At 36.2% G+C, this 230,686-nt stretch carries 187 protein-coding genes, 3 tRNA genes, 3 rRNA genes and 1 pseudogene (2 of these 194 only partly in view); 106 read left to right on the plus strand and 88 right to left on the minus strand.

Going from position 1 to position 230,686, the window contains the following annotated elements:
• Window positions 1–3,049: the 3' portion of a glutamate synthase large subunit gene (gltB, locus tag ACM9HF_RS11960; protein WP_473608464.1), read on the plus strand. Its footprint begins 1,418 nt before the window's first position; 3,049 of the gene's 4,467 nt are visible here — the last part of the coding sequence; its start codon lies off the left edge, out of view; its stop codon occupies window positions 3,047–3,049.
• Between the two features lie 28 nt (window positions 3,050–3,077).
• On the plus strand, window positions 3,078–4,493 hold the full coding sequence (locus ACM9HF_RS11965) for an FAD-dependent oxidoreductase (protein ID WP_473608468.1): 1,416 nt from the start codon (window positions 3,078–3,080) through the stop codon (window positions 4,491–4,493).
• A gap of 196 nt (window positions 4,494–4,689) precedes the next feature.
• On the opposite strand, the gene ACM9HF_RS11970 is transcribed toward ACM9HF_RS11965, so the two are convergent.
• Window positions 4,690–5,121, minus strand: a complete 432-nt coding sequence (locus ACM9HF_RS11970; RefSeq protein ID WP_473608472.1) for a hypothetical protein — start codon at window positions 5,119–5,121, stop codon at window positions 4,690–4,692.
• A gap of 192 nt (window positions 5,122–5,313) precedes the next feature.
• On the minus strand, window positions 5,314–7,215 hold the full coding sequence (locus ACM9HF_RS11975) for a beta-ketoacyl synthase (RefSeq protein WP_473608476.1): 1,902 nt from the start codon (window positions 7,213–7,215) through the stop codon (window positions 5,314–5,316).
• A gap of 132 nt (window positions 7,216–7,347) precedes the next feature.
• Between ACM9HF_RS11975 and ACM9HF_RS11980 the strand changes: the two genes are divergently transcribed.
• Entirely contained in the window at window positions 7,348–8,355 is a 1,008-nt protein-coding gene (locus ACM9HF_RS11980; RefSeq protein ID WP_473608479.1) for a GlxA family transcriptional regulator, read from the plus strand.
• A 6-nt stretch (window positions 8,356–8,361) separates the two neighbouring features.
• Here the strand turns inward: ACM9HF_RS11980 and ACM9HF_RS11985 are convergent, their stop codons facing one another.
• Window positions 8,362–8,667, minus strand: coding sequence for an ArsR/SmtB family transcription factor (locus ACM9HF_RS11985; RefSeq protein ID WP_473608483.1), 306 nt, complete (start codon window positions 8,665–8,667; stop codon window positions 8,362–8,364).
• Window positions 8,668–8,841: 174 nt separating this feature from the next.
• Here ACM9HF_RS11985 and ACM9HF_RS11990 point away from each other — a divergent pair, with 174 nt between their 5' ends.
• The 3 genes from ACM9HF_RS11990 to ACM9HF_RS12000 are packed head-to-tail and all read left to right on the plus strand — an operon-like array spanning window position 8,842 to window position 13,536.
• On the plus strand, window positions 8,842–11,355 hold the full coding sequence (locus ACM9HF_RS11990; RefSeq protein ID WP_473608486.1) for an efflux RND transporter permease subunit: 2,514 nt from the start codon (window positions 8,842–8,844) through the stop codon (window positions 11,353–11,355).
• 1 nt (window position 11,356) lies between these two features.
• On the plus strand, window positions 11,357–12,184 hold the full coding sequence (locus tag ACM9HF_RS11995) for an outer membrane lipoprotein-sorting protein (protein ID WP_473608489.1): 828 nt from the start codon (window positions 11,357–11,359) through the stop codon (window positions 12,182–12,184).
• 2 nt (window positions 12,185–12,186) lie between these two features.
• A complete protein-coding gene (locus ACM9HF_RS12000; protein ID WP_473608493.1) occupies window positions 12,187–13,536 on the plus strand; it encodes a hypothetical protein in 1,350 nt (449 codons plus the stop codon).
• A 105-nt stretch (window positions 13,537–13,641) separates the two neighbouring features.
• Here ACM9HF_RS12000 and efp read toward each other — a convergent pair whose 3' ends face one another.
• Window positions 13,642–14,211 (minus strand): elongation factor P, encoded by a 570-nt coding sequence (gene efp / locus ACM9HF_RS12005; protein ID WP_076420143.1) that lies wholly within the window; start codon window positions 14,209–14,211, stop codon window positions 13,642–13,644.
• Between the two features lie 327 nt (window positions 14,212–14,538).
• On the opposite strand from efp, the gene epmB reads away from it, so the two are divergent.
• Window positions 14,539–15,534, plus strand: a complete 996-nt coding sequence (gene epmB, locus ACM9HF_RS12010; protein WP_473618295.1) for an EF-P beta-lysylation protein EpmB — start codon at window positions 14,539–14,541, stop codon at window positions 15,532–15,534.
• 85 nt (window positions 15,535–15,619) lie between these two features.
• Window positions 15,620–15,931: a hypothetical protein gene (locus ACM9HF_RS12015; RefSeq protein WP_473608497.1), complete on the plus strand. Its 312-nt coding sequence runs from the start codon at window positions 15,620–15,622 to the stop codon at window positions 15,929–15,931.
• Between the two features lie 181 nt (window positions 15,932–16,112).
• Here ACM9HF_RS12015 and ACM9HF_RS12020 read toward each other — a convergent pair whose 3' ends face one another.
• From ACM9HF_RS12020 to ACM9HF_RS12030, 3 genes are all read right to left on the minus strand, one after another.
• Window positions 16,113–19,664: an EAL domain-containing protein gene (locus ACM9HF_RS12020; RefSeq protein ID WP_473608499.1), complete on the minus strand. Its 3,552-nt coding sequence runs from the start codon at window positions 19,662–19,664 to the stop codon at window positions 16,113–16,115.
• Window positions 19,665–19,829: 165 nt separating this feature from the next.
• Window positions 19,830–20,327, minus strand: a complete 498-nt coding sequence (locus ACM9HF_RS12025; RefSeq protein ID WP_473608503.1) for a DUF3016 domain-containing protein — start codon at window positions 20,325–20,327, stop codon at window positions 19,830–19,832.
• A gap of 115 nt (window positions 20,328–20,442) precedes the next feature.
• Window positions 20,443–20,907: a hypothetical protein gene (locus ACM9HF_RS12030; protein ID WP_473608507.1), complete on the minus strand. Its 465-nt coding sequence runs from the start codon at window positions 20,905–20,907 to the stop codon at window positions 20,443–20,445.
• A gap of 96 nt (window positions 20,908–21,003) precedes the next feature.
• Here ACM9HF_RS12030 and ACM9HF_RS12035 point away from each other — a divergent pair, with 96 nt between their 5' ends.
• From ACM9HF_RS12035 to ACM9HF_RS12045, 3 genes are all read left to right on the plus strand, one after another.
• Window positions 21,004–21,609: a Crp/Fnr family transcriptional regulator gene (locus ACM9HF_RS12035; protein WP_473608510.1), complete on the plus strand. Its 606-nt coding sequence runs from the start codon at window positions 21,004–21,006 to the stop codon at window positions 21,607–21,609.
• A 77-nt stretch (window positions 21,610–21,686) separates the two neighbouring features.
• Window positions 21,687–22,142 carry a DMT family transporter gene (locus ACM9HF_RS12040; protein WP_473608514.1) on the plus strand — a complete coding sequence of 152 codons (456 nt, stop codon included), beginning with the start codon at window positions 21,687–21,689 and terminating at the stop codon, window positions 22,140–22,142.
• A 27-nt stretch (window positions 22,143–22,169) separates the two neighbouring features.
• Window positions 22,170–22,991, plus strand: a complete 822-nt coding sequence (locus ACM9HF_RS12045) for an arylamine N-acetyltransferase family protein (protein WP_473608517.1) — start codon at window positions 22,170–22,172, stop codon at window positions 22,989–22,991.
• A 105-nt stretch (window positions 22,992–23,096) separates the two neighbouring features.
• Here the strand turns inward: ACM9HF_RS12045 and ACM9HF_RS12050 are convergent, their stop codons facing one another.
• Window positions 23,097–24,254, minus strand: a complete 1,158-nt coding sequence (locus tag ACM9HF_RS12050; protein ID WP_473608522.1) for a benzoate/H(+) symporter BenE family transporter — start codon at window positions 24,252–24,254, stop codon at window positions 23,097–23,099.
• Between the two features lie 96 nt (window positions 24,255–24,350).
• Here ACM9HF_RS12050 and ACM9HF_RS12055 point away from each other — a divergent pair, with 96 nt between their 5' ends.
• A complete protein-coding gene (locus ACM9HF_RS12055) occupies window positions 24,351–24,878 on the plus strand; it encodes a helix-turn-helix domain-containing protein (protein ID WP_473618296.1) in 528 nt (175 codons plus the stop codon).
• Between the two features lie 89 nt (window positions 24,879–24,967).
• Here ACM9HF_RS12055 and tyrS read toward each other — a convergent pair whose 3' ends face one another.
• Window positions 24,968–26,167: a tyrosine--tRNA ligase gene (gene tyrS, locus ACM9HF_RS12060; protein WP_473608524.1), complete on the minus strand. Its 1,200-nt coding sequence runs from the start codon at window positions 26,165–26,167 to the stop codon at window positions 24,968–24,970.
• Between the two features lie 185 nt (window positions 26,168–26,352).
• Between tyrS and ACM9HF_RS12065 the strand changes: the two genes are divergently transcribed.
• The 4 genes from ACM9HF_RS12065 to nhaD all read left to right on the plus strand — a co-directional run bounded on the left by ACM9HF_RS12065 (window position 26,353) and on the right by nhaD (window position 30,735).
• A complete protein-coding gene (locus ACM9HF_RS12065) occupies window positions 26,353–27,729 on the plus strand; it encodes a peptidoglycan DD-metalloendopeptidase family protein (RefSeq protein WP_473618297.1) in 1,377 nt (458 codons plus the stop codon).
• The gene (locus ACM9HF_RS12070; protein ID WP_473608527.1) at window positions 27,729–28,892 is read left to right on the plus strand and encodes an anhydro-N-acetylmuramic acid kinase; all 1,164 of its coding nucleotides are present in this window, start codon (window positions 27,729–27,731) and stop codon (window positions 28,890–28,892) included. Before ACM9HF_RS12065 ends, ACM9HF_RS12070 begins: the two co-directional genes overlap by 1 nt.
• 151 nt (window positions 28,893–29,043) lie before the next feature.
• Window positions 29,044–29,235 (plus strand): hypothetical protein, encoded by a 192-nt coding sequence (locus tag ACM9HF_RS12075; RefSeq protein ID WP_473608531.1) that lies wholly within the window; start codon window positions 29,044–29,046, stop codon window positions 29,233–29,235.
• A gap of 258 nt (window positions 29,236–29,493) precedes the next feature.
• The gene (gene nhaD, locus ACM9HF_RS12080) at window positions 29,494–30,735 is read left to right on the plus strand and encodes a sodium:proton antiporter NhaD (protein WP_473608534.1); all 1,242 of its coding nucleotides are present in this window, start codon (window positions 29,494–29,496) and stop codon (window positions 30,733–30,735) included.
• 76 nt (window positions 30,736–30,811) lie between these two features.
• On the opposite strand, the gene ACM9HF_RS12085 is transcribed toward nhaD, so the two are convergent.
• The gene (locus ACM9HF_RS12085; protein WP_473608538.1) at window positions 30,812–31,597 is read right to left on the minus strand and encodes a PhzF family phenazine biosynthesis protein; all 786 of its coding nucleotides are present in this window, start codon (window positions 31,595–31,597) and stop codon (window positions 30,812–30,814) included.
• Between the two features lie 193 nt (window positions 31,598–31,790).
• Between ACM9HF_RS12085 and ACM9HF_RS12090 the strand changes: the two genes are divergently transcribed.
• Both ACM9HF_RS12090 and ACM9HF_RS12095 read left to right on the plus strand, forming a co-directional pair.
• Window positions 31,791–32,210, plus strand: coding sequence for a tetratricopeptide repeat protein (locus ACM9HF_RS12090; RefSeq protein ID WP_473608542.1), 420 nt, complete (start codon window positions 31,791–31,793; stop codon window positions 32,208–32,210).
• Window positions 32,211–32,236: 26 nt separating this feature from the next.
• Entirely contained in the window at window positions 32,237–32,635 is a 399-nt protein-coding gene (locus ACM9HF_RS12095) for a DAK2 domain-containing protein (protein WP_473618298.1), read from the plus strand.
• 74 nt (window positions 32,636–32,709) lie between these two features.
• Here ACM9HF_RS12095 and ssb read toward each other — a convergent pair whose 3' ends face one another.
• From ssb to ACM9HF_RS12115, 4 genes are all read right to left on the minus strand, one after another.
• Window positions 32,710–33,399, minus strand: coding sequence for a single-stranded DNA-binding protein (gene ssb / locus ACM9HF_RS12100; RefSeq protein ID WP_473608545.1), 690 nt, complete (start codon window positions 33,397–33,399; stop codon window positions 32,710–32,712).
• 316 nt (window positions 33,400–33,715) lie between these two features.
• Complete coding sequence (locus tag ACM9HF_RS12105; protein WP_473608549.1) at window positions 33,716–34,120, minus strand: acyl-CoA thioesterase; 405 nt, start codon at window positions 34,118–34,120, stop codon at window positions 33,716–33,718.
• Between the two features lie 70 nt (window positions 34,121–34,190).
• Window positions 34,191–35,501, minus strand: a complete 1,311-nt coding sequence (pssA, locus tag ACM9HF_RS12110; RefSeq protein ID WP_473608553.1) for a CDP-diacylglycerol--serine O-phosphatidyltransferase — start codon at window positions 35,499–35,501, stop codon at window positions 34,191–34,193.
• 105 nt (window positions 35,502–35,606) lie between these two features.
• Complete coding sequence (locus tag ACM9HF_RS12115) at window positions 35,607–37,637, minus strand: oxidoreductase (protein WP_473608557.1); 2,031 nt, start codon at window positions 37,635–37,637, stop codon at window positions 35,607–35,609.
• A 269-nt stretch (window positions 37,638–37,906) separates the two neighbouring features.
• On the opposite strand from ACM9HF_RS12115, the gene ACM9HF_RS12120 reads away from it, so the two are divergent.
• On the plus strand, window positions 37,907–38,398 hold the full coding sequence (locus ACM9HF_RS12120) for a hypothetical protein (protein ID WP_473608561.1): 492 nt from the start codon (window positions 37,907–37,909) through the stop codon (window positions 38,396–38,398).
• 2 nt (window positions 38,399–38,400) lie between these two features.
• Here ACM9HF_RS12120 and ACM9HF_RS12125 read toward each other — a convergent pair whose 3' ends face one another.
• Window positions 38,401–39,774, minus strand: a complete 1,374-nt coding sequence (locus ACM9HF_RS12125; RefSeq protein WP_473608565.1) for an MFS transporter — start codon at window positions 39,772–39,774, stop codon at window positions 38,401–38,403.
• Between the two features lie 143 nt (window positions 39,775–39,917).
• On the opposite strand from ACM9HF_RS12125, the gene uvrA reads away from it, so the two are divergent.
• From uvrA to ACM9HF_RS12145, 4 genes are all read left to right on the plus strand, one after another.
• Window positions 39,918–42,746, plus strand: a complete 2,829-nt coding sequence (gene uvrA / locus ACM9HF_RS12130; protein WP_473608568.1) for an excinuclease ABC subunit UvrA — start codon at window positions 39,918–39,920, stop codon at window positions 42,744–42,746.
• Window positions 42,747–42,976: 230 nt separating this feature from the next.
• On the plus strand, window positions 42,977–43,612 hold the full coding sequence (locus tag ACM9HF_RS12135) for a fused MFS/spermidine synthase (RefSeq protein ID WP_473608571.1): 636 nt from the start codon (window positions 42,977–42,979) through the stop codon (window positions 43,610–43,612).
• Between the two features lie 23 nt (window positions 43,613–43,635).
• Complete coding sequence (locus ACM9HF_RS12140) at window positions 43,636–44,523, plus strand: spermidine synthase (protein WP_473608575.1); 888 nt, start codon at window positions 43,636–43,638, stop codon at window positions 44,521–44,523.
• Window positions 44,524–44,652: 129 nt separating this feature from the next.
• Window positions 44,653–46,530, plus strand: a complete 1,878-nt coding sequence (locus tag ACM9HF_RS12145; protein ID WP_473608578.1) for a propionyl-CoA synthetase — start codon at window positions 44,653–44,655, stop codon at window positions 46,528–46,530.
• Window positions 46,531–46,575: 45 nt separating this feature from the next.
• Here the strand turns inward: ACM9HF_RS12145 and rluF are convergent, their stop codons facing one another.
• The 5 genes from rluF to ACM9HF_RS12170 form a co-directional block, all read right to left on the minus strand.
• Window positions 46,576–47,427, minus strand: a complete 852-nt coding sequence (gene rluF, locus ACM9HF_RS12150; RefSeq protein WP_473618299.1) for a 23S rRNA pseudouridine(2604) synthase RluF — start codon at window positions 47,425–47,427, stop codon at window positions 46,576–46,578.
• A gap of 238 nt (window positions 47,428–47,665) precedes the next feature.
• Window positions 47,666–47,780 (minus strand): 5S ribosomal RNA (gene rrf / locus ACM9HF_RS12155).
• Window positions 47,781–47,920: 140 nt separating this feature from the next.
• Window positions 47,921–50,811, minus strand: a 23S ribosomal RNA gene (locus ACM9HF_RS12160).
• A 552-nt stretch (window positions 50,812–51,363) separates the two neighbouring features.
• A tRNA-Ile gene (locus ACM9HF_RS12165) sits at window positions 51,364–51,440 on the minus strand.
• Between the two features lie 162 nt (window positions 51,441–51,602).
• Window positions 51,603–53,145, minus strand: a 16S ribosomal RNA gene (locus ACM9HF_RS12170).
• The 16S, 23S and 5S rRNA genes sit together here with 1 tRNA gene alongside, the layout of an rRNA operon.
• 750 nt (window positions 53,146–53,895) lie before the next feature.
• On the opposite strand from ACM9HF_RS12170, the gene ACM9HF_RS12175 reads away from it, so the two are divergent.
• Together ACM9HF_RS12175 and ACM9HF_RS12180 are read left to right on the plus strand one after the other, a co-directional pair.
• On the plus strand, window positions 53,896–54,636 hold the full coding sequence (locus ACM9HF_RS12175; protein ID WP_473608581.1) for a hypothetical protein: 741 nt from the start codon (window positions 53,896–53,898) through the stop codon (window positions 54,634–54,636).
• Window positions 54,637–54,784: 148 nt separating this feature from the next.
• Window positions 54,785–56,107 (plus strand): IS4 family transposase, encoded by a 1,323-nt coding sequence (locus ACM9HF_RS12180; protein ID WP_473608584.1) that lies wholly within the window; start codon window positions 54,785–54,787, stop codon window positions 56,105–56,107.
• Between the two features lie 74 nt (window positions 56,108–56,181).
• On the opposite strand, the gene purD is transcribed toward ACM9HF_RS12180, so the two are convergent.
• The 6 genes from purD to prmA form a co-directional block, all read right to left on the minus strand.
• On the minus strand, window positions 56,182–57,471 hold the full coding sequence (purD, locus tag ACM9HF_RS12185; protein WP_473608588.1) for a phosphoribosylamine--glycine ligase: 1,290 nt from the start codon (window positions 57,469–57,471) through the stop codon (window positions 56,182–56,184).
• A 75-nt stretch (window positions 57,472–57,546) separates the two neighbouring features.
• A complete protein-coding gene (locus tag ACM9HF_RS12190) occupies window positions 57,547–58,359 on the minus strand; it encodes a class I SAM-dependent methyltransferase (RefSeq protein WP_473618300.1) in 813 nt (270 codons plus the stop codon).
• A 216-nt stretch (window positions 58,360–58,575) separates the two neighbouring features.
• Window positions 58,576–60,177 carry a bifunctional phosphoribosylaminoimidazolecarboxamide formyltransferase/IMP cyclohydrolase gene (gene purH, locus ACM9HF_RS12195; RefSeq protein WP_473608592.1) on the minus strand — a complete coding sequence of 534 codons (1,602 nt, stop codon included), beginning with the start codon at window positions 60,175–60,177 and terminating at the stop codon, window positions 58,576–58,578.
• 159 nt (window positions 60,178–60,336) lie between these two features.
• The gene (fis, locus tag ACM9HF_RS12200) at window positions 60,337–60,624 is read right to left on the minus strand and encodes a DNA-binding transcriptional regulator Fis (RefSeq protein ID WP_076419387.1); all 288 of its coding nucleotides are present in this window, start codon (window positions 60,622–60,624) and stop codon (window positions 60,337–60,339) included.
• A 16-nt stretch (window positions 60,625–60,640) separates the two neighbouring features.
• A complete protein-coding gene (gene dusB / locus ACM9HF_RS12205; protein WP_473608598.1) occupies window positions 60,641–61,606 on the minus strand; it encodes a tRNA dihydrouridine synthase DusB in 966 nt (321 codons plus the stop codon).
• A gap of 194 nt (window positions 61,607–61,800) precedes the next feature.
• The gene (gene prmA / locus ACM9HF_RS12210; RefSeq protein WP_473608602.1) at window positions 61,801–62,682 is read right to left on the minus strand and encodes a 50S ribosomal protein L11 methyltransferase; all 882 of its coding nucleotides are present in this window, start codon (window positions 62,680–62,682) and stop codon (window positions 61,801–61,803) included.
• Window positions 62,683–62,792: 110 nt separating this feature from the next.
• Between prmA and ACM9HF_RS12215 the strand changes: the two genes are divergently transcribed.
• The 5 genes and pseudogenes from ACM9HF_RS12215 to ACM9HF_RS12235 all read left to right on the plus strand — a co-directional run bounded on the left by ACM9HF_RS12215 (window position 62,793) and on the right by ACM9HF_RS12235 (window position 68,288).
• The gene (locus ACM9HF_RS12215; protein ID WP_473608606.1) at window positions 62,793–63,275 is read left to right on the plus strand and encodes a putative 4-hydroxy-4-methyl-2-oxoglutarate aldolase; all 483 of its coding nucleotides are present in this window, start codon (window positions 62,793–62,795) and stop codon (window positions 63,273–63,275) included.
• A gap of 30 nt (window positions 63,276–63,305) precedes the next feature.
• Window positions 63,306–64,271: a siroheme synthase gene (locus ACM9HF_RS12220; protein ID WP_473608611.1), complete on the plus strand. Its 966-nt coding sequence runs from the start codon at window positions 63,306–63,308 to the stop codon at window positions 64,269–64,271.
• Between the two features lie 104 nt (window positions 64,272–64,375).
• On the plus strand, window positions 64,376–64,783 hold the full coding sequence (locus tag ACM9HF_RS12225) for a hypothetical protein (RefSeq protein WP_473608615.1): 408 nt from the start codon (window positions 64,376–64,378) through the stop codon (window positions 64,781–64,783).
• 373 nt (window positions 64,784–65,156) lie between these two features.
• A pseudogene (locus ACM9HF_RS12230) lies at window positions 65,157–66,210 on the plus strand (IS110 family RNA-guided transposase).
• 356 nt (window positions 66,211–66,566) lie between these two features.
• Entirely contained in the window at window positions 66,567–68,288 is a 1,722-nt protein-coding gene (locus ACM9HF_RS12235) for an RluA family pseudouridine synthase (protein ID WP_473608619.1), read from the plus strand.
• A gap of 27 nt (window positions 68,289–68,315) precedes the next feature.
• Here the strand turns inward: ACM9HF_RS12235 and ggt are convergent, their stop codons facing one another.
• Window positions 68,316–69,983 carry a gamma-glutamyltransferase gene (gene ggt / locus ACM9HF_RS12240; RefSeq protein WP_473608623.1) on the minus strand — a complete coding sequence of 556 codons (1,668 nt, stop codon included), beginning with the start codon at window positions 69,981–69,983 and terminating at the stop codon, window positions 68,316–68,318.
• Window positions 69,984–70,364: 381 nt separating this feature from the next.
• On the opposite strand from ggt, the gene ACM9HF_RS12245 reads away from it, so the two are divergent.
• Genes ACM9HF_RS12245 through ACM9HF_RS12260 form a run of 4 tightly spaced genes read left to right on the plus strand, consistent with a single transcriptional unit; the run spans window position 70,365 to window position 75,112 of the window.
• Window positions 70,365–71,225: a kinase gene (locus ACM9HF_RS12245; RefSeq protein WP_473608626.1), complete on the plus strand. Its 861-nt coding sequence runs from the start codon at window positions 70,365–70,367 to the stop codon at window positions 71,223–71,225.
• A gap of 6 nt (window positions 71,226–71,231) precedes the next feature.
• Window positions 71,232–72,089: an HAD-IIB family hydrolase gene (locus ACM9HF_RS12250; RefSeq protein ID WP_473608630.1), complete on the plus strand. Its 858-nt coding sequence runs from the start codon at window positions 71,232–71,234 to the stop codon at window positions 72,087–72,089.
• A gap of 24 nt (window positions 72,090–72,113) precedes the next feature.
• On the plus strand, window positions 72,114–73,352 hold the full coding sequence (locus ACM9HF_RS12255) for a glycosyltransferase family protein (protein ID WP_473608634.1): 1,239 nt from the start codon (window positions 72,114–72,116) through the stop codon (window positions 73,350–73,352).
• A 5-nt stretch (window positions 73,353–73,357) separates the two neighbouring features.
• On the plus strand, window positions 73,358–75,112 hold the full coding sequence (locus ACM9HF_RS12260) for a sugar phosphorylase (RefSeq protein ID WP_473608638.1): 1,755 nt from the start codon (window positions 73,358–73,360) through the stop codon (window positions 75,110–75,112).
• Between the two features lie 116 nt (window positions 75,113–75,228).
• On the opposite strand, the gene ACM9HF_RS12265 is transcribed toward ACM9HF_RS12260, so the two are convergent.
• The 3 genes from ACM9HF_RS12265 to ACM9HF_RS12275 form a co-directional block, all read right to left on the minus strand.
• Window positions 75,229–75,444, minus strand: a complete 216-nt coding sequence (locus ACM9HF_RS12265) for a TIGR02450 family Trp-rich protein (protein ID WP_473608642.1) — start codon at window positions 75,442–75,444, stop codon at window positions 75,229–75,231.
• A gap of 82 nt (window positions 75,445–75,526) precedes the next feature.
• Entirely contained in the window at window positions 75,527–75,994 is a 468-nt protein-coding gene (locus ACM9HF_RS12270) for a CIA30 family protein (protein WP_473608646.1), read from the minus strand.
• Window positions 75,981–76,256: a DUF3081 family protein gene (locus tag ACM9HF_RS12275; protein WP_473608649.1), complete on the minus strand. Its 276-nt coding sequence runs from the start codon at window positions 76,254–76,256 to the stop codon at window positions 75,981–75,983. The genes ACM9HF_RS12270 and ACM9HF_RS12275 overlap by 14 nt, the downstream gene beginning before the upstream one ends.
• 208 nt (window positions 76,257–76,464) lie before the next feature.
• Here ACM9HF_RS12275 and ACM9HF_RS12280 point away from each other — a divergent pair, with 208 nt between their 5' ends.
• Together ACM9HF_RS12280 and ACM9HF_RS12285 are read left to right on the plus strand one after the other, a co-directional pair.
• Complete coding sequence (locus ACM9HF_RS12280; RefSeq protein WP_473608653.1) at window positions 76,465–76,983, plus strand: hypothetical protein; 519 nt, start codon at window positions 76,465–76,467, stop codon at window positions 76,981–76,983.
• An 822-nt stretch (window positions 76,984–77,805) separates the two neighbouring features.
• Complete coding sequence (locus tag ACM9HF_RS12285; protein WP_473608657.1) at window positions 77,806–78,783, plus strand: helix-turn-helix domain-containing protein; 978 nt, start codon at window positions 77,806–77,808, stop codon at window positions 78,781–78,783.
• A gap of 671 nt (window positions 78,784–79,454) precedes the next feature.
• On the opposite strand, the gene ACM9HF_RS12290 is transcribed toward ACM9HF_RS12285, so the two are convergent.
• Complete coding sequence (locus ACM9HF_RS12290) at window positions 79,455–79,955, minus strand: lactoylglutathione lyase family protein (RefSeq protein WP_473608661.1); 501 nt, start codon at window positions 79,953–79,955, stop codon at window positions 79,455–79,457.
• Window positions 79,956–80,050: 95 nt separating this feature from the next.
• Between ACM9HF_RS12290 and ACM9HF_RS12295 the strand changes: the two genes are divergently transcribed.
• The gene (locus ACM9HF_RS12295) at window positions 80,051–80,926 is read left to right on the plus strand and encodes a LysR family transcriptional regulator (protein ID WP_473608664.1); all 876 of its coding nucleotides are present in this window, start codon (window positions 80,051–80,053) and stop codon (window positions 80,924–80,926) included.
• 8 nt (window positions 80,927–80,934) lie between these two features.
• Here ACM9HF_RS12295 and ACM9HF_RS12300 read toward each other — a convergent pair whose 3' ends face one another.
• The 3 genes from ACM9HF_RS12300 to ACM9HF_RS12310 all read right to left on the minus strand — a co-directional run bounded on the left by ACM9HF_RS12300 (window position 80,935) and on the right by ACM9HF_RS12310 (window position 83,820).
• Window positions 80,935–81,327, minus strand: coding sequence for an MmcQ/YjbR family DNA-binding protein (locus tag ACM9HF_RS12300; RefSeq protein ID WP_473608667.1), 393 nt, complete (start codon window positions 81,325–81,327; stop codon window positions 80,935–80,937).
• A 73-nt stretch (window positions 81,328–81,400) separates the two neighbouring features.
• On the minus strand, window positions 81,401–83,593 hold the full coding sequence (gene feoB / locus ACM9HF_RS12305) for a ferrous iron transport protein B (protein ID WP_473608671.1): 2,193 nt from the start codon (window positions 83,591–83,593) through the stop codon (window positions 81,401–81,403).
• Window positions 83,590–83,820 (minus strand): FeoA family protein, encoded by a 231-nt coding sequence (locus ACM9HF_RS12310; protein ID WP_473608675.1) that lies wholly within the window; start codon window positions 83,818–83,820, stop codon window positions 83,590–83,592. Before ACM9HF_RS12310 ends, feoB begins: the two co-directional genes overlap by 4 nt.
• A gap of 214 nt (window positions 83,821–84,034) precedes the next feature.
• Here ACM9HF_RS12310 and ACM9HF_RS12315 point away from each other — a divergent pair, with 214 nt between their 5' ends.
• Together ACM9HF_RS12315 and ACM9HF_RS12320 are read left to right on the plus strand one after the other, a co-directional pair.
• On the plus strand, window positions 84,035–85,288 hold the full coding sequence (locus ACM9HF_RS12315) for a S1 family peptidase (RefSeq protein ID WP_473608679.1): 1,254 nt from the start codon (window positions 84,035–84,037) through the stop codon (window positions 85,286–85,288).
• Window positions 85,279–86,238, plus strand: coding sequence for an FHA domain-containing protein (locus ACM9HF_RS12320; protein ID WP_473608683.1), 960 nt, complete (start codon window positions 85,279–85,281; stop codon window positions 86,236–86,238). The genes ACM9HF_RS12315 and ACM9HF_RS12320 overlap by 10 nt, the downstream gene beginning before the upstream one ends.
• A 79-nt stretch (window positions 86,239–86,317) precedes the next feature.
• On the opposite strand, the gene trpS is transcribed toward ACM9HF_RS12320, so the two are convergent.
• Together trpS and rpe are read right to left on the minus strand one after the other, a co-directional pair.
• Entirely contained in the window at window positions 86,318–87,322 is a 1,005-nt protein-coding gene (gene trpS / locus ACM9HF_RS12325) for a tryptophan--tRNA ligase (protein WP_473608686.1), read from the minus strand.
• A 43-nt stretch (window positions 87,323–87,365) separates the two neighbouring features.
• Window positions 87,366–88,034: a ribulose-phosphate 3-epimerase gene (gene rpe, locus ACM9HF_RS12330; RefSeq protein WP_473608689.1), complete on the minus strand. Its 669-nt coding sequence runs from the start codon at window positions 88,032–88,034 to the stop codon at window positions 87,366–87,368.
• 328 nt (window positions 88,035–88,362) lie between these two features.
• On the opposite strand from rpe, the gene ACM9HF_RS12335 reads away from it, so the two are divergent.
• Complete coding sequence (locus ACM9HF_RS12335; RefSeq protein ID WP_473608691.1) at window positions 88,363–89,055, plus strand: TorF family putative porin; 693 nt, start codon at window positions 88,363–88,365, stop codon at window positions 89,053–89,055.
• A gap of 109 nt (window positions 89,056–89,164) precedes the next feature.
• A complete protein-coding gene (locus tag ACM9HF_RS12340) occupies window positions 89,165–89,359 on the plus strand; it encodes a DUF2970 domain-containing protein (protein ID WP_473608693.1) in 195 nt (64 codons plus the stop codon).
• On the opposite strand, the gene ACM9HF_RS12345 is transcribed toward ACM9HF_RS12340, so the two are convergent.
• The 9 genes from ACM9HF_RS12345 to ACM9HF_RS12385 all read right to left on the minus strand — a co-directional run bounded on the left by ACM9HF_RS12345 (window position 89,356) and on the right by ACM9HF_RS12385 (window position 98,254).
• Window positions 89,356–90,201 (minus strand): Dam family site-specific DNA-(adenine-N6)-methyltransferase, encoded by an 846-nt coding sequence (locus ACM9HF_RS12345; protein WP_473608697.1) that lies wholly within the window; start codon window positions 90,199–90,201, stop codon window positions 89,356–89,358. The genes ACM9HF_RS12340 and ACM9HF_RS12345 overlap by 4 nt on opposite strands.
• A 47-nt stretch (window positions 90,202–90,248) precedes the next feature.
• Window positions 90,249–91,607 (minus strand): SPOR domain-containing protein, encoded by a 1,359-nt coding sequence (locus ACM9HF_RS12350; protein WP_473608701.1) that lies wholly within the window; start codon window positions 91,605–91,607, stop codon window positions 90,249–90,251.
• Window positions 91,608–91,647: 40 nt separating this feature from the next.
• A complete protein-coding gene (gene aroB, locus ACM9HF_RS12355; RefSeq protein ID WP_473608705.1) occupies window positions 91,648–92,712 on the minus strand; it encodes a 3-dehydroquinate synthase in 1,065 nt (354 codons plus the stop codon).
• Between the two features lie 14 nt (window positions 92,713–92,726).
• Window positions 92,727–93,245 (minus strand): shikimate kinase AroK, encoded by a 519-nt coding sequence (aroK, locus tag ACM9HF_RS12360; RefSeq protein WP_473608707.1) that lies wholly within the window; start codon window positions 93,243–93,245, stop codon window positions 92,727–92,729.
• Window positions 93,246–93,395: 150 nt separating this feature from the next.
• Window positions 93,396–95,480, minus strand: a complete 2,085-nt coding sequence (locus ACM9HF_RS12365; RefSeq protein ID WP_473608711.1) for a type IV pilus secretin PilQ — start codon at window positions 95,478–95,480, stop codon at window positions 93,396–93,398.
• Entirely contained in the window at window positions 95,480–96,013 is a 534-nt protein-coding gene (locus tag ACM9HF_RS12370; RefSeq protein WP_473608715.1) for a pilus assembly protein PilP, read from the minus strand. The genes ACM9HF_RS12365 and ACM9HF_RS12370 overlap by 1 nt, the downstream gene beginning before the upstream one ends.
• A complete protein-coding gene (locus ACM9HF_RS12375) occupies window positions 96,010–96,606 on the minus strand; it encodes a type IV pilus inner membrane component PilO (protein ID WP_473608718.1) in 597 nt (198 codons plus the stop codon). The genes ACM9HF_RS12370 and ACM9HF_RS12375 overlap by 4 nt, the downstream gene beginning before the upstream one ends.
• A 2-nt stretch (window positions 96,607–96,608) precedes the next feature.
• Window positions 96,609–97,187 carry a PilN domain-containing protein gene (locus ACM9HF_RS12380; RefSeq protein ID WP_473608722.1) on the minus strand — a complete coding sequence of 193 codons (579 nt, stop codon included), beginning with the start codon at window positions 97,185–97,187 and terminating at the stop codon, window positions 96,609–96,611.
• Window positions 97,175–98,254, minus strand: coding sequence for a pilus assembly protein PilM (locus ACM9HF_RS12385; protein WP_473608725.1), 1,080 nt, complete (start codon window positions 98,252–98,254; stop codon window positions 97,175–97,177). The genes ACM9HF_RS12380 and ACM9HF_RS12385 overlap by 13 nt, the downstream gene beginning before the upstream one ends.
• A gap of 123 nt (window positions 98,255–98,377) precedes the next feature.
• Here ACM9HF_RS12385 and ACM9HF_RS12390 point away from each other — a divergent pair, with 123 nt between their 5' ends.
• Window positions 98,378–100,966, plus strand: coding sequence for a penicillin-binding protein 1A (locus ACM9HF_RS12390; protein ID WP_473608729.1), 2,589 nt, complete (start codon window positions 98,378–98,380; stop codon window positions 100,964–100,966).
• A gap of 297 nt (window positions 100,967–101,263) precedes the next feature.
• Window positions 101,264–102,874, plus strand: coding sequence for a phosphoenolpyruvate carboxykinase (ATP) (pckA, locus tag ACM9HF_RS12395; protein ID WP_473608733.1), 1,611 nt, complete (start codon window positions 101,264–101,266; stop codon window positions 102,872–102,874).
• A 62-nt stretch (window positions 102,875–102,936) separates the two neighbouring features.
• Here the strand turns inward: pckA and envZ are convergent, their stop codons facing one another.
• The 5 genes from envZ to ACM9HF_RS12420 form a co-directional block, all read right to left on the minus strand.
• Complete coding sequence (envZ, locus tag ACM9HF_RS12400; RefSeq protein ID WP_473608737.1) at window positions 102,937–104,229, minus strand: two-component system sensor histidine kinase EnvZ; 1,293 nt, start codon at window positions 104,227–104,229, stop codon at window positions 102,937–102,939.
• A 119-nt stretch (window positions 104,230–104,348) separates the two neighbouring features.
• Window positions 104,349–105,074 carry an osmolarity response regulator transcription factor OmpR gene (gene ompR, locus ACM9HF_RS12405; protein ID WP_473608742.1) on the minus strand — a complete coding sequence of 242 codons (726 nt, stop codon included), beginning with the start codon at window positions 105,072–105,074 and terminating at the stop codon, window positions 104,349–104,351.
• A 134-nt stretch (window positions 105,075–105,208) separates the two neighbouring features.
• On the minus strand, window positions 105,209–106,558 hold the full coding sequence (prsR, locus tag ACM9HF_RS12410) for a PEP-CTERM-box response regulator transcription factor (protein ID WP_473608746.1): 1,350 nt from the start codon (window positions 106,556–106,558) through the stop codon (window positions 105,209–105,211).
• 38 nt (window positions 106,559–106,596) lie between these two features.
• Window positions 106,597–108,633: an XrtA/PEP-CTERM system histidine kinase PrsK gene (prsK, locus tag ACM9HF_RS12415; protein WP_473608749.1), complete on the minus strand. Its 2,037-nt coding sequence runs from the start codon at window positions 108,631–108,633 to the stop codon at window positions 106,597–106,599.
• A 151-nt stretch (window positions 108,634–108,784) separates the two neighbouring features.
• Window positions 108,785–108,859 (minus strand) — tRNA-Arg (locus ACM9HF_RS12420).
• A 155-nt stretch (window positions 108,860–109,014) separates the two neighbouring features.
• Between ACM9HF_RS12420 and ACM9HF_RS12425 the strand changes: the two genes are divergently transcribed.
• From ACM9HF_RS12425 to ACM9HF_RS12435, 3 genes are all read left to right on the plus strand, one after another.
• Window positions 109,015–109,662 carry a single-stranded DNA-binding protein gene (locus ACM9HF_RS12425; RefSeq protein ID WP_473608753.1) on the plus strand — a complete coding sequence of 216 codons (648 nt, stop codon included), beginning with the start codon at window positions 109,015–109,017 and terminating at the stop codon, window positions 109,660–109,662.
• 121 nt (window positions 109,663–109,783) lie between these two features.
• Window positions 109,784–111,796: a PQQ-dependent sugar dehydrogenase family protein gene (locus ACM9HF_RS12430; RefSeq protein WP_473608756.1), complete on the plus strand. Its 2,013-nt coding sequence runs from the start codon at window positions 109,784–109,786 to the stop codon at window positions 111,794–111,796.
• 54 nt (window positions 111,797–111,850) lie between these two features.
• Window positions 111,851–112,474 (plus strand): TVP38/TMEM64 family protein, encoded by a 624-nt coding sequence (locus ACM9HF_RS12435; RefSeq protein ID WP_473608760.1) that lies wholly within the window; start codon window positions 111,851–111,853, stop codon window positions 112,472–112,474.
• Window positions 112,475–112,722: 248 nt separating this feature from the next.
• Here the strand turns inward: ACM9HF_RS12435 and ACM9HF_RS12440 are convergent, their stop codons facing one another.
• From ACM9HF_RS12440 to ccoG, 3 genes are read right to left on the minus strand one after another with little or no spacing between them, the layout of a single operon-like run.
• Window positions 112,723–113,373 carry a thiol:disulfide interchange protein DsbA/DsbL gene (locus tag ACM9HF_RS12440; protein ID WP_473608764.1) on the minus strand — a complete coding sequence of 217 codons (651 nt, stop codon included), beginning with the start codon at window positions 113,371–113,373 and terminating at the stop codon, window positions 112,723–112,725.
• A gap of 36 nt (window positions 113,374–113,409) precedes the next feature.
• Entirely contained in the window at window positions 113,410–114,387 is a 978-nt protein-coding gene (locus ACM9HF_RS12445; protein WP_473608769.1) for a serine/threonine protein kinase, read from the minus strand.
• 60 nt (window positions 114,388–114,447) lie between these two features.
• On the minus strand, window positions 114,448–115,881 hold the full coding sequence (gene ccoG / locus ACM9HF_RS12450) for a cytochrome c oxidase accessory protein CcoG (RefSeq protein ID WP_473608773.1): 1,434 nt from the start codon (window positions 115,879–115,881) through the stop codon (window positions 114,448–114,450).
• 122 nt (window positions 115,882–116,003) lie between these two features.
• On the opposite strand from ccoG, the gene ACM9HF_RS12455 reads away from it, so the two are divergent.
• The 9 genes from ACM9HF_RS12455 (at window position 116,004) to hemN (ending at window position 124,945) form a co-directional block, all read left to right on the plus strand.
• Complete coding sequence (locus tag ACM9HF_RS12455; RefSeq protein ID WP_473608777.1) at window positions 116,004–116,360, plus strand: hypothetical protein; 357 nt, start codon at window positions 116,004–116,006, stop codon at window positions 116,358–116,360.
• A 186-nt stretch (window positions 116,361–116,546) separates the two neighbouring features.
• Window positions 116,547–118,097 (plus strand): ATP-binding protein, encoded by a 1,551-nt coding sequence (locus ACM9HF_RS12460; RefSeq protein WP_473608780.1) that lies wholly within the window; start codon window positions 116,547–116,549, stop codon window positions 118,095–118,097.
• A 139-nt stretch (window positions 118,098–118,236) separates the two neighbouring features.
• Window positions 118,237–118,968, plus strand: a complete 732-nt coding sequence (locus ACM9HF_RS12465) for a glutathione peroxidase (protein WP_473608784.1) — start codon at window positions 118,237–118,239, stop codon at window positions 118,966–118,968.
• A 142-nt stretch (window positions 118,969–119,110) separates the two neighbouring features.
• Complete coding sequence (locus ACM9HF_RS12470) at window positions 119,111–119,338, plus strand: VF530 family protein (protein WP_077340010.1); 228 nt, start codon at window positions 119,111–119,113, stop codon at window positions 119,336–119,338.
• An 88-nt stretch (window positions 119,339–119,426) separates the two neighbouring features.
• Window positions 119,427–120,287 carry a formyltetrahydrofolate deformylase gene (gene purU / locus ACM9HF_RS12475; RefSeq protein WP_473608789.1) on the plus strand — a complete coding sequence of 287 codons (861 nt, stop codon included), beginning with the start codon at window positions 119,427–119,429 and terminating at the stop codon, window positions 120,285–120,287.
• A gap of 66 nt (window positions 120,288–120,353) precedes the next feature.
• The gene (locus ACM9HF_RS12480) at window positions 120,354–122,138 is read left to right on the plus strand and encodes a M61 family metallopeptidase (RefSeq protein ID WP_473608793.1); all 1,785 of its coding nucleotides are present in this window, start codon (window positions 120,354–120,356) and stop codon (window positions 122,136–122,138) included.
• A 228-nt stretch (window positions 122,139–122,366) separates the two neighbouring features.
• Window positions 122,367–122,954, plus strand: coding sequence for a Der GTPase-activating protein YihI (gene yihI, locus ACM9HF_RS12485; RefSeq protein WP_473608797.1), 588 nt, complete (start codon window positions 122,367–122,369; stop codon window positions 122,952–122,954).
• Window positions 122,955–122,962: 8 nt separating this feature from the next.
• A complete protein-coding gene (locus ACM9HF_RS12490) occupies window positions 122,963–123,451 on the plus strand; it encodes a DUF2489 domain-containing protein (RefSeq protein WP_077340005.1) in 489 nt (162 codons plus the stop codon).
• A 123-nt stretch (window positions 123,452–123,574) separates the two neighbouring features.
• Window positions 123,575–124,945 carry an oxygen-independent coproporphyrinogen III oxidase gene (gene hemN / locus ACM9HF_RS12495; protein WP_473618301.1) on the plus strand — a complete coding sequence of 457 codons (1,371 nt, stop codon included), beginning with the start codon at window positions 123,575–123,577 and terminating at the stop codon, window positions 124,943–124,945.
• 21 nt (window positions 124,946–124,966) lie between these two features.
• On the opposite strand, the gene ACM9HF_RS12500 is transcribed toward hemN, so the two are convergent.
• Genes ACM9HF_RS12500 through ACM9HF_RS12520 form a run of 5 tightly spaced genes read right to left on the minus strand, consistent with a single transcriptional unit; the run spans window position 124,967 to window position 128,256 of the window.
• Complete coding sequence (locus tag ACM9HF_RS12500) at window positions 124,967–125,266, minus strand: DUF1285 family C-terminal domain-containing protein (protein ID WP_473608803.1); 300 nt, start codon at window positions 125,264–125,266, stop codon at window positions 124,967–124,969.
• 26 nt (window positions 125,267–125,292) lie between these two features.
• Window positions 125,293–125,514, minus strand: a complete 222-nt coding sequence (locus ACM9HF_RS12505; RefSeq protein ID WP_473608807.1) for a DUF1285 domain-containing protein — start codon at window positions 125,512–125,514, stop codon at window positions 125,293–125,295.
• A gap of 29 nt (window positions 125,515–125,543) precedes the next feature.
• Window positions 125,544–126,401 carry a mechanosensitive ion channel family protein gene (locus tag ACM9HF_RS12510; RefSeq protein ID WP_089024864.1) on the minus strand — a complete coding sequence of 286 codons (858 nt, stop codon included), beginning with the start codon at window positions 126,399–126,401 and terminating at the stop codon, window positions 125,544–125,546.
• Between the two features lie 9 nt (window positions 126,402–126,410).
• Window positions 126,411–127,199, minus strand: a complete 789-nt coding sequence (locus ACM9HF_RS12515) for a DUF432 domain-containing protein (protein ID WP_473608814.1) — start codon at window positions 127,197–127,199, stop codon at window positions 126,411–126,413.
• Between the two features lie 22 nt (window positions 127,200–127,221).
• Complete coding sequence (locus tag ACM9HF_RS12520) at window positions 127,222–128,256, minus strand: DUF21 domain-containing protein (protein WP_473608818.1); 1,035 nt, start codon at window positions 128,254–128,256, stop codon at window positions 127,222–127,224.
• Window positions 128,257–128,443: 187 nt separating this feature from the next.
• On the opposite strand from ACM9HF_RS12520, the gene ACM9HF_RS12525 reads away from it, so the two are divergent.
• Entirely contained in the window at window positions 128,444–129,412 is a 969-nt protein-coding gene (locus tag ACM9HF_RS12525) for a magnesium transporter CorA family protein (RefSeq protein ID WP_473608821.1), read from the plus strand.
• A complete protein-coding gene (locus ACM9HF_RS12530) occupies window positions 129,403–129,861 on the plus strand; it encodes a hypothetical protein (protein ID WP_473608825.1) in 459 nt (152 codons plus the stop codon). Before ACM9HF_RS12525 ends, ACM9HF_RS12530 begins: the two co-directional genes overlap by 10 nt.
• Window positions 129,862–129,910: 49 nt before the next feature.
• On the opposite strand, the gene ACM9HF_RS12535 is transcribed toward ACM9HF_RS12530, so the two are convergent.
• Window positions 129,911–131,077 carry a cation:proton antiporter gene (locus ACM9HF_RS12535; protein WP_473608829.1) on the minus strand — a complete coding sequence of 389 codons (1,167 nt, stop codon included), beginning with the start codon at window positions 131,075–131,077 and terminating at the stop codon, window positions 129,911–129,913.
• A 122-nt stretch (window positions 131,078–131,199) separates the two neighbouring features.
• On the opposite strand from ACM9HF_RS12535, the gene ACM9HF_RS12540 reads away from it, so the two are divergent.
• Both ACM9HF_RS12540 and ACM9HF_RS12545 read left to right on the plus strand, forming a co-directional pair.
• Complete coding sequence (locus tag ACM9HF_RS12540; protein WP_473608832.1) at window positions 131,200–132,054, plus strand: universal stress protein; 855 nt, start codon at window positions 131,200–131,202, stop codon at window positions 132,052–132,054.
• 104 nt (window positions 132,055–132,158) lie between these two features.
• Window positions 132,159–132,234 (plus strand) — tRNA-His (locus ACM9HF_RS12545).
• A 349-nt stretch (window positions 132,235–132,583) separates the two neighbouring features.
• Here the strand turns inward: ACM9HF_RS12545 and ACM9HF_RS12550 are convergent.
• Window positions 132,584–133,792: a multidrug effflux MFS transporter gene (locus ACM9HF_RS12550; RefSeq protein WP_473608836.1), complete on the minus strand. Its 1,209-nt coding sequence runs from the start codon at window positions 133,790–133,792 to the stop codon at window positions 132,584–132,586.
• Window positions 133,793–134,048: 256 nt separating this feature from the next.
• Here ACM9HF_RS12550 and ACM9HF_RS12555 point away from each other — a divergent pair, with 256 nt between their 5' ends.
• The 4 genes from ACM9HF_RS12555 to ACM9HF_RS12570 all read left to right on the plus strand — a co-directional run bounded on the left by ACM9HF_RS12555 (window position 134,049) and on the right by ACM9HF_RS12570 (window position 138,866).
• Window positions 134,049–135,026, plus strand: coding sequence for a putative porin (locus ACM9HF_RS12555; RefSeq protein ID WP_473618302.1), 978 nt, complete (start codon window positions 134,049–134,051; stop codon window positions 135,024–135,026).
• A 56-nt stretch (window positions 135,027–135,082) separates the two neighbouring features.
• Window positions 135,083–135,949, plus strand: a complete 867-nt coding sequence (locus ACM9HF_RS12560; RefSeq protein WP_473608839.1) for a PI-PLC domain-containing protein — start codon at window positions 135,083–135,085, stop codon at window positions 135,947–135,949.
• A 289-nt stretch (window positions 135,950–136,238) separates the two neighbouring features.
• Complete coding sequence (locus ACM9HF_RS12565) at window positions 136,239–136,856, plus strand: hypothetical protein (protein ID WP_473608844.1); 618 nt, start codon at window positions 136,239–136,241, stop codon at window positions 136,854–136,856.
• A gap of 9 nt (window positions 136,857–136,865) precedes the next feature.
• Window positions 136,866–138,866 (plus strand): putative bifunctional diguanylate cyclase/phosphodiesterase, encoded by a 2,001-nt coding sequence (locus ACM9HF_RS12570; RefSeq protein ID WP_473608848.1) that lies wholly within the window; start codon window positions 136,866–136,868, stop codon window positions 138,864–138,866.
• A 29-nt stretch (window positions 138,867–138,895) separates the two neighbouring features.
• Here ACM9HF_RS12570 and ACM9HF_RS12575 read toward each other — a convergent pair whose 3' ends face one another.
• Window positions 138,896–139,843: a LysR family transcriptional regulator gene (locus ACM9HF_RS12575; protein WP_473608851.1), complete on the minus strand. Its 948-nt coding sequence runs from the start codon at window positions 139,841–139,843 to the stop codon at window positions 138,896–138,898.
• Window positions 139,844–139,962: 119 nt separating this feature from the next.
• Between ACM9HF_RS12575 and ACM9HF_RS12580 the strand changes: the two genes are divergently transcribed.
• Genes ACM9HF_RS12580 through ACM9HF_RS12595 form a run of 4 tightly spaced genes read left to right on the plus strand, consistent with a single transcriptional unit; the run spans window position 139,963 to window position 146,724 of the window.
• Complete coding sequence (locus tag ACM9HF_RS12580) at window positions 139,963–141,132, plus strand: efflux RND transporter periplasmic adaptor subunit (protein WP_473608856.1); 1,170 nt, start codon at window positions 139,963–139,965, stop codon at window positions 141,130–141,132.
• Window positions 141,133–141,141: 9 nt separating this feature from the next.
• Complete coding sequence (locus ACM9HF_RS12585) at window positions 141,142–144,285, plus strand: efflux RND transporter permease subunit (RefSeq protein WP_473608860.1); 3,144 nt, start codon at window positions 141,142–141,144, stop codon at window positions 144,283–144,285.
• A 3-nt stretch (window positions 144,286–144,288) separates the two neighbouring features.
• Window positions 144,289–145,689, plus strand: a complete 1,401-nt coding sequence (locus tag ACM9HF_RS12590) for a TolC family protein (RefSeq protein WP_473608864.1) — start codon at window positions 144,289–144,291, stop codon at window positions 145,687–145,689.
• 9 nt (window positions 145,690–145,698) lie between these two features.
• Window positions 145,699–146,724, plus strand: coding sequence for a zinc-binding dehydrogenase (locus ACM9HF_RS12595; protein WP_473608868.1), 1,026 nt, complete (start codon window positions 145,699–145,701; stop codon window positions 146,722–146,724).
• A gap of 567 nt (window positions 146,725–147,291) precedes the next feature.
• Here the strand turns inward: ACM9HF_RS12595 and ACM9HF_RS12600 are convergent.
• Window positions 147,292–148,506 (minus strand): MFS transporter, encoded by a 1,215-nt coding sequence (locus tag ACM9HF_RS12600; RefSeq protein WP_473608872.1) that lies wholly within the window; start codon window positions 148,504–148,506, stop codon window positions 147,292–147,294.
• 580 nt (window positions 148,507–149,086) lie between these two features.
• On the opposite strand from ACM9HF_RS12600, the gene ACM9HF_RS12605 reads away from it, so the two are divergent.
• Window positions 149,087–149,815 (plus strand): matrixin family metalloprotease, encoded by a 729-nt coding sequence (locus tag ACM9HF_RS12605; RefSeq protein ID WP_473608876.1) that lies wholly within the window; start codon window positions 149,087–149,089, stop codon window positions 149,813–149,815.
• 304 nt (window positions 149,816–150,119) lie between these two features.
• Complete coding sequence (locus ACM9HF_RS12610; RefSeq protein WP_473608881.1) at window positions 150,120–151,670, plus strand: FG-GAP repeat domain-containing protein; 1,551 nt, start codon at window positions 150,120–150,122, stop codon at window positions 151,668–151,670.
• A 55-nt stretch (window positions 151,671–151,725) separates the two neighbouring features.
• Here the strand turns inward: ACM9HF_RS12610 and ACM9HF_RS12615 are convergent, their stop codons facing one another.
• A complete protein-coding gene (locus ACM9HF_RS12615; protein ID WP_473608885.1) occupies window positions 151,726–160,167 on the minus strand; it encodes a LamG-like jellyroll fold domain-containing protein in 8,442 nt (2,813 codons plus the stop codon).
• Window positions 160,168–160,470: 303 nt separating this feature from the next.
• Here ACM9HF_RS12615 and ACM9HF_RS12620 point away from each other — a divergent pair, with 303 nt between their 5' ends.
• Window positions 160,471–161,361 (plus strand): peptidoglycan DD-metalloendopeptidase family protein, encoded by an 891-nt coding sequence (locus ACM9HF_RS12620; RefSeq protein ID WP_473608888.1) that lies wholly within the window; start codon window positions 160,471–160,473, stop codon window positions 161,359–161,361.
• Window positions 161,362–161,397: 36 nt separating this feature from the next.
• On the opposite strand, the gene ACM9HF_RS12625 is transcribed toward ACM9HF_RS12620, so the two are convergent.
• A complete protein-coding gene (locus ACM9HF_RS12625; RefSeq protein ID WP_473608892.1) occupies window positions 161,398–162,414 on the minus strand; it encodes a phospholipase A in 1,017 nt (338 codons plus the stop codon).
• 111 nt (window positions 162,415–162,525) lie between these two features.
• On the opposite strand from ACM9HF_RS12625, the gene ACM9HF_RS12630 reads away from it, so the two are divergent.
• From ACM9HF_RS12630 to ACM9HF_RS12645, 4 genes are all read left to right on the plus strand, one after another.
• Window positions 162,526–163,137, plus strand: coding sequence for a DUF952 domain-containing protein (locus ACM9HF_RS12630; RefSeq protein ID WP_473608895.1), 612 nt, complete (start codon window positions 162,526–162,528; stop codon window positions 163,135–163,137).
• Window positions 163,138–163,296: 159 nt separating this feature from the next.
• Complete coding sequence (locus ACM9HF_RS12635; protein WP_473608898.1) at window positions 163,297–165,264, plus strand: PAS domain-containing hybrid sensor histidine kinase/response regulator; 1,968 nt, start codon at window positions 163,297–163,299, stop codon at window positions 165,262–165,264.
• Window positions 165,265–165,348: 84 nt separating this feature from the next.
• Window positions 165,349–167,988 carry a PAS domain-containing hybrid sensor histidine kinase/response regulator gene (locus ACM9HF_RS12640; protein WP_473608901.1) on the plus strand — a complete coding sequence of 880 codons (2,640 nt, stop codon included), beginning with the start codon at window positions 165,349–165,351 and terminating at the stop codon, window positions 167,986–167,988.
• Window positions 167,981–168,889, plus strand: a complete 909-nt coding sequence (locus ACM9HF_RS12645; protein WP_473608905.1) for a GGDEF domain-containing response regulator — start codon at window positions 167,981–167,983, stop codon at window positions 168,887–168,889. The genes ACM9HF_RS12640 and ACM9HF_RS12645 overlap by 8 nt, the downstream gene beginning before the upstream one ends.
• A 75-nt stretch (window positions 168,890–168,964) precedes the next feature.
• Here ACM9HF_RS12645 and ACM9HF_RS12650 read toward each other — a convergent pair whose 3' ends face one another.
• Window positions 168,965–170,152, minus strand: coding sequence for an amino acid aminotransferase (locus ACM9HF_RS12650; RefSeq protein ID WP_473608910.1), 1,188 nt, complete (start codon window positions 170,150–170,152; stop codon window positions 168,965–168,967).
• Window positions 170,153–170,366: 214 nt separating this feature from the next.
• Complete coding sequence (locus tag ACM9HF_RS12655) at window positions 170,367–171,080, minus strand: DUF445 domain-containing protein (RefSeq protein ID WP_473608914.1); 714 nt, start codon at window positions 171,078–171,080, stop codon at window positions 170,367–170,369.
• Between the two features lie 381 nt (window positions 171,081–171,461).
• Between ACM9HF_RS12655 and ACM9HF_RS12660 the strand changes: the two genes are divergently transcribed.
• The 6 genes from ACM9HF_RS12660 to ACM9HF_RS12685 all read left to right on the plus strand — a co-directional run bounded on the left by ACM9HF_RS12660 (window position 171,462) and on the right by ACM9HF_RS12685 (window position 179,633).
• Window positions 171,462–172,625: an efflux RND transporter periplasmic adaptor subunit gene (locus ACM9HF_RS12660; protein ID WP_473608918.1), complete on the plus strand. Its 1,164-nt coding sequence runs from the start codon at window positions 171,462–171,464 to the stop codon at window positions 172,623–172,625.
• A 12-nt stretch (window positions 172,626–172,637) separates the two neighbouring features.
• On the plus strand, window positions 172,638–175,772 hold the full coding sequence (locus tag ACM9HF_RS12665; protein ID WP_473608921.1) for an efflux RND transporter permease subunit: 3,135 nt from the start codon (window positions 172,638–172,640) through the stop codon (window positions 175,770–175,772).
• The gene (locus ACM9HF_RS12670; protein WP_473608926.1) at window positions 175,769–177,169 is read left to right on the plus strand and encodes an efflux transporter outer membrane subunit; all 1,401 of its coding nucleotides are present in this window, start codon (window positions 175,769–175,771) and stop codon (window positions 177,167–177,169) included. Before ACM9HF_RS12665 ends, ACM9HF_RS12670 begins: the two co-directional genes overlap by 4 nt.
• A 222-nt stretch (window positions 177,170–177,391) precedes the next feature.
• Window positions 177,392–178,009, plus strand: coding sequence for a TetR/AcrR family transcriptional regulator (locus tag ACM9HF_RS12675; protein ID WP_473608929.1), 618 nt, complete (start codon window positions 177,392–177,394; stop codon window positions 178,007–178,009).
• 16 nt (window positions 178,010–178,025) lie between these two features.
• On the plus strand, window positions 178,026–178,511 hold the full coding sequence (gene greB, locus ACM9HF_RS12680; protein WP_473608933.1) for a transcription elongation factor GreB: 486 nt from the start codon (window positions 178,026–178,028) through the stop codon (window positions 178,509–178,511).
• A 492-nt stretch (window positions 178,512–179,003) separates the two neighbouring features.
• The gene (locus ACM9HF_RS12685) at window positions 179,004–179,633 is read left to right on the plus strand and encodes a YiaD family glycine zipper/OmpA-like lipoprotein (protein WP_473608938.1); all 630 of its coding nucleotides are present in this window, start codon (window positions 179,004–179,006) and stop codon (window positions 179,631–179,633) included.
• A gap of 181 nt (window positions 179,634–179,814) precedes the next feature.
• Here the strand turns inward: ACM9HF_RS12685 and ACM9HF_RS12690 are convergent, their stop codons facing one another.
• Complete coding sequence (locus ACM9HF_RS12690; protein WP_473608942.1) at window positions 179,815–181,809, minus strand: tetratricopeptide repeat protein; 1,995 nt, start codon at window positions 181,807–181,809, stop codon at window positions 179,815–179,817.
• 376 nt (window positions 181,810–182,185) lie between these two features.
• On the opposite strand from ACM9HF_RS12690, the gene ACM9HF_RS12695 reads away from it, so the two are divergent.
• From ACM9HF_RS12695 to ACM9HF_RS12710, 4 genes are all read left to right on the plus strand, one after another.
• Entirely contained in the window at window positions 182,186–183,517 is a 1,332-nt protein-coding gene (locus ACM9HF_RS12695; protein WP_473608945.1) for a CsgG/HfaB family protein, read from the plus strand.
• Between the two features lie 177 nt (window positions 183,518–183,694).
• Entirely contained in the window at window positions 183,695–186,037 is a 2,343-nt protein-coding gene (locus ACM9HF_RS12700; RefSeq protein ID WP_473608949.1) for a Tex family protein, read from the plus strand.
• Between the two features lie 81 nt (window positions 186,038–186,118).
• Window positions 186,119–187,249 (plus strand): GNAT family N-acetyltransferase, encoded by a 1,131-nt coding sequence (locus ACM9HF_RS12705; RefSeq protein ID WP_473608953.1) that lies wholly within the window; start codon window positions 186,119–186,121, stop codon window positions 187,247–187,249.
• Window positions 187,239–187,832: a DUF938 domain-containing protein gene (locus tag ACM9HF_RS12710; RefSeq protein WP_473608956.1), complete on the plus strand. Its 594-nt coding sequence runs from the start codon at window positions 187,239–187,241 to the stop codon at window positions 187,830–187,832. Before ACM9HF_RS12705 ends, ACM9HF_RS12710 begins: the two co-directional genes overlap by 11 nt.
• Here the strand turns inward: ACM9HF_RS12710 and ACM9HF_RS12715 are convergent.
• Entirely contained in the window at window positions 187,822–188,181 is a 360-nt protein-coding gene (locus ACM9HF_RS12715) for a SpoIIAA family protein (protein ID WP_473608961.1), read from the minus strand. The two genes, ACM9HF_RS12710 and ACM9HF_RS12715, sit on opposite strands and share 11 nt — an antisense overlap.
• Window positions 188,182–188,402: 221 nt before the next feature.
• On the opposite strand from ACM9HF_RS12715, the gene ACM9HF_RS12720 reads away from it, so the two are divergent.
• From ACM9HF_RS12720 to ACM9HF_RS12740, 5 genes are all read left to right on the plus strand, one after another.
• Complete coding sequence (locus tag ACM9HF_RS12720; protein ID WP_473608965.1) at window positions 188,403–190,685, plus strand: S9 family peptidase; 2,283 nt, start codon at window positions 188,403–188,405, stop codon at window positions 190,683–190,685.
• A gap of 247 nt (window positions 190,686–190,932) precedes the next feature.
• Window positions 190,933–191,646, plus strand: coding sequence for a septum site-determining protein MinC (gene minC, locus ACM9HF_RS12725; RefSeq protein WP_473608969.1), 714 nt, complete (start codon window positions 190,933–190,935; stop codon window positions 191,644–191,646).
• A 22-nt stretch (window positions 191,647–191,668) separates the two neighbouring features.
• Entirely contained in the window at window positions 191,669–192,481 is an 813-nt protein-coding gene (gene minD, locus ACM9HF_RS12730) for a septum site-determining protein MinD (protein ID WP_077339932.1), read from the plus strand.
• A 2-nt stretch (window positions 192,482–192,483) separates the two neighbouring features.
• Window positions 192,484–192,747, plus strand: coding sequence for a cell division topological specificity factor MinE (gene minE / locus ACM9HF_RS12735; protein WP_077339931.1), 264 nt, complete (start codon window positions 192,484–192,486; stop codon window positions 192,745–192,747).
• A gap of 179 nt (window positions 192,748–192,926) precedes the next feature.
• A complete protein-coding gene (locus tag ACM9HF_RS12740; RefSeq protein ID WP_473608979.1) occupies window positions 192,927–193,178 on the plus strand; it encodes an HP1242/YdcH family protein in 252 nt (83 codons plus the stop codon).
• Window positions 193,179–193,232: 54 nt separating this feature from the next.
• Here ACM9HF_RS12740 and ACM9HF_RS12745 read toward each other — a convergent pair whose 3' ends face one another.
• The 5 genes from ACM9HF_RS12745 to rho form a co-directional block, all read right to left on the minus strand.
• On the minus strand, window positions 193,233–193,772 hold the full coding sequence (locus ACM9HF_RS12745; protein ID WP_473608983.1) for a GNAT family N-acetyltransferase: 540 nt from the start codon (window positions 193,770–193,772) through the stop codon (window positions 193,233–193,235).
• Window positions 193,773–193,833: 61 nt separating this feature from the next.
• The gene (gene arfA, locus ACM9HF_RS12750) at window positions 193,834–194,031 is read right to left on the minus strand and encodes an alternative ribosome rescue factor ArfA (protein ID WP_473608987.1); all 198 of its coding nucleotides are present in this window, start codon (window positions 194,029–194,031) and stop codon (window positions 193,834–193,836) included.
• A 114-nt stretch (window positions 194,032–194,145) separates the two neighbouring features.
• Entirely contained in the window at window positions 194,146–194,841 is a 696-nt protein-coding gene (fre, locus tag ACM9HF_RS12755; RefSeq protein WP_473608989.1) for an NAD(P)H-flavin reductase, read from the minus strand.
• 91 nt (window positions 194,842–194,932) lie between these two features.
• On the minus strand, window positions 194,933–196,426 hold the full coding sequence (gene ubiD, locus ACM9HF_RS12760) for a 4-hydroxy-3-polyprenylbenzoate decarboxylase (RefSeq protein WP_473608992.1): 1,494 nt from the start codon (window positions 196,424–196,426) through the stop codon (window positions 194,933–194,935).
• Between the two features lie 85 nt (window positions 196,427–196,511).
• Window positions 196,512–197,771 carry a transcription termination factor Rho gene (rho, locus tag ACM9HF_RS12765; RefSeq protein WP_077339925.1) on the minus strand — a complete coding sequence of 420 codons (1,260 nt, stop codon included), beginning with the start codon at window positions 197,769–197,771 and terminating at the stop codon, window positions 196,512–196,514.
• Window positions 197,772–198,022: 251 nt separating this feature from the next.
• On the opposite strand from rho, the gene rhlB reads away from it, so the two are divergent.
• Window positions 198,023–199,285, plus strand: a complete 1,263-nt coding sequence (gene rhlB / locus ACM9HF_RS12770; protein WP_473608999.1) for an ATP-dependent RNA helicase RhlB — start codon at window positions 198,023–198,025, stop codon at window positions 199,283–199,285.
• 6 nt (window positions 199,286–199,291) lie between these two features.
• The gene (locus ACM9HF_RS12775; RefSeq protein ID WP_473609003.1) at window positions 199,292–200,794 is read left to right on the plus strand and encodes a Ppx/GppA phosphatase family protein; all 1,503 of its coding nucleotides are present in this window, start codon (window positions 199,292–199,294) and stop codon (window positions 200,792–200,794) included.
• Between the two features lie 121 nt (window positions 200,795–200,915).
• Here the strand turns inward: ACM9HF_RS12775 and ACM9HF_RS12780 are convergent, their stop codons facing one another.
• Complete coding sequence (locus ACM9HF_RS12780) at window positions 200,916–201,167, minus strand: hypothetical protein (protein ID WP_473609006.1); 252 nt, start codon at window positions 201,165–201,167, stop codon at window positions 200,916–200,918.
• A 232-nt stretch (window positions 201,168–201,399) separates the two neighbouring features.
• Here ACM9HF_RS12780 and tesB point away from each other — a divergent pair, with 232 nt between their 5' ends.
• A complete protein-coding gene (gene tesB, locus ACM9HF_RS12785) occupies window positions 201,400–202,257 on the plus strand; it encodes an acyl-CoA thioesterase II (RefSeq protein ID WP_473609009.1) in 858 nt (285 codons plus the stop codon).
• A gap of 50 nt (window positions 202,258–202,307) precedes the next feature.
• On the opposite strand, the gene ACM9HF_RS12790 is transcribed toward tesB, so the two are convergent.
• Window positions 202,308–203,558 carry a mechanosensitive ion channel family protein gene (locus tag ACM9HF_RS12790; RefSeq protein ID WP_473609014.1) on the minus strand — a complete coding sequence of 417 codons (1,251 nt, stop codon included), beginning with the start codon at window positions 203,556–203,558 and terminating at the stop codon, window positions 202,308–202,310.
• 33 nt (window positions 203,559–203,591) lie between these two features.
• Window positions 203,592–204,482 carry a 1-acylglycerol-3-phosphate O-acyltransferase, YihG family gene (gene yihG / locus ACM9HF_RS12795; protein WP_473609017.1) on the minus strand — a complete coding sequence of 297 codons (891 nt, stop codon included), beginning with the start codon at window positions 204,480–204,482 and terminating at the stop codon, window positions 203,592–203,594.
• Between the two features lie 456 nt (window positions 204,483–204,938).
• Here yihG and proB point away from each other — a divergent pair, with 456 nt between their 5' ends.
• The 7 genes from proB (at window position 204,939) to ACM9HF_RS12830 (ending at window position 211,115) form a co-directional block, all read left to right on the plus strand.
• On the plus strand, window positions 204,939–206,042 hold the full coding sequence (gene proB / locus ACM9HF_RS12800) for a glutamate 5-kinase (RefSeq protein WP_473609020.1): 1,104 nt from the start codon (window positions 204,939–204,941) through the stop codon (window positions 206,040–206,042).
• Window positions 206,043–206,097: 55 nt separating this feature from the next.
• The gene (locus ACM9HF_RS12805) at window positions 206,098–207,360 is read left to right on the plus strand and encodes a glutamate-5-semialdehyde dehydrogenase (RefSeq protein WP_473609025.1); all 1,263 of its coding nucleotides are present in this window, start codon (window positions 206,098–206,100) and stop codon (window positions 207,358–207,360) included.
• 39 nt (window positions 207,361–207,399) lie between these two features.
• Window positions 207,400–208,812 (plus strand): DUF1570 domain-containing protein, encoded by a 1,413-nt coding sequence (locus ACM9HF_RS12810; protein ID WP_473609028.1) that lies wholly within the window; start codon window positions 207,400–207,402, stop codon window positions 208,810–208,812.
• Between the two features lie 240 nt (window positions 208,813–209,052).
• Window positions 209,053–209,256 (plus strand): hypothetical protein, encoded by a 204-nt coding sequence (locus ACM9HF_RS12815; protein ID WP_473609032.1) that lies wholly within the window; start codon window positions 209,053–209,055, stop codon window positions 209,254–209,256.
• A 333-nt stretch (window positions 209,257–209,589) separates the two neighbouring features.
• Window positions 209,590–210,219, plus strand: coding sequence for a hypothetical protein (locus ACM9HF_RS12820; RefSeq protein WP_473609036.1), 630 nt, complete (start codon window positions 209,590–209,592; stop codon window positions 210,217–210,219).
• Window positions 210,207–210,623 (plus strand): hypothetical protein, encoded by a 417-nt coding sequence (locus ACM9HF_RS12825; RefSeq protein ID WP_473609040.1) that lies wholly within the window; start codon window positions 210,207–210,209, stop codon window positions 210,621–210,623. The genes ACM9HF_RS12820 and ACM9HF_RS12825 overlap by 13 nt, the downstream gene beginning before the upstream one ends.
• 252 nt (window positions 210,624–210,875) lie before the next feature.
• A complete protein-coding gene (locus ACM9HF_RS12830; protein WP_473609044.1) occupies window positions 210,876–211,115 on the plus strand; it encodes a hypothetical protein in 240 nt (79 codons plus the stop codon).
• Between the two features lie 214 nt (window positions 211,116–211,329).
• On the opposite strand, the gene ACM9HF_RS12835 is transcribed toward ACM9HF_RS12830, so the two are convergent.
• A complete protein-coding gene (locus ACM9HF_RS12835) occupies window positions 211,330–212,220 on the minus strand; it encodes a LysR substrate-binding domain-containing protein (RefSeq protein WP_473609047.1) in 891 nt (296 codons plus the stop codon).
• A 175-nt stretch (window positions 212,221–212,395) separates the two neighbouring features.
• Here ACM9HF_RS12835 and ACM9HF_RS12840 point away from each other — a divergent pair, with 175 nt between their 5' ends.
• The 6 genes from ACM9HF_RS12840 to ACM9HF_RS12865 all read left to right on the plus strand — a co-directional run bounded on the left by ACM9HF_RS12840 (window position 212,396) and on the right by ACM9HF_RS12865 (window position 217,143).
• A complete protein-coding gene (locus tag ACM9HF_RS12840) occupies window positions 212,396–212,839 on the plus strand; it encodes a DoxX family protein (protein ID WP_473609051.1) in 444 nt (147 codons plus the stop codon).
• Window positions 212,840–212,866: 27 nt separating this feature from the next.
• Window positions 212,867–213,817: a glutathione S-transferase family protein gene (locus tag ACM9HF_RS12845; RefSeq protein WP_473609054.1), complete on the plus strand. Its 951-nt coding sequence runs from the start codon at window positions 212,867–212,869 to the stop codon at window positions 213,815–213,817.
• A gap of 29 nt (window positions 213,818–213,846) precedes the next feature.
• The gene (locus ACM9HF_RS12850; RefSeq protein WP_473609058.1) at window positions 213,847–214,557 is read left to right on the plus strand and encodes a pirin family protein; all 711 of its coding nucleotides are present in this window, start codon (window positions 213,847–213,849) and stop codon (window positions 214,555–214,557) included.
• A 180-nt stretch (window positions 214,558–214,737) separates the two neighbouring features.
• Window positions 214,738–215,172 (plus strand): DUF2946 family protein, encoded by a 435-nt coding sequence (locus ACM9HF_RS12855; protein WP_473609061.1) that lies wholly within the window; start codon window positions 214,738–214,740, stop codon window positions 215,170–215,172.
• A gap of 36 nt (window positions 215,173–215,208) precedes the next feature.
• Window positions 215,209–216,309 (plus strand): transporter family protein, encoded by a 1,101-nt coding sequence (locus tag ACM9HF_RS12860; protein ID WP_473609065.1) that lies wholly within the window; start codon window positions 215,209–215,211, stop codon window positions 216,307–216,309.
• Window positions 216,310–216,651: 342 nt separating this feature from the next.
• Window positions 216,652–217,143 (plus strand): DUF4234 domain-containing protein, encoded by a 492-nt coding sequence (locus ACM9HF_RS12865; protein WP_473609070.1) that lies wholly within the window; start codon window positions 216,652–216,654, stop codon window positions 217,141–217,143.
• A gap of 103 nt (window positions 217,144–217,246) precedes the next feature.
• On the opposite strand, the gene ACM9HF_RS12870 is transcribed toward ACM9HF_RS12865, so the two are convergent.
• The 10 genes from ACM9HF_RS12870 to ilvC all read right to left on the minus strand — a co-directional run bounded on the left by ACM9HF_RS12870 (window position 217,247) and on the right by ilvC (window position 228,357).
• Window positions 217,247–218,575 carry a DUF58 domain-containing protein gene (locus ACM9HF_RS12870; RefSeq protein ID WP_473609074.1) on the minus strand — a complete coding sequence of 443 codons (1,329 nt, stop codon included), beginning with the start codon at window positions 218,573–218,575 and terminating at the stop codon, window positions 217,247–217,249.
• Window positions 218,572–219,549 carry an AAA family ATPase gene (locus ACM9HF_RS12875; protein ID WP_473609077.1) on the minus strand — a complete coding sequence of 326 codons (978 nt, stop codon included), beginning with the start codon at window positions 219,547–219,549 and terminating at the stop codon, window positions 218,572–218,574. Before ACM9HF_RS12875 ends, ACM9HF_RS12870 begins: the two co-directional genes overlap by 4 nt.
• Complete coding sequence (locus tag ACM9HF_RS12880; protein WP_473609081.1) at window positions 219,546–220,694, minus strand: hypothetical protein; 1,149 nt, start codon at window positions 220,692–220,694, stop codon at window positions 219,546–219,548. Before ACM9HF_RS12880 ends, ACM9HF_RS12875 begins: the two co-directional genes overlap by 4 nt.
• Window positions 220,687–222,207 (minus strand): hypothetical protein, encoded by a 1,521-nt coding sequence (locus ACM9HF_RS12885; RefSeq protein ID WP_473609085.1) that lies wholly within the window; start codon window positions 222,205–222,207, stop codon window positions 220,687–220,689. The genes ACM9HF_RS12880 and ACM9HF_RS12885 overlap by 8 nt, the downstream gene beginning before the upstream one ends.
• On the minus strand, window positions 222,194–223,150 hold the full coding sequence (locus ACM9HF_RS12890) for a stage II sporulation protein M (RefSeq protein WP_473609091.1): 957 nt from the start codon (window positions 223,148–223,150) through the stop codon (window positions 222,194–222,196). Before ACM9HF_RS12890 ends, ACM9HF_RS12885 begins: the two co-directional genes overlap by 14 nt.
• Window positions 223,147–223,848, minus strand: a complete 702-nt coding sequence (locus ACM9HF_RS12895) for an RDD family protein (RefSeq protein WP_473609093.1) — start codon at window positions 223,846–223,848, stop codon at window positions 223,147–223,149. Before ACM9HF_RS12895 ends, ACM9HF_RS12890 begins: the two co-directional genes overlap by 4 nt.
• Window positions 223,849–224,047: 199 nt before the next feature.
• Window positions 224,048–225,394 carry a hypothetical protein gene (locus ACM9HF_RS12900; RefSeq protein WP_473609096.1) on the minus strand — a complete coding sequence of 449 codons (1,347 nt, stop codon included), beginning with the start codon at window positions 225,392–225,394 and terminating at the stop codon, window positions 224,048–224,050.
• Window positions 225,395–225,606: 212 nt separating this feature from the next.
• Complete coding sequence (gene ppnP, locus ACM9HF_RS12905) at window positions 225,607–225,924, minus strand: pyrimidine/purine nucleoside phosphorylase (protein WP_077339892.1); 318 nt, start codon at window positions 225,922–225,924, stop codon at window positions 225,607–225,609.
• A gap of 71 nt (window positions 225,925–225,995) precedes the next feature.
• On the minus strand, window positions 225,996–226,754 hold the full coding sequence (locus ACM9HF_RS12910; RefSeq protein ID WP_473609102.1) for a sulfite exporter TauE/SafE family protein: 759 nt from the start codon (window positions 226,752–226,754) through the stop codon (window positions 225,996–225,998).
• Window positions 226,755–226,878: 124 nt separating this feature from the next.
• Complete coding sequence (gene ilvC / locus ACM9HF_RS12915; RefSeq protein ID WP_473609106.1) at window positions 226,879–228,357, minus strand: ketol-acid reductoisomerase; 1,479 nt, start codon at window positions 228,355–228,357, stop codon at window positions 226,879–226,881.
• 221 nt (window positions 228,358–228,578) lie between these two features.
• Between ilvC and ilvY the strand changes: the two genes are divergently transcribed.
• Window positions 228,579–229,457 carry an HTH-type transcriptional activator IlvY gene (gene ilvY, locus ACM9HF_RS12920; protein ID WP_077339886.1) on the plus strand — a complete coding sequence of 293 codons (879 nt, stop codon included), beginning with the start codon at window positions 228,579–228,581 and terminating at the stop codon, window positions 229,455–229,457.
• A gap of 16 nt (window positions 229,458–229,473) precedes the next feature.
• On the opposite strand, the gene ACM9HF_RS12925 is transcribed toward ilvY, so the two are convergent.
• Window positions 229,474–230,686, minus strand: the 3' portion of a protein-coding gene (locus ACM9HF_RS12925) for a YifB family Mg chelatase-like AAA ATPase (protein WP_473609111.1). It continues 314 nt past the right edge of the window; only the last 1,213 of its 1,527 coding nucleotides appear in the window; its start codon lies beyond the right edge, outside the window; it ends in the stop codon at window positions 229,474–229,476.

Raw genomic sequence — 230,686 nt, forward strand, 5'->3', positions numbered from 1 at the left:
AACAATGGCTGAAAATGGTCAAGAAGCGACGGGTTCTATGGGTGATGATACACCTATGGCTGTATTATCTAGTCAATCACGTTCTTTGTATGATTATTTCCGTCAACAATTCGCGCAAGTCACAAACCCTCCTATTGATCCATTACGTGAACGTTACGTTATGTCTTTAGGTACATGTATTGGTCGCGAGCATAACGTTTTCAATGAAACAACAGGTCATGCTGACCGTATTTTATTTGAAACGCCGGTCCTTATGTACACAGGTTTAAAGCAATTACGTGAACTGGATCCTGAACATTATAAAAGCCATACAATAGCTTTAAACTATGATCAAACAGAAGGCTTAGAAGCTGCTATAATTCGTGTATGTAACGAAGCTGTTGATTTAGTACGCAACCAAAACACGGTTATTTTAATATTATCTGACCGTAAAATTGCAAAAGGTAAGTTACCTATTCCTGCGGCTATGGCTGTAGGTGCTGTACAAAAACGTTTAGTAGATGAACAACTACGTTGTGATTCTAATATGGTTGTTGAAACAGGCTCTGTACGTGACTCACATCAATTCGCTGTACTTCTTGGTTTAGGCGCTACAGCAATTTATCCATACTTAGCTTATGAAACTATTGAACAACTTGTTGAACAAGGTCAAATTGATCTTCCAGTTCGAGAAGCTGTTGTTAGCTACCGTAATGGTATTGACAAAGGTTTGTTAAAAATACTCTCTAAAATGGGTATTTCAACGATAGCAAGTTACCGCTGTGCAGGTTTATTTGAAGTTATCGGCTTAAACGATAACATCATGAAACTTTGTTTCCCTGAGTTACCTAGTCGTCTTCAAGGTGCAGATTTTGAAGATATTGAACAAGACAACATTAACTTAGCCCGTAAAGCATTTTTACCACATCAAAAACTACCTCATGGCGGTTTATTAAAGTATGTACATAATGGTGAATACCATGCGTATAACCCTGATGTTGTAAGTACTTTACAAAAAGCAGTTCGTTCGGGTGAATATTCTGATTATCGCATATACGCCGATACGGTAAATAATCGCCCTGTTGCTATGTTACGTGATCTTCTTGCATTAAAAGATGATACACAAAGTATTGATATTAGCCGTGTTGAACCTGATAGCGAAATGTTTAAACGTTTTGATAGTGCTGCTATGTCTATTGGTGCATTAAGTCCTGAAGCTCATGAAGCTTTAGCGATTGCAATGAACCGCTTAGGTGGTTATTCAAACTCAGGTGAAGGTGGTGAAGACGAACGACGTTTTGGTACAGTGAAAAACTCACGTATCAAACAAATCGCTTCAGGTCGCTTTGGGGTTACTCCACATTACTTAGTAAATGCTGACGTACTACAAATCAAAGTAGCGCAAGGTGCTAAACCAGGTGAAGGTGGTCAATTACCTGGTGATAAAGTATCACCATTAATTGCTAAATTAAGATTCTCGGTTCCAGGTGTAACATTAATCTCACCTCCTCCGCATCATGATATTTACTCAATTGAAGATTTAGCTCAGCTAATTTTCGATTTAAAACAAGTTAACCCTAAAGCTGTTGTATCCGTTAAGTTAGTATCTGGCCCAGGTGTTGGAACTATTGCTTCTGGTGTAGCTAAAGCTTACGCAGACTTTATTACTATTTCAGGTTATGACGGTGGTACAGCTGCAAGTCCATTAACCTCTGTAAAATATGCAGGTTGTCCGTGGGAGCTAGGCTTAGCTGAAGCTCATCAATCACTTGTTTCAAATGGTTTACGTCATAAAGTACGCTTACAAGTTGATGGCGGTTTAAAAACTGGTATCGATATTGTTAAAGCTGCTATTTTAGGTGCTGAAAGCTTTGGTTTCGGTACAGCTCCTATGATAACGTTAGGATGTAAATTCTTACGTATATGTCATTTAAATAACTGTGCAACAGGTGTTGCAACACAAGATGACGTGCTTAGAGAGCAGTTCTTTAAAGGTTTACCTGATCAAGTAATGAATTACTTTAAATTTATTGCACACGACGTACGTGAAATTTTAGCTAAACTAGGTGTTGAAAGCTTAACAGATATTATTGGTAGAACAGATTTATTAGTACCTTTAGCGGGCATTACAGCTAAACAGCAGAAACTGGACTTATCTCCAATTATTGCGCCTGTTATTGCTGGTCCTAATACAGCTCAATACAAAACGGAAGATAACGTGGCGTATGACGAAGGTAAGCTTAACCAAGAAATGTTAGCTGCAGCTTCAGATGCTATAGCACATAGCACAGGTGGAGAATATAGATTTACTATTCAAAATACTGATCGCTCTGTGGGTGCCTCTTTATCTGGTGAAATCGCTCGTCATCATGGCGATCAAGGTATGGCTGCCTCACCAATTAAGATTAGTTTATCAGGTACGGCTGGGCAAAGCTTTGGTGTATGGAATGCTGGCGGTTTAGAGCTTTCATTAACGGGTGATGCAAACGACTATGTAGGTAAAGGCATGGCTGGTGGTAAGTTAACTGTTAAACCACCAAAAGGTGTTGCTTACCTTTCACACGAAACCATGATTATGGGTAACACCTGTTTATATGGTGCAACAGGCGGTAAATTATACGCATGTGGACGCGCTGGTGAACGATTTGGTGTTCGTAACTCTGGTTGTCATGCTGTTGTTGAAGGTACAGGTGATCATACTTGTGAATACATGACAGGTGGTGTTGTTACCGTACTTGGCAACGTAGGTGTAAACTTTGGTGCAGGTATGACTGGTGGTTTCGCTTATGTACTTGATGAAGCAAACGATTTAGATATTCGCTTAAATAAAGAGTCTATCGAAATGTTATCTATTGATAATGATGATCTAACCATTCATCAAGAGCACTTACGTGGCATTATCAGTCAGCACGTTGAAGAAACAGGCAGTATTCGTGCACAAGAAATTCTAGCTAATTTTGATGCATTTGCGCCATTATTTAAATTAGTTAAACCAAAAGCTACTGATGTGAAAACTTTATTGGGTCATCGTAGCCGTTCATCTGCAGAACTTCGCGTTCAAGCACAGTAATCTGAACGCGAATTGAGGAAGAAACAGAATGAGTAAAAATGTTTATCAATTTATCGACGTTAAACGTATCGATCCGCCGAAAAAGAAAATCGAAGATCGTAAAATTAACTTCGTTGAAATTTATCAGCCACTAGGTACTGAACAAAGTGCCGGCCAAGCTGACCGTTGTTTAGATTGTGGTAACCCATATTGTGAATGGAAATGTCCAGTTCATAATTATATCCCACAATGGCTAGAGCTAGTCACTGAAGGTAAGATTTTTGAAGCGGCTGACTTATGTCACCAAACTAATAGCTTACCTGAAATGTGTGGACGTGTTTGTCCACAAGATAGATTATGTGAGTCGGCTTGTACACTAAATGAAGACTTTGGCGCTGTAACCATTGGTAATATTGAAAAATATATTACTGACACCGCATTTGCCCAAGGTTGGAGACCTGATTTATCAGGTGTTGAAAAGCTAGGTAAGAAAGTGGCTATTATTGGCGCAGGCCCTGCTGGGCTTTCATGTGCAGATGTATTAACACGTAATGGTATTGACGCTGTAGTTTACGATAAGCACGCTGAAATTGGCGGTTTATTAACTTTTGGTATCCCTTCATTCAAATTAGAAAAAGAGGTTATCAAAAAACGTCGTGAAATTTTTGAAGGTATGGGAATCGAATTCAAATTAAATGTTAACGTTGGTGTTGATATTACATTTGAATCATTAAGCGAAGAGTACGATGCAGTATTTTTAGCTTTAGGTACATACACGGATATGACTGGTGGCTTCGAAAACGAAGGCGCTACAGGTGTTTACAACGCATTAGATTTTTTAATTGGCAATACTCAAAACTTAATGGGTATTACTGAAAATGCAAAACCTTATGTTAGCTTTGATAAGAAAAAAGTGATTGTGCTTGGTGGTGGTGATACTGCGATGGACTGTGTACGTACATCAGTACGTCAAGGTGCTACAGAAGTTACCTGTGCATACCGCCGTGATGAAGCCAACATGCCAGGCTCTCCACGTGAAGTACAAAATGCTAAAGAAGAAGGTGTAAACTTTGCCTTTAACATTCAGCCTTTAGATATTGCTACTGATGCTAACGGTAATGCTTGTGGTGTTAAATTTGTTAAAACTCAACTAGGCGCTCCTGATGCTAACGGCAGACGTAACCCTGAGCCTATTGAAGGTTCTGAGTTTGTAATGGAAGCTGATGCTGTTGTTATAGCATTTGGTTTCTTACCAAGTCCTCCGCAATGGATGAAAGATGCAGGTGTAGAACTTGACTCTAGAGGTCGTGTTGTCGCTGTTGAAAATAGTAATTTTGCGCTACAAACAAGTAAAGAAAACATCTTTGCTGGTGGTGATATGGTATTAGGTTCAGACCTAGTTGTTACTGCTGTAGATCAAGGCAGAAAAGCAGCTTTAGGTATACTTGATTACGTATGTAATTAAATAAAACCTCACAATATTTAAAAAGCCTAAGTAACTCTGTTGCTTAGGCTTTTTTAGTTATTAGCCAAAGAATACGAACTTCATTAATCATTACTACGAATTGAAACCATCAAAAATGTAGCTCTGTAATAATAAAAAAGCTCAATATAAATATTGAGCTTGCCAAATTAAAGCTATTTTATTTATAGAGAAACAATTAAAGCTTAGATTCCATTTTTGCTTTTTCGGCTTCTTTCTTTGATTTTTCTTTCTTGGCTTTAGCGGCGTCTTTTTTCGATTTAGCCTTATCTTTCATCTTTGCTTTTTTATCACTCATTGAAGACTTAGCTTTATCTTTTTTTGATTTTGCTTTATCTGTCAAATCAGCTTTAGCACTTTTACTTTTAGACGTTGCCGCATCTTTTTTAGATGTAGCTTTTTTCTCAAGTGTACTTTTGCCTTTCGCCGCTCGACAATGTGCCGCAACCGAAGCACCATCTTTACGTTTATAACCTTTTACCCAACTACATGATGAACTACTTGAACAAGCAGACGCAGACATCCCCTTACAATCTGCCGCATTTGCTGAAGTTAGCGTTAAACCAAAGCCAATTACAACAGCTATTAAACCTTTCATTATTCCTTTCATAATATTCTCCTGTTATATGAATGTTAAACGCACATTAGCAACTATTGAATGAGTTATTTTATTTGTCTGGCAAATGTGCGTTAACAAAAATATAACATTAGGGTATGAAAAATCAACAATTACTTATATTTAAGTAAAAAAAAGCTTGAATGCGTAACATTCAAGCTTAAATATTAAGTGACGTTTATAAAACTAAAACATATCTTCAAATGGGTTTTGATGAGGTAACTCTATCTCTAATTCAAAACTCGGTATGTTCATACTTTCTTTCGTCATCACAATATCGCTTTCTTCAATCATGCCATTACCAAAACGATAGATTAGATCAAATTCGCCATTATCAGCTTTTTCTTGATAAACTTTTTGTGCCTGAGTTACTTTTTCTGTTTTATCAATATAAGCTTTAAATACCTCAGTACCATAACGTTTTTCTAACATTGATAAGGTCACAGATGGCGAAAATAATGTTGCTGTCGCATTATTACCACCAAAACCTTTAGAGTTTATAAAAGCAATATCCATAGCACCACAATCCCAATGCTCTGTAGTAATTTTTAAATGCTCGTCGTATACATCATCAGCTACAGCATCGATAGTGTTAATACCTGGCATAATATGATGAGCAAATATTCCTAACGCCATAGTAAATTGGTCTCCACTTGCAGGTGCTATGGTGTGTCCTACATAAGCTTTTGGTGCAGCTATTGGCCAATCATTAATATCAAAGGTTTTAGCAATACGATCATAAATTAACGATTCGGTCACTCTGTTCTGTGGTGTACTTGAACCGTGAGCTAAAATAAAACTACGCTTTTGTACTGACTCGTCACCTAAAACACTATTCGCTAATGCCACTGATTTAGCCATAGTAATATAATTACCAGGTCCAGGAGCTGTGATGGACTTTTTAACGCCATCAGCATTAATAAATACATCAGCAACAGAACCTAAAGGTTTAGCACCTAACTCAATCGCTAAAGCATCATCCATCAATACAAAAAAGTGTGCAGCTTCACCAATGGTAAATCCACAGTTTTGGCCAAACGGACGACTAGTACGACGGTGATCGGCTTCACCTTCTGTAATGCCATCAAGCTTTTTCAAACCTTCTTCATTAGCTAAGGCGCTCATGTTACCAAAGCCTTCAATAATTTCAGGCGTGATTGGACTTTCACTACTACCTACAATAGCAACACGAATACGGCCTGCTTTCATGTCTTGAATAGCATTTCGTAAGTTATATAAAAAACTAGCACAAGCGCCTGTTGCTGTTGATGTAGTACCAACAGAACCTGTTACATAAGCGTTGATGAAATCAGACGACATACTATTTAAACCAAGCGCTAAATTTTTAGTTGTAACGCGTTCACCATTTAAACGGTTTTTCATCATTCCGCCTAAACCTTCAGCCTGCATTTGACCAAAACCTGAACTTGAATAAGTCCCCACTAAATCAGGGCTTATTTTGGCAATAATTTCATCCCACGAAAAACCCGTTGAATGAATAGCATCTGCAGCACCAAAAATAGTGGTTTGTAAACCACGAGGCTGATAACGGCTATTGTATAAGTTAGCCGGCTCAAAACCTGTCGGTAACTGACCAGCCGCTTTAATTGGGTTATTGCGAACAGTATCGTGTTTTACTTCAAGCTCGCCTTCAATTTCAACACGTACTTTTTTATCTTCTAATTCAGTGACTTTCCATGCGCTAGGTAAAGGTACAGGTAAGTCTCTTTTACGCATTTCAAAACAAATAGCATTATCTGCTTGCTGCATGGTAATTTTTTGATGCCAATGCGTTGCATCAGGATCAAAATGATTTTTCTCAATTTTTCGGATCAAAGTGCCATCAAGTATCTGTTGCCCAAAGACTTTTTCAACGTCTTGCTTAGCAACAATATTACCTTCTGAATCAACTAAACTGCCATTATCAGCTTTGACTAAATTCATTAACGTGGCTAAGCCAACGAAAGTTTCTTGTCTTGCTTCTGCATTTAATTTATCAATAACAATACGGCGAAATCCTTGATGAAAAGATGAGCGACCCGAAGCATTAATGCCACCCATGCCAACAATAAGAGGTAAAGCAGTCATAACAAACCTTAAAATAATGATCTAAAAATTGAATTAATTCATTCTACGACTAATTTTAAAACAAAAACATACATATAAAGCCAAAAATAGTGTAATAATAGCCAAAACATTATAACAGGTACATTTAACCTTATGAGCCATAAAAAGATAAGAAAAGTTAAAGTTGCTCTAATGCTCTATGACCATATGCTATCTACAAGTGTAAGTTTACCTGTAGAAATGTTACGAGCAGGTGAAGCTTTTGCTTTACGTAAAAATAAATTAGCGAAACGCTTATCTATTGAAATGGTAGGAGAAGATTTGTCCCCCGTGATCACTCGAGCATTAATAAAACTCCAGCCTGATTTTAATATTGAATTAGCCAGTAAGCCTGATTTTATTTTTATACCCAGCTTATGGCGAAACCCAAGGCCTTTGTTAAAAAAATACCCTAAGATGATTTCATGGTTAAAAAACATGTGGCAAAAAGGAGCGACTTTAGTAGGTGGAGGAACAGGCGTTTGTTTTATGGCAGAGTCAGGGGTGTTAAATAATCACCCTGCAACGACCCATTGGCATTATGTGGAACAATTTAAACGTGATTATCCTAAGGTTACGTTAAAACCGGACTTTTTTATTACGCAGTCGGATCGTATGTATTGTGCAGCGAGTTTAAATGCCTTAGCGGATATTGTTGTACATATTATTCACCAAACCTACGGCGAAGAAGCGGCACAGCATGTAGAGCGAAACTTCTCTCATGAAATAAGAAAACCTTACGAAGAGCAACGTTATTTAGAAGGGGGAGTAGACCGACACCCAGATGAGTTAATCACGCAAATTCAATTTTGGATGCGCACTAATTTGTCATCAACCCTTTCTATTAACAAACTGGCAAATAAGTTTAGTATTAGCCAAAGAACATTCACACGCAGGTTTAAGGCGGCTACAGGTGATACACCTTTAGAATACTGGAAAAAGGTAAGGCTAGAAACAGCACAAGAGTTATTAGCCTCAAGTAATTTATCTATGCAAGAAGTAGCATTTCAAATTGGTTTTCATGATCAGGCAAATTTAACACGCTTGTTTAAACAAACCTTAAAAATTACACCCAGAACATACCGAGCAACAGTGAGGAAGAAGTTATTTACGCAGCAGTAAAATCGGTTAACAAAATTCTGCTTCCAGAAATCCAATCAACTTAACAACCGCTGGGTTTGCAATACTATAGAAAATAGTTTGCGATTCTCTTCGAGTTTTTACCAAACCATCGTTACGTAATCTGGCTAAATGCTGAGATAAACTCGACTGACTTAAATCAATAAAACTATTAAGTTCAGTTACCGACATTTCTTTTTCACCTAAATGGCAAAGAATAAGTAATCGGTTTTCATTACTCATCGATTTTAGTAATTCTGCAACCTGCGTTGCTTTTGTTCGCATTTCTGCAATATCAATTGTGGGTATTGGCAAAAGTTAACTCTTAAAATATTTTTAGTGCAATAATTTTTGATATTACATTAGGAAGTGCTAATATAAAAGTACATTAGCATTTACTAATATACATAAAGGTCCATTTTGTTCTATTCCCGCGTTTTACAATTAGCCATAACTAAACCTAAATGGGTGTACTCTGTAGTAATAGCTATGGTCATTTTAAGCTTACTTATGATGCCAAGTTTGCAAATTGATACAGATCCTGAAAACATGTTGAGCAAAGAAGCTCCAGCACGCGTTTTCCATAATCAAACAAAAAGTAACTTCCTTATTAAAGATATGATTGTGGTGGGTATTGTCAGTAAAAGCAATATTTTCACCCCTGAATCGTTGCAAGTGGTAGACAAGTTAACTCACGAAATATTGAGTATCGACGGTGTAATAAAAGAAGATTTATTGTCGTTAAGTGTCGTAGACAATATTACGCAAGAAAGCTCCAACATAACCGATAGCTCAGCAAGCGTTATTCGTTTTGAATATTTAATGAAACAAGCGCCAGCTACATTACAAGCCAGTAAAAATATACAAGATGCTGTACAGCGTTTACCTATGCTGAAAAACACGCTGATATCTGGTGACAATAAAGCCATAGCAATTTATGTTCCTATCAAAGCAAAAGATTTAAGCTACCCTATCGCTGAAAAAATAAGAGCTTTTACTGCCACTTACACAACCGACTTAAATTTTCACATAACAGGCTTACCTATTGCCGAAGATCAATTTGGTTATGAAATGTTCGTACAAATGGGCGTAGCAGCACCGTTAGCGGGTTTAGCCATATTTGCTTTACTCTGGTACTTTTTCAGAAACATTCCTTTGATTATTGCCCCGATGATTGTCGCGATGGCAACTGTAATTATTATAATGGGCTCGCTTATTGGTTTTGGCTTTACTGTGCATATTATGTCTTCCATGATTGCCATATTTCTGATGCCTATTGCCGTTGTTGACTCGGTTCATATTCTCTCAGAATTTGCCGATCGCTTTAAAAAAGGAGATAACGCAAATGACGTAGTAGCCCAAGTAATGAGCCACTTATATACGCCTATGCTATTTACTTCGGTTACCTCAGCCGTAGGTTTTTACTCACTTATTTTAACGCCTATTCCACCGGTAAAAATATTTGGTGCTTTTATTGGTACAGGTATATTGCTGGCTTTTGTTTTAACCATTACCTTTATTCCTGCTTATATTTCTCGATTAAAACCCGAAACATTAGAAAAATTACAAGTGGCTATTATTCGCTTAGAAGCAAAAGGAACACTCTCTTCGTTTCTGACTAAATTAGGTGCTTTTTCAGTATCAAAAAGTAAATTTATTTTAGTCACTTTTGTCGCGTTATTTGCTGTAAGTATTCAAGGTATTACACGCATTGAAATTAACGACAATCCTGTCAATTGGTTTAAATCGGATCATGAAATACGTATTGCGGATAAAGTATTAAATGAACATTTTGCAGGTACCTACGACGCATGGTTAGTATTTACTAATACCAAAAAGACGTCAGAAAAGTCATACGAAAAATTTACACAAATACTCTCTACTATCTCAAATGAGTCTGACGAAGCAAAGGCTCTTCAACAATTTGTAAAACAATGGCACGACTCATCTCAACAACAAGCATTTTTCAGCCAAGAATTACTCATGTTAATAGACGACTTAAGTTTTTCTGTTGATGAAGCAGCTCAAAACAAAGTAGAACAATTAATTACGCTAACCGATGCAGAGTTCAATCAAAGTAAAGTGTTTTTAGATCCGAGTCTACTTGCATGGATGAGTACGTTACAAAACGAATTACTACAAACTGAACTCGTAGGAAAAGTAAATGGCTTAACGGATATTGTAAAAACAGTAAACCGAGAACTAAACTCGGGCGAAGCGAGCGACTTTGTTATTCCACAAAGCGCTAATGGTGTTGCTCAAACGTTATTACAATATCAATCATCTCATCGTCCACAAGACTTATGGCACTTTGTAACTAAAGACTATCAACAATCTTTATTATGGTTACAAATGACCAGCGGAGACAATCAACACACCACCAAAGTGGTTAATTGGGTTAAGCAATACATTGATAAAAACCCACTCCCAGCAGGCATCAATTATCAATGGGCAGGAAAGTCTTATCTCAATATAGTGTGGCAAGACGCCATGGTAAACGGCATGATCGACAGCTTAATTTCATCATTCGTGATTGTATTTTTAATGATGGTATTATTATTTAGATCCCTTAAATATGGTATTTTAGCCATGTTACCTCTTACCTTTACTATCACCATGATTTATGGGCTCATTGGCTGGACAGGTAAAGCGTACGATATGCCTATCGCCGTATTATCAGCACTTACCTTAGGGCTTTCTATCGACTTTGCTATTCACTTTTTACAAAGAGTTAGAGAGCTAGAAAAAGAAACGCAAAGTTTATCAGCCGCATTAACCTTGATGTTTAACGAACCCGCTAGAGCCATTTCGCGTAATGCAATTGTTATAGCCATAGGGTTTACTCCATTATTACTTTCGCCTTTAATGCCCTATATTACCGTTGGCGTGTTTTTAGCAAGTATTATGGCGCTATCAGCTTTAGTCACTTTAGTCTTATTACCCACATTAATGACGCTGTTTTCTTCTGAAAGCATTGCCATTAATAGCAAAAAGGATAATTAACATGAAACCATCTTATTCATTATTTTCATCTAAGGTTTTATTTACCCCGTTATTACTTTTATTCTCTTTCAGCTTGTATAGCGTAAGTACTAATGCCGCTGATGCTGAAATGGATGTGAATAACATTATTGCTAAGGCTAATAGTGTGTCGTATTACAACGCTGACGATGGTAAAGCTCAAGCTCGTATGATTATTGTAGACGCTCAAAGCAATAAACAAATGCGACAATTTACAATTTTACGTAAAGACCAAAAAGAGTTGGGCGATCAAAACATGTTGGTAATTTTTTCTCGGCCTACCGATGTAGAAGGTACCGTTTTTAGCGTGAATAAAAAAATTAATGACGACGACGATCGTTGGTTATATCTACCCGCATTAGACTTAGTTAAACGTATATCAGCAGGCGACAAACGAACGTCGTTTGTAGGCTCGCATTTTCTTTACGAAGATGTTTCAGGCAGAAACCCAAAAGAAGACACCTTTACGTTAGTGAAAACAACCGATAAGTATTATGTTATTAAGGCAATACCTAACGATCCAAACAGTGTTGAATTTGCCCATTATGAAATAAAAATAGATAAGACGACGTTTCTTCCCGTTGAAGTAAATTATTACAATAGTAACAACGAAAACACGCGTCGAATGGAAGTACTAAAAACAGAACTTATTGACGGTTTTACTACTGTGTTACATTCTAAAATCACACAACTATCGGATGGTAGTTACACCGAAATGCAATTTAGAAAAGTAGAGTACAATTTAGGCTTTCCTGATAGCATATTTTCAGAGCGTAGTTTACGTAACCCTCCTAAAGCATGGCTACAATAAGCATGTTAAAACATTTTAAATATTCTCGTTACGCCCGAAAACTACTGGGTTTGTTAATATTATGCTCCTACCCTCTTCACGCTGCACAAAACAGTACAGATGATTGGGCTGACGATGGTTGGGGCGATGATGAAGCCGTATCGCCATGGAAAATATCAGGCTTTATTGAGGGGGCTTATGGGCGTTTCACTCAAAACCAAACACAAATAAATACATTAAGTGAAAGCGAAAACCTTTATTCAAACTCGCGCTCCAATAGTCCTCTTGAAGAAGTAAGAGCAAGAATAAATGTTAATTATTCCACCTTACATTTCGATATAACCGCAAAAGGAGAGCTATTGTTTGATCAGGTACTTAACAAAAATAAGCTCTTAGTGCGTGAACTTAATATTCAAGCAAGCCCTTTCGATTTTCTTGATATAAAAATAGGTAAACAAGTCCTCACTTGGGGAACAGCCGACTACTTATTTATTAACGACTTATTTCCTAAAGATTGGCAGTCATTTTTTTCAGGGCGAGACGACGAGTACCTAAAAGCTCCGTCTAACAGTGTTAAAACCTCTTGGTTTATAAACGGCTATACCTTAGATGTTGTGTGGACTCCTGAATTTACCGAAGACAACTTTATTCGCGGTGAGCGTTTCTCATTTTATTCGCCGCAATTACAACAGCAAATTGCACCTGAGAATTTTACTTATCAAGAACCCAACGATGAACAATGGTTTACTCGCTTATCTACCACGCAACAAGGTGTTGAATATGCGCTATACGGCTACAAAGGAAGATGGACCACGCCTGAAGGAATAAACTCAAGTCAACTCCCCTACTTTCCTAAAATGAACTCAGTAGGCGCCAGCATTAGAGCACCTTTGTACAAAGGACTTTTTAACGCGGAAATTGTTAACTACAACAGCATAGAAAATACTGAAGCCTATCACTCAAACACGTACTTTGTCCCCCATAGCCAACAACGCTTTTTAATCGGTTACGAAACTGAATTAATAAAAAACGTAACGCTAAATACTCAATATTACGTAGAACACACTAAAAATTATGCACAGCTCGCTAGCTCGTATGCCTACCCCGAACAACTAAAAGACAGAAATAGGCAACTATTCACGGCAAGATTAACCATACGCGCCTTACAACAAACCTTGGTGTATTCTATTTTTACCTTTTATTCGCCTACCGATCACGACGGGTATTTAAAATCATCGATAAGTTACAGGCAAAACGACCATTGGTTATACAGTGTGGGAGCAAATGTGTTTTGGGGGAAAGAAGATTTTACTTTTTTTGGACAACATCAAAAAAATTCAAACATTTGGGCAAAGGTTAGGTATCAGTTTTAACTGATAATACCTAAGATAATACGGATCAATGATGATTAATATAACAGCCACAAACAAAAAAGCTCACATAACGTGAGCTTTCATATCTATTCTACACAACTTAGCTTATTTAGACGCTCTAGATACGTAATCACCTGTTCTTGTATCAACTTTTACTACTTCACCTATTTGAACAAATAAAGGTACACGAATAACAGCGCCAGTAGATAATGTAGCGGGTTTACCACCAGTACCTGCCGTATCACCTTTCAAACCAGGATCAGTTTCAGTAATTTCAAGCTCCACAAAATTAGGTGGTACTACCGAAATAGGCGAATTGTTCCATAATGTTATAGTACAAAGATCAGCTTCAACTAACCATTTAGTCGCATCGGCTACGGCTTTTTCGTCAGCAGCAACTTGCTCAAATGTTTCATTGTTCATGAAATGCCAAAACTCACCGTCTGTATATAAGTAAGCAAGTTCTATATCCATTACATCTGCGCCTTCTACTGAATCGCCAGATTTAAATGTTTTTTCAAGTACTTTACCTGAAACAAGTTTACGGATTTTTACACGGTTGAATGCTTGGCCTTTACCCGGTTTAACAATTTCGTTTTCAAGAATGTTACAAGGTTCGTCATCAAGCATGATTTTAAGACCAGCTTTAAATTGGTTTGTGCTGTAATTAGCCATGATAATTGTGCTCTATATGAATGCTGAGATTTTTAATGCTGCAAATAATACTCTTTATGGCACTCTTTTTCACGGCATTTTGCCTGCTTTTTAACTAATTGTTTTATTTAATGGGTTTTTACGGCTGCTCCCCCTGCAACGAGAGGCAAATTAATTAGCACCATTTTATTTCTTTCATCTAAGGCCTCGTTGCTTTGTGTAAAGCATAAGACTAAAATTAGCGCGCTAACTACAATCAAATCAAACAATAAACCACACCAACAAGGGCAAGCTATTTTGTCGCGAATAAATACTCAAGTAAGCAGTCTAGCTAATACTGAAATTAATATGACAGATACCACGCCTAACACTTGGCAAAAAGAATTAGCCAATGTAGTAACTGATCCGAAAGAGCTACTTGAGCTGCTAGATATTGACCCAAATAACTACCTTCAACATTTTAAAGCAAGGCAGTTATTTCCCGTTAGAGTACCGCGCCCTTTTATTAAAAAAATGAAAAAAGGCGATATTAACGATCCCCTATTAAAGCAAGTAATGCCATTACATAGTGAATTTGTGATCACAGATGGTTTTACGACAGACCCCCTTGAAGAACACGACACAGTTGCAAAAGGCTTATTGCACAAATACAAACATAGAGTGTTAATGATTGTAAAAGCAGGCTGTGCCATTAATTGTAGATATTGTTTTAGACGGCATTTTCCTTACCAAGACAACAGCCCAAGTAAAGCTGACTGGCAAGAGGCGCTCTCTTATATTGCTAAGCACGATGAAATTAACGAAGTTATATTTAGTGGCGGCGACCCTTTAATGGCTAATGACGACCATTTAGCTTGGTTAATAACACAAATAGAAGTAATACCTCATGTTTCTCGCCTTAGGATCCATACTCGCTTGCCTGTTGTTATACCGCAACGTATTACGTCAGCATTTGTGTCGCAATTACAAAATAGTCGTTTAAAAACAACCGTAGTGCTACACATTAATCACCCTAACGAAATAAACCAAGAACTTGCAGATGCATTAGAGCCTTTAAGAGCTGCACGTATTCCTTTGTTTAATCAAAGTGTTTTATTAAAAGCCATTAATGATGAAGCAAAGATATTAGCAAGTTTAAGTGAAAAACTTTTTGATACAGGTATTCAGCCTTATTACTTACACATGTTTGATAAAGTACAAGGTGTAGCGCACTTTGAAGTAGAAGAACAAACGGCCATTAATATTGTTAACGAAACTATGGCAATATTACCGGGATTTTTAATGCCTAAATTAGTAAGAGAAATTGCTGGCGAAGCTAACAAAACCCCTATTAATTTGACATAATAGCCGCAAAATATATGCACATTGTCCAAATCAGCTAACGATATGAGTTTGCGGTTTGGCTATCTAAATAAAAGAGCTTTAATTTATGACCAACGCTGTAAACCAACAATTACTTGATAATATTTCACTTGTGTTAAAAAAATCGTTAGCGGCAGATGCTACCTTAGCGGATTTAAGAGAAAAGAAACAAGCGGGCTTTGAAGCTGTATTTAAAAAAGAAGCGGGCTTTAAATCTAGCGCTAATACTTTTCAACCTTATGTTGAAGAGTTAGCCGATGATTTTATGTTGTGGCAAAAAAATAACGACCAAACCTTATTAATTAGTATTGTTAAAAAAATAGAGCAGTTATTTATTGTATTAGGAAATTTTGAACAAGCACACCAACAAACCCATTAATAAAGAAGAGCTCTTTTAGAGTTTACCATACCATTTCAATACACGAGTTATATACCCGTTACCAATCAAGAGGCTATTTCAGAGCGCTTGAGTGATATGGGTAGAGCTATTTAAACTCTAACTTTTAATCTGAACAAAGTTCATAATCAAAAGCTCAATAGTCACTTCTATTTTTAACTGATTATTTTTCATTATTTTTTTGAATAAGAGCAGAGAAATGCTCAGTAGGCATAGGTCGCCCTAATAAATAACCTTGCCCATAATCACAATGATATTTATGTAAAAAATCTAGTTGTGCTTCTGTTTCTATACCTTCAGCAACAACCTTAATGCTTAATTTTTTAGCCATTAATAATATTGTTTCTATTAATGTTTCTGCGGAAGGTTCTTTACCAATAGCATCTACAAAGCTACGATCTATTTTAATAATATCTACAGGAAATTTAATTAAATAACTCAATGAAGAATAACCTGTACCAAAGTCGTCAATCGCAATTTTTATTCCATACCCTTTTAATATATTTAATACATTAAGGGCTTTGTCGGAATCATTTGTTAATAAGCGCTCTGTTATTTCGATAGTAATATCTAATTGTTGACTTAACTGGTGAATAGAAGCCATCCAACTATCTAGCGCTTTATCTTTAGTATGGAAAATTCGAGGAGAGATGTTAATTGTCAATCCAACATTATGACCTTGTTGATTAATAGTAATAAGTTCTCGAGCTGAATATTCTAACATTGCAAGATCAAGTTTATTAATCAAGCCTGACTCTTCTGCTAGATCTATAAATTCAGACGGGGATATGAAAGTACCATCACTTTGCTGCCATCTTGCTAACGACTCACATTTACACACATGATTTGTTTGCAAATCGATTATAGGCTGGAAGTAAGGTTTTATTTCTTTCTCTTCTATAGCAATAATAAGATCATTCAGTAAATTATGACGGTATTCTGACTTAACTTGCATTTCTCTAGTGTAAAATTGACAACCATTTCTTCCACTATTTTTAACTTCATACATGGCCTGATCTGCTTTTTGAATCAAAGCATCTGCACTAGTCGTATCATCTGGATATAAAGCTATACCAATACTTGCACTACAGTGTAGTAATTTGTCATCAAGCTCATAACTTTGCTGCATGGCTTCATGTATTTTATCACTAACCTTCAATGCATCAGAATACAAATGAATATCAGCGAGAATAACACCAAATTCATCACCACTTAAACGCGATACCGTATCGTAATTACGCACACAATGACTAATACGTTCTGCAGCTGCAACTAATAATTTATCTCCCATTTGATGACCATGATTATCATTAATCGGTTTAAATCTATCTAAATCAATAAAGAGTACGGCAACTTTATTATCTTTTCTTTTTGCAGTTTCCATCGCATTAACCAAACGATCGTTAAATAAAATACGATTAGGTAAATTAGTTAAAGCATCATATGTTGCTTGGCGTTCTATAAGTTTAGCACTGAGTACTTTATCAGTTACATCTTGCATAGTTCCTGTTACTACACTTTCACCTTCTTCCTCTGACACGCTCACAATAACCCTAAGCCAAATCTTAGCGCCTTTGACTTGGTTTAATTGTAAATCAAGTTCAAAAGATTCATTTGAAAGCCCAGCTTGTTCTATTTTATCTTTCCATACATTAAAAGCTTCAGCATCAAAGAAACCGGCAATATCGTCCAAACTTCTTGGACAATAGTCTAATGGCTTACCTAATAAACTAGACGATTGTTTAGACCATTCTAAAAACATTAAATGTTTATCTAACTTCCAGCCACCAATTTTTGCAACTTGACCAACATTCTCAAGTAGTTGTTGATTCGTTAAAATTGTCGTTTGAAGATGATGTTTTTCTTTTTGTTGACGTATACGAACTATGGAAAAAATACAAATAATTAAGGCAGATATAACCAATACCATTCTAAATATAGTAACGTTGGTTGCGCCATGCCCTATCATTTCATTCGGTGTTGCTGCTAAGTGCCAAGTACCAGCACCAACATTAATTGCCGTTTGAATAACATCAGGATCATTAAACGTGGCTTCGTCACCAAAAAATACAGGGCCATATTTACCATTAGTATCAAAACTACGTATCGCTAAATTAAAATGTTTTACGCTGGCTAATATACCTGACTGCATATACAACTTATCAGCATCAAGTGGCGCTGAAATAATTCCCCATAATCTTCTATTCTCACCATTTCCGGTATAAATAGGCGCTCGTCCAATAAATGCGGTACCACCTCTAACTAATTGAATTGGTCCTACAACCATTAATTGTCCTGTCTTTATAACTTTTAACACGGAATCTTTGAGTTCAGGAACTTTTAGATATTCGAGACCAATCACCTTGTCAACATCCTCTAAGGGATAAATATAGTTAACAACAAGGTCTTTAGCGGCCCCAATACTTACTAGCATGGGTTCTTTTCTATATATTTCTTGTGCGTAATTACTAAAATCTTCATAGGTTAGATCTGGCTCTGCAGAGATATAAGCTGCAAAGCCACTAAGCATTGATAAATTGGTTTGTAATTCGCCTTCCACTTTGGCGCTAATAGAACTGAGTTGACGGAACAAATTAAGCTTAGTGTGCTGCTTATGCTCATTCTCTAACACTTTGACAATTTGTATATCAATAATATAAGACAATAATAAAATACATATAATATTAAATATAATGTTTTGTTTATGCCAAGAAATGTAAGTTGCTACTAACAAAATGATGAGTAGAACAAACATCCAGATATTGGTTGATAAGTTATTTTTTTTATCTTGTGAATCGAAAAAAAACTCCTCTTTCACAAGATAAGAATGCACGAGACCCAATTCGCGCATTTTATCATTCATGGTAATCCAACGATTTGGATCTGTATCACCAATCTTTTGTTGCGGGTAGTTAATTAAATCATCAATTAAGTTGGCATAGGCCATATTATATTTGTAGTTATCTGCATAGTTGAAAACATATCTAGGCAGTTTATCCGTAATTTTTTTAGCTATTTCTTCTTTATGCTGCAGTGCATAATGCCAACCTTTGATTGAAGCTGAAACAAAGTTAGCAACAAGCTCAGGATCCCGTTGTATGAGTTGTTGTGAGGTAAATAATGTATCTCCATAGAAATTAATTCCAAAGTCGGCAGGATCTAATTTATTAAGCTTTACCCCCCTTTCCTCAGCTTCATACGTGGCAGAAATATCGTAAGTAACAATAGCATCAACTTCATTTTTTATTAAAGCATCAACGGTATTGTCTGAATGAACAAAATTGATTTTTTCAAGATCAAATCCTTGCGTCATAAAAACAGCTTCTATTTCTGCTTTAGTTGTTCCACTAACGGGAATTCCTATGCGTAATTTTGCTAATTGTGAAAGGTTATCAATAGATGTGTCTGTTAAGGAAAATATAGCGGTTTGGCTTCGTTGAAAAAAAGAAGCTAACACAACTAAATCTAACCCCTTATCTTTTGAGGTTAAAATATCTAATCCACCAACAGCAAAATGGGCATTGCCGTTTTGTATTTCGTCTACCGGAAAAACTAAGGTGCCATCAGGGCGACTAATAGGGCGGATATCTACATCAATATCAAGGTCTTTGTAATATCCTTGCCAGAGTGCGGCATAATAGCCTGCAAACTGAAATTCGTGTTCCCATTTAAGTTGTAACACAACTTTATCTGCGCAAAATGCTTTTGAAACCATGCAACAGACAATAATAATTCCAAAAAATATTTTTTGCATTGAAGAAATTAAGTCATTTGGTATTTTGATTAAGCCTAGCAGAGTTTAGCTTTATTTTCTTTATAGCTGTTTTAAATATCTTAAATTAATCGACTAAAAATTCGTTGCGAATAATATTTAATCACTTTAAGATTTATCCATAAATGTATCTGCAAACCACTTATCTAGCATGACCTTTTCATAGCTCAGGCTTTTATTTTGATAACGCGAAAAAGATCCCATAAATACCATGTCTTTTAAATTAATTTCTCCTGACTGAGCAACCGACTTATCAGCATTCACTAATTGATACGAAAACTCTATACGAGGAAAATATATATCACGAATTACGCGAATTCTGTCCATGGTATCAAAACGCACGTCGCCAGCTAGATCAACATCTATTACTTTGATTTTAAGTATTTGTCCTTCTGGTAATTTTTCAGTCAATTTAGCAAAATGCTTTTCAAAGCTATTAAATATTCTTGCTTCAAATCGTGATTGACTTTCTGAACCTGCACGTATATCAGTATATTTATCTGGATTTTCCCATATAACTTCTGATTCACCTGCTGCAACATTCCATGTAATAACAAGCAATAAAAATGTTGCTACAGACACATTTAATACATTGGATATTTTCATATTGCCTCCTATTTTATTAATTTATAAATATACAGCATGTCTTATTTTGGCTACGAATCGAATCATAACTTTGTTAATATTTGTTACGAATAATATTTTAAGAAGATACAACCTACTACAGCTCACCTTCTATTTGACATATATTTTGTTTACACACGCTGTTTACGTTTTGATTGAACGAAGCACACACATTGCTATTATCAATGCCCTTGCCTTTTTCTTTTTTTAAAGCTTTTTTCACTAAAGAAGCACCTATAGTATTTACAGCAACAAAACAATTAAGATCCGGTTCTTTAGTATTCACTAAAACACATTGCTGTGATGTTGCACAGGTGAGATTTTTGATAATAACGCTTTTAAAATAATTAAGTTTATTTTCTTGTTCTTGCTGCTTATCAACCAAAGTTAATATTGCTTTAGAGGTGTTTTTATCAGAAGAGTTCAATTGTTTTTGTTGATCTAACTTTTGCTTTAATGCTGTAGTCGCTACTTCATTTTCCTTTAGCAAATATCCTAGACTTAATAAAACAATAACAAAGCCTAAACATACGATACCCATAACCGTTAACCATTTGTACATAATGTTCTCCTTTTTCAAAAAACAGATTATGGCGTAAATAATAATTTAAACTTATACAAATAAGAAATTTTTCAATAAGGTTGATACAATTATTTTATGATAAACAATGCCATTAAAAACCAAGCCTTTTTAGCTTTAAAAGCAACCATAAATGCTTATTATCCACTGTCTGATTCAACGTGGAATACATTCATTAAATTTTGCGAGTATAAAAGCATAGAGAAAAATGAAGCTTTATACCCAAGTGGACAAGTACCCCAGTCTTTCGCTTTTGTATATCAAGGTCTTTTTCGGGCTTTTAATATGGACAATAAGGGAAACGAATACAATAAAACCTTTTTTTATGAAAGGTGTTTTCCAGGTTCAATGACAGCTTTACTCACTGATTCTCCAACGACTATTACTATTGAGGCATTAGAACCTTCAATTATTATTACCATTAATTTTAAACAATACCGTCAACTACTATTAACCAGTGAAGACTTAAAATTATTCCAAATTTATTATTTAGAAAAAAACTGGCTATTAACAAAAGATGCGCGTGAAAACGAGATAATTCAAGAAGACGCGACCCAGCGTTATCAAAAGTTTTTACAAGAGTTTCCTGAACTAAGTCAACGATTAGCTCAATATCATATTGCGTCACACTTAGGTATTACACCAACACAGCTGAGTAGAATTCGAAAAAGTAATAAAACCTAAATTATCAACCTATGTAAATGCCTTAAAAAAATAACCAAGATAAAATCTAGTCACCTTACATAGCCACCTTAAACACAATGAATAACTTATTATTAATTGCAGCACTCGCTATTTTAGCAGGTGCGGCAATTGCGCTTCAATCAGCGTTAAATACACAATTGGGTATGCTATTAAACAGTCCGTTAATGGCGAGTAGTATTGCTTTTATACTAAGTGGGATATTTTCTTTTTCAACTTTATTATTATTAAACAACCCGTCAATATCATTCACAAATGCAGAAACAGTTCCTTTATATTTATGGTTTACAGGGAGTATATTTAGTGCTTTTGGCGTGAGTATGTTTTTTTATTTAGCTCCCAAAATAGGGCTTGGTTCTTTAATGTCGTACGCCTTAGGAGGGCAAATAGTTATGGCTATAATCATTAGTCATTTTGGCTGGTTTAATTTACCTATTAAGCCTTTATCAACCATAAAGGTTTTGGGTGTTATTACGCTAATTATGAGTATTACCATGATCAATTACGAACACTAACTTCTTATAAATAAAAACAGGTTCATCATGTCATTTAATAAAAACACCAAAACTTACCTCGAAGAATTAGAGCTAACTTTTGATAAACCCGATCTCAACTTTTTAAATAAACTACAAAGCGCTCATGTCGCTAAATATAGCTTTAATAATCTCGCGGTATTGTTAGGCCAAAACATAAAAATAGACAGCAAGAGTGTCTTTAACAAAATAGTCACTGAAGGCCGAGGTGGTTACTGTTTTGAACACAACAAACTGGTGTATGACACGCTGCAAGATCTCGGTTACAACGTACGTCTATTATTAGCAAAAGTTGTAAGTGACGTGGAACAAGAAGCACCAAGAACTCATCGTATAACCTTAGTTAACCTAAAAGGTGAACACTATATTGTAGATGCCGGTTTTGGTCCTTTTGGCTCGACTTATCCTATCAAACTGTCGTTAGATGAAGTGCAATCTCAAGGTTTTTATCATTACCGTGTTCAACAAGCTAAAACTAACGAATATAGCTTTGAAATAGAAAAAGAAGAGGGATTTTCCACCCTTTACTGTTTTAACTTAAATGAATATACCGAGGCAGATTGTAAAGTAAGCAACTTCTATTCATACCAATACCCTGAAGCAGTATTTGTGAATAACTTAGTGGTGTGTAACAAACTTGAAAAAGACATCCATTCATTACGTAACGGCCTATTTTTTCATATTACAAAAAGTGAAAAAGTAGAGGTTAAAATAACAAGCCCGTCTCTTTTGCAAAAAACGTTACTCAAATACTTCGCTTTAAATTTAACGATTGATGATTGCTCTTATTTGTTTAAAAAGTATATACAGGTATATACCGATGCCACTTAAAAGTGTTAGTTATAATACGTTTGAGCGGATCATGGCTAGTTTATAAAAGTCGTAAATAATAAAATGCTAAGAAGACAGTATTAGCCACTTTAGATGACACACATTTTATTGTCGCTCTCTCATAATAAACAAGGTAAGTATTCCTGCAATGAGTCCCCACAATACAGAGCTAATACCTAACATCATGAGATCTGACGCGGTAACAAGGAAGGTGATCATAGACGCTTCAACATACTTAGTGTCAGATAGAGATTGCTGAATACTATTCGATATGGTGGTAAATAATGCAATTCCTGCTAAAGCAAAAATTAATGACGAAGGAAATGTAGAAAAAACACCAATTAAATATCCTGAAAAAATCCCCATCAAAATATGAAAAACACCGCCAGCCATAGCTGCCCAATAACGCTTTTGCGGATCTTTATCTATTTCTTCGGTCATACAAATAGCCGCAGTTATCGCCGCTAAATTTAACGCATAACCACCAAAAGGTGCAGTGACTAAATTAGTCGCTCCCGTTACCGTTAGTGTTGCTGAAACTGGTGCTTTATAACCGTGCGCTTTTAACACGGCAATACCCGGTAAATTTTGTGCAGCCATGGTAACAATAAATAAAGGAATACCCACACTTAGTATGCCTTCCATAGATAATTGAGGAGCAGTATAAGAAAATTCAGCTACTGTAAATTGTGTATGACTTGGCAATATTAACCCTGTTTGCCACGCAACCAATACACCTACCGCTAAAACAAATATCATTGAATATTTTGGAAAAAAGCGTTTACTAACAAGGTATACCATAAACATAGAAAAAATAAGAAAAGGCGCTTCGTTCATATGATTAAACACACCAATACCAAAGTTAACTAGCACGCCAGCCAGCATAGCCGTTGCGAGTTGAAAAGGAATTTTATTCATTAACTTTTCAAACCAACCGGTAACACCGCAAAGTAAAATAAGTACCGCTGAAAACATAAAGCCAGCTATAGCCTCATTAATACTAACACCTTGGGCATTACTAATGAGTAATGCAGCCCCTGGAGTTGACCAAGCAATAAGAATAGGAATACGGTAAAAAAAGGATAACCCTATTGAAGTGATACCCAATGAAAGCCCCAACACCAGCAGCCAACTCGCAGCAAGGTTAGCATCACCACCCAAATTAATAACCGTTTGGTAAATGAGAGCAATAGTGCTCGCAAAACCAATAAGTACAGCAACAAACCCTGCAATAACAGAATTTAATACTCGATTGACTAACAAAGTGCTGCCTCCCATAATAATATCTTTATGTATTGTTTATAACATTGTGCGCAATAGCGCACAAGGAGAATTAAGATCAGCCTTCCACATAACATTATCGGTCTTCAATTAAAGTCTGCACGAAGTAACAAAAGTTGGAGCCTAGACACTACCAGTAAACATACAGGTGTATCAAAGGCAATGCTAGGACAAATAGAACGCGGAGAGTCTAGCCCAACGGTAAGTAAATTGTGGGAAATAGCAAATGGTTTTGAGTTACCACTGACTTATTTTTTCGGTGAATTAGCCACAAACAATACCCTGCCTGAAAAGCTTATTACCGAACAAAGTATCGCTATTGCAACCTTGTTTCCGTTTGATCCTAAAACCAAAAGTGAAATTTTTTTACTTACATTAGAACCCTTACATCAACATATGTCGGTACCGCATAATACAGGTGTAATAGAGCATCTCATCGTCATTGAAGGTGAAATGGAATATTGCATTAACAACCAATGGCATCATTTAAAACAAGGTGAGTTTGTTAAGTTTAATGCTGATGTAGAACATGGCTATCGTAACCTTTCGGATAAAAAAACCACTTTTCATAATATGATTTTTTATACGGGTGAAGAAAAATTTTAAGCAATATCGTTATAATCAGACACAAAAAAGCCAGTAAAATTACTGGCTTTAGTGGATAAGTTACTTACAGCTAAACGGTAAAATAGAGCTTATTTTACCGTAACTTTTGCAAACTTACGCTTACCTATTTGAAACACAGCACACGTGCCTACTTCAACGGCAAGTTTGTTATCTACAATTTTTTCACCGTCAATTTTTGCTGCGCCTTGTTTGATCATACGCATCGCTTCAGACGTACTTGCTGCTAACCCAGCGTCTTTAAATAAATTAGCGATAGCAATACTTCCATCTTCAGCCGTTACGTCTACTTCAGGAATTTCATCTGGCATTGCACCTTTTTGGAAACGATTAATAAACTCTTGATGAGCGGCTTCTGCTGCACTCTCATCATGAAAACGAGTGATTAATTCTTTCGCTAACGTAATTTTAATATCGCGAGGGTTAGTACCGTTTTCAATATCGGTTTTAAACGCTTCAATTTCAGCTATTGGCCTAAAGCTTAATAAATCAAAGTAACGCCACATGAGTACATCAGAAATAGACATAACTTTACCAAACATTTCTGTAGGGCTGTCTGTAATACCAATATAGTTATTTAATGATTTAGACATTTTTTGAACGCCGTCTAAACCTTCTAATAACGGCATCATTAATACAGTTTGCGGACGTTGCCCTTCAGACTTTTGTAATTCACGACCCATTAATAAATTGAATTTTTGATCAGTACCGCCTAATTCCACGTCAGATTCTAAAGCAACAGAATCCCAACCTTGTACTAACGGATACATAAATTCATGTATAGCTATTGCTTGGCCGCCAGCATAACGCTTTTTAAAATCGTCACGTTCCATCATGCGAGCAACAGTTTGACGAGAAGCCAGCTTTAACATACCAGCCGCACCTAACTTATCCATCCACGTAGAGTTAAAAGCTACGGTCGTTTTAGCAGGGTCTAAAATTTTAAACACTTGCTCTTTATACGTTTCAGCGTTTGATAACACATCTTCTTTCGTTAACGGCTTACGAGTAACATTTTTACCCGTTGGGTCGCCAATCATGCCAGTAAAGTCACCTATTAAAAAAATAACTTCGTGTCCAAGCTGTTGAAATTGACGCAACTTATTAATAAGAACCGTATGGCCTAAATGCAAATCTGGTGCTGTAGGATCAAAACCCGCTTTAATTTTTAAAGGTTTACCTTTCTTTAATTTTGCAAGTAATTCATCTTCTAGCAAGATTTCTTCTGCACCGCGTTTAATTTCGGCAAACGCTTGGCTGACATCAGTCATTAATGGCTCCAATTGGGATAATTTGTAAGATTTTATAGGCGAATTCTACTGCACTTTTTGCTTAGGATAAAACCCTATAGCTGTTGTATTTGCTTTTTTTTGTTATAGTTAGTAGTTCGCCAAAACATAAAACCTATACAATAGAAGTTAAACCATTGAATATCATAAAGAATTACTTTTTAGAGTTGCCTAAAAAACATCAAATTATAATTAGCGTATGTACTGCTATATTCATGGTATTGCTAATTTTGCCTTCAGAAAAGGCTAAAGCCGGTCGTCAATCTCAGGAAACCGCATTAGAAATAGGTAAAAGATATCAATTAACTGTGCCCGAATCAGGCGTGCCTGTATTAAATGAAACAATTGTTGATTCAAATGACGATTCTCTCGATTCAACCAAAACAGATGAACCTATTAATAACCAAGAACCTGAAACGCTTATTGAAGATGCTAGCGAAACTTATACATGGGATACCGCTAAAGTAAAAAGTGGTGACTCTTTAGCTAAAATTCTTAAACGTTTAGGCTATAGCGCACGTACAACCTATGAGCTGAGTATTGCTGAAGGTAAAGATACAAAATTACTTAAAAGATTAAATATAGGCGACATACTCCATATTGCGAAAGACGATACAGGTAAACTTGTTGCCCTTACTTACCCGCTGACTAAAACAGATACCCTATTTGTTAATTGGATAGACGAACAATATCAATCTCATATTGAAACAAAAACCGTTGAAATTAGAGAAACGACAGCGCACGGCATTATCAAATCTAATTTTTGGAGTGCAGGTATTGCTGCTGGTTTAGACGATGCACAAATCATAAACCTAGCAAATATTTTTGGTTGGGATATCGATTTTGCTTTAGATATAAGATCGGGTGACAGTTTTCACGTAGTGTATGAAAATAAATATGTGGATGGCGAATTTATTGGTGCTGGTAAAATATTAGCCGCTGAATTTATTAACCAAGATGAGCCTTTTCAAGCAATACGCTTTAGCGATGGCGAATATTACTCTGCTACAGGTAAAAGTATGCGTAAGGCTTTTTTACGCGCGCCAGTTAATTTCAGATACATAAGTTCTAACTTTAACCCTAAACGCTTCCACCCTATTCAAAAAAGAGTAAAACCACATAACGGTACAGACTATCGAGCAAAAACAGGTACACCTGTTGTTGCTGCTGGTAACGGAAAAGTAACCCATTCAACTTATAATAAATACAATGGTAACTATGTATTTATTCAACACGGTAACGGTATTGTGACTAAGTACCTACATTTTTCAAAACGCGCAGTTAAAGCAGGGCAACGCGTTAAGCAAGGACAAGTTATTGGATATGTGGGATCAACGGGTATGTCTCAGGCTCCCCATTTACATTACGAATTTTTACTTAATGGCGTACACCGTAACCCTAGAACAGTAAAATTACCGAATGCCAATCCATTAGATAAAAAATATAAAGCAGAATTTACTGCTTTAGCTGCACGACGTATGGCTGAACTTGATGGTTCTCGCCAAGCCATGTTAACGATGCAAAAAGCTGATTCTAAATCGTAATGACTGTAAACCAAAGTCAGCTATATATTGGTATTATGTCTGGTACAAGTGCTGACGGTATAGATTTAGCTTTAGTTGACTTTTCTACAGGAAAGCCTGATCTTATTGCAAGCTATTACCAAGCGTATAACGAAACAACCTACCAAAAAATTACTGAGCTTTATCAACCTAATGGTAATGAAATAGATAAAGCTTTTACTTTAGATGTGTTGTTAGCCAAACAGTTTGCACAAGCTATCAACCAGTTTGTTTCACAAGAAAATATAGATATAAACACAATTGCCGCTATTGGTAACCATGGGCAAACCATCAGGCACAGACCAAGTATCACCTCAGAAATAGCCGCTCCTTTTACATTACAAATAGGTTGTAACCAAACCTTAGCTACATTAACAGGCATAAAAGTTATTGGTGACTTTAGAACCAAAGACATGGTGTTAGGTGGTCAAGGAGCGCCTCTCGTTCCAGCTTTTCATAAAGCCTTGTTTCCTAACGAGCCACAAGATGTTTTTGTTATAAACATTGGTGGTATTGCTAATGTGACCTTTCTCCCGGTAGATAAAAGCAAATCTATACTCGGCTTTGATACGGGCCCTGGAAATGCGTTAATCGACGATTGGTATAAAACTCACAAACAAGGAAGGTTCGACAATAATGGCGAATGGGCACAATCAGGTAACGTTAATACCGCGCTTTTAAATCACTTTCTAAAGGACGATTATCTCACATTGTCTGCCCCCAAAAGTACAGGCAGAGAGTATTTTAATATGGACTGGGTTAATACAAATATCGATCAGTTTTTACAAAGTTCCGCATCAAATTCAACACAAAGAAAGCAGCTACTAGCTGAAGATATTCAAGCTACATTAACGGCATTAACTGCACAAACTATAACCGATCAAGTACAATTATTAAGTACGAAAGCTAACGTATACTTATGCGGCGGCGGCACCCTAAACACATACCTATTTAATATTATAAAACAAAGACTTAGCAATTTTAACGTTGCCAGTAGCGACACCATTAATATAAACAGTGATGCATTAGAAGCTTCTGCTTTTGCTTGGTTTGCTTATGCTTTTGATAAAAAAATTACAGGCAACATTCCAGCTGTAACAGGGGCTAGAAAAGAAGCCATTTTGGGTGTTAAATATCAACCTTAAAAAAGCTAGATATAAAAATTTTTCTCTCTATAATGATCTGTCCCTGTTCGAAAAACAAACGCACATTGCGGCTAGATTGAACTATTATTATTACTCACAATCTAAATGTGTACCTTTAGCAATTAATGATAATTAAGGTTAAGGAGAGACAATGCAATTTAACGATATTCATATTGGAATGAAATGCGGGAGCAAGAAAGGTAGCGGTACGGTTACTTGGATTGATGGTTCAACACGCAGAATTTACATGGCCGATACAAATAATAATAAAAATTTTGAAGTTGATTTTGAAGAGTTAATTGACGATCCCCAAGCTCATAATCGAGAAGATACATACTATTAATTTTAAATAGTTTTCAGCAAAACCGATGCTATTTATAAAATAACTATAATGCCCTTAAGTGTTTGTAAATCACCTAAGGGCATTTTATTTTTTATCTCTCATATAACAACATCCCTATATTCCTTAAAAATATTTAAAATACATTCTAATTATTTCGCATAACTTTAGAATATATGCTCTAATCGCGCTACCAAAAATAGACCTCACTATTTAGGACTATTTTTTCTTATAAAACGCATCTACTTAGAGTTAATTAAAATGGTTGAATATCTTCTTATTTCTTTCGCTATCCTTGCTTTATTAAGTATTGTTTTTGAAGAAATAACACACATAAACAAAGCTAAAACAACATTGTTTTTTGGATGTATTTCATGGATAGCATTATTCATCAATGCACAACCTGGAGAACATTCACTACTTAACCATCAACTCGAAGAAAATCTATTAGAAATAGCGGTATTATGGTTATTCTTAATGTCTACAATGACCTTTGTTGCATATTTAAATGCAAAAGGCGTAATACAAACAGCGGTGCAAAAGCTATTTCCAGCTAAGTTATCTAAACGTAGGTTAATGCTATTGGTTGCCCTGTTCTCATTAGTTTTGTCAGCAATTTGCGACAATGTAACCGCAACCTTAGTTACCCTAACCTTATTACAGTCTTTCGATTTAGATAAAAAAACCAAACTTAAAATGGCTGTGTTAACTATTTTCGCTGTGAACTCAGGTGGTGTTTCGTTAATCACTGGTGATGTTACTACCTTGATGATATTTTTAGATGGTCACTTACAAATTTCTGAATTACTTATATTGCTTGTTCCTGCAGTAGCGAGTGTTTTCTTTTTAACGATTATTCTTTCTTTTGGAACTAAAGGTCAAGCCTCCATAGAGCCTTGTGAACGAAGCTATGAGCGAGTTGACATTATGATTGCTGCTATCTTTTTTAGTACCATTGTATTAACCATGGTACTGAATATATTCTTTAAAATACCACCTGTTTTAACCTTTATGGGAGGGCTTTCTATTATGTTTTTAGTAGGAAGAACATACAGAACCGATACTGAAGAAACAGAAATATTAGATTACGTACGTAAAATAGAATACGACACTTTATTGTTCTTTTTAGGTATTTTATTAATTGTTGGTATGTTGAAAGAAATTGGTGTTTTAGAATTAATTACTGAAATTTACAGCAAATTTGATCCTAATGTTTCAAGCTTTTTAGCCGGTATTGGTTCTGCTTTACTTGATAATGTACCTTTAACTGCCGCGTTATTAAAAGCAGAACCGACGTTAACAACACCTGAATGGTTAGGCCTAACTTATGCGGTAGGAGTAGGTGGCTCATTGCTAGTTATTGGTTCTGCAGCAGGTATTATCGCCATGAGTAAAATGAAAGAAATTACCTTTTTGTCATACTCTAAATATATCCCCGCTTTATTTTTAGCTTACGCTTTTGGATATGTAGTAACGATAGGATTAGCGCAATATATCTATTAAGCGATTAAGTGAACTAATAGCTTTCACTCTAAGGGTTAATCATTATTTATATAAATAATGATTAACTCACTCGATATTAAACAAAAATTTCGCCAACCATGTAGCCTACAGCGGTTCCAGTTAAAACCACGCGTTCAGCTTTAACTTCACATAATACAGTTCCACCTCTTTTTGAAACTTGTGCGCCTGTGAGTTTAGACTTTGCTAATTCTTTCTCCCAATATGGAGCAAGCTCGCAATGAGCTGAACCTGTAACGGGATCTTCATTCACTCTTAATTTTGGAAAAAAGCTACGGCTAACAAAATCTGTATTATTTCCAGCTGCTGTTACAACCACACCTCGTAGATCCAGATCTAACCATTTTGAAAAATCAGGGGTAAGTTTGCGTACCTCTTCTTCATTGTTTAACACAACAATATAATCAAAAGCGGCCATAACCTGTTTAGGTAAAATATTAACGCCTAAACCTTTTAATAATGCTGATGGAGCCTTTACTGTTTGAGGCATTGAGGCGGGAAAATTCATACTAAAGCCCTGAGCATTTTTACTGACCACTAACTCGCCACTTTTCGTAATAAAAGTTACTTCTGGTTTGATAAACCCCAAATACTCATAAAGCACATACGCTGTAGATAAAGTCGCATGGCCACATAAATCAACCTCTTCCATTGGCGTAAACCAACGTAGGTGAATTGATTGTTCTGACATGACAAAAAAAGCCGTTTCAGATAAATTGTTCTCTTCCGCTATTTTTTGTAGTAGCTCGTCATCTAGCCATTCAGTTAACGGGCAAACAGCCGCAGGATTGCCTTCAAAAACATTCGATGCAAAAGCATCAACTTGATAAATTTTAAATTTCATAAAAGTTTATTCATTCGCTTATTTACTAATACCAAGTAGAATAATAAAAACTACCTTCTAAAGACACCTAAGTCACAATAGTTTTATTATTGTTATGCGCTAATATCAATAAGTTTCTATTTACCTTGGATAAAACATCTATAATAACTAATCACTTAATTCTTCGTTAACTATAATTACTAAGGCCACAACCATGAATACTAAAATATATAAAAGAGTGCTCTCACTCACCGATGATTTATTAGCGGCTGCCCAAGAAGAAAACCAAACAAAATTTGATGGCCATTATTTAGAATTAAAACAACTATGCGAAGAACACGACAATACTGATAAAGATCACCCTGTACAATGGGAAACCCTCGGCGATTTTACTGACGATTTAGCGCTGGCAGTTACTATTTATGAACGCGCCTTATTAAAAGCTGAAGCGATTAATTCTAAAGATTTTCGATCATCGATCAGCTTTTCAATTGCCACTTTAAAAATAGAATTGGGTGACAAAACAGGCGCTATAGAACATTTAGAAAAAGCAAAAATTAGTTGTAATAAAATTGTAGATAAAGAATTAAAAGCTGAGATTCATGATTTACTGGAAGAATTAAAAAATTCATAAACAGAAAACCCAATAATTATACTAAAATCCAAAAAGTACTTGGTTCAAGCTTTGGTACCTTAATGGCCACATCAATGATAGCTGCAGGTAAATTAATTAAAGGTCAAGAATCGATTAAGGTAACAGAGGTTCCTAAATTACTACAGGCAGCACTCGATGCAATGATGAGCCGTGGTGGCGCTAGTTTAGGCGATAAAATGGTATTGTATTCTATCAGCGCGATGATTGTATCAATGGACAAAGCGCAAACGAATGATGCGATGCTAGATACAGGTATTCAAGCTGCTAATGAAGCATTAGCTGAATTTAATGGTAAGATCAATAAAATTGGTCGTGCACGTATCTTCGGTGAGCGCACTATTGGGATGGATGATCCTGGTATGGTTGCGATTGTTAGAATGTTAGACTGCCTTAAAAACGCTTAAACGACTTACATCAACATATTGTTTTAAAAAAGGTGAGCATTAGCTCACCTTTTCTTTACATTCTATAAATATTCCTAAAACGGTATATCATCATCAAAATCAATCGTCGGCTCTTGAGGGTTTACCTTAGGTGCTGACTGATGATTTTGCTGCTGAAAGCCACCTTGATGTGCTGGCTGTTGTTGCTGAAACCCACCTTGTGGAGCAGCTGGTGCTTGTTGCTGCTGGTAACCACCTTGTGGAGCAGCTGGTGCTTGTTGTTGCTGGAAACCACCTTGTGGCGCAGCTGGTGCTTGTTGTTGCTGATAACCACCTTGTGATGCAGCTGGTGCTTGTTGTTGCTGGAAACCACCTTGCGGTGCTGCTGGCGCTTGTTGTTGGAAACCGCCTTGAGAAGCTCCGCCACCTTGGCCACGCGAATCTAACATTTGCATTACGCCGTTAAAACCTTGTACAACAACTTCAGTTTTATACTGATCTTGGCCTTGTTGGTTTTGCCATTTACGCGTTTGTAATTGACCTTCAATATAAACCTTAGAACCTTTTTTCAGGTATTCGCCAGCAACTTCAGCTAACTTTCCAAATAGAGATACACTATGCCATTCAGTTTTTTCTTTTGGTTCGCCTGTTTGCTTATCTTTCCAGCTTTCAGATGTTGCTATTGTTATGTTAGCAACAGCACTACCGTTAGGTAAAAAACGAACTTCAGGATCTTGGCCTAAATTTCCAAGAATAATAACTTTGTTAACTCCGCGACTGGCCATGTGTAAATCCTATAATCTGCAGTAATAATTGTCACTGATGACCTCCTATTTAACGTTATAGTTTGAGGAATCACCCGTGTTTAAAAATGGGAAATGATTTTACCACGAATATAAATTATTGCTGATATTTTAAAGATTATTTTTTACTTAATACCCGTTTTATTATTTATTTTAGCTATTTTACGCCAAGTACAACTTGTCAATTATAAAGTATATACTTTACTAACCACTTGTTATAGTTAGTAAATAACTAAAAATAATTGGTAATTTTAATGAATACAAATAATCAAATAATTAATAGTTTTTGTACAAAACTTTAAACATTATTTTCTGCATATATATGAGGCTTCATTTCTTGAATAATGTTTTCAGGGATCGGTTGAGTTTTTTGCTTTGTGTAACAAAAATGCACCATTACTGCGGTGCCTGACGCGCATTTTGCACCGTTTTGCCACAGCTCTTGGTAAATATTAAAAGAAGAGCTTCCTATACGGCCAATATACGTTTTTACTTCCATTTCGCTGCCATAATGCATTTGGGCATGAAACGTTACATCAATTTTAGCTAAAATTAAGTTCCACTTTTTAGGGTTTAGATCTGGAATAAACAATTTAAAAACAGGGTCTCTAGCACCTTCAAACCAAATGGGTACGTTAGTATTGTTAATATGCCCTAATGCATCAGTATCGGTAAACCTTGGAGAAAAAGTTTCACTAAACATAATCTACTACCTTAAAACAAACTGACGTTAACGTTAACGTCATATTTTTTATTTTACAAGTAATATTTAATTACAAAAATTTCTTTAGTAGGCGATGAATTTGAGTCAGACGAATTTTTTTAATTAATTTTTTAGGTTTTTTTGCATAATCGGCTATTTGATCTAATTCACTATAGTGATTAAGTATTTGAGTATGCTCAAAAATGAGTTCTGTTTCTTTTTTAAGATCAAGCATTAACGTTTTATTTTCATCATCTAAAAACAAGCCATTCTCTAAATCTAACGACCATGCTCTAGGGTTTAAGTTATTGCCTGTGAGTAAATGATAACGTTCGTCAGATACTATACCCTTTAAATGAAAACTATTACTCTCATGTTTCCATAGTCTTACGGTAAGCAGATCTACATCAATAAATTTTTGCCAGCGTTTAACAAATCTCAGTAATAACATTTCGTATAAATATGGCACGATACCAATAGTCGTGAAGTTTTTTTCTTCTGGAATATAAAAATCATTCGCTGTTTTGTCACCAATAACTAGGGTGATTTTCACACCTCTTTTTAATGCATTAATAATGTCTTTTTTAAGGGGTTTAGGTAAATTAAAGTATGGAGTAAAAATCAGTAAAGATGACTGACTTTTTTGGATCATTCTTCTGATTTTTCGATTCAATCCATTTCGTAAGGGGCCACAAGCAACTAAGGGTTTAATAATTACGTTTTGGCGAGTTTTACACTGAGATAAACGGTAAGAAGATCGTTTGATAAGTGATTTTAATTTAGCAACATTTTGCTTGCTATACGTTGTAATTTCACCACGATTAAGTAATGGGCATAAGTCAGATTCTATAAAGCTAAAATCTAAATAATCACAAAAGCTATTAGCCAAAGGTTTAGCATTGATTAGGTAGTATCGGTCAAGTCTGTATTTTTCATCTTGATGTAAATAAATATTGTTAATACTAGCACCGGTATAAAAAACAGCATCGTCAAACACCATGCCTTTTAAATGCAATACACCTAATAATTCTTTACTTTTTACAGGAACACCATAAATATCGATAGTATTTGTGTATTGTTCTGCAAGCTTTAAATATAGACTACGGTTACCTAAACTGCCTTTTTCACCAATTAAACCACGCTGAGCACGATGAAAGTCAACAAATACTTTTACTTCTAGTTTAGGATTAATCGATTTAGCTTTATAAAGCGCATGAAGCACTTCTCTTCCGGCTTCATCATCTTGTAGATAGAGGGCGGTAATATAAATTCGACGCTTAGCTCGGATAATTAAATCAAGTAATGCTTGCTTGTATTGTTTGGCTGAGAAAAAAGCTTGAATATCTACATTTGAGTTGTCAATTGACGACAATAATTCCATTAACTACCTTATACATTTAGAACTAAATAACGGCGTAAGAGTTATTATAACGTAATTTAATTCTAAATGACTAAAAGACAGTGCTTTAAATTAATTTAGTAACAATTATATCAATGACGCTAACTCTGCCGCTTGCCTAATGGCCCTTTTGGCGTCAAGTTCTGCTGCAACATTAGCCCCACCAATTAAGTGTACATTTGCTTGTGCATCCACAAGGGTTTGATATAAAGCTCGTTCGGGTTGCTGCCCTGCACAAATAATAACGTGATCGACTTCTAGTAATTTTTCTTCACCATTAACGCTGATCAACAAACCTTTATCGTTTACTTCTTTATAGGTAACACCTGGGATCATATGTACATTATTTTTTTGTAATGTGGCTCTATGTATCCAACCTGTTGTTTTGCCTAAGCCGGCGCCAACCTTAGTTTCCTTACGTTGTAAAAGATAAATTTCACGTTCAGTTTTATGTGCTTCAGCTTTAGGAAGTAGCGCCCCTGCTCCTTGGTAGCTTTTATCAACCCCCCAGTTTTTCATCCAAGCATCAGCATCGTTTGTTAACGACTTTTCTTCCGCTAAATAACACGCGACATCAAACCCGATACCACCCGCACCGATAATAGCGACTTTATTCCCGATAACCTCTTTGTCTCTTAATACATTCAAGTAACTTTTAACTTTAGGGTGTTCGAAACCTTTAAGATCGAGCTTTCTAGGAATAATACCTGTGGCGAGTACTACGTCATCAAAACCTTCATCGAGTAAAGCTTGTGCACTCACTTCTGTTGATAACTTTACGGTTACCTCATGCTTTTTAAGTTGCTCGTTAAAGTATCTTAACGTTTCGTAAAACTCTTCTTTACCCGGCACTTGTTTAGCAAAGTTAAATTGCCCACCAATCTCGATCGCTTTATCAAACAAGGTTACGTTATGGCCTCGTTGGGCGGTATATACACTAAAAGCGAGTCCTGCTGGACCTGCGCCCACGACAGCAATATTTTTAGGTTTAACCACTTTATTAAAATGTAATTCAGTTTCATAACAAGCAACAGGATTAACTAAACACGACGCTCTTTTCTGCTTAAAAACATGATCTAAACAAGCTTGGTTACAACCAATACAGGTATTAATTTGATTACTTTGGTTCGCAGCCGCTTTTTGTACAAATTCAGGATCTGCTAAGAAAGGTCTCGCCATTGACACCATATCAGCGTGACCATTAGCTAATACATCTTCAGCAACTTCAGGGGTGTTTATTCGATTAGTAGTAATAAGAGGAATAGTTACCTCTTGTTTCATACGCTGAGTTATCCACGTAAATGCCGCTCGTGGTACAGATGTGGCAATAGTAGGTACACGTGCTTCGTGCCAGCCAATACCTGTATTAATTAGGGTAGCACCTGCGGCTTCAATGGCTTTAGCCATAGTAACAACATCTTCCCAGCTATTACCGCCTTCAACCAAATCAAGCATCGACAAACGGAAAATAATAATGAATTCTTTACCTACTTTTTCGCGAACTGCTTTTACTGTTTCTACAGCAAAGCGCATTCGATTTTCAATGCTGCCACCCCATTCATCGGTACGTTTATTTACACGTATACATGAAAACTGGTTAATTAAATAACCTTCAGATCCCATAATTTCAACACCATCGTAACCCGCTTTTTGAGCAAGCTTTGTTGAATGGGCAAAGTCTTTAATTGTGCTTTTTATTTGTCGAACTGACATGGCCGACGGTGTAAACGGATTAATAGCTGACTTAACTTTACTCGATGAAACACTAAATGGATGATAAGCATATCGCCCAGCATGTAATAACTGAACACATATTTTCGTATCGTATTTATGTACCGCTGATGTGATTTTTTTATGTTTATTTACATGCCAAAACTTACTTAACTCACTGCCTAATGGAGCAAGCCGCCCTCTTATATTAGGACTTATACCTCCCGTAACAATTAAACCAACACCACCTTTAGCTCGTGCTTCATAAAATGCTGCGAGTTTATCAAAGCCATCTTTTTCTTCTTCAAGGCCTGTATGCATGGAGCCCATTAGCACTCTATTAGCTAAAGTTGTAAAACCTAAATCTAAAGGTGTGAGTAAATGTTTATAAGGAGAAGCTTGATTCATAATAATTCGCTATTTCGTATATAAAAGTGAGTGTACAAAAAACCACAATGGTCCAACCAGTTGACATAAATTAGAGCTTGTTAAGGTAAAACTCAAGTTTTATTTACATATAATAAGGTATAACCATTAATCACATAATATGCAAAGCGGCACGAAGGCTGGTCAAATCAATAGGACAAACTTTCAGAGAACACTATTGTTATAGGGTATAGTTAAGGGATGATGTGATAAAATTAACAAAAGAAAACAACTAACACTAAAATGCCTCAATGAATAAAAAAAATATTATCCAACACGTATTACAACATTTATCTACAGAGCTAAAAACAACAGAACTAGCAGCTAACAATGCCCATTTGGCAGCAATAGATGATCAATCCATTGCTGAAACACAATATGATACTGTCGCGATCGAAGCGGGTTATTTAGCTGAAGGGCAATCTAAACGTGTAGATGAAATTAAAAACTCTATTGCGCTATTTGAACAATTTTACGCTCGGGAGTTAAAAAGTTCACCTACGATTGTTATAGGCTCTTTGGTTCAATTAGAAAAAGCGATAACAAACAATAACTGGCTTTTTATTGCGCCTGCCGCAGGTGGGTTTAGATGTGTAGTTGAAGAGAATAATATTACTGTGATCACGCCTCATTCCCCAATGGGACAAGCGTTAATTAATAAAGAAGTTGATGATGAAGTATCTTTATTAATTAACGGGCTAACAACAACTGAAAATATAGATTACATTCACTCAATTATTTAACTTTAGTTTTGTTGGGGGTTCAGCAAAGCTTTAATACTTAAAATATCGGCAAGCTTTTCATCAATTTTTAAATATGCTACCGATTCTTGATACACTAAAGTCGCTTCTAATACACCCGGCATATTAATTAAGTGCTCTGCAACTTCATCGGCTTGTTCTTCACTTTGCAGCGAAGTAGTAAAACTAAAGCTTTTCGATTTTTTAAGAGGCTTCATCCCTAACGTTACAACACACCATAATAAACACAAAATAGACATCACTAAGAAAATAGATTGCTCGCCAAATTTGCTAGCAATTACGCCACCTAAAACACCACCAGCAAAAGCACCTAAAAATTGGCTACTTGAATAAATCCCCATCACACTACCTTTCACTCCAGCAGGCGCTAGACGAGAAAGCATTGAGGGCATTGTTGCTTCTAAGTAATTAAAAGCGGTGAAAAACATCACCACTAAAATAACTAACGACCAAAAACCAAGAGGTAAATACCATAACAGTAATAGAGACAAAGCAAGAAGCAGCACAGCACTCGTAAACATTTGTTTTTCTTTTTGCTTTTTCATAGCAAAAATCATAAAAGGCACCATTAAGAAAAATGATCCTAATAAAGCGGGTAAGTATAGTTTCCAATGCTGCTCTAACGCTAAACCGCTGGCAACAAATTGTTTAGGTAAAGTAATAAAACAAGCCGTTAATGCCATATGAAGAATAAATATACCTGCATTTAAACGGCTAAGTTGAGGATGTTTTATTAATGTTAAAATTTGATCGGGTAACGCTATACTGTCGCCTTTTGGTGCTTTATTCACAGTATAAGGCACCATAAATTGGATCATTACCATAGCAAATACGGTTAATATTGCTGTTAACCAAAACAAGCCACTCAAACCAAATGATTGCGCCACTATTGGTCCTAAAATCATAGCTGCAGTAAATGACAAACCAATAAACATACCTATAGTTGCCATAACCTTAGGACGCTGCTCTTCACGGGTAATATCAGCGGCTAATGCTAAAATAGCGCTGGCTATTGCGCCTGTTCCCTGTAAGGCTCGACCAAAAACCACACCATAAATCGTGTCAGACATGGCCGCAACAACACTTCCCATCAGAAACACAACCAAACCAGCTAATATAATGGGTTTACGGCCATATTTATCAGACAAAATGCCCATCGGAATTTGTAGCATAGCTTGTGTGAGTCCATAAGCGCCAATCGCCAAACCTATCCAAATAGGGCTATAACCTGCGAGTTGCTGACCATAAATAGCAAATACAGGTAATATCATAAACAAACCAAGCATGCGTAGCCCAAATACAGTGGCTAATGAAAACGCTGCTTTTTTTTCAGTATTATTTAAACCTGTGGCACTCATTTACACTTCTTATGTCAGTTTTATCTACGCTAATTAAGAGCGTTATAGTATCACGACTCCACAATGAACAAAATCATATTTAATGTGATCTTAGGGCAGTTTTTGTGCGATAATTGTTGGTTACAAATCCATACGGAACCGTTATGAGAAATATAGAAGTTAGAGGGGCTCGTACCCATAATCTAAAAAATATTAGTTTAGATATTCCTCGCGAAAAGCTCGTTGTTATTACCGGCCTCTCAGGCTCAGGAAAATCATCATTAGCGTTTGATACTTTATATGCCGAAGGTCAACGTAGATATGTAGAGTCTTTATCGGCTTATGCGCGCCAATTTTTATCTTTAATGGAAAAGCCTGATGTTGATCATATAGAAGGGTTATCTCCAGCGATTTCTATTGAGCAAAAATCAACATCTCATAACCCACGATCAACCGTTGGAACTATTACTGAAATATACGATTACTTACGTTTATTGTATGCCCGCGTTGGTGAGCCTCGTTGTCCTACACATAACGAACCGCTTGCTGCTCAAACGGTTTCACAAATGGTAGATAAAGTACTTTCTTTAGAAGAAGGTACAAAGGTCATGGTATTAGCGCCGGTATTGCAAGGCCGCAAAGGTGAACACCTTAAATTACTCGATAATTTAGCGGCCCAAGGTTACATCCGTGCTCGCATCGATGGTGAAGTATATGATTTATCCGATCCGCCAACATTAGAGTTACATAAAAAACACACCATTGAAGTTGTGGTGGATCGCTTAAAAGTAAGAGAAGACATTCAACTACGTTTATCTGAATCTTTTGAAACGGCACTAGCGTTAACCGCTGGTACAGCAAAAGTTGCTTTTATGGATGAACCCAATAAAGAAGAATTGTTGTTTTCAGCTAACTTTGCTTGCCCACATTGTGGTTACAGTATGCAAGAGCTTGAACCAAGACTATTCTCTTTCAACAACCCTGCAGGTGCTTGTCAAACCTGTGATGGTTTAGGTAACCAACAATTTTTCGATGAAAATCGTGTTATTGCTAACCCAGAGTTAAGTCTTGCTGGCGGTGCTATTCGCGGTTGGGACAAACGTAATTTTTATTATTTTCAAATGCTACAAGCATTAGCAGATCATTTTGATTTTGCTTTAGACAAACCATTTAATGAATTAGATAAAAAGCATCAAGAAATAATTTTACGTGGAAGTGGCAAACAAGAAATAGAATTTAAATACATGAACGACCGTGGCGATATTGTTATCCGAAATCATCCGTTCGAAGGTATTTTAAATAACATGGACCGACGCTATCGTGAAACTGAATCGAATGCCGTACGTGATGAATTATCTAAATATTTAAATAGCCAACATTGTCCTGACTGTAACGGGAGTCGACTACGTTTAGAAGCACGTAACGTTTTTGTTAATGAAACTGCCCTACCAGAAGTCGCTGAATACGCGATTGCTGACGCATTAACTTTTTTCCAAGAATTAAATTTACCCGGTCAAAAGGGCCAAATTGCTGAAAAAATTCTTAAAGAAATTATCGATCGATTAGGATTTTTAGTTAACGTAGGTTTAAATTATCTTAACCTTTCTCGTGCTGCGGGTACTTTGTCAGGTGGTGAGGCTCAACGCATTCGTTTAGCAAGTCAAATAGGCGCTGGTTTAGTGGGCGTTATGTATGTACTTGATGAACCTTCAATTGGTTTACATCAACGAGATAACGAACGACTACTTAAGACTTTAATTCATCTTAGAGATCTCGGTAATACGGTGATCGTAGTTGAGCATGACGAAGATGCCATTAGAGAAGCCGACCATGTAATTGATATTGGCCCCGGTGCTGGTGTTCATGGCGGTCAGATAATTGCCGAAGGTACAGTAGACGACATATTAGCGTGTGAAGACTCACTTACTGGTAAATACTTATCTGGCAGAGAACGTATTGAAATACCGAAACAACGCATACCTTTTGATAAAGACAATGTAGTTAAATTAATAGGCGCAACAGGTAACAACTTAAAGAATGTAAATTTAACCATTCCAAACGGCTTGATGACTTGTGTAACAGGTGTTTCTGGCTCAGGTAAATCAACGTTAATTAATGATACTTTATACAAACTTGCTCACATTGAATTAAACGGCGCAACCACTCAAGAACCTTCACCTTATAAAGAAATTATTGGTTTAGACTTGCTCGATAAAGTTATCGATATAGATCAAAGCCCAATAGGTAGAACACCACGTTCAAACCCTGCTACTTATACAGGAATATTTACAGCAGTAAGAGACATCTTTGCTGCTACACAAGAAGCAAGATCTCGTGGTTATAAGCCAGGACGATTCAGCTTTAATGTTAAAGGTGGCCGTTGTGAAGCTTGTCAAGGTGACGGGCTGATCAAAGTAGAAATGCATTTTCTTCCTGATGTTTACGTACCTTGTGACGATTGTAAGAGTCAGCGCTACAACCGTGAAACCTTAGAAGTTAAATACAAAGGTAAGAATATTCATGAAGTATTGGATATGACTATCGAAGATGCTTTTGAGTTTTTTAATGCGATACCTGCTGTTAAACGTAAATTAAAAACCTTACTTGATGTAGGTTTAAGTTATATAAAACTTGGACAATCTGCCACTACACTTTCCGGTGGTGAAGCGCAACGCGTTAAGCTCGCTAAAGAATTATCTAAGCGTGATACAGGTAAAACTCTTTATATATTAGATGAACCAACAACTGGCCTGCATTTCCACGATATTAAACAATTACTACAAGTTATCCATCGCCTACGTGATCAAGGTAATACTATTGTTGTTATTGAACATAATTTAGATGTTGTGAAAACAGCCGATTGGGTTATCGACCTAGGTCCTGAAGGTGGTTCAGGCGGAGGTGAAATTTTAGTGTGTGGTACGCCTGAAGAAGTCGCCGAACACAAAACATCTCATACTGCAGGATTTCTTAAAACCTTACTTAAACAATAAGTTAACTAGCTGTAATTACTAAATTTTAAAGCCTATTATTTTTTCTTAATCGATATAAATAATAGGCTTTTGATATTTCAATTTCATTTAAAAATATTTAGTGGATCGTTCAAAACCTTCAAGCCTTTATACAAATTTCAGCTAATTGAGTTGAATCACTATAGCTAACTCAAAACCATCCAGTTAAGATAAGAACAACCTTTACAATGATCTAAAGAAATAATAATTATATGACTTCAAAAACAAACGCCCTGATCTATTTTTTAGCTTTTTCTAGTGGTTTTAGCATTATGGGCATTGAACTGTTAGGCGGAAGAATTCTCGCGCCATTCTTTGGTAGTAGCGTTCATATTTGGGGGAGTATTATTACCGTATTTATGTTGAGTTTATCATTCGGCTATTTAATTGGCGGTAAGCTTTCTACAAAAAATGCGTCCTTAACACGTTATGGATTAATCTTCCTTTTCGCGAGTATCACAGTTCTTCCTATCGTTTTTTTCTCCCAAGAAATTATGGAATTTATTTTTAATCATGTTGAAGACAGTCGATACGGCTCATTACTCGCTTCAATGGTATTATTTTTTATCCCTACAATAATTCTTGGCATGATCTCACCTTATTCCGTAAGATTACTAGTAACCGATAGTGAAAAAAGTGGGCAAGTTGCTGGTATTTTATATTTTGTCAGCACACTTGGCAGCGCATTAGGCACAATTATTACTTCCTTTTACATGGTACTCGCCTTTAATGTAAACGACATTATTTTAGGCTTTAGTTTAACCCTAGGTTTATTGGGCTTGCTAGCTATAGCTCTACATAAAAGTGCTTTTAAAAATCATATGAAAGTTTCGTCATCTGTTATTTAATAAAACAAAAAATAGAGAATACTATGTTCAAATATTTAAGCCTTATCGTATTAATATTATTACCCTTTACGAGTTTTTCAAAAGTCATTCATAGTGAACGATCGCTATACCGTAATATCATTGTTGATGAAAACGGAAATAAACGCTGTTTAAAATTCAATACTAAAAGTAGTAAAACTAATCAAAGTTGTATATTTAAAGATGATCCACAAAAGCTCGTTTTTAACTATGCCAAACTCGTGTTTTCAAGTTTATTGATGATAGATGATCCTAAAAAAGTATTAATTATTGGCCTAGGTGGCGGAACACTTTCTAATACCATACATCAACTTTATCCCGATGCTTATATTGATAATATTGAAATAGATCCCGCTGTAACTAATGTTGCTAGAGAATATTTCAGCTTTTTTGAAAACGATAAAATAACAGCAACTACTCAAGATGGGCGTATATTTATCAAACGAGCAAAATTAAAAAAACAAAAATACGATTGGATAATTTTAGATGCTTTTAATGGTGACTATATTCCTGAACATTTGTTAACAAAGGAATTTTTTGAAGAAACAAAAAATATCTTATCCCCTAACGGAATAATTTCAGCCAATACCTTCTCTATTAGTAAATTATATTTTCACGAATCTGCGACTTACTACGATGTATTTGGAGACTTTATTAATGTAAGTAATAAAAAGAACAGTAATAGAATAATACTGGCTGGCTATACCGAACAACCAAGTGATGAAGTTATAAAAGCTAGAGTAGAAAAACTCTATCCATTACTCAAACCCTTTGATATAGATATTAGAGAAATAAGAAGTAATATGATATCTACTAAAGACAATATTGATTGGCCTGAAGATACTAAAGTACTAACAGATCAATATTCTCCTGCTAACTTACTTAATTTATAAACAAAATTTCATATTCATTTAATCAAAGATCAAAAAATAAATATTAGGCCTTCATTAGCCGAAGGTCTAATAGAGAATTTACCTTTCAAGTTTTAAACTGGTTATTATCTATCCAACAAGGTAAGAACCATGAGCTATCAAGAAGAATATAATCTATCAAGTAATGATCCTACTGCTTTCTGGAAAAAACAAGCTGACGATATACAGTGGATTAAAAAACCAAAAATAATATTGTCAAAAAATAATGATGGCAATTACCAATGGTTTGAAGATGGCAAACTCAATACTTCTTATCTCGCTTTGGATTATCATATAGAACAAGGCAACGGACATACGCTTGCTTTAATCTACGACTCACCGGTTACCAATACCAAACAACAATTTACCTATAATGAGCTAAAACACGAAGTTGCTAAATTTGCATCTGTACTAAAAAATAAAAATATAAAAAAAGGTGATCGTGTTTTAATTTACATGCCCATGATCCCTCAAGCTGCCATAGCTATGTTAGCTTGCGCAAGAATAGGCGCTATTCATTCGGTTGTGTTTGGTGGCTTTGCGCCACATGAATTAGCCATCAGGATAGATGATGCGCAACCTAAAGTTATTATTTCTGCTAGTTGCGGTGTAGAAATTACCAAAGTTATTCCTTATAAGCCTATGATCGATAAAGCAATTGACTTAGCTGACTTCAAACCCACTTCTTGCATCATTTTTCAACGGGACTTAATCGAGGCTAACTTAATTGATGGCAGAGACTACTCATGGTCTAAGTTAATGGAAAATGCAATAGAAGCCGAACCTGTAGCAGTAAATGCCACTGATCCTCTCTATATTCTCTACACATCGGGAACAACAGGTAAACCTAAAGGTGTTGTGCGCGATAATGGCTCACATGCCGTTGCAATGAAATACAGTATGAAAGCTATATACGATATTAATAAAGGCGAAGTATTTTGGGCTGCTTCAGATGTAGGCTGGGTTGTTGGACATTCATATATCGTCTACGCACCATTAATAGCGGGCTGTACAACCGTTCTTTTTGAAGGTAAACCAGTATTCACTCCTGATGCTGGAACATTCTGGCGAGTTTGCGAAGAATATAAGGTAAAAGCATTATTTAGCGCTCCAACGGCTTTCAGAGCAATATGTAAAGAAGACCCTAATGCTGACCTCATTCACCAATATGATTTATCTAAATTAGAACGCTTATATCTAGCTGGAGAACGTTTAGACCCCGCCACTTACGAATGGTTAAAAAATAAAACTAAACTACCTGTAATTGACCATTGGTGGCAAACCGAAACAGGCTGGGCAATAGCTTCAATCCCTTATGGTATAGAACAAAAAACAACTAAATCAGGGTCAGCTGGATTAGCAACTCCTGGATATAATATAAAAGTAGTTGATGGTTCAGGTAATGAATTAACGAAAGGCGAAGAAGGAAATATAGCGATTAAATTACCTTTACCTCCTGGCTGTTTATCAACTATTTGGAAAAATGCAGATAGATTTAAAGATGGCTATCTAAAGGCTTTCCCTGGTTATTATGTTACAGGCGATAGTGGTTATATAGATAGCGAAAATTATTTATACATTATGGGTCGCACAGACGACATTATTAACGTTGCAGGTCATAGAATGTCGACTGGAGAGATGGAAGAAGTCATCTCAAATCATTTTGCGATTGCAGAATGTGCAGTTATTGGAGGCCATTGTCCTATAAAAGGTCAAATTCCTACTGCATTAGTGGTAGTTAAAAATAATATTAGTTTATCTAACGCTGATCTAGAACTAGAGCTAAAACAAGCAATACGAGAACAAATTGGGCCTATCGCAAGCCTAAAAGCAGTGTATATAGTGGAACGATTACCTAAAACAAGATCGGGAAAAATATTAAGAAAAACCATAAGACAAATTGTCGATGGCGAAGAATATCAAATGCCTTCAACCATCGATGATCCTAATGTCTTAGACGAGTTGCAACTATTATTAAGCGCGGCATAAACATAATATTTTAAACTGAATTTAACAATGACAGTGGATGTCAGGTTATTTTTTTAACGATAACTTATTACGCGTTTGAGACTTTTTAGAAGAAGCTGATTTCTTAGAAGTAAATTTTAGTGCTTTGGTATCTACTTTAGTCATTATTTTGGTTTCATCTTCGACTTTAAAATCAGCTTTAGGAGCTGAAGTATCTCTAGCCGTTTTCGATGATCCAGCCACTGCAGAATTAATCTCATTCATTTCAGATGTTGAAAGATAACGCCATTCACCACTTTTAAGATCACCTAATTCAACACTCATAATACGAGAACGTTTAAGAGTTTGAACTTCGTAATCTAAATATTCACACATGCGGCGAATTTGTCTGTTCAATCCTTGGGTTAGTATGATTTTAAATACATACTTACTCACTACAGTGACAATACAAGGTTTACTTATAGTACCCAGTATAGGAACACCTTTAGACATTCGTTCAATAAACCTCTCACTGATAGGTTTATCAACACTCACAATATATTCTTTGTCGTGAGCATTCTCTGCTCTTAAAATTTTGTTAACTATATCTCCGTCACTTGTCAGAAATATCAAACCCTCTGAAGGTTTATCTAAACGCCCGATAGGGAAAATTCTTTTTTTATGACCAATAGCATCAATAATGTTGCCACGAACATGAGATTCAGTAGTACAAGTAATTCCAACAGGTTTATTATAAGCAATATAGATACGGTCAGATTTATTTTTAGCAACTTGTTCAACGATATGGCCATTTACACGAACTTCGTCATGAGAGGCAACCTTGGTACCTAATTCAGGTATTTTTCCATTGATAGTTACACGACCTTTCTCGATAAGTTTATCCGCCTCTCGTCTTGAACAGAAACCAGAATCACTAATATATTTATTGAGGCGCTTTAGATCTTCAGACACAAACAAACCTTTAAGAAAAAAATCAAAAACATATTATACATCAGTTACAACATAAGTAGAGAAAGTTATATACACGTTACCAATCAAGCGCTTCTTCGATGGGCCTAAAAACAATGTATGTTCGACCTTGGAACGACTGCTGCAATGTTTAACACCAGACAGCAAAAAGCCCGACTCTTTCGAATCGGGCTTTTCTTAATGAGAAGCCTAGCAATGTCCTACTCTCACATGGGAACTCCCACACTACCATCGGCGCTAATGCATTTCACTTCTGAGTTCGGAATGGGATCAGGTGGGTCTACATCGCTATTGTCGCTAGACAAAAAAGGTCAATCTTGAAAGCCTTTCAACAAAAATTATTTTCATTGAACTATAAATACGTTTTAATCTCTTATTCGCACATGTGTACGTGTCACTCATAGAGTGTGTCAAACTTCATACAAAACTATTTAGGTGTTGTATGGTTAAGCCTCACGGGCAATTAGTATCAGTTAGCTCAAGGCCTCACAACCCTTACACACCTGACCTATCAACGTTGTAGTCTCCAACGACCCTTTAGGGAGCTTAAAGCTCCAGTGAGAACTCATCTCAAAGCCTGTTTCCCGCTTAGATGCTTTCAGCGGTTATCAGTTCCGAACGTAGCTACCGGGCAATGCTATTGGCATAACAACCCGAACACCAGCGGTTCGTCCACTCCGGTCCTCTCGTACTAGGAGCAGCCCTCTTCAATTCTCAAACGCCCACGGCAGATAGGGACCGAACTGTCTCACGACGTTCTAAACCCAGCTCGCGTACCACTTTAAATGGCGAACAGCCATACCCTTGGGACCGACTTCAGCCCCAGGATGTGATGAGCCGACATCGAGGTGCCAAACACCGCCGTCGATATGAACTCTTGGGCGGTATCAGCCTGTTATCCCCGGAGTACCTTTTATCCGTTGAGCGATGGCCCTTCCATACAGAACCACCGGATCACTATGACCTACTTTCGTACCTGCTCGACGTGTCTGTCTCGCAGTTAAGCTGGCTTATGCCATTGCACTAACCGTACGATGTCCGACCGTACTTAGCCAACCTTCGTGCTCCTCCGTTACTCTTTGGGAGGAGACCGCCCCAGTCAAACTACCCACCAGACAGTGTCCCCAAGCCCGATGAGGGCCCTAGGTTAGAACATCACGCATACAAGGGTGGTATTTCAAGGTTGGCTCCAACACATCTGGCGACGCATCTTCAAAGCCTCCCACCTATCCTACACATGTAGGAGCAATGTTCACTGTCAAGCTATAGTAAAGGTTCACGGGGTCTTTCCGTCTAGCCGCGGGTATACGGCATCTTAACCGCAATTTCAATTTCACTGAGTCTCGGGTGGAGACAGTGTGGCCATGATTACGCCATTCGTGCAGGTCGGAACTTACCCGACAAGGAATTTCGCTACCTTAGGACCGTTATAGTTACGGCCGCCGTTTACCGGGGCTTCGATCATGAGCTTCGCAGAGCTAACCCAATCAATTAACCTTCCGGCACCGGGCAGGCGTCACACCGTATACGTCATCTTTCGATTTTGCACAGTGCTGTGTTTTTAATAAACAGTTCCAGCCACCTGGTTACTTCGACTCTCCTGTGCTTACTCCGCAAGGGATTCACACCAGAGAGCGTACCTTCTCCCGAAGTTACGGTACTATTTTGCCTAGTTCCTTCACCCGAGTTCTCTCAAGCGCCTTAGTATTCTCTACCTAACCACCTGTGTCGGTTTGGGGTACGGTTCCTATATATCTGAAGCTTAGAAGCTTTTCCTGGAAGCATGGCATCAATGACTTCATCTCCGTAGAGACTCGTCTCGACTCTCAGTGTTAACAGCAACCCGGATTTACCTAAGTCACCCACCTACAATCTTTCACACGGACTACCAACGCCGTGCTCACCTAGCCTACTCCGTCCCTCCTTCGCAATATATAGAAGTACAGAAATATTAATCTGTTTCCCATCGACTACGCGTTTCCGCCTCGCCTTAGGGGCCGACTTACCCTGCCCTGATTAACATGGGACAGGAAACCTTGGTCTTTCGGCGGGGGAGTTTTTCACTCCCCTTATCGTTACTCATGTCAGCATTCGCACTTCTGATACCTCCAGCATGCTTTACAACACACCTTCAACGGCTTACAGAACGCTCCCCTACCACTTGAACCTAAGTTCAAATCCGCAGCTTCGGTGACTAGTTTAGCCCCGTTACATCTTCCGCGCAGACCGACTCGACTAGTGAGCTATTACGCTTTCTTTAAAGGATGGCTGCTTCTAAGCCAACCTCCTAGCTGTCTATGCCTTTCCACATCGTTTCCCACTTAACTAGTACTTTGGGACCTTAGCTGGCGGTCTGGGTTGTTTCCCTCTTCACAACGGACGTTAGCACCCGTAGTGTGTCTCCCGCATATCACTCATTGGTATTCGGAGTTTGCAAAGGGTTGGTAAGTCGGGATGACCCCCTAGCCTTAACAGTGCTCTACCCCCAATGGTGTTCGTGCGAGGCTCTACCTAAATAGATTTCGGGGAGAACCAGCTATCTCCCGGCTTGATTAGCCTTTCACTCCGACCCACAAGTCATCACCGCATTTTTCAACATACGTGTGTTCGGTCCTCCAGTTGATGTTACTCAACCTTCAACCTGCCCATGGGTAGATCGCCGGGTTTCGGGTCTATACCTTGCAACTAAACGCGCAGTTAACACTCGCTTTCGCTACGGCTCCCCTATTCGGTTAACCTTGCTACAAAATATAAGTCGCTGACCCATTATACAAAAGGTACGCAGTCACCCGACTAAATCGGGCTCCCACTGCTTGTACGTATGCGGTTTCAGGTTCTATTTCACTCCCCTCACAGGGGTTCTTTTCGCCTTTCCCTCACGGTACTGGTTCACTATCGGTCAGTTAGGAGTATTTAGCCTTGGAGGATGGTCCCCCCATGTTCAGTCAACGTTTCACGTGTGCCGACCTACTCGATTTCATGGTAAGTTTATTTTCGTGTACGGGGCTATCACCCTGTATCGCTCTACTTTCCAGTAGATTCCACTAACTTACAAACCACTTAAGGGCTAATTCGCGTTCGCTCGCCGCTACTAACGAAATCTCGGTTGATTTCTTTTCCTCGGGGTACTTAGATGTTTCAGTTCTCCCGGTTCGCCTCGCTACCCTATGTATTCAGGTAGCGATACCCGCCTTACGACGGGTGGGTTTCCCCATTCGGATATCTTTGGCTATAACGGTTTTTATCACCTCACCAAAGCTTTTCGCAGATTAACACGTCCTTCATCGCCTCTAACTGCCAAGGCATCCACCACATACGCTTAGTCACTTAACCATACAACCCTAAATAGTCTCGAAAGAATATTAAGTACACCGTGGTGACTAAACCACAGTAATTGTAAAGTCTGACATTTTCACGCACACATTGTGTGTCTTGAATAAGAGTTGATATATTCTTACGAATATATCGGGTTGATAGCGTCTCCGAGGAGGAGCCACTATCACCATCATCACTTCCCGATAAAAGAAGTAACAATAGCTTGGTATTTATACGTTACAAACAACAGCGCGACACCGTTGAATGCTATATAAATACCGGTATTTATATCAGCTTTCCAGATTGTTAAAGAACTTAATCTCAGCACGCATTCGGCTAAAATTTTGGTTTGACCTCCACGGATGGAGGAAAATCCGAGAAACGTACGGAACGTTTCCGGTAAAAAACCAAATCTAAACCATCTCGTTAAACGTTGAGATACGTTAAATTTGGTCTCTATTCTTTCTTTGAAGAAGTATCCTACTGTAATTTACATTTTCACAAGGCCTTTAATGATGACGTTTAATCTTCTTTAAACGCTTTGTTAAATAACGCAGTAGAAATTTAAATTGGTAGGTCTGGGCAGACTTGAACTGCCGACCTCACCCTTATCAGGGGTGCGCTCTAACCAGCTGAGCTACAGACCTATTGTATAGAATCCAAAGCTAGATGTTGGACTTCTTCTTTTTTGTTATCAGGCAATTTGTGTGAACACTCTTGGTACAGGATGTACCTGTGTCGATTAGCCACGGATGGCAAATAATCGACCTAAATAAATCTTATACCCATTAAAACGTTTTACTTCAAGATAAGGAGGTGATCCAACCCCAGGTTCCCCTAGGGTTACCTTGTTACGACTTCACCCCAGTCATGAATCACAAAGTGGTGACCGTCCTCCCGAAGGTTAAACTAGCCACTTCTTTTGCAACCCACTCCCATGGTGTGACGGGCGGTGTGTACAAGGCCCGGGAACGTATTCACCGTAGCATTCTGATCTACGATTACTAGCGATTCCGACTTCATGGAGTCGAGTTGCAGACTCCAATCCGGACTACGACAAGCTTTGTGGGATTCGCTCCACCTCGCGGTATTGCTGCCCTCTGTACTTGCCATTGTAGCACGTGTGTAGCCCATCCCGTAAGGGCCATGATGACTTGACGTCGTCCCCACCTTCCTCCGGTTTATCACCGGCAGTCTCCTTAGAGTTCTCGCCATTACGCGCTAGCAAATAAGGATAGGGGTTGCGCTCGTTGCGGGACTTAACCCAACATTTCACAACACGAGCTGACGACAGCCATGCAGCACCTGTCACTACTTTCCCGAAGGCACGAAACCATCTCTGGTAACTTAGTAGGATGTCAAGGGATGGTAAGGTTCTTCGCGTTGCATCGAATTAAACCACATGCTCCACCGCTTGTGCGGGCCCCCGTCAATTCATTTGAGTTTTAACCTTGCGGCCGTACTCCCCAGGCGGTCAACTTAGCGCGTTAGCTACGCCACCCACAGATCAAGTCTACAGACGGCTAGTTGACATCGTTTACGGCGTGGACTACCAGGGTATCTAATCCTGTTTGCTCCCCACGCTTTCGTGCCTCAGTGTCAGTATTTGTCCAGGTAGCCGCCTTCGCCACTGATGTTCCTTCCAATCTCTACGCATTTCACCGCTACACTGGAAATTCCACTACCCTCTACAATACTCTAGCTTGCCAGTTCAAAATGCAGTTCCCAGGTTGAGCCCGGGGCTTTCACATCTTGCTTAACAAACCACCTACGCACGCTTTACGCCCAGTAATTCCGATTAACGCTTGCACCCCTCGTATTACCGCGGCTGCTGGCACGAAGTTAGCCGGTGCTTCTTCTGCGAGTAACGTCACAGATGCAGAGTATTAGTCTACACCCTTTCCTCCTCGCTGAAAGTGCTTTACAACCCGAAGGCCTTCTTCACACACGCGGCATGGCTGCATCAGGCTTTCGCCCATTGTGCAATATTCCCCACTGCTGCCTCCCGTAGGAGTCTGGGCCGTGTCTCAGTCCCAGTGTGGCTGATCATCCTCTCAAACCAGCTAGAGATCGTCGCCTTGGTAAGCCTTTACCTTACCAACTAGCTAATCTCACTTGGGCTAATCAAATGGCGAAAGGTTCCGAAGAATCCCCTCCTTTGGTCCGTAGACGTTATGCGGTATTAGCAGTCGTTTCCAACTGTTGTCCCCCACCATTAGGCATATTCCCAAGCATTACTCACCCGTCCGCCGCTCGACGCCGAATAGCAAGCTATTCTCGTTTCCGCTCGACTTGCATGTGTTAAGCCTGCCGCCAGCGTTCAATCTGAGCCATGATCAAACTCTTCAATTATAAATCGTTTGTGCATCTTGCGATGCTGCTCAATGAATTCTGTCGTGTTACTAACCGAAGTCAGTAACTACATAAAACGTACAATCTAATCAAAGATTAAATTATACTTTTTTGTGTGACATCAACATAAGCTGTTTTACGTCTTTCTTATTACCTAAGTAATAAAACCGACTATGTAAAATCAATCTTAATGTGAGTGTTCACACAAATTGCATGATAACTAATTTTTAAAGAAAGGCTTCTTTTTATAAAAGAAGCAAGAGGTTAATCGCATTCGTTAAGCTCTTGTGCTGCAGGCCTTGCCTGAAGCGAGATGCGCATTCTACGCGTCTCAGTTTTGATGTCAACAACTTTTTGAAATTCTTTTTAAAAGATTTTAAAAGTTATCTTTCGTTTAATTCGTCAATTAAGCCTAACTAAACCTATCAAAACGTCCACTTCGCTGTCCTTATTCTGTGAACTCAGTATTTCCTATACTTACCTTCTCTGGGTTTCCCTGAAGAAGTGGAGCGCATTCTAACGATCTTTTCTGTCCACGCAAGCTTTTTTTGTTCTTTTTTCTCTTTTTTCGTTTGTTTGATTTATATTTGAACTATTTGATTATTTATGAGACTAACCTTGTAGGATCTTTGATTATCCTGTAAATTTTATGGTGTAGATAATCTGAAAGTTTTACGAAAAAATAATGGAATGTTTATTTAGCTTTAGGTTCATTTATAGTGTTATTCACATAGTTAATAGGCATTAATAATGAAATATGTTTTTATTTTATCGTTGTTCAGTTTTATTAGTATAAGTAGTTTCGCCAAGGAAGACGTATCATCAAAACAAGAATTGTTTATAACTCAATTAATAAATCAACAAACTAAGCAGCAAATATCGCTTCGAAAAAGTATAAGTTCAATTTTAACCCGTTACCCTGAACAAATAGATAAAGTATTAAGCTCTGCTTTAACTCTTCACCCAGCAGAATACAAACAGATTATGTTAGGTGCTTTAGATGCTGAACCTGTAAATGCTTGTAATGTGGTTGAGCATTTTTTAAACAAAGATATTGCATCAAGTACTGAGTTAGTAAAAATAGTGGTAGAAGCTGAGCCAGCTTATGCGCAAGAAATATTAAATACAGCTGCGTTGCATGATCCTGACAATTTAGAACAACTTGTTAGAGTTACAATTCAAACAGAGCCCCTTCATCCTAGAGCTATTTTGTCAAATACAATGACTAGCTTTCCTGATCGAATGGTTGATGTTTTATCTGGCTTAATAAAAGCAATCCCTGAAAAAGTATCTAAATGGGTTTCTTATACCTTCCTATTATTCCCTGATAGCGGAGAGCAAATTGTTTCAACTGCTGTAAGTTCTACAAATGAAAGCCATAACCAAGCAATTGTTAACGCTGCTGTAAATGCCGGCTTAGATAAAGATTTAGCTTTCTCTGCTGCTGTTGATGGCGGAGCACCTATTGAATCGTTAGCACAGCAAAAATAGATACCTATATAGTACAACTCAATATGAAAACATAAAAAAGCCAAGAATTATTCTTAATGCCGATCAGTTAAGAAATGTTTAACGATCCATTGACCGATCTTCTGGTTAGTATATAAAGGCTTCTGAATTTATTCAGGAGCCTTTTCTTTTGCAACTCTCTACTGCCTTATCACAAGTTTCACAAAATAGTTTTACTGAATTTACAGGATTAAGTGAATTATTAGACCCAAGCATCGTTGATGAAGCGTTGGCTCAGTCAGGTATTGCGACCATAAGGAAGCGCAAGCTTCCTATGGAGCAAATGGTGTGGGCTGTTATTGGTATGGCTTTATTTCGTAAAATGTCTATCCGCCAATTAGTTAATCAGCTTGATATCATTCTACCTAACGGTGACCCCTATGTTGCACCTAGTGCCGTAACACAAGCAAGAAAGAAACTTGGTCATAAAGCAATAGAATCTATTTTTAATAAAACACAATCGCTATGGCATGAGGAGTCTACTCACCCCACATGGTGTGGATTGACACTATTAGGTGTTGATGGCGTTGTATGGCGAACACCTGACTCAAAAGAAAATAATGAATATTTTGCACGTACAGGAAACTCTCATGGCAAGGCAAGTTACCCCCAAGTGCGCATGGTATGCCAGATGGAATTAACAAGTCATTTATTAACACAAAGTGCTTTTGATAGTGTTGATATTAACGAAATGAAATTAGCTGGCTCGCTAGTTGAAACAACACCAGATCATAGCTTGACACTATTTGATAGAGGCTTCTACTCGCTTGGATTACTTTATCGTTGGCAATCCACGAGAATATCACGTCATTGGCTGATACCGCTAAAAAAGAACGTACAATATGACATTGTTCGTTCATTAGGACGCCAAGATAAAATAGTTCGTTTAACCGCCTGTCCCCAAGCACGAAAGAAGTTTCCTGAATTACCTGAATCAATTGAAGCTCGATTAGTATCGAGAAAGGTTAATGGTAAAGCGTGCGAAGTGTTAACGTCTATGACGGATGCAATGAAGTTTCCTGTCGCTGATATTGTCGATTTATACGGACATCGGTGGGAAATAGAACTTGGTTTTAGAGAAATGAAGCAGTCACTACTTGATAGCCAATTTACCTTGCGTAGTAATCAACCTGAGCTTATAAAACAAGAGTTGTGGGGGATATTACTCGCTTATAATCTGATCCGTTATCAAATGGTATTAATGGCGAAGTCACTCGATTCAATACATCCAAACCAATTAAGTTTTCATGGTGCTTCAATGCACATAATTTATCAACTGACTATGTTGCCATTTTGTTCGCCAGGAAATGTGTCAAAATTTGTTATGGATATAACCAAAAGTGCCAAACAGTTTGTATTGCCAGCACGTAGAGAGCGGAGTTATCCGCGAGAATTGAAGTGTTCTAAGAATAGGTACCCTGTTAAAAAAAGAAATGCCGCTCACCTTAAGTGAACGGCATTAAGAATTATTCTTGGCTTTTTAATTTTTGATCACTTATTGCTATAGCTAATTGAGTAAATATTAACCTAACCGTTTTGTTCTCTTTCAATAGCACGGTAAGCAATGTCAGTTCTGAATTGAACATCTTTCCACGAGATTTGATTTAATAACGTGTAAGCTTTCTCTTGTGCTTCAGTTACTGTATTACCTAAAGCAGTTGCACATAATACACGTCCACCATTAGTCACTACATTACCATCAACTAAAGATGTACCTGCATGAAAAGTTTTTGCATCGTCAGCTTTGTTAACCTCTAAACCTGAGATCACATCACCTTTATTATAACTTGCTGGATATCCACCTGCGGCAAGAACAACACCTACAGCCGCTCGTTCATCAAAAGAAATAGTCGCTGTATCTAATTTACCATTACATGCCAGTATACATAATTCGGCAAGATCTGATTGTAAGCGCATCATGATAGGTTGAGTTTCGGGATCACCAAAACGACAATTATATTCAATAACATTAGGAGTGCCATTTGCATCAATCATCAAACCTGCATATAAAAAACCTGTATATGGAGCACCTTCTTTTGCCATACCCTCAACGGTTGGATAAATAACTTCATTCATAATTCGATTATGAATTTCAGGCGTTACCACTGGCGCTGGAGAATAAGCTCCCATACCACCTGTGTTTGGACCTTTATCTTCATTGTAGGCACGTTTATGATCTTGGCTAGTAGCAAATGCTAATACATTTTTACCATCAACCATTACGATGAAACTTGCTTCTTCACCTTCTAAAAACTCTTCAATAACAACTCTATGTCCAGCATCACCAAAAGCATTACCCGCTAACATATCTTTGATAGCGTCTTCTGCTTCTTCTAATGTTAAAGCAACGATTACACCTTTACCTGCTGCTAAACCATCCGCTTTTACAACAATTGGAGCGCCCTGCTTTCTAACATAAGCTAAAGCAGGTTCAATTTCGGTGAAATTTTCGTAATAGCCTGTTGGAATATTGTTACGTGCAAGGAAATCTTTAGTAAATGCTTTAGAACCTTCTAATTGCGCCGCTTTTGCACTTGGACCAAAGATTGTTAAACCTTCCGCTTGAAAAGCATCTACTACACCATCAACCAAAGGTTGTTCTGGACCAACAATAGTTAAAGCAATATTATTTTTTTTAGCAAAAGCAACTAAACCAGCTGTGTTGTCAGAAGAAATGTTAATGTTTTCTAATTTATCTTCTGTTGCTGTTCCTGCATTACCTGGAGCCACAAATACTTTTTCTATATTTGCTGATTGTGCCGTTTTCCACGCTAATGCATGTTCACGACCACCACTACCTATTACTAAAACATTCATTTACTCTTATTTCCTAGTGTTTAAAAAAATTAACTAAGTGGCACTATAATTTAGTACCACTTAAAATATGTTAATTTATTTTATAAATTTTAAAGTCATGCGATCGCTTTCGCCAATCGCTAAATATTTTTCTTTATCTTCATCACCCAATCTTAATACGGGCGGTAAAGTCCAAACTCCCTTAGGATGCTTGGCTGAATCTTTTGGATTTGCGTTAATATCGCTACTATCAGCTAAAGTGAAACCTGCTTCTAATGCTAATTTTACCGCTAATGCTTCAGGAAAGTAACCGCTGCCCATATTTTCTGAAAAGTTTTGATTTTCAGGCATACGATGTTCAACTACACCAAGTACACCACCTTTTTTTAACGCGGTATAAGCATCTTTAAAAACCTGTAAAGTACCGTCTTCTTTCCAGTTATGTAAATTACGGAAAGTAAGTACTAAATCAGCAGTACCTTTCGGTGCTAATGTACTTGCTTTTCTTGGTACAAAATTAGTTAATTCAACTTCGCTGTAAATATCATTACTTGCTAATTTTTGCTCTAGTTTTTTACGCGAATTACTATAGTAGTTATCTTCACCCGTATCAGGGTAATGAGCACCATATAGTTTACCCTTACCTTTTAAGGCAGGCGCTAAAATTTCAGTGTACCAACCACCACCAGGAGTAATTTCAACTACCGTCATTGATGAATTAAAACCAAAAAACTCTAAGGTTTCTTTTGGATGGCGATATATGTCACGTGCTTTATTTTTATCTGAACGTTGATCACTCGCAATGGCTTGCGTTAATTGAGAAGGTTCTGGAGTTGCTGATGCACAAGCTGTTAATAAACTTGTTGAAATGATTGAAGCAGTGAGTAATTTTGTAAGTGTTGTCATTATTATTATCTTCCGTTAACTAAAAGTTAAATATAAAAATTAGTTATAACAGACTTTAATGAATATGAGCAGTACATTAAATACTAACTCATTGATTAAAAATAATATTTAATCTTTATAAAATTGTAAAAAAATATATCATGTAAAACATGCTATTTTTCAACTTTATTGAAAGCAAAGCAGTATGTTAATACTGCTTTGCTAAACAATGCTTACAGCTTAGTGTCTAAAGTGACGCATGCCTGTAAATACCATTGCGATACCGTGCTCATCTGCAGCAGCGATAACTTCGTCATCACGCATTGAACCACCCGGTTGGATCACAGCGGTAATACCTGCTTCAGCTGCGGCATCTAAACCATCGCGGAATGGGAAAAATGCATCAGATGCCATAACAGAACCTTTTACTTCTAAGTTCTCATCAGCTGCTTTAATACCTGCTACTTTAGCAGAATATACGCGACTCATTTGGCCTGCACCAACACCAATAGTTGAGCTGTTTTTAACGTAAACAATAGCGTTAGATTTAACAAATTTTGCTACTTTCCAGCAAAATTGTAGATCACGCATTTCGTCTTCTGTTGGTTGACGCTTAGTAACAACTTTTAAGTCGCTCGCTGCAACACGTCCTTGATCTCTATCTTGAACTAGCAAGCCACCGTTAACACGTTTGTAATCAACACCCGTAGTTTTAGTATCCCATTGACCACATTCTAATAAACGAACGTTAGGTTTAGCAGCAACAATTTGAGCGGCTGCTTCAGAAATACTTGGAGCGATAATGACTTCAACAAATTGGCGAGAAACAATAGCTTCTGCTGTGTCAGCGTCTAATTCGCGGTTAAATGCGATAATGCCACCAAAAGCTGATGTAGGATCAGTAACATAAGCGCCTTCATATGCAGCTAAAAGGTTATCACCAATAGCAACACCACAAGGGTTTGCATGTTTAACAATAACACAGGCAGGCTCGTCAAATTCTTTAACACATTCTAATGCTGCATCGGTATCAGCAATATTGTTGTATGAAAGTGCTTTACCTTGAATTTGGTTTGCTGTTGAAACTGATGCTTCTTCAGGATTTGCTTCAACATAAAAAGCAGCATCTTGATGTGAGTTTTCACCGTAGCGTAAATCTTGTTTTTTAATAAACTGACTATTTACAGTACGTGGGAATTTATTGCGGTTTGAAAATGAAACATCTTTGTCGTCTGAATTATACGCTGGTAACATTTTACCAAAGTAATTTGCGATCATTCCATCGTAAGCTGCAGTATGTTCATAAGCGGCAATCGCTAAATCAAAACGTGTTTGATACGTTAATGAATCATTGTTTGCATCCATTTCAGCTAAAACACGTGCATAATCTTGAGCATTAACAACAATAGTTACATCTTTATGGTTTTTAGCTGCTGCACGAACCATTGTAGGACCGCCAATATCGATATTTTCGATAGCGTTTTCTAAACTACAATTCTCATCACTTACTGCATCAGCAAAAGGATAAAGGTTTACTACAACAATATCGATAGCACTAATATCGTTTTCAGCCATAACTGTTTCATCAATTCCACGACGAGCTAAAATGCCACCATGAACTTTTGGATGAAGTGTTTTTACACGACCGTCCATAATTTCAGGATGTCCTGTGTAATTTGAAACTTCAGTAACTTGGATGCCATTATCTGCTAATAGCTTTGCAGTTCCGCCTGTTGATAAAATATCAACACCTTTACCTGCTAAACTTCTAGCGAAATCTACAATACCTGTTTTGTCAGACACACTTAATAGTGCGCGTTTTATTGGGCGAGGGGTGTCCATTGCTGTTTTGTTTACCTTTAATAGGGTAACTATATAACGAGAGTATTAATGAAATCGTTTAGTTACATGTTACTCAAAATAAAATTTAAAATCGTTTGAAGTAAAATAAAAAAGCACCCGAGGGTGCTTTTTAGTGGCAGGCTAAACCTGCCATAATTTTTAATTCATGCCGTATTTTTTTAACTTCTTACGTAAAGTACCACGATTGATACCTAGTAAGTTTGCAGCACGTGTTTGGTTACCGCGAGTATATTGCATTACTTCTTCAAGCATTGGCGCTTCAATTTCAGATAGTACAAGGTCGTACATATCATCAACATCATTTCCGTTTAACTGAGACAGATAATTTTTGATCGCTATTTTAGCTTGTGTACGTAAAGGCGATGCCTTTGTCTGAGTTTGTAAATCACCAGTAATAAATGGAGAGGAAATATTTTGTTCAAACATAAAGTTGAGACTCTTTCTAAGTTAAATTATCAAAATACATATTCAATGATGAGAGCTGTTCATTTACAGACTCTAAACCATTAAAAATAGAACGAAACTGTTTATCTGGGTCGCGCGTCTGCATATACCAAGATACGTGTTTACGAGCAAATCTTACGCCCATAAAATCACCGTAAAAATTGTGTAAATCATTTACATGCTCGATAATCACCGAACGTACCTCATCCATTGAGGGAGCCGGCAAATGCTGGCCCGTAACCAAGAAATGATTAATTTCTCGAAATATCCAAGGATTTCCTTGAGCACCTCGGCCAACCATAATTGCATCGGCATTGGTGTATTCTAGTACTTGCTTAGCTTTTTCAACTGTCGTGATATCACCATTTGCAACTACAGGAATAGAAACAGAAGCCTTAATTGCCTTAATGGTGTCGTATTCCGCATCACCTTTATAAAAGTCGTTACGAGTACGTCCATGAACAGCCAATGATTGAATACCATGTTGTTCAGCAATTTTTGCTATTTCTATTCCGTTACGAGTATCTTCACACCAACCAGTGCGAATTTTTAGCGTTACTGGAACATCAACGGCTTGGACAACAGATTTAATAATTTGTTCTACCAAGTTTGGTTCTTTCAATAACGCTGAACCCGCTAATTTTTTATTTACCTTTTTAGCTGGGCATCCCATATTAATATCAATAATTTGGGCGCCGTTATCAGCATTAACTTTTGCCGCATGTGCCAGTTCTTCAGGATCCGAACCTGCAATTTGCACTGAACGAATACCTGTTTCACTATTACTTACCAGCCGACGTTTAGACTTTTCGGTATCCCATACTTTAGGGTTTGCTGACACCATTTCTGATACCGCTAACCCTGCTCCCATTTGACAACATAATTGCCTAAAAGGTTGATCAGTAATCCCCGCCATTGGCGCTAAAATTACATTGTTTGATAATTGGTATGGACCTATCTTCACGTTGCTGCTTTTTTGAGCTACTCGTCAAAAGGGCGCTAAGTTTACGCGTTTTTTTTACGATTGGAAAGGATATAAATTGAACAAAATAGACTTTTTTTTGTGTTTTTATTATTGACTTTTTGTAAAGCGCTGATGTGAGTAGTTTTCGTACAATATACAAACAAAAACTACTCACTAATTTATTTTATTTGGTTTTATTTTTTAGTGCCTGATAAACGAACCCACTCTTCTTTTACTTCCACAGGATCCATTTTGCACCATTGACCATATATTTCTTGAAGTGTTTGCGCTTGATCTTCTAATACACCTGATAAAGCAATCAGGCCATTTTCACCGACAAATTCAATAATAGTAGGCGCTAATTCACGTAGTGGACCCGCTAAAATATTTGCCACTACCACATCAGCTTTGAACTCAGGTTGATCTTTAGGTAAATACAATTCAAGCCTGTCTTCAACGTTATTACGTTTAGCGTTGGCTAAACTTGCTTGTAAAGCTTGTGGATCAATATCAATACCAATCACTTTACTTGCACCAAGTTTTAAAGCAGCAAGCGATAAAATGCCAGAACCACAACCAAAGTCGACAACAGTTTTTCCTGCTAAGTCTAAACTATCAAGCCATGTTAAACATAAAGCGGTTGTAGGGTGAGTACCTGTACCAAAAGCAAGGCCAGGATCTAACATAACATTAACGGCTTCAGGCTCAGGAACTTCTCGCCAGCTTGGACAAATCCATAAACGTTGACCAAATTTCATCGGATGAAAGTTATCCATCCATTCTCTTTCCCAATCTTTATCTTCAAGCTGTTCAAGTTTATATTTCAACGCTTCCTTATCAGGGTGTATGCTCTTTAAGTAAGCAACCACTTTATCCATGTCATGACTTGCTTCAAACAAGCCCATAACAACAGTGTTATTCCAATAGATAACCTCATCGCCGGGTAAAGGCTCATAAATAGGCGTATCTTTCTCATCAATAAAAGTAACGGCTTGTGCCCCACATGCACTTAACCAGTCACTATATTTTTCAGCTGTTTCTTCATTAGCATTTAATCTAAGCTGTACCCAAGGCATCTTAACTCTCAACTTTTATTTGTTGTTTAACTATTTTATATAGTTTAACACCCAAAGGTTAATACCAATACCAGCATCTGTTAAAGTAGTGAAAAAAATAGGAAACTAACATGTTAGATTTATTACCTGATTTATATGACCTATACCCTGAGCAATTGCATCTATCAGCGCCACTATTTAATAACTACGGAGCTAACACGATATTTTTTGGTGAAATAGTCACGGTAAGCTGCTTTAACGACAACTCAAAAGTAAAAGAATTGGTAGCCACCAATGGTATAGGTAAAGTGATGGTGGTTGATGGTAAAGCAAGTTTAACTAACGCTCTACTCGGTGACATGTTAGCAGAACAAGCCGTTAATAATGGCTGGCAAGGTATAGTTATTAACGGATGTATAAGAGATGCTGGCACTATAGCCACTCTACCGTTAGGCGTTAAAGCTTTAGGTTGTAATCCTATTAAAACTGACAAGTTAGGCCTTGGTGAAATTAACATTCCTGTTAGTTTTGCTGATACGCTATTTACCCCCGGCTATTATATTTACGGCGATGCTAACGGATTAGCCGTAAGCAAACATTTATTAACCCTATAAGATATGACTTATAAATTTTTTGAGTAACCCATGAAATACTTTCCTATATTTTTAGACGCAAAGCACATTAACGCCATAGTGATTGGCGGAGGCGATGTTGCAGCTCGTAAAATTGAATTACTGTTGAAAACAACAACTCGCATTACAGTTATGTCTGAACAACTATCGATTAGTGTTGAACGCTTAGTTAACACTCACCAACTTACATGGTTACAACACAACTATCGCGATGGATATTTAAAAAATTGTAACTTAGTTATTGCGGCAACAGACAATACCCAAGTAAACCAAGATGTCGCTAAGGAAGCCTTTGAACTAAAACTATTAACGAATGTGGTTGATCAACCTGAACTTTGTACTTATATAACGCCAGCGATTATAGATCGTGATCCCATGTTAATTGCTATGTCGAGCTCAGGTAGTGCACCAATATTATTAAGAATGTTACGTGAACAAATAGAAAAAACATTACCCGATGGGTACGGCAAGCTTGCTGATTTTTCACTTAAGTTTAGAGATCATGTAAAAGCACGTGTTAAAGGCATAAGAAATAGAAGAACATTCTGGGAAAACACTTTAAGAGGTTCTATAGGCCAGCTAATTTTAAGTGACGAAAGTAAAGAAGCCGAACAACAGCTCATCGCAAGCTTGAAAGAAAAAATAGCGCCTCCCAAAGGCGAAATAGTCTTTATTCACACCCTTAACGGTGACCCCGATAATTTAACGTTAAAAGCACATAGAGAATTACAATTTGCAGACGCTGTTTTTTATGATGAAACGGTGAATATTACGTTAATAGAATATGTTAGGCGTGATGCCGACAAATATCCGCAAGATATTGCAACATCCGTATTAATTAACTTTCAACATGCTTTAGATTTAGCAGAACAAGGACAAAAAGTGATTTATTTATTATCTGGACATCACCCACTACCTAAAAACAAAGCCTTATTACAAAGTAACATCACCTATAAAGAACTCAACTGCGGTAGTTAAGCCCAATAGATTTACATTTTTTTAACAAAAGTAAATCGATATATAACAATATATACTTTAAAGTGTTAAAATTAGTCTGTCGTTTAATATTAAAGGGAATACCTATGTTCGATCTTAAAAAAATTATTTCTGCTGCTATTTGTGCAGCTTCTGTTTTAGCTCTTTCTGCATGTAGTGAAGATGCATCTAAAACTGAACCTAAAAAAGCTGAAGCTTCTTTAACTGAAAGTGCTACAGATGCTAGTTCATCTGCAATGGATTCAGTAAAAGAAGTAAGTTCTGAAGTTATGGAATCAGCTAAAGAAGCAGGTGCTGAGGTTATGGAATCAGCTAAAGAAGCTGGTACTGAAGCATTAGAAGCAGGCTCTGACGCTATGGAATCGGCTAAAGAAGCTGGTTCTGAAGCTATGGATTCAGCTAAAGAAAAAGGTGCTGACTTAATGGACAGCGCTAAAGATAAAGCTGCTGAAGCGAAAGCAAAAGCTAAGGAAATGATGTCTGACGAAGGTTAATCTTCTTCAACATATAAAAAAACGGACTCAGGTCCGTTTTTTTTATAGTTAAAAACTTACCTTTTTATTAAAGCTGCTATCTGGAGATCCACTAAAAACAGTTTAGACACAGATTTTACATTTCAAGCACAATATAAATACAGACATCCATGTATGCAAGGCATTAAGTTTACGCCATGGTTATTCTCGGTAACTGCTCCTGCATTACCCTAATACCCTACATCCTGTAGGAAGCGGACTAAAGTATGCATTCTTTTTAGAGCCATCGAAGAAGCGCACCTTGATTGGTAACGATGAAATGGTCTCCTCCTAACGGCATCACAATGTGCCAAACTTAGTGTTGAAAATAAAGTTAACAGAAGAAGAGACCATTATGAATATTACAACAGTAGGTTTAGATATAGCAAAAAATGTTTTTCATTTTATCGGCTGTAATCAAGCAGGGAAAATAGTTAAAAAGAAAATGTTAAAAAGACGAGACGTGCTGGTATATTTTTCTCAATTACCGCCTTGCCTTGTTGCCTTGTTGCCTTGTTGCCATGGAAGCGTGTTCAGGTGCACATTATTGGACAAGAGAAATAACAAAATTAGGGCATAACGTGAAACAAATAGCCCCGCAACACGTTAAAGCTTTTTTAAGAGGTAATAAAAATGATTACAACGATGCCTTAGCTATTTGTGAAGCGTCGATGAAACCAGAAATGCGCTTTGTCAGCCCAAAAACACAAGAGCAGCAAGATATTCAAGCTTTGCATGTGTTAAGGAAGAAATGTGAACGAGACAGAACAGCAAACAGTAATGAAATTAGAGGTTTATTATCCGAATATGGTGTGGTGCTCCCGATAGGAATAAACCATGTATATAAAATGCTCCCTGAATTATTTGATAAAGAAAAAGAAAATAATTTAAGTGTGCTATTTAAAGAATTATTAGCACAACATTACCAAAAACTGACGGAATTAAGAGAGCACTTAACTTATTATACGAAAAAGATAAAAGTGTTAAGTAAAAGTGAAGAATGTCAGCGCTTGCAAAGCATTCCAGGGTTTGGTCCGATTGTATCGAGTGCTTTCTATCAACACGTAGGAAATGGAGCCGCCTATAAAAATGGACGTTGTGTTTCAGCTTCCATAGGGCTTGTACCCAAACAGCATAGCACGGGAGGAAAAGAGCGTTTACAAGGAATAAGTAAACGTGGAAATGCATATTTACGAACGTTATTAGTGCATGGAGCACGTTCAGTAGTCAGCAAGAACGAGGGTAAGAAAACGCCGTTAGCTAATTGGATAAGAAGGTTGGTCCTCACACAAGGGAAAAATAAAGCGACGGTAGCCTTAGCAAATAAATTAGCGCGTATAGGTTGGGTGATATTAAAAAAGGGAGGTTGTTATGATGGAGAGCTCGCCAGCTTCACTAACAACACTTGAATTAAATAAAAGTAATAAGTAGTAAAAGTTCAACCCTAAGAATTGCTAAATAAAGTGATAAAAATGACAAACAGGTCAAACCGACCTATTGAAAACCTGATATACCCGTAGGAATTTAATTCCGAGGTCACGATAAGGACAATAGGTGCGAAGTTCATTAAGGCTATGAGTAACAAAACACTTAATAAGCCGAATATACGGACGCAAATCTATCCCTGTCATATTATCAATTTATACTTGCAATATTGGAGGAGACCATATACGGGTATACATTAACGAATGGCCGTTACAAAAAGTTGCACCGTTACGTTATAATAATTAAACATTCGTTTTTCTGAAAACAATCAGCGTTTAATATGCCTCAATCAGATCCTTGCTTTATTACTTTCACCCATTCAATTGAAAGTTATTCATTACCAGAACGCTTTACCTTCCCTTTTTATTATCAACCACACCCTTTATGTGAATTAGCAGCAAAAGAGCTACAACATTATTTAAGTACTCAAAACGAATGGCTGCACAACTTTGGCTTAACCGATGATAAAAATAATGCATCGGGCAAAATGTTTGGCATTTTATTGGTTAAAAACACACAAAAAGAAATAGGTTACTTAACAGCGTTTTCAGGCAAGCTTTGTGGCGAATATACGATAGGTCGTTTTGTGCCTTCAGTACCTGAAACCAAACAACTTGCCAGTCAACCTAACGACAGATCGGGTAAAGAATTTTATGAACAATTCGATGTTGAACAAATTGAGATAAATAAACTTACAACACAACTAACCCTGTTAGAAAGTAATCCACAGTTAACTCTTTTACAAAATGAGTTACTTGCTGTTGGTTTAGCTTTTCAAAAAGAGTTAACAAAGCATCAAGAAATAATGGCTGTAAATAGGAAAAACAGAAAAGAGCAGAGAATAAAGGCTGAGCAAGCACTCGATAACGAAAGTTTAACGCCTTTGTTTAATCAACTTGCTAAAGAAAGCGTACACGATAAAAACCAGTTAAAAATACTAAAGCATAATTGGCAGCAAAAGATAGACAACGTTCAACAACAATTAAACACGCTTGAACATGAAATTGCACAGCTTAAAAATGAGAGACAAAACCGCTCATCTATTTTACAAAATCAATTATTTCAGCAATACCAATTACTGAATAAAAACGGTTGCAGTAAATCATTACAAGAAATTTTCAAACCTACACCACAACAAGTCCCACCTTCTGGTTCTGGCGATTGTGCTGCACCCAAATTAATCCAATACGCTTTTAAAAATAATTACAAAATATTAGCCATGGCAGAATTTTGGTGGGGTGTTTCACCTAAATCAGAAATTAGACAGCACAAAAATTATTATCCTGCTTGTTCAGGTAAATGCGAGCCTATTCTTAATTGGATGCTTGAAGGAATAGAACAAGATGAAAATCCCTTACTCGTAAACACTGTCGATAACAAACAACTCGACATTTTATATCAAGACGAAGTCATGGCGATTATAAACAAGCCACACGACATGTTATCGGTCCCCGGAAAGCACATTCAAGATTCTGTATATACTCGTATTAAGCAATTAATACCTTCAGCCAGTGGCCCTATTATTGTTCATCGTCTTGATATGTCGACTTCTGGCCTAATGGTTATTGCTTTAACTAAAAGAGCACATAAGCAATTACAAAAACAGTTTATTCAGCGAGAAGTGCATAAACGATATGTCGCTTTACTTGATGGGATCATTGAAACCGAAACGGGAGAAATAACCCTACCGCTAATGGGGGATTTTTATAACCGTCCTCGCCAGCTTGTATGTACTGAAATAGGAAAACCAGCTCACACAACATGGCAAGTTATTGGCTATACAAAAAACAATAAAACAAAAGTATATCTAAGCCCAAAAACCGGACGAACACATCAATTAAGAGTACACAGTGCTCACATATTAGGTTTAAACACACCTATTGTAGGTGATGATTTATATGGTACTACCGCGAATCGCTTACACCTACATGCAGAACAATTAACGCTAAAGCACCCATTAACAAAAAAAGAGCTAACGTTTCAATCAGCTCCTGATTTTTAGACTAAAAATAAGTGGTTATACAAAATATTAAAAAACGATTGAAACACCTCTATGACGTTTTCTATGTTCAGAAGCCGCAGTGAGCTTTCCATCACGTTGCAGTATTATTTGTACATCGCCAAAAGACTCTTGCTTGGTGTTGTAGCCCATTTGTTGTAACTCACCAATTACCTTTTTATCTATGCCGGCATAATGCACAATTTTATTTTTAGGCCATAGTTGATGGTGGAATCTCGCGCTATTGGCTGCATTTTCAGCCGTCATATTAAACTCAACCGCGTTCAGTATTGACTGATACACTGATGAAATAATGGTTGTACCGCCAGGCGATCCAGTAACTAACTCAACGTTACCTGCTTTTAATAAAATAGTAGGAGACATAGAAGACAACATACGCTTATGCGGCTGAACTTCGTTTGCTACGCCACCTAAAGCACCAAAAACATTAGCCACTCCAGGTTTTACACTAAAATCGTCCATCTCATCATTTAAAATAAACCCAGCGCCTTCAACAATAACACCACTACCAAATGTATAGTTGATGGTAGTAGTGTTAGAAATAGCATTACCCCATTTATCAACAATTGAAAAATGCGTAGTATCAGTGCTTTCTTTCAAGCCGGGTTTAATACTTTCTGTATTCGATATTTTGTCGAGTGTAATATCAGATGCGCGTTCAACTAAGTACGCTTGAGTCAGTAGTTTTGATTGAGGTACGTTGTAAAAGTCGGGATCACCTAAATATTCAGCTCTGTCAGCAAAAACACGTTTTCCTATTTCTGACAGTAAATGAACATACTGAGTAGAGTTATGTGTTAAAGGCTGATCTTGTTTTACTGCTTTCTGCTTTACCACATCAAACATAGTTAGCCATTGTAGTACCGCAATTCCACCTGAACTTGGCGGTGGTGCAGTAACCACTTCATAATCACGCCATTTTTTCTGTAGCGGTTTACGCCACTTTATACGGTAAGCGTCTAAATCTTCCTCAGTGATAATACCGCCGTGTTCTTTCATAAAAGCACTAATCGTTTTCGCCGTTTTTCCTTTATAAAAACCATCTCGACCATGTTTAGCAATGAGTTTTAAGGTGGCGGCAAGTTCAGGCTGTTTAAATATTTGACCTGTTTTAGCCTGTGAAAAATAACGTGAAAAATTCACATTAATTGCTTCTTTTTCAAAACTGTCAATTCTCCATTCAATAGCTTTACGCAAGGTAGGATGAACAATAAAGCCCTCCTCAGCTAACTTAATCGCGGGTGCTAATAATTCTTCCCACGATTTAGTTCCGTATTTTTTGTGAGCTTGCCACATACCTTCAACCGTACCGGGAACGCCTGACGATAAAATGCCATATAAAGATAAATGAAGGATTACATTTTTTTGCTCATCTAAATACATATCTTTATGAGCAGCAGCGGGAGCAGTTTCTCGATAATCTAAAAAGTCTGAAGTGCCATCTTTATATATGGTCATAAAGCCACCACCACCAATATTACCGGCTTCAGGTAAAGTTACCGCCAAAACAAATTGCGCAGCAATTGCAGCATCAATAGCATTACCACCATTTTGTAATATTTGTTTAGCTTCAGTTGCACTGTAGCTATCAGGCATAGCAACAGCCGATTGAGCAAAACCAGATCTTGATGCAATAAAACTTATTAAAGCAAAAACGATTATGTATATATTTTTCATGCCTACTCCATTCCATTACTTAACATTATTACTGAAGACTTTAGCATGTATATCAATATGAAAAACTACCCAAGCAGTTTTACTTAAAAAGCTTTCCTTTATGATGTAAAAGGATACGTACATTATAAATGTTCTCTATAATCTATTTAAATAATCATTATCCTCATAAACTCGCATTGCACCAAAACAATGCAATAAAGTAGATTTTAGGATGAAACTAAAGATAAACTTAAAATTTAAACACAACAAAAACGAATATAAAAACAAATAAATTCAATAACTTAATTTCGATTTTCGCCATTAAAAATCATCTGGCACAAGAGTTGTAAGACTTATATTACGTAAAATGGATGGATACTAAAGGTTATGCTTTCAGCTTTCATGAAAAAAAATTGGTTACCGGATGAATTCAAACTTTTAGTTGAAGAGAATTATTTACCCTTAGCAGAGCGAATATTTAAAGCTTATCAAGAGCAAGGGTCACCTTATTTTGTGGGTGTAAATGGCTGCCAAGGTAGCGGTAAATCAACACTTTCAGATTATTTAGCGCATTATTTATCAGGTACACATCAACTGAATGTTGTGGTGATGTCGCTTGATGATTTTTACTTATCAAGAACAGCCAGAAATAAACTGGCTCAAATCGTACACCCTTTATTAAAAACCCGTGGAGTTCCAGGAACACATAACACCGATTTACTTGAAAGCATACTAGCTAAAGTAAAAACGCGCCAAACTGATTTTTTGATTCCTCGCTTTAACAAAGTAACGGACGATCCTTATGATGAAAGCCAATGGCAACATATAGATAAGCCTATAGATATTCTTATTCTTGAAGGCTGGTGCTGGGGCGTTACTGCACAAACCACATCAGAACTAACCACTCCTATTAATAGTCTTGAAAAAGAAGAAGACAAACAAAGGGTGTGGCGCACCTATGTTAATGAACAATTACGTGCAAGCTACCAACCTCTATACGACTACATGAATTTTTGGGTGGCTTTACAAACCCCATCTTTCGATAGCGTGTATAAATGGCGCTTAGAGCAAGAACAAAAGTTAATTAAAACGCTTTCATCAACAAAACAAACAAACGTAATGAACGAAGCTCAAATTTTAAATTTTATTCAATATTTTCAACGTTTAACAACACATGGAATACAATCTTTGCCTTTAATCGCTAATACTATTTTTTATCTAAACGAAAACCGCTGTATTACCCAATGTGTTGAAAAGGACTAATTAACAATGAACAAACCCGTAATTATTTTTAGTGATTTAGACGGAACATTACTTGATCACTTCACCTATGAAAGTACTCCTGCTTTGCCTGTTATAAAACAGTTAAACGCAGCGAATATTCCTATTGTATTAACTACAAGTAAAACCTTAGCGGAAGTTCTTAAAATACAAGCAGATCTTAATATTAAAGCCCCACTGATCATTGAAAACGGTGCCGCTATTTTTATTCCTAAAAACACCTTTAGGATACAACCTAAAAACACACTAAGTATGGGGCAATATTGGGTTAAATCGTTTTGCTTACCACGCCAGCATTGGTTAGAAATTATTAAAGACGCGCCGGCAAAGTTTAAAGGCTTATACCAAGGCTTTTCTACATTAACGACTGAAGAGCTAGCTGAGCTTACTGGATTAAGTATAGCTAATACCGATCTAGCCAAAAATAGACAATACGGCGAGCCTATACACTGGCGTGGAGATGAAGAATCAAAACAAGACTTTATTAAATATCTTGAAAAATCAGGCGCTACCATACTTTTTGGCGGTCGTTTCTTTCACGTAAGCGGCAATAGTGATAAAGGCCAAGCCTTAACTTGGTTAACAGAGCATTACCAAAAAAATATAGGAGATGACACAATATCAACAATTGCATTGGGCGACGGTAAAAATGATATTGCCATGCTAGAGGCAGCAAGTATTGCCGTACAAATTCGATCCCCTGTGCATGAGTTTCCGGCACTAAATAAAACAGAAAACGTTATTCAAACACAAGAATATGGCCCAGCAGGTTGGGCTGAAGCAATACAGCATTTATTACCTGAACCGTTATCAAGCAATTCATTGTCTACAAAAATTTATAACTAATTAACCATAACCAAGAGGTATATCATGGCTGACTTTTATCAAAATGGCGTTGTAACTACATTACACAACTTAGCGCAAAGAACGACCGAGGATATGGAAACTGAATTAGAAGCATTCTCTAAAACTCGCCCACTTGGGCTACTTTTACCTTCACTTTTCTCAGAATTAGAGGGTAAAGCATTACCTGACATCATCAATAAAATAAAAGAGGTTAACTATCTATCACAAATTGTGATTGGATTAGACAGAGCAGACTTAGAGCAATACAAACATGCTTTATCTTTTTTTGGCCAATTACCACAACATCACAGAGTATTATGGAACGATGGCCCAAGATTAAAAGCCATTGATGCAAAACTACAAAAACTAGGCCTTGCCCCTAAAGAGTTAGGTAAAGGACGAAATGTTTGGTATTGCATGGGCTATATTCTTGCTTCAGGTAAAGCTGAATCAGTAGCCTTACATGACTGTGACATTCTTACTTATGAAAAAGACTTACTCACTCGACTACTTTATCCAGTAGCAAATCCAAACTTTAACTACTCTTTTTCAAAAGGCTTTTATGCCCGTGTTGCCGATGGAAAAATTAATGGTCGCGTATCAAGATTACTGGTTACTCCATTAATAAAAGCATTAAAGAAAACTGTGGGCCATTGTGATTACCTAGAATACATGGATAGCTTTTTATATCCATTAGCGGGAGAGTTTTCATTCCGTAAAGATGTATTAAAAGATATTCGTATCCCGAGTGATTGGGGTTTAGAAATTGGCGTACTTTCTGAAATGTACCGTAACTACTCGTCAAATCATGTTTGTCAGGTAGATATTGCGGCTACTTACGACCATAAGCATCAAGATTTATCGCTAGACAATACCAGCGGTGGTTTATCAAAAATGTCTATCGACATCAGTAAAGCTTTTATACGTAAGCTGGCTACTGAAGGTGAAACCTTTACCTCTGAAAAATTCAGAACACTTAAAGCCACCTACTACCGTATTGCTTTAGATTATGTTGAAACTTACCGCCACGACGCACAAATGAATGGCCTTAAACTCGACACGCATAACGAAGAAAAAGCAGTAGAAATGTTCGCTGAAAATATATTAGAAGCCGGTAATACCTTTTTAGAACAACCAATGGAAACACCTTTTATTCCGTCTTGGAATCGTGTTATTAGCGCTATGCCTGATATTTTATCGCAAATAAAAGAAGCAGTAGAAGAAGACTACAAAGAATTTAGCACTATTTTAGAAGAGGCTTAAATAATATGGTGACACACTATGAACAATTACTAGGTAAACTCAGTCAACAACTTGAATTTATTTATAAAGACATTAGCCTAACGCAATCGACAGACGACTTGGCAAAGCAAATCACAGAGTTAATGCGCTTGTCTGACGATTGTTCAGCTGTGGCGCCCTATACTAACCAGTGGTCAGAAGAAGATGTTATTTTAATTACTTACGGTGACAGTATAGTTAAAGATAACGAAGCACCACTAAAAACACTACGCCGTTTTATTAACGATAATATGAGCGACACTATAAACAGCGTTCATATATTACCGTTTTTTCCTTACAGCTCTGACGATGGATTTTCAATTATTGACTATTCAACCGTTAATCAATCACTTGGCGATTGGGAAGACATTAAGCTTATCGCAAAAGAGCGAAACTTAATGTCTGACCTAGTAATAAATCATTGCTCAAGTCGTAGTTTTTGGTTTGAAAACTTTATTAAAGGTGAAGGCGAAGGTCACGACTTTTTCTTTACTGCACCAGCAGACACAGACACCTCCGATGTAGTACGCCCTCGAACATCTCCATTATTTAGAGAAGTGAATACCGCTTCAGGTGAAAAGTCGGTGTGGTGTACTTTTAGTCACGATCAAGTAGATTTTGACTTTAGAAATCCAGAAGTACTAAAAGCTTTTGTTATTATTATTCGACAATATTTAGACATGGGCGTTAAAATTTTTAGATTTGATGCCATTGCTTTCTTATGGAAAATAGCAGGAACCCCTTGCATAAACTTACCAGAAACGCACGAAGTGGTTCGCTTACTTAGAACCTTAATAGAGCATGCTAGGCACGACGCTATCATCATTACAGAAACCAATATCCCCAACACCCAAAATTTAACGTATTTTGGTAATGCAAACGAAGCGCACGCTATATATAACTTTTCTTTACCACCTTTACTTATCAACACCTTATTAACAGGAAGTTGTTTATATTTAAAACGTTGGTTAATGAGCATGCCACCCGCACAAGATGGTACCACTTACTTTAATTTTATCGCCTCACATGACGGTGTAGGATTAAGACCCGTAGAAGGTTTATTAAGTGACGAAGAAACCCATGACTTAGTAAAAACCATTGAAGGTTTTGGTGGCAAAATATCTTGTAGAACCACAGAAGACGGTACGCAAAAACCTTACGAAATGAACATCTCTTTATTTGATGCTATGCAAGGCACAACTGAAGGTAAAGACGAATTTAATATGGTTCGTTTTATATGTGCTCATAGCATTATGTTTGCGCTAGAAGGTATTCCCGGTATATATATCCATGGTATGCTCGGTACACAAAATGACTATAAAAAGGTTGAAGATACAGGTAGTAATCGATCAATCAATCGTCATCGCTGGCAAGATGATTTACTTATTGATGCTCTGCAAGACACGGGTAAACATCACGGTGAAGTACTTACAACACTCAATAAATTATTAGCGATAAGAATAAAACAGCCAGCATTTCATCCCAATGCTACGCAATTTACTTTACATTTAGGCTTACAATTATTCGGTTTTTGGCGACAAAGCCAAGACAGAAAACAAAGTATTTTTTGTATCAGTAATATTACTGACAAACCTTTATCGCTACCATTAAGTGAACTTAACTTAATTGTAAATGAAAACTGGTTTGAATTAATTAGCGGTACAGAAGTCACCGACTTAACCGAAGAAATTGAATTAGCGCCATATCAAAGTGTTTGGATTGCTAATACACGCGGTAAATAAAAAGCAGCTCTTAAGGTTATTTATTGAATACTTAAAAAATCAATAAATAACCTTAACCATCTAAAATACACTTAAGAATAACTTAGTGTATTTTATACTTAATAATAAAGCAGTCGCTATTGCCAGCCCAGCTTCCAGCATTGGTTATCCTTTAAATCTCGCCAGTTAATGGAGTATTCATTTTTAGATATAACGGCTTCAATTTTACATTCAACAATACGTTGTTCATCATCAACATTTACCTTAGTAATCATAAAATGTTTTTCTCTATTTTCTACTTCAACTTTAGTCCACTTACTGTGTAATAAAGACTTAGGGCTTACTTTATTCATATTAAATATTCTCTTATGAGCTTAATTCTTGCCTTCATTTACGGCTTTAAACCAAGCAACGTTGATTCATGTAACTCCAGCATTATTTAAATACAATGGAGTGAATAGCCAATGAAAAATGACTACGTTGCTTTGCTGAAACTAAAAATCCAACATGGGTAATAACGTGTGCCTGTAATAATGGCGCACTCGTTATTGAGCGCCCCCTAAAAGACGCTTCAAAATCAGCTAATGTAAAACAATGTGTTTCTACAGTATTTACCTTCGTTTTAAACGCTATTTTATAGGCAAGGTTATAGCCCATCACTTTGCTTCGAATTCTTAGCTGGTAAGTATTACCATCTCCGACTATACGAACATGAATTGATTTTATATCTTTTGAAAGTGTAGATATTTTTGTAAATACACTGGTAAAGCCGCCATTGTTTTCAATTGAAATGGCGCCTGAAAAAACAGTAATTTTATTGCTTAGCATTACATGGCCTTGAGATAACCCGCCCATAACACCATCGTTAGTAACGTCCCAATCATTAAAGCTATGTTCTGTCATGATTTGTTGTAAACTCTTTTTCACTTTTTTCAATCAATAAATAAAATTCTTTTAGCGTTGCTTCTTCCTGATAATCAAACGAAAAACGATTATGAAAATATAAAGTCATCGTGAGATCTTTATAGCCGAGATAACAAGTGTATCCGTCAAAATCATACCAAGCAGAAAGCTTACCCAAATAAAACCGCCCCTCTCGGTTAATTCCAGTAGTGATTACGTGATTAAAAACATAAAGGTATTGAGATGTATTTATAGTAGGCATTGCAGACTCAGTTTAGCGTTTCAAATGAGTTCTACACAAAATATGTAGAAAATAAGTTTCAAAGATTAATACGTGTCAATGCTAAAAATAGTTCAGTCATACTATAAACACGTAACAAATGATGATCATGAACCAACAAATAGTGAGCTAAACTCAATGCTTAAACGTATGGTTAATTTATTACAGTAATAAATAACAGGACACTTACATGAGAATTTTTTTCTTAGCCCTTTTAGTACTAATAACAGGGTGTAGCAGTACTTATTCAAATCAACAAATTACAGGAAAAACATTTCCTTCAGTAATTGGACAAAACCTTGAAAAAAATAAGGTAAGTATTCCAGAAGATTTCAAAGGCGACTTCACTTTATTGCTTGTTGGTTATAAACAAAATTCACAATTTGATATTGATAGATGGCTGATCGGTTTAGACATGACAAAAACTAAAGTAGATGTTTATGAAATACCTACCATACAAGGCTTATTCCCACGTATGTTCAGTACTATGATTGATAACGGTATGCGCAAAGGTATCCCTAAAGAGCTATGGAAAGGCGTAGTTACCGTATATGAAGATGGTGAAAAGGTTCAAATATTTACGGGTAATGAAAATCCCAACAATGCCAGAGTATTATTGTTAGATAAAAATGGGATTATTGTATATTTTTATGATGAGGGTTTTTCCGTAGCTGCATTAAATCAGGTAAGAAGCTTTTTAGCGCCTTAATTTAAATAACCTGAATTCGGCTTAATAAAACTATTTCTTCTTATATTTTAATTCGTTAAGAATATCTTAAACCGAGTTCAGGTTAAATAAAGTAATACAGCAACACAAGGATGTGTTTGATGAAGTAATAACAGAATATACCCGTTACCACTCAAGAGGCTATTTTATAGCTCTTGGGCGATATTAATTCAAGGCAATACTTTGTAATAATGGTCGTCCCTTATAAAAAGGATTAACGAAGAAATGATTTTGCTCAAGCCTTTCTCCAACGGATCTAAAAACAATTTATGGGGCTTATTAACTTTAGTCAGCTTCCTATAGGATCTAAGATATTAGGGTAACGCAGGAGCAGTTAGCGTGAATAACCATAACGTAAACTTAATGCCTTGCATACATGGATGGACTTAGATTTTTTTTGGAACATAAAATTTGTGCTTAAATTGTTTTTAGTTCCCACTGCAACATGCATCTTGAATGATAACGGGTATATCTAAACTTTTATCTACTATCTAATGTGAATTTATCTCAACATTTAAGTGAACAAATGGTAATGTTTTTATGCTGTGACAACGACTATTTTATTTGCTTTTACTGCTTGGTTATTATCAACGGTAACTTCACATTAAAAATACGTTCACGTTAAATTTTTTGTTCTATCGTTTAAATGAAAAAACTAACTTGCTAGCATCCAAATAAAGAATATATTTAACTATTTATTGTAAATGCAACTGTGGGTTGACAAATTAACCTCCTGACTTGCTAGCCTGCAACTACCTAACTACCTAAGCTTACCGCTCAACAACAGATGAAGGAATGAACCTTATGATATTAGCGGATAAAATTATCAAATTAAGAAAACAGTTGGGTTGGTCGCAGGAAGAGCTGGCTGAGAAGATGGGTATTTCCAGACAATCAGTCTCTAAATGGGAAAGCGCAAACAGTATACCTGATATAAATAGAATCATTATGTTAGCGGATATTTTTGAGGTCTCAACAGACTTTCTATTAAAAGACGATATTGAAGAATTAGAACTTCTCAGTGAAAGTACAGAGCCGAGTACTATTCAAATTAATTTAGAACAATCATTGAAGTATGTTGAAAATAAGGTAGAAGTATCAGCATTAATTACTAAGGGTGTTGTGCTTTGTGTATGTTCAGTAATACCGCTACTTTTCTTTTTGGCAATGGCTGAAACAAATAGATTGAATATAACAAGTAATGTTGCAGCATGGATAGGCGTTGTAGGTGTATTAGTAATGATATCTATTGGAGTAAGTTTTTTTATTAGAACAAACCAATATGAGAGTGATATAGCTTCGATAGAAAATGAGACATTTGATTTAGCTTATGGCGTTCACAGTATTTTTAAAGACAAATTACAAAAATTCAGATCTACCTATAATCTAAAATTATCAATAGGTATATTTATATTCATATTCAGTTTTATGCCCTTAATGTTTGCCACTATGTTTTTCAATAGTTCTGATATTATTTTAATCATGCTAATTGTTTTGCTCCTCATGATAGCAACAGGAATATACATTGTGGCTCCTGTATCCGCTAAATATGATGCTTACAACAATATTTTGAAAGATAATAGCGCTAAAGAAAAAAGCAAACGTACAAAACGTGCAGAGAAACTTGCTGCATTCTACTGGCCTTTATTAGTCGCTATATATCTTGGCTGGAGCTTGTGGACTATGGCGTGGGGAATAACGTGGATTGTTTGGCCGGTGGGCGCTGTACTTTTTGCCGCACTGGTTGGATTAATGGAGTTATTGGATAAAGAAGAGTCTTGAAGCTTCATGGCTCTCTTGAAAGGCTTTGATTATTGTGAACTGTTCAGCAAGTCCGACATTAAGGAGTCGTAGCCTTTTTTAAAGTTTCCTTTCCATATTCAATACGAGCAATACGTTTTTTGAGTTCACGTATTTCAAGTTTTTTGGTGTTAATGGTGTTGCTTTACTCGTAATTCCATTACGTTCGCCTTTTAACTGTCAAACCTGCTTGCTGAGTAATAACTCACATTCATTGCTTGAGAAGCTTCAAGAACTAAATAACCTCAGCTCGGGATAAGCAAAGTTACTCAACAAGCTATTTTTATACCTAACTTCGTTGAATTTATTACTAATAGCCAGCTATTAGATAGAAAAATTCGCCTTGTTATACACAAAAATATCAATGTTGAGAGATTAATATAACTTAGGAAAACAACGATACAGATTAAGATTTTGATAAATAAGAATTTTAATTCATTATCTAACATTCATTAACCCGAGTTGAGGTTAAATAACCTTATCAATAATATATTTTTTGTATACTCGTTACCAATCACAATAACCCATTGGTCATTTATACTCGTTTAAATGACCAATGGCATCGTTATTTATTTAATAATTAATTCTCCTTATTAAAATAAATGCCTCGCCTACGGCGCGTAGGAACCTCTTTAAAATTAAATAAATATCATTTAGTAAGCACCCGCTGCATATGTTAATTCATAACTATGGCTGTAAATTTCAAGAATATTACCAAACGGGTCTTCCATATAAATCATGCGGTATGGTTTTTCATTGGGATAGTAGTAACGTGGTTTATCCATCCTTTTTTTACCGCCAGCAGCAACGATTTTCTCTACAAGATCTTCCAAATTTGGATCTTGTACACAAAAATGAAAAACACCTGTTTTCCAGTATTCAAAATTATTTTCTCGACTCTCTTGGTTTTTAAATTCAAAGAGTTCAACTCCTACTCTGTCACCTGTCGACATATGAGCAATTTTAAACTTGCCCCAGTTAGCGCCAAATACATCTGTACACATTTCGCCTATTGGGCTGTCATCTTCTTCAATAATGGTAGGTTTCATAATTAAGTACCAGCCCAGTACTTCGGTGTAAAATTTTACAGCTTCTTCGACACTAGGTACTGAGATACCGATATGTGAGAATGTTCGTGGGTATGCTTTACTCATAATAGCTTCCTTAATTAGTTTTGATATGCAAAGTTTACCCTTAATGATAGAGTATAAAAAATTATCAATATCAATAATTATAAGTACGTTTTGTAATGATAAATCCTAGCTGGCTTAAAACATTTTGCACCCTAGTAGATATAGGGCACTTTACCAAAACGGCTGAAGGGTTATTTATGACACAATCGGGTGTTAGTCAGCACATTAAAAAATTAGAACAACAACTTGATACGCCGCTACTTATTAGGGATGGAAAATCATTTTCATTAACCTCTGCGGGAGAAAAGCTGTATCAGCAAGGTAAATACTTACTCAATAGCTTAACTGAACTTGAAGCATCTATTAAATTAGATGAACCATTTTCAGGTACTGTAAAAATAGTTTCTCCTGGGAGCATAGGTTTAAAGTTATATCCCTACTTATTAAACATTCAACAGCAACACACAAGCTTAGTTATTGATTATACTTTTGGGCCTAACCGCGATATTGAAGAGAAAATAGCTGAGCGAAAAGTTGATATGGGTTTATTAACGCAGCTTAGCAAAACCCCAAATATAGTGTGTAAAAAAATAGCAGTAGAGCCCTTGGTTTTAGTTACCTCAAATAAGATAACCTCAATTAGTTGGCAGAAATTATTAGATTTAGGTTTTATTGTTCATCCTGATGCAGCTCATCATGCACAGTTACTATTAAGTAAAAATTTTGCTGCATTTGAACATATTGAACAATTTGAACGTAAAGGGTTCTCTAATCAAATAAGCTTGATTTTAGAACCCGTTAGCCGTGGGATCGGTTTTACAATTTTACCTTTACATGCAGTTAATGCTTTTCATAAACAACTTGATATTCGTATACATCAGCTTGAGCATTCTGTAGGTGAATCGTTATATCTTTGCCATAATCGACAATCTTTCGAAACTAAGCGAAATCACTATATAAAATCTATTATTTGCGAATTTATTAAAGAATGAAGTGATAATTATAAATGTACTAAAATTGACTGCTGATCTTCCTTACTCATATTACCTACCACTAACTTAAACGAATTATCAATCATGCGTTCAATTTCACCTTTCGGGATTGAGCCATCAAGAATAACCGTATTCCAATGGCGTTTATTCATATGGTATCCGGGAATAACCGAAGGAAATATATCGCGTAGCATAATTGCTTCTTCAGAGTCGCATTTTAAGTTAACGCAATAATGCCCTTCCATTTTGCTACCCACTTCTTTTTCAGTCCCCTTACCTAAAGAGAGTGTGGCAAACATTTTATGTTTTACGCGATAAACTTCTACATCATCACCAAATGGATGGTATAGAGCCGCTTCGGGTTTACTTAATAAATACTTTTTTACTTGCTCATTATTCACTTGTAACTCCTTTTGCAAAATTACTCTTAATACCAATTTATTAACGAAATTGGTATTAGGCACTTTAATAGCATCAATAGTAAGTCACTAGCGTTGGAATTGTTAATATATTTTTACCAAAACGTTTTAAACCAAGGTAAATACTCAAAAATACAAGCGTTATGACCGTCAAAATGATAAATGAATGTACGGGTGTTTGCACAAATGTAGCCACTTGGTATGTTGCTGCTGCTGATAAATAAGCCAAACTAAAACTCCACGAAGCGGCAAAAATAGCCCAACGTGTACCGACTTCATTCTTAATAGCTCCCATTGCTGCTGCACAAGGGGTATAAAGTAAAATAAAGAGTAAATAGCTAAATGCACCTATTTTACCCGCAAAAGCCGCTTGCATAATGGTGATTGTGCTTTCTTCTACGCCTTGCTCTTGAGCCGCAACATGTACATCAGAAACATCCCCAATATCGGTTCCAAGAGGATCATCGGCTTTAATTCCTTGCAAATTATCACTAATACTTGTTATTGCTTGCTGCCATAAATCGGTAAACGATTCTGGGCTTTCAGGATCGGTAGAAGGTGATGAATATAAACTATTAAACGTTGCCACTAACGCTTCTTTTGCAAATAGCCCTGTAATAATACCAACACTTGCTTGCCAGTTATCTTCTTTAACTCCCATTGGTGCTAACAACGGCGTTACAACTTGAGCACTTCGGCTTAATAGAGAGTCTTGCGTATCGTTATGACCAAATTCACCATCCGTTCCTAATGAATTAAAAAAGTTTAAAATACAAACCACAACTACAATGGTTTTACCTGCACCTAAAACAAAAGAGCGAGTTCTTTGCCATACTCGTTTGAATAAATATGACAATTTAGGCCATTCGTATAAAGGTAATTCCATAATGTTAATAGAATTACTCCCCATTAAAATGGTTTTTTTAAGCATCAAGCCTGTAAATAAAGCGGCAGCAATACCAATAAGATAAAGTAAAAAGACAATATTTTGACCTGAATCAGGAAAAAATGCGGCAGCAAATAAAGCATAAACCGGTAACCGCGCCCCACAAGACATAAACGGCGACATCATTACCGTGGTAATTCGTTCACGTTCGTTATCTAAAATACGCGCTGACATTACGGCAGGAACAGTACAACCAAACCCAACAATTAAGGGTACAAAAGCTTTACCGGGTAAACCAATTTTCTGCATAGCACTGTCTACTACAAAAGCAGCTCTGGCTAAATATCCGCTACTTTCTAATAAAGATAAGCCAATAAATAAACAAGCAATAACAGGGATAAAGGTGGCAACCGTTTGAATACCTAAACCAAGACCACCAATAATAGTTGTTAGCCAAGCAGGTAAATCGAAACTACTTAAAAAGTGAAGAGGATAATCTACAAATATTGCACCAGCTAAAATATCAAAAAAATCAATAAAGGCACTACCAACATTAATAGCAAACATGAACAATAAATACATCATGCCTAAAAAAAATGGCACACCAAGTACAGGATGCAACATCCAGCGGTCAACTTTATCACTAAAACTCGTGTTTTCTGTAGGTAATACCGTAACGTTAATTAATAACTCTTGAATAAAAGTATATCTTGCCTGCATAACAGCTAAAGCTTGTTTATCATTAGACTGGCACGATCCCCCATTAGAACAAGCTTTGCGCTCTAACGAGAGTGGAATATCTTTTTTATCTATTAATTCTTTAGCCAGCTCGTCAGGCAAGGTTAATACATGCTGCACTTGTCGCTTTTTAGGTAGATGTTGGAATACTTTTTTAAGTGCTCGCCCTGCATTTTTATCCGTACTATTTTCGCGAACTACCGGACAACCCAGTTGACTAGATAATTTATCTAAATCAATATTTTCAGCTTCTTTTCGATCACTTTTATTTAGCACTACCACCATAGGCAAGCCCAATTCAAGTAGCTGCGTTGTTAAATAAAGTTGGCGTTTAAGCTGAGTTACATCTACTACATTAATCAAACAATCAATGGATTGTTCTTTCAAAAAATTTTGAGTAATAGATAAATCTTGGCCTTGCTGATTACGCTGAGTAAGTGAACTAACGCCAGGTAAGTCAGTTAATAAGGTAGATTTCCCATTGAAATCGCACGTTTGTTGTTTTGATGCGACCGTTACACCAGTCCAATTACCGGTTTTTTGTTTCGCCCCAGTTAATGCATTAAATAATGTGCTTTTACCTGAATTGGCAAAACCCACTAATGCAAAGTTTTGTTCTATCATGTGTTTAATAACTCAATTTTTATTTGATTAGCAATATCACGTGGCAAACACATTTTTGTACCGTGTAAGTAAAAAGCAAGCGGACCATTAAAAGGTGCTTTATGCGCCAAAGAAATATTCGTTTTCAGGGCAAACCCCTGCTCAATAAGCTGCGCACTTAAAGTAAAATTATCAGGTAAAAAACAAATACGAGCTTGTTTATTAATGGGTAATTCAGATAGAGTCATATAAGCCACAAGTAAACGATAATAATTATCATTTGATAATACTAAAACGCAAGTAATGCTACAACTTAAAAAATAAATCCTTACAACTTATTTGAGCTAATCAACAATAAGCCATGTTGTACATCAAATAAAATCGTTATATTTAACGGGATAATGGATGACAATTAAATTTACAGTGGCACAATAGAAAAGAGATCAACGATAAGGATTATAAATGAAAGGTATTATCGCCTTACTACTTATAGCAACAAGCAGTATATGTAATGCAACAGAACAAGCAGAAGCTATTTTTAAACAACTTGCTCCTTCTTTATATCAAATTAGGTTAATTGACAAAGCTAGTGGTGAAAAGTCATCGATCGGTTCAGGTTTCCAAATTACAAGTGACGGTTTAATAGCAACCAATTATCATGTAATTTCAGGTTATGCACGTCACCCAAGTAAATACAGAATAGAGTATTTAGACAATAAGGGGAATAAAGGGGATCTCGAATTAAAAAGCGTAGAAGTTATTAACGATTTGGCTTTAGTAAAGCGTGACGTTTCTAGTGAAATGCCTTTCTTCGTTATTTCTGAATCAACCCCTACTAAAGGGGAAGAATTATTCTCGCTAGGTAATCCACACGATTTAGGCATGATAGTAGTACCGGGTACATACAACGGTTTAAAGAAAGAGTCGTTTAACGATCGCATTCATTTTACCGGCTCAGTAAACTCAGGTATGAGTGGCGGACCCGTTGTAAATGCTCAAACAGAAGTTGTAGGCATTAACGTGGCCACCTCTGGAAATCAAATTGGTTTTTTAGTACCACACGATAAACTAGTTACACTCTTTAATGCTTATAAAGTAGCGCCACCAGAAAATATAGAAAAACAAATGCTAGCGCAATTATCAACAAATCAAGAAAAGCTCATTTCAACAATACTCAACAGCGAATGGCAGCTAAAACAGCTTGGTGAAAGTTTGATCCCTACCGTTGATGTACCTTTTATTAAGTGTTGGGGTGACTCTAATGCCGATAAAGCAGATGCCCTTATTTTAACGGCTGTAGCTAACTGTACATTAGAAGAAAATACGTTCCTCTCCTCTAATTTTTTTACTGGTTTTTTAGAAATGGAATATAGATATATGCAGGCGAAAGAACTTAGTGAAACTAAGTTTTATACCTTGTACGAGCAACAAATTAAAAGAGCAGGCCCTGCAAATAAAGCAACAAAAGAAGATGTAACTGAGTTTCAGTGCCAACATGATATTGTAATGCCGACTCATAAAGGAATTAAAAACAAAACCATTTTTTGTACTAGAGCCTACAAAGATTTTTCTGGATTATTCGATATATTATATTTAGCCGCCTCTATTGATAAAAACGACCAAGCGTTATTGAGTCACTTTACGGTTGCCGGTGTTACTCAAGACTCAGCGATGAAGTTTACTAAGAAGTTTATGGAGTCTGTTACATGGAAATAATCATTGAAGAAATAAGTAAAGGCCACAAGCTAATTGGCAGACATAAGTTTTCTCAACCTTCTCTAAATATAGGCAGAGGTTACCAAAACGATATTATTATATCGGATCCTCATGTATGTGCTGATCATCTTAATTTCAATTTTGATGGCGAAGCATGGTTTGTATCTGACGCTGACACTATTAATGGAAGTTTTTTAGAAGACAGTAAACAGGTAATAAATAACCACAAGATTAAATCTGGTGATGTAATTTCATTAGGTAAGAGCCAAATACGTGTATTCTTTCCTAATCACCCTATTGAAGAAACTGCGACTTTTAGCCCATTTGAAAATTTAATTAATATCGCAAGGCACCCTGCAACCATAGCGTTTAGTATTGCATTATTTGCTTTTGTTACTGGTTTTATTTTTTACTTAAATAACGGCAAAGAAGTTACTTTTACACAATTGCTTGTTCCTGCCATAAGTATGACCTTGATGTTTGCTTTATGGCCTGCGGCTATTTCGGTTGTTTCACATTTAACAAAACATGATGCACGTATTACCAGCCAATTGGGTATTTGTTTTATCTTTTTCAATTTAATGTGGGTAAGTGACATTATTGAACGTTTTGTTCAGTTTAACGTATCAAGCCAATGGCCGTTAATGTGGCTAGTTTCAATTGTACCTATTGGCTTAGCTTTTTGTTTATTTTGGTTTAACTGTAGCATTGGTTTTCATACGACCGAACGCAGACGTATGGTTATTTCGATTGGACTAACTATTTTATTGTATGGCGGAACAGAATTAATTCAATTAAGTAAAAAGCCTGAGTTTAATCCGCGTCCGCAATACAACGCTACGCTAATGACGCCAAACTTTAATATAACATCTAGTTCAAGTGTTGATGAGTTTGTTGAAGATAGCACTAAGCTATTTGAAAAAGCGACTAAAGAGATAGATAAAGACTAAACAACGTTGCGAATTAGAAATTAAAAAGGCCACGTAAACTCAGTTTACGTGGCCTTTTTAATAAGCTTGAATAAAATCACTACGGGCGAGGAATAAAACCCACCGCTTCATAAACAGATTTAAGTACTGTTTGTGCATGTGCTGAAGCTTTTTCAGCCCCTTTACGCATAACCGAGTCTAAGAAGGCTTGGTCGTTTCTATACTGATGATACTTCTCTTGTATTGGCTCTAATAAAGCAACTACAGCCTCAGCAACATCGCCTTTTAAGTGACCATACATTTTATCAGTATATTCAGGTACTAAAGACTCAACGGTTTTACCTGTGCAGCAAGATAATAAAGATAGTAAGTTAGAAACACCTGGTTTTTCAGCAACGTCAAAATAAATATTCGCTTGTTCGTCAGAGTCAGTCATCGCTCGTTTGATTTTTTTCGCTACTTTTTTAGGTTCTTCAAGCAAGCCAATAAAATTGCTTGGATTGTTGTCTGATTTAGACATTTTTTTAGTCGGCTCTTGTAAGCTCATTACACGAGCACCAAATTCAGGAATGAATGGATCAGGTACTGTAAATATTTCACCGTGAATATTATTAAAGCGTGTTGCAATATCTCGCGCTAATTCTAAATGTTGTTTTTGATCATCGCCAACTGGCACTCTATCCGCTTTGTATAATAATATATCTGCAGCCATCAGTACTGGGTAAGTAAACAATCCTGAATTCATATGAGCTTCAGATTTTTGCGACTTATCTTTATACTGAGTCATTCTGTTTAACTCACCCATTTGAGTGTAACAATTAAGCACCCAACTCAGTTGTGCATGTTCTGGAACGTGCGATTGAATGAATATCGTGCTTTTATCAGGGTCAACGCCACAAGCTAAATATAACGCTAAGCCATCAAGGGTTGCTTTACGAAGTGCTTCAGGATCTGGACGAACAGTAATAGCATGTTGATTAACCAGCATATAAAAACATTCGTGGCTATCTTGCATATTAACCCACTGTTTTAAAGCCCCTAAATAATTACCAATAGTTAATTCACCTGACGGTTGGCAGCCACTTAATACAATAGGTTTACTCATGGTTTTCCTTTATTTATTCAATAATATTTATATTTACAAGTTATTACTTAACTGTTGATAACTCAGTTCGTAGTTCATCAATAGCTACTTTATAATCGGGTTGAGAGAAAATAGCGCTTCCAGCAACAAACATATCGGCACCCGCCGCTGCAATATCAGCAATGTTTTTGCTATTAACTCCACCATCTACTTCAAGCCTTATATCTCTACCGCTTTCAGTAATTTTTTGTTTAACGTGTTTAATTTTATCAATAGTAGTAGGTATAAATTTTTGCCCACCAAAACCAGGATTAACTGACATTAATAAAATAACGTCTACTTTATCCATAATATAATCTAAACAGTTTAAAGGCGTAGCTGGGTTTAACACTACACCGGCTTTACATCCTAAATCTTTTATTAACTGCAATGTTCTATCAACATGATCAGTTGCTTCTGGATGAAAAGTAATAATATCAGCTCCGGCTTTAACGAAAGCAGGAATTAAGCTATCAACTGGCTTAATCATTAAATGCACATCAATCGGTGCTTTAATACCAAATGTTCTTAATGCTTCACAAATCATTGGGCCAAAAGTTAAATTAGGAACAAAGTGATTATCCATAACATCAAAGTGGATCACATCTGCACCAGCATCTAATACTTCGGCAACATCATCGCCTAAACGCGCAAAGTCTGCCGATAGGATAGAGGGGGCAATTAAAAAAGACATAGATAAATCCTTCAAAGAAAATCAGCGCTACTTTATAACAAAGCTCATAATTTTTCCATTATTGATAATATTATTAATAAGTCTAGCTATTCCAATAATGTAATGGCTGTCATGAATACCTACAATCATCTTGAAGTAACAAAAGCTCACTTATGGTGCGCCATGCCACTATATCGCACCAAAAACGTTCACTTAGCAAATTATAATTGTATCAGACATAAAAATAAAACCATTAACACATTGATATTACTTACTTATTAACCAAATATAATATTTAGGCATTCATATTGCTTTGTAGTAAGTAAATAAAAACATTAGGGAACTAAACATGAAAAAAACACTTTTATCAATCGCACTTAGTGCAACAGTAGCAACTTCTGCATTTGTTTCTACACAAGCTTCAGCTGTTGAAGGTTTGTCTGCAAACGTTGCAGCGACTAACAATTACCTATGGCGTGGCCTTGAACAAACAGGTGGTTCAGCTGCTATTTCTGGCGGTATTGATTATGCTGCTGATTCTGGTTTTTACGTTGGTACTTGGGCGTCTAACGCTTCTTGGGGCGACATGAAAACTGAATTAGATTTTTATTTTGGCTTTGGTGGTGATATCAACGAAAATGTTTCGTACGATGTTGGGTATATTTATTATGCGTATCCAGATTCAGTTGCTGATGAAAATGATTTCTCAGAAATATATGCAAGCATATCTGCTGGTGGCTTTTCTTTTGGGGTTGCTGTATTAGCTGACTCAGAAGCTGGCGGAGACGGTGCTGAGTTTGGTGATTCTGTTTACGCTAATATTGATTACTCATTTGCTTTAGCAAGTGGTGCTGAAATAGCGTTACACGTGGGAGATTATAGTGGTGATTTTTCTACTGATTCTACAGACCTAGGTGTATCTATCAGCAAAGATGGCTTTACTTTAGGTGTTTCTAAAACTAGCTTTAGTGATGATAGCGGTCTTACTGATGAAGAAGATATGAAATTCTATGTCTCTTACGCGGTAGACTTTGATTTATAATCAAACTTCATAAGTCAAAAATAAATCAAAAAGCCTAAATAATTATTTAGGCTTTTTTTTCGCCTGCTTTTGCCCTATTCTAAAGTACCTAGATAAAAGGAATAACTTTATGAACATTAGTGAAAATAGTTTTAAAGATACCGCAAAAAGTGTAGGCGCAGCATTTCTAGGTGTTCAAAGTGAATCAAATAGAAAACGTGATTTTACTCAAGGTAAGTTTAGCCATTTTATTATAGCAGGTGTTATTGGAGTAGCTCTGTTTATAGGAGCCTTGTTATTAGTGGTATCATTTGTTTTACCTTAGCCTTTAATATCATTAGCTTTAGGTAAATGATATAAAGCGAGTAATTCAGACGCTTTTTTTCGTCCCCCACCTTTTTGGCTTATTGTACGAGCAACTTGGATAGATTTAATATTATTGGCGTGTTCGTAAATTTTTCTTGTCCAGATAGTGTCGTGATTACTAATCAGTACGCTAGTATTTACTTTCTTAATGATTTCTTCTGCTGCATTTGCTAAATCAGCTTGTTCATCCAAACCAAAACCATTACCTGAATAACTAGTAAAACTTGCTGTAGTACTTAATGGTACGTATGGGGGATCACAATAAATCACATCATTGTTTTCAGCATTATCTATGATAGATCGATATCCTTGGCAGACAAACTTAGCTTTAGCTGACTTTTCTGAAAAGTATTCAAGCTCTTCACGCGGAAAATATGGCTTTTTATACTTACCAAAAGGCACATTATAACCACCAGACTTGTTATAACGACACAGGCCATTGTAGCCATGTCTATTCATATATAAAAACAAGAGAGAACGGTAATATGTATCGTTAGTGCTATTAAACTCTCTTCTTAAGTGATAGTAAGCTTCTGCAACATTATTTGATTGATTAAATAACCGAGAGGCATCTTCAATAAACTTTACAGGGGTGTGCTGTACAATTTTATAGAGGTTAATTAAATCAGTATTAATATCATTGAGAAGATATTCGTCATAATCACTATTTAAAAAAACAGAACCAGCTCCAACAAAAGGCTCAATTAGGCGTTTTCCATCTGGTAATATTTTATTGATGGTGTCAGACAGCGTGTATTTACCACCAGCCCATTTAAGAAACGCTCTATGTTTAATTTTCATCTAAATATTTTTTATAACTAACACTGTCTAAGTGGGCAGGATTGTAACTAATTATCTAGGTTGTTGTATAGGTTGATTTCATTATTCACCGCTTGAACTGACTTTATCCAAGGCCCTCTTTGGCGAAGAGCTTGAGGCAATTCATTTATCGCAGTTTTCGCTTCTGCATTAGTGTTATATATACGTGTCGTCACTATATGAGAAACAGCTCCTTTTAATCGTCTTGAGTAACCATAAAGCTCGCTGTTTTTATAAGTATTGAGAAATGATTTAAATCCTGTGATTTTTTCAAAACTGGCTAATTGAATTACGTAACCTTTAGTGCTCTTTTGATAATAATCCTTATCATCATGACTTTCGTTTTTTTTACTGTCCTTAACGGCTAGTGCTGTGTTTATAACGACTTGAGCTGCTTCTTGATCAACTAATTTCAAAGTTTTATTCGCTAATAGACCGGTTTTATCTTCATTAGGCTCACTTAAAGACTCATTAATTTGAGTTGCGGCAAGAGTTTCATCACTTACATTTTTATCACTATTCACTTCATTTATGTTTTCATGAGCATTTGCTATTAATAATTGAAAAACTTCTTTAGGCGTTGCAACAATAGGCTTTATATCTTTATTTAATGAATTTGTTTCTAGTTTAGGAAGTTTTACTTCAACAAATTCTTTTTTGTATTCGTCTATATTAAGCGGTTCAGCTTCTAGTTCATTAATTTCTGTTGTATTGCTCTCAAAAATATCTCTCTTTATAAAAGCAACACTCAAAATAGCGGCACCAATAAGTAACGCGATAAGTATTAAAAAAAACTTACTAAAACCCCAAGCTGAGTCTTTTTTCAATAATGATGAATTAAGACCGATGAGTTGCCCATTTTCAGCCAATAAAATTGATACTTTGTTATCAAATAAGTGTTTATTTTCAGAAAGATTAATTGCGGCCTGAACCCTACCTAATAATAATACATTAATCGTTTTATTAAGCTTTTTAGCTATTTCAGCTAATTGGCAAAGTTCATGGGTAAGTTGTAAGGAAAGAGATTCAGCATTAGCAATAACAATGGTTATTGCTTCATTTTTAGCTTCAGATAACTTAATTACGTTAACAGAGAGAGGTTGTTCTGGATCAAATAAAGTATTACCAAATAATTGCTCGATAATGCGACATCTAATTTGTATATCATTTAATTTAGAAGAGATTGAAACAAAAGCAGCATTGTGCTCTTTAGATAATGAACCAAGAAATTCATTGCCAACATTAGCATAAACATCTGGATCATTATCAATAACAAGTACTGCATGTTTAGAGAATCGTAAAATATAGTCTATGCGTGCGTTGACACTTATTGTTGTAACACTTTGACGTTCATCGAACGATTTTATTGTACTTTCAACTGAAGACATACCATTCTCTTAAACTATGTTCGCTAAACCGCGTTCATTATTACAGTATTTCTTTAAGAAGGTCCTCTGTAATATCATCACGGATCTCTGATTTACCAATGCCAGTTGGAATAATAAATCTTAACTTACCTGCTAAATTCTTTTTATCACGCTTCATATGACAAATAAATTCGTTAAAACCCATATTACTTGGTGCAGTTAATGGTAAGTTGAATGCTTCGATTAACGCTTCTACGCGTCGTAAATCTGACACTTCGAATACATTAAGCTTAACAGCTAATTTAGCAGCAAGTACCATACCAGTAGCTACAGCTTCACCGTGAAGCCACTTGCCGTAACCTTGATCTGCTTCAATTGCATGACCAAAGGTATGGCCTAAGTTTAAAAGGGCTCTTATACCACCTTCTTTTTCATCAGCCGAGACAATATCTGCTTTTAGCTGACAACAAGTTTCTATCATCTTACTTAAGGTTTTAGGTTCGCCAGATTTAATTTGGTCAATATTCTTTTCTAACCAAACAAAAAAGTCATAATCTCCCAAAATACCATACTTAATAACCTCAGCCATACCGGCATTAAATTCACGCTTAGGTAAGGTAGTTAAAGTATTTATATCAATAAAAACAGATGTGGGCTGATAAAAAGCACCTATCATATTTTTACCTAACGGATGATTAACCGCCGTTTTACCACCAACCGATGAATCAACCTGAGATAAAAGCGTTGTGGGTATCTGAATGAAATCGATGCCACGCTGATAACAAGCTGCAGCAAACCCTGTTATATCTCCAATTACACCGCCACCCAAGGCAATAAGAGTAGTATCTCTGCCATGTGCGCTCGATAATAAGTGAGACATAATCACGTCAAAATTAGCTAAGCTTTTTTGTGATTCGCCATCAGGAAGGATAACTTCATCAATATCAAAATCTTTTAAAGAATCTTTTAATAATGATAAATAAAGAGGTTGTACTACTGTATTAGATACAATACACACACGATTACCACGAATGTGATCAGACACAAGGCTACTAGAAGATAGTAGCCCTTTGTCTATATATATTGGATAACTACGTGTATCTAATTCAACATGAAGAATAGTCATGAGTTAAATACAACTTAGAAATCTAAGCGCTCCATAATTTTATGAGCAACCACTTTTGCACTTTGATCATCTGTTTGAACAATTACATCAGCAATCTCTTCATAAAGAGGATTACGTTTAACTGCTAGATTTTCAAGTACGTCACGTGGCTCTTCTTCAGTTTGAAGTAACGGACGTCGTCTATCACGTTGAGTACGAGCAACTTGTTTATCTATTGTTGTTTCTAAATATACAACAATACCACGTGCTGATAAGCGATTACGTACCTGAGCACTAATCACTGAACCACCACCAGTTGCTAAAACAATACCTTGCTTTTCAGTTAAATCTTCAATTACAGACTCTTCTCTTAGACGGAATCCCTCTTCACCTTCGAGATCAAAAACCCAAGCAATATCGGCACCTGTACGACGTTCAATTTCTTGATCTGAATCGTAAAAATCTAGGTGTAATCTATCTGCTAATTCTCTACCAATGGTACTTTTACCGGCGCCCATAGGGCCCACAAGGAAAATATTACGTTTCTCTGCCATTAGACTAACTTTAACTCATTAAATATCAATTATGTAAAATAGGGTATATCTGGAAACCCCCAACGAAAATTTCAAGGGCGCAATTATCGCAATTCTTCTATGTAAAATGCAAGTAAGTGAGGAGAAAAGTCCTCACTTACTTGAAAATAGTTAAAAACGCTCTGTTACTATGCGTGGAGTAACAAATATAAGTAACTCTTTTTTCTCACTAAAGTTGTTAGTATTTCTAAATAACCAACCAAAATAAGGAATATCACCAAGTACTGGTACTTTAGATACAGAATTAATGATAGATTGTTGGTAAATACCACCTAAAACAATGGTTTCACCGTTATTTACCAACACTTGTGTTCCTATACGCTGTGTATCTATGGCAGGAGCAAAACCATTAGTTACCTCAGATACCGTATCTTGAGTCACTCGTAAATCAAGTATTATACGATCGTCTGGTGTTATATGCGGGGTAACCGTTAAGCTTAACACTGCTTTTTTGAAAGACACTGCTGTAGCTCCACTTGAAGCAGCTTGTTGATATGGAATTTCAACACCTTGCTCAATATAAGCTTCTTTTTGATTGGACGTAGTAATACGCGGACTAGCAATAATTTCACCTTTGTTCTCTTTCTCTAATGCGCTTAACTCAAGATCTAAAATTGTACCATTGGCTAATCGAGCAACTTGAAAAGCAAGGCTACCTGCCGCACCACTAACAGGCATATTAACATTTAATCTTTGACCTATATCTGGAATTGCTCCTGTTCCTACTGGTGTTTGTGATAAGCCATTAGCATCATCAAGTCCATCTATTGTTCCTGATGTAGCATAATCACCACCTGCATCAGTAACTCCCCAACGTATTCCTAATTGTTCATTTAAATTATCTTTTACTGTAACCATACGAGCTTCAATCACCACTTGACGAACTGGGATATCTAACACGGTCACCATTCTTTTAATATCTTCAATACTTTTTGCTGTATCGCGTATTAATAAAGTATTTGTTCTTTCATCAACACTTACACTTCCGCGTTCAGATAAGATGCTATTATCATCCGTCTTAACTAAATCAGCTAATTCACTAGCCTTAGCGTAATTAACTTGTACGTATTCAGAATATAAAGGAGCTAACTCTTCTACTTGTTGTAAAGCCTGTAAATCTCGTGCTTCACGAGCAGCAAGTTCATCGCTAGGAGCAACCATTAAAATGTTACCTTCCATGCGCTTATCTAAGCCTTTAACTTTTAGTATAATATCTAACGCTTGGTCCCATGGAACACCATCAAGTCGTAAAGTAATATTGCCTGCAACAGTGTCACTTGTGACTAAGTTAAAACCATTATAATCAGCTATAATTTGTAGAACTGTTCTTACAGGAATATCTTGAAAGTTTAATGAAATCGCTTTACCTGTAAAATCATCACTATCCCCCAAGTAACCAGGAACTTTAACTTTCTCAGCAACCGTTAATGAAAATAAATTATTTAATTGCTGATGTTTAAAAGTAAATTCGCCATCAATATCTATAACTAAACGGGCATTTCTACCTTCTTTAAATGTTTCAATACCAGCTACTATAGTACCAAAGTCAGTTACATCTAATTGATATAAGAGATCTTCCGAAATATCAGTATTATGAAACTCGACATATAACTTACCTAATTTATCACTCACATCAACCGCCACCATACTATCAGCTAAATCGACTAAGATTTGGGCTTCATTACTTTGCCCTTTTCTAAAATCTATTGATTGAAAGTGATTAATAAAATCTTTACCTATATCAGGTAATTTAGACATTGATGAATTTTTCAGGTTTTTATTAAGAACTAATGAAAACTCATTATCAACTTGCGATACATCAAAAATTGATAGCTTATCCATATGGATTGATGCAACTACTTTTCCTGATAATTTCTGTACCGTAATATTTTTAATGCCAGCATGTTCAATAAGTGTATTTTCTAATTTCAAATCAAAATCTTCAGCACTGAATGTTATATCAATACTAGCGGGATTCATCATGGTTTTAACTTCTGGCTGAATATCAATTGACTCTGACAACTCAAAAGTAAGTTTAATTTCTTCATTTTGCATGGTGTTATAACTTACACCAGTTAAGCTTGAAGAAAACCCTAGGTTTGAGAACAAAAGTACAAATACTGAGAAGATAAATTTCATATTTAATGATTTATAGTTTAATAATTTATTTTTTTTCATTTTATTTAATAGCAACATTACTTCCTTTGCCCCTCTGAATCCGATTCCGACATTGTAATAACAGTATCTCTTTCTGCCCAACAACCTGCACCATCAGGGACTAATTCAACAACTGCAACATGTTTTTGGTTAACTTCTGTGATTTTTCCATTAAACAATCCAACATAACTACCTACAGAAACACGATGTAATGTAGCGTCGGATGCTTCAACTAAGCCCCATGTAATACCTAATTCACCTAGTGTACCACGCATAGTTAAATCACTAATTGCAAATTTTTCAAGTGGTTGCTTTCTCCGACGAGGATCAGGGCTCAAACAACCAGACATTTGTTGCATCTTTTCTTGAATAACTTCAGGCTGAGGTAAATCGAAAGGGCTACGTAAATCTTGAGCTTCGTAATCAAAGTGATTAAATACCCGAACTTCAGGCATAGGTTCAATATGAGTTTTTGTATTTGCTTGTACTGAAGCAATATGAGCTCTAATATCACTAGTATCATTAAAACAACCAGTCAAAACCAACGGTAGTAAAAAAATTAATTTTTTCATTCTTCTTCCGCCTCCCTATAACGATACGTTTTAGCTTGTAATTTGAGCGTTAAATCACCGGCCGTATCTTTAATAAAATTAATATCAAAATTATGTAAAGTTACGATTCTTGGTAAGCCTGCTATTTTACTCACAAAATTACCAAATTCATGATAATTACCTTGAACTTCAATATCGATAGGAAGCTCAATATAAATCTCTTTAGTAATTTCAGGCTGCCAATTTAATTTAGCAAAATTTAATCCACTTGTTGTACCAACAAAGGTTATATCATCTAATAAACCTGGTGTTTCATGACTTTCAGGTAAGCTTTTGAGCTGGTTTGCAAACAGTATTTCAGCTTGCTTCATTTGCTCTTGAAACAATTCTAAGTTTGCCGCTACGTGATACTTAGCTCTATATTCTTCTCTTAACGTTAATTCTTGAGCTTGTACGCTTTTGAGGGTGTCCATTTTATCACTAATTAAACCAACATAACCTAAAACTAACACCATCAAACCTATAAAAATAGTTAACACTATTTTAGGTAAAATGGGCCACTCGCCTATGTTATCAACTTCTAAATCATTAAACTGAGAAAAATCTAATTCCATATCTATTTTCCTCCTTGGATTGTATTTTCATCTGTTGATTTTAATCCCTGAATGAGTACTCTCATTTTAAAATCACTCAGTAATTTGCTTTCTGCATCGGTTGATGTAATTGATTCTAATACTGCATCAATAAACAAATCAGAACGTTCAATCTCTCTAATCATGTTGGCTAGATGATTGTTTGATTCACTTTTACCTACGAGCTCTAAAGTATTATCTTGCTTTTTAAGTTCAGTTAAATAGATACCATTAGGTACAACTTTAGCGATTTCATTAAGTACTTGCGTACCAACATTTCGGCTCCGTTGTAACTGCTCAACAACACTCATTCTTTGCTCTAATTCTTTTTTCTTTTCGTCGAGTGTTTTTATCTCAGCAATACGAATATCTAAAATTTGAATTTCATTTTTTAAGTATTGATTTCTGGTGTTTTGTCCGTCAATTTTTGCCTGATAGAATTGGCTAACAGCAAAAACTAGTGCAAAGGCAACAATAGCAACAAGGGCTAATATTGAAAAGTATTCTCTTTGTTTGGTTTTTTCCGCCTCTTCACGCCACGGAAGTAAATTTATATGTGCCATGAACTAAAACTCCTTAATGCGAGCCCAGTAGCAACCATAAACTTAGGCGCCATAGCTTCTAACTTATCCATATTAATATGTTCAGATTTTCGCATTTCTTTGAAAGGATTTGCTATAACGGTATGGATACCAAGCTCTTCTGTCAGTAAGTTTTCAATGCCTTCTACTGATGCGGTTCCTCCTGAAATTACCAAATAATCAACTTTGTCCTTTCCGCTTGAAGTTAAAAACATTTGAATAGCCCTACGAATTTGCTGCACTAATACGGTATGAAATGGGGCAAGCACTTCAAAAGTATAATTAGGTGGTAAGTCGTTACTTACTTTAGCAAATTCAGCTTCTTCGAAGGTTTTATTGTAATAAGACACAATTGAACGAGTGTATTGTTCTCCGCCAAATATTTGATCACGGCTATAAATATGACTTCCTGATTCAGTTACTGAAAACAGAGTCATTACCGAACCTATATCGACAATTGCAACTACTTTATTTTCAGCATCATCAGGCAATTGAGATAGAATTAAATCGTAAGGACGACTAATTGCATATGATTCAACATCAATAACCTTCGCTTGAAAGCCCCCATTTTCCAAGGCCGACACTCGAGCTTCTACAGATTCTGTTCGTGCGGCACTTAGAAGTACATTGACTTTACTCGGATCAGACTCATTAACCTCTAATGATTCAAAATCTAGGCTAACTTCATCTAAAGGGTAAGGAATTAAGCTATCGGCCTCAATTTCTATTTGGCTCGCTAATTCTTGTTCGGTAAGGTTTACGTCCATATAAATTAATTTCGTGATAACTGTTTGACCCGAAACAGCTGCGGCTGCATGAGTAACAGATGATGTAATTTTTTTTCTTATTTTAGCAATTACATTACCAACAGCTTCAATATCTTGAATTTCACGGTCAATTACAGCACCTCTTGGCATTGCTTCTTCTAACAGCGCCTCAAGTGTATAACCGTCACTTCCTTGATTAATTAACACAGCTTTAACGCTATGCGAACCAATATCAATCCCTACAATGAGTGATACTTTCTTTTTCCATAGACTGCTTAACATAACATCCTACTAAGTTATTTTTGTTATTCAAAATAATAAACATAAATACATTTATTACACTGTTTTACAGGATATACTAGTAATATTAAACGATTTTATTAATTTTATTGAGTATTTTTTATTGTGTTTTCTTTTAAAAACCTATTAAAACTAAGTTTTATAATTATTACCTTAGGCATTATATCACTCTCTGTGCTATATATTTCAATGCGTTCAGAGTTACCTAGCGTTAAAATTCTTAAAGAAATTCAATGGCAAACGCCAATGAAAATATTTAGTGCTGATAATAAACTAATTTCTCAGTTTGGCGAAAAAAAACGAATTCCATTAACTCTGGACCAAATTCCTCAAAAACTTATTCAAGCATTGCTAGCAACAGAAGATGACAGATTCTATTATCACTTTGGTGTAGATCCTATTGGTATGTCAAGAGCTGTTTTAGGTCAGCTAACCGGACAAAACAAAGGTGGTGCTAGCACCATTACTATGCAGGTAGCACGTAATTTCTTCTTAAGTTCTGAAATTACTTACACCCGTAAAATTCGTGAAATATTTTTAGCTTTTCATATTGAGAGCTTACTTTCAAAAGACGAAATCCTCACGTTATACTTAAATAAGATCCCCCTAGGCCATCGCTCTTTTGGGTTCGGCGCTGCAGCACAAGTTTATTATGGAAAAGATTTAAATGACCTAACCCTTGCTCAAATAGCTGTATTAGCTGGTTTACCTAAAGCACCGTCAAGTATTAACCCTATTCGATCTCCAGAAAAAGCCAAAGCTAGGCGAGGTGTCGTTTTAAGACGCATGTTAGATAATAATTATATAACTGATCAAGAATACGAAGAAGCTATAAATGCTCCTATTACAGGAAAAATGCATGGCGCAGAAATAGAATTAAGTGCCCCATACCTTGCTGAAATGGCGCACCAAGAAGTTTTAACTATGTATGGTAAAGACAATGCTTACTCTGCAGGCTATAAAGTATATACAACCGTTCCAAGTCACTTACAGATAGCTGCGCAAAAAGCGGTACTGAATAACTTATATGCTTACGATCAACGTCATGGATACCGAGGGCCTCTTTTAAGCTTACGACCCCACTTAAAAGAATATGCGATTAAAAATGAAGAAAACCCTATTGTTTCTACTACCGATTTACTCAATGAAAGTGAAATACAAAATGCTATTAATGAAGTGACTACCTACCAATCTTTAATTCCTGCTGTTGTTATTGAAGTACTAGAAAACTCTGTCAGTGTTCGTTTGGCTGATCAAAGTATTGTAGATATAGGTTGGGATGGGCTCTCTTGGGCCAGAGAATATATTACAGACAGTAAACAAGGGGTCGCTCCTCAATTTGCCTATCAAATTTTAACATACGGCGATGTCATCTTAGTTTCTAAAGATAATGAAGAATATCGTTTAAGCCAATTACCCGCTGCCAGCTCAGCTTTGGTTTCGTTATCACCAGACAACGGCGCTATTCAAGCTATTGTTGGCGGTTATAGTTTTAAGCAAAGTCAGTTCAACCGTGTCACTCAAGCCAAACGTCAAGTAGGGTCGAATATAAAACCTTTTATTTATTCTGCAGCTTTAGAACATGGATTAACCTTAGGTTCATTGATCAATGATGCCCCCATAAATCAATGGGATAAAAGTGGAGGAAGTGTATGGCGTCCATCAAATTCACCAGCCAGATATGATGGCCCTATTAGAGTGAGACTTGCACTTGCACAATCTAAAAACGTTGTAGCTGTTCGTCTTTTTAGGCAAACAGGAAAAGAAAATGTTATTAACCATTTACAATCTTTTGGCTTTGCAAGAGATGAAATACCAAACAATGAAACATTAGCATTAGGCTCGGCCTCTTTTACCCCATTAGAAATTGCAACAGGATATGCTGTTTTTGCCAACGGAGGATTTTTAATAGAGCCCTATTTTATTGAGCGTATAGAAGACTCCTTTGGCAACATTGTATTCCAAGCAAATCCAAAAATTGCATGTGATGAGAAATGTATAAAAAACAAAACAAACGAAATTACTGAACTGTCATCTACTGAGTCTAATGCTCATTTTTTTGACACAACTACAGATTCACCGGTTAATTTAGCTAACGAAAATAAACAAGCCCCCTTAAATATTGCTAATAGAGTATTAAATCCACAAAATGCTTTTCTTATTACCAACGCAATGAACTCTGTTATTTGGGGAGCAGATTGGAATACTAAACCTTTTTGGCAAGGTACAGGATGGCGCTCAAGAGCATTAAAAAGAAAAGATCTATCAGGAAAAACAGGCACCACTAACCAATCTAAAGATGCTTGGTTTAGTGGATTTTCGAGACGACTGGTAACTTCGGCATGGATAGGTTTTGATGATCCCTCTAAAGACTTAGGTAGAACAACATATAATAAAAATTTGCCAGATAATCAAATAACAGGCTCAGAAGCAGGTGCTAATTCAGCTCAGCCTGCTTGGAATTTATTCATGAAGGAAGCACTACCCTACTTTCCGTATGAGCAATTTATACAACCTGATAATATTGTTTCTGCTCGTATTGATAAAGCAACAGGGAAGCTTACGCACAAAACTGATAACTCAAGTGTTTTTGAATACTTTAAGAAAGGTACTTTGCCTAATGAATTTATCCCTCAAAACAATAGTTATGAGACAAATAAAAACACCACATCAACAATTGATAATATTTTTTGAAACATATAACGTAAGTCAACAAACGAAACTTCAAAAATAACAATCGAAATTTTTTATTATTAAGAGGGATTTTATTTCTCTTAATAATAAAAATCTGCAATAACAATAAAAACCATTAAAAATCAATAACTTTAAAATAACACAACCCTCCATTAAAAACACACCTTAGCTATTTATGAAAGGTACACTGAAAACTTTCACAACGAAACACTTTTTTCTTTCGTTTTTTATAAAACTCCATTAGAATAGTCCACAACGCACATTATTTTGAAACTTTTACTCTTGGAGAAACATAAAATGACAACTTCGGAAAATTCAATCGATCTATCGCAATATGGCATTAATAGTGTTGCTGAAATTGTTTACAATCCATCTTACGAAGTGTTGTTTGCCGAGGAAACAAAAAGTGATTTAACGGGGTTTGATAAAGGCGTTGTAACGGAGCTTGGTGCCGTTAACGTTGATACAGGAATATTTACAGGCAGATCACCAAAAGATAAATACATTGTTAGAGATGACGTAAGTCGTGACACGGTATGGTGGTCTGATCAAGGAAAAAATGATAACAACCCAATGAGCCAAAAGACATGGGATCATTTAAAAAACTTGGTAACATCTCAACTAACTGATCAAAAGCTTTATGTTGTAGACACATACTGTGGAGCCAACAAAGATACGCGTTTAAAGGTTCGCTTTATTACGGAAGTTGCATGGCAAGCTCACTTTGTAAAAAACATGTTCATTCGCCCCACAGAAAGTGAGTTAGCCAATTACGAGCCCGACTTTATTGTAATGAACGGAGCGAAAACAACGAATCCATTATGGAAAGAGCAAGGTTTAAACTCTGAAAATTTTGTTGCTTTTAATCTAACAGAAAAAATTCAGCTCATCGGTGGTACTTGGTACGGCGGTGAAATGAAAAAAGGCATGTTCTCTATGATGAACTACCTTTTACCCTTACAAGGTATTGCTTCAATGCACTGTAGCGCAAATGTAGGCTCAGAAGGTGACGTTGCTATATTTTTCGGTTTATCAGGTACAGGCAAAACAACACTTTCAACGGATCCGAAACGTGAGTTAATTGGTGACGACGAACACGGTTGGGATGATAATGGTGTTTTCAACTTTGAAGGTGGCTGTTATGCCAAAACCATCAACCTTAGTAAAGAAAATGAACCTGATATATACAATGCAATCAGACGTGATGCCTTATTAGAAAATGTAACGGTTGATGCTAACGGTAAAATAGATTTTGATGATAATTCAAAAACTGAAAACACACGTGTTTCGTACCCTATTTACCATATAGATAATATTGTTAAACCCGTATCAAAAGCAGGACATGCCAAAAAAGTTATCTTTTTAACGGCTGATGCATTTGGTGTTTTACCTCCTGTAGCAAAATTAACTCCAGAACAAACACAGTACTACTTTTTGTCAGGATTTACAGCAAAATTGGCAGGCACAGAGAGAGGAATAACAGAACCTACACCTACTTTCTCAAGTTGTTTTGGTGCTGCTTTTTTAAGTCTTCATCCTACTAAATATGCTGAAGTACTAAAAAACCGTATGCAAGCTGTAGGCGCTGAAGCTTACTTGGTAAACACCGGATGGAATGGCACAGGTAAACGTATTTCAATTAAAGATACTCGTGCAATTATTGATTCAATATTAGATGGCTCTATTGATAAAGCTGAAACATCAATTGTACCTTTATTTAATCTTGAAATCCCTAACACTTTACCAGGTGTTAATGAAGAAATATTAGATCCAAGAAATACTTATGATTCTGCTAATCAATGGAATGATAAAGCCCAAGATTTAGCCACAAGATTTGTTAATAACTTTGATAAGTTTACTGATAATGATAATGGGAAATCTTTAGTTGCAGCAGGCCCACAACTCTAAATAAAAAGCAGTATAGGTGAAAAACTTATACTGCTTTTTAATTTTAACCTATCAAATTTGGGTTAATTCATAGGTAAAGTCACCGTTGCTTTTAACCCACCATTCTCAACATTAGTTAATTCAACATGACCACCATGTGAATCAACGATACGTTTAATAATAGCTAACCCTAAACCACTACCTTCTCCTCCTCTAGCTGTATCTCCTTGAGTAAAAGGCTGAAATAAACGAGACATCTCTTGTTCTGGGATACCAGGCCCCTTATCTATTACAGAAAAAGAAACACATTTTTGTTTCGCTAGCTCATCAGTTTCAATAATAATATCGTCATCACTGTAACGAAGGGCATTTTGAATAAGATTCGCAACAACCCTTTTTATAGCAATGTAACGAATTGGAATAGGGGTAATACTTTTATCTGTATAAGAAATAACGCGATCAGATATTTTTTCTGCCTGTATCACTTCTTTTAAAAGCTCATTTAAATCGCTCATTTCAACAGCATCTTTTGTATCATGACGAATGTAATCAATAAATTGATCGATAATTTTATTCATGTCATCAATGTCGCTTTCAATCCCTTCTTTAAAGAATTCATCTTCAGCTGACATCATTTCTGTTGCTAATCGAATACGCGTTAGTGGGGTTCTTAAATCATGTGAAATACCCGCCATTAACAAATTACGATCATCTTCTAATTGTAATATTCCTTTAGACATGTGATTAAATGCTTGTGTAACAGCAACAATTTCAGTTGTTCCGTTTTCCTTTAAAGGCTCAGGAAAGTTACCTCGGCCGACTTCTTTAGCAGCATACTGCAATGCTTTTAAAGGCCTATTAAGTTGCCTAACAAACAACCAACCTCCAGCAACACTTAACACACCTAAAATAACGAGAACAACCAATAAAGGGTATAAATTTTCTTCTTCCAAACCTGTTAGCGGAATTTTAACCCACCAATTAGGTGATTGCGGAGGACGGATCCAAAACAAATATTCATCACCTTGAGAAATTCGAACTTCTGCTGGACCACCTAATAATAATGTCATTTCTTCAGAACGAAAAGGATAATAAATGGCGTGTTGTAAACCTAGCTTCATTGCCACTTTTTCACGATAAACCCCTATTCCAGTTTCTTTATGAAAAGCTTCTGCCATCGCGGGTCTTAATACAGGATCATCAATATCAATAAACACCGCTTTTACTTGTTTAGCTAACAGTTGGTTAACTTGTTGAGCATTGGGCTGGAGAATATATATAGCTATAGAAATGTAGGAAACAACCTGATTAACTAAAAGTAAAACACCAATGAGTAATACAGTTTGTCCAAATGCACTTCGTGGTAATACTTTCATAATAATGTTGTACCTAAATACGACTGCTGAGTTACATAATTTTATTCAGAAAATAAGATGGGTTATCTTCACAATTTGAAGGAATGAGTGAAAGGTTTCACTCATTCTTGATAGGTAAGTTAAGCTGTACCGGTTCCTTCGGGTACAAATACATAACCTAATCCCCAAACCGTTTGAATATAACGAGGTTTTGCAGGGTCTTCTTCAAGCATTCTTCTTAAGCGAGAAACTTGAACATCAATACTTCGCTCTAAAGCTGAATAATCTCTTCCACGAGCAAGATTCATTAATTTATCACGTGAAAGAGGCTCCCTTGGATGACTAATAAGTGCTTTTAAAACAGCAAATTCACCACTGGTTAAAGGCATACTTACGTCGCCTTTTAGCATTTCTCTTGTCGCTAAGTTAAGTTGGTATTCACCAAATGAAATGATATTTTCTTCAAGGCTTGGCGCACCAGGAGCTTCTTGAACTTTTCGTCTTAATACCGCTTTAATACGTGCTAAAAGCTCTCTAGGATTAAAGGGTTTAGGCATGTAATCGTCTGCACCTAACTCTAATCCAATGATACGATCAACTTCATCACCTTTAGCGGTAAGCATAACAATAGGAATATCATTATTGTTTTGGCGTAAACGACGACAAATAGATAAACCATCCTCACCCGGAAGCATTAAATCGAGTACTAATAAATGGAAATTTTCTCGCTCTAATAAACGGTCCATTTGCTCAGAGTTTGCCGCACTTCTCACCACATAACCTTGCTCAACAAGATAACGTTCAAGTAGTGCTCGAAGGCGCATATCATCATCAACAACTAAAATTTTTGGAGTTTCTTGACCCATTGGAGTGCTCTCTGTTTTTACTATAAGGTAAATATAAATGAAAAAGCGCTAAAGTTACAAAGCTCCTTTGTGACAATGCCTAGGCATTTGTTACAAATTATGAATAGCTCGTCAATTTTAGCGCTATAGAAGATTTAATCCCCTAAGTTTAAATTATATTTTTCGATTAAAGAGTATAAGGTTGGTCTGGTAACACCAAGCAGTTCAGCCGTTTTAGACATATTGGTTTCAGAAAGCGAATAGGCTTTCTTAATAGCGATAGATTCTGCTTGCTCACGAACCGTACGCAAATTGAGCGATAATTCAAATTCTGAATTTTCATGATCAAAAAAGCCTAAATCTATTGCAGTAACTTGAGTACCTGTACACATAATAACAGAGCTTTTTACTTTATTTTGCAACTCACGAATATTTCCTGGCCATCTATGGCTTTTAATGGCACTAAAACCGTCGTCAGAAAAACTTTTAACATTACTTTTATATTCTTGAGCATAACGTTGTAAAAAGTATTGAGCTAAAATAAGTACATCTTCATCTCTGTCTCTTAGTGGTGGAATATTTAACGTAATTTCACTCACACGGTAAAATAGATCTTCCCTAAAGGTTTTCTCTTTTACCATCTCTTCAAGATTCTGGTTAGTTGCACAAACCACTCTTACATCTACTGAAATTTCTTGTCGTCCACCTAAACGCTCTATTTGCTTTTCTTGTAAAAAACGTAAGAGTTTAGCTTGAAGATTAAAAGGCATATCACCAATTTCATCTAAAAATAGTGTTCCACCTTCAGCACATTCAATTTTACCTTTAGTGGTTTTGTGTGCGCCTGTAAAAGCACCTTTTTCAAAACCAAACAATTCACTTTCTAATAACGTTTCAGGGATTGATGCACAGTTAATAGCAACAAACGGCTTATCTTTTCTATCACTCGCTAAATGAACAGCATTTGCGGTAACTTCTTTACCTGTTCCACTTTCACCCAGTAATAAGGCAGTGATTTGCGTAGGTGCTATACGTTTCACCATAGTACGCAATCTATCTATAGCGGCACTATTACCAATAATACCTATATCGCTACCGGCTACAGAACGCATTAACCTGTTTTCTTCCTCAATGGCGGCAACACTAAATGCACGAGAAATAATCACGTTAATGACTTCTGATTCGATAGGCTTTTGATAAAAATCGTATGCGCCTGCTGATATAGCTTTTAACGCATTGGTTCGATCATCGTTACCCGTAATAACAATTACTTTAGTATGAGGAGCTATTGTGAGAATTTCTTGCAGAGCCGCTAAACCTTCAGAAGCATTCGCTTCATCGGGTGGTAAACCTAAATCTAAAGTGACAACTTTAGGTTCAAAGCGTCTTACTGCAGCAATAGCGCTTTCTCTATCCCCAGCTAAGACAACATCATAATCAGACAGACTCCACTTGAGCTGTTTTTGAATACCCTTGTCATCATCAATGATTAATAATTTTTCCATTTAGAAAGAACCCTTACTTTATACTTATTATTGTTCGCTTATCTTAAAGATGATGTAGCAGGTACATTGACAATAAATTTACTACCAACACCTTCCTCACTCTCGACTTTAATAACCCCTGAAATACTTTCTATAAATTGCTTAGCTTCATAAACACCTATGCCCATACCCGCATTACCTTTAGTTGTGTCAAAAGGTTTAAATAAGCGCTTTTCAATAAACGCTTTAGACATACCGCAACCATTATCTTCAATTATTATTTGAATGTCATTTGAAACACTTCTTAAAAAAACTTTTACCCAACCATTTTTATCAGTTGCTTCTTGAGCATTTTGAATTAAGTGATTTAGCACGGAAAATAAAACATCTTTGTCAGCAGTAACCATAAGATCGCCCACTGAAATATATTCTACTAATGGCTTTTTCACATTCCGTTGAGCAACAACTTGTTCTAATACAGTATTTACATTAACGGTATTACTTTTAACTTGAGCAACTTGCTTATTACGTAATTGCGATAATACTTTATCTAAACGTTCAGTGGCTGATTCTACCGTTTCGAAAACATCATCAACAAATTCGGGGTTATTTCTATGTTTCTCAGCATTATTAGTTATCAATGCTAGCTGAGCTTGTATGTTTTTTAAATCATGAACAAGAAAAGCAGACATACGATTAAAGGCATCAAATTGTTTTGATTCTGCAATTTTGTCGTTGGCCTCATGTAAAGATAAAACATTTCCCAATTGCTGGGAAATGGCAAAAAATAAATCACGATCTTCCCAATTGAATTGAGACAGCTCTTTATCTGTTGCTAAAACAAATAAACCATAAAACTCTTTGCCAATAAAAATAGGTACAACAACCGAAATATTTTTATCTTGCCATTGCAATAAATTAAGAGATAAATCAGGATAAATACTCGGTGCTTCTGAATATTCTTTTAAGTCTATAATCCAACCTTCACGTTTACAAAAATGACAGAGGTGAATTAATTGGGGAACAAATATATCTTCAAACTCTAAGCCTGATGAGTACTTAGTTTCGAATTGCGTATTGGTAATTTGTTTTACAATAGCTCCATACTGAGTTCCAGTTTTAGACATCATGATCTGGGTAGCCATTTGATAATTATTTTCAGCGTCGCTACTTTCAATTTTCCCAATCAAGTTTAGCCATTCATCTCTATATTCATATTTATTAGCAAAAAAGTTTTTCGCTATAAATACTTTAACATTTCTTCTCAATGTTTCTGTTGCTAGTAAAGTGATAAGAACAATACCACCTAAAACCAAAAACCCAACACTAAATACAGAGCCCCACTTGCCACCAAAATAACTTAATACATAACCAACAACCGCCATAATAATTAAATACACACCGGCAATCATTAGCATTGAGCTATAAAAAACAACATTACGGGATACAAAAATTCTTACAGAACCGTTTTTAATTCTTCGGGTGCTGATCATCAGCAAAGGAACAACAACAATCGCGATAAAGCCTCGGCTAAACCAAAAATTAAAATCGAGCCTTTGTACCATCATCGCTTGTGCGTAAAGCACAAAATCAAACAACGACACACTTGCAATCGCGATAACAAGAGGCCATATCGCCCATCGTACTTGAGAATTAGCACTGCGATAAAGTTGCTCTAATAAAACGAGTGTCCATAAATTGAGGACAATAAACAGTAAAAATAAATACTCATATGAAAAATGTAACGTATAGGTCAGCAACCAACAACTTGCCATTAGACCCGCCCAAATAAGGCTATATTTTTTTATATAAATATTGGAGAACAATCTTCGAAACGTGGTTTCTTCCGTATTACAAATGAGAACAAGAATAGACCAACAAGCTATTTTGACACCGTCGGCGACCATAACCCATTGTAAAGTAAATCCAAATTTTATTTGAAGAGCGGCAACAAGGTTGGCTGTAAGAGTAGAAATAGCACAAATGATAATACATCTAGCTAAAAGTGTATTATTTCGAGCAGCAAAGAGCAGTAAGGTAAAAATAACATATGAAAAGCTCGCAAAAGCGTAGCCTAAAAAACCAATTGAATCCATTACCAATCACCATGTATGTTTTTAACTAGTAGCGCACACATAAGCCCTTCTAATCACTAACAACATACTACCGTTAATATGTTACTTTTTCTACGTTTAGCATGTAATACACGATAATTTTTCGTTGATTAGTCAGTATTTTGGTAAGAAATGGCGCTCTCGGCAGGAATCGAACCTGCGACTTAGACTCCGGAGGTCCACGTGATATCCACTTCACCACGAGAGCTACATTTTGTAGGCTGCGATTCTAGTCAAAACCTCACTTCATTTCTAGTGTTAGCTTAAAATAAATACCACTACTTTGAAAAACAATACTCAAGCTTGCCTATCAATAAAACTTTACGTACATTGTATGCTTTGCACTATATCGTTTGAAGGTTCATGCTTAGTTCTCCTGCTAAAAATCATTTATGTAATACCGTACTACTTGGGAATTTAGTTGATAAACCCATTATTAGGTATCAGGCAAATCCCATTTTAGCTATCGCTGAATTTACTTTAGCAACCCACAGTAAATGGTTTGATAAAGCAACCAATCAATATAAAGAATGGACTCGCTACCATGTTATCAAAGTGATAGGTGAAGTTGTTGAGCGCTCACTGATACACGCACAAAAAGGCGATATCATTTTATTACAAGGGTACCTACTTAATAGTAAGAAATCAGGCCGAGAAATTATTCATGCGACTTATGCCCAAACTTACCCTAAAGGTTATGCTAAATCTCTTAATCAAATACACTGCAGTGGGCAAATTCACTCCTCTATTAAGTTTGTAACTACTGAGCACAATAAAGAACTTGCAGAGTTAACATTACTATTAAACTTTTTTGTGCACTCTTCTGTAACTCAAGAACTTAAAAATGTAGAAATTGAAAGACCTATTCACATATGGGGAAAACAAGCGTCTTACATTAATGAACAAGCAAAAATAGGAGATCATTTAGTTATTGAAGGTAAACTAAGTTATTTAAATAACTCAAATAAATCTCAATTAATTGATTGTCAGCAGGTGATATTGCTAAAATGAAGTAATCAATGGACTGTAAAACATAATTCTAGCTTTTACTCATTTATAAATGAAGATAATGAAGAAAAATAAAAACACATTTTATAATATAAAATATCTACTCATTGGTCTTTTGTTTTCAATGGGAATCAATCAAATTGCATTTAGCTCAACTCCATATGTTGTGGAGCCTTTTATTGATTTACCTAAACTAACAACAAACAATTTTTGGTTGTTACCCCTTACTAACACCACACGCAATAATCAACTCTTCTTTACTGATTCAACAGGGAAAATGTATCGCTCTAAAGGGCAAAAAATACAAGCTCAGCCTATTATTAATTTTTCAAAAAACTTAGAACAAAACAAAACCCGTATTTTTACTGCGGTCACATTACATCCTAATTTTCATTTAATGGATCAAACGGGATACAATGTAATTTACACGGCTCATACTGAACTTTACGATCCAACAAAGAAAAATAACCAACTGAGTAAAAAAGAATTAGAAGTACAACATACACACGATGCAGTTATTACTGAATGGCAACTTAGCAATGTTAATAAAGATCAAATAAATATTTCTCACAAAAGAGAAATACTCCGTATTGCAGCCACAGCGTCAAACAAAATTAATCAATTATCTTTTAATCCTTATTTAAAGTCTTGGAGTGATGACTTCGGTTACCTCTATTTTTCATTAACGCCGAATAAAGAGCTTAAAGATTTGCCTTTATATTCAGGCAGTATATTAAGAATTAACCCTGAAAAGTTTGGCTTACGCAATTACACCATCCCGCATAACAATCCATTTATTAAAAATACTAATATTCAAGATGAAATTATTATATTAGGCGTACAAAATATCAGTCAGTTTACTTGGTCTAAACAAACTAAAAATCAATTAATTGTTACCCATGCGTATAATCATGAACACTTAATATCTCTCACATCATTGGGCCAAGATTATTTGTTAACTCCTCCTAAAGATCCTTTATATCAAGATCAAAATGAAAACATTCATTTATCAAACGTGTATTACAAGGGAAGAGAACTCGATACATTATGGAACACAATATTATTTATATTACCTACAGAGAATGATTGGCAATTACATTCATTAAAAGTAAATAACCACTCGACAACAGCCCAACAGTCAGAAAAAGTGATTAGTTTTAACCAAGCAACTTTTCCTACAGCAAACCAACTGGTATTATTTATTGCGCACGAGAACGAGCTCTTTGTGTTTGATAAAACCCATTCTACTGTATATAAAATATTATCAAGTCTAGTACCAGAAACATCTTCAGCTACAGCTAAAAGAGTTGTAGCAGACGAAGAATCATCTTCAAATAGCTGGTTTTATATATTAATACTTTTAGCTCTGATCGGTATTGTTATATTTGTTATTAAAAATAAATACAATCAACTTTTTATAAAAACAAAATCAATGTTACGCAGTAATTTTGCGCGTTTTGAATTTAATACCGCAACAGACGAAGTATCATTATTCAAGCGCCACGAAAATACCGTTAGCAAAGTTATTTCTATCAAAGAAATTCTTTGTAGTGAAATACTGCTTAACGACATTGTCATCAATCAGGTAACACATACAGATGACACCGCTTTTAGTAACTCAATTGAAAACGCATTAAGAATTACTTTTGAACAAGAACATCGAGACAAGATGATTGACGATAAAGTAAGAAAAATCACATTAAAACTCACAACTACTGAAGACGAAGAATTTTCAATTTGCTCTTACCTAAGAGAAGGCAACCAAAGACTTACAAAAGAAAAATACCACACAGTTATTGAACACGTTATCGACTGGCAATGGTATATATCATCAAAAATAAATGTAAATCACATTGCCAATAGAGTAATTAAAACGCCAGTTCCACCAGCAATAAAACAAAGAATTAAAAGCAAAAAACCTACACCTAAACCAGACATACAAAATAAGATCAAAGAAAAAAGTGCCAGTCCAACATTCAACAAAAGCACTAAAAACACATCAAGTGGCAAAGTAAACACAAAATTACTCGATGCTTTAAACAAGTTGGTTCTTTTAAAAGAGCAAGGTTATTTGACTGAAGACGAATTCACTTTAGCCAAAAACAACTTATTAGAAAGCTTAAGCAACGATAGTTAAAAGAATAAGTAGATAACAATCAAACACATTCTATTAAAAAAAAATACGTTATGGTTGATTACTATAAGTACAATTGTTGCCTTGTATGCGCTACTTTCTATTACTTTATTTACTCAAGATTCGTTTCAGCACTATTTACTTTCATTTACACCTAATAATATTTACAGCACATTTATACTGCTTACTATGCTTGTGGGGCTTTCTTGTATTGGTGTACCTAGGCAAGTGATTGCCTTTACTTGTGGCTACTTCTTCAGTGTGATTTTAGGTGTGTTATACGCCACATTTACTGTGACTATAGCCGCTTACATAACCTATAAATTGGCTTCGATATTTCAACACAGTTATATTGCCACAAAATATAAAACCCAACTTATTCAACTCCATAATTTTTTATCTGTTAACACCTTTTCAAAAACACTCATAATTAGATTACTTCCAGTTGGCTCTAACTTTTTGACTAATATTTTAGCGGGCATAGCGAACGTACCACTATCACCTTATATTTTAGGGAGTTGTGTAGGTTTTATTCCACAAATGATAATTTTTTCATTAGCAGGTTCAGGGGTAAAACTAGCGGAGTCTACCCACATTATTGCGGCAGTCATTCTCTTTATTATTGCTAGCTTATTGGGGTGGCGATTACATAAAAGTAATAATACCAATTTGATTAAATAAATGATCTACTTTTTTATGAAAAAAAATGGATAAATATAAGGCACAAAATTTAGTAACTCGTTATTCTACTTATAAATTTTATAACGCTGTAGTTATTCATTTTAACCATTAAAAATGAGCTGTTAATTAATCAGCTTGATATAATCCCCATTAAATTAATCAATTCAGCACTTCGCTAATATTCAAAGATTAAAGACATAAAAAAAGAGCAACTAGTGCTCTTTTCTCTAAAATATATAAAACTTACATTACTTTAAAGTAAGTAAATAATTAACAAGTTTCGTATAATCTTCTTCAAAGTTATTTCTATCTAATGCCGAAGGGTTCACTTTATATTTCCCATTAACAATAACGGTTGGAACCGAATTTAAATACCCTTTCCCGTCAGGTCCTTTTTTTGATGAGAAGTAATCTTGATTCTTTTTCATTAATTTAGCTTGGCTATTTACTGAAAAACTAGACATTAACTTGTCAAATTTATCTCCATCAGCTCCATTTAATACGAAAATATTACGGATATCTTTCTCAGAAGTAATAACCGCACGCTGAATATGAATATAGTTAAAAATAGCGCCTACTAGTTTAGCTTCCATCTCCATTTGTTGAGCAACAACAATTGCTTTACTAAGTAACGCTTGAACTTTAGGAGAAGCTGCGCGCAAAAAATCCACATGATTTTTTTCAAATTTAGTACCTTCTGGAAGCGCTGCTTCAAGCTTAGTCATGATCGGTTCAAACTTGAAACAATGCGGACAATAAAATGAAAAATATTCGCGAACTTCAGATTTTTTAGAAACATTATCGTCAACAACAGTATAGTGCTCACCTGCTTTATAATCTGTCGAGCAAGCCATCAATGGCATACATAACATTACAATCAAACTTAAAATTTTCTTCATTATTACATCCTAATAAATGTGTTTTGCCAACATTGGCTACATTGGAATTAAACTTAAAGGCGGTTGTTGCAAAGCCGACATTTGCTCTTTAAGCATTAAAATTTGTTGTTCCCAGTACTTTTCGCTGTCAAACCATGGGAAATTTCGAGGGAATGCAGGGTCTTTCCATCGCTTACATAACCATGCCATATAATTAACAACACGCATAGTTCGTAATGATTCTATCAAAACAAGCTCACTTGTATCAAATGTAAAGAACTCTTCATACCCTGCTAAAAGTGTATCGAGTTGTAACAGTTGCTCATTACGGTCGCCTGAAAGCATCATCCACAAGTCTTGAATAGCTGGGCCTGTTTTACAGTCATCTAAATCAACAAAATGAGGACCTTTGTCGGTCCAAAATATATTTCCCGCATGGCAATCACCATGTAACCTAATTTGTTTTTTAGGTTTATATTGAGCGGCAGCCACTTCATTTACTTGTTCTAAAATAGTAAAAAATGGAAGATTTAATGACTTAGGTACAAACCCCGATGCTTGAATAATTTTACTTGCATCAAAAAGCATATCATCAACACTTAATGCAGGTCGTAACTCAAAGTTTTTTGTAGAAGATACCCCATGAATACGTGCAATAAAACGCCCCATCCATTCAAGTTGTTCTAAGTTATCTACTTCAAACGTTCGACCACCTCTACAAGGAGATACGGTAAAATAATAGCCCTGATAATTAAATAAAGTTTCACCATTAACGCATAAAGGCGGTACTAAAGGCAGCTCTTGGTTATCAAGTTCTAAAGCAAAGTTTAACTCTTCTCTTATTTGATTTTCGGTCCAACGCTCTGGGCGATAAAACTTAGTGACGTACTTAACAAGATTTTCATCATGAAATTGATAGACACGATTCTCATAACTATTTAAAGCAAGTAAGCCACTGTCTACCTTAAAGCCAACGCTTTCCAACCCATCTAAAATCAAGTCTGGGGAAAGCGAGGTAAAATCAAATACTGACATGTATTTCTCTATAAAAGCACTTCACGCAATAATAAACGTTAGTGCTTTAACATACTAGCTCTAGCGTTTATTAAAAAATCGGCTTTCATGCTCTAACTTAACATCGCTTTCAGGTTCAATTTGTTCAATAACAAATGTTATATCATTCATGTATGACTTTAATTCATATGGGTCTACAGAAATACTAATAGGTAATGTGTATACGCCCGCGCCAGCAACTTTAATAATTTGATCGCCATGCCATTTAGTATTTTCAATGCCCTTAACTGATAATTTATACGTATTGTTGGTTTGCGATTTATTTAATATCTTTAAGGTATATACATTCTCAATATCGCCATTAAAGTTTTCTTTCGATAATTCGTTTCTATCTCTAATAATATCTAAAGATACGGGAGAACGATTCACTATTTCTAAAACCAATAAACTTGACATAATCAATAGTACGCTGGCGTAACCAATGAGTTTTCCACGAACAAAGTGTACTTTCTTGCCTTGTAACTCATGTTCGGTTGCGTACCTAATAAGTCCTCTTTCATACTTCATGTTATCCATTACGCCATCACAGGCATCAACACAAGCACCACAATTTATACACTCATACTGTAGGCCATTTCGAATATCGATACCGGTAGGACATACCTGCACACATAAGTTACAATCTATACAATCACCTAAGCCTAGTTCTTTAGGATCTTGTTTTCTCCCTCTAGGACCTCGATTTTCCCCACGTTTAGCATCATAAGATACCGTCAAGGTATCTTTATCAAACATTGCTGACTGGAAGCGCGCATAAGGACACATATGTAAACACATGGTTTCACGCATCCAGCCCGCATTTCCGTATGTGGCAAAAGTGAAAAAGATAATAATACCGGCGAGTGTAAGTGAAGTATTGAGTGTAAATACATCAATCACAACCTCTCGCATTGGTGCAAAATATCCCACAAATGTCATAGCCGTAAATAAAGAAAACAACACCCAAGCCGTATGTTTTAAGGATTTACGCCAAAATTTATTAAAACTCATGGGTTGGCTATCAAGTTTTTTACGCTGATTGGCACTGCCCTCTATTTTTTCTTCGAACCAAATAAAGATAAAGGTCCATACAGTTTGCGGGCACATATAACCACACCAAACCCTACCTAAAAAGGCAGTCACAAAAAATAATAGAAATGCGCCAAGAATAAATAACCAGGCTAATAAAGTAAGATCTTGTGGCCATAGAGTTAGGCCCCATAAGGTAAAGCGCTGCAATTCAAGATCAAACAATACTGCTTGATGCCCGTTATATTGCAACCAAGGTAAACACGCAAAAAAAGCAAAGTAGACTAAATTCATGCGCTGTCGTAATTTTTGAAAAAAACCAGATACTTTTCGTACATATATCTGGTCACTTGGCTGATATGTTTCAACACCCTTAGGCTTGTGTATCTTGATATTTTTTACAGGAATTTGAACTAATTTTTTATTTTTTAACTCTTGCTCACTCACAAAAAACCCTTACTCAACAAAGCTGTTTTATTAAAAAAATTAAATAGGAAAGCAACAAATATAATATATTGTTGTTGAAAAATTGATTATCCTATAAATACGGCCCCATTATACGACAAGATATGAAAAATTTATTGATATTGATCGTCTCAGCAGCGCTATTTTTGCATTTTTACCCTCAACCTGAATTAACACAATGGTATAACGAGCAAAAAGAGTCTATGTTAGCAAGCTTTAATAATGCAACGGACACTAAAGTAAGGCTAAATGCCAAGAAAGTATTTAGCGATTTAGAGCTCTCTTTTAATCGTTTTTCACCTGAAGAAGTGGAATACGCGACACAAATAACGGCTAATAGAGATAATATTATTTCGTTTTACAAAGCATCTTGCGAGGCTTACAAACCTGATTATAATTTTCAAGCGGCAAACCAAAAAATTGTCTGTAAAACTATTGGTAAGTATCATAAATACTTTTAAATACCTTTATATAAAATGAGCAAAGTTGAAAAATTAACAATTTTGCTCATACATCTTGAATGATAACGGGTATATAAAAAACACTGAAGTACAATTATTTTAATCGCGTATTCATAGACATAAATATTTGATGGTGTAGTATCATTAAAGAAAAAGATTAATAGTTTTGCTACGAGATGTTTAAACATGGTTAACAAATGGAATAACGGATATTTCTTTAAACAAAGAGTTAACATACTCTTCGTAGTCGCTTTTTTTATTGTAAATTTATTCAGCATTAATCATGTAATAGCACATGAAAACACCTCCATTACTACACAACAAAATCAATTAATAAAAACTAATTCTCCCGCAACTTCAGACATTACTATTCAAGATCAAATAAATGAAATTTACCGTAATGCGAGTTATATCATTGGTGTTTTATGCTTCATCGTTATAATTATATTAGCCGTCTATTACCGAAAAATTCAAAGTAAAGAACAAATACGACAAAAAATTTCTGACGAATTAAAAATTGCAGAAAAAGCACGTAAGTTAGCTGAAGAGTCGGCTCAAGAAAAGCTCACCTTTTTAGCAAGAATGAGTCACGAAATAAGAACTCCAATGAATGGCGTTTTAGGTATGGCAGAAGCGCTAACTTATACAGAACTTAATAACCATCAACAAGAATTATTAGGTACGTTAAAAGATTCTGCAGGTAACTTACTAACATTATTAAATGATGTGCTCGACTTCTCAAAAATGGATGCAGGTAAATTAACCTTAGAATCAGTTCCCGTTAATTTACATCAGTTAAGTCGCAATATAACTAACAGCTTTAAACAGTTAATACCTGATGAACTTGAGCTCACCTATAACGTAGCAGATGATATTACTCACAACTATTTAACCGATCCCACACGTATATCACAAGTACTCAATAATTTGGTCAGTAATGCCATTAAGTTTACTGAAAAAGGTGCAGTTACACTCAATATTGATTTGCTCGAATCTAACACAGTAGATAATGACATTATCGATACCATTCGTATTTCAATTAAAGATACAGGTATTGGTATCCCTCTTAGTCATCAATCTTCTTTATTCAACCCTTTTAAACAAGCTGATGATGCGATTACACGTAAATATGGCGGTACAGGGTTAGGACTTAGTATTTGCCAAGAAATAGCCACAGCTATGGGAAGTCATATTGAGTTAGAGTCCACGGAAGGGGTTGGAAGCCATTTTTACTTCAACCTATCGCTTGTTCAGTCAGGTGTAGAAAGTGACACTGAAGACCGACGTAAAAATAAGCGCGTTATCAACCCACCTAACGACAATCGTTTTAAAAACTTACGTGTATTAGTAGCAGAAGATAATATTGTTAATTTAAAAGTACTTACTGCACAACTCGGGCGCTTAAATATACACCCTGATATTGCACAAGACGGCGACCAAGCATTGAAAATGCACAATAGCCTTGCGTACGACATTATTATTTCAGACTGCCACATGCCAATATTAGACGGGTTCGAACTTGCTTCTATTATTTCAAAGCAAGAAAATGTAAACCCCGTATGGATCATCGCAATAACGGCTGATGCGTTAGACGATGCCGCTGAAAAATGTATATCAGCTGGCTTTAACGATTACATGTCGAAACCTTGCCCGCAGGAAATGATCACCAACAAGCTCAACAACGCTTATCGACAATTAGTTAAAAATAATGATGATGCTGCTTCTGAAGATCTTTAATCGCTTTTACCGATTACGACAAGCTAATTTTATCGCTTTAATTAAAAACATAAACCTTGCACAATAGCTCCAAGTTAAACGATACCAAACGGATTCATTTGAATCCGACTCATTCACAATATTTATTACGGAGATACCCATGTTTACTAACAAAGAGAATCAAAACGTACCAAACGTAACATTTAAACTTAGAGCCAACGACGAATGGGCTGAACGTACATCAGATGAAATTTTCAATAATAAAACAGTCGTCGTGTTTTCATTACCCGGCGCATTTACACCAACTTGTTCATCTGCACATTTACCAGGCTACGACGAATTAGCCCCTAAATTTTTCGAAAACGGCGTAGACGAAATTATTTGTATGTCGGTTAACGACACCTTCGTTATGAACTCTTGGTCTGCAGATCAACACACCAAAAATATTAGTTTCATTCCTGACGGTAACGGTGATTTTACTGAAGCGATGGGATTATTAGTTGATAAGTCAGACATAGGTTTTGGCAAACGTAGTTGGAGATACGCTATGTTAGTTAAAAACGGCGTTATCGATAAAATGTTTATCGAACCTGAAGTACCTGGCGACCCGTTTGAAGTTTCAGACGCTGCGACTATGCTTAAATACATTAACCCTGAAGCTGTTTCGACTGACGAAGTAGCTATAATTAGCAAACCGGGTTGTCCATTTTGTGCTAAAGCGAAAGCTCTACTAGCAGAAAAAGGCCTACAGTATGAAGAATTAGAGTTAGGTAAAGATTTAAGCTTAGCTGCACTTAAAGCCATCACTGGCGCTACAGCAGTACCACAAATATTTATTAATGCTGAGCTGATTGGCGGAAGCGATAAATTAGAAGAGCACTTTAACGCTTAGTTTTTTCTAAAATATATACCCGTTATCATTCAGATGCAGGTATAAAACCAAAAAGCAGAACAACTATGTTCTGCTTTTTTATTTAACGGTAAAAATAATCCATATGATAAACTTACTTTAAAATCAATAACGAGACCCTCACTTGGATAATCAACCCTACAACCCATTGCACGGTATAACCCTAAAAGCTATTGTAGAACAACTAGTTGAACACTTTGGTTTTGAGGCGCTTGGCAAACAAATTAAAATTAAATGTTTTACCGATAACCCTAGTATCAAATCAAGTTTAACGTTTTTAAGAAAAACGCCATGGGCAAGAGAGAAAGTGGAAGAGTTATACATTAAAAATAAATCTCATTTTAATGAATAATCTAACATCACTAAAATCTGTTGTTTTCTTACAAAAAATGTAAAAATATGACCAATTAATCAACTTTCAACACTTAATAACGATAAACATGACTCAAACTAACCATTACATACTAACGTGGCAATGCCCAGATACTTCAGGCGTATTAGCCAAAGTTACTCAAAGCTTATTTGAGCATGGTGCTTTCATTACTGAAACATCTCAGTACAGTGACCCTTACAGCAACACCTTTTTTTCACGTATCGCTTTTGACGATCGTAATTTAACGGTGCCTATTGCAGAATTTAGATTAGCCATTGAAGAGCTAGCTAAGCCATTAAATATGGCGTATTCCCTGAGAGATAAAGACCGCTTTCCTAAAGTCGTTATTGCTGTGTCTCAATACGATCATTGCTTAGTGTCGTTATTAACAAAATCGAAAGCAGGCGTATTGCCCATTGATATTGTGGCTGTGGTATCTAATCATTTAGACTGTCAATCGCTAGTAGAATGGCATGGTATTCCATACCACTACCTGCCTGTAACAAAAGACACCAAAGCAGAGCAAGAAGCACAAATATTAAATATTATCAGTGAAACAAATTCAGAACTTTTAATACTCGCCAGATACATGCAAATTCTTTCAGACAATATGTGTGAAAAACTTCGTGGTAATGCCATTAATATTCATCATTCTTTCTTGCCAAGTTTTAAAGGCGCTAAACCTTATCATCAAGCCCACTCACGTGGCGTAAAAGTAATTGGTGCAACGGCACATTACGTAACCGCTGACTTAGATGAAGGTCCTATTATTGTACAAGAAGTTAAACCGATTAATCACACCTTCACCATAGAACAAATGGTACATTTAGGTCATGATTTAGAAGCGACAGCAATCTGTAAAGCCGTAAAAGAACATGCCGAACAACGTGTTTGTTTAAATGGCGATAAAACCGTTATTCTTACCTAACGAAATTCAAAAACGTCCAAGTTTCTGCTACATTGAAGCACCTTTTTCAATGTAGCGTAATTTTTCATGATCAACTATTCCATTTTCCCAATAAATATTAACAGCCACTTATTTTCAGTTTCTTTATCTTTTAACGCTGTTGCTAATCAACAATTTACCTTGTCATTACCTAGCTGGCTTCCAGGCAGTTACATGATCCGCGACTTTGCTAAAAACATTATTGAAATTAATGCTACAACAAGCGATAACAGCCCTTTTACCTTTATTAAAAACGACAAACAAACTTGGTTTATCACCTCAACAACGAATACCACAATAACCCTCAACTACACCGTATTCGCTTTCGATCTATCGGTTAGAACCGCCTATTTAGATACCCAACGTGGTTTTTTTAATGGCAGCTCAGTATTTTTACAAGTTGAAGAATTAGCTGAACAACCATGCGAATTGGAAATAAAAGCACCTGAAAGCATTAAAGACTGGAAAGTAGCGACAGGGCTCACCCGACATAACAGCACAAAAAAATATGAATTTGGTACTTACACGGCTGAAAACTACCAAGAGCTTATTGACGGCCCCGTAGCTATAGGTAACTTTAGCTGCAAAGAATTTGTGGTTGAAGGTGTAACTCATCACGCCGTGTTTACCAGCGAACACTATGGCGACTTAAACCGTTTAGCAGACGACTTAACCAAATTATGCCAACACCATATAAGTATGTTTGGTGAAGCACCTTTTAAAGAATATTGGTTTATTACTCATTTGCTTGCTAACGGATTTGGTGGCTTAGAACACAAAAACTCAACCATATTACAAGCAAGCCGCTTCGACTTACCTAATCCAAATAAACCTGACCAATTAACAGAAGAATACCGTACATTTTTAAGTTTATGTTCGCACGAATATTTTCATGCCTGGAATGTTTGCCGCATTAAACCTAAAGAGTTTATTCCTTATAATCTACAACAAGAAACACACACAACACAGCTTTGGGCATACGAAGGTATAACTTCTTATTACGACGATTTTTCACTGTATCGTACCGGACTTATCTCGTTTAACGACTACCTAAAAATACTCTCTAAAACGGCAACTCGTGTCTTTAGAGGCCAAGGCGAATTAAAGCAAAGTGTTGCTGATTCAAGCTTTGATACCTGGACCAAATTTTACAAACAAGGCCCAGATGCGGTAAATAATATTGTCAGTTATTACACTAAAGGTTCTTTAATCGCCCTGTGGTTAGATTTAACTATACGAGAAAAGTCTAACGGGCAATACAGTTTAGACAACTTGATGAAAGAGTTATGGATCCACTTTGGCCGAACCAATATAGGCACAAGTGAAGACGACTTTATCAATATAGCGAATGTATTATGTAATGCTGATATACGTGATGAATTTACCCAAATGCTACACAATGCAGAACGCGTAAACTTAGCACCTTTACTTAACAATGTAGGTATTGATTTTAGTGCTAGTAAATTTAGCAAACTCAATAGTTTAGAAACTTGCACAACAAATGAATATGTCCCCTTCATTGGTGCTCTTTATAGTGCTACACCATCAGGGCTAAAAGTAACACAAGTGGTAGAAAATAGCCCAGCAGCCGATGCTGGCTTAGCGGTAAATGACATCATAATCGCCGTAGATAGCATGCAAGCAACAGAAAAATCATTACAAAATATAGCTGAACATTTACCTAAAAATAGTAAAGTCACTTGTCATTACTTTAGAGATGATCAACTTATTGAAAATCCAATTACCTTTATAGACTCTCCTACATCCGCTATATCGATTACCGAAACAGATGCAGAACTCAGCCAAAAATGGCGTAATGTGCTAAGTGCATAAATGAATAACCTAAGTGCGAGTTAATTAAATGATTTCCTTTCATTGTGAATATTATAAAAGTCATGATATTCATAATGAAAGCTCTTATACCCGTAACCATTCAAGATGCAGGTTTCAGTGGTAACAGGTATAAATCCCACCTAAATGATGAATGTATCGTACTAGCTATCGCGGTTTAGCAATTAATCGAGTAAAATAGAACCATTAGACTTTAAATGAAGTATTCACATGTCACGCGTTAAAAAATCAAGAAAACCTGGTGTTGGTAGAAGAGAAGTTCTTTCAGAAGCCGATAAAAAGCTTATCGTACCAACAGCTAAAAAACCGAAAAAGAAAGTAGGTAAAGAAGCGGGTAATCGCCAAAAAGAAGCTTTTGAAAACAAGAATCAAAATCAAACAAACTCTGCGGCCAAAGATCCACGTTTAGGCAGCAAAAAATTAATTGATTTAACACCCAAAGATGCACCAAAGGTTATCGCTAATAAACCTAAAAAAGAAAAATCAGCCCCTATTGCTGCAATTAGAATGGTTGAGCCTGAAGCTTTACCCACAACGGCATTAGAAGACGAGTTATATGCCATTGAAGATGATCCGCAATTACAAACTATTCTTGCGCTACAAGAAGAAGATAAAGAGCTAACCGAAGAGCAAATTAACTACTTCAATGCGAAAATGGATCGTCATCAAGAGTTACGTGAATTACTTGGCTGGAATGATGAAGATGAAGACGAGCAAGACGAAGCAGAACGCTCTAGTGATGACGAAGACGACTTATGGGATTCTTTAGACAAAAGCGATTTGTCTAAATACGAATAGGAGTAACCATGCTTAAAGATTATTGGCTCTATATTGTTTTAGCTTTACTCATTATTGTTCCGCTTGCAATCTATGCTGGCATGCTGATGTCTCGCCTAAAAAAGCAAACAGCAGATCAAGCCATTGCCGAACAAGAAAAACAAGCGTCGTTAAAACAACACGACACTAAAATACTCAAAAGTGTTGTTATTATTGTAAGAGCCATGAAAGAAGAGCAATGCGACCTATCTGAAGGCTGTTGGCGTTTATCTGTGCTATTAGACTCGCTTAAATTAAGCAGCGAGTTAGAAAGCCTATTTCCTTCTGTTTATCAGCTATATAATGCTATTAAGCATATGCCTATTTTAGAAGAACGTAAAAAGCTGGCTAAACAAGAACGTATGAAACTTGATTTTGAACGTATGAAACTTGAAGCCGATTTAAAACCTAAAATTCAACAAGACGTTAATGAACTTCATCAGTACGCTAATGAAAGGCTTAGTGTTATTTCTGTGTAGTATGACGAACACAAAGAACAAAGCTTGAGTCAGATCAACTATTACTAATGTAGCAATTGATACAATCACACCTAATCAATACCGTAGAATACTTTAACGGTTCAATAATTTAGGTGTGATGTGATGCAGGTAAGTCAGTTTTTTAATGAAAAATTACTCAATAAATACAATACTGCGGGCCCAAGATATACCTCTTACCCTACTGCTTTAGAGTTTCACGACCAATTCACTCAATCTGACTTAATTCAAGCTATTGAACAATCTCCTAACAGAGAATTATCGCTATATATTCATATCCCGTTTTGCCATAGCCTTTGTTATTACTGCGGTTGTAACAAAGTCATTACTCGCCACAGAAGTAAAGCAGACACCTATTTAGAATACCTTGCCAAAGAAATTAGCTCGCGCGCCCCACTATTTGAAAACTACACAGTAAAACAACTGCATTGGGGCGGTGGTACACCTAGCTTCTTAACTCATGAACAAATGACAACCCTAGTAAGTTTACTCAAAGACAAATTCAATTTTGCTGACAAAGTAGAAATGAGTATTGAAATTGACCCTAGAGAAATAGAGCTAAACCTAGCAGAGCACTTATACAGCTTAGGCTTTAATCGATTAAGTATTGGCGTACAAGACATAGATGAAAAAGTACAGCAAACCATAAACCGAGTGCAGTCTACCGAGTTTATCGAGCAGTTTATTGCGCATGCAAAAGCCGTAGGTTTTAAATCAATTAACATTGATCTTATTTATGGCTTACCTCATCAAACTATAGAAACCTTTACCCGCACACTCGACAAAACCAAAGAAATGGACGTAGATCGTATTTCCCTGTTCAGTTACGCGCACATACCTAGCCGCTTTGCCGCACAACGCAAATTACGAGATGAATGGTTACCTAGTGTTACTGAAAAATTTTCCCTTATGCGTTTAGCCATCGAAAAGCTATGTGCCTATGGTTATGAATTTATCGGTATGGACCACTTTGCCAAGCCAGACGACGAACTTTCTATTGCACAAAAAGAAGGCAAGCTTCACAGAAACTTCCAAGGTTACACAACGAAAGGAAGCTGTGACTTATTAGGTTTAGGTGTTTCATCTATCAGCGGTATTGGCAATGTTTACAGCCAAAATGTTAAAGATTTAAAAACCTATTATCACGAAATAGAAACTAAAGAACACGCATTAGAAAAAGGCGTAGCGCTGACTCAAGACGATATAATTCGAGGAGAAGTTATACGAGAGTTAATGTGTAATTTATTTTTAGATAAAAATGCGCTTAGCCAAAAATATCACATTAACTTTAATGACTATTTTAAAGACGACTTACCCATGCTAACCACCTTTATTGAAGACGGTTTAGTAAATAATAATGAAGACTCTATTCGTATTGCGCCACAAGCCAGATTACTGGTACGTAATATTTGTATGTCGTTTGATATTTACATGAAAAAACACATTAACCAACAACGTTTTTCAAGAGTTATTTAGTATAAAACGGTAGAGGCTAAATTATTCCTCAATAACCCCCAAACTAAAATCACAACCGGCACTGGTAAATAGAAGTTCAGTGCCTTTTTCTGTTTCAACTTGCTGTGCAGCTTCAACCCACTGGTAATAAACATTTCGATGTACTTTGGCCTGTAAATTACGTCTTACGGTAATATACATTTCCCCTTTGTCGTCAAAGGTTAGAGCATGCGATTTATCTAAAACAAACTCATCATCTACATTAGTACAAACCAACATATTGGTTTGTTCCGCATCTTGCCATTCCCATTTAGTTAATACAAAAGGAGCTTGTTCAACCACTATTTTTACTTTTTCTACCGGAGTAACTAAAAAGTAATCGTTGTCCTCTTTTTTATAACCGATGCAAACAGCTTAACTAAAGCTAACCGTTTAAAAATAGTACCGTTATAAAACCAATCACCATTGGCTTTTATGACAATGTCGATTTCACCACAATAAGGCGGATCCCATAATTCAACAGGCGGTATTTTAGACGACTTACCATCAGCTAATTTTCCTAATTGCGACGTTATGTTTTCTAACGACATATCACTCCCCTTTGTGGATAACCTGAACTCTAGTCAGTTTTACGCTTTTCCTGCTTTGATATGGTGATCGGAAAAGGTTCTGTTTTATTTCCTGCATATAAAGACAAATGCGGAAAAGGTATTTCGATATCTTCAGCATCAAAAGCATTTTTAATTTGCTCGTACATACTATTTTTTAACTCTAAAAAGTTCTCTCTTTTTGCCCATACTGAAAACTGTAATGACAAAGAAGAATCTTCAAATCCTTGAAAAATATACAAGGGTTTAGGTTCTTCTAAACACAGCGGATTGGCTGAAGCGACTTTTTCTAAAATATCTTTTACTTTTTTAATGTTCTCTTTATAAGCCACACCTATCTTCATATCTAAACGTCGAATAGGAAACTTAGTCAGTGTAGTAAGTTCAGATTTAATTAACGACTCATTAGGTAATCGCACAAACAAGTTATCAAAGGTTCTAATTTTTACCGACAGCAAATCAATCGATAACACTTCGCCTACGGTACTACCTACCTTAATCACATCACCAATAACAAAAGAGCGTTCAGCCATTAAAAATATGCCACTAATAAAGTTTGATGCTGATGTTTGCGAAGCAAAACCTATCGCTACAGTTAATACACTCGCGGCACCTAACAGTAAACTTAAATTAAACCCTAATTCAAGCAAGGCTGAAAAAATAAAAAGTATAAACAGTAAATAATAAATTCCACGCTGGATTAACTGGCTGGTATGCGGCGTAAAAATTTTATTAATAAATTGCGCACTAAAACGGCTGACTAATTTAGCCACAATAAAGCCCACAATAAGCAAAGCGCTAGCACGAAAAAACTTAACCAGCATTTCACTATTAAAGAGTTCGTTCAGGTATATCCACATTTCATTCATAGTATTTCTCTAACTAAATATTGCACTAAACGCTCGTATTAATTGCCCATGACCTAAGTTAACTCTTGGCCCGTTAACTAAGATAGAATCAGGTTGAGGTGCACCTAGTTTTAATTTAGCAAAATCACCATCGTTTTCTCTAGTTAGCGTTACATTTTGTGTCCATAACTGGCCTGATGGCGTAGTAAATAATGAAAGCGATGGCACGGGTAAAGCTATCCTTTCAAAAATCAAATCGTTATCTGCTTTGTTTTCTATAAGTAAGGGAGTTACGGCTCGTTGCTCTCTGAAAGGAAGTTTATCAATATCTAAACGCCCAATGGTTTGACTGGCATAACACAGTTCACCTTCTCGGGTAGACGCACCAAACCAGGTATCAGACAAACGTTGTGTGGCAACCTCTTTAAGTAGAGTAACCATTTTATCTTTCACGCTTACTGTTAACCAAATAGGTGTGCTTAAATACATAACCACACTTGCACCAGGTACAATGGTAATCGGCGATTTAGGCCGACACACCACAGTTCTATCTGCCAAACTTGGTTTTATTTCTACCGTGTGAGTATTACCACTGGTTATGTGCCTACTAACATCGCTAAAGTCTTCAGGAGAAAACGATCCCTGCGTACGCGTAAATGTATTTTCAGGCGCTTCAGCATTAGCGTTATTATCTCGTTTAATGTGAACACACCATTCTTTATTTTTGTGTTCAACAGCGAGGGTAAAATTGGTACTTTCTAATAAAAAACTATTATTTTCTGGAATATCAACTATTCCCCACCATGGTGTATTTTGCATTTTTATTAACCTAAAAATCAGTTTACGTCAGCAATACTTCTTGTGGTTGCATACCTTTTAATAATAAACCAAAGATATCAGCCCCTGTAATAATACGTTTATTTTCAGCCCAAATAAGCAATACATCGCGCTCAATTACACCATCAAAAGACTGATCTACAGACTCGCTCATTTTCATTTTTATAATGGCATTATTTAACATTGTTGAATCGTCTGTGATAATTGTAGGACGATGACAGTATTTATAGGGATCAAACTTCTCAGGAGCTAAAAACGCATCACGCAAAAAGGCATCCGAATCTACCACAACCAAAGGGTCACCTTCTTCATTGGTTAACACGACCCAACGATGCCCTGATTTATTTAATAATTGTAGAAACTCATTATCTGGCCCTGAAGAAATATCAGGAATGATCGGTAAATCCATTTTAGTTGGCAACGCAATAATAGAATCAGGATCAATCAGCTCACCTTCTTCAGCGACTGAAATTTTATCAAGTTTAAAAAAGTTAAGGGCACCAATACCTTCAACATGGTTAATATCTGTTTCTTCAGCTTCAATATGCTTACGAATAATACTGCTCAATTCGCTTTCAGCTAAATACGTTATACCTTCTTTACCTAACCAAGCATCAAGTATTAATGCCGTAGGTTTAGCTACAGGGTAAAATAATATTTGATAAAACTTGATCACAGGAGATAGCATACTCCCCATTTTTAATGCGTTTCTTGAGAAATAAGCCTGTGGCGTAATTTCACCAATCACCGTTATTGCAATGGTCGAAAACATAAAGGCACTAATACCAGCAAGCACAGAATCAGACAATAACGTAAGCAACACGTTAATTCCTACGTTTCCCCACAAAATAGTGGTTAATAAAAAATTAGAATCGTTTCGTAAAGCTAAAACGTTTTTAGCGGCTTTGTTTCCTTTTGCTGATTCAACCTCAAGCTGTAATCGACTTAGCGAAAATAACGCTATATTTAACCCTGAAAAAATAGCAGATTGCGAAATACATAAGGCAATGGCAACCCAGCTGATAATATCTAAAGACATATGACACCGAATGAATAATATTGAGTATAAAGACTAATTTAGTAGTCTATAGAGTATACCTAGGTAAAGATAATTAATTATTTTGAACAAGCTAACAAAAATAACTCGTTAAACAAATCTCGTAATATCACTATATACTGTCATTTAATAATCCCATTATGTGTAACACTTTAAGAAAGAGAATCTGATGATTAAATGTATGCTTTTAAAAGCAGATAAAACCTGTATTTATGGTGCTGAAGAATTAATTGATACGTGGCGCGCAGACTCAAACACCTATTTATGGATAGATATTGATTCGCATGACAAAGAGCAAGAAAAACTATTATTACAAGAGCTTGGCTGTCATTCATTAGCAATAAAAGATGCTCAAAGAGACCGTCACCCCCCTAAAATAGAGCTGTTTAAAAATTATATCTTTATGCTTTACCGCGGTATTTATCAGCCAAAAGACGATTTATTATTTGATCATTTACAAATTAGTATGTTTGTTAGTAACAACGTATTAATTACCAGCCATGCAAAAGATTCTCTATCAATAAACAGTTTATTCAGTGCCGAAGGTGAAGGTTTTTTAGGTAAAAGCCCAATCACACTCGCTTTAAGAATTTTTCATTACAGTTGTGGTATTTATCTACAAAAATTATTTGAGTTTGAAGAAAAGCTAGAAGCGCTTGAAGATAAATTTCAACTCGGTGGCGATGATAAAATGATGCAAGAAATCACCTTGTATCAATCAAGACTAACCAAGCTCAAACGAACCTTTAGCTACCACAGTAATATTGGCGCTGAGCTAAAAATATTAGTTACCGATGAAACCACTATTATTAACCAAGCGGATCTACATACCGTTATTGATGTACATGAACGTATAGAGCGCTTATTAAGCTTGTCGCAAATGCATTACGATATTTGTAGCGATTTAATTAATGGCTATTTATCGGTAACTTCTCATCAACTAAATGCCACCATGCGAGTATTAACGGTGATCACCGCGATATTTATTCCATTAGGCTTTTTAGCTGGCCTTTACGGGATGAATTTTGAATACATACCTGAATTAAAAGTCACTCACGGATACTTTTATCTACTCGGTTTTATGGGCTTTTTAGCCACCAGTTTAATATTATTATTTAAGAAGAAAAAATGGCTTTAGATGTAAAAATACCCATCAAAATGAGCACTCGCAGCCAAGTTATTATCGTGTTGCTCAGCTTTGTTATTCTGGGTTTAGGATATTATTTTTCGACCATAAACTTACTAAATAAAGAATGGTTATCACGTTCAGGTAGTTTAGTGGTTGTACTTGGTATTATGTCGGGTTTCTCAGGTATTATTCAGGAACGCCTACTGATCAGCCGACTACAAATTAGAAAGCGCGTAGAGCTATTACAAAAAAAGCGTAAGCTTAGATTAATAAAGGCTGACAAAGACTTTATTGAAAAAGAATTAACCGATATTGAAGGGGATTTTACCGACCAAGCAAATAATTTGATGAACTCAATCAAATTTAATGTGGGTATTATTGAAGGCCTATTACTTATTTTTGGCACAATCATTTGGGGCTTTGGCGATATAATAATGATGGCGCTGCAACAGCTATAACGTTTATTAATGGTTACCGTAACATTTGCTACGGTAACCATTAAGTTACTTAACTTTTTGTCTCTTCGTATTTTATTAATTTCTTACTTAAAGCAATCCACAGCGGGCTAATAAGTAACGATAAAGCAATAACACAAATCGCTAACTGATAACCATATTGATTAATAATATTTGCTTGATTACCCACTGCCGCTAACACAAAACTGAACTCTCCTATTTGCGATAACAAAGCGCCAGCGTATAAACTTTCTTTCCACGAAAAATTAGAAATTTTCAAAATACCCGCATTAATAAAAGTATTGGTTATTAACGCCGCCAACACTAATGATATAACTTGAATCCAATTAGCCATTAAAAAATCAACATCAAGCATCATTCCCACCGAGATAAAAAACAATGCCACAAAAAGCACTTTTAACGGGTTCAAATTATGATGCACCCACTGCGTTTCTTTGGCTGCACCAATTAACATCCCACCAAGAAAAGCGCCTAAAGCAGTAGACAGTTCAAACCACGCCGTCAGCATAGACAAACCAAAACAAATACCTAAACCCGCAAATAACTGTAATTCATGATCATGCTTAAGCCACTTAGCTAACGGAATATGCACGACTTTTTTCACAATAATAAAAGCTAAAAGTATTGCCGCCACAATAGAGCCAAAAACTTGCTTGCCCATATGGGCACTTTCTACCGCGTCCGTTTTATATAAACCAATAATAATCAACATAGGAATAATCGCTAAATCTTGCGCAAGCAATATTCCTAATGCGCCTTGGCCAACTTTAGAATCTAACGTATTGCTGTCTTGTAGCAGTTTGATCACAATTGCCGTACTGCTTAAACTGATCACAAAACCAATTAAAATAACCCGTTCAATACCCCACTGAAAATACAAGCCGAGCATCCAAACAAAACCTACACTTAATGCTATTTGTAGCAGAGTACCAAAAATAGCCAGTTTCCAATTTTCTACTAACTTTTTAGCATCGGTTTCCATACCGACAAAAAACAATAAAAAAACAACACCCGCAGCCCCTAAACGACTAATACTATCGGTATCACTTACCAGTCCCATTCCCCATGGGCCAATCACAATACCCACAATTAAATAAGCAACAACATGAGGCTGATGCAATAATTTAAGAGCAAAACCTAGTGCGAGTACAATAAAAATAATACTCACCATTTGCGGCATAAAGGGATCTAAATGCATAATTATCCTGTAGTTAAACTGTATTATGGAAAATATAAAAACATGACAAACACTTGAAAAATGGTAAACAAATTAAATTATTACGATATACTCAAGTGAAAGTCCTTAAGGTGCAACTATATATGATAACAGAGCAATTAATTTGGTTTATTGATAGTCGGTTTTATTATCAAAACACGTCATTAGAGAAAGTTGTTCAACTTGCCCAAATTCATCAAAAACCTGTAAAAATTGTTATTGACGCAAGTGCACAATTAACAGGCCGCGGATATTGGCATTTATTAAATAACAAAGATACATTATCGCAAGAGTTATTAACTACAATAGAACAAAAACAACAGCAATTGCTTAAATTTTTCACCATGAATGCTATTAAAGTTGAAGTAACTATTAACCAATCAGCAAACTACTTTGCGGCTCTCAGTTCCACAATAAAAAACACAAGCAACAGCCTTGTTATTATAGAAGATAATATTTCAGCTAAACGTCACCCTATTTTTCAACAACTTACCGATATCAACGCACCTGTTTTACTATTAAATAAAAAAGCGTGGAAACATCCAGTCAACATACTTGCCGCAGTTGATCCATTACATGAACATGCTCGCCCAGGGAAAATAGACGACAACATCGTATTATTAACGCAACATTGGGCACAAAAATTAACGGCAAAATTAACCGTAGCTCATTGTTACTACGTTGCGTCAGTACTCACTAAATATAAAAATAAAATACTTGCAATGCATAACGACGGATTAGAAGTTTTTGCAAAAAAACTAAGACTCCAAAATGAACAATGCATATTGTTAGAAGGCATTCCAGAAGAAGCCTTAACCGCATACATACAGCACCATCATATTGATGTACTTGCTATGGGATTAGTGGCGAGAAATAAACTAGAACAATTGTGGATTGGCAGTACAACAACTGCACTATTAAGCGAACCACCTTGTGATGTATTACTGATTAAGCATTAAAAGTAATTAAATACGAATAAATTGTAGATTTATCTTGATATCAAACAGCAAAATACAATACAATCCTCGCGCCTTATCACTGGGCGCTTCAAGTAATATCAGTGGTGGCTATAGCTCAGTTGGTAGAGCCCCGGATTGTGATTCCGGTTGTCGAGGGTTCAAGTCCCTTTAGCCACCCCATTTTTTAAATCAAAATACTTTCATCACTTTCACTAAAATCTAAATATTCCGTTCACAAGTTCTTATATAACTTAATAAACGCTAAACATTAGTTACGTCAAAAAGTATTTCTTTCATTATTTAACCTCAACTCGGGTTAATGAATGTTAGCGAATGAATTAAAGTTATTATTTATCAAAAATTTAATATGTATCGTTGTTTTCCTAAGCTATATTAGCTTCTCAACATTGATATTTTTGTGTATAACAAGGCGAATTTTTCTATCTAATAGCTGGCTATTAGTAATAAATTCAACGAAGTTAGACGTAAAAATAGCTTGTTGAGTAACTTTGCTTATCCCGAGCTGAGGTTATTTAACTTTTGAAAAACTCACTAATAAAATAATGCCCACAACGGTAGATGCAAACATCATAGTTGCCATTGGCATTAATGTGCCGTTGTGTAATAACGTGGTTATCCAGCCGACTATTGAAGCAAATAAAAATTGTGATGTACCCAATACTGCATTAGCTGTACCGCTACCTGTTGGAAAATGATCCATATAACAAGACATAATATTAGCAACAATTAACCCTTGTGAACCTACAGAAAACATCACTAAACATACAACTACTGGCAATGGTGTATTGAATAAAAAAGCGGCAATAAATAGTGATAAGTTAGCAATAAATTGAATGCACACTCCAACTTTCAAAATTTTAACCGGTTGAGTTGTTTTTAATTTTTGAGCTGTTATACGATTAAATATCGCCATTACAATAATATTAGCACCAAAAAGAATGGGATAAATTTCTGGTTCTACTTCATAAAGGGTCATATAAACAAACGGAGATTCCGTTAAAAAAGCAAACATTGACGAAAAGCTTAAGGCACCAAAAAATAAAAAGCCAAGCGCTTCTTTATTTTTAAATACTACAATATATTGCTGACTAATTTTTTTAAGCGTGTTTAGCGTAAATTTACTGGTTTGTTGATTCGTCTCTTTAAACATTAGCGTATTTAATATTAACAATACCCCACCAAATACCGTTAAAAATAAAAAGATAGAACGCCAACCATAAAAATTATGTAAAACAGCACCTACAATAGGAGCAAGAACAGGTGCCGCCATCATAATTAAACCGATCAAAGCAAAAAGCCCCGCCGCTTTTGCACCATCATATGTATCTCTAACAATAGCACCAACAACAACTAAAGCCATGCCCGCACCAATAGCTTGTATAAACCTAAGCCACATAACTTGTTGAATATTAGTGCTGTAGTAAATAGCTAAGGAAGAAAATAAAAAAACAACAAGCCCTATTGTCGAAACAAATTTTCGTCCTTTAAAGTCAGAAATTGGCCCCCCAAACAACTGACCAAATGCAGTACCTAATAAAAAAATACCTAATGTTTGTTCTATCACATGCACATTAACACTAAGGCTTTCAGCCATGGCAGGTATTGCTGGTAAATAACTGTCTAATGAAAATGGTGTAATGCCGACCAAAAGTGCTAACAAAACAGCTAACCACTTATCTGACAGTATTTGTTTAGGAGATGATTTTTCTAATGACATGAAACCCACTTGATTATATAAAGATGATAATTAAAGCTAATGACGAAAAATGAAGAATACGACGTGATAAAAATAAGATGCATTATAAAAACAATATTGCATCGTTACTTCCCATCTGTACTACAATATGAAGGTTAATTATACCTTGAGTCCCAATGTAATGTAAGCAAGTAACTCTTTGTTTAATCAAAATCAAATTAAGGACAGTAATTTGTACCTTCTAAAAAAAGTTTCAAGAAACTGCATAATCTTGAGCGTGTTTTGTTCGATTTTCCTACCACATACATTATATGCGGCATCTTTTATTGAAAATAGCCGATGGTCTATTGATGCTTCCACTCGAATAACCCACAACGCAGATAAAAATAAAAATGCTTTTATGCATGTTATAGGGTTAGATTTTCATAGTATTTTTAGTAATGCGACACAAGACATAGGCACCCTTACCTTTCAACCTTATATTGTTAAGTTAAATAACGAACAAAAAGCACCGTTTATTTTTGATGATGGCAACGACACACAACTTACATGGCGTATTGCTAATTTTAACTATACGGGCTTAAGCCAAGGTAAATTCAATATTCGAGTGGGCCACTTTGAAGTACCTTTCGGTTTAGAGTACCAAATAGACACCAATGGCACCTTACGCCAACTCACAACAAGTGATCGCGGAATAAAAGCAGATTGGGGGGTATCAGTAAACGGAATTTTACCTAATTTAGAATATGAAATAGCGCTAACTCGCGGTTCTGGTAATGAAGTTAAAAGCACTGGCAATCCCCATATATTTTCAGGCCGTGTAGGCACCCTTGGTAATAAAAACCTAGTCGCAGGAATATCTTGGTTTACCGGTGATGTATTAGATGGAAATGGTATTACAAACCGCAAAAAAATAGGAATAGATGCTTCCTATTATTATTACCAATGGCAATTTATGTTTGAATCGTCTATTGGTAAAACAGCAGGAAACGATACACTCAATTCTTTTGCTGAAACACGATGGAAAAACCCACAAGAAAATCTTTCAAGCTATTTTCAATTAGGTTATCAAAACACTGAAACTAACCACGAGGTAAATAATAAAACCCACTCAACAAGTTATTGGTTAGTTGGTATTCAATGGCTAAGTTATCAAGGCTTTGACGTTAGTGCCCAATACAAAAACAAGTTAAAAGACACGCCAACAATAGACATTAGTCCTCTTTTAAGTGTACAACTTAGGTATAGAATGTAGTACTGAAAAAGATTTATAATACTATGCTTCAGGCAGCACAAATAAGTAAGTGAATTATGTCTCATAGAAAAAAGCTCTCCAAGAAGAAAATAGCGCTTGGACTCACCATTATCATTGTTATTTCTTACCATGTTTTACTTGCTTATGTTAATCATCAGTTAGAGCACAGAAAATATCTCGACACCTATCAAAATTGCAATAAAATTTGGTCTGCTCGCGGACTTTACAATCAGAGAAGCGAGCAAAATTCTTTGGTTAGTATGAGGCGAGCATTTGAACACGGAGCCATTGGTGCCGAAGTCGATTTTCATTTTGATGTAGATTTAGATCAATTTATTATTTCGCATGACCATCCTAAAAAAGATGCTAATGGGAAATATGTTTATCCCAAAAAGTCGGGAAAACTTTTAACATTGAAGCACTTTTTATCCGAGTTGGGTAAAGACAAATACTTTTGGTTAGACTATAAAAACCTAGATAAATTAAATGAAGAACAAACTCAGCAAGCAATCACCCGACTTTTAAGCATTACTAAATTAGATAATATTAAAGATCGTTTATATATTGAGGGTTCAAACCCCAGTATTTTATCGCAATATACAAATGCAGGTTTTAAAACAATTCTGGCAATATTTCCTTTAAAAGAAAATAATATATTAGCCTCTTTATCACTAAACATTTATAAAATCGGCTTCTCTTTTTATAACATTACAGCCATGGCAATGGGGTATGGTGAAATCGGAAATTCAACATATGGTGAAAAAGGTCAAAAAATTCTAGGTAATATTCCAATATTTATATTTCATGTACCAGTCCATATGGAAACAATTCAGCCACTAGTTAATAACAACAATGTGCGAGTTGCCTTAATAGGAAAAGATTTAAGTATCAATCGTTTTAATGTCAACACTTGTTATGATTGAGGGCAACCTCCCTTTAAAGAATAAGAACACCGAGCACTTTAATTTAGAGCGTGTTGACCTTTTGGATATAAATTTTATTTAAATTAAACGCGATTTAATTTAGGCGTTGGATTGTGGCATAGCCATTTTATGTAAATAGAGCAACAAGAATAAAGCTTTTCAAGACAGGCATAAACTTAAAAAACATCTACAATAGTATAAGGGCAAGTTGATACCTTTATAATTCAAGCTGATATTATCCTCTTTAAAGTTTACAACCTATATACGAAATCTAATGGCAGATATATTCATGAAAAATAAAATTAATGCCGTAATACTATTGTTGATCATTGAGGTATTTACTCTATCAACAGTTCATGCTGCCTTTTGTTCCTTAAGAGATCCCATCTCTGCTATCCAAATGATCTACGATCAAGGCTATCAATTTCGTTCTGTTGTCACTACCGTTACCGAAGAAGACCGCCAAACCGTTAGACAACAACTACCTTTTACGATTCATCAAAGTGAAGTGGGTAAACATACATTATATATACTTTATAAAGATGATAAGCATGTAGGTTTTTTACAAGCTCGGTCTGAATGGGCAAAATGGGGCTTAGTTGAAATTGCATGGGCAATGAATGTTGATAGAAGTATCAAAGGCTTTTATTTCCAACGCTGTCGTAGCCCCGAATGTAACGACAATACAATACAACGCATTAATAAGGTATTAAAAGGTAAAACACTCTCACAATTAAAAGTATTACTCAGTAAAAAGGGAGAAATGCTTTCACCAGAAGGAAAAAGGGCTTTTAGTCAAACTCCTCAACTTGCGTTATTAACGCTACGTTCAGCATTAAAAACACTCGCTATTACCGATATCAGCTGGAAAAAAGATATTGAACAAATTGCAGCTATTAATCATTAAAGAGCGCCCATGAGAATAAGAAGCTATCTCGCTTTACTTGTATTTTCATGCTTACTCGGTGCTTACACCTTAGAACAAGTATTAGGTTATTATTTTGATCATGTTCAAACGTTAGCTGAAAAATACAGCAAAAGTTTATTATGGGCTAAAGATCTTGAGCGTATTGAAAACAGTGCCGCTCAGTTCTTAGTATCAACCGATTTAGTCGTGGCGTCAGGCAACACCTATCTTATTTATGGCGCAAAAAACATGGGGTATTATCTCAGCAATGAGCTTGCCGCAATATCTACTGAAAATCACTTTAAACAGTTTGCTACTGAAATTAAACGATCGCTTGTCAATGTAGATAAAATTAATGACTACCTCGACATTGTTGGATCTATTCCCTTAGATCAACTCGAAACACGTTTAAGTACCTTACTCGAAGAATACGATCCTATCAGCTTAACTTTATCTGAAGATATTCAGTTGCTATTACAGGAAACAAATACCCTTATCACTCAAGAAGCCCTTAACCTCGAAACAGAAAAGCGCTTTATGAACAAAATTAGGTGGATCGCCCGAGGTATATTTTTCTTACTTATTGTCGCTTTATGGTGGTGGGCAAATAGCAAAATTTGCAAACCCCTTAATGGTTTAATTTATTCATCGCACCGCGCACTAGCAGGTGACGATTTTAAAGCCACCAACAATGCACCAACAGAAATTATAGAACTGAGTAATGATTTTAAACACTTAACACAAACGCTTTTTCATCAAGCATCTCACGACCCTTTAACTGAACTCCAAAACCGACGAGCATTTGAACGTAATTTAAATGAAATAATAAACGACAAAGCACACAACTACTTTTTATGTTTTATCGATTTAGATTATTTTAAAACCATTAACGACACCTGTGGCCATGCTGCAGGTGATGACATACTCGTAAGTGTGGCTCGAATATTAAAAAGCAACGTGCGGGCCTACGACACTGTAGCTAGATTAGGCGGTGATGAATTCGCCATTTTAATTAAAAATTGTGGTGTTGAAAAAACAATGCAAATTACCAATAACATTAAAGAAAATATTAATGATCTAAGCTACCACTGGGAAGGGGAAACCTTTAAATTGAGTGCCAGTATTGGTATTGCACCAAAAATAACTGAAAGTACAACAACCGACCTACTGCACTCTGCTGACGTAGCCTGTAGTTTAGCGAAAAATGCTGGCCGAAATACCATACATTTATTTGATATAAATAATAAAAATCCTTTAGATAAACGCCAAGATATGGTGCCTGTTCAACAAATACATAACGCGATAGACAACAACTTATTTGTATTATATAAACAAGACATTGCCCCCCTTCAAAACCAAACAACTGGAAAACACTTTGAAATTTTTCTGCGAATGAAAAATACGCAAAGTGAACTCGTTAACCCTGCAAGTTTTTTTCCAATTGCTGAACGTTATCAGTTATCTAGTCAAATAGACCACTGGATTGTTAATGCCGTATGTGATCATTTTATTCAGCATCATGAACAACTGGTCAATATTAATACAATAGCTATTAATCTATCTGGGCATTCTTTAATTGATACCGACTTAGAGCTTTTTATTTCAGAAAAAATGACGAATAACCCTTCAATTGCTGAAAAAATTTGCTTTGAAATACCTCAAGTAACTGCGATGGAAAATGTACAAAGAACTTGTTTATTTATAGAGAACATTAAAACGTCAGGTTGTAAGTTTGCCATAGAGACTCTTGGTAAAGGCCAATCTTTCCATACTTCTTTGATAGAGTTTCCAACCAATAAAATAAAAATTGATGGCTCCCTTATTAAAAATATGATGGAAAATCCACTTGATTACAGCGCCATTAAATCTATTTGTGCTGTGGCTAAAACAATGAACCAACAAGTGATCGCTAAACATATTGAAGATAAAAAAGTTGTTGATGCTTTAACTAAACTAGGCGTAGATTATGGGCAAGGTTATTACTTTGCAAAACCTGAGCCTTTAGCTTAAAACACAAAGATACTTAACCTGAACTTTGACTACTTCCCCTGATACAACTGTTCAAAATTAGGAATAGAGTTTTCCCATATAGGAATTTCTTTACCTAAGTAATCTTTTACAGCATCAAAAAACAAACGTGTTCTTACCGGTAAATCTCGATGAGGATATATTGCATACATCGGGCTATAGTCCATCAATTTAACGTCTGTTAAAAACGGTATAAGTAAACCCTCTTTAACTTCATTTTCAATAACAAAAGCAGGCGCTAAAACATAAGCCGTTCCCGATAATGCCTTCATTAATAGTACCTCCCCATCATTTGCCCTAAACGTACTTTTAGTTTTTAGTTCACATGCTTGGTTCTGTTCATTGTAGTAGCGAATACTCTCAACTCGAATCGATTGGCTCCAATAACTTGCCGCAGGATAGTCACCTAGCTCTTCTATTGAAGTGGGCATACCATAAGTTTCAATAAACTCTGGCGAAGCAAGGAGTATTAATCGATTACGGGCAATTTTACGGGCAATTAACGAAGAATCTTTAGGCTCGCCCATTCTAAAAGCCAAGTCAAATCCTTCAGCTACAACATCAACGAGCTGATCATCTAAATGTAATTCAATTTCTACTTGCGGGAAACGCTTTTGAAAGTCGTTAATTACTGGCTGTATAAATCGACGGCCAATAATACTCGACGAGGTTATTTTTAAAATACCTCTAGGCTCTTGATGGTAATTTTCAGCTAACCTAACGGTTTCTCCTAGCAGTTCTCTAAGTTGCTCTGCCTTCTTTACCATTTCGGCGCCAGCAGCCGTTAAAGAAAACGAACGTGTCGTTCTATTTAATAACCGAACACCTAACTCTTCTTCTAATCGACTGATTTGTTTAGATATAACAGAGCGATCAATATTGCGCGATGCTGCCGATTTAGCAAAAGATCCTCTTTCTATAACATCTAACAGCATAAGTAACCGACTGGTTGTATCCATAATTTATACCCTGCCTCAATCTTATTGGTGCAATTTTGGCACTAATAAATGTAAAAATATAGGCTTTTTATCTACAAGCTTGTTCCGTATGATCAGATCATTATTAAAGGAGTTCTAAAATGTTCAAATATATTCTTATTTCTACTGCATTCGTTTTAACCATTGCACTTTCGGGGTGTAGCGAAGAAGCCGCGCAAGCACAGGGGCAACGCCCTCTTCAATCTATTGATGTAGCTGAAGTATTAGTTAAACCAGTTCAAAACTGGCATACCTATACAACACGTATAGAATCACCTGAAGAAGTTGCATTGATGCCGAGGGTATCAGGTGTTATCAACCATATCGCTTTTAAAGAAGGCGACTCAGTTAAAGAAGGCGACTTATTATTTCAGCTGGATAACCGACCTTTTACTGCTGTTGTATCAAGCTTAGAAGCACAGGTTATGAGTGCGAAAGCTGCATTAGAGCAAGCTAAAAGCGAAGCAAAACGCGCAATTAGACTCGCCGAACGTAAAGCTATTTCAACAGAACAAGTAGAATCGCGTGAATCAACACTACGCCAGAGTGAAGCACAAGTTGCCGCATTAAACGCTCAACTTGAAGCCGCTATGCTTGATTTAGAATTCACCTCAATTCGTTCTCCAATTAACGGTGTTATATCTCGCGCTAATATCACTAAAGGCAATAATATTATTGCTGGCCAAAGCGTATTAACGTCTATTGTTTCAAACCAGCGCATGTATGCTTACTTTGACATAGACGAACGCACTTGGAACGAAGCTTTCAGCGACGTTACCGCAGAAACCAAGCAAAAAGTTGTTATGCAAAAAGTTGGGCAAAAAGAGTTTTCATATACTGGGTACATTAATTTTATTGATAACCGCATTAACCCATCTACAGGTACTTTACGTGTACGTGCCGTATTTGAAGACGTAGATCACCAATTACGTACGGGTTCTTTTGCTCGTATCAAAGTTGCTGCAAATGCCATTACTGAAAAAGTGATTGTTCCGGCTAGAGCCATTGGTACTGATTTAGAAAATAATTTTATCTTAGTTGTTGGTGCAGATAATGTTTTGCAATACCGACTTGTTGAAGTAGGCGAACGTTACGGAAAATTACGTGCTGTTACCTCTGGCTTATCTAAAGGCGATGTTATTGCTGTAAATGGCCCTGCTCGTGTAGGACCTGGTATGCCAATTAACCCAAATACGGTTACGATTGATAGTGAAGGTATTGCCTTTACGTTAAGTTCAATCGATACCGACAACTTAATTGCCAAGTACTAAGGGTTAAAAATGAAGTTTTCACATTTCTTTATAGAACGCCCTATTTTTGCGGCCATGCTATCACTTATTATTTTAATTGGTGGTGGTATATCCTTATTTCAGTTACCCATAAGTGAGTACCCTGAAGTCGTACCTCCAACCGTTGTTGTAACCGCTAATTATCCGGGAGCTAACCCTACGGTAATAGCCCAAACCGTTGCAACACCATTAGAGCAAGAAATTAACGGCATTGAAAACATGCTGTATATGTCTTCTCAAGCAACGGGCGATGGTCGTTTATCTTTAACGGTAACTTTTGCTTTAGGTACCGATTTAGACCGAGCACAAACCCAAGTACAAAACAGTGTAAACAGTGCTTTACCACGCTTGCCTGAAGAAGTACAAAGATTAGGTGTAGTCGCTGAAAAGTCGTCTCCAGATCTTACAATGGTTGTACATCTTTTTTCTCCTGAAAAAACGCATGACACAGCTTATTTAGCTAACTACGCTGACTTATATATAAAAGACCAAATTACACGTTTACCGGGTGTAGGTGACTTTAGACTTTTTGGTGGTAGCCAATATGCTATGCGTGTTTGGTTAAATCCTGACGCTCTATCTGCTCGATCTCTTACCGCAAATGATGTGTTAAGTGCACTACGTGAACAAAACCAACAAGTAGCCGCAGGTAGCTTAGGTGCTCAACCATCAGCAAACGACAACCAATTTCAAATTTTATTAAATGTAAAAGGTCGTTTAAGCAGCATTGAAGAATTTGAAGACGTAATTATAAAAATAGGTGAACAAGGTCAAATTACACGCCTTAAAGACGTTGCATCAGTAGAGCTAGGACAAAGCAGCTATTCGTTACGCGCATTACTTGATGGGCAACCAGCACTGGCTATGCCTGTATTCCAAAGACCAGGATCTAACGCAATAGAATTGTCTGATCAAGTGCGTGAAACCATGGCACGTTTATCTAAAAACTTTCCTGCAGGTGTGGAATACGACATTGTTTACGATCCTACAATATTTGTTCGTGGCTCAATCGACGCTGTAATAACGACATTACTTGAAGCCATAGTACTTGTTGTAATTGTTGTAATTCTATTTCTACAAACATGGCGCGCATCTATTATTCCTTTGATTGCTGTACCTATTTCACTTGTGGGTACCTTTGCCGTTATGCAATGGTTAGGTATTTCTGTTAATACTCTATCACTCTTTGGTTTAGTACTCGCCATAGGTATCGTGGTGGATGACGCTATTGTTGTTGTAGAAAACGTAGAACGAAATATTGAAAAAGGTTTAAGTCCACTTGAAGCAACACGTGTTGCAATGACAGAAGTAACAGGCCCTATTATTGCTATAGCTCTAGTACTTGGCGCTGTATTTATTCCTACAGCCTTTATTTCAGGTTTATCAGGACAATTTTATAAGCAATTTGCCTTAACTATTACTATTTCAACGTTTATTTCAGCCTTTAACTCGTTAACCTTATCGCCCGCATTGGCGGCTCTTTTATTAAAATCTCATGATAGTAAACCTGATAAATTAACACGTTTATTAAATATGTTATTTGGTAAATGGCTATTCGAACCTTTTAACCGTGTATTTGAACGTAGTGCAAAAGGTTACGAAAAGCTGGTTAAAAAACTTATTCGTATGAGCTTGATTGTAGGTATAGTTTACATTGCACTATTAGGTAGCACGATTACTTTGTTTAACCAAGTGCCGGGTGGGTTTATACCTCCACAAGACAAACAATACTTAGTTGCTATTGCACAATTGCCTGATGCCGCAAGTTTAGATCGCACTGAAGCCGTAGTTAAACAAATGGAGAAAATAGCGCTGCAAGTACCGGGTGTGGCTCATACTGTATCGTTTCCTGGTTTATCAATAAACGGCTTTGCTAATACACCAAATAGCGCAATTATCTTTACACCTTTAAAACCTTTCTCAGAAAGACAAGGCCCTGGTGAATCAGCTAAAGCAATAGCAGGAAGAATGAACAAAGAATTTATGGCGATTGATGAAGCATTTGTTGCGGTATTTCCACCACCACCCATTCGTGGTTTAGGTTCAACAGGGGGCTTTAAACTACAACTGGAAGATCAAGAAAACAAAGGCTTTGAAGTGTTATTTAACAACTTACAAGCGGTTATTAAAAAAGCAAATGCAGATCCCGCTTTAACGAGTATGTTTTCAAGCTTCCGTATTCAAGTGCCGCAAATGGATATTGATATTGACCGTGAACAAGCCTTAATACAGGGTATACCACTAAATGAAGTATTCGATACATTACAAGTTTATTTAGGTTCTGCTTATGTGAATGACTTCAATTTATTTGGTCGTACTTATCAAGTAAATGCACAAGCAGATGCTGAGTTTCGTCAAGATCCAGCACAAATATTAAATTTAAAAGTGCGTAATCGCCAAGGTAATATGGTACCACTCGGCTCAGTATTAACGGTAACACCAACGATAGGTCCAGATCGTGTAATGCACTATAACGGTTACCCAAGTGCAGAGCTTAACGGAAGTGCAGCTCAAGGATACAGCTCAGATCAAGCGCAATCAGCAATCGAACTTATTTTAGCTGACACCTTAGAACAAGGTATTAAATATGAATGGACTGACGTAACTTATCAGCAAATATTAGCCGGTAATACTATGGTTTACGTATTCCCACTGGTTGTACTCTTAGTATTTATGGTACTTGCTGCACAATATGAAAGTTTACGTTTACCACTCGCCATTATTTTAATTGTGCCTATGACAATATTCTCTGCGTTATTAGGTGTTTGGTTAGTAGGCTCAGACAACAACATCTTTACACAAATAGCATTAATTGTATTGGTTGCCTTAGCCTCCAAAAATGCCATTTTAATGGTGGAATTTGCTAAAGACCAACATGATAAAGGCTTATCAAATATTGATGCCATTATCGAAGCTTGTCGTATGCGTTTACGTCCTATATTGATGACATCTATTGCATTTACTGCGGGGGTTGTACCTTTAGTTTTAGCAACAGGCGCTGGTTCAGAAATGCGTCATGCTATGGGTAACGCAGTATTTTCAGGCATGATAGGCGTAACCATATTTGGACTTTTATTTACCCCAGTTTTTTATATGCTGCTAGCTAAAAGCACAAAGAAAAAGGTTGAAGAGTAAATCATGATAAAACATATGAAAAATAAAATAACTATTGCTGCTCTTGTTGTTACTTCAATAGTTGTGTCTGGTTGTGCTAGTAAAATTGACGAAGCACAACATCAGCAATTACTACAAAGCTTTGTGGAGCGAGCAAATATCGCTTCAGATTTGTCAGGGCATGATGAAACAAATTGGTGGTATCAATTAAATTCAGCTCAATTAAATGAACTGGTTAACGACTCTCTTGCAAAGAATTATGATTTAAAAACAAGTCAGTTACAGTTAAAAAGTGCTTTAGCTCTTTTAGGTGCCCAAAAAACAGAATACTTGCCTCAAGGTGGTTTTACCGTTTCAGCTAAGCGTACTAGCTTAGCTGACACCATAACTCGTCAATCGACTGCTAATTTAGGTATGGATTGGCAACTGGATTTATTTGGTAGAATAACAGCATTAGTAGACGCCGCTAATGCCTCTGCCATGAGTAAAGCAGAGCAGTTACGTTTACTTAAAATAGAAATCGTATCGGCTGTTGTAAAAGGTTATATAAATTACCAAGGCAATATACAAAAACAGCGAATTATTAACAATCAAATTGAAGCACTTAAACAAAGTATTGAAGTACTTAAAGTACGGGTAAATGAAGGTGTTGCTAGTGAACTTGATCTTAACAGAACCAAAGCTCAACTCAGCCAGCAGCAAGCGTTACTACCGGATATAAAATATGCTCAATATAGCGATTTATCAACTCTTGCTCTATTAACTGGTAGGCTAACTAACGAAATTTCTGTAAGTACACAGAATAATATACTCGCGAGTTCACTCACCGTAGAGATTGCTCAACCAAATAATGCAATAGCACTAAGACCTGATATAAATCAAGCCTTGTATAACTTTAGTCAGGCATACTCGTTAAGTGTATCAGCAAGCAAAGCTTTATTACCTAATATAAGTTTAAGTGGTTTTGCTGGAATTTTAGGATTAAATAACACACGATTAGTCGACACCCAACAACAGTGGCAAGTTAGCCCTCAAATTGAGTGGTCTTTATTAAGTTACCCTGCATTGCTAGCACAAAAAGAAGCACAGGAGTTTCTCAGTGAAGCCGCTTATAGCGAGTACCAACAAGTTGTACTGAAAGCGATCAATGAAAGTGAATTATCGCTGCAATTATTGGTAAAGCAAACAAACCAGCAAACATTTGCTAAAGAACGCTTTAAGCATGCAAATAATGCGTTCTTACAAGCACAAGCTATGTATCAAGAGGGACAAATCCCCTACTTAGAGTTGTTAGATGCACGACAGGATGTTTTAATAGCCGAAAAAAGTAATATTGACTCTGCCATATCATCGTTAATTGCAAAAGTAAGTACGTATCAAGCATTCAACGGTCATTGGAGTCATAAGTTAACTGTCGAACACTAGAGTTTTTTTATGCCGTCTAACAATGTAGTACAACTTGGCGATTTACCCAGCACAATGCAAGCTATTGTGCTGGAGCAACCCAATGAAGACATGAGCCTGTCTAAAATTAAGCTTCCATTACCTCAATGTGATGAAAACGAAATACTGGTAAAAGTTGAATCTGTTGGGCTAAACCCTTTAGATGCACAATTTGCTAAAACAGGTTTTTGCAAGTGGGAATATCCACATGTTTTAGGATTAGATGCTGTAGGCATTGTTGTACAAGCAAACAAAGGGTTATTTCCCAGTGTTGGCGATCGCGTTATGTGGCACTCAAGTTTGGCACAACAAGGAGTACTAAGTGAATACGCTAAAGTAGCAAATTACGCAGTATCTCTTATTCCAGAGGGTATATTGAGTAATACCGCTGCAACCATTCCCTGCTCAGGTATGTCAGCACTTATTGCTTTAGAGAAAATTCAGATCAGCGAAGGAGACACTGTTTTTATTGAAGCTGGTGCTGGTGCTGTTGGACAATTTGCCATTCAATTTGCCAAACAGCGCGGCGCAGACGTTTTTACAACCGCAGCAAAACATAATCATAAGTTAGTAAAAAAATTAGGTGCTGATGAAGTTTTTGATGCCCGCGACAAAAAACTCTGTGAAAAGATACGCGCTGTATTAGGTCCACAAGGGTTTGATGCCGTTATAGACACCATAGGTGGCGAAGCAACTGTAAGAAACATAGAGCTAATGCGCTTTTGTGGCCGTATAGCCTGTTTAAAAACCTTACCTGCTTTTGAGCCAGAACTTATGTTTAGAAAAGCGCCAAATATCAGTGTAGTATCTCTAGGTGGAGCATGGCTAGCAAATAGCCTGTGTGCACAACAACGTATGAGTTTTATGAGTAACTTATTATTAGAAAATGTCGCTAACGGTAATATTACCGTACCTGAAATATCAATCATCAACTTTGATACAGAAAGCATCTCTCATGCATTGCAAAAGCAACTTAGCGGTGGTTTTGTAGGTAAACAAATTGTAGAAATTATCTAAAATTAAGCATTTAATTTATTACGTGATAATCTTTAATTATACTAATACTACCCACGGTATAAGCCGTACCTTCTTCGATGATATTTAGTGGATCTCAAGATGTCTTTATTCCCAATAAAAACCAAGCACTGGCATCCATACAGGCACATTTAAATAACCATATATATACCCGTTATCATTCAAGATGCAGGTTTCAGTGGGAACTAAAAACAATTTAGGCACAGATTTCACGTTCCAAACGAAATCTAAGTACATACATCCATGTATGCAAGGCATTAAGTTTACGTCATGGTTATTCCCTGACTAAAGTTAATAACGAAGCATAAATTGTTTTTAGACCCATCGAAGAAGCGCTTGAGCAAAATCACTTCTTCGTTAGTGCTTTTTATAAGGGAACGACCATTATTGCAAAGCACTGCCTTGAATTGATATCGCTCAAGTGCTCTGAAATACGCATCTTGATTGGTAACGGGTATAAACACGGATTAGTGTTGCTTACAGAAATGAGAAATTTATTAGTGAGGTAGGTATTAGCTCGATTCAATGAACCGAGCTAAATTGATTGACTTATTCTTGTAAAGCTTCTTGTTCTGGGTACTTACCCAATGATAAAAACAAGAAAATAGACAGTACTAATAAACCTGCCGAAATCATTAAAATAGTGTCATATCCAAACTTATTTGCCACACCACCAAAGATAGGAGGAGCAATACCTGCGCTTACGGTGAAAAAAGCAAAAACACAGCCAAAAACAGAAGGATAGTGTTTTGAACCAAAATACTTACTTGTTAAGTAAGCTAATAAATCAAGCTCTGCTCCAGCAGCTAAACCTACTGTTAGCGCTATGATTAAAGCTACTACAGCTGAACTAGGTACATACACAAGTAACAAAATAGCGATAATAGGCATAGTGAAGAATAAGGCACCTACGGCTGGAGCCCAAAATTTGTCGACTAAAAATCCCGCAGCCATACGACCAAATATAATAGTTAACCCCATTATCGATGCAACTTGCGCAATTGTGCTGCCATCTAAATTCTTACTCAATAATATCGGTTTAAAGTTAGATAATAAGCCTACAACAACAAATACTGTAATAAACAGAACTGCACCTAATATCCAAAACTGTTTCTGCTTCATCGCTTCTGCGCGAGTCATCCCCCAACTAGGTTGTGAATTTTGCTCTGCTGTATCATTTTGCGCTTGAGTATTCGGTTTAAACAATGCAATAACTAGTGGTAGAGATAATACCAGCGCCCCCACACCTATAGCTTGATAAGCAGTACGCCATCCATATACCTCAACAATATAACTAGTTGCTTGTGGTAATATCAACGCGCCAATACCTGTACCCGTCATGGTAATACCTATGGCTTTACCTTTATGTTTTTTAAAATAATCGTTTAGTATGGTAGTCCAAATAACAGGTAATGAACCTGCACCTAGAATAGCTAATAAAGCAAAGCTTAAATACCAAAGTGGTAGAGAACCGGGATTAAAGGAAATAATAACATAACTAAGCGCATGCCCAATCAAGCCGACAATGCCCAATAACCGAACACCATATTTACCCGCTAAAGACCCCACAATAGGAGCACAAATTAATCCCATACACATCATCACGGTAAAACCAAGGAAAAACTGAGGTGTACTCCAACCAAACTCAGCTGTTACAGGGCCTACCAAAAAACCTTGAGAATAATTAGTTACTGTCACCAAACCACACATGGTGCCAAATGTCGCTGCTAATAGCGCCCCCCAACCTTTTTTAAATTCATCCATTATTGTATACACCTATTAATATTTATTTTTTTGAAGTATGTGTTAATAATTGTTCGTCAAAACATCGAATATCAATGAACGTTTAAGTATTATTATATTTAATTTATAACTAAATACTGAAAAGACAACCTAAAGCGACTAAGTGATAATGTGATGGTATATTCAAGTTAACAGAAAAAAATATACAGCGGTTATGAATATTGATCGATTCTCAAGTAAATTTGATCATCAATATTAGGGTTTGTTGAACTTTGTTGATTATTTTTTGCAAGGCATTAAGTTTACGTCATGGCTATTCTCGGTAACTGCTCCTGTGTTACCTAAATATAGGAATCTAACTAAAGTTAATAATAACAAACGCATCTATGAATTATTTTTAGCACTATCAATTAAGCACTGAACAAAATTACTTCCTTGATAACGAGTATATAACTGAAGTGTATTTAGCTTTAGTCATACAATACAGGCTCATTATTCAAGCTGTTGTCTAATTTTTGTTAATCCAATGGAAATTAATAGAGACAAAATAATATAAAGCACCTAAACTAGATTATAACTATTACAAACAAAGTCATTCATCATGAGAACTTTTATACAACTCATTAAAATTTGTTCCATTACTGCAGCCTTGTTTTTTTCTTTATCTAGCCAAGCAGGTGTTATTTCAGGATACAAGTGGGGAGATCCTACGCTAGGTACTTCAGGCGGTGAAGTTACTTGGAGTTTAATGGATGATGGTATTTCATGTTTAGGGACTTTTGAGCCAAACCCATGTACTACATCGGCTTTATCTAGTTTTATGCCGACAGGCTTTCTGACTGAAATCGAAAAAGCCTTTAGTTTATGGTCTTCTATAGCAGATATTACTTTTAAAATGATCACTGATGGTGGTGAACCTTTTGGAGCTCCTCCAGGAGCTGACATTCGTATTGGCGGCCACCTCTTCGATGGACCTTTAGGCGTTTTAGCACATGGTTATTACCCAACAGGTTCTAATGTTGCTGGAGATATCCACTTTGACACAGCAGAGGATTGGGGCATTAACAATTCAGGTTCCTTAGATCTTTTTACCGTTGCTGTTCATGAAATAGGTCATGCGATTGGTTTAGGTCATTCTCTAGATAGTTCAGCTGTAATGTATGCTTTTTATGGTGGCGCAATTAGTGATTTACATGCAGATGACATAACAACTGCACAAGCAATATACGGCCCAGCGTTGTTGGCTTCTGTACCAGAGCCAAGCTCACTCATTTTATTCATGTCTATGATAGGTTTGGTGTTAGTTAATCAACGTAAAAAAGTTAATTAACATCTCCCACAAAAAAAACAATTTATCGCTAAAGGCATATGTTAATAAAGTATGCCTTTTTATTGAGCCTCTAGCTTGTTAGTTTTTCTTAATTCAAGGAAAATTTCGCGTCAATACTCCTCTATTGCAAGTAAATTTAACGCAAAAGTTAGGAAAAATAGCTGCTAGAGAAGCATTTGTTAAGCCGAGTTCCGGTTAACTACCATTTTTACAAAATCTTACCTTAATTTTATTGAACTTAACTGTACAACTGATGTTCAATATAAAGACAACTTACTGTTATATTGTCATTTAAATGCCCTTTATGTTATCGGACAACAAATCATCTTCAACGGCCATCACTTTAATAAGGTCTACTTTATTATTTATCATTGTCGTTAGCTGCAACAGCTATGGTAAATCAGCAGCAAACATTAACTTTACCGAAACCGTGATCAGCGCTCCTTTTAAGCTTACCCATTCTGTTATGCCTATTAATATATTAAAAAATAAAGGTAAAGAGTTAATCACCTTTTCTATTGATGATTCAGGCGATCGATGGTTGATGGTTTATGCACTTAATGAACAAGCAACTTATACTGAATACTATAGAACGCCCCTGCCTAAAGATTTCTATAGTTTTGACATTTCAACTTTACAGGCAGAGCAACTGCAAACGCTTTATTTTTTATCAAGCAATAACATTTACTTATTGAACCAAGATCAAATAGACAAAAAGTCATCTTTCAAACCCATTCATGCTATTTCCTCAATGGCAAAAGGAAATAACGAGCAGTATTTAGCAAAAGGTAATTTTTTAACCCAATTAAATAACGATAAGTATGACGACATTTATATAGCTGATTTCAATCAAGTGCATGTATTGATACCAGAAGAACAAGGCTTTAAAACGTCAGTATTACCTATTCAACCTGAAACAGTTTTTACGCCACAAGAAATAACATACTTTAAAACTACCATACATTTTGGTGATGTAAATTTTGATAGCCTGCCCGATGTTATGTACATACAAAATGGACAGCTGATTTACTTTCTACAACAAGCAGATTTAACTATAAACCCTACTCCTCATTTTATTGCTATTAATAAGCTTATCAGTAGTATTGATTGGTGGAACAAGTTGGGTGCAGATGGTGAAAAACGCGATCAAAGTAACTTAAGTTACCGAAAAATAGAGCAACTTAAAGATATAAATAACGATAATATTATTGATATGGTGGTTAGGTTTACGCAAAGCGAAGGCGTTTTAAATAAAACCAACGACTACGAAGTTTACTTAGGCCAAAACATTGATAATAAACTTCACTTTTCAGAGCGCCCCGATAGCGCTATTAAAGCAGAAGGCACCTTAACAGACATACGATTTGTTGATATTAATAACGACAAAAAAGATGAAATTTTAGTGGCGGGATTTGATATTGGTTTATCTCAAATTATTGGGGCTTTGCTCTCTGGAAGCATTGATCAAGACGTTCATTTATTTTATATGGATGAAAACTTCCATTTTAATAAAAAGTCGAAAGTGAGCAAAGAAGTTCAACTAAATTTTAGCTTAAGCTCAGGTACAAGTGGCAACCCTGTAGTCACCTTATTAGATGTTAACGGAGACAAGTTACAAGACTTAATGCTGTCTGAAGACGACGATACTCTCAAAATTTACCTTGGTACTGACAACGCTCGTTTATTTGCTAAAAAGCCTCAAAAATACGAAACAGTTATACCTGATCAAGGAGAGATGTTAGCGACGAGTGATCTAAACAACGACGGTCAAGACGACATTTTAATAAAATATGGCAGAGCCGATGATAAAAAATACCACAATACTTTTCGTATTCTTATGTCTAATACCAACTAAATAAATTGAGCTATTACTAAAAATAGCTCAATAACATAATAGAAACTATGAATACTTACCTAAAGACTTCTCGCCAGTAAATAACCCTATCGTTACCGCGGTAAATACCAAATACAGCGTTAGCTTGTGGATTGAGTTGAGAACCATCTCCTTGCCAATCATATTGTAACCATGGCATAAGTATCGTCTCGTATTCTAGCTCAGCAGCTCCCCTATTACCTGCGCCTGGTGCACGTAAAACAAACTGAGTAGCCCCTTTAACAAGATCTTCAGAGGCTTTTGTTTTAACCGCCGTTGAACTAAACCCTGTTACTTTTAACTTACCTGAATCGACTGATGTACACTGATCATCTGTATTTACAATAAACTGTGTACCATCCCAATATTGAGCGAATAAGTTAATAGGTAAATCGCTTGTTTCTGGCCCAAAATTATCATTTAACGCTAAACGGCCATAACGAAGCCTGATTTGCGCAGGAGTTATAGATAAAGGTAATGATGTGGATGACTGATTTCCTGAGGTATCTGACACATTATCGCTATCTTTAACACTTTCAAGGGTAATAATATATTTAGAAGAAAATTCACCAATTTTTGAATTTGTATTTTTGGTATAAGTAAATTCATCATCTTTGTTAAAAGTATAAGTCAGAGAGCCGTGAATATCTTTATCAGCAGGGTCTTTAGAAATTGAAAGTGTACCTGCTAATGATGTTCTATCTACATCCACATTATTTATTAAATCAGCCCCTTTTTGGTCTTCATCAAGTAGTGGAAAAGTTCTCTTTATGTTGGTTTCAGAGGCCTTTAATTTTCTGTAATCAGTATGGGTATAGTTTTGAGTAATACCTCCATCCGCATTCATCGCATTAATAATGAGTTTTGGTGCAGACTGATAGGTAAATTTTTGTCCTGTATATGTAAAGTGTTGAGCACCAAGTTCGCAAGCATTTTCAAATGAACCGTTACCATTATTTGTATCTATTGATACATCAAAATGATCAGGTATAAAACGCCCTACATCGATCGCTCCACTTGACGGTATGCTTGTGTTTGCAATACCACCGTATTCAAAATCTTGAATATCGACTTTTAATAAACCAACCTCTGAATATTTTGCATCAGACTGTAACTGACCATTTTCAACTTTTAACACTATAGATTGGTAAGTAGTTGACGTTGTACTAGGGATTGCTGAGTTACTAGCACCAGAATCAAGGCTAAATTCACCATTAAAGGTATCGGTTCCCGTTGGCTCCACTCTTTGTACCGATAATTCCAGATTAGAAGAAGTATAGTTTTGAGTAATATAACTGTTATCAAAGTTAGACTGGGCTTTTGCATTATAAGCAGTCACATTAAATTTAAATGTTTTACCCGCGACTATTGTTGGAGTGCCTGAATTGGTATTGTTATTCAATGGCGTAGTATCAAGGTCTGATACTGCCGTTGTTATTCTTAACATTGCGGGGCTTACCCAAAAATTATTACTAACACCAATTAAATTAGCTCCTCCCACACCCTCACTGTACTTAGCATGTAATCGAATTTGCCCTGCATCGTCATATCTAGCATTTGGAATTATAGCTTTACCCTCATTATCAAAGGTTAACGCCACATTAGTGTAGTTGCCGTATTTTCCAATAGCGGCACTGTTAGTATAAAAAAACAGCCCCGCTGCGCCACTTGGTACCGAATTTTCTTGAGATAGACCTATATTCACCGTTTTATTATTAAAGGTGCTGACACAAGTACCATTGTTATTTTCAACGGCTTTAACATGTAAGCTCTTAGGAAAGACTTCTCCTGCTATCTGATTTTCAATCGGTGTATCGATATTATTGTTATATAAAAATTTCAATTCTGCGTCGTTAAACACCATATTACATGGCGTTGCGGCTTCACCACCAACACACTGAAAACCATTAATAGACGGGCTATTAACATCCGACGTTACCGATAATGCAACTGTTGCGAGTATTTTCTGATCAAAGCTTATTGTCGTTTTTTTAGTAAAAGTAAATGATGAACTAATCACGCCATCTATCAGGAAATTAACAGTTTTAGGTTCTTCATTAAGCCCTGATTCTGTACATAAAGCATCATTACAAGCTTTTATAGTGACGGTTTCAGCTTCACAGGTAAGCCCTAAGCCATCATGCTCTATTCGATAATGATCTGGAGTTATACTAATATCACATGGGTGAAGTACGTCCATATCATTTGCAATTGCAGAGGCGCTTTGCGCAATACGATACACGCGTAATTCATCGATAGTACCTTGAAAATATCGATCAGAATAAACCGTATTGTTGGTGCTATTAAAATCTGCGGCAACATATATGTTTTCGTCTAAATCGATAAGAACTCCTGCTACTGATGCTGAAGCGGCACTTACCCCATTAATATAAATATGTTGTTCACCATCTTTAAAAGTAAGAGCGATATGCGTCCATTGATTTAATGGTACAGCTGAACCACTAGTGAGTTGAGTATTTAGGTATTGCCACTGAATATTACCTGCACTGTTTAAGTAGATAGAAAAATCGTCGCTTTTACTAAAAATAGTACTCAAACTTGCATTATAAGATGTAGGGTTTACCCACGCTGATACGGTTATTTCGTTGAAATTACTTTGTGTGTCTGTATTAGGCGCTATAGCATATTGATCGTTTTCGTAACCGGTATAATAACAAGTACTCGTATTTGAGCCGATGTCACCGTCTTTTGCGCGTTCCGTATCGTTAAAAACAGGTGTATTTACGGGACTTAAATTAAAACCATTACCCGTTGAATCTTGCCAATTTTCTTCAAAATACCAAATACCCAGTAGTTCTTGATCAACGGTAAAATTATCAACGTTAAATACGCGTTCACCAGCGGTTGAATTATAATGCTGCCTAAACCTAAAGCGAACGCTTTCACCTTTGTAATCGGTTAGCGAGCGACTATAATTTTTATAAACAGCAGTATTATCATTTGTGCTAAAAGTTTTTAAGTAGGTCCATGTTGAAGACCCCGCCTTTTGTATTTGTAAATAAGCATAACCACCCAAGAGATTACTCTGATAGTCAAAGCTCACTTTAGGATTAACCGCACTTGCTGGAATAGGAATAAACCCATGCATATTGGCGTATTGTTCATAATGACGACGTTGATCTTCATCGTCAGGGTTATTATCTAAAAACCAATCGCCACTAGCTGCTGAACCTGTAACCGTATTTTGATCAGATATTTTCCAGTCATGCTGCGTATTCCAATGATCTCTACCATTGGTTGAAGCAGTCGATATATCTGTATCAAAGTTATTAAAATAAGGAAAAACATATTGCTCTTGAATAAGATCACCCAGCCTAAAGTTATCAACAACAAAAGCACGTTCACCAACAGTACTGTTCCAATACTGTCTAAAACGAATAATAACTTCGTCACCTTTGTATGCATCTAAATGCGCTTCAAACTTCACATATTCGTCATGATTTTTGTCTTCAACAAAGTTATACAAACCAATCCATCGAGTATCATTTTTACGACGAATCTCTAAATAAGATCCACCATCAAAATTATTTGCTTTATACCAAAAGCTTAATGTGGGTACTACGGCATCAGTTGGGATCTGAATATAATTAGCAAGAGTAATATAGTGCTGACGATGATTTTGCTGCTCTTCAAAGTTTGCATTGTTATCTATAAACCAATCCCCTTCGTAAGGGACATAATCAGTATCGTGGGCTTGTGATATCCCCCAATCACCATCATGAATAAAATCGGCACGCTCGGCTTCGGTTTCAAACGTATTTTCGTAAGGGTAACTTAAAGTAACTCTGTCATCGTCTCCAATTCTAAAATCATCAACCGTAAATACTCTTTCGCCTATGTCGGAATACCAATATTGACGGAATCGAATACGAATAGATTTACCTTTATAGGCGCTTAAATCGTAGTAATATTTAGTATATTCATCATGATTATATTGATCTGAAAAAGTAAAAAGGTGCTTCCAAGTACTTGAGCCTTTTTCTTGTATATAAACGTAAGCAAAGCCTCCGAACACATTAGCCTTGTACCAAAAACTTAACTGCGGGCTATTTGCATCAAGAGCAATGGGCACATAACCTAGCATTGAAGCAAAGAGTTCCCTATGGTTGGCTTGATCTTCATAATCGGCGTTATTATCTAAAAAATAACTACCATTTTTAGCTTTATAAACGGTGTCGTGCTCAGTAGATATATTCCAATCGCCTTGCAGATCCCAATGGTCTCTACCATTAATACTTGCGCTAGATGTTTCCGTTTCAAAATCATTAAAGTAAGGATATTCGTAATCAGGTAAATCAATTTCCCCTACTTTAAAATCATCTACACCAAATACCCGTGCGCCAGCAGTACCGTAATAATATTGTCTAAATCTAAAGCGTACTTTTTCGCCAGCATAGGCTGTTAGTGGTATTTCTTCTCGCATATAACCATCATGGTTATATATACTGGTGTAGGCGCGTAAGTAGGTCCAGTTATCATCACCTAATTTTTGAATATAAATATAAGGCTGACCATCAAATGTATTTAATAAATAGTTGAAGCTAACGACTACATTGCTGGTATCTGCGGGTAAAGGAATGTAACCAGACAATGTTGCATAGTGTTCTCTATGCGTTGCTTGATCTTCGTTATCGGCATTACCGTCTAAAAAGTAGCTGCCTGTTTTGGGATACCACTTAGTGTCATGAGTCGTTGTTACCGCCCAGTCACCTTCATTCTGCCATTCTTCTTGCTCGGCTGGTGTTTCAAAAGTATTAACATATGGATAAGGCAACTCGTCTTTAAGCTCACCAATAAATACGTTGTCAATTGAGAATACGCGCTGATGATTAGGCGCAGGACGTGTATCGGAATACCAATATTGTCTAAATCTAAAACGGACTTTCTTACCCGCGTAAGCTCCTAAAAAATATTCAAATTTAGTGTAAGGGGTATGATTAACCACTTCATTGAACGTCTTTAAATTTCGCCATGTATTTGAGCCGAACTCTTGAATTTGTACGTACCCCTGCCCACCAAATACTTTTGTGTTGTAATCAAAGCTAAGCATAGGATTTTCAGGTTTTGCTGGTAAAGTTACAAAACCATTCATGGTAGCGTAATGTTCTCGATGGTCTTTCTGATTTTCATTGTCGATATTGTTATCTAAAAAGTATTCACCACTTTCAGGTACGTAAACAGTATCATGCGCTTTTGAAACGCCCCAATCGCCAATATTATTCCATTGGTCTTGGCCATTAACGCTAGGTGTTGAAACGGGTGTTTCAAAGTCATTAAAATATGGATACCCGTAATCTTCCAGCGTAACTTCTTCAATTCTAAAATTATCGATAGCAAAAACGCGAGAACCCGTAGTTGAATAATGATACTGACGGAATCTAAAACGAACACTTTCACCACCATACGCCGCTAGAGATATTTCATCTTTGGTGTACCCAGTGCGGTTGAATTGCTCATTATAAGTTTTTAAATAGGTCCAATCACTTTGCCCCTGCTTTTGAATATAAATATAAAACTGACCATCAAAGGTATTTAGCAAGTAATCAAAACTTACCACAACATTGCTACTGTCTGCAGGAAGAGGAACATAACCAGACATTGCGGCGAAGTGCTCTCTATGATTAGCTTGATCTTCGTTATCAGCGTTATTATCTAAGAAATATGAGCCACTACTTGGATACCATCTAGAATCGTGTGCGCTAGATATATTCCAGTCACCATCAGGATACCACTGTGCTTGTTCTTCTGCCGTTTCAAAATCATTAGCATATGGGAAAGGCAGTGTTTCGGTTAATTCTCCAATAAAGAAATTATCTATTGGGAATACTCGCTGCCCAGGATCTGAATACCAATATTGCCTAAAGCGAAATCTAACTTTTTTCCCTAAATATCTCGATAAATTATATTCATATTTTGTATAAGGTGTATGGTTAAACTGATCGGTGAAGGTTTTTAAATAGGTCCAAGTGCTTGAGCCTTCTTCTTGAATTTGTAAATAGACTTGTCCATCAAAAATAGTCGATAAATAGTCAAAACTGATAATAGGATTAGCAGGCGCGGCAGGTAATTGAACAAATCCCTTCATCGTTGAATAATGCTCACGATGGTTGGCTTGATCTACATATTCAACATTATTGTCTAAAAAATAAGAGCCTTCTTTAGGTATATAATCACTATCGTGCGCTGTAGAAACACCCCAGTCACCAATATGTTGCCATTGGTCCTGCCCATTATCGGTAGGTGTTGATATTGGGGTTTCAAAATCATTGAAGTAAGGGTAAGCATATTCCTCTAAATTCGCTTGTTTAACCTGAAAATTATCTACGGTAAACACACGAGCTCCAGCATCAGAGTTCCAATACTGTCTAAACCTAAAACGTACTTTTTCGCCAGCGTATGCAGCTAACGATATCTCTTCTTGAGTGTAAGTTTTTCTATTAAATTGTTCTGTATATGTTTTTAAGGCTACCCAATTACTTTCTCCAAGTTTTTGAATATATAAGTATGCTTGCCCATTTTTAATACTTGCTAAAAAATCATAGCTAACAACAACATGACTACTGTCAGCCGGCAGCGGTATATAACCAGACATGGTTGCGTAGTGTTCTCGATGAAGCGCTTGATCTTCTTTGTCAGGATTATTATCTAAAAAATAATTTCCACTGCTAGGAAACCATTGACTATCATGGGCAGTAGAGATACCCCAATCACCATCAGGGTACCATTGTGATTTTTCGGCTACGGTTTCAAAGTCATTTGTGTAAGGGAAAGGAAGTTCGTCTGTGAGTTCACCAACAAAAATGTTATCAATAGAAAATGCTCGAGCATTTACATTATTGCTATTCCAATATTGCCTAAAACGAAAACGAACTTTTTTGCCTAAATAGTTTGATAAATGGTATTCATACTTTGTATGAGGACTATGATTCAATTGCTCATTAAAGGTTTTTAAATATGTCCATGTTGTAGAGCCATATTCTTGAATTTGTAAATAAACTTGCCCATCAAAAATATCAGATAAATAATCAAAGCTAATCATCGGATTAGCAGAGCCTGAAGGCAAAGTAATAAATCCATTCATGGTGACATAATGGTCGTGGTATTGTACTTGATTTTCATTGTTGTAATTATTATCTAAAAAATAACTGCCTTCGCTAGGAGACCATAATCCATCATGTGCTTGAGAGCTATTCCAGTTTCCTTCATAGTTAAAGTGCTCTCGCAAATTAGCGGTTTCAAAGCCGTTGGTGTATGGGTAACTGTAATCGTCTGATTGAAAATCACCAATACGAAAATCATCAACTACAAATAAGCGAGCACCTACTCCTGTATTATGATATTGGCGAAAACGAATTTGAACCGTTTGGCCTTTGTAGCTTTCTAAATTAACTTCACGCTTTGTGTATTCGTCATGATTATTTCTATCGGTATAGGTTTCTAACGTATCCCAATTAATGCCGTTTGTTGAGATCATGCTATAAATTTGGCCCGAAAATATGCCGGCTTTATAGTAGTAACTTAGTGTTGGCTGAACAGCATTAGTAGGAATATAAACGGGTTTATTCAAAGCAACGTAGTGATTACGGTGAAGTTCTTGGTCAACTTCTGACGGGTTATTATCTAGAAATTTTGAACCTGATCTAGCTTGCCAAGCGGTATGACCTGCACTACTTATTGCCCAGTCGTTATCAGGTGTCCATTCAGTGTTAGCGCCTTCAAAGTCGGTTTCGTATGGATAACTTAAACAACAATCGGGTGATTGAGCCGCTAATGCAGCTATTTCGGTAGGGGTAAGTACACCAGAATATATTCTAAAGTCGTCAATAGAACCGTCTAAATAATCATTACTACCTGTTCGTGTTCCTATACTCAGTGGCTGAGGATTAGAGCGAGCTGTTAGTGTTTCTGAACCGTTATTATCTAATACGCCATCAATGTATACCGACCACGTATTATCTGTTGCGCTTGTAACAACAGCAATATGCATCCAAGTGTTTGTAGCTGTAATGGCTGAGCTAGTACGAATACTATCATTAGTACCTGTTTTATTGATATCTAGGTACATAATATTGTCTGATTCCCAACGTATTTCCCAACCATCATCAAAGCCAAAAATACGTCTTCTAACAGGAGATTTTGGTGGAACTTTCAACCAAAAAGCAACTACACCATCAGCAGGAGGAATAAACGATGGTGAACGTACGCTGGTTTTATTGGCGCGGTTAAAGTCTAGGTAATAGTTAGGACCATTAGCAACCCACGTTGGGCTATTGAGCAATGTACCATTTCGACCATTACCACTAACGTCTGTCGTATTTTGATTAAGACCTTCAGAAAAGGTGTAGTGAAGTTGTAGGGTATAACAATTACTTGTATTTGGGGGCGAGCAAGCGGCTGCATTGGCTTGGCCACTGTATAAGGAAACGCTTATTAATATGAATACAAATAATTTCAACATCGTTAATTTAGCTTAACTCTCTTTGTGGTAAATAAACCGAATACTGTTTTCATAAACAATATCATATCCTATTATTATTGTTTTAACACTACGCCACGCTATTGCAATACTCTGTCTAAGTATAGGTTACTCATCACAATATCGGAGTTTTATGTAAAGTTATTGCAAAAGCTTAAATCTTATTCATAATCAACCCGTTCGTGTGTTATAGCCGTTACCATTCAAGAGGCTATTTCAGAGCGCTTGAATAGTAGCGGTTATATACAGCAAGAAAACAAAATTAAACGGAGTTTAGGTAGGTTGATGGAACATTATAGTTTTAAATTTTTTGTGCTTTATCTCACCTCTGTGTTTTTTATAGCTGGCTCCGCATTCGCGGCCAATGTATACAAATACAAAGATAGCGCAGGCAATTGGGTATATAGTGACAAACCACCAATTACAGATATAAAAGTAGAAACCACCCAATACACTGATACCGTAAAAAAACGCTCTCCGATAAAAATTCAAACACTTTACGATCAAGGCGTATATGAATTTGTAGTCGAGAATACCCTTTATGCGCCTATAGAAATTGAATTGACTTTTCTACACAATCAAGAAAAAAGTCGATATGTAATACCCGCTAGATTGAAAAAAATTATCTACTCAAATGTAGAACCCATGCCTAAATCCTCATATCGTTGGATAATAGGAGATCCATCTAAAGCTCCCGATAATTACAGCTATAAGCTTCCATTTTCATCAGGCTTACCTAAAAAGGTAACTCAATCATTTAATGGTCGTTTTTCTCATAATAAATCACCTAATAACTTTGCTGTAGATATTGCTATGCCAGTAGGTACATACATAACAGCAGCTCGTGATGGTACCGTGATTGAAATCAAAGATGATTACCACATGGGCGGGAAAACCGCTTATTTTTTAGATAAAGCCAACAAGATTACGATATTACATGACGACGGTACTTATGCCCTGTACGCACACATTTTATTAGGAACGGCTCAAGTAAAACTTGGTGATAAAGTTAAGGTAGGAGATGTTATTGCTCGTTCAGGTTCTTCTGGTTATTCAACGGGGCCTCACCTGCATTTTATTATTTATAAAAATGCAGGCTTTAATACGGTTTCTATTCCTTTTGTTTTTCAATCGGGCGGCCGAGCTGTTACTCCCAAACGAGGCATGATGCTGTAATATTCAGAGTAAGGTGACGCGAATTCATTAATGGGTTTATAAAACGTCTGTTAGCGCAAAACCTATTCCTAAACGCTGTTGAGAATGGTTATAGTCAATTAAACTTTCACCATAACCGTTTGTGTATTGAATGTAGCCCCGTAGCTTCCCCCATAAAGGAAAAGTTAACCCTAGCTCCATTCCACCATTGTGGGTATTAAAATTTTCATGCCCTTTAAAAGAGAATTCGTACTCTTCCCATTTGTACACGGTAGCTAACTGAAAATAGCCCATATAATCACTAATATCAGGGTTGTCGTCACCCTTGGGATCTAAATCAAACTCTTTATCACTTTCAGGAATTCGCCACCAAGGCTGAAAAGAGAACGCGAAATTATCTTTTTCAAATAAAAAATTGATGTAAGTTCTATTCCAACTACGAGATAAGCCCTGAGCTCTACCATTAGATTGATGTTCTAAACCCACAATAATTGCGGTATTACCATCAAAAGGGTGATATCTAAGTGGGCTTAAGTAAAAAACCTCGGGTTGATAATTAGTTTCTCTAAAAGGTTTAGATATACCATCTGAATATACTTGCCACCACGACTGCATAGTAAAACCAAAAAATATCCCATCATCACGCGTAAATATTTTTTGAGTATTTAACGGTACTTTAATACTGAGTTGAAATTTAGCTTCAGTATTAATTAAAGAGTCTCCCCAATCGTTTACCGTGTCATATACATCTTTATTAATATTATTGGTGTAGCTTACAGGTAATATGTAATTCATTTTATGAGGTGTTATTACATAAGGATCAAAGGCTGTACGTTTCTCACTAATAATTCTATTAGCGATCCGACCTTTTTTCATATGAGGAGGCGTAACCTCTTCCATGCTACAAATTTTCTTTATATCGTCATAGGTTAATGCTTTTTTAGCTGTTTTTATTGTACTTAAAATACACTCATCACTTACACTTTCAGCTAATAAGTCAAATGAAAATAAAGTTAAATAAACTAAAACGGAAAGTTGATAACATTTGTTTAATGGATAATATATCGAATGCATCTAAACACTTTTAAATGAAATGGCGAGATAGATATTGTAGTAGAAGCTTTTACACTAATAAAGGTGATATTTTAAATACGCTAACAACATAAACTAAAAATAGGAATTACCATGGGATTTAAAGTAGAAATCAACTCCATTCTCCGCTCTGACAACTACCCTGAATTAGTACTAGGGCAAACCTATCCATTTGAAAAACAAGGTAGCAGAATATTTTTTGATAGCATTCCTGTATGGCTAACGCGTAATGATTGGACCGCTCAAGCAGAAATCAGCATTATTAGCCAAACATTAGAAAACCATACCCTAAAAGGCACTTTTAGGGTGGATTATATTTATCAAGCACCTGAACAACTTGCAGTGACCAAAATGTTCGTGCGTATGTATGGTGGCTTAAGCGATCCCTATATTTACTTATTATCGTCTCAGCAAGAATACGACAACGCGTTAAGCCAAGGAACATTTATGCGAGACTCTATAAAGTCGGAAGGATTTATTCATGCCGCGCCTAAAGACCAATTAACGCGCATTGCTAATAAATATTACAAAGAAACAATCAACCCACTTATTTTAGTTGTTGATAAAAATAAAATAACCGCAGAAGTTAAATGGGAGCCCGCAACGGGTGGCCTATATCCTCACATTTATGGACCACTAAATGTCGACGCAATAAAAACCTCTCAACCTATTGCCCTTAAGAATAACGGAGAGTACCTTTTATAAAACATAATTAACGGCCGTTTTACGAGTAAAACAAACTTTTTAAACCATTGAAAAAAATCAATTTATTGATATTATGGGTATTACTAATGAAGTTGGTATAATAATAAAGTTAACCCAGTCGCTACAAGCTCAGGTTAAGCATCTAAAAGGACACATTTCATGGTGAAAAAGGAAAAGCTCATCTCCTTGCTTAGAGGGATTTTAAATGCGTCACCCGATCTAATTTTTGCAAAAGATACCTCATTTACCTACATAGCCTGTAATGATGCCTTTGGTGAACTTATACAAAAAAAGCCTGATGAAATTATTGGTTTCACCGATGAAGAGTTATTTAGCAATTCAGAACAAATCACTCGCTTAAGAGAAACTGATCAAAAAATAGTTTCTGAAAAAAAAATCATTCGCGTTGAAGAATGGGCCACCTACCCTGATGGAAGAAGAGTTCTCTTAGACACCTTAAAAACCCCTTTTTATGATCATGACGGTAACTTAATTGGCTTATTAGGGGTATGTAGAGACATCACCGAAAAGCTTGAAGCTGAACAAGCGCTACTTGCCGCAAAAGAAAAAGCTGAAACCGCAACTGCAGCTAAATCAGACTTTTTAGCGCGTATGAGTCATGAAATACGCACACCGATGAATGCGGTTATTGGTTTAAGTCATATTATTTTAAGAACAGATTTAACTCCTCAACAAAAAGATTATGTTGAAAAAATACTGTGCTCAGGAGAGTCGTTATTAAATTTAATTAACGATATTCTAGATTTCTCTAAAATTGAAGCGGGTAAATTATCTATCGAAGAAAGCCCCTTTGATTTACACGAATTAATTAATCGCTCTGTCAATTTAAGTGCTATGGCGGCTCATACTAAAGGTTTAGAGCTTATTACCGCAATAGATCCTGCTATACCAAATACTTTATCTGGCGACCCACTCAGGTTACAACAAATTATTGTTAACCTAATGAGTAATGCCGTTAAATTTACCGAGCAAGGCTCTGTATTTTTAAATATAACAATAAAAAAAATAACCGCCTCTCACCTAACGTTACAGTTTGCTGTTACCGACACCGGTATAGGCATGACAGAAAAGCAACAAGAAAACTTATTTGAATCATTCAATCAAGCTGACGATTCAATAACTAGAAAGTACGGTGGTACTGGTTTAGGGCTGGCAATATCTAAACAATTAACCGAATTAATGGGTGGCGATATTTGGTTAACAAGCCAAATGAATATGGGTAGTACCTTTTATTTCACCAGTGAAATGAAAATAGTTGATATGCCGTCATTACAAGCCATCAGAATTAAACAAGATTTTTCATATCTTAAAGTACTTATTGTAGATGACATGTCTCTCGCTAGAACCGTTCTAGCAAATACATTAGAAGAGTGTGGTATTTATGCAGAGCAATCGAATAATGGTTTTGACGCAATAAAAAAAGTGCAACAAGCCCACAATCAAGGACATCCCTTCGATCTCATACTCATGGATTGGCGAATGCCAAACATGGACGGAATTGAAACCTCTCAACGTATTGCTGAATTAGCACTTATCAATTCACCCCATATTTTAATGGTATCGGCTTACGATAAAGATGCCGCCAAATTTAAAGCAATAAATAACAATGTGGATATTCATCGCTTTCTTGAAAAACCCGTTAATCATCAAGCCTTGTATAGCGCATTAAATGATATTTGTTCAATTCAAACTCCACAAACAAACGCTCAACCTGCATATCAAGACGAGGTTGAAAACTTCTCAAATGCAACCATATTGCTTGTTGAAGATGATGCAATGAACCAACTAGTAGCAACCACCTTTTTGGCTGACACTAAGGCTACTGTAGAAATAGCAACCGATGGATTTGAAGCGATAGAAAAAATTAAAATAACGTCGTACGATTTGATTTTTATGGATATTCAAATGCCGATTATGGATGGATTAACCGCGACTCGATTTATTAGAGAAGAATTAAAATTAACAAACATTCCTATTATTGCAATGTCGGCCCACGCAATGGAACAAGACATTGAAAAAAGTAAAAACGTAGGTATGAACGAACACATAACAAAACCGATAGATCCCAAAAGTTTATTGAGCATGTTAAAAAAATACATCAAATAGAATTTGCTAAACCAGTAAATATATAACATAACTAAATAACAAACGGATTAATTAATGTTATTTGGATATTAGGGAAGGACAATCATGACTAGCGATAAGAAAATGATTTCTTTGCTAAAAGGAATTTTAAATGCGACCCCTGATCTTATCTTTGCAAAAGACACTTCATATACATACTTAGCCTGTAACCAAGCTTTTGCTAACTTTATTCAACGCCCCATTGATAAAGTTGAAGGATATAAAGACGATGATTTTTTCGATGAGCCATCCCTTATCAAAGGCTTTAGAGATGCTGATCAACAAATACTTGCCACTCAAGAAGTTATTCGTGTTGAAGAGTGGGTAACCTTCCCTAACGGCAATAGAGTATTACTCGATACCTTAAAGTCACCTTTTTATGACGACGACGGTAACTTGATGGGTTTGTTAGGTATCAGCAGAGATATTACCGATAGAATAAAACAAGAAAAACAGCTCATTGCCGCAAAAGAACAAGCAGAACATGCAACAGCTGCTAAGTCTGAATTTATTGCAAAAATGAGTCACGAAATACGCACACCAATGAACGCCATTATTGGTTTAAGCCAACTTACATTAAAAACCAACTTATCAAATGAACAACAAGATTACGCCGAAAAAATATTACATTCTGGCGAGGCGTTATTAGAGTTAATTAACGACATTTTAGATTTTTCTAAAATAGAAGCCGGTAAATTAACCATTGAAGAAATGCCTTTTTCATTAAGCGAAATTATAAATAATGTTATAGATTTAAACGCCATAAATGCCCATAAAAAAGGCTTAGAATTAGTCACCGATATTGACTCATTTATTCCTTTAGAATTGATGGGTGATCCCTTACGTTTACAACAAATACTAGTTAACCTTGTTAATAACTCAGTAAAATTCACTGAAACGGGAACCGTAAAAGTTTCAATTAACTTGAAAGATGAATCTGAAACACACGTTTTATTAGAGTGCTCAGTTATTGATACCGGTATTGGTATGTGTGCAGAACAACAAGAAAACCTTTTTGAGTCATTCTCTCAAGCAGACAATAGTGTTACACGAAAATACGGTGGAACAGGTCTGGGCCTTACCATTGCCAAAGAACTCACTGAACTTATGGGCGGTGAAATAAATCTCAAAAGCTCTCCAAACAACGGTTCTACCTTCACCTTTACTACACGGCTTAATAAATCAATAACAAACACATCTAAACTCAAAATATCTATTGATGATTTCAAACATTTAAAAGTTCTCATCGTAGACGATTCACCTATTGCTCGAGACGTGCTTGTTCAACTCCTATCAAATTGGTGCTTAAGTGTAGAAGAAGTTAGTAATGGGCAAGAAGCGATTGAAATAATAAAAAAATATCAACGAGATGACCAACCCTTTGATATTGTATTTATGGACTGGCGCATGCCAGAAATGGATGGCATTGAAACCTCTCAACGTATTGCGCAACTCAAACTTGAACATTCACCTCAAATACTCATGGTCAGCGCTTTTGACAAAGATGAAGCCAAATTAATCGCACAACAAAAACAAGTCAATATCCATCATTTTCTTGAAAAACCCGTAAATTCAAAAGCCTTATCAGCTTGTATCAATAATATATTACATAATAATACGCATCAATTTATCCCACAAAACACAGCGGATGAAGACATTCCAAATTTCTCTCAATATAAAATCTTAGTGGTAGAAGACAATGCTATTAATAGGCAAGTAGCCGCAGGATTATTACAAGAAACCATGGTGCAAATTGATATTGCTGAAAACGGACTTATTGCGTTAGAAAAAATTAAAACTAACCATTACGATTTAATATTGATGGATATTCAAATGCCCGAAATGGATGGGTTAACAGCTACACAAGAAATAAGAAACACCCTGAAACTAACATCACTGCCCATTATAGCGATGACCGCCCATGCGATGATTACAGATAAAGAAAATAGCATAAACGCGGGCATGAACGACCATATTACTAAACCATTATCACCAAAAAAGTTGTTTAATATTTTATTACAATATTTGAAAACTGTAGGTGCATCAAACTCCCCACAGCCACTTACAAAAGACAAAACAAATGAATTATTGATTGAACCCTTTAAATTTTCATCCGTTGCAAAAATTAACAAGATCCCCCAGTTAAAACCGGCTCAAGCCATTCAAAACATAGGAGGGAAAACCGAACTTTATTTGATGTTACTAACTGATTTTTATAAATATAATATAAACATTACAGAAAAAATAACGCAACAATTTAATAACAACCATTGGAATGAGCTAAGCAGAACTATTCATACATTAAAATCAAATACAGCTTATATTGGCGCCTATCAACTTGCTGCACTCTGTCATGATATTGAACAAGAAATAGCAGAAAAAAATAACGCTATTCCATCATTCAATACAATGATCAATGAACTAAGTTCACTGATGTTAGATTTAAAAGACACAGCGGATCCAATTCAAACCATTGAAAAACAAATGTTAACCACAACGAAACTCATTGAACACTTACACCATATAAAAACATTACTTGAAACTTCAAATGTTAGCGTAGAAGATGAATTACCCTTACTAGAAGTATTTAGCGAACAAAGCATGTTCGCACAAGACATCAACATGATTATTCAATGTATTACTGATGTTGAATACGAACAAGCCACCGTGCTTATTAATCAGATCTTGGCCCAAAAAAATGAATAATGAAAAACAAAAAATTCTGATTATTGATGACGATAAAAGTAACTTAAAGATATTAAGTTCAGTACTTCAAGATAGTGCTCAAATTATTTTAGCCATTAGTGGTCAACAAGGTTTAGCTAAGGCGGTAGATTTTCAACCCGACCTCATTTTGCTCGATGTTTTAATGCCTAATTTAAATGGCTTTGATTTGATCATACAATTAAAAAGCAACCCACTAATATCTTCTATTCCCGTTATTTTTATTACCGGTAAAAATGACAGCAACAGTGAAGAAAAAGGGCTTAGGCTAGGTGCTTGTGACTACATTTACAAACCCTTTAATGTAGACATACTCAAGGCACGTATCACATTACATTTACAGCTTTCTAAGCAACGAAAAACGTTAGAAAACCTTGCAAATGTTGATGCATTAACATCAATTGCCAATAGAAGATTATATGACCAAGTATTAGAAAGAGAGTGGAAAACAGCACTAAGAAATCAATCGCATCTGTCCATAATTATGATTGATATAGACCATTTTAAAAATTATAACGATCATTATGGTCATGCTGCCGGCGATAAAGTTTTAATACAAGTTGCCACAACCCTTAAAAAAAATCTCCTTCGACCAAGAGACTTTATTGCTCGCTATGGCGGTGAGGAGTTTATTATTATTCTCCCTGAGACCTCTGCTGACGGAGCACAACACATTGTTGAAGGGTGCAGAAAATCAATAGAAGACCTTCACATAAAACATGAAGACGCCATAACTCGAGACTATTTATCTATTAGTTTAGGCGCTAATTCAATTATCCCTTCACCTAAAAGTAATATAGAGCAATTTATAAAATCCGCTGACGACATGCTATATAAGGCTAAGGAACGAGGCAGAAATTGTATTGTTTGGAATGAGAGTTAAAATCAAAAAAAAAGCGAAACAGCATTAAACTGTTTCGCTTTCATCAAATGTTTAATCAGTTTTATAAAATATTAACTATAAAACTTTAGCGATAGAGTCAGCTAAGTAATCAACATTACTTGGCGAGATACCCGCAATGCTCATACGACTAGAACCCACCATATAAACACTGTATTCATCTTGTAAAAGTTGAACTTGCTCAGGAGTAATACCTAAGAAAGAGAACATACCTTTTTGGTTAGCAATAAAACTAAAATCTCTTGTTACGCCTTTTTCAATCAGCTTATCAACAATAACTTTACGGTTACCGTTAATGCGATTACGCATTTCAGCTAATTCAACATACCATTCTTGAGTTAACTCTTCTGAACCTAAAATGGTTTCAACAAGTGCAGCACCATGTGCTGGAGGCATAGAGTAAATAGTACGTGCTACACCTAACACTACCGATAATGCAATTTCAGTTGTTGCTGGTGTTTCACCAATAACAGTACAAGCCCCAATACGTTCACGGTATAAACCAAAGTTTTTAGAACATGAGCTACATAAAATCATGTTATCAACCGTATCAGCCATTAAGCGAACGCCGTAAGCATCTTCTTCTAAGCCGTCACCAAAACCTTGGTACGCCATATCAATTAACGGAGTAAAACCAACTTCTTTAGCAACTTGTGCTACTTGTTGCCACTGCTCTTGTGATAAATCCATACCTGATGGGTTATGACAACAAGCATGTAACAATACAAAATCGTCGGCTGATACATTTTTTAACGCGTTTAGCATAGCGTCAAAATCTAATGTTTTGTTTTCGTAATCGTAATATGGGTATTCAGCAATTTCTAAACCTGATGCAGTAAATACACCTTTATGGTTTGCCCAAGTAGGGTTTGAAAGCCAAATTTTAGCGTTTGATTTGCAACGAGCAATAAATTCGCCAGCTACACGTAAAGCACCAGTACCACCTGGAGTAGAAACAGTTTTAACACGGTTTTCATTAATAACTTTATGATCACCAAAAATAAGCGCTGTCATTCTTTCATTAAATAATGGAGAACCTGTGCCGCCAATGTAAGTTTTAGTCAATTCATTTTCTAAACGGAATTTTTCAGCTTTTTTAACACACTCTAAAATCGTGGTGTCACCAGCTTCGTTTTTATAAACACCTACACCCAAATCAATTTTTAGCGGATTTTCATCAGCGCGATACTTAATAGATAAACCTAAAATAGGATCTGCTGGCAAAGCTTCTAAGCGACCAAACATGGCTCAAATTACCTTCTTTACAAGTAGTGGGAAGTAACTAAATTATACAATTACAAATTAGCTAAAAATTATCCCAAAAAATTAGAACGCAAGGATACCTATAAAGACGTACAAATTAAAGAGGCATAGATTAAAAATGAACAAATTTACAACTATTTTTTCTCTCTAATGTACATAATACTGATAAGTATCCGTACAATATCATTTACTCCATTTAATAGGTTTGCGTTATCGCTGCAATCAATCCGATAATGCCACCAAAAACACCACCCCATACCACTAACCAGCCTAAGTGCTGCTTGATCATATTTTGAATAATCGTTTTAACCAATTGAGGTGTTAATTCGTTTAATCTTTTTTCGATAATATCGCTGACCTTATCACGCATATCATCAGACACACCTGAGTGTGAAAGCTCTTCATTTAATATTGCGCCAAATTCATCACTTTTAGCAATATCACTCATAGTAATTTTCATTTCTTCAATAAAGGGTTCGCGCAGAGGTTGTAATACTTCACTACCACCAACCATAGCTAACATAGATCCAAACGATGAGTTTTCGATAACCTTAATTAAGTTATCGAATGCTGGAGATAAATCCACTTTATTAATAATGGGAGACAGATCTATTACCGGTGATGACTGCTGATTGTTGGAAGATAAAAAACGCTGAATGTTTTCTTGTGTAAAAAACTGCTCCATCATTAATTCGCGAATGCCCAGTTTAAAATCTTCAAACCTAGCAGGAATAACACCCGAACCATAAAGGCCAGGTACTTTTTCAAATAGCATATGTATCGCTAACCAATTGGTAATAGCTCCAGATAAAGCAAAAATACCCACAGTAAACACAATATGATTATCAATAAAGTAGCCAGCTACCGTACATAAAAACGCAATTAAATTAACGACCAAACTTTTGTTCACAACAACTCCAAACACATTAAAAATAATTTAAATTAAGAACTTATATAATACCAATCATAGTAAAAAACACATAACAATTATCCATCAACTTCAATTGAGTTAACGGAGCTTCACAAATACATTGAGACCAATAACAGATTAGAAATCAAACATTGTGTATCGCAGTATTATTCTAACCACAATATTTTTTCATATAACCCTGCATCTGTTTTATATGCGATCTACTTTAATATTTATCTTAAAGTGGATCGCTATACTCACAAATTTACGTCAATTAAAATGTATTAATATTTAATTACATTTTCTTAGCTAATAATTATTTAAAACGGGCACATGTTAAGTTAGAATGATCGTTCATTCTAAAATAAAGAGTATTAATCTATGCAGTTTTACCGTATCGGTCTATTTTTTGTATCGGCCATTGTTGGTTCTATTGCTTTAACGGGTTGCGATAGCGCAGCAGAACAAGCTAAAGCGCCAGCTCCTCAAGCAGTCCCCGTTGGCGTAGTTACATTAAAAAGCCAAGCACTTACCCTTAAAAAAGAGCTCCCTGGTCGTATCAGCGCGTTTCAAATAGCTGAAATACGCCCTCAAGTTAGTGGCATTGTAGAATCACGTTTATTTATTGAAGGTAAACAAGTAGAGCAAGGCCAAGCGCTTTATCAAATTAACCCCGCTACATTTAAAGCTGAATTAGCAGCAAGTGAAGCCGCTGTAGCAAGAGCTCAAGCGAGTATTGCAAGCAGCAAATCTAAAGCGTCGCGTTACAGTGAATTACTAAAAATTAAAGCCGTAAGTCAACAAGACTTCGATGAAGCAGATGCTGCTTATAAGCAAGCAAACGCAGAATTATTAACGGCAAAAGCACAGCTACAAACAGCACAAATCAACCTTGATTATAGTCAAGTATCGTCGCCAATTAGTGGCCAAATAAGTAAATCAAATGTAACGGTTGGTGCTTTAGTTAATGCTAATCAAACAATGGCATTGGCGACAGTTACTCAACTAGATCCTATTTATGTTGATTTAACGCAATCGAGCAATGAACTAACAAAGCTTAAAAAATCTTTAGCTTCAGGTTTATTAAGTATTGATGCTGCAACTCAAAGTGATGTTGAACTTATTATGGAAGATGGCTCAATTTACTCTCATAAGGGTACTTTGCAGTTTTCAGAAGTGACCGTTGATCCAAGTACAGGTTCAGTCACGTTACGTGCAGAGTTTCCCAATCCAGAAAAACTGTTATTGCCAGGTATGTATGCACGCGCATCAATTGTTGAAGGTGTAAAAGCAAATGCTATTTTAGTACCGCAACGTGGCGTTAGCCGTAACTCTAAAGGCGAACCTACAGCAATGGTTGTTAGTAAAGAAAATACGGTTGAAAGTAGAGTTTTAAAAATTGATCGTTCAATTGGCGCTAATTGGTTAGTCACTAGTGGATTAAAAGAGGGCGATAGATTAATTGTTGAAGGTCTTCAAAAAATTCGTCCTGGTGCGCCTGTTCAAATTACTGAAGTTAATTCGTCAGCCACCAAAGCACAATAACGGAGAATCTGAATGTCACGATTTTTTATCGATAGACCTATATTTGCTTGGGTACTTGCTATTGTAGTTATGCTAGCAGGTGTTTTGGCAATTAATAGCTTGCCTATTGCGCAGTATCCTTCTATTGCACCGCCTGCTATTAGTATTACGGCTAACTATCCTGGAGCCTCAGCTCGAACGCTTGAAGATTCCGTTACTCAAGTAATCGAACAAAAAATGAAGGGGTTAGATGGCTTGTTGTATATGTCGTCTACTTCACAATCTAGTGGTTCTGCAACGCTTACTTTAACGTTTAGTGCTGATACTGATCCTGATATTGCACAGGTTCAAGTACAAAACAAACTAGCAACAGCAACGCCTCTTTTACCCGAAGAAGTACAAAGACAAGGCGTTGTAGTCGCTAAATCAGCTCGTAATTTTTTACTTGTCGTTGGTTTTGTATCACAAGACGGTAGTATGAATAATATCGATATTGGTGATTACGTTTCATCAAATGTACTAGATATTGTCTCGCGTGTTAATGGTGTTGGTGAAGCTCAGCTCTTTGGTTCTCAATATGCCATGCGCATTTGGTTAGATCCTGCAAAATTACAAAATTTTAAATTAACGCCTGCAGATATTAGTGCTACCATTAGTGCGCAAAATGCCCAAGTATCGGCTGGTCAACTTGGTGGTATGCCTTCAATTGCGGATCAACAACTTAATGCAACAGTTACAGCGCAAAGTCGTTTACAAACAGCTGAACAATTTGAAAATATTTCAGTTAAAACTAATAGTGATGGTTCAAACGTTCGCCTTAAAGATGTAGCCAGTGTTGAACTGGGTGGTGAAAACTACGGTGTAGTAGCTCGCTTCAATGGTCAGCCTGCATCGGGTTTAGGTATAAAACTGGCCAGTGGTGCTAATGCACTTGATACAGCCCAAGGCGTAAAAGATGCACTCAAAGAACTTGAACCATTTTTCCCTGAAGGTTTAGAAACGGTTATTCCTTACGATACAACGCCGTTTGTATCACTCTCTATTGAAAAAGTAATACATACACTCATCGAAGCGGTTGTTTTGGTGTTTGTAGTTATGTACCTATTTTTACAAAACTTCAGAGCAACACTAATTCCTACCATTGCTGTACCGGTTGTATTACTTGGAACATTTGCCATTTTATATACCTTTGGTTACTCCATTAATACCTTAACCATGTTTGCTATGGTACTAGCCATTGGCTTGCTAGTAGATGATGCGATTGTTGTTGTTGAAAACGTTGAACGCTTAATGAGTGAAGAAAAACTATCAGCACTTGAAGCTACACGTAAATCAATGGATGAAATTAAAGGTGCACTTGTAGGTATTGCTATGGTGCTTTCAGCGGTATTTATACCTATGGCATTCTTTAGTGGTTCTACTGGAGTTATCTATCGTCAATTCTCTATTACACTTGTTTCTGCAATGGGGCTTTCAGTATTAGTTGCGTTAATTTTAACCCCAGCGTTATGTGCAACATTACTAAAACCTAGTCATGTTCATAACAACAGTTCATTAATAGGTAAGTTCTTTTCTGGATTTAACCGTGGATTCGATAAAACAAATGCGGGAGCACAAAGCTTTGTTGGCCGTATGATTGCTCACTCTAAACGCTATTTACTTATTTATGGCATTATTGTTGGCGGTATGGTGTATGTATTTTCAAACTTGCCTACGGCTTTTTTACCTGACGAAGATCAAGGCATTTTGTTTAACCAAGTTATGTTGCCAGCGGGTTCAACAACACAACAAACATTAGAAGTGGTTAAAAAAGTAGAAAATCATTACCTGAACGATCAATCAGAAGCGGTTAAGGGTATTTTTACCGTAACAGGTTTTAGCTTTGCTGGTTCAGGGCAAAACTCAGCTATCGGCTTTGTTAGCTTAAAACACTGGGATGAACGTCAACGTGACGATTTATCTATTAATGCCGTTGCTGGAAAAGGCATGGGTTACTTTTCTACGATAAAAGAAGCCTTTGTCTTTGCCTTCCCACCACCTGCTATTGTTGAGCTAGGTACAGCTAACGGTTTTAATATGTTCTTACAAGACCGAGTGGGTCTTGGTCACGACAAATTATTAGCTGCACGAAACCAATTGTTAGGTTTGGCTAGTCAAAGTCCTATCTTGGCAGGTGTTCGTCCTAATGGTCAAGAAGACATGCCAGAGCTAAAACTTGATATTGATCTCCCTAAAGCTGAAGCATTGGGGGTATCACAAGCTAATATCAATAGTACACTTTCTACCGCATGGGGTAGTCGTTATGTTAATGACTTTATCGACCGTGGTCGTGTGAAAAAAGTATACCTACAAGGTAACGCAGAATCTCGTATGGTGCCAGAAGACCTTAATAAGTGGTACGTACGTAACAGTAATGGAGATATGGTGCCATTTTCTGCATTTGCTAGTTCATTTTGGTCGTATGGTTCACCTCGTTTAGAGCGCTATAACGGGTTTTCTTCTATGGAAATTCAAGGTAGTGCTGCACCAGGTTACAGTACAGGACAAGCAATGGATGAAATGGAACGTTTAGTGGCATTACTTCCAAAAGGTGTTGCTTCTGAATGGTCTGGAATATCGTATCAAGAGCGTTCAAGTGGCGGCCAAGCGCCATTACTTTATGGTTTATCTCTGCTGTTTGTATTTTTATGTTTAGCGGCGTTATATGAGAGTTGGTCTGTTCCGTTTGCGGTTATGCTGATTGTTCCTTTAGGCATATTTGGTGCAATTATGGCAGCGTTTGGTGGCGGATTATCAAACGATATTTACTTACAAGTAGGTTTATTAACTACTATAGGTTTAGCGTCTAAAAATGCCATATTGATTGTTGAATTTGCTATTCACCAAATGGAAGAAGGGCTTAGTGTTGTTGATGCCGCAATTGCAGCAGTTCGCTTGCGTTTACGCCCTATTTTAATGACATCAATGGCCTTTATTTGTGGTGTTATACCCCTTGCTATTGCCTCAAGTGCGGGATCTGGTGCGCAAAACGCATTAGGTATTTCAATTATAGGTGGAACGCTTGCATCCTCAATATTAGTAGTAATATTTGTACCTATGTTTTTTGTACTTGTTCGCCGAGTATTTCCAGGTAAACCGAAAAACTCTCCACAGGAGATCTTGAAATGAGTATAAAAACACTAAGTTTAAGCGCTATCACATTGGTTGTTTTAAGTGGTTGTCAATTAGCTCCTCAGCAACAAAAAATTGATTTACCTGTTCCTAATGCTTATTCATCAGATTCGGCTCAAGAGCAAATTACCCCCTTAAAGTGGGAGCAATTTTTCAAAGATGAAAAGTTAAAAACACTGATAACACAAAGCCTTGAATACAATAAAAACATGCAAATTGCTCTGCTTAATATACAGCGTGTGCGTGGTTTATATCAAATTGAAGATTCAGCGTTATATCCTTCATTTGATATAAACGGTTCAGGTAGTCGCCAACGCTTACCTGCTGATTTATCCGGCACAGGTAATGCACGTATTAATTCTCAATATGGCGCTACTGTGGGTATTACGTCTTACGAGTTAGATCTTTGGGGTAAAGTGCACAATCAGTCTGAACAAGCTTTGCAAACGCTATATTCAACAGAGCTTAGCCAATACAGCACACAAATATCATTGATAGCTGAACTGGCCAATGCATGGTTAAACTTTGCTACTGATCAGCAATTATTAACTCTAGCTCAAGAAACACTTACATCTCAGCAAGAATCATTATTGCTTACGCAAAAAAGCTTTGATTTAGGGGCAGCATCAAAAATTACGCTTGAGCAACTAAAAAGTACAGTAGCGGCGGCTAAGGTAGATATTGCTACTTATAATCGCTTAGTAAAGCGTGATAAAAATGCCCTAGATTTACTTGTAGGTAAATCGGTATCGAACGACTTACTCCCCAATAAATCACTCAGTTCATTGCTTGATTTACCTACAGTGCCTGTTGGCCTACCTTCAGAATTATTAACGCAACGTCCTGATATTAAAGCCGCCGAACATCAGTTATTAGCGGCAAATGCTAATATTGGCGTTGCACGTGCAGCCTTTTATCCAAGTATTAGCTTAACGGCCAATGCTGGTAGTGCTTCAAGTGACTTAGGTAACTTATTTAATTCAGGTTCTGGTACATGGAGCTTTGTGCCCACAGTAAGTTTACCCATTTTTAATATGGGTCGTAATCAAGCAAGGTTAGACGTAGCAAAAGCTGATCAACAAATTGCGCTTGTAACTTATCAACAAAAAGTGCAGCAAGCTTTTCGAGAAGTAGCCGATGCATTAGCCGACCGAGAAGGCTATCAAGAACAGCTAACTGCATTAAATATGTTACTGCAAAGTCGGCAATCAACATTCAATTTATCAAAAGCGCGTTACAACAACGGAGTTGATAGCTACCTACAAGTACTTGATGCTCAAAGAACTTGGTATAGCGCCCAACAACAGCAAATTTCAGGTCAACAAGCATTACTGGCCAGCCAAATTAGCTTATATAAAGTGCTCGGTGGTGGATGGGAACAGTCGGTAAAATAGGCCTTTAATACAGCAAATCATACCAATTTGATTAAATAAGTGATCTACCTTTTTATGAAGAAAAATTTATAAATATAAAGCATAAAATTTAATAACTCGTTATTCTACTTATAAATTTTATAACGAGTGAATTGCTCATTTTAACCATTAAAAATGAGCAATTAATCAACTTGGTATTCAATGCATTTATGTCGAACGAAAACGTTCGCTGAGGAGTTTCTTATGAAACCAAAAACGAAAAGACATACTGACCCAGCGTTAGCAGAAGCTCGTCGTAACCAAGTACTGACTGCTGCTGCAGATTGTTTTCGTCGTAAAGGTTTTCATGGTGCGGGTATGGCTGAAATATCAAAAACCGCGGGCATGAGTGCAGGCCATATTTATAATTACTTTGAAAGTAAAGAAGCAATTATAGAAAGTATTATTGAACAAGATATGCAAGAAATGTTTTCTATCTTTCAACAGTTTAAAGAGCAACCGGGAGATATTGTAACTGTACTACTTGATGGTTTAAACGTAGGTGTACAAAGGCACATGGACACAGAATCCTGTGCTGTAGATTTAGAAATGCTAGCCGAAGCAGGACGAAACGATAAAGTTGCTAACTTATTGCAAGTTGCAGATACTCAAGCTCGCGATAGAATGCGACAGTTACTTACAAGTGAACGTAGTATCATAAAAAATATCTCTGAAATTGAGCTAGAAAGTCGAATTAATGTTATTTTTTCGGTTATGGCAGGGTTACTCTTAAGAAAAACACTTTACCCTGAACTCACAGAAGAAATAGTATTAGTTGCACTACGCCCAACAATAAAAACGTTACTTCTACCGTTTGAGTAAAAAGATTAGATAAACAATGAAAACAAAATTAATTACCAAAGAAGGTTACCAAAACCTTCAAAACGAATTAGATACGTTATGGCGTAAAGAAAGGCCAGAAACCACGAGAAAAGTCTCGTGGGCAGCCAGCTTAGGTGATAGATCGGAAAACGCAGATTATCAATATAATAAGAAAAGATTAAGAGAGATTGATCGCAGAGTTCGTTTCTTAACAAAAACATTAGAAGATATAAAAGTTGTTGAATATCACCCCCAACAAGAGGGAAAAGTATTTTTTGGTGCTTGGGTTACACTTGAAAATGAAGACGGTGAAACGCTTAAATTTAGAATTGTAGGACCTGAAGAAATATATGGTCGACACGATTACATCTCTATTGATTCCCCCATGGCACGAGCTTGCTTAAAAAAAGAAGTAGATGATGATGTTACTGTTAAAACGCCAGCAGGTATTAAAGACTGGTTTGTTACCAAAATAGATTATTTACCTCCCTTAAAAGTTTAGCTCACAAGCATGCGCTGTTTTTTCACTAAAATACATAATACGCTTAAGGTGTCTTGTGTTTTTATCTTATTAATCGATTTAACTAAGTAACCTGCAAACCATTCTCACAAAAATCCGATACGTAACCTTAATAGTAGCATTGCCGAAATGAGGATATTTGATCAGGCATTAACCGCGCCTGAAATTACAGAACTGGCTTTATTGTAATCCAACGGCGCAATACCTAAAAATACGGTTCAGTACTATTTAACCTCAACTCAGGTTCATGAATGTTAGTTAATTAATTAAAATCTTTATTTATCTAACACTTAATCCGTATTGTTGTTTACCTAATATATATTAGGGCTTGTTGAGTAACTTTGCTTATCCCGAGTTGAGGTTATTTATCCAATACACATTTCTTTACTTTTGAGGCACCTTTTAAGTTGTTCTGCACTAAACAATTTTGCTACTTTACGCCTTTCCCTTTTTTATTTTCTTCAGGTTATTTATATGCATTTTAAAAAATCAATTCTCACATGTGTTTTCATCTCATTAGCTATGACGGGTTGCGCAACAACTAATCAAGAAAAAGGTGCAGCTATAGGCGCTGTTGCAGGAGCTATTTTAGGTAAATCAACCAGCAATCATAAAAATAAGCGTGCCGTTTGGGGTGCTGCCATTGGGGCACTTGCGGGTACAGCGATTGGTGGATATATGGACAAACAAGAGCAAGAATTTAGAGAAGAACTGTCAGGTTCAGGTATCGATGTAGTAAGAGAAGGTGATAACTTACGATTAATTATGCCTTCTAATATCACTTTTGCTTCAGGGCAGTCATATATTACATCAGGTTTTCATAACACCTTAGATGCTATTGTTCGTGTATTAGCTAAATACGAAAAAACATTACTAAGTATTGAAGGACACACTGACAGCGTTGGTTCAGTAGAATCAAATCAAAAGTTATCAGAAGAAAGAGCCGCAAGCGTCGCAGCTTATTTGGTTAATCAGAACATATTAGAGAGTCGTTTAAAAGTAAGTGGTTACGGTGAGAGCCAAGCTATTGCAAATAACGATAATGAACAAGGCCGAGCACTTAACCGAAGAGTTGAAATTCAAATAATACCTAATAAGGCATAAAATATATCAGCCCCCTACTTTTAAGCCTCAAATAAGCAACTTATTTGAGGCTATTATTTTTATTTTATCAATGCCATGCTTTAACTTATGCTCTTGTCACCGTTAATGCTATTGGTGCTCATTCTACCAAAGCATTAAAGTACTGTATTGAAGAATAAAGTGACATCCCCTACTTAAATAATCAATTAAGCGTTTGTTGTAAATCAGGAAAACTAACATAACCAGGGCATTTCTGTTTAAGCGAAACTAGCGTTTTATCAGCTTGTTCTTGCTGATTGCTATAACGTTGAATTAAAGCTAAATACACGGTTGCGCTCGCATCCAAATCTTCAAGCACTAAATCATCGGGTAAGTTTAAAGCAAATTTATATTGAGTAGGCGATAATTTATTAAGAATAAGACTATAAAACTGCTGATAAATTTTATCCGTTATGGTGATATTACCTCTAAGTTTATCTCTTTCTATAATTTTTAATCCATTGAGGTAAGCTTCAATCGCTTCATCATTTTGTTCAAGTTGTCGATAGGAGTTACCCAAATTCCCCCAAACTTGATGAATACCCCCAATATTAGTGCTATCCATCACTTTTATCGCAGCAGATCTAAACTCTCGAGAAGCTTCAAAGTTAGCGAGTTGATAATAAGCTTGTCCTAAAAACTCTTGTCCTAAATACGAGTTAGGTGCTAGATGATAAGCTTGCTGATAAGACGATAACGCTTCTTGCGTTTGGCCTTGGCACAGCTGCATTGAACCTAAATTAACATACGCCAGCTCGTTAGGGTTTAGCTGGCTGGCTTTTGTGAAGGCTATAATTGCCGCTTTACTATCTCCATTAAAATACTGAATGGTTCCCAAATTAAAATGATGCTTCCAGTAATCAGGCTCTATGTCTATCGCGCGTTGTGCAAAGGATGTCGCTTGAATTAAGGCATCAGGAAATTCAATAAGGTTTTGTCGATGAGCATCTAAATACGTCACACTAACACCTGACAGCGCGTCTATATTTTTAGGCCAATTTTGTAAAATACTATGATATTGATTGATAGCTTGTTCAACTCTACCGGAACGTCGCATCAAATTAGCCGAAGTTGCTAAGGCATAGTTGTTATCAGGCTTAAGTGCTAAGGCAATTTGGCAATGCTCATTGGCTTGCTCTAACTTTTGTTTTTCATTACCAGACCAACTTTCATCGATAAGCGACTCGCACATAGCAACATGTGCCTGAACAAAATCACTAAACGACGTGATCGCATTATCTAAAAGGGTTTGTGCTCTTTTTATGTTTAATTCAGACTGTTGATTGTCTAATAATTTACGCGCTTTTAAGTAGTTATCTTGCGCTAAAATAGAGGGATATAACTGGGCCTTATCGGCACCGTTAAGTGATAAATAAAAATATAAATTATTCAGCACGTTACTTGCTAGTTTTTGTGACTGTTGCTTTAACAAGGTATGAGTAGTTACATCAGTCCAAATAAGCCTTTCTTGATTTTTATAATATAAATAATACTGTAATCCAATATATCGACTTACCTCAGAAACCCTTATTGTTAACACAGAGTCTGATTGAAACTCTTGTGCAATATCGAAAGATCGATCTTGCTTAGATAATAAATTTTGATTAATTGTAATGGCTTTTATATTACTAGGAAGCTTCTGAATAATTCGCCGAGAGAGTCCTTTGGATAACACATTATCAACATCTATTAATAAACTTACTTGTCCTAAAGGCAATAATGCCGTTTTGTCCTTTTTGTTGCTTGAGACTGAAAAGGGTTTAAACAAAAAAATTCCAACAATGAATATAACGAAAAAAGTCGTAAAAATAATAGCGGGTAATATATAGTTGGTTTTGTTTAGTGGTTCGGTTTTAGTTGTTGTTTCTGTTTTAGCTGGATTGACGAGTTGTTCTTTTTGTTCAAATTCTTGCTGAGACAAATAAAGGGTATAAGGTTCTGCATCTAATGCGCTGGCAATTCGAGCTAAGGTATTTGGAGAAACGTTTTCTTCTCTAAAAACCCGATTAACTAAATCTTTCGGAATAGTTTCTAAATTTTCCAATTCCGCTATTTTATGGGCTAACGCAGTTTGAGTTTTTAACCCTATTTTATGTAAAGCAGCTTCAAGCTTTATTCTGGATGCTTTAACACCTCTTTTTCGAGTGCGCTTCTCCACTTAAATATTCCTTATATTTTAGGTATATATTTCCCGTTAACCTATCGTTATAACTCTTCTATTATTTAATAAATACAGCAATGAATTAACGAAAACAATGTCACCTATTGTTATATTTTATTTCTTATAGTCTTACACTTCAAATTTTACTTGTCTACATTTTAACCTCAGTTATCTCTCCTTAAATAACGTTAACTCTCGATTCTAAAATCCCTTTTATTTGACACAATAAACCTGAAAACAAAGGGGGTGTTGAGGTAATAACTCAATGATACTCATTGAATTATGGGTATATACCCATTCTATTTGAAGATGCAGGGGTCAGGTGGAACGGGTATACGTTATCAGAAATAAAATTCGATAGGAATGAATCACTATGGTCACTAAAAAACGGATATCATTAATTTTATCTACTTTAATTTGTACGGGCTTAACGGGGTGTATGAGTACTTCCCCTATACTGGGTGGCGGACAAGGTGGTGGAACAATTACAGGTTCAGCTGGCGGAGCAACTTCGCAAAACGCCAATACGCAATTAACAAAGTGTGACGAAGCTTTAGGCACGGTAACCGTGTTTGAAGACACTAGTTTACCTTGGTGGTCAACCTATCGTAGACGTGTACCTAATTTGGGTAGTACCAAACCTGTTATTCGTTTAATGCTACAACAGTCGGGTTGTTTTGTTGTAGTTGAACGTGGTGGTGCTATGGCAGCAATGCAACGAGAAAGAGCTTTGATGAATTCCGGTGAATCACGAAGTGGTAGTAACTTTGGTAAAGGTCAAATGGTGGCTGCCGACTTTACTTTGTCGCCATCAATTCAATTTGCAGAAAATAATACCAGTGGTATTAAATCTATTGCGGGATCATTTTTAGGACGTTTCGGTAATGTTGTTGCCGGAGGTTTCAAACAAAACGAAGCCGCAACCACATTATTATTAATAGAAAACAGATCAGGCGTGCAAGTCTCTTCGGCGGTGGGTAATGCAAAAAATTATGACTTCAGCTTTGCCGGTGGTTTATTTAGCGGGGGTGCTTTTGCTGGCGCTGGTGGATTTTCAAATACACCAGAAGGTAAAATCATCACAGCTTCTTTTGCCGACTCTTACAATCAAATGGTTAAAGCCTTACGTAATTATAAAGCACAATCGGTTCGTGGTGGCTTAGGTAAAGGTGGGCTTTTACAAGTAGGTGGCGATGATGATCCAATGCCACAAGCGACACAGCAAAGCTCTGGAGCAAGTTTACAGGTGGCACACACTGAAGTGGTTCACACAAAACCTGTAGTTGTACACACTCAAAGAAAAACTAAAGTCTATACAAATCAAGATGATATTCATATTGATGCCTATGACGAAGATGCATTAGAAGATTACTACAGAGCGTTAAAAAGTGCGGTAACCTTTATGTCGTCATTTGCTAATTTTACACCTGAGCAGTTAAAAGCTACGGGGAGTCAAAATATGTGGCCTGCTTGGTCTGGTATTGTTACTGGCCAACTTGAAACCTCTAAAATAGAACTTGAATCTTGGCCTTTAAGCGCCAAACAACAAGGTTGGAAAATTTTAGGTAAAAAAATTGAACAATATAATAAGCTCTTCAATAAACACAGAGCCTCTATTCTGAATAACAATCAGTTTGAAGAACAATTAAAAACCTCAATTCAGCATTTTGATTTAGTTACTAAAGAATCGTTATTTGGTTCTTAAAATAAAAGTATAATAGCGCCACTACTTACTTTGTGGCGCTATAAAAATAAAATAACAACAGCACTCCCCGAACTCATTAGCACTTTAAATACAAAATAGATCTTTCAACTGCCTAACGACACGCGTTATTATTCAAACTTACCAATACAAAATTTTTCATCTTGGGATTTAAGTTAAATGATATCTATTGCTGAGCAAATTGCTAAAGAGCTCAATGTTTCTCCTGTACAAATTAATGCTGCTATTACTTTATTAGACGACGGAGCAACAGTTCCCTTTATTGCTCGTTACAGAAAAGAGGCGACACAAGGACTAGACGACAATCACCTTCGCCATCTTAATCAACGTTTAACGTATATCCGCGATTTAAACGACCGTAGAAATGTCATTCTTAAAAACATTGAAGAGCAAGGTAAATTAACGCCAGCTTTATCTGATGCCTTAAACCAAGCAGATAACAAAACCCGCCTTGAAGATTTATATTTACCCTTTAGACCTAAACGTCGTACCAAAGGCCAAATAGCGATTGAAGCAGGTATAGAACCACTAGCAAATAAACTTTATAACGATTGGCGTTTAGTACCAGAAATAGAAGCCACCGCTTTTATTAACAGCAATGCTGGCTTTAATGATGAAAAAGAAGTGCTCGACGGCGCGATGTCTATTTTAATAGAACGCTTTGCTGAAGACGCAAACTTGCTACAAAAATTACGTAATCACTTATTAAAACAAGCGCACTTAACCAGTAAGGTTGTTAAAGCTAAAACACAAGAAGCCGCTAAATATAAAGATTACTTCGAACATTCAGAGCGCTTAAAATCAGTACCTTCTCATCGCATGTTAGCTATGCTGCGTGGTCGGGCTGAAGGTTTTTTAAAATTAGCCATTAATGTTGACCCACAGCAAGAAACATCAAGCTACTCAAGTGCAGAACAATTGATCACCGAACATTTTAATTTACGCTTAACAGGCCAAGCATGTGCAGAGTTTTTAACCAAAGTGGTTCACAACGCATGGAAAACCAAATTAAGTGTCAGTTTAGAAACTGAATTAATTGGTAACTTACGTGATCAAGCTGAAGTTGAAGCCATTAAAGTTTTTTCAACTAACTTAAGTGATTTATTAATGGCTGCGCCAGCAGGACCTAAAGTGACTTTAGGCCTTGATCCTGGCTTACGTACAGGTTGTAAAATTGCGGTAGTTGACGCTACAGGCAAGCTATTACATACCACCACTATTTTCCCTCATGCACCGCAAAATCACTGGGACAAGTCCGTTAGAACGCTAACCAACTTATGTCAGCAACATAAAGTAGAACTTATTGCGATAGGTAACGGTACAGCATCTCGCGAAAGCGATAAGCTGGCGGCTGAAGTGATCACAAATTTAGAAAAACTAAAACCAAATAAAGTCATTGTGAGTGAAGCCGGTGCATCAGTATATTCAGCGTCTGAATTTGCAGCAAAAGAATTTCCAGATTTAGATGTTTCAATACGTGGCGCAGTTTCAATTGCAAGGCGTTTACAAGATCCACTTGCTGAGCTCGTTAAAATTGACCCGAAAGCCATAGGTGTTGGGCAATATCAACATGACGTAAGCCAAAGTCAATTAAGTAGAACCCTAGATGAAGTAATAGAAGATTGTGTAAACTCGGTTGGCGTTGATTTAAATAGCGCCTCAGTTGCATTACTTACGCGAGTATCGGGGTTAACAAAAACCATGGCACAAAACGTAGTAGATTTTCGTGACCAGCATGGCCGTTTTAACAACCGACAAGAATTAAAAAAAGTAGCGCGTTTAGGTCCTAAAGCCTTCGAACAAGCCGCAGGTTTTCTCCGTATTGCAAATGGTAACAACCCCCTTGATCAATCAGGTGTCCATCCTGAAACTTACCCCGTAGTAGAAAAAATAATCGCACAACTAAACGCGAGCGTAAGCGATCTTTTAACCAATAGTGAGCAATTAAGTAACGTAAATATTGCCGAAGTTGTTACAGATGAATTTGGTGAAGTTACTGTTAAAGATATTATTAAAGAGCTTGAAAAACCCGGCCGAGATCCAAGACCTGAATTTAAAACCGCGACCTTTAAAGAAGGCGTGAACACCATTAACGATCTTGAAGTAGGTATGATTTTAGAAGGTGTTATATCGAACGTTGCTAATTTTGGTGCTTTTGTTGATTTAGGTGTGCATCAAGACGGCTTAGTACATATATCATCTTTAACCAATAAGTTTGTGAGTGACCCACGTGAAGTGGTAAAAGCTGGCGACATTGTTAAAGTTAAAGTAATAGAAGTGGATCCGCAACGTAAACGTATCAGCTTAACCATGCGCTTAGACGATACAATTGAGCAATCTCAACCCCCTAAAAAACAAGCTGATCGCAAACCTGCCGAACACAGAGCAAACAATAAACCAAACCACCCGAAAAAAGAACAACGAGCGCATAAACCTAAAGAAGCCAATAACGCGGTAATGGGTAATGCTTTTGCAGACGCTTTTGCCAAATTAAAGAAATAAAAGCGCCGCTATATATTGTGCTTTGTATTTTATGCAAAGCACAACATGTTACCAACGTTATGATACTTGCTATAAAACCTTATGATTGCTGAATTCAAACGCTCTTTTTCAAACATACCTCAACAAGCATGGGACGCGTTAAATACGTCGAACAATCCTTTTTTGTCGTATCATTTTTTTGAAGCATTAGAAGTAAGTGAATCAGCAAGTTTAACACGTGGCTGGCAACCCCATCATTTAACCATTCACCAAGATGACAAAGTAGAAGCGGTTTTACCCTTGTACCTTAAAACGCATTCTTGGGGAGAATACGTATTTGATTGGGATTGGGCGAGAGCTTATGAAGAGCACGACTTAGAATATTACCCTAAGTTAGTCAGTACCATTCCATTTACGCCCGTAAGCTCTAATAAATTAATATCGCAAACCCTTACTCATCGCGATATTTTACAACCCTTAAGCGACTACTGTAGCGAACACAACATTGCGAGTTGGCACTTACTTTTTTGCCCTAAAATAGAGAATATCCCAAGTGATGTATATGAACGTAATACCGTTCAATTTCATTGGTTTAATAAAAACTATAAGTCGTTTGATGAATATCTTTCAACCTTTACCGCTCGTAAAAGAAAGAACACACGTAAAGAGCGTGAATCAATAAAAAAGCAAAACATTAGTATACGGCAGGTAACAGGTGATCAAATAACTAAACAAGAACTCGACTTTTTTTATTTAACCTACCAACTCACCTATTTAAAACGACAACATACACCGCATTTAAGTTATGAATTTTTCGAGCGTATCTTTCAAACATTACCCGCAAATATCGTACTTTTTATTGCAAGTCATAATGATACCGACGTTGCTTGTGCATTGTTTTTTTATGACGAAAGTCATTTATATGGTCGCTATTGGGGCTCTACAGAATCGTTTTCTAATTTACATTTTGAATTGTGTTATTACCAAGGTATAGAGTTTTGCATTAAACATAATTTACAAAGCTTTAACCCCGGCACACAAGGCGAGCACAAAATTCAACGAGGCTTTGAACCTGTTATGACGTATTCATACCATTGGATCAAACATTCAGGATTTCAGCCCGCCATTAAAGATTTTTGCAAACGTGAACAAGCTCATATGGTAAATTACGCGCAGCAATGTGCTTTATCATTACCTTTCAAAAACAATCAGGATACTGGCAATGACCAATAAACCTTTTTCGCAAGCGTCTGAAAATAACAAACCCTACATCCTACCTATTTTACAGCAAGCATTTTCCACCGCTGATTCAGTGTTAGAAATTGGTTCAGGCACTGGGCAACATGCTGTATATTTTGCCAAACAGCTTGCTCATGTAAATTGGCAAACAAGTGATCTACCAGTAAATCATAATGGTATAAATCAATGGATAGCCGAATACCCCTCCAATAATTTACAGCCCCCTTTAGCACTTGATTTATCAAAGCCATGGCCAATTGAACATACAACAGCAATATACACCGCTAATACATTGCATATAGTCAGCTGGGAACTGGTAATCGCTTTTTTTGAAGGCGTAAAAAAGCACTTACTTCCTAAAGGTAAGCTCTGTATTTATGGCCCATTCAACTACCAAGGTAAATTTACTAGCGAAAGTAATGCTAACTTTGAGTTATGGTTAAAACAACAGAATGAATTGAGTGGGATACGCGATTTTGAAGCCGTTTTAACATTAGCTGAAAAGGCAGGGCTGACACTCGTTAAAGATCACGAAATGCCAGCAAATAATCGCTTATTAGAGTTTGTTAACCAATAGCTAACCAAGCCTTCGCTTTTTCAATGTCTTTATTGAGAAAGCGCTCGGTAGAAACACAAGAACGCAGCTGAAATAAACTAAATTTCCATTTTAACAAACGGCTATCGCTTACAATCGCTAAGCGGTTAATACCATTATATGGAGCAATGTATTGCTTAAATTGTTTCAATAATATCAGCAACGTCCATCCAGTTAACTCATTATTTAATTTTAAAACAATATTTACTTCAGGAAATTCTTTTAACATTGCTTCAAATATTGGAATAAACGCGTTGTTAAAATGTTCTTTGGTAAACGTTCCGTGTACTTGGGTAATAAGTGTATTATTTTTATGATGTATTTCTATCATATCACCTCCTTGTTAATGTGAAATGAAGTTTAGCTCAAATATCCATCAAGTGTTAATATTTTTTTAAATACAAAAATTAATCAAAACCTCCTTTTAAAATATACGCCATTTATCGTAAATAAATCACCACTAACAGATTTTCTCTTATAATATGCATTGATTATGCTAGCTTATCGGAAAAAATATTGAGCTTCGTATGTCTCAAATATAAGGCTATAACTATGTTAAAAAAAATTACTGTACTATTACTTATGTCTCTCCCCTCAACATCACTATTAGCAGCACAACTAAGCACTTCTGATTATCAAAAAGCTGAAAAGCAACTATCAAAATATACGGATAAGCTCGTTACTGGGACAGTAGAAAGTCCTTTTTGGCATAACAACCGTTTGTTTTATAAATCACGTACTAAAAAAGGTGAGCAATTTTTTGAAGTTAACCCTACAACAAAACAAAAAAAATTAGCCTTTGATCATAATAAATTATCGAAAGCGCTAGCTGTTATAACTGACGCTGAAGTAAACGCTTACGATCTACCATTTAGTACATTTACAGTAAGTCTTAACAATAAAATAGCCGTTAAAATAAAAGATAAAAACTATCTTTGTGATTTAGAAAATTACTTATGTGCACCTGATACTGATGCGAAAAAATCAAACGAAATGATTTCTCCAGACGGTAAATTGGCTGTTTTTATACGCGACTACAACTTATGGTCTCGTAATTTAAAAACCAATAAAGAAGTGCAACTAACCAAAGATGGTATTAAAGATTTTGGGTATGCAACAAATAACGCGGGTTGGATACGTAAAGATACGCCAGTAGTTAAATGGTCGCCTGACTCAACCAAATTAGCTACCTTTAAGCATGACAGTCGCAATGTCGGTGATATGGCGCTAGTATCAACAAACGTTGGACACCCTACAATAGATCAGTGGAAATACCCTTTACCCGGCGACGAACATATATTTGCCATACATCGTGTTGTTATTGATGTACAAAAGCAAAAAATCATTCCGTTAGATATGCCAGCAGATCCACATCGTTCATCAATTACCGATCACGTGGCAGGCAATAATGGTGAATTTCTTGATATAGATTGGGCACATAACAGCAAAAGCTTCGCCTTTATTTCTTCAAGCCGAGATCATAAAACCGCTACATTAAAAATTGCCAATGCAGAAAACGGACAAGTCAAAACCGTTTATTCAGAAACAGAAGACAGCTTTTTTGAATCAGGCGTTAGTGCCATCAGTTGGAAATACCTTGATAAAACCAATGAATTTATTTGGTTTTCTCAGCGTAGTAATTGGGGACATTTTTATCTAATTGATAGCAAAACAGGCAAAATTAAAAACCAAATAACCCAAGGTGACTGGACCGTTCTTGAATTGCTCAACGTAGATGAAAAAACAGATACATTATATTTTACTGGTGCAGGTCGTGAAGGTGGAGATCCTTATTTTAACTACCTTTATAGCATAAACAAAAACGGTAAAAACCTTACTTTACTAACTCCTGAGAAAAAACATCATCGTGTGACCATGAATGAAGATAGCACTTATTTTTTAGATCGCTTTTCGACCCCAGAACAAGCAGAAGTCAGCGTTGTACGTAAAACACAATCAAATGAAAAGTTTACGCTAGAGACTATGGATATTAGCCAACTTATTTCAACTGGCTGGGCTCCACCAACACCATTTATTGTTAAAGATCGCAACAACGAGCATAACATTTATGGTTTACTCTACAAACCAAGTCATTTTGATAAAAACAAAAGCTATCCTGTTGTTAACTATATTTATCCAGGACCACAAGTAGGAAGTATTCGAGGTCGCCATTTCAGAACCGCTAGAGGCGACAATCAGGCCTTAGCTGAACTAGGCTTTATCGTAGTAGAAATTGACGCTTTAGGTACACCTGGGCGTTCAAAAAGTTTTCATGAATTTTATTACGCCAACATGGGCGACAGTGGTTTGCCGGATCAAGTAGCAGCAATTAAACAGCTCGCTGAACAACACTCATGGATAGATATTGATCGTGTGGGAATTTGGGGACATTCAGGCGGTGGTTTTGCATCAACAAAAGCCATGTTCAGTTACCCTGATTTTTATAAAGTTGCCGTTTCAGAAGCGGGTAATCACGACAACCGTAACTATGCTGATGAATGGGGTGAAAAATACCACGGTTTATTAGTTAACAACGAAAACAAAACCACAAATTATGACAGCCAAGCCAATCAACTTTTTGCCGACAAACTTAAAGGTAAGCTCTTACTCGTGCACGGAACATTAGATACCAACGTTACACCATACAACACATTAATGGTGGTTGAAGCCCTGATAGAAGCTAACAAAGATTTTGACATGTTAATGTTACCCAATAGAGGTCATGGTTTTGCCCGAGAACCTTACATGGTACGTAAGCGTTGGGATTATTTTGTTACACATTTAATGGGAGCAACGCCTCCTAAAGAGTTTAACTTTAGTTCAACCGTAAAATAAAACCAGTTGTCAATAAAAAGGGAGTATCAACTCCCTTTCTTCCATACTTTCCTGCTTTACAGCGTAAATCTTACCCCACTAATTCATCTGTACAAAAAGAAAACAAAATGACGTTATTTTACACTTTTATACACTTGTAAGTATTATTCTACTTGTGCATAGTCTCTGATACTAATATGCTATCAAGCACTGTTTTTAACCTAGTTTTCATCATCAGAAAATACACTATAAAAGGAAACCACTGTTCATGTCTGAACAGGAAATAGAATTCAAGGGAACTAACTTCACCCTTTCCGTTATACGCATCGAAAAAAACGATTTAACGTTATTAGATTCCCAACTAAAAAATAAAATTGCGCAAGCGCCTCAGTTTTTCAAATGTGCTCCCGTTGTTGCTGATATTAGTGAAATTGAAACGTTTTTTGATTTTACAGCCCTCAAACAAATTATCGAAAATAATAATTTTGTACTTGTTGGTATATGCGGTCATACATCTCCTGAGCAAAAAAAAGCAGCACAAGATGCTGGCCTAGCCATAGTTAACAAAGGCTCTGCGCTACAAAATAAACGTACAGAAATTCAAAAAACACAACCAGAAGTACAAACTCCTGTTGAAACAACCGTTATTGAAAATACCCCAACAAAAATTATTAAAGGCCAAATTCGTTCTGGCCAACAAATTTATGCTAAAAATACAGACCTCATCATTATGGGCTCTGTAGGTAATGGGGCTGAAGTTATTGCTGATGGCAACATTCATGTATACGGGACTATCCGCGGTAGAGCTATTGCGGGTGCAAGCGGACAAAGCGAAAGTAAAATATTCTGTCAAAACTTACAAGCTGAACTGGTGTCTATTGCCGGTGTTTACATGCTAAACGAACAACTAACTGAGCATGCAAATTTACCGCAATGTATTCAAGTTGAAGATCAAAAAATTGTATTTAACCCATTAAATTAGAAAAACTAAGAAAGGAAAAATCATGGCTAAGGTTATCGTTGTGACCTCAGGTAAAGGCGGAGTTGGTAAAACAACTTCTAGTGCTGCAATAGGCACAGGTCTAGCTATAAAAGGCTTTAAAACCGTAATTATCGATTTTGATATTGGATTACGTAATTTAGATTTAATTATGGGTTGCGAACGTAGAGTAGTTTATGACTTTGTTAACGTGATTAAAGGTGAAGCAACACTTAATCAAGCCTTAATTAAAGACAAACGCACGCCAAATCTATCAATACTACCTGCGTCACAAACACGTGACAAAGACGCGCTAAATAAAGAAGGCGTTCAAAAAGTATTAGATGATCTTGCTGAAGCTGGCTTTGAATATATTGTATGCGACTCACCAGCAGGTATTGAAACGGGCGCAATTATGGCGCTTTATTTCGCTGACGAAGCCATAGTAACAACAAACCCTGAAGTATCATCAGTACGAGATTCAGACCGTATTTTAGGTATGTTAGCAAGCAAATCACAACGTGCAGAACAGGGCAAAGAGCCCGTTAAAGAACATCTATTATTAACACGCTACAACCCAGAGCGTGTAACACGTGGCGATATGCTAAGTGTAGAAGATGTATTAGACATTTTAGCAATTCCATTACTTGGCGTTATTCCTGAGTCACCTGCTGTATTAAAAGCATCTAACTCAGGTTCTCCTGTTATTCTAGATACTGAAAGTGATGCTGGCCTTGCATACGGAGACGCTGTAGATCGTTTAATTGGTGAAAAAGTTGAATTCCGTTTTATAGAAGAAGAAAAGAAAAGCTTACTGCGCCGCTTATTTGGAGGTTAAACATGTCTCTTTTAGATTATTTTCGAAGTAAAAAAACTACGCAAACCGCTCAAACAGCGAAAGAGCGACTTCAAATTATTGTTGCTCACGAGCGTGGACAACGTAATAGTCCTGATTATTTACCTGCAATGAAGCAAGATATTATTGATGTTATCCGTCGATATGTACCCATTGATTCAGATCAGGTCACGGTTAATCTAGACAATAAAAATGATAATTTAAGCGTATTAGAACTCAACATTACTTTACCTGACGATAAACGCTAAACATCGAACATTAAGTAAAGATTCTAATACCGTTAGAATGATTAAGGGGAGTTAACTCCCCTTTTTTATGCGCAAAATTGACTATAAAACATTCATTAAAAGTTGAGCCAGATCAATACACAATAACAATGGAGGAATACACTTAACATTAAAGAACAGCAAGTAAACAAGGATATATAATGACGTTACAAAAACATGATCTACACCACGAATTCCCTGAATACAGTAAAGAAATCCATCATTTAAAAATGACGAACAACCACTTCGCTAAACTCTTTAACGAATATCATGAACTCAATAATGAGGTTGTTAAAATTGAGCAAGGAGTCGAAAATACCTCTGATGAGTATTTAGACCAACAAAAAATCAAACGTTTAAGCTTAAAAGATGCGTTGTTTGCCATCATTAAAAAAGAGCAGGTCTCTGCTTAAATATCTTATTTAAAGAGGAGCCACCGTACTCCTCTTTACTTTAATTAACAGTATTTACTGACAAGTTTTATACAAAACATGCTCAAGTAAAGCGCTGTTTATATCCACTAAAGGATGATTAAACGTAATCCCCGTATTTTCCATTCCAATACGCTGCATAACTTTCTCTGATGGCTTATTTACCTTAGCCGTAAAAGATACCACTTCGGTAAGTTTTAACTCATTAAAAGCAAATTCAAGTGACTTTTTAGCAGCCTCTGTTGCATAGCCATTATGCCAATATTGACTATCGAAACGCCAACCAATTTCAACAGCGGGTGAAAACGGTAAGCATTCAGGTGTTTGTTTCAAACCCGTAAAACCAATAAATTGATTGCTCTGTTTTTCTTCAACCGCCCAAAAGCCCCAACCTTTCTCATCAATAAAACCAGCGAGTTTATTTGCTATAGCGTTACTCTCATCTTGAGTTAATAGCCGAGGGAAGTATTTCATCACCTTTGCACAGGCGTTCATTTGTGCAAAAGGCTTAAAATCGCTAGCGCGCCATTGCCTTAACAATAGTCTTTCGGTATGAAGTTCAATAGGATATAGCATACGTAAACTGAGTTTAAAAAATGTAGAAAGCCTTATCTAATAACAACTTAACTTATAACAATTAAGCAGCTATTAAATAAGACTCTTGGCCTTTATTCGAAAATTTAGCTTTACGTTGATATGCACCTTTACCTTTTTTAGGTTGAACAATTTGCTGTTTATAAAGTTTAGAAGTAACCATAGCAGCTAAAAAATTATCTTTGATAGTGCCTCGTCCTAACTCAACTTGAGCTTTATTGGTTTGTTTTTTACTTTTCATTTTATTTCTCTTTTAGTTTAAATTTAATACAAAAAATGCGCGCGTAGTAACCTCGGTTATTACGCGCGCATTCTAGGCGCATAGTTTTAAAAAAGCTATAATAATTTTTAACTATTAGATGTAAGCGAAAGCATCCGCAAACATGTTGTCTTTATTGACTCCGCGCGCAACAAAGTCATCTCTTACTACCCCTACCATTTCAAAGCGGCCAGCAAGATAAATATCGTAATCTTCTAGGTTTTTAATATCATTCATTACCACTTTATGAACCATACCTACTTTGCCAGTCCAGTCATCGTGTGGTGTTTCAACTACCGTATGAAACTCGCCTTCATTTAGCTTAGCGATAATGGCAGCTGATTCGTCTAATTCATAACAAGCACTAGGTTCACGAAGACCCCAATATACGACTACTTTTCTTGAAGACTGTTCTTGAGATAAGTACTCAAACATAGATTTGATATAAGAAAATCCTGTACCACCAGCAATTAATAATAAAGGTTTAGTACTTTCTTCACGTAATTGCGCATTACCCAGTGGTAATTCAACTGTGACTTCTTGATTATTTTTAATATGTTCGATCACTTGCATAGGGTAGCTATCTGCAGAAAAAGCACCTATTTGTAATTCAATCAATTCGTTATTTGGTGAACTTGCGATAGAAAAAGGTCGCTTGTCATCATCACTCAAGACAAAATTTAAATATTGCCCCGGCATAAAATTTACTGCTTGTTCAGGTTTTAACAAAACCTTATATACATAGGGAGTAAGTGCTTCTAATGAAGCGACCTGGCACTTAATTACATTCATTTGTTAAACCTTAACCACTTAAAATACTCATATCATTAATAATTTTTTTGATGAAATCAGTATAGAATCTATAAATAATGACCTTAGTCACTTATGTGTTTTTTTCTTCGTTTGTATCGCCGAATATATTTAGCTCATCCCATAAGCCATCAACTTCGTCTTTAATTGCTTCTGTCATCACGATAGGTTCTCCCCATTCGCGATTGGTTTCACCTGGCCATTTGTTGGTGGCATCTAATCCCATTTTAGAACCTAAACCAGAAACTGGAGAGGCAAAATCTAAATAGTCGATAGGTGTGTTTTCAATCAGCACGGTGTCACGGCTTGGATCCATGCGTGTAGTCATAGCCCAAATCACATCTTTCCAATCTCGCGCATTTATATCGTCGTCACACACAATAACAAATTTAGTGTACATAAATTGACGTAAGAATGACCAAACGCCCATCATGACACGCTTAGCATGACCCGCATATTGCTTCTTGATGGTTACTACAGCTAAACGATACGAACAGCCTTCTGGCGGTAAGTAAAAGTCTTGAATTTCAGGAAATTGCTTTTGTAAAATAGGCACAAATACTTCATTTAAAGCTACACCTAAAATAGCAGGCTCATCAGGCGGTCTACCTGTGTATGTACTATGGTAAATAGGATCTTTACGATGCGTAATATGTGTTACCGTAAATACTGGGAAATTGTCCACTTCATTGTAATAACCGGTGTGATCACCATAAGGACCTTCAGGCGCTATTTCATCAGGATCTAAATAGCCTTCCAATACAATTTCGGCAGTAGCAGGTACTTCTAAATTATTACTAATACATTTGGCTACTTCTGTTTTACTGCCTCGTAACAATCCAGCAAAAGCATATTCGGACAAGGTATCAGGTACTGGAGTTACTGCGCCTAAAATAGTAGCAGGATCAGCGCCTAAAGCGACAGATACAGGAAACTTTTCACCCGGATGTTCTTTTTTCCATTCTTGAAAATCTAATGCACCACCACGATGAGATAACCAACGCATAATTAGCTTATTTTTACCTAATAACTGCTGACGATAAATACCGAGGTTTTGGCGTTCCTTATGAGGGCCACGTGTAACTGTTAAACCCCACGTAATAAGTGGAGCAACATCGCCAGGCCAACAAGTTTGAATAGGTAAAGCTGTTAAGTCTACATCATCACCTTCAATAACAACTTGCTGACAAAGTGGCTTTTTAACCACTTTAACGGGCATATTTAATACTTGTTTATATACAGGTATTTTTGATAATGCGTCTCTAAAACCTTTTGGCGGTTCAGGCTCTTTTAGCATCGCCAACAACTTGCCCACATCTCTTAAAGCATTTACATCAGGTTGCCCCATAGCTAAAGCGACACGCTCTGGAGTACCAAAAAGGTTTGTTAATACGGGAATGGTATGACCCACAGGATTTTCAAATAATAGTGCCGGACCACCTAAGCGTAATGTTCTATCACTTATTTCGGTCATGGCTAATTCAGTCGATATCGGTTTAGATATACGTTTAAGTTGACCTATTTTTTCTAATTGCGCTATAAAGTCGCGCAAGTCACTGTATTTCATAGAAATAAACTTATAGTAAAGAGTGAGCTATTTAAAAACGAAAACGCCAGCATTGATTGCTGGCGTATTAACAAATGAATCAGTGTTATTTTCTTTTCATTGAATCGAAAAACTCATTATTTGTTTTGGTCATGGCCAGCTTATCAATCATAAACTCCATAGCATCAATCTCGCCCATTTCATGAACTATTTTGCGTAAAATCCACATTTTTTGTAGTTCATCAGGCTTAGTGAGTAATTCTTCACGACGAGTACCACTGCGGTTAAAGTGAATCGCTGGGAATACACGTTTTTCAGCAATTTTACGAGAAAGATGTAATTCCATATTACCCGTACCTTTAAACTCTTCGTAAATAACTTCGTCCATTTTAGAACCCGTATCTACAAGAGCAGTAGCGATAATAGTTAAACTACCACCTTCTTCAATTTTACGAGCCGCACCAAAAAATCGTTTCGGGCGATGTAATGCATTGGCATCAACACCACCAGTAAGGATTTTACCTGACGAAGGAATTACCGTGTTGTAAGCACGTGCTAAACGGGTAATTGAATCTAATAAAATAACAACGTCTTTTTTATGCTCAACTAAACGTTTAGCTTTTTCAATTACCATTTCGGCTACTTGAACGTGACGACTTGCTGGTTCATCAAAAGTAGAAGCGATAACTTCGCCTTTAACCAAGCGTTGCATTTCAGTTACTTCTTCCGGACGTTCATCAATAAGTAATACCATTAATTCGCAGTCAGGATTATTGTGGGCAATACTTTGCGCAATATTTTGTAATAAAAGCGTTTTACCTGCTTTAGGTGGAGCAACAATCAGTCCACGTTGACCTTTACCTATAGGTGAAGCTAAATCTAAAACTCGTGCTGTAATATCTTCTGTAGAACCATTACCACGTTCCATGGTTAAACGGCCGATAGGGTGGATAGGAGTTAGGTTTTCAAAAAGGATTTTATTGCGAGTGTTTTCAGGACGGTCAAAATTTACTTCGTTAACTTTTAAGAGGGCAAAATAACGTTCGCCGTCTTTGGGTGGTCGAATCTTTCCGTGGATACTATCACCTGTACGCATACTAAAGCGTCTAATTTGACTCGGTGATACATATATATCGTCTGGTCCAGCTAAGTACGATGAGTCAGCAGAACGTAAGAAACCAAATCCATCTTGTAGTATTTCTAGTACGCCACCGCCAAATATATCTTCACCACTTTTGGCATGTGATTTTAAAATAGCAAAAATAATATCTTGTTTACGAGTGCGAGCTAAGTGCTCTAATTTCATTGATTCGGCTAATTCAACCAATTCACTGATTGATTTTTCTTTAAGTTCGGTAAGATTCATATTAGGAGGTTCTTAAACTAGTTTTACGTTGTGATACACAATGTATTATGCGATAAACGATTGGGTTGGAGTTGTTAAGGTATTCTTGAAGAACAAATTTAGCACTATTTTGTAAATAGGTAAAGGAAGATCCTATTTATCGTTCTATTTTTTGAATATTATAGTAAAAAATTAAATATATCGTGCTTTTTATCACTTTAAAGACTTCAATACTATTTTTTATTAACCAACGAACCTGTTAAGCTAGCGCCATGAAAAAAACACACTTATCAGAAATAAAGTTCTCAGAACTTGATCTTGCGCCGCAAGTAATAGAAGGCCTCAATCAAATGGGGTTTGAATACTGCACATCCATTCAAGCTAAGTCCTTGCCTGTATTAGTAAAAGGTACTGACATTGCAGGCCAAGCACAAACAGGCGAAGGTAAAACTATTGCCTTTTTAGCGGCAACATTCCACACCTTACTCACTAAACCTAAACCTGAGCATAATCAGCCTCGTGCTTTGATCATGGCTCCAACACGTGAATTAGCCATACAAATACACCGAGATGCTATAGAAATGGCAAAAGCGAGTGGCTTAAAAGTAGCAGTTGTTTACGGTGGTGAAGGTTACGAATCACAACGCCAAGAATTAGAAAACGGAGTTGATATTCTTATTGGTACTTGTGGTCGTTTACTCGATTACTTAAAACAAGGGATATATAACTTAGGCAATATTGAAGTTATTGTACTTGATGAAGCAGATCGCATGTTTGATTTAGGCTTTATTAAAGATATCCGTTATATGTTCAATAAAATGCCTCCGGCAACTGAACGTTTAAGCATGCTATTTTCAGCAACACTTTCTTTTAGAGTAAAAGAATTAGCATTCGAACATATGAATGATCCTGTTAGCGTTGAAGTAGAACCTGATCAAAAAACCAATATTCGCATCTCTGAAGAGCTATTTTATCCTTCAAATGAAGATAAAATGCGATTATTACAAACTTTACTTGAAGAAGAGTGGCCAGAAAAAGCCATTATATTTGCGAATACAAAACACGTTTGTGAAAGATTACATGCGCACTTAGATGCTGATGGTATACGTGTTGGTTTATTAACAGGTGACGTACCGCAAAATAAACGCTTAAAAATTCTTGAGCGATTTACAAATGGGCAATTAGACGTGTTAGTTGCAACTGATGTTGCCGCGCGTGGTTTACATATACCACTAGTAACCCATGTTTTTAACTACGACTTACCTGACGATTGTGAAGATTATGTTCACCGCATAGGTAGAACTGGTAGAGCTGGAGCTTCAGGACAAGCGATTAGTTTTGCTTGTGAAGATTCAGTATTTAACTTACCCGCAATTGAAACTTATATAGAACATTCACTACCTGTAAGTAAATATGATCCAGAATCATTAATTACAGACTTTCCAACACCAAAACCAGTGATTCGTCGTCATAAACCGCATAATGGCGGTCAAAACAGAGGACGTTCACAATATAATAAAGCTCGTAGAAGTTAATTATTTATGACAATGTCTCCTTTATATGCCGTTCTTGATTTGGGTTCTAACAGTTTTCATATGTTAATAACCCGATTAGTTGCTAATAGTGTACAAACTGTAGATAAAGTTAAAAGAAAAGTACGTTTAGCATCAGGATTAAACCATAAAAATAAACTCAGTAACGAAGCTATGTTACGCGGTTTAGAATGTTTACATTTTTTTGCTGAACGCCTACAAGACATACCTCCTGATAATATTAGAATTGTTGCCACTGCGACGCTAAGGTTAGCAACTAACTCACAAGAATTTATTGATAAAGCAGAAAAAGTACTGGGCCGTAAAATTATAGTGCTCTCAGGCTTACAAGAAGCAGAGAATATTTATCTGGGTGTTGCTCATACAAGTGCGAGTGAAGACAAAAGACTGGTTTTAGATATAGGTGGGGCCAGCACAGAACTCATTGTTGGCAACGCGTTTGATGCCATTAAAGTGTCTAGCGTAAATATGGGCTGTGTTACATTTAACCAGCAATATTTTATTGGTGGCGAGCTATCAAAAAACAATATGGATAAAGCCAAAGAGGAAGCTAAGAAAATATTAGCGCCTTTAGCTGATGAATATAAAAATATTGGTTGGCAATCAGTTTTAAGTAGTTCAGGTATTATTCAAGCCCTCGCTGAAATTCTTAGAGCTAATCACCAACCCGCTATTATTGCCCTGTCTTTTTTATATTCTTTAGAGAGTGCATTAATTAATAGTAAAAATATTGATAATGTTTCTATTACTGGCTTAACCCTCGATAGACAACCGGTTTTTGCAAGTGGTTTAGCCATTCTTATTGCCGTATTCGAAGCTTTAGATATAACAGAGTTACAATTATCAAGCGGTGCACTACGCGAAGGATTATTGTACGAAATGCTCCCTAACATGCGCCAAATTAACATTAGACAGCGCACGGTAAACTCCCTTGCTGAACGATTTCACGTCGATAAAGAACATGCTTCTCGCGTATCAAAACAAGCACAAGTTATTTTTGATAGCTTTAGTGAACACTTGCCATTAAAAAAAGATAACAGCTTTAAGTTATTATTGGCGAGCTGCGCATTACATGAAATTGGTTTATTACTCGAATTTAAAAACCAACAAGAGCATGGCGCTTATATAATAAAAAATGCCGACTTACCCGGATTTGACCAAATTGATAAACAACTGCTCGCGACCTTTATCCAACTGCAAAAATCTAATATTGATTTGAGTAAGTTAAAAGAACAAACAGCCACGAACTACAAAAATGCGTGTTATTTATTGATTATATTGAGATTGGCGATTATTTTTTGTCAAAGACGAAATGACAATGAACTTCCAACTATCACCACCAATATTTGTAATCGAAATATCTCTCTGCGTTTACCGCAAAAATGGTTAAAGTCTCACCCGTTGATGATTGATGAATTAACACAAGAAAGCTTATATTTAGGGACTTTAGGCGTATCGTTAAGTTTATTAGATGATCTCAATTTAGAATAAAAAAAGAAGATTTTTGATGAAATAGGTATAGCACCTGTTTTATTATAAAATTAATAGCTATAACGCAAAAATCAAGTTGCTCTTTCGAGGAACTTGCTCTAGAAATTTATGTCATTTTCCGTTAGCGAATTTGAATCGCTGGGGCAGTATTAATTTCACCGTCAGATGATATAGTAGCGGCATTATTGTCACATAATAAAACTGCTGTACTACCATCTTGTTGTTCTCGAATGTAAGCCAGATCATAACCAAATTGAGTTAAGCTACTAGCAGCAAACTTTTGTGCTAATGATAACTTGTCCCATAGAGTAGATTGATCTTCTACACTTACTCTCCTTTCTAATAACGCCTCCCTTTCTAAAATCGCCTGCATAATTAACCTCTTTACGATAAAACAAGAAAAGTTTTTTCTTCACGTTCGCAACCGTACTCTAGATTAATTCGTTATGCAACTGTTTAAATTTCAAGCTAACAAGTAACTTACTCATTATTAACATTTTGTTAACAATGAGTATTTGTATGACGTCATTTAAATAAAAACTTATTATAAAATTTAAAAACACTACGTATAATCATTACATTATTTAAATATGGGTTTATAGATTATGGGTCAAGTATTAACAGAATTAGTCTCCTTACTCCAGCTAGAAAAAATTGAACACGGTATTTATAGAGGTCAATCTCAAGATCTCGGCTTTAAGGCCCTTTTTGGTGGTCAAGTTATGGGACAAGCCGTATCTGCAGCGCAGGAAACGGTTACAGAAGATAGAGTCATACATTCACTACATTCATACTTTTTAAGAGCAGGTGATGCAAATAAAGCCGTTGTTTACGAAGTAGAAAACCTACGAGATGGTAAGAGTTTTAACACCAGAAGAATTAAAGCAATTCAAAATGGTAAACCTATATTTTATATGACCGCATCATTTCAAGTGGCAGAGAAAGGGTTTGAACATCAAGATCTTATGCCAAGCGTGCCAGGACCTGATGACGTTAAGTCGTATAACGATTTTATTTTTGATCATCAAGAATACATACCTGAAAGTATTCGCGGGAAATTTTTAGCCGAGAAGCCCATCGAAGTTAGACCCGTGCAAGAATACAACTGGGTGCATCCAGAAAAGTCAGATCCACTTTGCCAAATGTGGATAAAAGCAAATGGTTCGTTGTCTGATGATCCACGCACACACTTTTGTATGCTAGCTTACTGTTCCGATTTCCAGTTTTTAACCACGTCTTTAATGCCTCATGCTGCTAGCCATTGGCACCCTAACTTTCAAATAGCTTCAGTTGATCACGCGATGTGGTTTCATCGCCCTTTTAAAATAGATGAATGGTTGCTGTATTCTACTGATAGCCCGTCGGCTTGTGGTGGAAGAGGTTTAGTGAAAGGACAAATCTATAATCAAAAAGGTGAGTTAGTTGCATCCACGATGCAAGAAGGTGTGATAAGACAACGCTAGTTGTCTCAGTGGTTACTTGTAAAATAATAAGTAACCACATTTATTTAACTTTAATCTTTATCGACAATTTTACGCCAGTCATTACCAGTAGGATGTTGAAAAATACGCAAGCCAAATAATGGTGCCATGGCAAAAATATGATCAAAAATATCCGCCTGAATAGCTTCGTATCTTGCCCAATTTTGATCATTACTAAAACAATAAAGCTCTAATGGAATACCCGATTCTGTTGAGGCTAATTGCCTGACCATACAAGTCATTTCACGATGTATTTTAGGATGTTGATTTAAGTAAGCTGTAATATAAGCTCTGAATGTACCAATATTCGTTAATTGTCTGCTGTTATTTATATCATTAGGGTCTAAGTTTAAAGCTAAACAAGCTTCACTAATTTCTGCTTTTTTTTCTGCTAAATATTGGGTCAATAACTTAATTTTAGCCAACGCTTCTAATTCATTGCTTTGATAAAATTTAACACTGCCAATATCGATAATAACGGAACGCTTAATACGTCGACCACCCGAATGTATCATACCTCGCCAATTTCTAAACGAACCACTAATCAGCGCATAAGTCGGAACTGTAGTTATCGTATTATCAAAGTTTTTTACTTTTACTGTATTCAGGCCTATTTCTAGTACATCACCATCGGCTCCATACGTTGGAAGTTCAATCCAGTCACCAGGCGCTACCATTTTATTCGCTGATATTTGAATACTAGCAACTAGCCCTTTAATGGTGTCTTGAAACACCAATAACAGTACGGCTGTTAATGCACCTAAGCCACTCAATAAGTAAAAAGGAGATTTACCTAAAATAAAAGAAATCGCTAAAATACTCGCAACTAAATAAACAATAAGTTTAATAACTTGTATCGAAGAGTTTAAGGGTAAATATCGCTCTCTCGCTGTTCGGGTGTATGAGCTTTTAATCACATTTAATAATGAATCAATACAACGAGCTACCTGAAAACTAATAGCTATTTTTGCAAAAGTTAAAAAGAAATGTCCGAGTAAACTTTCAGGATCTAAAAAATGAGGAGTTAAAAACCACAAAAATAAGAAAGGAGTTAATAGAGCAATACGAGAAAAAACATTATGCTCAAGCAATAAATCATCCAATGTATTTTTTGAATGCTCTACTATTTTATGGATCATCACCAACAACTGGTGCTTTGACAGATAATAACTGACGCCACACAAAATAAAAATAAGTGCCGTACCTACCCAAGCTGTTGCATAAGGAAGATATTCTACACCTACGTTTTGTTTAACCAACCAAGCACTTATCATTTCTATCATAAAACAACCTTGTTTAAATTTTGAATGATGATTTTATTTTTTATTTAACATGGAAAATGTTGTGTCTTTATCTTCCCACATTTGATTCACATATTTTTGAAAACTAATCTTAAACGCGCGATCATTAAAGTAATCACCCTTTAATTCTGACGCCACATCAGTTGTTTCAATGTTTACTCTGACTTCTTTCACATTACCACAAACAAAATCATAAAAGCTTGGAATACCATCAGGGTAAACAATAGTAATGTTAACTATTTTCGTTAAATGCTCGCCCATGGCATCAAGTACAAAACCAATACCGCCTGCTTTAGGTTTGAGTAAATGCTGGTAAGGTGATTTTTGTTTTTTATGTTTTGCAGAAGTAAATCGCGTACCTTCAATAAAACTCATGACACTAACTGGCTTATATTTAAACTTTTCACACGATTTACGCGTGGTTTTTATATCTTCACCTTTTAAATGAGGATTCTTTTTCAAAAAAGCTTGGCTATGTCTCTTCATAAACGGGAAATCAAGCGCCCACCATGCGATCCCTAAAAAAGGCACATAAATCAGTTCTTTTTTTAGGAAGAACTTTAAAAAAGGTATTTGTCCGTGAAGCACTCTTTGTAGAATTAATATGTCGACCCAACTTTGATGATTACATAACACTAAGTACCATTCACGCATACTTAAGCCATTCAACCCCTCAGTTTTAATGTCTACACGATAAAATAATTTTTGGTTCACCGTATTAATAGCAACCCAATTACTGGCCATTTGATCTAATAAATAACTGAAAAATGTACGCGAAATTTTAAGTGGAATAAGAGCTTTTAATAAAGAAAATATAATAATTGGGATCAACCAAAACAATGTATTAATTACATACATTAAGAAGGAAAAAACACAAATAATAATAGACGGTAAAAAATTTAACATAATCTTACTCTACGTAACCTTAAACATACTTTAACTAAACAAAATCAAATCAATCAATAAGCACTAATTTTAAGCACTTAGCCTTCAATATACTTTCTTTGAAGTGTATACACATTCAATCAAATAATAGTTTATATAATTTTCATGATTTTAACCAACAATAAAGGCTTTGAGAGTTATATTAACTTGTTGTAAAAACATTCAAATAAAAAATATCTACCCACTTTTGTTCTAAAAAATGAAATTTCATCACTATAAAACACTATCCTTAAAGGTTTTATCAACTAAAAGCATTAAAAATAGCTTTCTTGTCTAAAAATCCATAAAAAGTTCATTGCATATTTATAAGGATTTAGTCATTCTACACTAGGGGCAATTGATCTTGTTAAAAGGCTTTTAAGTTTAAAAGCTATGCTATGAAAGTCAATGGCTCCAAATACCAATTTGGGAGAACTAATGAAATTTAATCGCGCTGTAATTAAAGTTGGAAGTGCGCTAGTAGCACCTGATAATAAAGGCTGTAGCGGTAAGCACATACTTGCCATCGCCCGTTTTATCACGGAGTGTAATCTAGCAGGCAAAGAAATTATTCTAGTATCATCTGGTAGCGTAGCTGCTGGGCGTAAACTTATTCAGCATGGCTCTCCTGTTCCCTCTATTCCCGTAAAGCAAGCTATGGCTTCTGTTGGTCAAATGCAGATGATGGCGAACTGGCAACGTTTTTTTGATGTTCCTTGTAGCCAATTACTGATCACTCACGGTGATCTGAAAGACCGTGAACGCTACATCAATATTAAAAATACACTGCGTATTTTACTCGCCAATAATATTATCCCTATTGTTAATGAAAACGATACGGTGGCAACAGATGAATTAAAAGTGGGCGATAACGATAACCTAGCAGCATTAGTTGCATTGGTTAGTGAAGCAGATTGTTTATTTATATTAAGTGATATTGACGGGGTTTATGATAAAAATCCTAAAACTAATCCTGACGCAATCATGATCCCCGAAATTAAAGAAATAACACCTGAAATATATGCAATGGCAGGTAGTACCAATAATGTTATTGCAACTGGCGGAATGAAAACTAAAATTCAAGCGGCTGAAAAAGCAGTAGAAAACGGCATTGAAACTTACATTATTAATGGAAGTGACAGCACGGTTTTTGAAAAACTACTTAAAGGTGAGAACCCAGGTACACGTTTTGTTGCAAATCAGGCTGCCACAAAAGCTAAAAAGCACTGGCTCAAGCATACCTTAAAAAGTAATGGTCATGTTATGCTAGATAAAGGTGCAATAAACGCCGTTGTAAATAAAGGTGCTTCGCTTTTACCTTCAGGAATAAAAAGCATTTCCGGTGATTTTTCTGCAGGTGATTCTATCGATATTATAGATTGCGAATCAAAAAAAATTATAGCTAAAGGCATTTGCCAGTATGGCCATCGCGACTTATCGCGCATTCAAGGTAAAAACAGCGACCAAATAGAAGCTATTTTAGGCTTTCGTCCAAGTAAAGTCGTTATTCATCGAGACGATATGGTCGTTTTATCTAAGTAACTCGAAATAAAAATAAGTAACATACATTTTTGATTAATAGAATTGGTATTAAACAATGAACTCTTCAACAAATTTTAATATGGCTGAAATGGCTGCCCAAGCGAAGGTAGCAAGTAGAGCTGTAGCACAATTAACCACTACGCAAAAAAATCAATTATTAACAGCAATGGCAAGTGAGATTGAAGCACAAAGCCAATTTATTATTGATGAAAACCAAAAAGACATTGAAGCTGGCCGAGCTAAAGGCTTAAGTGAAGCAATGCTCGACAGGCTTTTATTAACGCCGCAACGTATTATTGATATTGCTGATGCTATTCGTGAAATAGTTACATTACAAGATCCTGTTGGCGATATTAGTAATCTATCGTTACGCCCTAATGGTATGCAAGTAGGAAAAATGCGTATTCCTTTAGGCGTTATCTCAATGATTTATGAAGCTCGCCCTAACGTAACCGCTGAATCTGCAGCCTTGTGTATTAAATCAGGTAATGCCGTTATTTTACGTGGTGGCTCAGAAGCCATTCATAGTAACTTAGCCTTAGCTAACTGCTTACATAAAACCATGGAAGCTAACAGCATTGATAAAAATATAGTGTCTGTTATTCCTGATACCAGCCGTGAAGTAATAGAGCAATTACTAAAACAGCGCGATACGATAGATTTAGTGATCCCTCGAGGTGGTGAAGGACTTATTCGTTACGTAACTGAAAATAGTCAAATACCTGTTATTCAACATTTTAAAGGGGTTTGTCATTTATTTATTGATAAGTTTGCCGATCTAAATAAAGCGACCAATATTTTAGTCAATGGTAAAACTCAGCGTCCTAGTGCTTGTAACTCAATTGAAACGGTTTTAGTTCATAAAGATATCGCCGAACAGTTTTTACCTTTAGCGGCTCAAGCTTTAAAGCCAGCCAATGTAAAAGTGCATGCTTGTGAACAAAGTATTAAATACTTCGATAATGCTGAACTTGCAACTGATGACGATTTCCATGCTGAGTACCTAGCACAAGAGGTAGCCATTAAAATTATTGACGGTTTCGACGCTGCGATTGATCATATAAATGAATACACTTCAGATCACACAGAAGTCATTGTTACCCAAGACACCAGCCGAAGCCAACAGTTCATCAGACAAATTAACTCGTCTGTCGTGATGGTAAATGCATCGTCACGTTTTTCAGACGGTGGGCAACTAGGTTTAGGTTCTGAGATTGGAATTTCTACGAGTAAACTTCATGCTTATGGACCTATGGGGCTTGCTTCCTTAACTACTGAAAAATTTGTGGTTTATGGCGATGGACAAGTACGAGATTAGTCGTCTTAGCCACAGTTAAATTAAGGAATTCCACTTTATATGAGAATGTTGATATCAACATTACAAAGCAGTTTGTTTATTGTATTTATTATCTTTTGCTTAAACGTTAATGCAGAAGATAATAAAGAACAGCTGCTTTCTCACGTAAAACAATACCAAAATCTTTTATTAGATAATAAGTTTGAAGATGCGGCAGTTGAAGCTGAAAAAGCTTACACCTTATCTCAAACCTTATTTAAACCAACTAGTGCTAATCATATCGCTATTTCTGAAGACTACGCGTTAATACTGTTACAAATAGAAAGATATAAGCAAGCTATTCCGTTATTACAGTCTCTTGTTAAAATAATAGCGCAAAAGTACAGCACACATGATGAAAAGCTGATCCCTTTACTAGGAGATTTAAAGCTCGCCACTCGAAATATTAACCCTGATCTCAGCCAAGAATATGCCATACGTCAGACACAATTGTATTTACGCTATAATAGTAATGAGTATGTAGATAGCTTAAAAAATCAATCATTACAGTCGACTCAACAAGCCAAAAACTTAGCTGACGATTTAACTAAAATCACAAAAAAAACTTATAAAATTATGGATGCTGGTCAATGGGATCTTATTTATAACGAAGACAGCGATTTTAATTTTAAACAATTAATTAAACAAATGGATATGGGCTACCGTTCAGCGCTGGGCTTTCTTATTTCATTTAATATTTTATCTAAACCGCCTGAAGAAAAACTAACCGCAGTATTCTTCAGCTCAAGAGCTGATTACAAAGCATATTTACATAGCCAAAAAAGTCACAATGCATCAGCAGCAGCTCAACTATCTACGGGAATTTATGCCCAACACCTCAACACACTTTTTTTATTCGACCATCAACTAACAAATAATCGAAAAAACAAATTCAGGGTGTTATCAACACTTCGTCATGAAATTGCCCATCAGCTCTTCTTTAATTTAGGTTTACAGAGTCGTTCAAAGAATGTTGAATATCCTCGTTGGTTAGGAGAAGGTCTTGCAACATCATTAGAATTTCACAATATAACTCAAATTTCTGGACCACAAACCTCAAACTATTCTTTTAGACGCTTGATTAAACTTAAAAAACAACTGAAAAAAGGGCCTTTAACGCCCATTTCTGACATTGTATCAATTCGAGCCGGATCTGAAGGAATAACCAGCAAAAACAATCCAGATATTTATGAATTAGGTGGCTTTCTTGTGCGATTTTTATATGAATATCATCCAGATGAACTTAGAGAATATATTAAATATTTAACTAAAACTCATCGCACTAAGCTCTCTATCCGATCGCCTATTTTTTATCGTTATTTTGGTGATCGAGAATCATTACAGCAGTCATTCGATAATTATATAGCTAATTTAATCAAGCAAATGGATGATAAACGCGCTAAATATTATAAAAACAAAAAAGCGATTGAGTAATAGCCTTATAGGCGACGGTAATACCGCAATCGTTCAAGCACAATTGAACCGGTATTTGGCAATATTCAGATTAATGAAGGTATGAACAAGTTTAATCTATTACCTTAAAACTCTCGGAGTTTTAGTATATCGCTTGACACTAAAATATCTGAAACGATATAGTTCAGCACTAATAGGAATCAAGGATGATTGTTAATTATTTCTTAGTTAACATAACCTCTTAAAATAATGGAATATAAAATGGATTTAGCCACGACAAGCCCGCAAAAAAATAGCCTTACCTTAGAAAAATTTGAAGAACATCTACATAAAGCGATTGATAAGCCAACCACAAACTTTCGCATGAGAAAAATAGGCCCTTCTAGGCAAGGAAAAAGAAGAGAAGTAAAAGTTCATAATGGCGCTCATAGAGCAACGTGGGCTAAAACAATCATATACCCGTAACCATTCAAGATGCAGGTTTCAGTGGGAACTAAAAACAATTTAGGCACAGATTTCACGTTCCAAACGAAATCTAAGGTCTACATCCATGTATGCAAGGCATTAAGTTTACGTCATGGTTATTCTCGGTAACTGCTCCTGCGTTACCCTAATGTCCTACATCCATGTAGGAACCTGACTAAAGTTAATAAGCCCCATAAATTGTTTTTAGACCCATCGAAGAAGCGCTTGAGCAAAATCACTTCTGCGTTAATGCTTTTTATAAGGGAACAACCATTATTACAAAGCATTGCCTTGAATTGATATTGCTCAAGTGCTCTGAAATATGCATCTTGAGTGGTAACGGGTATAAATATCCACTTAAGAACCATCAGCATTAATGTATTTCTTAACTTTAAACAAAATGATTTAAATCAGGCCGATTACAGTAAATTAAAAGCACTAGCTATGGCTGGTATTAAACAATATTGGTCTAACACCATAACGGTTGATGGAGTGCGTTTTAACGTAACCGTCAATGCTTTACATAAAAATAGCAGCGATGCTATTCCTGTTGATTTAAAAATAGAAGAAAGCCCTAACTATGCTAGGTCAATGAATCCAGCAATATTGGGGATAGATGCAAGCTTCATTTATCAAAAAGGTCAAAGTGCAAACCGTATTCCCGAAAAACAAATTGATGATGATTTTAAGTTAGTTTCAGCTCATGAATTTGGCCATTCAGTTTTAATGTACGTTGGCGGTATAACTTTATCTTGGGGGCACAAAGATTCTACTAACACGCTATTTCAAAATATAAAATCATCGACATCTGGATACCCTACGAGTGGGAAGCTTGATTTAATGAAATATTATGATCAGAAAAAACAAAAAGAACAAAAATTTCAGAGGGTTAATGACTCAGTCGCAATGGAAATAGATATTAAACGCTTAATATGGAGTTCAGAAATTGTATGGACAGCTTAAAAAATGGCTACAAATATTTACTGGTAATACTAACGGCTATACTACTCAGTGCTTGTTCAAATATTTACTGGGGAAATATTATAAATGAGACCAATGACGTTATTACGATAAAGCTTACTTTCGTAAACGAATACGGTAAGCATTTTTTGGAAATGAATCCAATTAGAACGAATGAAAATAGTATATGGGAATATGAACAATCATCACTGTTTACAGACAAAATGGATAAAGATTTATTTATGGTTGAGGCAACAAACAATACTGGTTGTACTATTATTTTTGACCGTAAAGCAATAGAGAAAAAAGTTGGGAAGAATAGACAAATAATAGTAATTACACCACAAGATTTTATCGATGCTTGTGACATAAAAGCGAACAAGACTAGCGTTAAATTAAAGAACTAAGCATAGGTGTCAATTTATTCAGGTATTGGGGCTTGAAGCCCGCTTTATCGTATAAGTAAACATTAAAGGCTTAATATGGAGTTCAGAAATTATATGGAAAGTTTAACTAATCTCTATAAATATATCCTAATGCTGTGTTTTCCTTTATTTCTCAGTGGCTGTTCAAATATTTATTGGGGGAGCGTTAAAAACACTACTAATGAGGTTGTGAAGGTAAAATTAATTTTTAAAAATGAATATGGGACTCACTATTTGGAATTACCTCCTTTAAAGCCAATGGGTCATGAGTTATGGGATTATGAGCAGTCTTCGTTAACTATTACCAAAATCGATAAAAATTTATTTGTTGTTGAAGCAACAAATAGTGAAGGATGCACTATTACTTTTGACCGTGCTGCAATAGATAAAAAAGTAGAAAACCATGAGTTAGAAGTTGTTATTACACCACAAGATTTTATCGATGCTTGTGGAACAAAAATAAACCAAGACTAGAGTTAAATTAAAGAACCAAGAACTAACGCCAGGTCCTGAGGAGAATCTTTCCTTTGGCTTCTTGCTGGCTATAATCGACTTTCCCCAAACAACATAGTAACAGCAGCCTGTATGATGATTTTGTTGGTGCTTTTAAAATACATAGGTGTTTTTTCAAAATAAAAGCTTAGGATATAATGGCTTAGTCTGGCCTCGAATTAACTATTAATACCACTTAATTCTCATTAAGGTGCGACACTAACGACGCAAGCCCTTTTCCTTTATTGAGTATTTTCCAAGCGATATATAATTGGCTTTCATGTAACGACTCTTTTAATGGAACAACAACAAGTTCACCAGCATCTAGTAAATGTTGAATACGTTCTATAGGTAAAAAACCTCCGCCCAACCCTGCTGTTATTGCTTTAATTTTTTGTTCAACTGTTGATACGTATAAGTGTTTACTTTGTTCAATAAACCCCGCAGTTGTTTTAGCTACAATACTTTTTGCGCTATCGTGCACAATAATCGTTCGGTAATTTATGAGGTCATCTTGTGATATTGGTGTTGTTATATTAGCTAACGCATGAGAATTATTAACACAAAAAAGCATATGTAATACAGTAAAAGGAATAGCCCTTATCCCTTTTTGAATTGGCACAGGAGCAGAAGCGCCAATCAATAAATCAACCTTATCATCAATTAATGCTTCCCAAGTTCCATTAAGTACCTCTTCTTGTATATCTAATTCTACATTTTTGTGATCATCTAAAAATTGTTTAAATACAGGTAATACCTTGTTGATATCAATAATAGAATCGATAGCGATACGGATTTTAGGCTCCCAGCCATTAGCGATTGTTTTTGTTTGTTCAGATATTTTGTTTATAGCGAGTAAAATATGGCGACCTTCCTCCAGTAAATATTTCCCTGCCGGTGTTAATACTGAGCGTCGCCCTTGCCGCTGAAATAAAGTAACATCAAGTTGCTCTTCTAACTTCTGCACAATATAAGACAAAGCCGAAGGAACTTTATTTAAGTGTTCTGCCGCAGAAGCGTAACTTCCGCGTTCAGCAATAGCATCTAATACCAATAAAGATTCAATAGAAATTGAAGGAGTATTCATCGAGTTAAAACCTAAAGTAATAGAGAACACCATATTGTTCAAAAATTTTGAACAAATCAAACAAATTATCGTAGTTATTTAAATAAATAATATTACTTACAATCTATTCACTGGCTAAATAGAACCTATTAACACTATTAAGAGCCGTTTTTACTTAACTAGAGAGAATAAGATTATGACAACTTCAATTATTAAAAAATTAGTAACATCTACGCCAACCAATAGCACATTACCTTTACGTTTAATTGCTGGCATTATTTTTAGTGCACATGGCGCGCAAAAATTATTTGCTTGGTTTGGTGGTTACGGCTTAGAAGGCACAGGCCAATGGATGGATTCTATTGGATTATCGCCAGGTTATTTTATGGCTTTAGGTGCAGGTAGTGCAGAGTTCTTTGGCGGACTTTTATTACTGTTAGGTTTATTTACCAGAGCATCTGGCGCGGTTTTAACATTTACCATGATTATTGCCATATTTAGTGTTCATTTTACCAATGGTTTATTTATGAGTAACAACGGTTACGAATTTGCCTTAGCTTTATTAGGAATGAGTTTAGCTTTAGCGATTCAAGGTGGCGGAAAATACGCTTTAGACAATATTATCGCTAAAAATCTGTAATTTATTCAATAAACTAGGAGAAAAGTTATGGGATTAATCGTTAACGGAAAATGGGTCGACCAATGGTACGACACAGAAGCAAGTAAAGGTGAGTTTGTGCGACAAGATAGCCGCTTTCGCCATCAAATATCGGCAGATCCAAGTAGCCAATATTATGCAGAAAAAGACAGATATCATTTATATGTATCTCTTGCTTGCCCATGGGCACATCGCACGCTTATTTTTAGAAAATTAAAGCAGTTAGAAGATATTATCTCAGTGAGTGTTGTTAAGCCTGAAATGCTAGATAACGGTTGGGAGTTTGGTGAAAAGGGTGATCCGCTATATCAATTAGATTATGCCTATCAGCTTTACCTAAAAGCCGCACCAGATTATCAAGGTAGAGTAACAGTCCCTATTTTGTGGGATAAAAAAACACAAACTATTGTTAATAACGAGTCGATTGAAATTATTAGAATGTTTAATACCGCGTTTAATGATTTAACAGGTAATAGCGATGATTATTACCCTGACTCTTTACAGGAACAAATTGAAACCGTAAATGAACGAATTTATCACACCGTGAATAACGGCGTTTACCGAGCTGGTTTTGCTACAACTCAAGCAGCGTATGAAGAAGCTTATTACGAATTGTTTGATAGCTTAGATTGGTTAGAACAACATTTATCGACAAACCGTTACCTTGTTGGTGAACATCTTACTGAAGCTGATTGGCGCTTATTTACAACGCTAGTTCGGTTTGACGCGGTATATCACGGACATTTTAAGTGTAATAAGCAAAAACTTAGCGAATATCACCATATTTATAATTACGTTAAAGCGTTATATCAAGTCAACGGTATTAAAGAAACAGTGGATTTGGAATATACCAAGCAACATTATTATGCGAGTCATAAAACTATTAACCCTACGCTTATTGTGCCTCTTGGCGGTATTTGTAACTTTGATGAAGCTCACGATCGCGATAGAAGTTATTAAGACATAAATTATATAGATAGGAGTAAACCATGATTAAACATTATCCTTTTAACCAGTTAGGTAAAGCTAATCATGGTTGGTTAAAAGCAAATTTTCACTTTAGCTTTGCTCATTATTACAACCCAAAACGAATGGGGTTTGGTGTACTACGTGTTGTTAATGATGATGCTATTAATGCAAATACAGGCTTTCCGGCGCATCCGCATAACAACATGGAAATTATCACCATAGTGCGCTCTGGCGCAATTCATCATCAAGACAGTGAAGGAAATAAAGGCATCACTCAAGCAGGCGAAGTACAAGTTATGAGTGCGGGTAGTGGTATTGTTCATTCAGAATATAACCGAACTAAAGATCCTTTAACTCTTTACCAAATATGGATACAGCCAAATAAGCAAAACGTAACACCGCGCTGGGACAGCAAGCTATTTCCAACAAACTATGTAACCAACACATTACCTTTATTGGTTTCAGGCTATGAAGAAGACAAAGATAACGCTTTGTTTATTCATCAAGAAGCTAGAATATTTGGTGGCAAAGTAAAACAGGGTATAAAGCTTACTCATAAAATAACTCATCAAGCTTATATATTAGCTTCAAAAGGGAATTTTGAATTAACCAACAGCGGCCACTTAACAGTTATGCAAAAGGGTGACGGAGCGGAAGTGACTCAAACGAAAGAAGTTACCATTACCGCAACAAGTGACTGTGAAATAGTCATTATTGATGTACCTAGCTAAGCTAAAGACTATTTACTTAAGCTTCTGCTACTCAAACAGTTAAAAAGCTCGAATACAAAATCTCTAGCTTTTTAACTGTTTATATTTATTACATATTATTTTTATAAAGCTCATTTATTTATTGCTATCAAGCGCTTAATCTGTAGAATTCGTGTTAATGATCTCTTATAAAGTCATAACGTGCTAAAAACTCCATTAACTAAATTATTGCTACTTAGCTTTATTTTACTCAGCCATTTATTCAGTATACTCATGCCTGCTAGCGCAGCGATGAATATGCATGCGTCGAATATGCAGGTTAATGATTTAGCACCTATTTGTAGTGGTAACGGTAAAATTAGATGGATCAAGTTATCTGAATATTACCAAACAGGAAAACTGACTTTTTTAGAAAAACCTTCTGTTAGTGATAAAACTGAACAAAATAATAATACGTGCCCAATATGCTCTATTTACACTCAATTAGATAACCTTTCTACAGGACTTGTTTCTGCTCATTCACTTACGCTAGACAACCAAACCTATCAAGCACGTTTTAATTTTTTACAGCATTTTACACAACGTAATACCTTAACACCTAGCTCTAGAGATCCTCCTTCCCTTATCTCAATTTAAACATTACATTTTATTTATTATTTTTAAGGGAAACTTATGTCTTTTTATACAAAAGCAGCTTGTGCTGTTGCTATTTCTTGTTTATCTGTAGCCGTTCAAGCCCATAATGGTGTTGATCATACAAAACAAACTAAACACCACGATAATCCTAAAGTATTACCGCAAACTCATGCGCCTATCGGGGTAATGGGTGATCATATGCATCAAGCAGGCGAATTTATGTTTTCGTATCGCTACATGGATATGGATATGTCGGGAAATTTACAAGGTAATGACGACATTTCATCAGATCAAATAGCGACCACAGTACCCAATAAATTTGCCAGCATGCCAATGATGCCACCAACGGTTCGCGTTGTTCCTCAAACCATGACCACCAAAATGCATATGCTCGGTTTTATGTATGCACCCACTAACGATTTAACTTTAATGTTAATGGTTAATTACCTTGAAAGAGACATGCTTTTATCAACCTATAAAGGCATGATGGGCACAAAGCAATTAGGTAACTTCAATACCGAAAGTGAAGGGCTAGGCGATACAAAGCTTGGCTTGCTTTATCGCTTACACGATAACGACACCCATCATTTTCATATGAATGTAAATTGGCAAATACCAACAGGTGATATTGATAAAACCGCGGAAGTATTAACGCCAATGAATATGCGTACTAACATGCGTATGCCTTATGCCATGCAACTAGGCTCAGGATCAAACATAGTAGAATTAGGTACTACATATAATGGCTATGTTAATAAAAGTAATTGGGGTGCCCAAATATTATATAGCACAGCCTTAGACACTAACGACGAAGGTTATCAAGTAGGTGATAAAATGCAGTTAACCGCTTGGTATGCACATCAACTAACCGATATATTGAGTAGTTCGTTACGTTTGCATTATATAAATACCGATGAAATAGACGGTATAGATAATAAAATAATGGCTCCCGTGGCTACAGCAAATCCTGAAAACTATGGTGGTGATTATATTAATGCTTCATTTGGCTTAAACACCGTATTTGCCAATAAACATCGTGTTTCGTTTGAGTATTCAGTTCCTTTAAAGCAAACCGTAAATGGTGTGCAGATGGAAATGGATAAAATGTTGACTGTGGGTTATCAAATTGCTTTTTAAGATAAAAAGTACGTAAACCGTGACTTAATAGAAGCCCGTAATTAACCTGAACTCGGGTTAAAAGATATTTAACGAAATTGAAATATAACAAAAAATATTTTTATTGAGTCTCTAGCTTGATAGTTTTTCTTAATTCAAGGCAAGTTTCGCGTCATTAGCTGGTCTATTGCAAGTAAATTTAACGCTGAAATTAGAAAAAATAGCTGCTAGAGCAGTATTTGTTAAGCCGAGTTTAGGTTAATTAATATTTACGATTTTTTTTTATTTCTTTTCTATACAAAAGAATATTCTGATAGAATTCCTAATCGGAAGAAAAATATACTATAAAAAAAGGAATAACACATGTCAGATACAGAAATAACACCTGAAACAGAAAATGCTTTTGAAGCACCTAAAGCTGATTTATCAACCCCCTCGACAGATAAACCTATTTTACAAATGAAACGTTTTTCAGCGTGGGGGGTTTTTGGGTTATCAATTATAACATTTGGTATATATCTTATTTATTGGATGTTTACTCGAGTTAATAAGATAAATACTCTATCTAAAGTAGCTAAAGCTAATGTTATAGGAATGTATATTTACATAGCTGCTAGCATCTTTTCTAATGTTGTATTATACGGTTTTACTTTGGTTAACGTTAGCCTTGCTCTATCGCTTATTTCATTGGTTGCATTTTATGTGGCTATATACTCCCTTAGAAGCGCTATAACAGAAGTGATAAACGAAGGAACTAAAGAGAAAGTAAAAATAGGTCCAATTAAAACATTTTTCTTTAATATCCTTTACTTCCAATACAAAATTAACGAAGCAATTGACAATCAAAGAGAATAATTTGAACTAGGTTATTCAACTTAATAAAAAAGAGCCTGATGGCTCTTTTTTTGTATCTCGTTTTCCATTTCTCAACACTAGTTTGTTTATTAATGGTATTGGGTTACAACAGCCCTGCATGTTTTACACTTAAATAGGTGTTAATCACTTGCGGTAATAAATGTTCGGGTTGGCTATTAACACAAATAATATTTTCTTTTCGGAGCCGGTTTAGGTTTTTACGATAAATATTTTGTAAATCAATAGCAGCGCAGTACCTATGGGCTTCGCTTAGCGTTTCAATATCAGCAGATACCGTTTCTGTTAAGGCAACATTTTCAATATTCACTAAAGCAACAAGATGGTGCCGCTGTAAGTTTTTCAGTGCAGGTAATAACTCTTCAATACTTTGATCGTTTAGCGTAGTTACCATCAAAACGAGCGCGCGTTTACTGCGTTTTTTTAGTAAATGGGTTACCGCTTGTTGGTAATCACTTGTGGTTTCATCAGGGTGCAAATCATAAAAATGGTTCATAACTCGAGATACATTCTGTGCGCCTTTAACCGCAGGTAACCAACGTTCTTTTTGATTAAAGCTTTGCATACTAAACCAATCACCTTGTTTTAAGACCGTGTGACTAAGCATAAGCAATGCGTTTAATGCCGCATCAAAATGTGAACCTATAGCGGTTTCTATATTCATTTTATTCCCCGCATCAAGCATCACCACAACATGCTGGTTTTGCTCTTCTTGATATTCTTTGGCAATAAGTTTTTGTCGTTTACTGGTAGCTTGCCAATCAATTTGCCTAATACTGTCGCCTTGACGAAATTCACGTAATTGATGAAATTCAGTGCCACCACCACGCTTTTTCATTTGCTTTAAACCATTAATTGGTTGGTTTTGCACACCGTTAAGACTTTGCTGTTTTAAACGCTCAAAATCAGGGTAAGTTTTAACGGTAATGGTATCGTTCACTAACCAATAGCTTTGCCATAATCGTGCTGGTGAAGTTAAGCAAAACTCGATAGGACCGACTATAGCTTGCCCTCGCTGCGTTGATTTTAATTTAAAACGCACAGTAGCTTTTTGATTCGCAAAGATATGAACAATGTTAGGTAAACCTGCCAATTGAAACTGTTGACCTACATGCTCTCTAATTGATAATGCATATTGGCTATTACTGTTATTCTCAATAATATATTCAATACTATGCCAGCGATTAAAGCTTAGTTTATTGCTTGCTAAACGGGTAATGCTTAACTGAGGAGGTTTTCTACTTTGACTAAAATCGACAATACAAAACAACGTAATTAAAAGTGCACATGCGTCGATAAAACTTAGATAGCTAGTTTCATCACTACCTAACGCTTTCACCGTAATAAACAGTGTAATTAAAACGCCTATAACTTTAATAAGCGTATAGGAGGGTTTAAAAGCTATTCGCTTCATACGCGAGGTGCTTCAATCGATTTTAGTAGATCGTCAATCGTTTGATCTTGAGTTATACCTTCCAACTCAACATCTGCCGATAAAATTAATCGATGTCTTAATACATTTTTAGCAACCACTTTTATATCGTCAGGTACAACAAAATCACGGCCATTCATTAATGCTGTTACTTTGGCTGCTTTAATTAAGTTGATACTTGCCCGTACACCTGCTCCATGAATGATGCCATGCCAGTTTCTAGTTTTAGTGACGATATCTACCGCGTAATGATAAATTTGTTCGTCTACCGTAACTTGAGTGGCTAATACTTTGATTTTTTCAATAACATCAGCATTCATTAATTGCGGTAAGTTATTAGTATTTAGCTCATGGCTTCGTTGTTCGGTATTTAATTTTAATAACGTTATTTCATCGTCTTTTAATGGATAATCTAAATTGACCTTCATCATAAAACGATCAAGCTCAGCTTCAGGAAGTGGGTAAGTACCTTCTTGATCTAATGGGTTTTGTGTTGCCAATACCATAAAAGGAGAGCTTAATAATTGGCTTTCACCATCAATCGTTATTTGCTGCTCTTGCATCACTTCTAATAACGCTGATTGTGTTTTTGCTGGCGCACGGTTAATTTCATCTGCCAATAACAAATTGGTGTGAGCAGGGCCTTTTTTAATAATAAATTCACCCGTTTTTAAATCATATAAGCTATGCCCAAGTACGTCAGAAGGCATAAGATCAGGTGTAAATTGCACACGCGAAAAGTCGACAGATAAACTTTGCGCTAAGGCTCTTACTAATAAGGTTTTTCCTAGTCCTGGCACACCTTCTAATAAAATATGACCGCCAGAAAATAATACCGTAAGTACATTTTCTATTATGGTGTCTTGGCCAATTAATACGCTAGCAATACTGCTTTTTAATTGAGTTACCTGATTAAAGGCTTCTTCGATAGTTAGTTCTGGTGTTGCTTCAATCACAATAAACTCCTTAGTTCTTTGAATAACTTAATAAACTTTATCCTTTTATTTTCATCTTCTGGTAATGGTTCGGATAAGAGTAAATGAATGTCTTGGCTGTTTTTTCCGGTTAACGAGCTGATTAAATCGGCTTGTTCATTCACGTTAAGTTGCTTGTATTTAGGTTGTCTTTTTTCAACCGCATTGGCGAGATCAATAAGTAGGGCGCTTTTAAGTACTTCATGGTGCTGGTATTTAAATAAATAATTACCCACGGCTTCAATATGTTTAGCAAATAAATTTTTTGAATGTTCCGAAGGTTCAATAGCAAGACCTAAACGCATACTCAATTGCCACATAAGTAATAAACTTAATACAGCAATTAGTACAATAACCTGCCAGCACCACTGCCATAACATCACTAACCAGCTAGTCGTTTGCGTACTAGGTAAATAAAAGAGTTGGTCATTAGAACCTATCAACCATAATAAATACTCTCCATGATCTAAATGCCTTAAACCATCATTTGAAATGGCGTTAATACTGGGTACAAAAGTGATAAAACCCTCATCAACCCCCTCTTCACAAATAAGCACTTCCTCGGTATTTTCTTGCAATACTTCAACACCACTACAGTTTTCAAACGTGTAACGATGGGCAATATATATTGAGAATGAGTCTTCTTTTTCAGTAATTATTCCATTAGATTTCGGCGTTGTAAGAATAGATTTTCGGTTAGCGACAAATTCCGCGTCTTTAACTGTTACCGGTGTTAACGCAATAACTGCGTTATTTTCTAACTTAAGCTGCTCTCGCCGTGACGACAAGGTATAAACCAAGTGCCCGCCTTTTTTGACCCAGTCAACTAACGCAGGAATAAGTTGTTCGTATTCAACAAGGGTTGCTTCATCAATCACTAACGTTGATGTTTTAGGTAAAGTAATATCACCTGCTTGTAAAAAAGATTCTTGCGTTGTCAGTTTCTTGAGCTTTTTTTGATAGGTTTCTAAAAATAAAGTGGCTGCAAGTAAAGGCTCTTCTCCTGCTTCTTGCGTTAAACCTATTTCTTCTTCAACCATGTTCCATTCAACAGTACTAATGAAATAAGCTAACGCTATAACCACAATAGCTAAGGTGCTAAATAACAATACCCGAGTTTTATTCATTTTGTGCTTGCTCCGGCTTCATGACTTTAAAAGCAGAAATCACGTCGTCAACTTGTTGCTGATTAACGTCTTTATGCGCCCAAGCTTGCTGGATCCACAAATGAAAAAGTTGTTGGTAGTTTTTATGTAATAACTGAGGTAAAGCTTTCAGTAATGCTATTTCGCATTCTTTTTCTGACATGGATTTGGTGATTAATACATTTGAAAAATTTTGAGCATAAATAAAAGAATACTTTAGCAAATACATTAATGCGGTTCGGTAGGCCTGTTTGTTATTAGCTTGTTGGGCGGCTTTAAGTAAATCTTTAGGCCCTTCACTATTATCAATACTACTCAAAAATGTTGGCAGATCTACTGTGCCCTCTATCGCTTTAGTGTTTCCTGCGCTAAATTTAAGCCATTTAAAGCCACCAGAACTGTACAACTTATATGCTATCCAAACGATTAGTGTCGCGACTAATAACCAAATTAAATATGCAATTACATTACTTATTACAGAAAGTCCTGAAAAAAAGCTTTTTAACCATTCAAAATCAAATTTAGGTTCCTCAGGATCAACCACAGGTTTCCATATATTTGTTTTTTCAATAAGTTGATGTTGTTCATAAATATCAACAACCTCTTTTCTTATTTTTATATTACGCTCATTTAACGGAGTTTCTTCATCAATATCTTCCACTTTTTCTTTATCAGCTTGCTCGGTTGTTACTTCCTGCGCTGATAATGGCGGTGTTGGTAAACTAAAACTCAATATCCCAATAACTAAAACAACAGCAATTTGACGAAAACGAGCAGCAATACCTTTAAAAGTTAGCTCTAAATCCCAACCTTCCATATCTATACGTGAATTTAAATAACCTAAAAATCCACCTGTTACGTAATACGGCGTAAGTAACATTATCGCCGCGATATAACAACAAGAATACAGTAACTCTAATTGGTAAAGAGCTGTTCCACTGGTAAAAAACTGATCATCAATTGAAACACCCTGAGGAATAAAATTATAAACAACCACCATCAAAAGGGTCGCAATAATCAGCTCAATATGCACACAAAATATTAACCAAAACATTTGCTTGTGATCATTTCTATTTAACAAAATATTTTTACGTTTTTTTCGCTCACTTCCTTGCAATAATTCAAGTTGTTCAATGGAGGCTAAATAAGATCTATAAGGACTCAATCGTCGGATGGTTAGCATAGATATAATATCTATTACTTTAAGTTTTTTGATCGACCAAATAGAAGACCAAGTACTCGTCGGCTGATAAAAGCTTCGCTTAGCTAGAAAATCTAATAGTGGGCGCTCCAATATAGGCTTCAACCACCAAATAATAAATGATGCCGTTGATACGCTAAAGATAACTGAAAACAAGATAGCAATAGGTAAGTATACACATATCACTATAAGCATTAATTGAATAAAATGATGTTTCACAACAAGTTGAGTTAAATCGAACACCTGCCATGCATTGCGCTGACGCGCATTAAAAAAGAGTTTAGTTATGTCCATATCTTGTCCCTCGATAAAACATCAACAAAACATAAAACCAGCAAACGGCTCCTGCCGAATATTTAAAAACATTGGGGATATCTAATGGCGACCAGAAAGCTTCAATAACAGCGGCAATCAATAACATGATAAAAGCCCCCACAATTAACGGGAGTACGCTACTTCCAGCCGTTTTAAGGGCATAAGCCCTAGAATATTGTTTTGGCATTAATAAACTAAAACCTATTTTGGCCCCCGCAGCTCCAGCAATAGCAATGGCGGTTAGTTCAAATGAGCCATGGGTAACAACAAACGAAAAAAAGGTACTTTCATAGCCAATATTAACAATATGGGCCGAAATAGCGCCAAAATAAAAGCTGTTAAACAGTAAAGGTAAAATCGCACCAACACCAAATAAAGCACCACCTCCAAACATTTGAAAGGCAATACCTATATTGTTATAAATATAAACACCAAACATTAAAACGGTTGATCCCGAACTTCTTTCTTTTGTTTGCACAGAGCCGGCAGGATCATACATTTTTTCTATGTCTTTAATGCTTTCCACATCAAGAAAATAATACACGGCATCAGGATCAAACCTCACCCAAAAATAAGCCAGCAAAGCTAGCCCATAAAAAGCACCAACCGATAACCAAAGGTAATAACGGTTTTCAAATAACGAACGAAAAAAATTCTGCTTAAAAAGCCGTAACAACGAACCAATTTTTATACCTTCACCTTGGTATAAAATACTTTGTCCGGTGGAAACAAACTCATTTAATTTAGCGATTAATGCGGGGGAATAGTGGCGAGTTCTTGCTGTTGCTAAATCATTACAAACTTGACGATACAGTACCGCAAATTCTGCTGGCATATCCTCTTCGCCGGCTGAATTTACTGATAACGCTTCAAACTGCTGCCAGCGTTTTTCATTTAGTTGAACAAATTGATTTTGTTTCATATTTTTTGGCCTAAATAGAAGTTGGCCATACTTTTTAATTTATTCGTTGCTGCTTCATCTTTTGCGTTCAACGCTTCACTCAATATATTAGCAAGCTCTTCTTGGCGAGCAGGAGAGAGTTTTTTACAGCGTTCTGAAAATTCAATTACAGCTTGTTGTTCATCAATGGCTAACTCTATTTTTGGTGGTTCTTCCTGACTTGTATTCTCACTATTCAGCAAAGTTCCTACGTTCTTTTCTTGATAAATAACGAGTGTACCTGCGCTCCAATCCCCAATACGCTTGTAACTTTTATTAAAGCTCATGGTGGCAATACCTAAGCAATAACCAAAAGGAAAAGCATCTGCGGGGCGCAGTAAATTTCGAATAATAATATTACTCAGCGTGGCGGGTAAACCATTGTCTTGAACAACTTTTAAATTGAATCTTTTTTTACCGGGAGTAGTGCCAGACTTTGCTTCAAAGGCTATATAGTAACCCCATGTAATAATAAAATAAGCAATAAGAATAAGCCCTTGGCCAGCATCTCCTAAAAAAGATAAGATGACAGCAACTAGGCCAAAAACGATAACTCGAATAAAAAAGTCGTAAAGGTAGGCACACGAACGAACAACAATACCTGCAGGCACAAGATTAATACTTACACCTTCAGGTAGTTTGATGAAAAACTTATTATCTAATCCTTGATACTGCATCATTATTATTTTTATCTTAAAACTATAAGTAATATCAATCTCTATAATAAATTGATATTAAGGGTTAGCAACCTTGCGTGGGAAATAAAGTAACACTTTGTTGTTAAATAATAAATGGTTAAAAATTTAACAAACAACTGCTCCTATTGTAGAAATAATTACAATACTACTCTTCAAAAATGTCTACGCGTGTTTATTTTACTTAAAATACTTCAATCTCTTCATCAACAACTACAACGCAAATACTGTCTTTATCTTTAATTTCGGGATGAGCATTAGTAACAATGCTATAAATCAGTTTATTTTTAGTGTTTTCGATAATAATAAAATAAGGGCGCCATGTGCTTTCAGCGTTTTTCTTTTCTTCACAAAAACTGAAAGTCATATTTCCGTCAAGAGTTATAAAGAAACTATAGCTATTACTTGATGGTTCAAAAGCTTGATCAACATAAAATAAAGCTTTAACGTCAATGCTATTACTAGATTCAGCAGTAATATGACCCTCAGCATTCAGTTCAAAACTATTATAGTTATAGCTATTAATAAGCTGAAATGTCTCGAATTGATTAATTCCGCTAAAATCTTGGTTTTCTTCGTCAAATATTGACTCTACTGAGTTTTCTTTTAACCAACCTGAAAAACTCATAAAGCTATCTGCATGTTTTATTTCATCAAAATAAGGCAGGTATAGTTCAGTCAGTGGTGTTTTTTCTAACGCTTTAAAGCCATTTAATACATCAACTGCATTACTTTTAACATAAGGGTATTGCGCAAAAGTAGGCATAATTATATGAAAGGTATAATCGCTATCATTTGTTATAGAAAAATAATCTCCAAACTCATTACTAACAGTGCGAATGTTATCGGTGATTTTGATGGCATATGCTATTTCAGGTTGAGCATCAGCAGTATTTTGATAATTAACATACTTAGGTGTTTCATTATCAATAGTTAACTGCAGTTCTATTTCCCAGCTATTGTTTAACGATAATCGCCATAAATCTTTTGCAGGATCGATAGAACGACTGGTAAAATTTGCTTCAAACTTTTGAATAAGAGAAGTATATAAATCATCGCGTATCAACCAATCTTCAGCAATAGTCGCAGAAAATTTATTCGTGGGAGTTATCGTTTCTAAGTAACAAAATACATTTAGCCACTCATCATTTTCGGTAATACCTGATAAACCTAGTTGCTCAATTAAGTCTGAAGTGTGAGCATTACTTGTTAAAGCAAGCTGCGCTAAGGTAATAAAATTAGCATAACTGTTAACGCCACTAATATTATCAAGTGCAAACATTTGTTGGCTTAATGCATTTAAGTCTTCAATACGATCCGTTAAATAAATTGGTTCTATTGATGTGCAGTTATCTGCTGTTTGTGAGCTTGTGTTTTGCGCTGCGAACAAAGAATGAGGCTCAAATTCAGGTACGACTTCTTCAGGGATTAGGATCTCCTGCTCATTTTGAATTTCTGGCGTATTTTCTTGATCACTTTGACAGGCAGACAAAGTAGTAATAATGATTAATGATAAAACGAGACGTAACATATTAACTTCCATGATATATAAAACGTATAGGTACAGAACCTAATGTATTAATGAGGTTGTATTATACCTGAGATGTTTTTAAAAACATTCAATTCTATGTGTTAATTTTGGTATTTTGGAAGAGCCTTTGATAAAAAGGGAGCATCAATAAAATCAATAACTCCCTTTTTAAAATTCAGCAGAATAAATTTTATGTATAACCTATTATCTACTTACTCAGCAATATAAGAACAACAGTAATCAACTAACGTTAATGCTTTAATTTCAAAAGATGAATGAGCGGGTACGTAAAAAGATCCGCCAGCGTTAATCGTTTGCCATTGAGTTTCACCCGGTAATAAAATTTCACAGTCGCCTGCAAGTATTTCCATTAGCTCTTTTTCTTCTGTACCAAATTTATATTCGCCAGCAACCATAATGCCTAAGGTTTTAAAAGTACCATCAGCAAAGGTTACTTTACGAGAAGTTACTTTACCGTCGAAATATACATTGGCTTCACGAGTAATGGTTACGTTATTAAATTCACTCATTTTCATTCTCTTCTATTTAATTTAAAAATATGATGATTTTAGTTTTACAAAAAATCATCATGGATTGAACACTATAATAATAACGCTGCAACACTAGCCACTATCGTCATTATTAAGACTAAAATCTTTAATGTTTTAGGTTTGATATCAATAGATAATCTAACCGAAACCACCGCGCCTAAAATACTACCTATGGCTAAATATATGCCTGCCATCCACGCGACTTGATCTCTATATATAAATACCCCTAGCGATACTGAAGTAAATAATAATGCCGCTACAATTTTTAATGCGTTTGCTTTTAATAAGTCGTACTTTAAAACACCCACAAAAACAGCGATTAATAAAAACCCAACACCCGCTTGAACAAAACCACCATAAAACCCTGCAATAAAGGTGGTAACAAAACCAAGTTTACTGTCTGAGCAGTTAACAATGCCATCACCTACATTGTTTGTATCGCTTTTAAAAACTACCCATAATGAGACTGCTACCATGGTTGCCAGTAATAAAGGCTTTAAAACATCTACATCTAAATAAGACGCTACAACAGATCCAAACAAACCACCGAGTAAAATAGGTACAAGAATGTTTTTAATTGAGGCTTTATCTAACTTGTCATGTTTATAGTAACCATGAGTGGCTGTTAATGATTGCATAAATATAGCAACACGGTTTGTCGCATTGGCTACATCGGCAGGTAAACCGATCATCATTAATGCAGGCAACGATAAATTGGATCCACCTCCAGCAAAGGTATTAATACCACCAGCTAAAAAGCCTATTACAATCAGTATTACCGCTTGTACTAAATCAACTGATTCAATCATTCCTGACACTCATACCTTTTTAAATAGGGGCTGGATAGTACAACAATCTATTTATTTACGACAATAAAAAAGCGGCTGTAGAATTATCTACATACCGCTTTTTCAGCAATCTATAAAAGGTTAATTAGCCTTCAACAATTTGCTTCATGTCTGTCATGTAGCCACGTAATTCTTTACCAATCGCTTCAACTTCATGGCTGCGAATTGCTTCGTTAACTTCAATTAAACGTTTGTTATCAACACCGTTAGATGTAGTTTTTAAGCCTTCACCTAATTCTTCTAACGTTAACTTAGCAGCATATTCTTCTAATAGAGGAACAGCAGCGTGTGAGAATAAGTAGTTACCGTACTCAGCTGTATCAGAAATAACAACGTTCATTTCGTATAACATGTTACGCGCAATAGTGTTCGCAATTAACGGAGTTTCGTGTAATGACTCATAGTATGCAGAAGCATTGATAATACCTGAATCAACCATAGCTTCAAACGCTAGTTCAACACCGGCTTTAACCATAGCAACTAAGAATATACCTTTGTCGTAGTATTCTTGCTCTGTAATTTCAGTATCACACTCAGGCGCTTTTTCAAAAGACGTTTCAGCCGTTTCTTCACGCCATTTTAATAAGTTAGCATCGCCGTTGTCCCAATCTGCCATCATACCAGCAGAGAAACGACCTTCGATAATGTCATCCATATGCTTTTGGAATAAAGGACGTAAAATTTCTTTTAATTCTAAAGACATATCAAACGCTTTAATTTTAGCTGGGTTTGATAAACGGTCCATCATGTTAGTGATGCCGCCATATTTTAAGCCTTCAGTAACGCCTTCAATACCGTATTGTAATAATTTACGTGCGTAACCTGCGTCAACACCTTGAGCCACTAATTGCTTATGACCTAAGATTGCTGCAGTTTGTAACATACCACAAAGAATCGTTTGCTCACCCATAAGGTCAGACTTAACTTCAGCGATGAAAGACGACTGTAAAACACCAGCACGGTCACCACCAGTTGCTGAAGCGTATGCTTTAGCGATTGCCCAACCGTTACCTTGAGGATCATTCTCAGGGTGAACAGCGATAAGTGTAGGAACACCAAAACCACGTTTGTATTCTTCACGTACTTCAGTACCCGGACATTTAGGAGCAACCATTACAACAGTAATGTCTTTACGAATTTGCATGCCTTCTTCAACGATGTTGAAACCGTGAGAATAAGCTAAAGAAGAACCTTCTTTCATTAATGGCATAACAGCTGTTACCGCTGAAGTATGTTGCTTATCAGGCGTAAGGTTTAATACTAAATCAGCAGTAGGAATTAACTCGTCGTATGTACCAACAGTAAAACCGTTTTCTGTAGCCCACTGCCATGATTGACGTTTTTCAGCAATTGCTGCTTCACGTAAAGCATAAGAAATGTTTAAGCCAGAATCGCGCATGTTTAAACCTTGGTTTAAACCTTGAGCACCACAACCAACAATTACAATGTTCCAACCTTTAAGGAAGTTACAACCGTCTGCGAATTCTTCACGCTTCATGAAACGACATTGACCTAATTGGTCTAGTTTTTCACGTAAGCTTAATGTATTAAAATAGTTAGCCATGTTTGCTCTCCTCAATCGACGTAAACATTATGTTTACTCGAGCACTATTGCATAGTGATAATAAATATAATTGTTAAATTTAATTAACAGATAAATTGTCAGTGTTTCTGACCATAATGCGATATTAAGCCATGACGCACGTTGCTTAAAGTGATATATTTACACCAGAGTGTTGCGTTTTATGCAACACTCTTTCAATGTCATATTATTTTGAGGGTAAGATGGATATTAAATCGCTGAAAATGTTTAGCCATTTGGCTAAAAGTTTACACTTCGGTAAAACGGCTGAAGCCTATCATGTCAGTCCATCAACCCTGAGTCGCTCTATTCAGCGTATTGAAACTGAAATTGGCTGTGATGTTTTACACCGCGATAACCGCACAGTTGTGCTCACCGAAGCAGGTAAACAACTGCAAAATTATGCTGAACAACAAATTGAACAATGGCATTTACTCACCTTATCGTTAGAGCAAAAACAAACGACACTCAAAGGGAAAATTCATATTTACTGTTCAGTTACCGCGGCATACAGCCATTTACCGCCTTTACTTGATAAGTTTCGTGAACAAAATCCGTTAGTAGAAATTATGCTAACCACAGGTGATGCTTCCGACGCATTTGAGCAACTTGAACATCAAGCGGTTGATATTGCCATTGCGGCAAAGCCTGAAAGTCTCACGCGTATTTTCCATTTTGATCAAGTAGCTCGCATTCCGTTATCGATCATAGCCCCCACCATGAGCTGTAAAGTACAGCAGTTGCTTCAAGAAGATATTTTATCGTGGTCAAACATTCCAATTATCTTGCCCGAACATGGCCCAGCCCGTAAACGGTTTGAATATTGGTATCGTAAGAAACAACAAGGTAAGCCAAACATTTACGCAACGGTTTCAGGACATGAAGCCTTGGTGAGTATGGTCGCCTTAGGTTGTGGCGTGGGTATTGTGCCGCAAGTGGTTGTAGAGAATAGTCCGGTAAAAGACCGAGTACAATACTTGCCTAACGCGGGCGAGATTGAACCGTTCGAACTAGGCATATGTTGTTTAAATCAAAACAAAGAACAACCTCTGGTTAAAGCATTCTTTGATACTTTGCTGTAATACTTATTTCGTCAATCTAAACACTCACTTGTTGCGTTAAGTGTTTTATTATTCGGTCCATTGCTCGGTATGACAAGGCTTCTGTAATATGTGAATTATTAATATTTTCCATGCCTTCCATATCAGCTAACGTACGTGCTATTTTTAAAATTTTATGATGAGCTCTTGTCGACAGGCCTAACTTTTCAACAGCTAGCTCTAAAAATTCGTTATCTTGCGTATTTAATTTACAATACTGACGAACTTCTGCACTACCTAAATGTGCATTTGCAATGCCTTGGCGAGCTATTTGTATGTCTCGACACAAAACAACTCGCGCTCGAATCGTTTCGCTTGATTCACTTTTTTGTTCATTTTGAGCCCACATACCTCGTGGTAAACGCGCTACTTCAATTTGAATATCAATGCGATCTAAAAATGGACCTGATAAACGATTTAGGTAACGTAATACTTGTTCAGGTGTACTGCGATTATCGTTATAAAATCCTGTTGGGCTTGGGTTCATCGCCGCAATCAACTGAAATTTTGCTGGAAAGGTTTGCTTTTGCAGCGCTCTTGAAATACACACTTCGCCTGATTCCATAGGCTCTCTAAGCACATCTAAAACTTTTCTTTCAAATTCTGGCAGCTCATCTAAAAATAAAACACCATTGTGAGCTAAAGAGATTTCACCGGGTTGAGGTTGGCTACCTCCTCCGACTAATGCCGCTGACGATGCTGTGTGATGTGGCGCTCGAAAAGGCCTTGTTAGCCAAGAGCTATCATCAATATTTTGATGACATATCGATTGAATAGAAGCAGCTTCTAGCGCTTCTTTCTCTGTCATGGGTGGCAAAATACCGGGCAATCGACTGGCTAACATGGTTTTTCCTGTGCCCGGTGGCCCCACAAAAAGTAGATTATGAGCACCACTAGCAGCAATTTCTAATGCCCTTTTGGCTAATGGCTGGCCAATTACATCAGCCATATCGAGTGCAGCTTTTACTGATTGAGCACAAGCGAGCTCTTTTTCTTCAACCAAAGGTAATGTGATTTGACGAGAAAAATGGGGATAAAGCTGTGTTAAGTGATCTATCGCGTGAATTTTTGCTTGTTTAACCCAACTGGCTTGCTCTGCGTTTGCTTTAGGAATAATTAAAGTACGTTTACTTTCGCAGCTTGCCATCGCCATAGGGATTTCACCGATAATAGATCGTAACTCCCCCGACAACGATAACTCGCCAGCAAAT

The organism is Colwellia sp. RE-S-Sl-9, assembly GCF_048296855.1.
Lineage (GTDB): Bacteria > Pseudomonadota > Gammaproteobacteria > Enterobacterales > Alteromonadaceae > Pseudocolwellia.

What these genes read in the sequence shown, in the direction of transcription:
- ACM9HF_RS12700 (WP_473608949.1), top strand. Translation starts at nt 183,695, where the DNA reads ATGATATCTATTGCTGAGCAAATTGCTAAAGAGCTCAATGTTTCTCCT.
- ACM9HF_RS12635 (WP_473608898.1), top strand. Translation starts at nt 163,297, where the DNA reads ATGGTGAAAAAGGAAAAGCTCATCTCCTTGCTTAGAGGGATTTTAAAT.
- ppnP (WP_077339892.1), bottom strand. Translation starts at nt 225,924, where the DNA reads ATGAGTGAATTTAATAACGTAACCATTACTCGTGAAGCCAATGTATAT.
- prmA (WP_473608602.1), bottom strand. Translation starts at nt 62,682, where the DNA reads ATGCCTTGGGTACAGCTTAGATTAAATGCTAATGAAGAAACAGCTGAA.
- ACM9HF_RS12140 (WP_473608575.1), top strand. Translation starts at nt 43,636, where the DNA reads ATGTTCAAATATTTAAGCCTTATCGTATTAATATTATTACCCTTTACG.
- ACM9HF_RS12525 (WP_473608821.1), top strand. Translation starts at nt 128,444, where the DNA reads ATGATTAAATGTATGCTTTTAAAAGCAGATAAAACCTGTATTTATGGT.
- ACM9HF_RS12620 (WP_473608888.1), top strand. Translation starts at nt 160,471, where the DNA reads ATGGAACATTATAGTTTTAAATTTTTTGTGCTTTATCTCACCTCTGTG.
- ACM9HF_RS12560 (WP_473608839.1), top strand. Translation starts at nt 135,083, where the DNA reads ATGTCTCATAGAAAAAAGCTCTCCAAGAAGAAAATAGCGCTTGGACTC.
- rpe (WP_473608689.1), bottom strand. Translation starts at nt 88,034, where the DNA reads ATGTCTTTTTTAATTGCCCCCTCTATCCTATCGGCAGACTTTGCGCGT.
- ACM9HF_RS12840 (WP_473609051.1), top strand. Translation starts at nt 212,396, where the DNA reads ATGACAACTTCAATTATTAAAAAATTAGTAACATCTACGCCAACCAAT.
- ACM9HF_RS12285 (WP_473608657.1), top strand. Translation starts at nt 77,806, where the DNA reads ATGATATTAGCGGATAAAATTATCAAATTAAGAAAACAGTTGGGTTGG.
- fre (WP_473608989.1), bottom strand. Translation starts at nt 194,841, where the DNA reads ATGAATGTAATTAAGTGCCAGGTCGCTTCATTAGAAGCACTTACTCCC.
- ACM9HF_RS12670 (WP_473608926.1), top strand. Translation starts at nt 175,769, where the DNA reads ATGAGTATAAAAACACTAAGTTTAAGCGCTATCACATTGGTTGTTTTA.
- ACM9HF_RS12900 (WP_473609096.1), bottom strand. Translation starts at nt 225,394, where the DNA reads ATGTTACGTCTCGTTTTATCATTAATCATTATTACTACTTTGTCTGCC.
- ACM9HF_RS12845 (WP_473609054.1), top strand. Translation starts at nt 212,867, where the DNA reads ATGGGATTAATCGTTAACGGAAAATGGGTCGACCAATGGTACGACACA.
- ACM9HF_RS12710 (WP_473608956.1), top strand. Translation starts at nt 187,239, where the DNA reads ATGACCAATAAACCTTTTTCGCAAGCGTCTGAAAATAACAAACCCTAC.
- ACM9HF_RS12045 (WP_473608517.1), top strand. Translation starts at nt 22,170, where the DNA reads ATGTCATTTAATAAAAACACCAAAACTTACCTCGAAGAATTAGAGCTA.
- ACM9HF_RS12575 (WP_473608851.1), bottom strand. Translation starts at nt 139,843, where the DNA reads ATGGATACAACCAGTCGGTTACTTATGCTGTTAGATGTTATAGAAAGA.
- ACM9HF_RS12220 (WP_473608611.1), top strand. Translation starts at nt 63,306, where the DNA reads ATGAAATACTTTCCTATATTTTTAGACGCAAAGCACATTAACGCCATA.
- ACM9HF_RS12910 (WP_473609102.1), bottom strand. Translation starts at nt 226,754, where the DNA reads ATGATTGAATCAGTTGATTTAGTACAAGCGGTAATACTGATTGTAATA.
- ACM9HF_RS12880 (WP_473609081.1), bottom strand. Translation starts at nt 220,694, where the DNA reads ATGAATAAAACTCGGGTATTGTTATTTAGCACCTTAGCTATTGTGGTT.
- nhaD (WP_473608534.1), top strand. Translation starts at nt 29,494, where the DNA reads ATGGTTGAATATCTTCTTATTTCTTTCGCTATCCTTGCTTTATTAAGT.
- ACM9HF_RS12070 (WP_473608527.1), top strand. Translation starts at nt 27,729, where the DNA reads ATGACTGTAAACCAAAGTCAGCTATATATTGGTATTATGTCTGGTACA.
- ACM9HF_RS12235 (WP_473608619.1), top strand. Translation starts at nt 66,567, where the DNA reads ATGCCTCAATCAGATCCTTGCTTTATTACTTTCACCCATTCAATTGAA.
- ACM9HF_RS12275 (WP_473608649.1), bottom strand. Translation starts at nt 76,256, where the DNA reads ATGCCTACTATAAATACATCTCAATACCTTTATGTTTTTAATCACGTA.
- ACM9HF_RS12030 (WP_473608507.1), bottom strand. Translation starts at nt 20,907, where the DNA reads ATGTACAAATGGTTAACGGTTATGGGTATCGTATGTTTAGGCTTTGTT.
- ACM9HF_RS12630 (WP_473608895.1), top strand. Translation starts at nt 162,526, where the DNA reads ATGGGATTTAAAGTAGAAATCAACTCCATTCTCCGCTCTGACAACTAC.
- ACM9HF_RS12550 (WP_473608836.1), bottom strand. Translation starts at nt 133,792, where the DNA reads ATGTCATTAGAAAAATCATCTCCTAAACAAATACTGTCAGATAAGTGG.
- ACM9HF_RS12870 (WP_473609074.1), bottom strand. Translation starts at nt 218,575, where the DNA reads ATGAAGCGAATAGCTTTTAAACCCTCCTATACGCTTATTAAAGTTATA.
- ACM9HF_RS12715 (WP_473608961.1), bottom strand. Translation starts at nt 188,181, where the DNA reads ATGATAGAAATACATCATAAAAATAATACACTTATTACCCAAGTACAC.
- uvrA (WP_473608568.1), top strand. Translation starts at nt 39,918, where the DNA reads ATGAGAAATATAGAAGTTAGAGGGGCTCGTACCCATAATCTAAAAAAT.
- hemN (WP_473618301.1), top strand. Translation starts at nt 123,575, where the DNA reads ATGCAGGTAAGTCAGTTTTTTAATGAAAAATTACTCAATAAATACAAT.
- ACM9HF_RS12175 (WP_473608581.1), top strand. Translation starts at nt 53,896, where the DNA reads ATGAAATATGTTTTTATTTTATCGTTGTTCAGTTTTATTAGTATAAGT.
- ACM9HF_RS12650 (WP_473608910.1), bottom strand. Translation starts at nt 170,152, where the DNA reads ATGTTTGGTCGCTTAGAAGCTTTGCCAGCAGATCCTATTTTAGGTTTA.
- tesB (WP_473609009.1), top strand. Translation starts at nt 201,400, where the DNA reads ATGGGTCAAGTATTAACAGAATTAGTCTCCTTACTCCAGCTAGAAAAA.
- ACM9HF_RS12025 (WP_473608503.1), bottom strand. Translation starts at nt 20,327, where the DNA reads ATGAAAATATCCAATGTATTAAATGTGTCTGTAGCAACATTTTTATTG.
- ACM9HF_RS12040 (WP_473608514.1), top strand. Translation starts at nt 21,687, where the DNA reads ATGAATAACTTATTATTAATTGCAGCACTCGCTATTTTAGCAGGTGCG.
- ACM9HF_RS12600 (WP_473608872.1), bottom strand. Translation starts at nt 148,506, where the DNA reads ATGGATGAATTTAAAAAAGGTTGGGGGGCGCTATTAGCAGCGACATTT.
- ACM9HF_RS12860 (WP_473609065.1), top strand. Translation starts at nt 215,209, where the DNA reads ATGTCTTTTTATACAAAAGCAGCTTGTGCTGTTGCTATTTCTTGTTTA.
- ilvC (WP_473609106.1), bottom strand. Translation starts at nt 228,357, where the DNA reads ATGGCTAACTATTTTAATACATTAAGCTTACGTGAAAAACTAGACCAA.
- pssA (WP_473608553.1), bottom strand. Translation starts at nt 35,501, where the DNA reads ATGGAATTATTGTCGTCAATTGACAACTCAAATGTAGATATTCAAGCT.
- ACM9HF_RS12455 (WP_473608777.1), top strand. Translation starts at nt 116,004, where the DNA reads ATGAAAAATTTATTGATATTGATCGTCTCAGCAGCGCTATTTTTGCAT.
- ubiD (WP_473608992.1), bottom strand. Translation starts at nt 196,426, where the DNA reads ATGAAATACAGTGACTTGCGCGACTTTATAGCGCAATTAGAAAAAATA.
- epmB (WP_473618295.1), top strand. Translation starts at nt 14,539, where the DNA reads ATGACAGATACCACGCCTAACACTTGGCAAAAAGAATTAGCCAATGTA.
- prsR (WP_473608746.1), bottom strand. Translation starts at nt 106,558, where the DNA reads ATGGAAAAATTATTAATCATTGATGATGACAAGGGTATTCAAAAACAG.
- minD (WP_077339932.1), top strand. Translation starts at nt 191,669, where the DNA reads ATGGCTAAGGTTATCGTTGTGACCTCAGGTAAAGGCGGAGTTGGTAAA.
- ACM9HF_RS12380 (WP_473608722.1), bottom strand. Translation starts at nt 97,187, where the DNA reads ATGGCACATATAAATTTACTTCCGTGGCGTGAAGAGGCGGAAAAAACC.
- ACM9HF_RS12280 (WP_473608653.1), top strand. Translation starts at nt 76,465, where the DNA reads ATGAGAATTTTTTTCTTAGCCCTTTTAGTACTAATAACAGGGTGTAGC.
- yihG (WP_473609017.1), bottom strand. Translation starts at nt 204,482, where the DNA reads ATGTTAAATTTTTTACCGTCTATTATTATTTGTGTTTTTTCCTTCTTA.
- ACM9HF_RS11995 (WP_473608489.1), top strand. Translation starts at nt 11,357, where the DNA reads ATGAAACCATCTTATTCATTATTTTCATCTAAGGTTTTATTTACCCCG.
- ACM9HF_RS12480 (WP_473608793.1), top strand. Translation starts at nt 120,354, where the DNA reads ATGATCAACTATTCCATTTTCCCAATAAATATTAACAGCCACTTATTT.
- ACM9HF_RS12705 (WP_473608953.1), top strand. Translation starts at nt 186,119, where the DNA reads ATGATTGCTGAATTCAAACGCTCTTTTTCAAACATACCTCAACAAGCA.
- ACM9HF_RS12815 (WP_473609032.1), top strand. Translation starts at nt 209,053, where the DNA reads ATGGATTTAGCCACGACAAGCCCGCAAAAAAATAGCCTTACCTTAGAA.
- yihI (WP_473608797.1), top strand. Translation starts at nt 122,367, where the DNA reads ATGTCACGCGTTAAAAAATCAAGAAAACCTGGTGTTGGTAGAAGAGAA.
- ACM9HF_RS11980 (WP_473608479.1), top strand. Translation starts at nt 7,348, where the DNA reads ATGAGCCATAAAAAGATAAGAAAAGTTAAAGTTGCTCTAATGCTCTAT.
- ACM9HF_RS12085 (WP_473608538.1), bottom strand. Translation starts at nt 31,597, where the DNA reads ATGAAATTTAAAATTTATCAAGTTGATGCTTTTGCATCGAATGTTTTT.
- ilvY (WP_077339886.1), top strand. Translation starts at nt 228,579, where the DNA reads ATGGATATTAAATCGCTGAAAATGTTTAGCCATTTGGCTAAAAGTTTA.
- purD (WP_473608588.1), bottom strand. Translation starts at nt 57,471, where the DNA reads ATGAATGTTTTAGTAATAGGTAGTGGTGGTCGTGAACATGCATTAGCG.
- ACM9HF_RS12775 (WP_473609003.1), top strand. Translation starts at nt 199,292, where the DNA reads ATGACAATGTCTCCTTTATATGCCGTTCTTGATTTGGGTTCTAACAGT.
- ACM9HF_RS12000 (WP_473608493.1), top strand. Translation starts at nt 12,187, where the DNA reads ATGTTAAAACATTTTAAATATTCTCGTTACGCCCGAAAACTACTGGGT.
- ACM9HF_RS12610 (WP_473608881.1), top strand. Translation starts at nt 150,120, where the DNA reads ATGTTATCGGACAACAAATCATCTTCAACGGCCATCACTTTAATAAGG.
- ACM9HF_RS12885 (WP_473609085.1), bottom strand. Translation starts at nt 222,207, where the DNA reads ATGGACATAACTAAACTCTTTTTTAATGCGCGTCAGCGCAATGCATGG.
- ACM9HF_RS12315 (WP_473608679.1), top strand. Translation starts at nt 84,035, where the DNA reads ATGAAAGGTATTATCGCCTTACTACTTATAGCAACAAGCAGTATATGT.
- ACM9HF_RS12075 (WP_473608531.1), top strand. Translation starts at nt 29,044, where the DNA reads ATGCAATTTAACGATATTCATATTGGAATGAAATGCGGGAGCAAGAAA.
- efp (WP_076420143.1), bottom strand. Translation starts at nt 14,211, where the DNA reads ATGGCTAATTACAGCACAAACCAATTTAAAGCTGGTCTTAAAATCATG.
- ACM9HF_RS12345 (WP_473608697.1), bottom strand. Translation starts at nt 90,201, where the DNA reads ATGAAAATTAAACATAGAGCGTTTCTTAAATGGGCTGGTGGTAAATAC.
- ACM9HF_RS12585 (WP_473608860.1), top strand. Translation starts at nt 141,142, where the DNA reads ATGAAGTTTTCACATTTCTTTATAGAACGCCCTATTTTTGCGGCCATG.
- ACM9HF_RS12255 (WP_473608634.1), top strand. Translation starts at nt 72,114, where the DNA reads ATGGCTGACTTTTATCAAAATGGCGTTGTAACTACATTACACAACTTA.
- ACM9HF_RS12675 (WP_473608929.1), top strand. Translation starts at nt 177,392, where the DNA reads ATGAAACCAAAAACGAAAAGACATACTGACCCAGCGTTAGCAGAAGCT.
- arfA (WP_473608987.1), bottom strand. Translation starts at nt 194,031, where the DNA reads ATGAAAAGTAAAAAACAAACCAATAAAGCTCAAGTTGAGTTAGGACGA.
- ACM9HF_RS12895 (WP_473609093.1), bottom strand. Translation starts at nt 223,848, where the DNA reads ATGATGCAGTATCAAGGATTAGATAATAAGTTTTTCATCAAACTACCT.
- ACM9HF_RS12370 (WP_473608715.1), bottom strand. Translation starts at nt 96,013, where the DNA reads ATGAAAAAATTAATTTTTTTACTACCGTTGGTTTTGACTGGTTGTTTT.
- ACM9HF_RS12720 (WP_473608965.1), top strand. Translation starts at nt 188,403, where the DNA reads ATGTTAAAAAAAATTACTGTACTATTACTTATGTCTCTCCCCTCAACA.
- ACM9HF_RS12430 (WP_473608756.1), top strand. Translation starts at nt 109,784, where the DNA reads ATGGGAATCAATCAAATTGCATTTAGCTCAACTCCATATGTTGTGGAG.
- tyrS (WP_473608524.1), bottom strand. Translation starts at nt 26,167, where the DNA reads ATGACTGATGTCAGCCAAGCGTTTGCCGAAATTAAACGCGGTGCAGAA.
- ACM9HF_RS12640 (WP_473608901.1), top strand. Translation starts at nt 165,349, where the DNA reads ATGACTAGCGATAAGAAAATGATTTCTTTGCTAAAAGGAATTTTAAAT.
- ACM9HF_RS12260 (WP_473608638.1), top strand. Translation starts at nt 73,358, where the DNA reads ATGGTGACACACTATGAACAATTACTAGGTAAACTCAGTCAACAACTT.
- ACM9HF_RS12310 (WP_473608675.1), bottom strand. Translation starts at nt 83,820, where the DNA reads ATGACTCTATCTGAATTACCCATTAATAAACAAGCTCGTATTTGTTTT.
- ACM9HF_RS11965 (WP_473608468.1), top strand. Translation starts at nt 3,078, where the DNA reads ATGAGTAAAAATGTTTATCAATTTATCGACGTTAAACGTATCGATCCG.
- ACM9HF_RS12460 (WP_473608780.1), top strand. Translation starts at nt 116,547, where the DNA reads ATGGTTAACAAATGGAATAACGGATATTTCTTTAAACAAAGAGTTAAC.
- ACM9HF_RS12490 (WP_077340005.1), top strand. Translation starts at nt 122,963, where the DNA reads ATGCTTAAAGATTATTGGCTCTATATTGTTTTAGCTTTACTCATTATT.
- ACM9HF_RS12535 (WP_473608829.1), bottom strand. Translation starts at nt 131,077, where the DNA reads ATGCATTTAGATCCCTTTATGCCGCAAATGGTGAGTATTATTTTTATT.
- ACM9HF_RS12335 (WP_473608691.1), top strand. Translation starts at nt 88,363, where the DNA reads ATGAAAAAAACACTTTTATCAATCGCACTTAGTGCAACAGTAGCAACT.
- ACM9HF_RS12570 (WP_473608848.1), top strand. Translation starts at nt 136,866, where the DNA reads ATGAGAATAAGAAGCTATCTCGCTTTACTTGTATTTTCATGCTTACTC.
- ACM9HF_RS12445 (WP_473608769.1), bottom strand. Translation starts at nt 114,387, where the DNA reads ATGTCAGTATTTGATTTTACCTCGCTTTCCCCAGACTTGATTTTAGAT.
- envZ (WP_473608737.1), bottom strand. Translation starts at nt 104,229, where the DNA reads ATGAAAGTATTACCACGAAGTGCATTTGGACAAACTGTATTACTCATT.
- ACM9HF_RS12425 (WP_473608753.1), top strand. Translation starts at nt 109,015, where the DNA reads ATGCTTAGTTCTCCTGCTAAAAATCATTTATGTAATACCGTACTACTT.
- ACM9HF_RS12590 (WP_473608864.1), top strand. Translation starts at nt 144,289, where the DNA reads ATGATAAAACATATGAAAAATAAAATAACTATTGCTGCTCTTGTTGTT.
- ACM9HF_RS12365 (WP_473608711.1), bottom strand. Translation starts at nt 95,480, where the DNA reads ATGTTGCTATTAAATAAAATGAAAAAAAATAAATTATTAAACTATAAA.
- ACM9HF_RS12505 (WP_473608807.1), bottom strand. Translation starts at nt 125,514, where the DNA reads ATGTCGTTAGAAAACATAACGTCGCAATTAGGAAAATTAGCTGATGGT.
- ACM9HF_RS12340 (WP_473608693.1), top strand. Translation starts at nt 89,165, where the DNA reads ATGAACATTAGTGAAAATAGTTTTAAAGATACCGCAAAAAGTGTAGGC.
- ompR (WP_473608742.1), bottom strand. Translation starts at nt 105,074, where the DNA reads ATGGGTCAAGAAACTCCAAAAATTTTAGTTGTTGATGATGATATGCGC.
- ACM9HF_RS12580 (WP_473608856.1), top strand. Translation starts at nt 139,963, where the DNA reads ATGTTCAAATATATTCTTATTTCTACTGCATTCGTTTTAACCATTGCA.
- ACM9HF_RS12665 (WP_473608921.1), top strand. Translation starts at nt 172,638, where the DNA reads ATGTCACGATTTTTTATCGATAGACCTATATTTGCTTGGGTACTTGCT.
- ACM9HF_RS12520 (WP_473608818.1), bottom strand. Translation starts at nt 128,256, where the DNA reads ATGTCTTTAGATATTATCAGCTGGGTTGCCATTGCCTTATGTATTTCG.
- ACM9HF_RS12385 (WP_473608725.1), bottom strand. Translation starts at nt 98,254, where the DNA reads ATGTTAAGCAGTCTATGGAAAAAGAAAGTATCACTCATTGTAGGGATT.
- ACM9HF_RS12440 (WP_473608764.1), bottom strand. Translation starts at nt 113,373, where the DNA reads ATGAAGAAAATTTTAAGTTTGATTGTAATGTTATGTATGCCATTGATG.
- ACM9HF_RS12105 (WP_473608549.1), bottom strand. Translation starts at nt 34,120, where the DNA reads ATGTTTAGTGAAACTTTTTCTCCAAGGTTTACCGATACTGATGCATTA.
- ACM9HF_RS12265 (WP_473608642.1), bottom strand. Translation starts at nt 75,444, where the DNA reads ATGAATAAAGTAAGCCCTAAGTCTTTATTACACAGTAAGTGGACTAAA.
- ACM9HF_RS12290 (WP_473608661.1), bottom strand. Translation starts at nt 79,955, where the DNA reads ATGAGTAAAGCATACCCACGAACATTCTCACATATCGGTATCTCAGTA.
- ACM9HF_RS12120 (WP_473608561.1), top strand. Translation starts at nt 37,907, where the DNA reads ATGAATAAAAAAAATATTATCCAACACGTATTACAACATTTATCTACA.
- ACM9HF_RS12375 (WP_473608718.1), bottom strand. Translation starts at nt 96,606, where the DNA reads ATGGAATTAGATTTTTCTCAGTTTAATGATTTAGAAGTTGATAACATA.
- ACM9HF_RS12250 (WP_473608630.1), top strand. Translation starts at nt 71,232, where the DNA reads ATGAACAAACCCGTAATTATTTTTAGTGATTTAGACGGAACATTACTT.
- trpS (WP_473608686.1), bottom strand. Translation starts at nt 87,322, where the DNA reads ATGAGTAAACCTATTGTATTAAGTGGCTGCCAACCGTCAGGTGAATTA.
- pckA (WP_473608733.1), top strand. Translation starts at nt 101,264, where the DNA reads ATGACAACTTCGGAAAATTCAATCGATCTATCGCAATATGGCATTAAT.
- ACM9HF_RS12740 (WP_473608979.1), top strand. Translation starts at nt 192,927, where the DNA reads ATGACGTTACAAAAACATGATCTACACCACGAATTCCCTGAATACAGT.
- ACM9HF_RS12695 (WP_473608945.1), top strand. Translation starts at nt 182,186, where the DNA reads ATGGTCACTAAAAAACGGATATCATTAATTTTATCTACTTTAATTTGT.
- ACM9HF_RS12825 (WP_473609040.1), top strand. Translation starts at nt 210,207, where the DNA reads ATGGACAGCTTAAAAAATGGCTACAAATATTTACTGGTAATACTAACG.
- minE (WP_077339931.1), top strand. Translation starts at nt 192,484, where the DNA reads ATGTCTCTTTTAGATTATTTTCGAAGTAAAAAAACTACGCAAACCGCT.
- fis (WP_076419387.1), bottom strand. Translation starts at nt 60,624, where the DNA reads ATGTTTGAACAAAATATTTCCTCTCCATTTATTACTGGTGATTTACAA.
- ACM9HF_RS12530 (WP_473608825.1), top strand. Translation starts at nt 129,403, where the DNA reads ATGGCTTTAGATGTAAAAATACCCATCAAAATGAGCACTCGCAGCCAA.
- ACM9HF_RS12135 (WP_473608571.1), top strand. Translation starts at nt 42,977, where the DNA reads ATGACTTCAAAAACAAACGCCCTGATCTATTTTTTAGCTTTTTCTAGT.
- minC (WP_473608969.1), top strand. Translation starts at nt 190,933, where the DNA reads ATGTCTGAACAGGAAATAGAATTCAAGGGAACTAACTTCACCCTTTCC.
- ACM9HF_RS12625 (WP_473608892.1), bottom strand. Translation starts at nt 162,414, where the DNA reads ATGCATTCGATATATTATCCATTAAACAAATGTTATCAACTTTCCGTT.
- ACM9HF_RS11970 (WP_473608472.1), bottom strand. Translation starts at nt 5,121, where the DNA reads ATGAAAGGAATAATGAAAGGTTTAATAGCTGTTGTAATTGGCTTTGGT.
- ssb (WP_473608545.1), bottom strand. Translation starts at nt 33,399, where the DNA reads ATGGCCAGTCGCGGAGTTAACAAAGTTATTATTCTTGGAAATTTAGGC.
- prsK (WP_473608749.1), bottom strand. Translation starts at nt 108,633, where the DNA reads ATGGATTCAATTGGTTTTTTAGGCTACGCTTTTGCGAGCTTTTCATAT.
- ACM9HF_RS12350 (WP_473608701.1), bottom strand. Translation starts at nt 91,607, where the DNA reads ATGTCTTCAGTTGAAAGTACAATAAAATCGTTCGATGAACGTCAAAGT.
- ACM9HF_RS12020 (WP_473608499.1), bottom strand. Translation starts at nt 19,664, where the DNA reads ATGGTTTCAAAAGCATTTTGCGCAGATAAAGTTGTGTTACAACTTAAA.
- ACM9HF_RS12245 (WP_473608626.1), top strand. Translation starts at nt 70,365, where the DNA reads ATGAAAAAAAATTGGTTACCGGATGAATTCAAACTTTTAGTTGAAGAG.
- ggt (WP_473608623.1), bottom strand. Translation starts at nt 69,983, where the DNA reads ATGAAAAATATATACATAATCGTTTTTGCTTTAATAAGTTTTATTGCA.
- ACM9HF_RS12615 (WP_473608885.1), bottom strand. Translation starts at nt 160,167, where the DNA reads ATGTTGAAATTATTTGTATTCATATTAATAAGCGTTTCCTTATACAGT.
- ACM9HF_RS11990 (WP_473608486.1), top strand. Translation starts at nt 8,842, where the DNA reads ATGGTCATTTTAAGCTTACTTATGATGCCAAGTTTGCAAATTGATACA.
- ACM9HF_RS12515 (WP_473608814.1), bottom strand. Translation starts at nt 127,199, where the DNA reads ATGCAAAATACACCATGGTGGGGAATAGTTGATATTCCAGAAAATAAT.
- feoB (WP_473608671.1), bottom strand. Translation starts at nt 83,593, where the DNA reads ATGATAGAACAAAACTTTGCATTAGTGGGTTTTGCCAATTCAGGTAAA.
- rho (WP_077339925.1), bottom strand. Translation starts at nt 197,771, where the DNA reads ATGAATCTTACCGAACTTAAAGAAAAATCAATCAGTGAATTGGTTGAA.
- ACM9HF_RS12295 (WP_473608664.1), top strand. Translation starts at nt 80,051, where the DNA reads ATGATAAATCCTAGCTGGCTTAAAACATTTTGCACCCTAGTAGATATA.
- ACM9HF_RS12035 (WP_473608510.1), top strand. Translation starts at nt 21,004, where the DNA reads ATGATAAACAATGCCATTAAAAACCAAGCCTTTTTAGCTTTAAAAGCA.
- ACM9HF_RS12780 (WP_473609006.1), bottom strand. Translation starts at nt 201,167, where the DNA reads ATGCAGGCGATTTTAGAAAGGGAGGCGTTATTAGAAAGGAGAGTAAGT.
- ACM9HF_RS12145 (WP_473608578.1), top strand. Translation starts at nt 44,653, where the DNA reads ATGAGCTATCAAGAAGAATATAATCTATCAAGTAATGATCCTACTGCT.
- proB (WP_473609020.1), top strand. Translation starts at nt 204,939, where the DNA reads ATGAAATTTAATCGCGCTGTAATTAAAGTTGGAAGTGCGCTAGTAGCA.
- ACM9HF_RS12270 (WP_473608646.1), bottom strand. Translation starts at nt 75,994, where the DNA reads ATGACAGAACATAGCTTTAATGATTGGGACGTTACTAACGATGGTGTT.
- ACM9HF_RS12125 (WP_473608565.1), bottom strand. Translation starts at nt 39,774, where the DNA reads ATGAGTGCCACAGGTTTAAATAATACTGAAAAAAAAGCAGCGTTTTCA.
- ACM9HF_RS12565 (WP_473608844.1), top strand. Translation starts at nt 136,239, where the DNA reads ATGAAAAATAAAATTAATGCCGTAATACTATTGTTGATCATTGAGGTA.
- ACM9HF_RS12540 (WP_473608832.1), top strand. Translation starts at nt 131,200, where the DNA reads ATGATAACAGAGCAATTAATTTGGTTTATTGATAGTCGGTTTTATTAT.
- ACM9HF_RS12745 (WP_473608983.1), bottom strand. Translation starts at nt 193,772, where the DNA reads ATGCTATATCCTATTGAACTTCATACCGAAAGACTATTGTTAAGGCAA.
- ACM9HF_RS12810 (WP_473609028.1), top strand. Translation starts at nt 207,400, where the DNA reads ATGAGAATGTTGATATCAACATTACAAAGCAGTTTGTTTATTGTATTT.
- ACM9HF_RS12685 (WP_473608938.1), top strand. Translation starts at nt 179,004, where the DNA reads ATGCATTTTAAAAAATCAATTCTCACATGTGTTTTCATCTCATTAGCT.
- aroK (WP_473608707.1), bottom strand. Translation starts at nt 93,245, where the DNA reads ATGGCAGAGAAACGTAATATTTTCCTTGTGGGCCCTATGGGCGCCGGT.
- ACM9HF_RS12790 (WP_473609014.1), bottom strand. Translation starts at nt 203,558, where the DNA reads ATGATAGAAATGATAAGTGCTTGGTTGGTTAAACAAAACGTAGGTGTA.
- purH (WP_473608592.1), bottom strand. Translation starts at nt 60,177, where the DNA reads ATGGACACCCCTCGCCCAATAAAACGCGCACTATTAAGTGTGTCTGAC.
- ACM9HF_RS12605 (WP_473608876.1), top strand. Translation starts at nt 149,087, where the DNA reads ATGAGAACTTTTATACAACTCATTAAAATTTGTTCCATTACTGCAGCC.
- ACM9HF_RS12215 (WP_473608606.1), top strand. Translation starts at nt 62,793, where the DNA reads ATGTTAGATTTATTACCTGATTTATATGACCTATACCCTGAGCAATTG.
- ACM9HF_RS12660 (WP_473608918.1), top strand. Translation starts at nt 171,462, where the DNA reads ATGCAGTTTTACCGTATCGGTCTATTTTTTGTATCGGCCATTGTTGGT.
- rhlB (WP_473608999.1), top strand. Translation starts at nt 198,023, where the DNA reads ATGAAAAAAACACACTTATCAGAAATAAAGTTCTCAGAACTTGATCTT.
- ACM9HF_RS12115 (WP_473608557.1), bottom strand. Translation starts at nt 37,637, where the DNA reads ATGAATCAAGCTTCTCCTTATAAACATTTACTCACACCTTTAGATTTA.
- ACM9HF_RS12805 (WP_473609025.1), top strand. Translation starts at nt 206,098, where the DNA reads ATGAACTCTTCAACAAATTTTAATATGGCTGAAATGGCTGCCCAAGCG.
- aroB (WP_473608705.1), bottom strand. Translation starts at nt 92,712, where the DNA reads ATGACTATTCTTCATGTTGAATTAGATACACGTAGTTATCCAATATAT.
- ACM9HF_RS12865 (WP_473609070.1), top strand. Translation starts at nt 216,652, where the DNA reads ATGTCAGATACAGAAATAACACCTGAAACAGAAAATGCTTTTGAAGCA.
- ACM9HF_RS11975 (WP_473608476.1), bottom strand. Translation starts at nt 7,215, where the DNA reads ATGACTGCTTTACCTCTTATTGTTGGCATGGGTGGCATTAATGCTTCG.
- ACM9HF_RS12850 (WP_473609058.1), top strand. Translation starts at nt 213,847, where the DNA reads ATGATTAAACATTATCCTTTTAACCAGTTAGGTAAAGCTAATCATGGT.
- ACM9HF_RS12225 (WP_473608615.1), top strand. Translation starts at nt 64,376, where the DNA reads ATGTTCGATCTTAAAAAAATTATTTCTGCTGCTATTTGTGCAGCTTCT.
- ACM9HF_RS12510 (WP_089024864.1), bottom strand. Translation starts at nt 126,401, where the DNA reads ATGAATGAAATGTGGATATACCTGAACGAACTCTTTAATAGTGAAATG.
- ACM9HF_RS12835 (WP_473609047.1), bottom strand. Translation starts at nt 212,220, where the DNA reads ATGAATACTCCTTCAATTTCTATTGAATCTTTATTGGTATTAGATGCT.
- ACM9HF_RS12645 (WP_473608905.1), top strand. Translation starts at nt 167,981, where the DNA reads ATGAATAATGAAAAACAAAAAATTCTGATTATTGATGACGATAAAAGT.
- ACM9HF_RS12890 (WP_473609091.1), bottom strand. Translation starts at nt 223,150, where the DNA reads ATGAAACAAAATCAATTTGTTCAACTAAATGAAAAACGCTGGCAGCAG.
- ACM9HF_RS12465 (WP_473608784.1), top strand. Translation starts at nt 118,237, where the DNA reads ATGTTTACTAACAAAGAGAATCAAAACGTACCAAACGTAACATTTAAA.
- ACM9HF_RS12595 (WP_473608868.1), top strand. Translation starts at nt 145,699, where the DNA reads ATGCCGTCTAACAATGTAGTACAACTTGGCGATTTACCCAGCACAATG.
- ACM9HF_RS12090 (WP_473608542.1), top strand. Translation starts at nt 31,791, where the DNA reads ATGAATACTAAAATATATAAAAGAGTGCTCTCACTCACCGATGATTTA.
- purU (WP_473608789.1), top strand. Translation starts at nt 119,427, where the DNA reads ATGACTCAAACTAACCATTACATACTAACGTGGCAATGCCCAGATACT.
- ACM9HF_RS12320 (WP_473608683.1), top strand. Translation starts at nt 85,279, where the DNA reads ATGGAAATAATCATTGAAGAAATAAGTAAAGGCCACAAGCTAATTGGC.
- ACM9HF_RS12015 (WP_473608497.1), top strand. Translation starts at nt 15,620, where the DNA reads ATGACCAACGCTGTAAACCAACAATTACTTGATAATATTTCACTTGTG.
- greB (WP_473608933.1), top strand. Translation starts at nt 178,026, where the DNA reads ATGAAAACAAAATTAATTACCAAAGAAGGTTACCAAAACCTTCAAAAC.